Origin of the sequence: Acinetobacter sp. YWS30-1 (assembly GCF_033558715.1) — a bacterium.
Taxonomy (GTDB): domain Bacteria; phylum Pseudomonadota; class Gammaproteobacteria; order Pseudomonadales; family Moraxellaceae; genus Acinetobacter.
Window position 1 is genome coordinate 2,479,877 of record NZ_CP114606.1, and the last position, 230,686, is coordinate 2,710,562.

Annotated in this window: 228 protein-coding genes, 7 tRNA genes, 3 rRNA genes and 3 pseudogenes (1 of these 241 only partly in view); 98 read left to right on the plus strand and 143 right to left on the minus strand. The window is 42.9% G+C overall.

Annotated elements, in window-relative coordinates; translation table 11 throughout:
• Positions 1-88: 88 nt before the first annotated feature.
• The gene (gene pheS, locus O4M77_RS11695; protein ID WP_323713496.1) at positions 89-1,069 is read right to left on the minus strand and encodes a phenylalanine--tRNA ligase subunit alpha; all 981 of its coding nucleotides are present in this window, start codon (positions 1,067-1,069) and stop codon (positions 89-91) included.
• A 159-nt stretch (positions 1,070-1,228) separates the two neighbouring features.
• Here pheS and O4M77_RS11700 point away from each other — a divergent pair, with 159 nt between their 5' ends.
• Entirely contained in the window at positions 1,229-2,257 is a 1,029-nt protein-coding gene (locus O4M77_RS11700) for a hypothetical protein (protein ID WP_179992972.1), read from the plus strand.
• Positions 2,258-2,341: 84 nt separating this feature from the next.
• Here O4M77_RS11700 and rplT read toward each other — a convergent pair whose 3' ends face one another.
• A complete protein-coding gene (gene rplT, locus O4M77_RS11705) occupies positions 2,342-2,701 on the minus strand; it encodes a 50S ribosomal protein L20 (RefSeq protein ID WP_004647525.1) in 360 nt (119 codons plus the stop codon).
• An 11-nt stretch (positions 2,702-2,712) separates the two neighbouring features.
• A complete protein-coding gene (rpmI, locus tag O4M77_RS11710; RefSeq protein WP_004278281.1) occupies positions 2,713-2,907 on the minus strand; it encodes a 50S ribosomal protein L35 in 195 nt (64 codons plus the stop codon).
• A 230-nt stretch (positions 2,908-3,137) separates the two neighbouring features.
• On the opposite strand from rpmI, the gene O4M77_RS11715 reads away from it, so the two are divergent.
• Positions 3,138-4,391, plus strand: coding sequence for an MFS transporter (locus O4M77_RS11715; RefSeq protein ID WP_323713497.1), 1,254 nt, complete (start codon positions 3,138-3,140; stop codon positions 4,389-4,391).
• Between the two features lie 91 nt (positions 4,392-4,482).
• Here O4M77_RS11715 and O4M77_RS11720 read toward each other — a convergent pair whose 3' ends face one another.
• From O4M77_RS11720 to O4M77_RS11730, 3 genes are all read right to left on the minus strand, one after another.
• On the minus strand, positions 4,483-4,905 hold the full coding sequence (locus O4M77_RS11720) for a YqaA family protein (protein ID WP_312208990.1): 423 nt from the start codon (positions 4,903-4,905) through the stop codon (positions 4,483-4,485).
• 7 nt (positions 4,906-4,912) lie between these two features.
• Positions 4,913-5,203, minus strand: a complete 291-nt coding sequence (locus O4M77_RS11725) for a hypothetical protein (RefSeq protein WP_034703056.1) — start codon at positions 5,201-5,203, stop codon at positions 4,913-4,915.
• 72 nt (positions 5,204-5,275) lie between these two features.
• Complete coding sequence (locus O4M77_RS11730) at positions 5,276-5,896, minus strand: glutathione S-transferase N-terminal domain-containing protein (RefSeq protein WP_004783581.1); 621 nt, start codon at positions 5,894-5,896, stop codon at positions 5,276-5,278.
• 310 nt (positions 5,897-6,206) lie between these two features.
• Between O4M77_RS11730 and O4M77_RS11735 the strand changes: the two genes are divergently transcribed.
• The 3 genes from O4M77_RS11735 (at position 6,207) to O4M77_RS11745 (ending at position 7,943) form a co-directional block, all read left to right on the plus strand.
• Entirely contained in the window at positions 6,207-6,671 is a 465-nt protein-coding gene (locus O4M77_RS11735; RefSeq protein ID WP_004783582.1) for an Hsp20 family protein, read from the plus strand.
• A gap of 99 nt (positions 6,672-6,770) precedes the next feature.
• Positions 6,771-7,322 carry a hypothetical protein gene (locus O4M77_RS11740; RefSeq protein ID WP_323713498.1) on the plus strand — a complete coding sequence of 184 codons (552 nt, stop codon included), beginning with the start codon at positions 6,771-6,773 and terminating at the stop codon, positions 7,320-7,322.
• A 225-nt stretch (positions 7,323-7,547) separates the two neighbouring features.
• Positions 7,548-7,943: a hypothetical protein gene (locus O4M77_RS11745; protein ID WP_323713499.1), complete on the plus strand. Its 396-nt coding sequence runs from the start codon at positions 7,548-7,550 to the stop codon at positions 7,941-7,943.
• A 61-nt stretch (positions 7,944-8,004) separates the two neighbouring features.
• Here O4M77_RS11745 and infC read toward each other — a convergent pair whose 3' ends face one another.
• From infC to O4M77_RS11765, 4 genes are all read right to left on the minus strand, one after another.
• Positions 8,005-8,502, minus strand: coding sequence for a translation initiation factor IF-3 (gene infC, locus O4M77_RS11750; RefSeq protein ID WP_004783590.1), 498 nt, complete (start codon positions 8,500-8,502; stop codon positions 8,005-8,007).
• A 59-nt stretch (positions 8,503-8,561) separates the two neighbouring features.
• The gene (gene thrS, locus O4M77_RS11755) at positions 8,562-10,484 is read right to left on the minus strand and encodes a threonine--tRNA ligase (protein WP_004783592.1); all 1,923 of its coding nucleotides are present in this window, start codon (positions 10,482-10,484) and stop codon (positions 8,562-8,564) included.
• A gap of 227 nt (positions 10,485-10,711) precedes the next feature.
• Complete coding sequence (locus O4M77_RS11760; protein ID WP_323713500.1) at positions 10,712-11,881, minus strand: alanine racemase; 1,170 nt, start codon at positions 11,879-11,881, stop codon at positions 10,712-10,714.
• A 12-nt stretch (positions 11,882-11,893) separates the two neighbouring features.
• Complete coding sequence (locus tag O4M77_RS11765) at positions 11,894-13,171, minus strand: D-arabinono-1,4-lactone oxidase (RefSeq protein ID WP_323714105.1); 1,278 nt, start codon at positions 13,169-13,171, stop codon at positions 11,894-11,896.
• Between the two features lie 246 nt (positions 13,172-13,417).
• Between O4M77_RS11765 and O4M77_RS11770 the strand changes: the two genes are divergently transcribed.
• A complete protein-coding gene (locus tag O4M77_RS11770) occupies positions 13,418-15,061 on the plus strand; it encodes an acyl-CoA synthetase (RefSeq protein ID WP_179992978.1) in 1,644 nt (547 codons plus the stop codon).
• Positions 15,062-15,325: 264 nt separating this feature from the next.
• On the opposite strand, the gene O4M77_RS11775 is transcribed toward O4M77_RS11770, so the two are convergent.
• Positions 15,326-15,412: transfer RNA gene (locus O4M77_RS11775), tRNA-Leu, on the minus strand.
• Between the two features lie 167 nt (positions 15,413-15,579).
• Here O4M77_RS11775 and queA point away from each other — a divergent pair.
• The 8 genes from queA (at position 15,580) to secF (ending at position 23,838) form a co-directional block, all read left to right on the plus strand.
• Entirely contained in the window at positions 15,580-16,614 is a 1,035-nt protein-coding gene (gene queA / locus O4M77_RS11780) for a tRNA preQ1(34) S-adenosylmethionine ribosyltransferase-isomerase QueA (protein ID WP_323713501.1), read from the plus strand.
• Positions 16,615-16,632: 18 nt separating this feature from the next.
• Positions 16,633-17,661 carry a hypothetical protein gene (locus tag O4M77_RS11785; protein WP_180011728.1) on the plus strand — a complete coding sequence of 343 codons (1,029 nt, stop codon included), beginning with the start codon at positions 16,633-16,635 and terminating at the stop codon, positions 17,659-17,661.
• A gap of 25 nt (positions 17,662-17,686) precedes the next feature.
• Positions 17,687-18,256, plus strand: coding sequence for a LemA family protein (locus O4M77_RS11790; RefSeq protein ID WP_286716323.1), 570 nt, complete (start codon positions 17,687-17,689; stop codon positions 18,254-18,256).
• 111 nt (positions 18,257-18,367) lie between these two features.
• On the plus strand, positions 18,368-19,222 hold the full coding sequence (locus O4M77_RS11795; RefSeq protein WP_323713502.1) for a DUF4303 domain-containing protein: 855 nt from the start codon (positions 18,368-18,370) through the stop codon (positions 19,220-19,222).
• A 122-nt stretch (positions 19,223-19,344) separates the two neighbouring features.
• On the plus strand, positions 19,345-20,475 hold the full coding sequence (tgt, locus tag O4M77_RS11800; RefSeq protein WP_262738105.1) for a tRNA guanosine(34) transglycosylase Tgt: 1,131 nt from the start codon (positions 19,345-19,347) through the stop codon (positions 20,473-20,475).
• A gap of 100 nt (positions 20,476-20,575) precedes the next feature.
• Entirely contained in the window at positions 20,576-20,905 is a 330-nt protein-coding gene (gene yajC, locus O4M77_RS11805; protein WP_004783613.1) for a preprotein translocase subunit YajC, read from the plus strand.
• 52 nt (positions 20,906-20,957) lie between these two features.
• On the plus strand, positions 20,958-22,856 hold the full coding sequence (secD, locus tag O4M77_RS11810) for a protein translocase subunit SecD (RefSeq protein ID WP_159123076.1): 1,899 nt from the start codon (positions 20,958-20,960) through the stop codon (positions 22,854-22,856).
• A 7-nt stretch (positions 22,857-22,863) separates the two neighbouring features.
• On the plus strand, positions 22,864-23,838 hold the full coding sequence (gene secF / locus O4M77_RS11815) for a protein translocase subunit SecF (protein ID WP_171248464.1): 975 nt from the start codon (positions 22,864-22,866) through the stop codon (positions 23,836-23,838).
• Between the two features lie 60 nt (positions 23,839-23,898).
• Here secF and O4M77_RS11820 read toward each other — a convergent pair whose 3' ends face one another.
• The 5 genes from O4M77_RS11820 to cysM form a co-directional block, all read right to left on the minus strand.
• Positions 23,899-24,543 carry a hypothetical protein gene (locus O4M77_RS11820; protein ID WP_313398012.1) on the minus strand — a complete coding sequence of 215 codons (645 nt, stop codon included), beginning with the start codon at positions 24,541-24,543 and terminating at the stop codon, positions 23,899-23,901.
• 93 nt (positions 24,544-24,636) lie between these two features.
• A complete protein-coding gene (locus O4M77_RS11825; protein WP_159123078.1) occupies positions 24,637-26,946 on the minus strand; it encodes a RelA/SpoT family protein in 2,310 nt (769 codons plus the stop codon).
• 44 nt (positions 26,947-26,990) lie between these two features.
• Positions 26,991-28,367 carry a 23S rRNA (uracil(1939)-C(5))-methyltransferase RlmD gene (gene rlmD, locus O4M77_RS11830; protein WP_323713503.1) on the minus strand — a complete coding sequence of 459 codons (1,377 nt, stop codon included), beginning with the start codon at positions 28,365-28,367 and terminating at the stop codon, positions 26,991-26,993.
• Positions 28,368-28,373: 6 nt separating this feature from the next.
• Positions 28,374-29,192: a 3'-5' exonuclease gene (locus O4M77_RS11835; protein ID WP_159123080.1), complete on the minus strand. Its 819-nt coding sequence runs from the start codon at positions 29,190-29,192 to the stop codon at positions 28,374-28,376.
• Between the two features lie 17 nt (positions 29,193-29,209).
• Entirely contained in the window at positions 29,210-30,139 is a 930-nt protein-coding gene (gene cysM, locus O4M77_RS11840) for a cysteine synthase CysM (protein WP_034702431.1), read from the minus strand.
• Between the two features lie 331 nt (positions 30,140-30,470).
• Between cysM and O4M77_RS11845 the strand changes: the two genes are divergently transcribed.
• The 5 genes from O4M77_RS11845 (at position 30,471) to rsfS (ending at position 36,386) form a co-directional block, all read left to right on the plus strand.
• Entirely contained in the window at positions 30,471-33,278 is a 2,808-nt protein-coding gene (locus O4M77_RS11845; protein ID WP_323713504.1) for an ATP-binding protein, read from the plus strand.
• 103 nt (positions 33,279-33,381) lie between these two features.
• Entirely contained in the window at positions 33,382-34,170 is a 789-nt protein-coding gene (locus O4M77_RS11850) for a crotonase/enoyl-CoA hydratase family protein (protein WP_323713505.1), read from the plus strand.
• 36 nt (positions 34,171-34,206) lie between these two features.
• Positions 34,207-35,073 carry an NAD(P)-dependent oxidoreductase gene (locus O4M77_RS11855; protein WP_323713506.1) on the plus strand — a complete coding sequence of 289 codons (867 nt, stop codon included), beginning with the start codon at positions 34,207-34,209 and terminating at the stop codon, positions 35,071-35,073.
• A gap of 41 nt (positions 35,074-35,114) precedes the next feature.
• Entirely contained in the window at positions 35,115-35,903 is a 789-nt protein-coding gene (locus O4M77_RS11860) for a hydroxypyruvate isomerase family protein (protein ID WP_323713507.1), read from the plus strand.
• Between the two features lie 81 nt (positions 35,904-35,984).
• Entirely contained in the window at positions 35,985-36,386 is a 402-nt protein-coding gene (rsfS, locus tag O4M77_RS11865; protein ID WP_004783634.1) for a ribosome silencing factor, read from the plus strand.
• Positions 36,387-36,490: 104 nt separating this feature from the next.
• On the opposite strand, the gene O4M77_RS11870 is transcribed toward rsfS, so the two are convergent.
• From O4M77_RS11870 to O4M77_RS11885, 4 genes are all read right to left on the minus strand, one after another.
• A complete protein-coding gene (locus tag O4M77_RS11870; RefSeq protein ID WP_166135657.1) occupies positions 36,491-37,189 on the minus strand; it encodes an XAC2610-related protein in 699 nt (232 codons plus the stop codon).
• 143 nt (positions 37,190-37,332) lie between these two features.
• Complete coding sequence (locus O4M77_RS11875) at positions 37,333-38,778, minus strand: NAD(P)(+) transhydrogenase (Re/Si-specific) subunit beta (protein ID WP_159123084.1); 1,446 nt, start codon at positions 38,776-38,778, stop codon at positions 37,333-37,335.
• Between the two features lie 3 nt (positions 38,779-38,781).
• Complete coding sequence (locus O4M77_RS11880; RefSeq protein ID WP_004783638.1) at positions 38,782-39,105, minus strand: proton-translocating transhydrogenase family protein; 324 nt, start codon at positions 39,103-39,105, stop codon at positions 38,782-38,784.
• A gap of 11 nt (positions 39,106-39,116) precedes the next feature.
• On the minus strand, positions 39,117-40,244 hold the full coding sequence (locus tag O4M77_RS11885) for a Re/Si-specific NAD(P)(+) transhydrogenase subunit alpha (protein ID WP_034170850.1): 1,128 nt from the start codon (positions 40,242-40,244) through the stop codon (positions 39,117-39,119).
• 968 nt (positions 40,245-41,212) lie between these two features.
• On the opposite strand from O4M77_RS11885, the gene O4M77_RS11890 reads away from it, so the two are divergent.
• Positions 41,213-42,400, plus strand: coding sequence for an MFS transporter (locus O4M77_RS11890; protein ID WP_323713508.1), 1,188 nt, complete (start codon positions 41,213-41,215; stop codon positions 42,398-42,400).
• Positions 42,401-42,406: 6 nt separating this feature from the next.
• On the opposite strand, the gene O4M77_RS11895 is transcribed toward O4M77_RS11890, so the two are convergent.
• Positions 42,407-43,051: a HEPN domain-containing protein gene (locus O4M77_RS11895; RefSeq protein ID WP_159123086.1), complete on the minus strand. Its 645-nt coding sequence runs from the start codon at positions 43,049-43,051 to the stop codon at positions 42,407-42,409.
• Positions 43,052-43,345: 294 nt separating this feature from the next.
• On the opposite strand from O4M77_RS11895, the gene dusA reads away from it, so the two are divergent.
• Positions 43,346-44,368 (plus strand): tRNA dihydrouridine(20/20a) synthase DusA, encoded by a 1,023-nt coding sequence (gene dusA / locus O4M77_RS11900; RefSeq protein WP_323713509.1) that lies wholly within the window; start codon positions 43,346-43,348, stop codon positions 44,366-44,368.
• A 49-nt stretch (positions 44,369-44,417) separates the two neighbouring features.
• Here the strand turns inward: dusA and O4M77_RS11905 are convergent, their stop codons facing one another.
• Both O4M77_RS11905 and coaBC read right to left on the minus strand, forming a co-directional pair.
• The gene (locus O4M77_RS11905) at positions 44,418-44,930 is read right to left on the minus strand and encodes a hypothetical protein (protein WP_004783647.1); all 513 of its coding nucleotides are present in this window, start codon (positions 44,928-44,930) and stop codon (positions 44,418-44,420) included.
• 221 nt (positions 44,931-45,151) lie between these two features.
• A complete protein-coding gene (gene coaBC, locus O4M77_RS11910) occupies positions 45,152-46,426 on the minus strand; it encodes a bifunctional phosphopantothenoylcysteine decarboxylase/phosphopantothenate--cysteine ligase CoaBC (protein ID WP_159123089.1) in 1,275 nt (424 codons plus the stop codon).
• A gap of 113 nt (positions 46,427-46,539) precedes the next feature.
• Between coaBC and radC the strand changes: the two genes are divergently transcribed.
• Both radC and O4M77_RS11920 read left to right on the plus strand, forming a co-directional pair.
• Complete coding sequence (gene radC, locus O4M77_RS11915; protein ID WP_004783651.1) at positions 46,540-47,235, plus strand: RadC family protein; 696 nt, start codon at positions 46,540-46,542, stop codon at positions 47,233-47,235.
• A gap of 71 nt (positions 47,236-47,306) precedes the next feature.
• Complete coding sequence (locus tag O4M77_RS11920; protein ID WP_004783652.1) at positions 47,307-48,218, plus strand: bestrophin family protein; 912 nt, start codon at positions 47,307-47,309, stop codon at positions 48,216-48,218.
• Positions 48,219-48,296: 78 nt separating this feature from the next.
• On the opposite strand, the gene O4M77_RS11925 is transcribed toward O4M77_RS11920, so the two are convergent.
• Complete coding sequence (locus O4M77_RS11925; RefSeq protein ID WP_313659507.1) at positions 48,297-49,148, minus strand: PHP domain-containing protein; 852 nt, start codon at positions 49,146-49,148, stop codon at positions 48,297-48,299.
• Positions 49,149-49,192: 44 nt separating this feature from the next.
• Here O4M77_RS11925 and O4M77_RS11930 point away from each other — a divergent pair, with 44 nt between their 5' ends.
• From O4M77_RS11930 to mnmC, 4 genes are read left to right on the plus strand one after another with little or no spacing between them, the layout of a single operon-like run.
• Entirely contained in the window at positions 49,193-49,804 is a 612-nt protein-coding gene (locus O4M77_RS11930; RefSeq protein ID WP_005233839.1) for a septation protein IspZ, read from the plus strand.
• Positions 49,805-49,832: 28 nt separating this feature from the next.
• A complete protein-coding gene (locus O4M77_RS11935) occupies positions 49,833-50,135 on the plus strand; it encodes a YciI family protein (RefSeq protein ID WP_004783657.1) in 303 nt (100 codons plus the stop codon).
• 5 nt (positions 50,136-50,140) lie between these two features.
• Positions 50,141-50,659 carry a hypothetical protein gene (locus tag O4M77_RS11940; protein ID WP_159123094.1) on the plus strand — a complete coding sequence of 173 codons (519 nt, stop codon included), beginning with the start codon at positions 50,141-50,143 and terminating at the stop codon, positions 50,657-50,659.
• 39 nt (positions 50,660-50,698) lie between these two features.
• The gene (gene mnmC / locus O4M77_RS11945) at positions 50,699-52,606 is read left to right on the plus strand and encodes an FAD-dependent 5-carboxymethylaminomethyl-2-thiouridine(34) oxidoreductase MnmC (RefSeq protein ID WP_323713510.1); all 1,908 of its coding nucleotides are present in this window, start codon (positions 50,699-50,701) and stop codon (positions 52,604-52,606) included.
• A 151-nt stretch (positions 52,607-52,757) separates the two neighbouring features.
• Here mnmC and O4M77_RS11950 read toward each other — a convergent pair whose 3' ends face one another.
• The gene (locus tag O4M77_RS11950; RefSeq protein WP_180130725.1) at positions 52,758-53,072 is read right to left on the minus strand and encodes a rhodanese-like domain-containing protein; all 315 of its coding nucleotides are present in this window, start codon (positions 53,070-53,072) and stop codon (positions 52,758-52,760) included.
• Between the two features lie 91 nt (positions 53,073-53,163).
• On the opposite strand from O4M77_RS11950, the gene O4M77_RS11955 reads away from it, so the two are divergent.
• Together O4M77_RS11955 and O4M77_RS11960 are read left to right on the plus strand one after the other, a co-directional pair.
• Positions 53,164-53,652, plus strand: a complete 489-nt coding sequence (locus O4M77_RS11955) for a YajQ family cyclic di-GMP-binding protein (RefSeq protein ID WP_004783667.1) — start codon at positions 53,164-53,166, stop codon at positions 53,650-53,652.
• A gap of 25 nt (positions 53,653-53,677) precedes the next feature.
• A complete protein-coding gene (locus O4M77_RS11960) occupies positions 53,678-54,181 on the plus strand; it encodes a DUF4442 domain-containing protein (RefSeq protein WP_159123096.1) in 504 nt (167 codons plus the stop codon).
• A gap of 58 nt (positions 54,182-54,239) precedes the next feature.
• Here the strand turns inward: O4M77_RS11960 and O4M77_RS11965 are convergent, their stop codons facing one another.
• From O4M77_RS11965 to O4M77_RS11975, 3 genes are all read right to left on the minus strand, one after another.
• Positions 54,240-54,611, minus strand: coding sequence for an acyl-CoA thioesterase (locus O4M77_RS11965; RefSeq protein WP_171523022.1), 372 nt, complete (start codon positions 54,609-54,611; stop codon positions 54,240-54,242).
• Between the two features lie 75 nt (positions 54,612-54,686).
• The gene (trxC, locus tag O4M77_RS11970; RefSeq protein WP_004783672.1) at positions 54,687-55,121 is read right to left on the minus strand and encodes a thioredoxin TrxC; all 435 of its coding nucleotides are present in this window, start codon (positions 55,119-55,121) and stop codon (positions 54,687-54,689) included.
• Entirely contained in the window at positions 55,122-56,018 is an 897-nt protein-coding gene (locus tag O4M77_RS11975) for an alpha/beta hydrolase (protein ID WP_159123097.1), read from the minus strand.
• A gap of 125 nt (positions 56,019-56,143) precedes the next feature.
• Here O4M77_RS11975 and O4M77_RS11980 point away from each other — a divergent pair, with 125 nt between their 5' ends.
• The gene (locus O4M77_RS11980; protein WP_004783676.1) at positions 56,144-56,479 is read left to right on the plus strand and encodes a TIGR01244 family sulfur transferase; all 336 of its coding nucleotides are present in this window, start codon (positions 56,144-56,146) and stop codon (positions 56,477-56,479) included.
• Between the two features lie 205 nt (positions 56,480-56,684).
• Here O4M77_RS11980 and tnpC read toward each other — a convergent pair whose 3' ends face one another.
• The 4 genes from tnpC to O4M77_RS12000 form a co-directional block, all read right to left on the minus strand.
• Positions 56,685-58,310 (minus strand): IS66 family transposase, encoded by a 1,626-nt coding sequence (gene tnpC / locus O4M77_RS11985; RefSeq protein ID WP_154320205.1) that lies wholly within the window; start codon positions 58,308-58,310, stop codon positions 56,685-56,687.
• A 74-nt stretch (positions 58,311-58,384) separates the two neighbouring features.
• A complete protein-coding gene (tnpB, locus tag O4M77_RS11990; protein ID WP_000618087.1) occupies positions 58,385-58,720 on the minus strand; it encodes an IS66 family insertion sequence element accessory protein TnpB in 336 nt (111 codons plus the stop codon).
• Positions 58,717-59,100: an IS66-like element accessory protein TnpA gene (tnpA, locus tag O4M77_RS11995; RefSeq protein ID WP_004828545.1), complete on the minus strand. Its 384-nt coding sequence runs from the start codon at positions 59,098-59,100 to the stop codon at positions 58,717-58,719. The genes tnpB and tnpA overlap by 4 nt, the downstream gene beginning before the upstream one ends.
• A 144-nt stretch (positions 59,101-59,244) precedes the next feature.
• Positions 59,245-67,404 (minus strand): hypothetical protein, encoded by an 8,160-nt coding sequence (locus tag O4M77_RS12000; RefSeq protein WP_159123098.1) that lies wholly within the window; start codon positions 67,402-67,404, stop codon positions 59,245-59,247.
• A 172-nt stretch (positions 67,405-67,576) separates the two neighbouring features.
• Between O4M77_RS12000 and O4M77_RS12005 the strand changes: the two genes are divergently transcribed.
• A complete protein-coding gene (locus O4M77_RS12005; protein ID WP_159123099.1) occupies positions 67,577-68,974 on the plus strand; it encodes a dihydrolipoyl dehydrogenase in 1,398 nt (465 codons plus the stop codon).
• 196 nt (positions 68,975-69,170) lie between these two features.
• On the opposite strand, the gene rrf is transcribed toward O4M77_RS12005, so the two are convergent.
• The 8 genes from rrf to O4M77_RS12045 form a co-directional block, all read right to left on the minus strand.
• Positions 69,171-69,285, minus strand: a 5S ribosomal RNA gene (gene rrf, locus O4M77_RS12010).
• A 202-nt stretch (positions 69,286-69,487) separates the two neighbouring features.
• Positions 69,488-72,379, minus strand: a 23S ribosomal RNA gene (locus O4M77_RS12015).
• A gap of 399 nt (positions 72,380-72,778) precedes the next feature.
• A tRNA-Ala gene (locus O4M77_RS12020) sits at positions 72,779-72,854 on the minus strand.
• Between the two features lie 112 nt (positions 72,855-72,966).
• A tRNA-Ile gene (locus O4M77_RS12025) sits at positions 72,967-73,043 on the minus strand.
• Between the two features lie 61 nt (positions 73,044-73,104).
• Positions 73,105-74,642, minus strand: a 16S ribosomal RNA gene (locus O4M77_RS12030).
• Together the 16S, 23S and 5S rRNA genes with 2 tRNA genes alongside form the textbook arrangement of a ribosomal RNA operon.
• A 436-nt stretch (positions 74,643-75,078) precedes the next feature.
• A complete protein-coding gene (locus O4M77_RS12035) occupies positions 75,079-76,158 on the minus strand; it encodes a DUF6670 family protein (RefSeq protein ID WP_323713511.1) in 1,080 nt (359 codons plus the stop codon).
• 24 nt (positions 76,159-76,182) lie between these two features.
• Positions 76,183-77,004, minus strand: a complete 822-nt coding sequence (pssA, locus tag O4M77_RS12040) for a CDP-diacylglycerol--serine O-phosphatidyltransferase (protein WP_005233819.1) — start codon at positions 77,002-77,004, stop codon at positions 76,183-76,185.
• Between the two features lie 37 nt (positions 77,005-77,041).
• The gene (locus tag O4M77_RS12045) at positions 77,042-77,899 is read right to left on the minus strand and encodes a 23S rRNA (adenine(2030)-N(6))-methyltransferase RlmJ (protein ID WP_004786802.1); all 858 of its coding nucleotides are present in this window, start codon (positions 77,897-77,899) and stop codon (positions 77,042-77,044) included.
• 113 nt (positions 77,900-78,012) lie between these two features.
• Between O4M77_RS12045 and O4M77_RS12050 the strand changes: the two genes are divergently transcribed.
• Together O4M77_RS12050 and O4M77_RS12055 are read left to right on the plus strand one after the other, a co-directional pair.
• Positions 78,013-78,615 (plus strand): 2OG-Fe(II) oxygenase, encoded by a 603-nt coding sequence (locus O4M77_RS12050; protein ID WP_159122608.1) that lies wholly within the window; start codon positions 78,013-78,015, stop codon positions 78,613-78,615.
• Between the two features lie 71 nt (positions 78,616-78,686).
• Positions 78,687-79,214, plus strand: coding sequence for a hypothetical protein (locus O4M77_RS12055; RefSeq protein WP_159122609.1), 528 nt, complete (start codon positions 78,687-78,689; stop codon positions 79,212-79,214).
• Between the two features lie 71 nt (positions 79,215-79,285).
• Here the strand turns inward: O4M77_RS12055 and O4M77_RS12060 are convergent, their stop codons facing one another.
• The 6 genes from O4M77_RS12060 to O4M77_RS12085 all read right to left on the minus strand — a co-directional run bounded on the left by O4M77_RS12060 (position 79,286) and on the right by O4M77_RS12085 (position 84,192).
• Entirely contained in the window at positions 79,286-79,543 is a 258-nt protein-coding gene (locus O4M77_RS12060) for a DUF2789 family protein (protein ID WP_104425715.1), read from the minus strand.
• Positions 79,544-79,659: 116 nt separating this feature from the next.
• Positions 79,660-79,923, minus strand: a complete 264-nt coding sequence (locus tag O4M77_RS12065; RefSeq protein WP_005233812.1) for a DUF2789 family protein — start codon at positions 79,921-79,923, stop codon at positions 79,660-79,662.
• Positions 79,924-79,969: 46 nt separating this feature from the next.
• The gene (locus O4M77_RS12070) at positions 79,970-80,248 is read right to left on the minus strand and encodes a DUF2789 family protein (protein ID WP_004786814.1); all 279 of its coding nucleotides are present in this window, start codon (positions 80,246-80,248) and stop codon (positions 79,970-79,972) included.
• Between the two features lie 177 nt (positions 80,249-80,425).
• The gene (locus O4M77_RS12075) at positions 80,426-81,412 is read right to left on the minus strand and encodes a malate dehydrogenase (RefSeq protein WP_004786815.1); all 987 of its coding nucleotides are present in this window, start codon (positions 81,410-81,412) and stop codon (positions 80,426-80,428) included.
• Positions 81,413-81,584: 172 nt separating this feature from the next.
• The gene (locus tag O4M77_RS12080) at positions 81,585-82,223 is read right to left on the minus strand and encodes a ribonuclease I (RefSeq protein WP_284880299.1); all 639 of its coding nucleotides are present in this window, start codon (positions 82,221-82,223) and stop codon (positions 81,585-81,587) included.
• A gap of 34 nt (positions 82,224-82,257) precedes the next feature.
• On the minus strand, positions 82,258-84,192 hold the full coding sequence (locus O4M77_RS12085; protein WP_373685632.1) for a lytic transglycosylase domain-containing protein: 1,935 nt from the start codon (positions 84,190-84,192) through the stop codon (positions 82,258-82,260).
• Between the two features lie 334 nt (positions 84,193-84,526).
• Between O4M77_RS12085 and miaB the strand changes: the two genes are divergently transcribed.
• From miaB to O4M77_RS12110, 5 genes are all read left to right on the plus strand, one after another.
• The gene (gene miaB, locus O4M77_RS12090) at positions 84,527-85,984 is read left to right on the plus strand and encodes a tRNA (N6-isopentenyl adenosine(37)-C2)-methylthiotransferase MiaB (protein WP_004786821.1); all 1,458 of its coding nucleotides are present in this window, start codon (positions 84,527-84,529) and stop codon (positions 85,982-85,984) included.
• A 38-nt stretch (positions 85,985-86,022) separates the two neighbouring features.
• Positions 86,023-87,099 carry a PhoH family protein gene (locus O4M77_RS12095; RefSeq protein ID WP_034171614.1) on the plus strand — a complete coding sequence of 359 codons (1,077 nt, stop codon included), beginning with the start codon at positions 86,023-86,025 and terminating at the stop codon, positions 87,097-87,099.
• Between the two features lie 34 nt (positions 87,100-87,133).
• Positions 87,134-87,616 (plus strand): rRNA maturation RNase YbeY, encoded by a 483-nt coding sequence (gene ybeY, locus O4M77_RS12100; RefSeq protein ID WP_159122610.1) that lies wholly within the window; start codon positions 87,134-87,136, stop codon positions 87,614-87,616.
• 92 nt (positions 87,617-87,708) lie between these two features.
• The gene (locus tag O4M77_RS12105) at positions 87,709-88,008 is read left to right on the plus strand and encodes an antibiotic biosynthesis monooxygenase family protein (RefSeq protein WP_125279719.1); all 300 of its coding nucleotides are present in this window, start codon (positions 87,709-87,711) and stop codon (positions 88,006-88,008) included.
• A gap of 201 nt (positions 88,009-88,209) precedes the next feature.
• Entirely contained in the window at positions 88,210-88,566 is a 357-nt protein-coding gene (locus O4M77_RS12110) for a hypothetical protein (RefSeq protein WP_252720815.1), read from the plus strand.
• On the opposite strand, the gene O4M77_RS12115 is transcribed toward O4M77_RS12110, so the two are convergent.
• A complete protein-coding gene (locus O4M77_RS12115; RefSeq protein ID WP_171505547.1) occupies positions 88,563-89,420 on the minus strand; it encodes an energy transducer TonB in 858 nt (285 codons plus the stop codon). The genes O4M77_RS12110 and O4M77_RS12115 overlap by 4 nt on opposite strands.
• Before the next feature lie 261 nt (positions 89,421-89,681).
• On the opposite strand from O4M77_RS12115, the gene O4M77_RS12120 reads away from it, so the two are divergent.
• The 4 genes from O4M77_RS12120 (at position 89,682) to O4M77_RS12135 (ending at position 92,706) form a co-directional block, all read left to right on the plus strand.
• Positions 89,682-90,368, plus strand: a complete 687-nt coding sequence (locus tag O4M77_RS12120) for a hypothetical protein (protein ID WP_159122612.1) — start codon at positions 89,682-89,684, stop codon at positions 90,366-90,368.
• Positions 90,369-90,575: 207 nt separating this feature from the next.
• Positions 90,576-91,235, plus strand: a complete 660-nt coding sequence (locus tag O4M77_RS12125; protein ID WP_373683638.1) for a DUF3108 domain-containing protein — start codon at positions 90,576-90,578, stop codon at positions 91,233-91,235.
• A gap of 90 nt (positions 91,236-91,325) precedes the next feature.
• Positions 91,326-91,901, plus strand: coding sequence for a xanthine phosphoribosyltransferase (locus O4M77_RS12130; RefSeq protein ID WP_004786836.1), 576 nt, complete (start codon positions 91,326-91,328; stop codon positions 91,899-91,901).
• 397 nt (positions 91,902-92,298) lie between these two features.
• A complete protein-coding gene (locus O4M77_RS12135; RefSeq protein ID WP_171069954.1) occupies positions 92,299-92,706 on the plus strand; it encodes a hypothetical protein in 408 nt (135 codons plus the stop codon).
• A 50-nt stretch (positions 92,707-92,756) separates the two neighbouring features.
• Here O4M77_RS12135 and wrbA read toward each other — a convergent pair whose 3' ends face one another.
• Entirely contained in the window at positions 92,757-93,353 is a 597-nt protein-coding gene (gene wrbA / locus O4M77_RS12140) for an NAD(P)H:quinone oxidoreductase (protein WP_159122613.1), read from the minus strand.
• A 113-nt stretch (positions 93,354-93,466) separates the two neighbouring features.
• On the opposite strand from wrbA, the gene O4M77_RS12145 reads away from it, so the two are divergent.
• Positions 93,467-94,714 (plus strand): YihY family inner membrane protein, encoded by a 1,248-nt coding sequence (locus tag O4M77_RS12145; protein WP_159122614.1) that lies wholly within the window; start codon positions 93,467-93,469, stop codon positions 94,712-94,714.
• Between the two features lie 127 nt (positions 94,715-94,841).
• Here O4M77_RS12145 and O4M77_RS12150 read toward each other — a convergent pair whose 3' ends face one another.
• From O4M77_RS12150 to O4M77_RS12160, 3 genes are all read right to left on the minus strand, one after another.
• Positions 94,842-95,780 carry a DMT family transporter gene (locus tag O4M77_RS12150; protein ID WP_159122615.1) on the minus strand — a complete coding sequence of 313 codons (939 nt, stop codon included), beginning with the start codon at positions 95,778-95,780 and terminating at the stop codon, positions 94,842-94,844.
• A 262-nt stretch (positions 95,781-96,042) separates the two neighbouring features.
• Entirely contained in the window at positions 96,043-96,684 is a 642-nt protein-coding gene (locus O4M77_RS12155) for a fumarylacetoacetate hydrolase family protein (protein WP_159122616.1), read from the minus strand.
• Between the two features lie 26 nt (positions 96,685-96,710).
• Positions 96,711-97,208, minus strand: a complete 498-nt coding sequence (locus O4M77_RS12160) for a YcxB family protein (protein ID WP_104425699.1) — start codon at positions 97,206-97,208, stop codon at positions 96,711-96,713.
• Between the two features lie 160 nt (positions 97,209-97,368).
• On the opposite strand from O4M77_RS12160, the gene O4M77_RS12165 reads away from it, so the two are divergent.
• Positions 97,369-98,670 carry an SRPBCC family protein gene (locus tag O4M77_RS12165; protein ID WP_159122617.1) on the plus strand — a complete coding sequence of 434 codons (1,302 nt, stop codon included), beginning with the start codon at positions 97,369-97,371 and terminating at the stop codon, positions 98,668-98,670.
• Between the two features lie 100 nt (positions 98,671-98,770).
• Here the strand turns inward: O4M77_RS12165 and O4M77_RS12170 are convergent.
• From O4M77_RS12170 to O4M77_RS12190, 5 genes and pseudogenes are all read right to left on the minus strand, one after another.
• Positions 98,771-98,847, minus strand: a tRNA-Arg gene (locus O4M77_RS12170).
• A 232-nt stretch (positions 98,848-99,079) separates the two neighbouring features.
• Positions 99,080-99,684 (minus strand): annotated as a pseudogene (locus O4M77_RS12175) (dihydrofolate reductase family protein).
• Positions 99,685-99,801: 117 nt separating this feature from the next.
• Positions 99,802-99,878: transfer RNA gene (locus O4M77_RS12180), tRNA-Arg, on the minus strand.
• Between the two features lie 49 nt (positions 99,879-99,927).
• Positions 99,928-100,004, minus strand: a tRNA-Arg gene (locus O4M77_RS12185).
• A 13-nt stretch (positions 100,005-100,017) separates the two neighbouring features.
• Positions 100,018-100,107, minus strand: a tRNA-Ser gene (locus O4M77_RS12190).
• Positions 100,108-100,368: 261 nt separating this feature from the next.
• Here O4M77_RS12190 and rnr point away from each other — a divergent pair.
• The 6 genes from rnr (at position 100,369) to O4M77_RS12220 (ending at position 107,222) form a co-directional block, all read left to right on the plus strand.
• A complete protein-coding gene (rnr, locus tag O4M77_RS12195) occupies positions 100,369-102,816 on the plus strand; it encodes a ribonuclease R (protein WP_159122618.1) in 2,448 nt (815 codons plus the stop codon).
• 78 nt (positions 102,817-102,894) lie between these two features.
• Complete coding sequence (locus O4M77_RS12200) at positions 102,895-103,476, plus strand: hypothetical protein (RefSeq protein ID WP_159122619.1); 582 nt, start codon at positions 102,895-102,897, stop codon at positions 103,474-103,476.
• 83 nt (positions 103,477-103,559) lie between these two features.
• Positions 103,560-105,599 carry a M3 family metallopeptidase gene (locus tag O4M77_RS12205; protein WP_159122620.1) on the plus strand — a complete coding sequence of 680 codons (2,040 nt, stop codon included), beginning with the start codon at positions 103,560-103,562 and terminating at the stop codon, positions 105,597-105,599.
• Positions 105,600-105,639: 40 nt separating this feature from the next.
• On the plus strand, positions 105,640-105,852 hold the full coding sequence (locus O4M77_RS12210) for a YheV family putative zinc ribbon protein (RefSeq protein WP_171064841.1): 213 nt from the start codon (positions 105,640-105,642) through the stop codon (positions 105,850-105,852).
• A gap of 14 nt (positions 105,853-105,866) precedes the next feature.
• On the plus strand, positions 105,867-106,286 hold the full coding sequence (locus tag O4M77_RS12215; RefSeq protein ID WP_159122621.1) for a hypothetical protein: 420 nt from the start codon (positions 105,867-105,869) through the stop codon (positions 106,284-106,286).
• Positions 106,287-106,346: 60 nt separating this feature from the next.
• On the plus strand, positions 106,347-107,222 hold the full coding sequence (locus O4M77_RS12220; RefSeq protein ID WP_104425693.1) for a DMT family transporter: 876 nt from the start codon (positions 106,347-106,349) through the stop codon (positions 107,220-107,222).
• 48 nt (positions 107,223-107,270) lie between these two features.
• Here the strand turns inward: O4M77_RS12220 and O4M77_RS12225 are convergent, their stop codons facing one another.
• The 5 genes from O4M77_RS12225 to O4M77_RS12245 form a co-directional block, all read right to left on the minus strand.
• On the minus strand, positions 107,271-109,553 hold the full coding sequence (locus O4M77_RS12225; protein WP_159122622.1) for a TRAP transporter large permease subunit: 2,283 nt from the start codon (positions 109,551-109,553) through the stop codon (positions 107,271-107,273).
• Between the two features lie 177 nt (positions 109,554-109,730).
• Complete coding sequence (gene rrtA, locus O4M77_RS12230) at positions 109,731-110,303, minus strand: rhombosortase (protein ID WP_104425691.1); 573 nt, start codon at positions 110,301-110,303, stop codon at positions 109,731-109,733.
• A 72-nt stretch (positions 110,304-110,375) separates the two neighbouring features.
• Complete coding sequence (locus O4M77_RS12235) at positions 110,376-111,416, minus strand: hypothetical protein (protein ID WP_004786877.1); 1,041 nt, start codon at positions 111,414-111,416, stop codon at positions 110,376-110,378.
• Between the two features lie 545 nt (positions 111,417-111,961).
• The gene (locus O4M77_RS12240; RefSeq protein WP_159122623.1) at positions 111,962-112,348 is read right to left on the minus strand and encodes a hypothetical protein; all 387 of its coding nucleotides are present in this window, start codon (positions 112,346-112,348) and stop codon (positions 111,962-111,964) included.
• A complete protein-coding gene (locus O4M77_RS12245; RefSeq protein WP_034590267.1) occupies positions 112,341-112,598 on the minus strand; it encodes a succinate dehydrogenase assembly factor 2 in 258 nt (85 codons plus the stop codon). Before O4M77_RS12245 ends, O4M77_RS12240 begins: the two co-directional genes overlap by 8 nt.
• A 182-nt stretch (positions 112,599-112,780) precedes the next feature.
• On the opposite strand from O4M77_RS12245, the gene O4M77_RS12250 reads away from it, so the two are divergent.
• On the plus strand, positions 112,781-113,953 hold the full coding sequence (locus O4M77_RS12250) for an acyl-CoA dehydrogenase family protein (protein ID WP_159122624.1): 1,173 nt from the start codon (positions 112,781-112,783) through the stop codon (positions 113,951-113,953).
• Positions 113,954-114,006: 53 nt separating this feature from the next.
• On the opposite strand, the gene O4M77_RS12255 is transcribed toward O4M77_RS12250, so the two are convergent.
• The 30 genes and pseudogenes from O4M77_RS12255 to O4M77_RS12400 form a co-directional block, all read right to left on the minus strand.
• The gene (locus O4M77_RS12255; RefSeq protein WP_159122625.1) at positions 114,007-115,497 is read right to left on the minus strand and encodes a flavin-containing monooxygenase; all 1,491 of its coding nucleotides are present in this window, start codon (positions 115,495-115,497) and stop codon (positions 114,007-114,009) included.
• Between the two features lie 207 nt (positions 115,498-115,704).
• On the minus strand, positions 115,705-116,070 hold the full coding sequence (rplQ, locus tag O4M77_RS12260; protein ID WP_004786886.1) for a 50S ribosomal protein L17: 366 nt from the start codon (positions 116,068-116,070) through the stop codon (positions 115,705-115,707).
• An 18-nt stretch (positions 116,071-116,088) separates the two neighbouring features.
• Entirely contained in the window at positions 116,089-117,096 is a 1,008-nt protein-coding gene (locus tag O4M77_RS12265) for a DNA-directed RNA polymerase subunit alpha (protein ID WP_004786889.1), read from the minus strand.
• A gap of 16 nt (positions 117,097-117,112) precedes the next feature.
• Positions 117,113-117,739 carry a 30S ribosomal protein S4 gene (gene rpsD, locus O4M77_RS12270; protein ID WP_004786890.1) on the minus strand — a complete coding sequence of 209 codons (627 nt, stop codon included), beginning with the start codon at positions 117,737-117,739 and terminating at the stop codon, positions 117,113-117,115.
• 12 nt (positions 117,740-117,751) lie between these two features.
• Positions 117,752-118,138: a 30S ribosomal protein S11 gene (rpsK, locus tag O4M77_RS12275; protein ID WP_001040166.1), complete on the minus strand. Its 387-nt coding sequence runs from the start codon at positions 118,136-118,138 to the stop codon at positions 117,752-117,754.
• A gap of 19 nt (positions 118,139-118,157) precedes the next feature.
• On the minus strand, positions 118,158-118,514 hold the full coding sequence (rpsM, locus tag O4M77_RS12280) for a 30S ribosomal protein S13 (protein ID WP_004786893.1): 357 nt from the start codon (positions 118,512-118,514) through the stop codon (positions 118,158-118,160).
• A gap of 107 nt (positions 118,515-118,621) precedes the next feature.
• Positions 118,622-118,738 carry a 50S ribosomal protein L36 gene (rpmJ, locus tag O4M77_RS12285; protein ID WP_000867907.1) on the minus strand — a complete coding sequence of 39 codons (117 nt, stop codon included), beginning with the start codon at positions 118,736-118,738 and terminating at the stop codon, positions 118,622-118,624.
• A gap of 20 nt (positions 118,739-118,758) precedes the next feature.
• Positions 118,759-120,078 (minus strand): preprotein translocase subunit SecY, encoded by a 1,320-nt coding sequence (secY, locus tag O4M77_RS12290; protein WP_171505548.1) that lies wholly within the window; start codon positions 120,076-120,078, stop codon positions 118,759-118,761.
• 45 nt (positions 120,079-120,123) lie between these two features.
• Complete coding sequence (gene rplO / locus O4M77_RS12295; protein ID WP_004786897.1) at positions 120,124-120,564, minus strand: 50S ribosomal protein L15; 441 nt, start codon at positions 120,562-120,564, stop codon at positions 120,124-120,126.
• 3 nt (positions 120,565-120,567) lie between these two features.
• Positions 120,568-120,744, minus strand: coding sequence for a 50S ribosomal protein L30 (rpmD, locus tag O4M77_RS12300; RefSeq protein WP_004786899.1), 177 nt, complete (start codon positions 120,742-120,744; stop codon positions 120,568-120,570).
• Positions 120,745-120,750: 6 nt separating this feature from the next.
• Positions 120,751-121,248 (minus strand): 30S ribosomal protein S5, encoded by a 498-nt coding sequence (rpsE, locus tag O4M77_RS12305; RefSeq protein WP_004786901.1) that lies wholly within the window; start codon positions 121,246-121,248, stop codon positions 120,751-120,753.
• Positions 121,249-121,250: 2 nt separating this feature from the next.
• Positions 121,251-121,601 carry a 50S ribosomal protein L18 gene (gene rplR / locus O4M77_RS12310; protein WP_004281497.1) on the minus strand — a complete coding sequence of 117 codons (351 nt, stop codon included), beginning with the start codon at positions 121,599-121,601 and terminating at the stop codon, positions 121,251-121,253.
• Positions 121,602-121,615: 14 nt separating this feature from the next.
• A complete protein-coding gene (rplF, locus tag O4M77_RS12315) occupies positions 121,616-122,149 on the minus strand; it encodes a 50S ribosomal protein L6 (RefSeq protein ID WP_004786903.1) in 534 nt (177 codons plus the stop codon).
• 13 nt (positions 122,150-122,162) lie between these two features.
• On the minus strand, positions 122,163-122,558 hold the full coding sequence (gene rpsH, locus O4M77_RS12320) for a 30S ribosomal protein S8 (protein ID WP_004786905.1): 396 nt from the start codon (positions 122,556-122,558) through the stop codon (positions 122,163-122,165).
• Between the two features lie 12 nt (positions 122,559-122,570).
• A complete protein-coding gene (rpsN, locus tag O4M77_RS12325; protein ID WP_004786907.1) occupies positions 122,571-122,876 on the minus strand; it encodes a 30S ribosomal protein S14 in 306 nt (101 codons plus the stop codon).
• Between the two features lie 9 nt (positions 122,877-122,885).
• The gene (gene rplE, locus O4M77_RS12330; protein ID WP_004786908.1) at positions 122,886-123,422 is read right to left on the minus strand and encodes a 50S ribosomal protein L5; all 537 of its coding nucleotides are present in this window, start codon (positions 123,420-123,422) and stop codon (positions 122,886-122,888) included.
• Between the two features lie 16 nt (positions 123,423-123,438).
• Entirely contained in the window at positions 123,439-123,756 is a 318-nt protein-coding gene (gene rplX / locus O4M77_RS12335; RefSeq protein ID WP_004786911.1) for a 50S ribosomal protein L24, read from the minus strand.
• A 9-nt stretch (positions 123,757-123,765) separates the two neighbouring features.
• Positions 123,766-124,134 (minus strand): 50S ribosomal protein L14, encoded by a 369-nt coding sequence (rplN, locus tag O4M77_RS12340; RefSeq protein WP_001982634.1) that lies wholly within the window; start codon positions 124,132-124,134, stop codon positions 123,766-123,768.
• Between the two features lie 91 nt (positions 124,135-124,225).
• Entirely contained in the window at positions 124,226-124,483 is a 258-nt protein-coding gene (gene rpsQ / locus O4M77_RS12345; RefSeq protein WP_004786913.1) for a 30S ribosomal protein S17, read from the minus strand.
• The gene (rpmC, locus tag O4M77_RS12350; protein WP_004786915.1) at positions 124,480-124,677 is read right to left on the minus strand and encodes a 50S ribosomal protein L29; all 198 of its coding nucleotides are present in this window, start codon (positions 124,675-124,677) and stop codon (positions 124,480-124,482) included. The genes rpsQ and rpmC overlap by 4 nt, the downstream gene beginning before the upstream one ends.
• On the minus strand, positions 124,677-125,090 hold the full coding sequence (gene rplP / locus O4M77_RS12355; RefSeq protein ID WP_004786917.1) for a 50S ribosomal protein L16: 414 nt from the start codon (positions 125,088-125,090) through the stop codon (positions 124,677-124,679). The genes rpmC and rplP overlap by 1 nt, the downstream gene beginning before the upstream one ends.
• Positions 125,030-125,846: pseudogene (gene rpsC / locus O4M77_RS12360) on the minus strand (30S ribosomal protein S3). The gene rplP and the pseudogene rpsC overlap by 61 nt, the downstream one beginning before the upstream one ends.
• A 1-nt stretch (position 125,847) precedes the next feature.
• On the minus strand, positions 125,848-126,177 hold the full coding sequence (gene rplV / locus O4M77_RS12365; protein WP_001982638.1) for a 50S ribosomal protein L22: 330 nt from the start codon (positions 126,175-126,177) through the stop codon (positions 125,848-125,850).
• Positions 126,178-126,188: 11 nt separating this feature from the next.
• Positions 126,189-126,464, minus strand: coding sequence for a 30S ribosomal protein S19 (gene rpsS / locus O4M77_RS12370; RefSeq protein WP_004673001.1), 276 nt, complete (start codon positions 126,462-126,464; stop codon positions 126,189-126,191).
• Between the two features lie 19 nt (positions 126,465-126,483).
• Positions 126,484-127,308, minus strand: coding sequence for a 50S ribosomal protein L2 (gene rplB / locus O4M77_RS12375; protein WP_005233738.1), 825 nt, complete (start codon positions 127,306-127,308; stop codon positions 126,484-126,486).
• A gap of 11 nt (positions 127,309-127,319) precedes the next feature.
• Complete coding sequence (gene rplW / locus O4M77_RS12380; RefSeq protein ID WP_004786923.1) at positions 127,320-127,640, minus strand: 50S ribosomal protein L23; 321 nt, start codon at positions 127,638-127,640, stop codon at positions 127,320-127,322.
• The gene (gene rplD, locus O4M77_RS12385) at positions 127,637-128,239 is read right to left on the minus strand and encodes a 50S ribosomal protein L4 (RefSeq protein ID WP_004786925.1); all 603 of its coding nucleotides are present in this window, start codon (positions 128,237-128,239) and stop codon (positions 127,637-127,639) included. The genes rplW and rplD overlap by 4 nt, the downstream gene beginning before the upstream one ends.
• Before the next feature lie 11 nt (positions 128,240-128,250).
• Positions 128,251-128,889 carry a 50S ribosomal protein L3 gene (gene rplC, locus O4M77_RS12390; protein WP_005233737.1) on the minus strand — a complete coding sequence of 213 codons (639 nt, stop codon included), beginning with the start codon at positions 128,887-128,889 and terminating at the stop codon, positions 128,251-128,253.
• Positions 128,890-128,949: 60 nt separating this feature from the next.
• Positions 128,950-129,261, minus strand: a complete 312-nt coding sequence (gene rpsJ, locus O4M77_RS12395; protein WP_000070912.1) for a 30S ribosomal protein S10 — start codon at positions 129,259-129,261, stop codon at positions 128,950-128,952.
• A gap of 274 nt (positions 129,262-129,535) precedes the next feature.
• Positions 129,536-130,270 (minus strand): type 1 glutamine amidotransferase, encoded by a 735-nt coding sequence (locus tag O4M77_RS12400; protein ID WP_159122626.1) that lies wholly within the window; start codon positions 130,268-130,270, stop codon positions 129,536-129,538.
• A gap of 162 nt (positions 130,271-130,432) precedes the next feature.
• Here O4M77_RS12400 and O4M77_RS12405 point away from each other — a divergent pair, with 162 nt between their 5' ends.
• The 7 genes and pseudogenes from O4M77_RS12405 (at position 130,433) to O4M77_RS12435 (ending at position 137,669) form a co-directional block, all read left to right on the plus strand.
• A complete protein-coding gene (locus O4M77_RS12405; protein ID WP_159122627.1) occupies positions 130,433-131,635 on the plus strand; it encodes a PLP-dependent transferase in 1,203 nt (400 codons plus the stop codon).
• A gap of 18 nt (positions 131,636-131,653) precedes the next feature.
• Positions 131,654-133,204 (plus strand): annotated as a pseudogene (locus O4M77_RS12410) (helicase HerA-like domain-containing protein).
• 152 nt (positions 133,205-133,356) lie between these two features.
• Positions 133,357-134,565 (plus strand): NO-inducible flavohemoprotein, encoded by a 1,209-nt coding sequence (hmpA, locus tag O4M77_RS12415; protein WP_004786935.1) that lies wholly within the window; start codon positions 133,357-133,359, stop codon positions 134,563-134,565.
• A gap of 88 nt (positions 134,566-134,653) precedes the next feature.
• Entirely contained in the window at positions 134,654-135,094 is a 441-nt protein-coding gene (locus tag O4M77_RS12420) for an RrF2 family transcriptional regulator (protein WP_034169667.1), read from the plus strand.
• A 93-nt stretch (positions 135,095-135,187) separates the two neighbouring features.
• Positions 135,188-136,105: a ribosome biogenesis GTP-binding protein YihA/YsxC gene (yihA, locus tag O4M77_RS12425; protein ID WP_159122628.1), complete on the plus strand. Its 918-nt coding sequence runs from the start codon at positions 135,188-135,190 to the stop codon at positions 136,103-136,105.
• 102 nt (positions 136,106-136,207) lie between these two features.
• Positions 136,208-137,152, plus strand: a complete 945-nt coding sequence (locus O4M77_RS12430; protein WP_159122629.1) for a metal-dependent hydrolase — start codon at positions 136,208-136,210, stop codon at positions 137,150-137,152.
• 97 nt (positions 137,153-137,249) lie between these two features.
• A complete protein-coding gene (locus tag O4M77_RS12435; protein WP_159122630.1) occupies positions 137,250-137,669 on the plus strand; it encodes a VOC family protein in 420 nt (139 codons plus the stop codon).
• On the opposite strand, the gene O4M77_RS12440 is transcribed toward O4M77_RS12435, so the two are convergent.
• Together O4M77_RS12440 and O4M77_RS12445 are read right to left on the minus strand one after the other, a co-directional pair.
• Positions 137,666-138,904: a dicarboxylate/amino acid:cation symporter gene (locus O4M77_RS12440; protein ID WP_004786945.1), complete on the minus strand. Its 1,239-nt coding sequence runs from the start codon at positions 138,902-138,904 to the stop codon at positions 137,666-137,668. The two genes, O4M77_RS12435 and O4M77_RS12440, sit on opposite strands and share 4 nt — an antisense overlap.
• A 143-nt stretch (positions 138,905-139,047) precedes the next feature.
• Positions 139,048-139,920 carry an acyl-CoA thioesterase gene (locus O4M77_RS12445; RefSeq protein WP_166135531.1) on the minus strand — a complete coding sequence of 291 codons (873 nt, stop codon included), beginning with the start codon at positions 139,918-139,920 and terminating at the stop codon, positions 139,048-139,050.
• Positions 139,921-140,202: 282 nt separating this feature from the next.
• Between O4M77_RS12445 and plsB the strand changes: the two genes are divergently transcribed.
• Positions 140,203-142,770, plus strand: coding sequence for a glycerol-3-phosphate 1-O-acyltransferase PlsB (gene plsB, locus O4M77_RS12450; protein WP_166135528.1), 2,568 nt, complete (start codon positions 140,203-140,205; stop codon positions 142,768-142,770).
• A gap of 127 nt (positions 142,771-142,897) precedes the next feature.
• Here the strand turns inward: plsB and O4M77_RS12455 are convergent, their stop codons facing one another.
• Entirely contained in the window at positions 142,898-143,884 is a 987-nt protein-coding gene (locus O4M77_RS12455) for an IS110 family transposase (RefSeq protein WP_096911503.1), read from the minus strand.
• A gap of 304 nt (positions 143,885-144,188) precedes the next feature.
• Positions 144,189-145,001 (minus strand): NAD-dependent epimerase/dehydratase family protein, encoded by an 813-nt coding sequence (locus O4M77_RS12460; RefSeq protein WP_166135926.1) that lies wholly within the window; start codon positions 144,999-145,001, stop codon positions 144,189-144,191.
• A gap of 33 nt (positions 145,002-145,034) precedes the next feature.
• Here O4M77_RS12460 and recG point away from each other — a divergent pair, with 33 nt between their 5' ends.
• Together recG and O4M77_RS12470 are read left to right on the plus strand one after the other, a co-directional pair.
• Complete coding sequence (gene recG / locus O4M77_RS12465; RefSeq protein ID WP_166135923.1) at positions 145,035-147,080, plus strand: ATP-dependent DNA helicase RecG; 2,046 nt, start codon at positions 145,035-145,037, stop codon at positions 147,078-147,080.
• Entirely contained in the window at positions 147,067-147,702 is a 636-nt protein-coding gene (locus O4M77_RS12470; RefSeq protein WP_166135920.1) for a ComF family protein, read from the plus strand. Before recG ends, O4M77_RS12470 begins: the two co-directional genes overlap by 14 nt.
• A gap of 1 nt (position 147,703) precedes the next feature.
• Here O4M77_RS12470 and O4M77_RS12475 read toward each other — a convergent pair whose 3' ends face one another.
• Positions 147,704-148,105, minus strand: coding sequence for an NUDIX hydrolase (locus O4M77_RS12475; RefSeq protein WP_166135917.1), 402 nt, complete (start codon positions 148,103-148,105; stop codon positions 147,704-147,706).
• 28 nt (positions 148,106-148,133) lie between these two features.
• The gene (locus O4M77_RS12480) at positions 148,134-148,724 is read right to left on the minus strand and encodes a TIGR00730 family Rossman fold protein (RefSeq protein ID WP_034701503.1); all 591 of its coding nucleotides are present in this window, start codon (positions 148,722-148,724) and stop codon (positions 148,134-148,136) included.
• Positions 148,725-148,877: 153 nt separating this feature from the next.
• Between O4M77_RS12480 and O4M77_RS12485 the strand changes: the two genes are divergently transcribed.
• Positions 148,878-149,891, plus strand: coding sequence for a CorA family divalent cation transporter (locus tag O4M77_RS12485; protein ID WP_159122636.1), 1,014 nt, complete (start codon positions 148,878-148,880; stop codon positions 149,889-149,891).
• Between the two features lie 345 nt (positions 149,892-150,236).
• Here O4M77_RS12485 and O4M77_RS12490 read toward each other — a convergent pair whose 3' ends face one another.
• The 8 genes from O4M77_RS12490 to dxs form a co-directional block, all read right to left on the minus strand.
• On the minus strand, positions 150,237-150,527 hold the full coding sequence (locus O4M77_RS12490; RefSeq protein WP_166135914.1) for an STAS domain-containing protein: 291 nt from the start codon (positions 150,525-150,527) through the stop codon (positions 150,237-150,239).
• A gap of 12 nt (positions 150,528-150,539) precedes the next feature.
• On the minus strand, positions 150,540-151,175 hold the full coding sequence (locus O4M77_RS12495) for an MlaC/ttg2D family ABC transporter substrate-binding protein (RefSeq protein WP_004786965.1): 636 nt from the start codon (positions 151,173-151,175) through the stop codon (positions 150,540-150,542).
• Between the two features lie 18 nt (positions 151,176-151,193).
• Complete coding sequence (locus O4M77_RS12500; protein WP_166135911.1) at positions 151,194-151,871, minus strand: outer membrane lipid asymmetry maintenance protein MlaD; 678 nt, start codon at positions 151,869-151,871, stop codon at positions 151,194-151,196.
• Entirely contained in the window at positions 151,871-152,650 is a 780-nt protein-coding gene (gene mlaE / locus O4M77_RS12505) for a lipid asymmetry maintenance ABC transporter permease subunit MlaE (RefSeq protein ID WP_004786970.1), read from the minus strand. The genes O4M77_RS12500 and mlaE overlap by 1 nt, the downstream gene beginning before the upstream one ends.
• On the minus strand, positions 152,647-153,465 hold the full coding sequence (locus tag O4M77_RS12510; RefSeq protein ID WP_323713512.1) for an ABC transporter ATP-binding protein: 819 nt from the start codon (positions 153,463-153,465) through the stop codon (positions 152,647-152,649). Before O4M77_RS12510 ends, mlaE begins: the two co-directional genes overlap by 4 nt.
• 410 nt (positions 153,466-153,875) lie before the next feature.
• Complete coding sequence (locus O4M77_RS12515) at positions 153,876-155,624, minus strand: DEAD/DEAH box helicase (RefSeq protein ID WP_323713513.1); 1,749 nt, start codon at positions 155,622-155,624, stop codon at positions 153,876-153,878.
• Between the two features lie 529 nt (positions 155,625-156,153).
• Positions 156,154-156,984 carry an inositol monophosphatase family protein gene (locus O4M77_RS12520; RefSeq protein WP_005233698.1) on the minus strand — a complete coding sequence of 277 codons (831 nt, stop codon included), beginning with the start codon at positions 156,982-156,984 and terminating at the stop codon, positions 156,154-156,156.
• 114 nt (positions 156,985-157,098) lie between these two features.
• Positions 157,099-159,009, minus strand: coding sequence for a 1-deoxy-D-xylulose-5-phosphate synthase (gene dxs, locus O4M77_RS12525; RefSeq protein ID WP_166135901.1), 1,911 nt, complete (start codon positions 159,007-159,009; stop codon positions 157,099-157,101).
• A 311-nt stretch (positions 159,010-159,320) separates the two neighbouring features.
• On the opposite strand from dxs, the gene ribA reads away from it, so the two are divergent.
• Positions 159,321-159,923, plus strand: coding sequence for a GTP cyclohydrolase II (gene ribA, locus O4M77_RS12530; protein WP_180016552.1), 603 nt, complete (start codon positions 159,321-159,323; stop codon positions 159,921-159,923).
• Between the two features lie 121 nt (positions 159,924-160,044).
• Here ribA and hemN read toward each other — a convergent pair whose 3' ends face one another.
• Positions 160,045-161,418, minus strand: coding sequence for an oxygen-independent coproporphyrinogen III oxidase (gene hemN, locus O4M77_RS12535; RefSeq protein ID WP_323713514.1), 1,374 nt, complete (start codon positions 161,416-161,418; stop codon positions 160,045-160,047).
• A gap of 242 nt (positions 161,419-161,660) precedes the next feature.
• Here hemN and hemF point away from each other — a divergent pair, with 242 nt between their 5' ends.
• From hemF to O4M77_RS12570, 7 genes are all read left to right on the plus strand, one after another.
• The gene (gene hemF / locus O4M77_RS12540; protein WP_159122643.1) at positions 161,661-162,608 is read left to right on the plus strand and encodes an oxygen-dependent coproporphyrinogen oxidase; all 948 of its coding nucleotides are present in this window, start codon (positions 161,661-161,663) and stop codon (positions 162,606-162,608) included.
• Between the two features lie 150 nt (positions 162,609-162,758).
• On the plus strand, positions 162,759-162,965 hold the full coding sequence (locus tag O4M77_RS12545; protein ID WP_005233693.1) for a hypothetical protein: 207 nt from the start codon (positions 162,759-162,761) through the stop codon (positions 162,963-162,965).
• Positions 162,966-163,063: 98 nt separating this feature from the next.
• Positions 163,064-163,852, plus strand: a complete 789-nt coding sequence (gene aroE / locus O4M77_RS12550) for a shikimate dehydrogenase (protein WP_180054059.1) — start codon at positions 163,064-163,066, stop codon at positions 163,850-163,852.
• 386 nt (positions 163,853-164,238) lie between these two features.
• Complete coding sequence (locus O4M77_RS12555) at positions 164,239-166,062, plus strand: acyl-CoA dehydrogenase C-terminal domain-containing protein (RefSeq protein WP_166135889.1); 1,824 nt, start codon at positions 164,239-164,241, stop codon at positions 166,060-166,062.
• A gap of 359 nt (positions 166,063-166,421) precedes the next feature.
• The gene (locus O4M77_RS12560) at positions 166,422-166,631 is read left to right on the plus strand and encodes a cold-shock protein (protein ID WP_004786992.1); all 210 of its coding nucleotides are present in this window, start codon (positions 166,422-166,424) and stop codon (positions 166,629-166,631) included.
• Between the two features lie 377 nt (positions 166,632-167,008).
• Positions 167,009-167,149 (plus strand): hypothetical protein, encoded by a 141-nt coding sequence (locus O4M77_RS12565; protein ID WP_323713515.1) that lies wholly within the window; start codon positions 167,009-167,011, stop codon positions 167,147-167,149.
• Between the two features lie 322 nt (positions 167,150-167,471).
• Positions 167,472-168,341, plus strand: a complete 870-nt coding sequence (locus O4M77_RS12570) for an IS982 family transposase (RefSeq protein ID WP_323714106.1) — start codon at positions 167,472-167,474, stop codon at positions 168,339-168,341.
• 37 nt (positions 168,342-168,378) lie between these two features.
• On the opposite strand, the gene hemW is transcribed toward O4M77_RS12570, so the two are convergent.
• Positions 168,379-169,533: a radical SAM family heme chaperone HemW gene (gene hemW / locus O4M77_RS12575; RefSeq protein WP_323713516.1), complete on the minus strand. Its 1,155-nt coding sequence runs from the start codon at positions 169,531-169,533 to the stop codon at positions 168,379-168,381.
• Positions 169,534-169,659: 126 nt separating this feature from the next.
• On the opposite strand from hemW, the gene O4M77_RS12580 reads away from it, so the two are divergent.
• Positions 169,660-170,118, plus strand: a complete 459-nt coding sequence (locus O4M77_RS12580) for a DMT family transporter (RefSeq protein WP_323713517.1) — start codon at positions 169,660-169,662, stop codon at positions 170,116-170,118.
• Positions 170,119-170,158: 40 nt separating this feature from the next.
• Positions 170,159-171,517 carry an MATE family efflux transporter gene (locus tag O4M77_RS12585; RefSeq protein ID WP_323713518.1) on the plus strand — a complete coding sequence of 453 codons (1,359 nt, stop codon included), beginning with the start codon at positions 170,159-170,161 and terminating at the stop codon, positions 171,515-171,517.
• A 30-nt stretch (positions 171,518-171,547) separates the two neighbouring features.
• On the opposite strand, the gene O4M77_RS12590 is transcribed toward O4M77_RS12585, so the two are convergent.
• On the minus strand, positions 171,548-171,754 hold the full coding sequence (locus O4M77_RS12590; protein WP_323713519.1) for a DUF1737 domain-containing protein: 207 nt from the start codon (positions 171,752-171,754) through the stop codon (positions 171,548-171,550).
• Positions 171,755-172,042: 288 nt separating this feature from the next.
• Here O4M77_RS12590 and O4M77_RS12595 point away from each other — a divergent pair, with 288 nt between their 5' ends.
• Positions 172,043-173,341 (plus strand): ABC1 kinase family protein, encoded by a 1,299-nt coding sequence (locus tag O4M77_RS12595; RefSeq protein WP_166135870.1) that lies wholly within the window; start codon positions 172,043-172,045, stop codon positions 173,339-173,341.
• A 97-nt stretch (positions 173,342-173,438) separates the two neighbouring features.
• Positions 173,439-173,690, plus strand: coding sequence for a type B 50S ribosomal protein L31 (locus O4M77_RS12600; RefSeq protein WP_323713520.1), 252 nt, complete (start codon positions 173,439-173,441; stop codon positions 173,688-173,690).
• 76 nt (positions 173,691-173,766) lie between these two features.
• On the opposite strand, the gene crcB is transcribed toward O4M77_RS12600, so the two are convergent.
• On the minus strand, positions 173,767-174,147 hold the full coding sequence (gene crcB / locus O4M77_RS12605) for a fluoride efflux transporter CrcB (RefSeq protein WP_180032184.1): 381 nt from the start codon (positions 174,145-174,147) through the stop codon (positions 173,767-173,769).
• 165 nt (positions 174,148-174,312) lie between these two features.
• Here crcB and O4M77_RS12610 point away from each other — a divergent pair, with 165 nt between their 5' ends.
• Positions 174,313-174,645 (plus strand): HopJ type III effector protein, encoded by a 333-nt coding sequence (locus O4M77_RS12610; protein ID WP_179992142.1) that lies wholly within the window; start codon positions 174,313-174,315, stop codon positions 174,643-174,645.
• Between the two features lie 223 nt (positions 174,646-174,868).
• Here O4M77_RS12610 and O4M77_RS12615 read toward each other — a convergent pair whose 3' ends face one another.
• Complete coding sequence (locus tag O4M77_RS12615) at positions 174,869-175,432, minus strand: hypothetical protein (RefSeq protein WP_004787012.1); 564 nt, start codon at positions 175,430-175,432, stop codon at positions 174,869-174,871.
• A 180-nt stretch (positions 175,433-175,612) separates the two neighbouring features.
• On the opposite strand from O4M77_RS12615, the gene O4M77_RS12620 reads away from it, so the two are divergent.
• Positions 175,613-176,239: a class I SAM-dependent methyltransferase gene (locus O4M77_RS12620; RefSeq protein ID WP_180047843.1), complete on the plus strand. Its 627-nt coding sequence runs from the start codon at positions 175,613-175,615 to the stop codon at positions 176,237-176,239.
• Here O4M77_RS12620 and O4M77_RS12625 read toward each other — a convergent pair.
• Together O4M77_RS12625 and O4M77_RS12630 are read right to left on the minus strand one after the other, a co-directional pair.
• Positions 176,236-176,820: a hypothetical protein gene (locus O4M77_RS12625; protein WP_323713521.1), complete on the minus strand. Its 585-nt coding sequence runs from the start codon at positions 176,818-176,820 to the stop codon at positions 176,236-176,238. The two genes, O4M77_RS12620 and O4M77_RS12625, sit on opposite strands and share 4 nt — an antisense overlap.
• Positions 176,821-176,846: 26 nt before the next feature.
• The gene (locus tag O4M77_RS12630) at positions 176,847-177,314 is read right to left on the minus strand and encodes a Holliday junction resolvase-like protein (RefSeq protein ID WP_004787020.1); all 468 of its coding nucleotides are present in this window, start codon (positions 177,312-177,314) and stop codon (positions 176,847-176,849) included.
• Positions 177,315-177,437: 123 nt separating this feature from the next.
• Here O4M77_RS12630 and O4M77_RS12635 point away from each other — a divergent pair, with 123 nt between their 5' ends.
• The 5 genes from O4M77_RS12635 (at position 177,438) to O4M77_RS12655 (ending at position 182,748) form a co-directional block, all read left to right on the plus strand.
• Positions 177,438-178,082, plus strand: coding sequence for a ParA family protein (locus tag O4M77_RS12635; protein WP_179992145.1), 645 nt, complete (start codon positions 177,438-177,440; stop codon positions 178,080-178,082).
• Between the two features lie 132 nt (positions 178,083-178,214).
• A complete protein-coding gene (locus O4M77_RS12640; protein ID WP_180069793.1) occupies positions 178,215-179,363 on the plus strand; it encodes an AI-2E family transporter in 1,149 nt (382 codons plus the stop codon).
• Between the two features lie 110 nt (positions 179,364-179,473).
• On the plus strand, positions 179,474-180,016 hold the full coding sequence (sodC, locus tag O4M77_RS12645) for a superoxide dismutase family protein (protein ID WP_180003255.1): 543 nt from the start codon (positions 179,474-179,476) through the stop codon (positions 180,014-180,016).
• A 205-nt stretch (positions 180,017-180,221) separates the two neighbouring features.
• Positions 180,222-182,324, plus strand: coding sequence for a YccS family putative transporter (yccS, locus tag O4M77_RS12650; protein ID WP_323714107.1), 2,103 nt, complete (start codon positions 180,222-180,224; stop codon positions 182,322-182,324).
• A 127-nt stretch (positions 182,325-182,451) separates the two neighbouring features.
• Positions 182,452-182,748: a DUF3817 domain-containing protein gene (locus O4M77_RS12655; protein ID WP_004787034.1), complete on the plus strand. Its 297-nt coding sequence runs from the start codon at positions 182,452-182,454 to the stop codon at positions 182,746-182,748.
• A gap of 94 nt (positions 182,749-182,842) precedes the next feature.
• On the opposite strand, the gene O4M77_RS12660 is transcribed toward O4M77_RS12655, so the two are convergent.
• The 3 genes from O4M77_RS12660 to O4M77_RS12670 form a co-directional block, all read right to left on the minus strand.
• The gene (locus O4M77_RS12660) at positions 182,843-183,829 is read right to left on the minus strand and encodes an IS110 family transposase (protein ID WP_323713522.1); all 987 of its coding nucleotides are present in this window, start codon (positions 183,827-183,829) and stop codon (positions 182,843-182,845) included.
• Between the two features lie 364 nt (positions 183,830-184,193).
• Positions 184,194-185,423 carry an MFS transporter gene (locus tag O4M77_RS12665; protein WP_323713523.1) on the minus strand — a complete coding sequence of 410 codons (1,230 nt, stop codon included), beginning with the start codon at positions 185,421-185,423 and terminating at the stop codon, positions 184,194-184,196.
• Positions 185,424-185,525: 102 nt separating this feature from the next.
• A complete protein-coding gene (locus O4M77_RS12670; protein ID WP_323713524.1) occupies positions 185,526-185,879 on the minus strand; it encodes a hypothetical protein in 354 nt (117 codons plus the stop codon).
• 77 nt (positions 185,880-185,956) lie between these two features.
• On the opposite strand from O4M77_RS12670, the gene O4M77_RS12675 reads away from it, so the two are divergent.
• Complete coding sequence (locus O4M77_RS12675; protein WP_253105210.1) at positions 185,957-186,925, plus strand: IS30 family transposase; 969 nt, start codon at positions 185,957-185,959, stop codon at positions 186,923-186,925.
• Here O4M77_RS12675 and O4M77_RS12680 read toward each other — a convergent pair.
• The 3 genes from O4M77_RS12680 to O4M77_RS12690 form a co-directional block, all read right to left on the minus strand.
• Positions 186,916-187,632: a hypothetical protein gene (locus O4M77_RS12680; RefSeq protein WP_323713525.1), complete on the minus strand. Its 717-nt coding sequence runs from the start codon at positions 187,630-187,632 to the stop codon at positions 186,916-186,918. The two genes, O4M77_RS12675 and O4M77_RS12680, sit on opposite strands and share 10 nt — an antisense overlap.
• Positions 187,633-187,710: 78 nt before the next feature.
• Positions 187,711-188,088 carry a hypothetical protein gene (locus O4M77_RS12685; RefSeq protein ID WP_004787040.1) on the minus strand — a complete coding sequence of 126 codons (378 nt, stop codon included), beginning with the start codon at positions 188,086-188,088 and terminating at the stop codon, positions 187,711-187,713.
• Positions 188,089-188,238: 150 nt separating this feature from the next.
• On the minus strand, positions 188,239-189,648 hold the full coding sequence (locus O4M77_RS12690; RefSeq protein WP_323714108.1) for an FAD-binding oxidoreductase: 1,410 nt from the start codon (positions 189,646-189,648) through the stop codon (positions 188,239-188,241).
• Between the two features lie 354 nt (positions 189,649-190,002).
• On the opposite strand from O4M77_RS12690, the gene serA reads away from it, so the two are divergent.
• Together serA and O4M77_RS12700 are read left to right on the plus strand one after the other, a co-directional pair.
• Positions 190,003-191,235, plus strand: a complete 1,233-nt coding sequence (gene serA / locus O4M77_RS12695; RefSeq protein WP_005233651.1) for a phosphoglycerate dehydrogenase — start codon at positions 190,003-190,005, stop codon at positions 191,233-191,235.
• 125 nt (positions 191,236-191,360) lie between these two features.
• Positions 191,361-192,227 carry an EamA family transporter gene (locus O4M77_RS12700; protein WP_180069801.1) on the plus strand — a complete coding sequence of 289 codons (867 nt, stop codon included), beginning with the start codon at positions 191,361-191,363 and terminating at the stop codon, positions 192,225-192,227.
• Between the two features lie 45 nt (positions 192,228-192,272).
• Here O4M77_RS12700 and O4M77_RS12705 read toward each other — a convergent pair whose 3' ends face one another.
• The gene (locus tag O4M77_RS12705; RefSeq protein ID WP_104425665.1) at positions 192,273-193,403 is read right to left on the minus strand and encodes a hypothetical protein; all 1,131 of its coding nucleotides are present in this window, start codon (positions 193,401-193,403) and stop codon (positions 192,273-192,275) included.
• 332 nt (positions 193,404-193,735) lie between these two features.
• On the opposite strand from O4M77_RS12705, the gene O4M77_RS12710 reads away from it, so the two are divergent.
• The gene (locus O4M77_RS12710) at positions 193,736-194,620 is read left to right on the plus strand and encodes an EamA family transporter (RefSeq protein ID WP_180016567.1); all 885 of its coding nucleotides are present in this window, start codon (positions 193,736-193,738) and stop codon (positions 194,618-194,620) included.
• Positions 194,621-194,692: 72 nt separating this feature from the next.
• Here O4M77_RS12710 and O4M77_RS12715 read toward each other — a convergent pair whose 3' ends face one another.
• The 3 genes from O4M77_RS12715 to truB form a co-directional block, all read right to left on the minus strand.
• Complete coding sequence (locus tag O4M77_RS12715; protein WP_179992156.1) at positions 194,693-195,160, minus strand: hemerythrin domain-containing protein; 468 nt, start codon at positions 195,158-195,160, stop codon at positions 194,693-194,695.
• A gap of 127 nt (positions 195,161-195,287) precedes the next feature.
• On the minus strand, positions 195,288-196,055 hold the full coding sequence (locus O4M77_RS12720; protein WP_004787054.1) for a sulfite exporter TauE/SafE family protein: 768 nt from the start codon (positions 196,053-196,055) through the stop codon (positions 195,288-195,290).
• A 15-nt stretch (positions 196,056-196,070) separates the two neighbouring features.
• The gene (gene truB, locus O4M77_RS12725; protein ID WP_175966195.1) at positions 196,071-196,976 is read right to left on the minus strand and encodes a tRNA pseudouridine(55) synthase TruB; all 906 of its coding nucleotides are present in this window, start codon (positions 196,974-196,976) and stop codon (positions 196,071-196,073) included.
• Between the two features lie 153 nt (positions 196,977-197,129).
• Here truB and O4M77_RS12730 point away from each other — a divergent pair, with 153 nt between their 5' ends.
• The 3 genes from O4M77_RS12730 (at position 197,130) to O4M77_RS12740 (ending at position 200,812) form a co-directional block, all read left to right on the plus strand.
• Positions 197,130-198,158, plus strand: a complete 1,029-nt coding sequence (locus O4M77_RS12730; RefSeq protein WP_180011163.1) for a lipase secretion chaperone — start codon at positions 197,130-197,132, stop codon at positions 198,156-198,158.
• Between the two features lie 505 nt (positions 198,159-198,663).
• The gene (locus O4M77_RS12735) at positions 198,664-199,674 is read left to right on the plus strand and encodes an esterase/lipase family protein (RefSeq protein WP_180130830.1); all 1,011 of its coding nucleotides are present in this window, start codon (positions 198,664-198,666) and stop codon (positions 199,672-199,674) included.
• A gap of 169 nt (positions 199,675-199,843) precedes the next feature.
• Positions 199,844-200,812 (plus strand): lipase family alpha/beta hydrolase, encoded by a 969-nt coding sequence (locus O4M77_RS12740; RefSeq protein WP_034704494.1) that lies wholly within the window; start codon positions 199,844-199,846, stop codon positions 200,810-200,812.
• Positions 200,813-200,872: 60 nt separating this feature from the next.
• Here O4M77_RS12740 and rplS read toward each other — a convergent pair whose 3' ends face one another.
• The 12 genes from rplS to ispH form a co-directional block, all read right to left on the minus strand.
• Positions 200,873-201,244 (minus strand): 50S ribosomal protein L19, encoded by a 372-nt coding sequence (rplS, locus tag O4M77_RS12745; RefSeq protein WP_004787066.1) that lies wholly within the window; start codon positions 201,242-201,244, stop codon positions 200,873-200,875.
• Positions 201,245-201,415: 171 nt separating this feature from the next.
• On the minus strand, positions 201,416-202,165 hold the full coding sequence (gene trmD, locus O4M77_RS12750) for a tRNA (guanosine(37)-N1)-methyltransferase TrmD (RefSeq protein ID WP_323713526.1): 750 nt from the start codon (positions 202,163-202,165) through the stop codon (positions 201,416-201,418).
• A 42-nt stretch (positions 202,166-202,207) separates the two neighbouring features.
• Entirely contained in the window at positions 202,208-202,756 is a 549-nt protein-coding gene (gene rimM, locus O4M77_RS12755) for a ribosome maturation factor RimM (RefSeq protein ID WP_004787070.1), read from the minus strand.
• Between the two features lie 21 nt (positions 202,757-202,777).
• Positions 202,778-203,035 (minus strand): 30S ribosomal protein S16, encoded by a 258-nt coding sequence (rpsP, locus tag O4M77_RS12760; RefSeq protein ID WP_092820170.1) that lies wholly within the window; start codon positions 203,033-203,035, stop codon positions 202,778-202,780.
• Positions 203,036-203,173: 138 nt separating this feature from the next.
• Positions 203,174-203,617, minus strand: a complete 444-nt coding sequence (locus O4M77_RS12765) for a type IV pilin protein (protein WP_104425655.1) — start codon at positions 203,615-203,617, stop codon at positions 203,174-203,176.
• On the minus strand, positions 203,604-204,143 hold the full coding sequence (locus tag O4M77_RS12770) for a type IV pilin protein (protein WP_104425654.1): 540 nt from the start codon (positions 204,141-204,143) through the stop codon (positions 203,604-203,606). The genes O4M77_RS12765 and O4M77_RS12770 overlap by 14 nt, the downstream gene beginning before the upstream one ends.
• Positions 204,144-204,152: 9 nt before the next feature.
• Entirely contained in the window at positions 204,153-208,541 is a 4,389-nt protein-coding gene (locus O4M77_RS12775) for a hypothetical protein (protein WP_323713527.1), read from the minus strand.
• A gap of 69 nt (positions 208,542-208,610) precedes the next feature.
• Positions 208,611-209,297: a pilus assembly protein PilX gene (locus O4M77_RS12780; protein ID WP_323713528.1), complete on the minus strand. Its 687-nt coding sequence runs from the start codon at positions 209,295-209,297 to the stop codon at positions 208,611-208,613.
• Positions 209,297-210,322, minus strand: coding sequence for a PilW family protein (locus O4M77_RS12785; RefSeq protein WP_323713529.1), 1,026 nt, complete (start codon positions 210,320-210,322; stop codon positions 209,297-209,299). The genes O4M77_RS12780 and O4M77_RS12785 overlap by 1 nt, the downstream gene beginning before the upstream one ends.
• The gene (gene pilV / locus O4M77_RS12790; RefSeq protein ID WP_323713530.1) at positions 210,315-210,797 is read right to left on the minus strand and encodes a type IV pilus modification protein PilV; all 483 of its coding nucleotides are present in this window, start codon (positions 210,795-210,797) and stop codon (positions 210,315-210,317) included. Before pilV ends, O4M77_RS12785 begins: the two co-directional genes overlap by 8 nt.
• An 18-nt stretch (positions 210,798-210,815) precedes the next feature.
• Positions 210,816-211,256 carry a pilus assembly FimT family protein gene (locus O4M77_RS12795; RefSeq protein WP_323713531.1) on the minus strand — a complete coding sequence of 147 codons (441 nt, stop codon included), beginning with the start codon at positions 211,254-211,256 and terminating at the stop codon, positions 210,816-210,818.
• A 161-nt stretch (positions 211,257-211,417) separates the two neighbouring features.
• Positions 211,418-212,368, minus strand: a complete 951-nt coding sequence (gene ispH / locus O4M77_RS12800) for a 4-hydroxy-3-methylbut-2-enyl diphosphate reductase (protein ID WP_180104150.1) — start codon at positions 212,366-212,368, stop codon at positions 211,418-211,420.
• 135 nt (positions 212,369-212,503) lie between these two features.
• On the opposite strand from ispH, the gene gmk reads away from it, so the two are divergent.
• The 3 genes from gmk (at position 212,504) to O4M77_RS12815 (ending at position 215,809) form a co-directional block, all read left to right on the plus strand.
• A complete protein-coding gene (gene gmk, locus O4M77_RS12805; protein ID WP_004787090.1) occupies positions 212,504-213,127 on the plus strand; it encodes a guanylate kinase in 624 nt (207 codons plus the stop codon).
• Between the two features lie 77 nt (positions 213,128-213,204).
• Positions 213,205-213,486, plus strand: coding sequence for a DNA-directed RNA polymerase subunit omega (rpoZ, locus tag O4M77_RS12810; protein ID WP_004650579.1), 282 nt, complete (start codon positions 213,205-213,207; stop codon positions 213,484-213,486).
• Between the two features lie 217 nt (positions 213,487-213,703).
• Entirely contained in the window at positions 213,704-215,809 is a 2,106-nt protein-coding gene (locus O4M77_RS12815; protein WP_004787093.1) for a RelA/SpoT family protein, read from the plus strand.
• A 73-nt stretch (positions 215,810-215,882) separates the two neighbouring features.
• Here the strand turns inward: O4M77_RS12815 and O4M77_RS12820 are convergent, their stop codons facing one another.
• Positions 215,883-216,941, minus strand: coding sequence for an RNA-guided endonuclease InsQ/TnpB family protein (locus tag O4M77_RS12820; protein ID WP_004787095.1), 1,059 nt, complete (start codon positions 216,939-216,941; stop codon positions 215,883-215,885).
• A gap of 131 nt (positions 216,942-217,072) precedes the next feature.
• Here O4M77_RS12820 and O4M77_RS12825 point away from each other — a divergent pair, with 131 nt between their 5' ends.
• From O4M77_RS12825 to bfr, 3 genes are all read left to right on the plus strand, one after another.
• Positions 217,073-217,456 carry a RidA family protein gene (locus O4M77_RS12825; RefSeq protein ID WP_104425645.1) on the plus strand — a complete coding sequence of 128 codons (384 nt, stop codon included), beginning with the start codon at positions 217,073-217,075 and terminating at the stop codon, positions 217,454-217,456.
• Positions 217,457-217,677: 221 nt separating this feature from the next.
• The gene (locus O4M77_RS12830; RefSeq protein WP_323713532.1) at positions 217,678-217,872 is read left to right on the plus strand and encodes a bacterioferritin-associated ferredoxin; all 195 of its coding nucleotides are present in this window, start codon (positions 217,678-217,680) and stop codon (positions 217,870-217,872) included.
• A 233-nt stretch (positions 217,873-218,105) separates the two neighbouring features.
• Positions 218,106-218,570, plus strand: a complete 465-nt coding sequence (bfr, locus tag O4M77_RS12835; RefSeq protein WP_180053729.1) for a heteropolymeric bacterioferritin subunit Bfr — start codon at positions 218,106-218,108, stop codon at positions 218,568-218,570.
• Between the two features lie 54 nt (positions 218,571-218,624).
• On the opposite strand, the gene O4M77_RS12840 is transcribed toward bfr, so the two are convergent.
• The 5 genes from O4M77_RS12840 to O4M77_RS12860 all read right to left on the minus strand — a co-directional run bounded on the left by O4M77_RS12840 (position 218,625) and on the right by O4M77_RS12860 (position 223,997).
• Positions 218,625-220,259 (minus strand): PglL family O-oligosaccharyltransferase, encoded by a 1,635-nt coding sequence (locus O4M77_RS12840; protein ID WP_323713533.1) that lies wholly within the window; start codon positions 220,257-220,259, stop codon positions 218,625-218,627.
• Between the two features lie 84 nt (positions 220,260-220,343).
• The gene (gene tfpZ, locus O4M77_RS12845) at positions 220,344-221,078 is read right to left on the minus strand and encodes a TfpX/TfpZ family type IV pilin accessory protein (RefSeq protein WP_323713534.1); all 735 of its coding nucleotides are present in this window, start codon (positions 221,076-221,078) and stop codon (positions 220,344-220,346) included.
• 216 nt (positions 221,079-221,294) lie between these two features.
• A complete protein-coding gene (locus O4M77_RS12850) occupies positions 221,295-222,227 on the minus strand; it encodes an IS5 family transposase (protein WP_180025590.1) in 933 nt (310 codons plus the stop codon).
• A 79-nt stretch (positions 222,228-222,306) separates the two neighbouring features.
• The gene (locus tag O4M77_RS12855; protein WP_323713535.1) at positions 222,307-223,503 is read right to left on the minus strand and encodes a serine hydrolase domain-containing protein; all 1,197 of its coding nucleotides are present in this window, start codon (positions 223,501-223,503) and stop codon (positions 222,307-222,309) included.
• An 83-nt stretch (positions 223,504-223,586) separates the two neighbouring features.
• Entirely contained in the window at positions 223,587-223,997 is a 411-nt protein-coding gene (locus tag O4M77_RS12860; protein ID WP_323713536.1) for a pilin, read from the minus strand.
• 410 nt (positions 223,998-224,407) lie between these two features.
• Between O4M77_RS12860 and O4M77_RS12865 the strand changes: the two genes are divergently transcribed.
• The 4 genes from O4M77_RS12865 (at position 224,408) to O4M77_RS12880 (ending at position 226,639) form a co-directional block, all read left to right on the plus strand.
• On the plus strand, positions 224,408-224,563 hold the full coding sequence (locus tag O4M77_RS12865) for a DUF1778 domain-containing protein (RefSeq protein WP_323714109.1): 156 nt from the start codon (positions 224,408-224,410) through the stop codon (positions 224,561-224,563).
• 69 nt (positions 224,564-224,632) lie between these two features.
• The gene (locus tag O4M77_RS12870; RefSeq protein WP_323714110.1) at positions 224,633-224,827 is read left to right on the plus strand and encodes a type II toxin-antitoxin system Phd/YefM family antitoxin; all 195 of its coding nucleotides are present in this window, start codon (positions 224,633-224,635) and stop codon (positions 224,825-224,827) included.
• Between the two features lie 352 nt (positions 224,828-225,179).
• Complete coding sequence (locus O4M77_RS12875; protein ID WP_286421227.1) at positions 225,180-225,647, plus strand: pilin; 468 nt, start codon at positions 225,180-225,182, stop codon at positions 225,645-225,647.
• Between the two features lie 86 nt (positions 225,648-225,733).
• Entirely contained in the window at positions 225,734-226,639 is a 906-nt protein-coding gene (locus tag O4M77_RS12880; protein ID WP_323713537.1) for a hypothetical protein, read from the plus strand.
• Positions 226,640-226,853: 214 nt separating this feature from the next.
• Here the strand turns inward: O4M77_RS12880 and O4M77_RS12885 are convergent, their stop codons facing one another.
• The 3 genes in view from O4M77_RS12885 to O4M77_RS12895 are tightly spaced (at most 3 nt apart) and all read right to left on the minus strand, a layout consistent with a single transcriptional unit that may run on beyond the window.
• Positions 226,854-227,210 carry a hypothetical protein gene (locus O4M77_RS12885; protein ID WP_323713538.1) on the minus strand — a complete coding sequence of 119 codons (357 nt, stop codon included), beginning with the start codon at positions 227,208-227,210 and terminating at the stop codon, positions 226,854-226,856.
• Positions 227,211-227,213: 3 nt separating this feature from the next.
• Positions 227,214-229,271 (minus strand): hypothetical protein, encoded by a 2,058-nt coding sequence (locus O4M77_RS12890; RefSeq protein ID WP_323713539.1) that lies wholly within the window; start codon positions 229,269-229,271, stop codon positions 227,214-227,216.
• Positions 229,268-230,686, minus strand: the 3' portion of a protein-coding gene (locus O4M77_RS12895) for a hypothetical protein (RefSeq protein WP_323713541.1). Its footprint extends 519 nt past the window's final position; the window shows 1,419 of its 1,938 coding nt (coding positions 520-1,938); the start codon falls outside the window, past its right edge — the gene reads right to left on this strand; it ends in the stop codon at positions 229,268-229,270. The genes O4M77_RS12890 and O4M77_RS12895 overlap by 4 nt, the downstream gene beginning before the upstream one ends.

Below are 230,686 nucleotides of genomic sequence, written 5' to 3' on the forward strand. Positions count from 1 at the left end.
CCTTCTTCAAAGGGAGAGAACTCCTATCTTTTCGCGGAGTCCCTCTCCTTTTTTAAAGGAGAGGTTAGGAGAGGACTAAATAAAAGTTTTAAGCAAACTGGCGTAAGAAACGCACATCGTTTTGATAGAACATACGCAGGTCATTAATGCCATAACGCAACATTGCAAAACGTTCTACACCTAAACCAAATGCAAAGCCTTTGTATTTGTCTGGATCAATACCCACAGCGCGAAGTACATTTGGATGCACCATACCGCAACCCAAAACTTCTAACCATTTGCCACGCTCATCCATAATGTCCACTTCAGCACTTGGCTCAGTGAACGGGAAATAAGACGGACGGAAACGCACTTTCAAATCTTTTTCGAAGAATTCGTTTAGCAGGTTTACCAATAAACCTTTTAATTCAGCAAAGCTGGTATTTTCAGCAACGTATAAGCCTTCGATCTGATGGAACATTGGTGAATGTGTCTGGTCAGAGTCACAACGGTATACACGGCCTGGGCACACGATACGAATTGGTGGCTGCTGGGTTTCCATGGTACGAATCTGTACACCCGAAGTATGGGTACGTAGCAGATGGTTTACATCAAAGTAAAAAGTGTCATGCATGGCACGTGCAGGGTGATGACCCGGAATATTCAATGCTTCGAAGTTGTGATAGTCATCTTCAACTTCTGGACCAGTCGCTACTGTAAAACCTGCTTTGGTAAAGAATTGACAGATACGTTCTTGTACTTGGGTCACTGGGTGGATGCTGCCCACCTGTTGGCCACGACCGGGCAAGGTAATATCAATTGTTTCACTAGCAAGCTTTTGTTCTAGTGCAGCTTTTTGCAGTTCAGCCTGACGTTGTGTCAAAGCACTTGTGATGGCTTCACGAACTGCATGAATTTGTGCCCCAAACGCTTTACGTTGTTCAGGATCCATTTTCCCCAGCGACTTAGATTGTTCCGCGAGCTGGCTTTTTTTCCCCGTAAATTGCACTCGTACTTGATCAAGTGCAGCAAGGTCTTGAGCTGCTGCAATCGCAGCGAGCGCTTCAGTGGTCAGGGCTTCCAGTGACATAGTAACTCTCAAAGCAACAGGTTAGAAATATTTTTAAAAACCCCATATTCTAACAGTTTTTAGGCACATTGATGAAGTGCGCTTTTAATGAAAATTAGATTGGCATAGCGAAAAATAAAAAGTATAAAATAAGCAGGATATCAATTAGATCAAATCACTATGGCACTCGATCAAATTTGGAAACAGCAACTGACCCTCGTCACTTATGGCAATGAGTTTTTAACTCAGGATCTCAGTTTCAGCCGCTGGCTGAATCACTCCATTTTTAATCAGCACCATTTAACTTTCCGTGATCTGATTTCCCAGCATTTACTGGCACAGCACTTTCAAATCTGGCTAGAAGGACTGAAAAAACAAGGGGTTCGTCGTATTAGTCTGCATTCTTCACATTTACTGGAAGATGAAAATAACCCTAATGCCAATGTCGAACTGGTTCCTTTGGCTCATGTGATTATCAGTCATCATGCTCAAGGTAAAACCGCCTGGATGATCGGTAAGGAACTGGCTGAATGGTATACCGCTGATAATGATTATGAAGCACCGGAAGCCCAACAGTCGCCTTTACGTCATGAAGTATTCTGGCGTTATGAACTGAATAATAAACTGGCCAAAAGAATTGATGCTGATCTGGTACAACCAAACTGGGATGATATTCATACCTATACCGAACAGGAATTATTTGAACATCATTTAGCTCAAGGATTCACTGAGCCTGCTTATACTGGTTTGCCTTATTACGGTACTACCCCAACGATTCAGTCTCATGCAGAAAATCCGAGTCATCTTGCTTTAATACCAACGGATTATTCATCTGATTATGCTCATCAGACCTTGTACCGTCTGGATGCATTAAGTGATTTTATTCAGACGAAGATTCAACACCCTTATAACGATGATGGTCAGGTACTGAATCCAGAGCAGCAATTAAATCTGCGCCACTTTGCACAAAAAATCGATGAAATCAGTGCCAAGTTCATTGTGAAAGTGGCCAATCATTATAAAACCGCACAACTCACTCCTAAAGTGACGCCTGATCCTTTTGCAGGGATGAATACTGAGGATCGCGCGGTCAAAGTTTCTAAAGCACATAAGCCCCATGACGCAGCTAAATCCAATTCAGGCAATGTGATTACCCTGATTATTATTACGGTGATTATCTGTTTGATTGGATATTATTTTGGGCTTTAAAGACTGATTTGAACGTCAAAAAATAAAAAAGACAGAGATAAAAAAAGACCGCTAAAAGCGGTCTTTTTTCTAAGTCATAAAGACTTATGCAGCCAACGCATCTTTAGCTTTAGAAGCTAGAGCTGCAAACGCAACTGCGTCATGCATAGCGATGTCAGCAAGTACGCGACGGTCGATGATAACCTGAGCTTTTTTCAAGCCAGCGATCATACGGCTGTACGATAAACCGTTTTGACGTGCACCAGCGTTGATACGCGCAATCCATAGAGCACGGAATTGACGTTTCTTCTGACGACGGTCACGGTAAGCGTATTGACCAGCTTTGATTACCGCTTGGAACGCTACGCGGTAAACGCGTGAACGAGCACCATAGTAACCTTTAGCGCGAGCAAGAATTTTTTTGTGACGGCGATGAGCCTGTACACCACGTTTTACACGAGCCATTTATAATCTCCTTAGATGTACGGGCACATACGACGAACTGAAGCAACGTCACTTACGTGAACCATTACACAGCCGCGCAATTGACGAATACGCTTAGCAGATTTTTTGGTCAAAATGTGGCGTTTGAACGCTTGTTTACGCTTAAAACCGTTAGCAGTCGCTTTGAAGCGTTTAGCTGCACCACGGCGAGTTTTCATCTTAGGCATAACAACCTCTTTTGAACACCTGTTCGGCACGTCTGCACCATTGCAAGAACGCCCTGCAGGTAAGGGAGCCGATATTCTAATGCATCTTTGCTTAAAACAAAAGCACTAGTCTTTTTTTCTTGATGAATCTGCAAACTTAGCATTTTTTACGATAAGAATTGAATGATGAATTTATATACTGCTTGCGATATCACTTTATAATTTGTCAATTTTTTCAGTTACAGCTCTTTATGCACATTCAGCCCGATGCATTTGCCGCACTCCGTTATCGAGACTTTTCTATTGTTACCTTAAATCAGTTTTGCCTGACTTTAGCCATTCTGATTCAGGAAATTATTGTTGCCTATTCACTATATCAGATTACCAAAGACCCGCTGACCTTAGGACTGATTGGTCTGGCAGAGGCGATTCCATTTATTTCCCTTTCTTTATGGGGTGGATATGTTGCGGATCGTTTTAATAAGCAGACTATTATGAAAATCTGTTTATTTTTTGCCATTCCGATGCCTGTCATTCTCTGGTCACTGTTTCATTATCACGGTTTGGGAAACCTCAGCACCAGTCAATTATCTTGGGGAATTTATGCCGTCATTTTCTGTCTGGGTACCATTCGTGGCTTTTATAATCCTTCAGCAACTTCACTAAAACCCTTTCTGATTCCACGTGCACTCTATGCCAATGGTGCAACTTGGACCACAATTGGCTTGCAAAGTGGTGTAATTATCGGGCCGATGCTCGGTGGTTTTATGCTGGCGTTTTTAGGTCGGGAAACCAGTCTTCTAACTGTCGCAGTACTGGTCAGCATCTGTTTTGTTCTGATTAACTTATTGCAAAAGCGCGATTTTCCTAAAATTGAAACTGAAAATGTCCTGCATAGTCTGGGCGATGGTTTCCGCTTCATCTGGAACAGTAAAATTGTACTGTGGTCAATTTCCCTAGATCTAGTTTCGGTGCTGTTTGGTGGGGTGATTGCCCTCTTACCGATTTTTGCCGAAGATATTCTAAAAGTTGGTCCAGAGGGTTTGGGTTATTTACGGGCTGCTCCTTCCATTGGTGCGCTGATAACCATGATTGTCCTGACCCGCTTTCCGCCTACGCAACATGCCTGGCGTAATATGCTGCTTGCAGTCGCAGGTTTCGGTGTCTTTACTTTACTATTTGCTTTCTCCAACTCGATGTGGCTATCTCTGTTTGCTCTTGCCATGACCGGGGCTTGTGACAGTATTTCAGTGGTGATTCGTCAGACGATTTTACAGATTTATCCACCCGATAATATGCGTGGCCGGGTTGCTGCAGTAAACGGCATGTTTGTCTCGTCTAGTAATGAACTGGGTGCTTTTGAGTCTGGTCTGGCTGCGAGATATATGGGTACGATTATGGCTACAGTGTTTGGTGGCAGCATGACCCTACTGGTGGTTGCCATCAGCTGGGCGAGAACCAAGGATCTGTTTGGAATTGATATTACCAAAGGGACTGAAAAGTAATTTTTAGTTCTGATGCACGTAGGATCTTTAATCAGGAAAATCCTGCGCACTAATAATGAATACAAATAAAAAGAGGCTTTATGCCTCTTTTTTAAAACATCGCATAAGCCCAATAGACAAACAGATAACGTCCAATTTTGGCAATACTGACTATCAAGATAAAACGGGTAAAATTTTCCTTAAGCAAACCGGCAATTAATGTAATTGGATCGCCAATAATCGGCACCCAGCTCAGCAATAATGACCAATAGCCGTATTTCTGATAGGTACTTTGGGCTTTCAGCATCTGCTGCTCAGAGACTGGAAACCATTTTTTATGCTTATATTGCTCAATCTTGAACCCCAGATACCAGTTCACACAGGAACCCAGAATATTTCCAGCACTTGCGATCATGATGAGTAAGGCCGCCGAATAGCTCCCTTGCCATATTAAACCCAGCAAAACCGCTTCTGACTGCAGCGGTAATAAAGTGGCTGCACCAAAAGCGGCAAGGAAAAGTAGAAACAGGGACATCCCGAGACTAACGGCTTAAACCCAGTTTTTTCTTGGCTTTAAGATATTCCCAATTCGCCCAGAATATAGCCATAACCATGACCAAAATACGTGACCATTGATATTTCTGGGTGATCGTCTCAAGCGCTGCATTTAAAATCTGACGATCCTTGGTATTCAAGGCGCTGATCACCTGATCCACATGCACAATTTCAGCAATAAACAGCAGCAGACAAGCTGCGATACCGAAAATAATACTCCAGTAAATTCGAGGATTCGTTTCCACGATTTTAGTAAAGTTCAGGAAAAAATCTTTCATATACTCACCCAATAAAAAACCACCCAAAGGTGGTTTAATCTACTTTTATCTAGTTTAGCACAAAGGCCAGACTTATCTGACCTGTATTGCTAACGCTCTTTGCACCGCTGGACGCGCAGTCAGGCGTGTCACATATTCCTGTACTTCCGGATAATCAGCCAGATCAATCTGCTGCCATTCATGACGTAGCACCCATGGCAAAATAGCCATATCCGCAATCGAATACTCACCAGCTACATATTTCTGACCAATCAGCTGTTTGTTCAGAACCCCGTATAGACGCTTGGTTTCATTGACATAGCGATCAGTGGCATACGGGATACGCTCAGGAGCAAAACGGCTAAAGTGATGATTTTGCCCCAGCATTGGACCCAAGCCACCCATTTGCCACATTAGCCATTGCTCAACTTCAACACGTTGCTGCTCATCATCCGGATAAAACAGGCCGGTTTTACGACCCAAATATTGCAGAATCGCGCCAGATTCAAAGACTGAAATCGGTTCACCACGCGGGCCATCCTGATCCACAATCGCAGGAATTTTGTTATTTGGAGAGATACGTAAAAAATCAGGTTGAAACTGGTCATTTTCCAGAATATTGATCGGGAAAATTTTATACTCCAAGCCCATTTCTTCTAATGCGATGGTAATTTTATGGCCATTGGGCGTTCCCCAATAATAGAGATCAATCATGTTATTACCTGTTACCTTTTCGTTTTTACATGACATTATTGAAATTTGATCTAGTTATAGCATGATTTAAAGCCTTACTTCCGCATATTTTGTTATAGATTCAGCAGTAAAATCGCTAAATTCAAAGCATTATTTTTAGCTCAAGATGGGTTCAAATATTTTTAAATCTTGAGGCTTGAAAAACTTCGCCTCAATCCTATATTAGAAATAGAGCAATGATCTATTCAGGAGATTGTTTCTAATCACTGAGATCATATTGAAGAATTGCATGTTGTTTAAAAAACTTTTCTGAGATCAGGAGGTAAGATCAATGAGCAATTTCAGTCTTAGCCCACTATTCCGTCGTAGTATCGGTTTTGACCGCTTTAATGACCTTTTTGATTATGCAATGCAAAGTGAGGCACCGAACTATCCACATTACAACATTGAAAAAACCGGCGACAACAATTACCGCATTGTGGTTTCTGCTGCCGGATTCAATGAAGACCAGCTAGAGATCAATCTGGAAAATCAGGTTCTGACCATTAGCGGTAAAGCGGTGGAAGAAAATTCAGATACTACTGTAGAATTCCTACATAAAGGTATCGCGCACCGTTCATTCAAACTGTCTTTACGTCTGGATGAACATGTAGAGGTACAACAAGCTGAATTTGAAAATGGTTTATTGAAAATCGAATTGCAGCGCAATGTGCCAGAAGAAAAATTGCCTCGTCAGATTCCGATTGGCAAAAAACTGTTAGCTGAAAAAAATGAATCTAACGAGCAGCAAAGCTAATCACCTGCCAAAAGAAAGACCCGAATGGGTCTTTCTTTTTTAGGACAGAATCCTTAAGCTTGAAAGTGTTCAATTTTCACTCATTATAAAAATAATAATATGAGCACATCAGATATTATTCTGTTTCATCAAAGTGCCCAGACGATGAAACATATGGGACTTCTCCTTCTTTGCTATCCCATTGGGATTTTGATGACCTTATACCTTCATACTCCAGATCCTCCTTCCAGTTTTATTCGAGGATTGGTATTTTTATGGCAGGAGTCTCCAAGCTTTTATGGCTATATGCTGGGTTTCCTGATGCTATCGCTCTTGGTATATAGCATTAAACTAAAAATCACCTCGCGGACAATTTATTACACTTTGGCAGGTTACCGGATCAGCCTGTGTTTATATCGTGAAGCCGTCCATTATAGCTTTATCAATCCTCGATATGATTCAATTAAAGCCCGTACCAAACGTTGGCTAACCAGACTTCCCGCTCATCAAATTAATCAGCGGGATGGCACTCTCGATTTTATTCTTTGTCAGCCCAGTTGGCGCGACCGACTCTGTTTAAGATTATTCCGGATTCATTTATCGATGTTTTCCCGTCAGCAAGCTAAAGAAATTATTCAGGCCATGCACAGTGCTTGGAATTTAAGATCATAAAAGCTGATTCAAAAACACTTTTAACTATATGGTTTAAGCTGAAAGAAATTTATCTCATCAGATTCCAAAGGATAAAAAGCAGTTATTAAAAAATGGTGTTCTGGTTGGGACTTTCCCCTATCACCACATATAGTTGATTTACATAAAATTTCGGCTATGCTTTTCTGAAACAGAATAAAACATTCAATAAATACCATAGATAAAAAAATCTGCCGTAGGTGCACTATGAATTATGTCCGTCGCAACGCCCTAAGTCCATTCATGCTATTGGGCTTGCTCTTCTTTTTATTGATTGTCATTTTACTGCTATTGTTTGGCTGGCCACATTATAAAGTTTGGAAACAAGGGATGGATGGTCAGGCAGCATTGGCTGAAGCAGAACAATCTAAATTGATTCAAGTGCAAGTTGCAAAAGCGGAACTGGAAAGTGCCAAACTGCGTGCAGAAGCTATTAAACTCGTTGGGCAGGCAGCTAAAGATTATCCTGAATATCGCAAGCAGGAATTTATTGGTGCATTTGGTGAAGCCCTACGTGAAGGTCGTATTCAACAAATAATTTATGTACCCACTGAGGCCAATATTCCGATTGTAGAAGCAGGAAAATCCTACCCTACTCAATAAAAAATTAAGTTACCTCATAAAAAAGCCCTGCAAATGCAGGGCTTTTTTCATCAAGAGATGCTTACTTTTTCTTTTTAGGACCAAGCAGCATACCCATTTGACGACCTTCCATTTTTGGTGCTTGTTCAACAACACCATATTCAACGACGTCTGCTTCAACTTTTTGCAGTTGAGCCAGACCCAGTTGCTGGTGAGCCATTTCACGACCACGGAAACGCAGGGTAATTTTAACCTTGTTTCCTTCTTCAAGGAATTTGATGATTGCACGTAATTTTACGTTGTAATCACCTACATCTGTCGCAGGACGTAGCTTGATTTCTTTCACCTGGACTTGATGTTGTTTTTTCTTCGCTTCTTTCTGCTTTTGTTTCAGATCAAACAAATGCTTATTGAAGTCCATGATTTTGCAAACAGGTGGCTCAGCATTGGCTACGATCTCAACAAGATCAAGCTCAACATTTTCTGCTGCGCGCAATGCTTCCGCAAGGCTTACAATACCTTTTTGCTCACCATTTTCGTCTACAAGACGAACTTCTTTAGCACGAATTTCATCATTCAAGGCAGGACGGTTTGATTTATTACCGCCCTGTTGATTACGGTCAGGCTGTTTAATCGCTGTTACTCCACAATGTACCGGCCGCGTTCGGCAACGGCTGCTTTTACTAAGTCAACGAAAGCATCGATTGACATAGTACCCAAATTTTTTCCTGAGCGGGTACGGACATTCACAGTACCTTCCTCTACCTCACGGTCCCCAAGTACCAATAAGTAAGGAATACGCTCTAAAGTACGTTCACGAATCTTAAAGCCGATTTTCTCATTTCTCAAGTCAGAAATTGCACGAATTCCGTTTTCTTTAAGTTTCGCGACGACTGACTCACAAGCCTCGGCTTGAGCATCAGTAATATTCATGACACACGCTTGCACTGGTGATAACCAAGGTGGCATAAAGCCCGCGTAGTGTTCAATCAGTATACCAATAAAACGTTCGAAACTGCCAAGAATTGCACGGTGCAACATCACAGGCTGATCACGATCGTTGTCTTCAGTAACATAAGAAGCATCCAGACGTTCTGGAAGGTTGAAGTCACATTGAATGGTACCACACTGCCAGATTCGGCCTAAGCAGTCTTTCAATGAGAATTCGATCTTCGGACCGTAGAATGCACCTTCACCTGGTTGTAAATCCCAATCTAGGCCAGCAGCATCTAAAGCATCTGCCAAAGATTTTTCTGCCATATCCCAAAGTGCATCATCACCCACACGTTTTTCAGGACGTGTAGATAACTTCATTTGTACTTCTTCAAAGCCAAAATCTTTGTATACGTCTAGTGTCAATTTGATAAAGTCTGCAACTTCAGTACCGATTTGTTCTTTAGTACAGAAAATATGCGCATCATCTTGGGTAAAACCACGTACACGCATGATGCCGTGTAAAGAACCCGATGGCTCGTTACGGTGACATGAACCAAACTCCGCTAAACGGATTGGAAGATCACGATATGATTTTAAGCCCTGGTTGAACACTTGCACGTGACAAGGACAGTTCATCGGTTTTACAGCGTAGTTACGGTTCTCTGAATGAGTCGTAAACATGTTTTCAGCATAGTTCGCTGCGTGACCTGATTTTTCCCAAAGCGTGAAATCCACCACTTGTGGTGTACGGATTTCAAGGTAACCATTTTCTTGCTGAACTTTACGCATGTATTGTTCAAGCACTTGGTAAATGGTCCAGCCGTTTGGATGCCAGAACACCATACCTGGTGCTTCTTCCTGCATATGGAACAAGTCTAAGGCTTTACCAATTTTACGGTGATCGCGTTTTTCAGCTTCTTCAATACGCTTGATATAAGCTGCGAGCTGTTTCTTATCCGCCCAAGCTGTACCATAGATCCGTTGTAGCTGTTCGTTTTTCGCATCACCGCGCCAGTAAGCACCAGAGATTTTAGTCAGCTTGAATGATTTTAGGAATTTGGTATTTGGTACGTGCGGACCACGGCACATATCCAGATAGTCCTGATGGTAGTACAGGCCCATTTGAGTTTCTTCAGGCATGTCTGCGATCAGGCGCAATTTGTATTCTTCACCACGGGCTGTGAATTCTGCAATCACTTCATCACGCGGAGTCATTTTTTTCACGACATCATAGTCTTGATCGATGAGCTTTTTCATACGCTCTTCAATCGCAGCCATGTCATCTAAAGTAAATGGACGTGGCATCCAGATGTCATAGTAGAAACCTTCTTCAATGACTGGACCAATGACCATCTTTGCTTCTGGGAACAATTGCTTAACGGCATGACCCACCAAGTGTGCGCAAGAGTGACGAATAATTTCGACACCTTCTTCATCTTTAGGCGTGATGATTTGTAAGGTTGCGTCTTCAGTAATCAGATCGCACGCGTCCACTAGACGATCGTTTACACGACCTGCAACGGTATTTTTTGCAAGACCAGGACCGATGCTTTGAGCAACTTCCATCACAGATACGGCGTGATCAAACTGTTTTTGATCGCCATTTGGCAAAGTGATAATTGGCATATGAAATCCTTAAGGAGTGATGCCCCGTACCATGGAGCATGTCACCGCGAGATTATGATCGAGGGAGAACCTCAAAAGATAAAAACGGTGGATAAATAAAAAATCGCCTAGAATTTTACACGGCTTGAGCCAATGATTAAACCTTTTCCCTAATAAAAATAGGATTTATCACCAAAAAGTTCTTTTGAGCTGCAATGAGTTAAGATCATTATTCACTCAAGAATTATTTATTCTCTAAAGGTTTGCCACGCTTCAAATTGCCTTTCAGCATAGACATACAAGTGAGAAAACTGGGGAATGATGGCTTCGCTTTGAGTTGGTCTTAAAAACACATAATCATCGACTTTCAGTTCGCAAGATTTCGGTACCAGAACCATTTCCTGATTGCTACTGCATCCATATAAAACATGCAGCTGGCTTTTTTCTGGAAAATAATAGTCCGCCTGCCAGTAGCCACCATACACAAAAAGCGCTTTATGTTGATGCGGTAGATGATTCAGCATTTCCAGTCCGGGAATCTGGCTATAAGGCAGCACTTTTAAAATTGGTGTGGCGATCCACAAGGCACATTTTAAAGCTGAGAGATTGTCTAGATCAAAATCGCTGGGTTTAAGTAGCATGGAACCAAAAGCCAGATCATTACAAATACTCTGCTGGCAATGCTGCATAAAGGTCGGACTGCCGCCACCGTTAAAACAAAGATTTTCATGCCATAAATCAGGAAATTGCTGTTGCAGCGTCATCTTGAATTTTTGATAAATCTGCTGTGATTGTTGATAACTTTTTTCAGGACTTTTAAGAATTTTTGGCAGTTTAGCTACATGCGCATCGTAGCCCATTAATCCGGAGAATTTTAGAGACAAAGGATGCTGCTGAATCAGCTTGAGTAGGGCTACGAACTGTTCCTGACTGCTTACTCCTCCGCGATGTAGACCCACGTCAATTTCAATATTCACATTCAGGCAGAGATTCAGACTTTGCGCGAGTTGCAGATATTGCTCCAGGCGTGCCTGACTATCGATCAGCCATTGAATTTTTGCTTGAGGATTTAAGCCCTTTTGACCAAACAAGCTCTGATAAAAGCGCTGCGCTGCATGAACCGGCATTGGCTTACCGAGTAGAATGTCCGCTTGCTCAAATGCTCCGATAATTTCCCGAAGATGTGGCAGATGAAATACCATAAAACGCTGGGTATTCAGCTTTTCACTAGCGAATTGAAGCAACTCAGTACTGGACAGAGATTTCACCACCAGACGAGGCTTTAACTGCGGAGGTAGTTTTGCCTGCACAACATCCAGATTATGCTGATACTGAACCAAATCCAGAATCAGTTGTGGTGTACCTGTACCCTGCTGTTTTAGGTCTTGAGTCAATTGCTGAAAATAAGTTGATCGCATCTTTTACTCCTGCTACTTAGCCAGAAACAGTTGTTTCAAGTAGAGATTCAGCCATTTTTTCTGCGGATCCAGTTGCTGACGTAGCGCCACAAATTCAGGCCATTTTGGATATAAATCACGCAGTGATGCAGCATGCATGTTATGCAATTTCCCCCAATGCGGTCGCCCCTGATATTTCTGAAAAATCGGTTCCACTAGATTAAAAATGACGTGATAATCCTGCTTATAAAACTGATGGATAGAAATTGAAACTGAATCCCGCTGATAAAACGGACTGAGCCAGATGTCATCCGCTTTGACATAACGAAACTCGATCGGAAAGAACATCGGCACACGATGCTGCCTTAAACAATGCAGCACTTCTTCCAGACACTGCAAGCCTAGTTCGACCGGAATCTGATATTCCATTTCATTAAATCGGGTATTACGCGGTGTGGGGAAAATCTGACTGGACCAATCCACAAAACAGGTCGGTTTGACAAAAACACCGAGCAGCTTTTGCAGATAAGGATTGGTAGATGGCAATAACCGTGTCAATTCAGAACATAACATCAGTAAACTGTCTTCTGATGGCCAGCTTTCTTTTCTTGGCTGAATGCATTCATCCGTTTCATCCAGCGTTTTCAGCATGACCTGATCAGCATGTAAAAATGCCCAAAACTCAATATGCCGATGCTGATGTTTCCATTGATCGATATTGGAAAATATGTCTTTTAACGGACACAACCGGATCTGTTCTTTTAATTTATAACGCGGCCGATTTTGCAGGGTGATTTTGGTGAGTATTCCAAAACCGCCTAGTGCCACCCGCCCCGCCTGAAAAATTTCCGTATTTTGCTGCTCATCACATTGTAATAATTCGCCATCTGCAGTCAGTAATTCAAAGCCTTGAACGAAAGCAGATAAACACGGTAAATCAATTCCCGTGCCATGCGTACCGGTCGAGATTGCACCCGCCAGACTTTGCTGATCAATATCGCCTTGGTTGATCAAAGCCTGATTAAGAGGAACTAGATATTTACCCAACTCATATAAACGCGTACCTGCCTGTACAGTACATTGAGCTGTCGCTTCATCTGCATCTATCACGCCTTTGAAATGATCCAGACGAATCAAGACCTCATCGGTTTTAGCTAGTGCACTGAATGAATGTCCTGCACCCACCACACGAATCTGCGCATGTGACTTCACCAGATTTTGCAATTCATTAATTTCTTTAGGCTCAAAAATTTGAGGAGAACTGTACTGGCTTCCTGACCAGTTGCGCCATGTTGCATCCGCCTGTTGTATTTCATTATTATTCCTTGGCTGAGGCTATATTTAACACCCATTTAGAGTAAAATACCTAAAAAGGCAAATATGGGAACCCATAGGTTCAAAAAAATCGGTGCTTAAAAATAATTTTATTAATATTCAATTATTTAAATTTTTAAAATTATACATTCGCACTCGACTAAAGCATAACTGCAAGACTTCCAAGAATTGCATATCTTTTTTAACAGGATATGAAAAATAAATATAGAACGGAGTTTTACAATGGTTAAGGCATACGATGAATTACCGCGCACCCCTGCCAATTTTGTAGCGCTGTCACCTTTACGCTATCTCGATCGCGCGGCTTATATCTACCCGAATCAAAATGCGATCATTCATGGTAAGCGTCGTATTACCTGGCGTGAAAAATACAATCGTTGCCGTCAGTTTGCCCACCAGCTCCAGAATTTAGGCATCGGTAAAAATGACACCGTTTCAGTTTTACTGCCAAACGTACCTGCGATGATCGAAGCACACTTTGCTGTGCCAATGGCGGGTGCGGTCCTGAATACCTTAAATACCCGTCTGGATGCCAAAACATTGGCGTTCATGCTGGAACATGCTGAGACCAAAGTACTGCTGGTCGATCCAGAATTTTCTGCAGTTGCAACAGAAGCTTTGGCTCTGGTTCCACAGCAAGACATTTATGTGATTGACGTGGCTGATGAGGAATTTGAGGGTGAAGATACCCGTATCGGCCAGATTGAATATGAAGACTGGCTGGCTCAAGGCGATGCCAATTTTGAATGGCATTTACCGGATGATGAATGGAATGCGATTAGCCTGAACTACACTTCTGGAACCACAGGTAACCCGAAAGGCGTGGTTTACCATCACCGTGGCGCCTATATTAATGCAGCCAGTAATATCATTGCTTGTGGCATGATGCCACGTGCCACTTACTTATGGACCTTACCGCTGTTCCACTGTAATGGCTGGTGCTTTGCCTGGACCATGGCAGCCAATGGTGGTACGAACGTCTGCTTACGTAAAGTTGATCCGGAACTGATCTTTAAACTCATTGCTGAACATAAAGTGGATTATTTCTGCGGTGCACCCATTGTGCTGTCGATGCTGATCAATACCCCTGAAGAGAAAAAGACCAAGTTTGATCACCGCGTAGAAGTGATGGTGGCGGGTGCTGCGCCTCCCGCTGCAATCATTGAAGGCATGCGCAATATCGGTATCAATGTAACTCACGTCTATGGCTTGACCGAGACCTATGGCCCTTCTGCGCTCTGTGCGTCTCAGGCAGGCTGGTCAGATCTGTCAATTCAGGAGCAGGCACAACTGCATTCTCGTCAAGGTGTACCATATCCACTGCAAGATGGCATGAAAGTGCTTGATCCTGACACTATGCAGGAAGTGCCACATGATGGTCAGACCATGGGTGAAATCATGTTCCGTGGCAACATCGTCATGAAAGGTTATTTAAAGAATCCGGAAGCAACTGCAGAAGCCTTTGCCGGTGGCTGGTTCCATACTGGCGATCTGGCAGTATGCCAACCTGATGGTTATGCAAAAATAACTGACCGCTCTAAAGATGTGATTATTTCGGGTGGTGAAAACATTTCATCGCTGGAAGTGGAAGAAGTGCTCTATCAGCATCCTGCTATTCTCACGGCAGCCGTGGTGGCAAAACCAGATCCTCGCTGGCAGGAAGTGCCATGTGCCTTTGTCGAACTGAAAGTAGGACAAACTGCCACAGCAGAAGAGATTATCGAATTCTGCAAGCAACATCTGGCACGTTTTAAAGTACCTAAAGATGTGGTGATTACCGAGATTCCAAAAACTTCAACCGGGAAATTGCAGAAATTTATCCTGCGTGACTGGGCCAAAGAACGCTCAACGGGTGAATTTTCTTAATTTATTAAGACTGTAATATCTAGCTCCACTCCTGAATTTTATTTTTAATAGTGAAAAAAGAAAAATTTGGTGAGTGGGGTTTTTTTATATTCAGAATAAAGGCAATTAGTTTATTTAAGTGCTGATTAAGGTTCTTATCCTGAAAGATGCCTTACCAAATTAAAGATACAGAATGCGATCAATCAATGAGGTCCACATCTACGTGCTTATTTTTAGGCAATAAAAAACCCCAAGACTTAATATGCTTGGGGTTCTTCAGAATCTTGGTCCCGAGGGTCGGACTCGAACCGACACGTCATCTCTGACAGCGGATTTTGAGTCCGCCGCGTCTACCAATTTCACCACCTCGGGAGTGGATGACGGCTATATTACTCTGTTTCAAAAACTTGTCAACGCAGAAAAAACACATTTGCCTAATTTTAAAACAATTCTTATTTTTTTGTTTTATAATCGAGCAATTCCCGCCATAAAAAAGAAAAAAGTTTATACTAGCTGCAGTTTTTTTATCGTAAATTGTCATGCAACTTTCTGATTTTAGTTTCGATCTCCCTGATGAGCTGATTGCTCGCTATCCTCTTGAACAACGTAGTGCTTCCCGCCTGTTACACCTTGATGCACATGGCCAATATCACGATCACCAGTTCACCGATATTCTGGATTTATTGAATGAAGGCGATTTGCTGGTTCTGAACGATACCAAAGTGATGAAAGCGCGCCTGAAAGGTAAACGTGCCTCTGGTGGTGCAGTTGAAGTACTGGTTGAGCGTATGATGGATCAGTTCATTGCGCATTGTCATATCAAGGCCAGCAATACACCTAAAGCCGGTGCAGAATTATTTATTGGTCCAGATGAAGTCAAAGTCACCGTTCAAGGCCGTCATGAAAATCTGTTTATTGTCGAGTTTTCTCAGCCGATTCTGGATGTTTTAGACAAATACGGCGCGCTACCAATTCCACCCTATTTCAACCGTGAAGCGGAAGAGATTGATACGGTTCGTTATCAAACCGTTTTCAATGATCCGACAAAACTGGCCAGCGTTGCTGCTCCTACCGCTTCCCTGCACTTCGATGAAGAATTGCTGAAGAAACTGGAAGAAAAAGGCATTCAGAAAACCTTTGTGACCTTGCATGTCGGTGCAGGTACTTTCCTGCCAGTTCGTACCAATAATATCGAAAACCATATCATGCACAGCGAATGGTGTCAGGTATCGGATGAATCCATGGAATTGATCAAAGCCACCAAAGCACGTGGTAATAAAGTGATTGCTGTGGGTACGACCGCAACCCGTGCGACCGAAAGTGCGGCTCAGGCCAATGGTGGTGAACTAAAAGGCTGGACCGGTGATACTCAAATCTTCATCTACCCAGGTTATCAGTTCAAAGTGGTGGATCGTCTAATCACCAACTTCCATTTACCGGAATCTACCCTGCTCATGCTGGTTTCGGCTCTATCTAACCGCGAAAACATCCTGAATGCTTACAAGCACGCGGTTGAAAGCAAATACCGCTTCTTCAGTTATGGCGATGCCATGCTGATTGATCAAGCGCAATAACCAACAGGAACCGTCCCGATGCCGATCGAGTCTGTGCAGCATTCCATTCATATTCGACGTAAGAAAAATGAAGTGGTGTTTCGCAATATCGCCCGGCTCTGGGATCTGGGTCGTCAGGCCAAAAGCTATCAGGAATTATTGGATGGCTTGCACCCCTGGAATGGCCCAATTAGCTTAAAATTTGAAAATAATTTACCGCTTGCTCTGGCCGGAATCGGACTCTTTCTGATTGGCTGCATCTTTGTAGCGCCTGCCAATATCTGGATGCAAAGCGGTGTTTTCTTTGGATGCCTATTGGTATTCTGGGCTTATATCAGCTATGAACATCGAAAGCCACTGGATGAAGTCATTCGTTATCTGGAAGATGAGGCGCTCGCCAAAAAATACCAGCTGGCTTTTCAGAGGCAGCCACAACATATTTCTATTCCACTGAATCCCCTACATTTTATTAGCCATTTAAAACGTCTTTTTCCGGTATTTAATCAAGGCTCTCTGAGTAATGAAATTTCACGCTATGCCAGCACTGTCTGGGAAGATGAAGATGGTCAACAACATCAGGTTCTGGTCTTTCAATATCATTATGTGCATGAAGTTCAGGTACGCAATAAGGAAGGTCAACCGGTCAAACTGACCCAGGTACATAAAGACCTTTGGGGGGTATTTGTTTTTGATGTTCAGATTCAGGGGCTAGCCGTGACTACCTCCAGAAAGAAATTTCATTATCCTTATGCTTATCCCTGGCACAGCAGCGACATTCGCACCAACCAGAAGTTAAATTTCTTTGGCAGTGATCCGATGCAAATGGCCAAAATGCTCACGCCTGGTTTTGTACTTCGACTAGCGGACTTTTTTGAACAGCGTCAGGGCGATTTATTGTTTCACCCGGAAAGCCATATACTCTGCTATCTGGGACCACATGATTTATTTGAGGTATCCAGTAAACACGATAAAATTAGCGATATTTCCACATTGCGTGGCCATCTCAGAACGTTTAAATTAATAGAATTGGAAAAGTTACATACTGATCTGACGCAATTTTTAAAATAATTATTTTTTTCTGGGGACTACTTTTATGGGATTTTTTGTTTTTGTCATTATCCCGCTTCTGGTCATTATTGCCATTATCATGATTCGTAACAGCATTGTGCGTCATCATAACTCCACTATTCGTGCATGGTCCGATGTCGCCAGCTATGAGCGGCAAAAACTAAAAATCCTGGATGGTCTGCAACCTCTGGTTGAGCAATATTCCAGTTTTGAAAAAGGGACTTTAGAGAAAGTTACTGAACTGCGCCAGAACATTATGAACCTGAATATTCAGGATGCCGATATTGCCCAGTTACAACGGGTTGAAAACTTGAATAAAGAACTAATGCGCAGCCTGAATGTGGTGATTGAAAACTACCCTGAACTGAAAGCAAATGACATTTACCTGAAAATGATGAATGAAATTGAAGAACAGAATGAAAATGTCGGTGCTGCAATTACCATCTACAACCGCAATGTTGAACTCTTCAATAATCAGATCCAGATTTTCCCGCATAATATTATCAATAACATGTTCCTCAAAAAGAAAGCAGTACGCCCTTTCCGTGACCAGACCGTGAGTCAGAACTTTGACTATCGTCCGAACTTTCACTGAGAAAAATCATTACATTTTATAGTTTTTGATTTGCAATACATTGGCTTATGATGCAATAGCGAGAGATAAAGCAATACACTTATAAAAACCCAATAAAAAGAATAAAAAATCATGCTGGATTATTTAGAACACTTGCAACAGACGCTGGTCAAGGAATTTTATCAGCTGTATGACCGCTATCAGGAGGATCACATCTATGCCTGTAGTCTGGTTTTTGATGAATTTTTGCTGCTGGATGATCTGGCGATTTCCACAGAACGTAGCTTTTTTCAGGACCCTGAAGATCCACAGCAATATCTGGCCGAACGGGATCGCTGGAATGTACGAAAATGGCGCTATAAAAGCCAAAGCTCTTCACAATCTGAACTCATGCCTTTTAAAACTTTGCTGGCAGAGTATTTTAAAACCCAGCATAGTTTTGGCCATCCTGTCTTAGCTCAACAAAAACAGCTTCCTGCTACTCACTTGGATTTATTGCTAGAAACTTTTAAACAAGCCAAACGCAAATTATCTGAAGCTTATGGTCTGGATCTAGATTCGATTATTTTTTTCCTCAGCGTTCCGATCCAACCCGAATGTGAATGCCAATCTGCACTTGAACTCAATTCCGACAGTCGCTTATTGCAGGACTTTTTAGCTTTCAGACAGACCCTGTCTCAACCGAGAGTCAATAAACGTTTAAAACTCTCACAAAGTGATAAGGATATTCTGATTGATCTGAAACAAATGCTGGCTATGGAGCCTTATGACTATTTGCAAGTAGCGCAGGATGCATATTTATTAACATTAGAATCCTATTTTATCGACAGCAGTATGTATATCCAGAAACTGATCCAGCATATTGCTGCCATGGCGGCTGAACCTGACGGCAGCTATGCCTTGAGCCGGGAAGAAATCATGCAGCGCTTACAGCAGTTTTCTGCAAACTCACCTCTTTCACCTGATATTTCCTCTATTCATCGATAAATAAAATTACAGAGTGAATTCTCTACAATGCTGGCGTTTAAGGTCAGAATCAAGGAAAATAGCGCCCTTTAATTCGCATTAGTAATCAGCGAACTGTTTTTTCGCCTTGATTTGGAACTCTTATGAAGTTTGAAAAATTAGGTCAGTCGGGTCGTGCCCGTCGTGGTCGTTTAACGCTTGAACATGGCGTAGTAGAGACACCGGTCTTTATGCCAGTTGGTACTTATGGCACGGTTAAAGGCATGTTGCCACGTGATGTTGAAGGCATTAAAGCGCAGATTATCCTCGGTAATACCTTCCACTTGTACCTACGCCCCGGTCTTGAAGTCATCAAGCAGCATGGTGGCCTGCACGGTTTCATGAAATGGAATAAACCGATTCTGACTGACTCAGGCGGCTTCCAGGTCTTCAGTCTGGGTGCAATGCGCAAGATTGAAGAAAAAGGCGTGACCTTCCGCTCACCGATTGATGGTTCAAAAGTTTTCCTTTCACCTGAAATTTCGATGGAAATTCAGCATACGCTGAACTCCGATATCGTGATGATTTTTGATGAATGTACGCCTTATCCAGCGACCCATGAAGAAGCGCAGAAATCTTTGCAGCTGTCTTTACGCTGGGCTGAGCGCTGCAAGAAGCATCATCATGATGAACTCAACAATAAAAATGCCCTGTTCGGGATTATTCAGGGCGGGATGTATGAAGACCTGCGTGATGAATCTTTAAAAGGCCTGCTTGAGATTGACTTCGACGGTTATGCGATTGGCGGTCTGTCTGTCGGTGAACCGAAAGAAGAAATGATCAAGGTGCTGGATTATCTTCCGAACAAAATGCCGGAAAATAAACCGCGTTACCTGATGGGTGTCGGCAAACCGGAAGATATCGTTGAAGGCATCCGTCGTGGTGTAGACATGTTCGACTGCGTCATGCCGACCCGAAATGCACGTAACGGACATTATTTCGTGACCGATGGTCTGGTGCGTATCCGTAACAGCCAATACCGTCATGATCAAAGCCCGCTTGATCCACATTGCGACTGCTATACCTGTCAGAACTTTACCCGCGCTTATCTGTTCCATTTAGAGAAATGTGGAGAAATGCTGGGTTCTATGCTCGGTACCATCCATAACTTGCGTTATTACCAGCGTTTTACCGAAGATATCCGCAACGCGCTGGATAACGGAACTTTTGATGAATTTGTTCAGGACTTTTACGCTCGTCGTGGCCTAGAAGTTCCACCTTGTCCACAAGATTAATCTTTCAGCATTTGCGCTGAGGAAAAAGACAGGGTAAATTGCAAGAATATATCAATTTATTATCAAGTCGATCACCAGTTTTTTATTTTAGGAAAATGAAATGAGCCTATTTATTTCAACTGCTCACGCTGCAGGTGAAGCTGCACAACAACCAAGCTTGATGGCTAACCTTTTGATGATTGCGGTTTTTGTTGCAATCTTCTATTTCTTGATCTGGCGCCCTCAATCAAAACGTGCCAAAGAGCACCGTGCTCTGGTTGACAGCCTTGGCGTAGGCAGCGAAGTCGTTTTTGCAGGCGGCTTAATGGGCAAAATCACTAAAATTGAAGGTGATTTCGCAGTCGTTGAGTTGAGCCGCGGTGTAGAAGTTAAAGTTCAACGCGCGAGTGTGATCTCAGTTCTGCCTGAAGGCACTTTAAATAACATTTAATCAAAATTAGTCGTGCTCCCCGCACGACTTTTTCATTTTAAGAAGAAAACGAATGCGTTACCCAGCATGGAAATATGTGCTGATCCTGGTTGTCCTGGTGGTCAGTACTTTATATGCCCTGCCAAGTTTGTATCCAGATGAACCTGCTGTACAGATTTCGGGTGCCAAAGCCGGTACTCAGATTGACGCAGGCATCGTACAAAAAGCAGAGCAGATTTTAACAACTGAAAATATTGCAACTCACGACAATAGCTTTAGTAATAACGCTGCTTTATTACGTGTAAATTCAAGTGAAGCACAGTTGAAAGCCAAAGAAGCTTTACGCCGTGGTTTAGGTGATGAATACGTCGTAGCACTTAACCTTGCTCCAACCACTCCAGAATGGCTACAGAAAATTGGTGCCAAACCAATGAAACTGGGTCTGGACTTACGTGGTGGTGTTCACTTCCTGCTCGAAGTGGATATGGATAAGGCGATTGCACAGCGCATGGACACCTCTGCAACTGACCTGCGTCGTCAGCTGCGTGATAACAACCTGAAATTCAATAGTCTGAATTTAAGCAATAACACCATTGTTGTGCAGTTTGCCAATAATGATGATCGTGCTGCTGTCATGGATTTCTTGCGCCGTAATGGCAATGAATTCAATCAGCAGGCAGTGGCGACTGAAACCGGTTCGACTTTACGCCTCAACTATACCGATACGCGTAAGCAGGAAATCGAATCTTATGCGGTGAACCAGAACTTAACTACTTTACGTAACCGTATTAACGAGTTAGGTGTGGCTGAAGCGCTGGTACAAACCCAAGGTAGCAACCGTATTGTGGTTGAACTTCCGGGTGTACAGGATACCGCAGAAGCAAAACGTGTCTTGGGTCGTACGGCGAACCTGGAATTCCGTCTGGTGTCTGATCTGAATGATCAATACATCGATCCTTATACTGGCCAATTAAGTGGTACAGCTCCAGCAGGAACTCAGGCATTTGCTTATGAATCTCTGGACAGTGGTCGTCAGTTATTGCTAAACCGTAACCGTATTTTGACCGGTGAACGTGTACAAAATGCATCTTCTGGCTTTAGTCAGGATACTGGTGGTGCTGAAGTTAATATTACTTTGGACAGCGCTGGCGGTAAATTGATGGCAGATGCCACACGTAATGCCGTAGGCAAACGTATGGCGGTACTGTTCATTGAGAACAAGCAAAAGATCAGCTACGTAGAAGACCCGGCAACAGGAGCACAAACTGAAGTGCGTACACCATATACCGAATCTGTGGTGATTAACGCTGCTACCATTCAGGCAGTATTGGGTTCTCAATTCCGTATTACCGGTCTGGACTCACCTCAGGAAGCTTCTGAGCTTGCCTTGATGCTGCGTGCAGGTGCGTTGGCTGCGCCAATGTACTTTGTAGAAGAACGTGTGATTGGTCCAAGTCTGGGTCAGGAAAATATTGATAAAGGCGTACTCTCTACCCAAATCGGCTTCATTCTGGTAGCGATCTGGATGGTCGTATTCTTCCGTCTGTTTGGTGTAATTGCCAACTTTGCGCTGGTTGTTAACCTGGCGATGATTCTGACAGTGATGTCGTGGATTGGCGCTTCCCTCACCCTGCCGGGTATCGCGGGTATCGTGATTACCATCGGTATGGCGGTCGATGCCAACGTACTGATCTGTGAGCGGATACGGGAAGAAATGAAATGGGGCGCCTCGCCGAAACAGGCAATTGTGGCCGGTTATGATCGGGCCTATAACACCATTTTCGACTCGAACTTAACTACCTTCCTGGTAGCGTTCATTCTGTTCGCAATTGGTACTGGTCCGATCAAAGGCTTTGCTGTCACCCTGATGATTGGTATTGTCTGCTCGATGTTTACGGCGATTACCGTAACCCGTGCGATCGTACAGATCATCTATGGCAAAAAACGTAACTTGAAAAAGTTGAGCATTTAGGAGATCGATGATGACTGAAAATACTCAACTGAATCAGAAACAGTACGGTCGCCCTGAAGACGAACGTATCATTCCGTTTATGAAGATTGCATTGCCTGCGGCAGTGTTCTCTATCATCCTGACGGTTGCCAGCATCTTCTTTATTGCGACCAAAGGCTTGAACCTCGGTCTGGACTTTACTGGTGGTGTCTCAGCAGAGCTGAACTATACCAATCCAGTAAAACCAGATGATGTGACTCAGGCACTCAGCAAAGCTGGCTTTGATGATGCGGTCGTGCAAACGCTGGGCTCGGAACGTGACCTGATGGTACGTATGCCGGTTCAGGAAGATATTGAAGCAGAAGACCTTACCAAAGCTGTTACTGCAGCAGTTCAGCTGCCAGGCAATGCGGCTCAGGTACCTAAGGTCGATGTAGTCGGTGGACAGGTCGGTAACGAGCTGTATGTGCGTTCTGCGGGTGCAGTTGCCCTTGCCCTCTTGTTGATGCTGGTCTATGTCACCATCCGCTTTGAGTTCAAACTGGCGATGGGTGCGGTACTGTCATTGTTCCACGATATCGTAGTGACGATTGGTATCTTTGCCATGATGCAGTGGCCGTTTGACCTTACTGTTTTGGCAGCCGTACTGGCGATCATCGGTTTCTCACTCAACGATAACATCGTGGTCTCTGACCGTATTCGTGAGAACTTCCGTAAGATCCGGGGTGCCGAACCTGTTGAAATTATCAATATTGCCTTGACTGAAACCTTACGCCGTACCATTCATACTTCTATGACTTTATTACTGGTTGTAGTGGCCATGATGATCATGGGCGGTGCTGGCCTGAAATGGTTCTCGATCGCGATGTTTGTAGGTGTCTTTGTCGGTACCTATTCTTCGATCTATATCGGTACAGCCTTCGCCCTGTGGCGCGGTCTGAATCGTCAGGACTTTATTGTTCAGGTGAAACCAGAGTTTGAAGACGAAAATCAGCTTCCATAAGCTGCCCGTTTTCAATTTCACTATTCAGCCCATCTTATGATGGGCTGAATTATTTCTGGTCTAAGAAAATTGCTGCGGAGGCACGATGGCAATCACAGGATGGATTTTAGCTACATCAGCTTTCTGGAAACTGACCTTGCGGCTTTCATCCAGACTTTGGATCTGATAGCTGTCTTGGCTTTCCGAAATCAGTTCGACAATGAGTTGCAGACCATTACTTAAATATACGCACGCCAAGCTAGATGACTGTAATACTGCTTGCTCATCACAGACCAACCACCAGCCTGCTTTTAGGCTGGGAAAATAATACTGTCCTGTGACCTGAATGGCATAATGCTGAGGTTCCAATTTTAGCCAAGGTACAAGATTTTCTACCGCATCTATGGCTTTCATTTTAAAGGCTTGCTGCTCAACAACCTGCATCTGGAACAAAGTCATTTTTACAGGATTCGGTGCTACTTCAATGACAGGTGCTTCAGCACGATCCAATATTAAACTTTCTAAACTCAGTTGCTGTTCCAGCTCGCGTGCAGCCTTTTCTCCAATCTGGCGCTTACTGTTCAATAGCTGGGTAATATAGGCTGCAGACAGACCAAAATGCTCGCAAATCTCTTTGCCATTTTTAAACTGCTGGCTATCAATCAACTGATCAATCACTTTGGCCAGATTATTTCGTCTCAGTTCAAATATTTCCGTGGCACTCATGTTTATTATTTGCTCTTTTTTCTCTTCAGCACACCTTATAACAAAAAAGCCCGCAATTGAATTGCAGGCTTTTCTAATCATGCCTAAAAAGAATCAGTTGCCTTGTACCAGACGGCGGGCACTGATAATTCCCGGCTGCTGTTCAAGACGGGCCAATAGTTTGGAAAGTTGAGCCAAGCCTTTGACTTCAATCAACAGTTTCATATTGGCAATACCATCTGCTTCAGAAATAGTATTTACCTGACGGATATTGATCTGATCCGAGAAAATCACCTGAGTCAGATCTTTGAGCAGGCCACGACGGTCATAGGCTTCCACCACGATCTGTACACTTTGGCCACGAGTCGGCTGCATTTCCCAGTCGGCTTCTACTGCACGTTCCGGTTCTTGGCTGATCATACGTACATAATCCGGACAAGCTACCTTATGGATGCTTACACCGCGATTCAAGGTAATATATCCCGCAATCGATTCACCATGGACTGGCTGACAGCACTGGGCTACATGCAGTTCGACGTTATCCAGACCATCAATTAGAATACCATGTGCAGACAAGGTATGGCTGGCACGCGGATTCAAGGCTGGTTTCAGCACCAGTTCAGGCTCATCCTGATCCAGATGCATATGACGGTTCACCTGATTGATCAGGGCATGCAGGCTAATATCACCATTCACCAGACCAATCAGAATATCTTCACCACTCTTCACATTGAAATGGTTGCAATAATCACCCAAGTCGATTGATTTTGGATGAATTGCCAGACGTGCCAATTCTTTATTCAGAATTTCACGGCCCACTTCCAGGTTCTTACTGCGATCCTGCTGACGGAACCAGTGACGTAACTTGTCACGGGCACGTGCAGTCTTGATATAACCCAGTGAATTGACCAACCAGTCCCGATTTGGTTCACGGTCTTTCTTGGTCAGAATCTCAACCTGTTCCCCGGTTTTCAAGGCATAGGTTAAAGGCACATAGCGCTGGTTGACCCGGGCCGCATAGCATTTGTTACCGACTTCCGTATGTACATGATAGGCAAAGTCGAGTACGGTTGACCCTCGTGGTAACTCTTTAATATCACCATCACGGCTGAACACATAGATTTTTTCGAAGCCTTCAAAATCTTGAATATGCTCAAAATTTTCAACTTCCTCTTCTTCATCCTTATGTGCACTGGCTTCATTGCGTTCCTGATAATGCTCAATCACTGCACGCAGGGAGTGCAGACGATGATTAAAGGAAGTATCGGTATTTTTCGAACCTTCCTTATAGTTGAAGTGTGAGCATACGCCAAGTTCAGCCTCTTCATGCATCGTATAAGTACGAATCTGCACTTCAAGTGACTTGTTTTCCGCAATCACAGCTGTGTGTAAAGAGCGATAACCATTGGCCTTCGGATTGGTAATATAGTCATCAAACTGATGCGGAATATGTCGCCACAATTGATGTACGATCCCGAGCGTGTGATAACACTCAGGCACACTTTTCACCAATACACGCAGCGCACGGATGTCATACAGCTGGTCGAAGCTCAGGCTTTTGCTTTTCATTTTCCGATAGATCGAATAAATGTGCTTCACCCGGCCGTTAATTTCAGCTTCAATGCCGTGTTCTGCCAGCTCTTCACGCAATTTATCAATCACGAACTGAATATATTGTTCACGTTCCAGACGCTTTTCATTCAGCAAAGAGGCAATTTCTTTATAGCGTTCTGGCGCCAGATAGCGGAAGGCCAGATCTTCGAGTTCCCATTTCAACTGGGCAATCCCGAGACGATGCGCTAGAGGAGAATAAATGGTGAGAATTTCTCGTGCGACCCGTTCTTGCCGTTCACGTGAAGAATTGGCCAGTTCGCGCAGTGCATAGGTACGTTCTGCCAGCTTGATTAACACGACGCGGACATCTTCTGTCACTGAAATCAGCATCTTGTAAATGCCAGACAGATGTTCACGCTGGTTATTATTAAAGTGATCTTCCAAGCGTTTATTTTTTTCAATCAGCTCAGACAGCTTACCCATGGACAGCGTGCCTTTGACCAGACTGTAGACCTGTTCACCGAATTTTTCCTGCACTTCTGCCAGTGGCATGACGCCTTCACGTACTGCGCGGTAAAGCATGGCAGCGGACAAGGTATCTTCATCGACATAGAGATGCGCGAGAATATCCGCCATTTCAATACCGGTATAGAAGGTATTAGAGCGATGCTGAACCGTACTTTGTAGCTCTTTTTCTAAGGTTAAACGGGCAACTTCTTCGAGCTGCTTCAGGGGAGCCCCGTCTAATATGCCACGAACCCGATCTAACCATTCAGTCAGATCCTGCTGTGCTTGTTCGGCATGTTCTACAGTCGCCTCCTGTGACAACTCATTGAGCCGCCCAGGCAGTTGCTCACGTACTGTGACCATACCCTTCTCCTACTTTTAGATACATCATCTCTTTGATCGTTTATTTAATTTTCTTTTTCGAACAAGGCAATCGACTCGACATGTCCGGTATGCGTAAACATATCCATCACACCGGCTTTCGTTAGCTGATAACCCTGTTCTACCAGTAGCCCTGCATCTCTTGCAAGCGTAGCGGGATTACATGACACATAAACGATTCTTTTGGCACCAAACTGAGGGATATAATGCATAACTTCTTCTGCTCCAGCACGTGGCGGGTCGATTAATAATGCATCAAATCCTTGATTTGCCCAAGACTGGTGCGAAAAATCTTTGGTTAAATCTTGTGAATAGAACGAAACTTGTGCAATACCATTATGGTTAGCATTTTCTGCACCGCGTTGCACCATTTCCTCACTCCCCTCAACCGCAACCACCCGACCAGATGCACCAACACAACGCGCCAGTGGCAAAGAAAAGTTTCCTAATCCACAAAACAGATCCAGAACGCGTTCGCCTTGCTGTAATTGAAGCAAATCACATGCCAAGCGAACCATCTGCGGATTGATCGTTGAATTGACCTGAGTGAAGTCCAATGGATTAAAACCGAATTCCACATCAAAGTCATCAAGACCATAGTGTAAGCGTGCTGCCTGTTCAGGCTCATCAATCCGCTTCAAATAATCTTGGCCTACAGGCTGCAAATAAAGCTGCCAACCTTTCTCTAACGTAAATTGGCGCAATCGGTTGACATCTGTTACCGATAATTCTGCGGTTTCACGAATGAGCAACGCAATGTCATGATCACCCATAGCCAATTCTATATGACCAATATCTGCCTGACCATCGAGACTTTGGAGCAATTGTTTAAGACGTGTAACCGATCCAAACTCGCGATCCAGAATCATGCAGCGGTCAATCGAGGTCAGCTTATTGGACTGGTTTTCACGAAAACCAACCACCAACTTTTCTTTTTGAGGCAGATAACGCACCCCAATCCGGGCTTTACGACGGTAATCTTCACGTTGTGAACGTAACGGTGGCAGCCATTCTACAGGCTGAATCCCGGCAAAATGCTGCAAATGTGATTTCAGAACATTCTGCTTAAGTTCAATTTGGGCATCTGGATGGATATGCTGCATATTGCAGCCGCCGCATACGCCAAAATGTGGACACACAGGTTTGACCCTGATCTCGGAAGCCTCACTGAGCAACTCAAGGCTATCCGCCTCTTCCAGTTTTTTGACTTCACGGGTAATGCGGGCACGTACGGTTTCACCCGGCAAGGCATAGCGGATAAAGACTTTCTTACCATGCTTTTCAAGTGGATGATCCGGATGTGAACCATAGTGAGCGATGCCACGTCCTTCATGTGAGAGTGATTCAACCTGAAAAATATACTCGGATTGCGGCGCTGGACGTGGTTGTACTCGACGTTTCATGAAAACCTAGGATGTGGAGATGGGAAAATCAAAACGGGTAAATTCAGTTCTTTGTGAGGTTTCACGCCAGACTGATAAAAAATCTGCATGTTGCGGCTGGGTATGCAGGTATTGAATCGTACTCTGCACCAGATGCTGATAATCAGGCAACATCAACTGGCCTTTTAGCAACAGCCAGCGAATATAGACCAACCAGGTATTGAGCACATCACCTTCGCAATAGCTGGTGAGTGCGTTCCATTGCTGGTTACGTACATATTCAGGTACATGATAGCCACCATCACCACGCTTGCCTGGATAACCCAGTAAATGAGCAACATCATCCAGTTTCTGAAAATGACGGGCATGAAACATGGCCATAACATCCATCAAATCAACATGACGCTGATGGTAACGATTCTGGTAGTTATTATAACGCTTTTGCGTATCGATTTCGCCCTGATCGAACAGACTTGGGGCAGATAAACCATGATACATGGCCCGATAAAGAATAACCGGCAGGTCAAATTGTGAGCCATTCCAACTGACTAGAGTTGGATGACGCTTTTCAAAAATGGATAAGAATTTTTTTAAAATCTCTGCTTCACTGTATTGTTCACGGCTGAAAGAAAACAGGCGCATACCCTGTTCATCCATCCATAAACCGGAAATACAGACAATCTCATGCAAAGGCAGACGCTGAAAGTCCGAGCCTGATTCCTGACGGCGTAACTTGGTCAGGGCCTGATCCAGATCAGCCTCGGGTAGATCCAGACCAAACAGATGCGCGCCTGATTTAAGATCGGTTTGGGTTTCAATATCGAAAGTTAAAACAGGCAGGCGCATAAAAGATTTCTCAAAAATTATTCAGGGTCTTGTACAGAGAATAAGCCTGTAGACAGGTAACGGTCACCACGGTCACAGATAATACATACAATTACTGCATCCGGATTTTCTTCTGCGAGCTTGATGGATGCCCAAACTGCACCGCCAGAAGATGTACCGGCACTGATACCTTCTTTTTGCGCCAGTTTACGCATGGTGCGTTCCGCTTCAATCTGTGGAATATCGATAATACGGTCGATACGGCTACGATCAAAAATCGTTGGCAAATATTCTTCTGGCCAGCGGCGGATACCGGCAATACTAGAACCATCAGATGGCTGTAGGCCCACAATCTGAATATCCGGATTCATTTCTTTCAGATATTTAGATACGCCCATGATCGTACCAGTCGTACCCATTGAGCTGACAAAGTGTGTAATTTTGCCACCTGTTTGCTGCCAGATTTCAGGACCTGTGGTCAGGTAATGCGCTTCGACATTGTCCGGGTTACCAAACTGGTTTAACACCAGACCTTTACCTTCAGCCTGCATTTGCAAGGCCAGATCACGTGCACCTTCCATGCCCTGCTCTTTGGTCACTTCAATCAGTTCAGCACCATAAGCACGCATTGCGTCCTTACGTTCCTGACTCATGTTATTCGGCATAATCAGCTGCATCTTGTAACCACGCATGGCCGCAACCATCGCCAATGCAATCCCTGTATTTCCGCTGGTCGCCTCAATCAAGGTATCACCCGGTTTGATCTGTCCGCGCTTTTCAGCTTGCATGATCATGTTATACGCTGGACGGTCCTTGACCGAGCCTGCCGGATTATTTCCTTCGAGTTTTGCGAGTACTGTGGCTTGAGTGTGACTAGCCAGACGCTGCAAACGCACCAGTGGCGTTTTGCCTACATAATGGTCCAGTAAAAATTCGTCTGCTTGAAAATCAGGGGTGGTATTACTCATTATTTGCACCTATATCGAGGTGCGGCTATTGTATGAAAAAATGCATTTCCCTGCACCCATTTATAGCAGTGCTTTTGCATAAAACTGTATAAATCACGATCGGCATGGCCAATTCGTCCCGTTTTAGCTTGATAAAACTCCTCAATTGTGACAGTGACTTAGCTCACCTCTACCCCTAAAAAGGTTTGCTCAAACCCCCATAACGACTATTAAGCGCAATAGTTCTTATTTTCTGCCTTAATCTGAAGCTTTAGAAAAATAATACTGAAATTTTAACAGTAGATTTAAAGCATGCTAATATGCAAAGCATAAGGAAAATACTGCTTGAATCATGTCAAATATCAACAAAAAGCTGTTTAAACGCCTACACTTAAATCATGCTTATGGACAGCTGATTGCACTGATTTTTGTACCCATTACTATTCTGGCCTGTGTTGGTGCTGCTCTGGTCATCTCGGAAACTTCCAATGCCGCACGTGCCCAGCAAAAGCAGATGGCCATTGCGATTCTGACCCGTTTTCAGGCCACTTCTGAATATGCGCTGGACATTTTGAGCCTTTATCCATGGCAATATGAACAAGCTCATGACGCCATGCAAAATATGCTGAATGAAAAGCATCTGGTTCGTGCGGCTATTCTGGATGAAAATGGTAAAAGTAAACTCGGTATTGGGTTTCAGGAACAGGCGCCTTGGCCGGACTTTAAAAAAGACGGCAATTTTGTTGGCCCGATCTTAGATAAAAACAATCATATTTATGCAGTCAAAGTAAATGAAAATGGCATGAATGCAGGCTGGCTGGCGATCGAACTGGACAATCAGCCCTTAGAAATTGCCCGCTACCGGGTCTTGATTGTTTTGATTGCGACCGGCTTATTGACCTTATTACTCTTGTTGTTATGTCTGAATTTCTATTCTCGTCGCTGGATTGCACCGATGTATGAAATTCGCATGCAGCTGCAACGCCTGAATGCCGACACCCTAGATCAGCATATGGTGATTAACAGTACCGGTGAATTGCGTCTTTTGCAGCGTGATATTGCCAATGTGGTGAAACGTCTGCATTTCAGTTTTCTGGAATTGCGCGAGCATACCGAACAGACTGAAGATGATTTGCGCCGTACTCTAGATACTTTAGAAGTTCAAAATATTACTTATCGTCAGGCACGTGATCAGGCGATTTCGGCCAACCAAGCCAAGTCGGTGTTTCTGGCCAATATTTCCCATGAATTACGCACACCCTTAAATAGTATTGATGGTTTTATTCACCTGCTGCTGCGTCAAGGCAATCTTAGCAATGAGCAAAGCCTGTATTTACAGACCATCCGCAAATCTTCTGCACATTTGCTGGCCCTGATCAATGATGTACTGGATTTCTCCAAGATTGATGCTGGCAAACTGGAACTGGAAACCGCACCTTTTGATCTGGAAGAAGCTATTTTCGATGTGATGGATATGCTCTCGCCACTGGCTGCACAGAAGCATATCGATATGGCATTCTATTTTGCAGACAATGTGCCAAAACATGTGATTGGTGATGTACTACGCTTTAAGCAGATTCTGACCAACCTGATTTCCAATGCGATCAAGTTTACTCCTGATGGCGAAATCATTGTTCGGGCACGCATGGAGCATGATGATATTGGACAATGTCTGCTGCATTTTAGCGTTCAGGACAGCGGCATTGGCCTGAGCGGAACTGACCGCAAGAAACTGTTTGAATCGTTCTCGCAAGGCGATACCTCGGTCACCCGCCAATTCGGTGGTACAGGTCTAGGACTGGCCATTTCCAAGCAGCTGGTCCACCTGATGCATGGTCAAATCGGCTTTGAAGATAACCAGGAACGCGCTCCAACAGAAAAAGGCTCAACCTTCTGGTTTACCGCCCAATTCCCGGTGGATGAAGATATTATTCATGAACATCCGGATTTCAGTGATTTGACGGTTGTGTCTTATCTTGCCCATCCGGCAACGGCGAATGTCTTAAGACATTATCTGGAAAATTATCGCGTCAAACATATTGAGTCGACGTCCATTCTGGATCTGTTCAGTCGTCTGAACCATTTACAAAATATCGAGAATACCTGGCTGATTGTCGACCATAGTGGCGATAGCCAGGCTCTACTGACAGAGATTCGTTCTCGCTATCAGGGACATCTGGCTGTGTATGGTTATCAGATGCAGCTGGATCCGAACATGCTGAATGACCATCGTGCCCGTGCCCTGCATCAGCCCCTGAGTCGTAGTGCCCTGATTCAGCTACTCGGCAATCAACCCGTATTTGATCAGGAACAGCATGAAGACTTTAATGGTCAGGGATTGCATATTCTGGCCGTTGATGACCATCTGCCGAACCTGATTGTTCTGGAGGCCTTGCTGGCCGAACTGAATGTCACCACAACCAAAGCCATTAGCGGACAGGAAGCGATTGATATCATCCAGAGCCGTTATGAACAGGGTCTGCCATCTTTTGATCTGGTGTTTATGGACATTCAGATGCCAGTGATGTCCGGTATCGATACCACCCGTGCAATCCGCTCACTGGAATCAACTTTCGAAAATCATCAGCGTCTACCGATTATTGCCCTGACAGCACATGCCCTTTCCGATGAGAAGCAAAAACTGTTGCAAAATGGCATGGATGATTATGTCACCAAGCCTATTCAGATTGATCAGATCGTGCAGATTCTGACGCATTGGACGACTGAGAGTTTTAAAAAGATTCCGGTGCTGGAACGTGCCAATGTGATTGATGCGCTGGATCCGAATATTCTGGACTGGCAACAAAGCCTGCAACTGGCGGCCAATAAAGAAGATCTGGCAGTCGATCTGCTCAGCATGCTGGTCGACAGTTTTGAAAAAGAGCTGGATGAGATTGAGCAACTGATTGAACTGGAAGATTTTCCGCAGCTGGAACATGTCTTGCACCGTCTCTATGGGGCTACCCGATATGTCGGTACACCGACTCTGCAAAAAGTTACCGGAAGTTTTGAACAGTTTGTCTCGACCTTGCGTAAGGAACGCCGTAAGGCCGATGACAGTTTTGTTCAGGAAGTACTGAAATATCTGGATGAACTGAAAGCCGTGATTGAGCAGGTAGAACAGGCAGCCCAGCAGATCTTAAACAAGCATAGTGGTTAAAAAAATTACTGTTTTACTTACCCATATCTGTATGACTGCGCTGTCATGCAAGCACAGATTGCTCATGCTATGCTCGCTTACAGAAAAATTAAGGATGAATACCATGTCACTTGTGCGCTTTGAAAAAAATAATGGAATTGCCACGGTTACTCTCAGCCGTCCAGACAAACGTAATGCCATGAGCTTTGCCCTACTGCGTGAACTGGTGCAGATTGCGAACCGGATTAAAAAAGATAAGTCGGTGCGTTGTGTCATTTTAATGGGTGAAGCGCAGGTCTTTAGTGCCGGCATTGACTTGGCCGATTTAAATAATCCTAAAAATCGGGCCTATGCGGCTTGGGAACTGATTCGTCCTGGACAGAGCTTATTTCAGAAAGCTTTTCTGGTCTGGCAGGAACTGCCTGTTCCAGTAATTGCAGCCATTGAAGGTTTCTGCTTTGGTGCAGGTATGCAACTTGCGTTGGCTGCGGATATCCGGATCGCGCATCCTGCGACCAAAATGTCAATTATGGAAACTCGTTGGGGCCTAGTACCAGACATGGGACTAACGCGTTCACTCAAAGGTCTGATCGGGATTGATCTAGCCAAAGAGCTGACCTTAACCGCACGTATTTTTGAAGGTGCCTATGCCAAAGAAATTGGCCTGATCACCCATGTTGATGAACAGCCATTAGCAAAAGCACAGGTTTTGGCTGAAGAAATGTTACAACGCTCTCCAGATGCCTTGATGGCCTCTAAATTTGTACTGGATGCGATGGAGCACAAACCCAACAAGTCATTGCGTATGGAAAAAATCTGGCAGCTTAAACTGTTACTCGGTAAAAACAGTCAACTGGCACGCAAGAAGGATAAAAATCCGGACGTGCAGTTTGTGCCACGTCAATATCGATAATTATGGCTGAAGCAAAATCAAAAGATGAGAGATAAAATGCAATTCGATCATGATAGCAAAATTGCCTTTTTAGGTATGGGACTCATGGGCAGTCGTATGGCAACCCGCTTGCTAAAAGCAGGTTTTCAAGTTGCAGTCTGGAACCGTACGGCCAGTGCCTGCGATCCTTTGTTTGCTCTTGGAGCCACTCCGCTATCTCTAGATCAAATTGCAAATTATCCGGTTATTCTGACCTGTCTGGCAGATGATGCCGCGGTGCAATCGGTCTTTGAGCAGATTCAGCCCTATCTGGTGGCTGGACAGGTTATTGTCGATTTTTCCAGTCTTTCCGTACATCAAACCAAAACTCTAGCTGAACAGGCCCAAGCCAAACAAGCGATCTGGATTGACTCTCCTGTGTCTGGCGGTACAGCCGGTGCAGAACAAGGCACGCTAGTCATCTTCGCTGGTGGCGATACAGAAACTCTTACCGCACTTGATCCAATCTATAAGGTGCTTTCACAACGTGTTACTCGTATGGGGGATACGGGAACCGGTCAGGCGACTAAAATCTGTAACCAGCTGATTGTAGCGGCGAACAGTACCCTGATCGCTGAAGCAGTGGCCCTGGCCGATCGTGCCGGTGTAGATACTGCCCTGCTTGCACCAGCATTAGCCGGTGGTTTTGCTGACTCCAAGCCTTTTCAGATTCTGGCCCCACGTATGGCCAGCCAGACGTTTGAACCCGTGCAATGGAAAGTGCAGACACTGTCAAAAGACCTGAACAATGCGGTGCAACTGGCTGCTACTTTATCTTTGGATATCCCTGTGGCAAGCCAGGCCCTGTCTCAGCTCAAAGCCCATCAGCAAGACGGATTTGCTGAGGCCGATCTGGCTACTGTAATCAAGCACGTAGACCATTAAATATTTCATTTCAATATTCTGCCTTGAGCAAGGAAAAGTCCATGACCAAACTCGCCGTTAACCTCTCCATGATTTTTACGGAAGTACCTTTGTTAGAACGTTTTGCCTTGGCTCATGCGCACGGTTTTAAACATGTGGAAATCCAGTTTCCCTATGAACTGAGCATTGAGCAGATTCAGCAGCAGATTCAGTTGCATGATCTGGATATCTGCCTGATTAATGTGCCTGCTGGTGATCTGATGCAAGGTGGACACGGTCTGGCCGGTATTCCTGGACAGGAAATCGAGTTTCGTCATGCTGTAGAGCAGGCCATTCAATATGCGACTGCTCTGAATGTGCCAAGTGTCAATATTCTGGCCGGCAAACAGCCACTGGATTGTGACCTGCTTCCTTGCCTGAACACCTTGGCGAGTAATCTGAAAATTGCCTGCTCCATGCTCTCTAATTATCAGATTCAGCCGGTCTTTGAAATGATCAACGGTCAGGACATGCCACGTTTCCTGATTCAGAATGTGGCCCAAGCTCAGGAGATGCTGGAAGCTGTCAATCATCCTGCCTTGAAAATGCAATATGACTGTTATCATATGGCCATGATGGGTGAAGATGTACTTGAAGCCTTAAAAGAAAATATTGCAGAGATTGGTCATATCCAGTTTGCAGACTGCCCGGGGCGTCATCAACCCAATACCGCTTCCATTCCATATTATGAGATTTTTCAATGGTTAGAGAATAGCCAATACAATGGTTATGTCGCAGCCGAATATAAACCTCTGGGGACTTCGGAAGAATCCTTTGGCTGGAAAGAACAGTTCTTCCCGGAGTATGACTAAAGCGGCGGAAGGTGCATTTGAAATTTTGGGCTAAAACCGCTATATTAGATCATGCATAATTGTTAGGAAATTATACTCCCTATGAATTTAGAACCATCGCCCAGCGCTTCTAATTCTCACGATCACACTATGAATTCTCATGCACAAGCAGTAAACGCATGCTTGAAAGTTGTACATGCAGCCCTAGAAGATGTAAAGGCTAAAGAAGTTGTTCAGCTTGATGTTGCTAGCATCAGCAACGTGGCAGATGCCATGGTGATTGCAAGCGGTACATCAACCCGTCATATCAAATCACTTGCAGATAATGTTGCTGAAGAAGCACGTAAAGCAGGTTTCCGTCCGCTTGGTATCGAAGGCGAACGTGATGCAGAATGGATCCTGATTGATCTAGGTTTTGTTGTAGTGCACTGCATGCTGCCTACAGCGCGTAAATTCTATGACCTAGAAAGCCTATGGCGCAATCCTGCAGATTCTGTAGCATAAATATCGAATATTCAAAAAAAGCGACCTATGTAGGTCGCTTTTTTATTGCCTGCAATATAAGAACAAATTTAAGATTAATATAGCCTTTTTCGCAGCAAACAATATTAATCCTGATAGTAATCTTCCAATGGATATCGTTTTACATTTTCCACCCATTTGCCTTTGATCAGATGACGTTCAGTCACAGTTACACGTTTTTCTCCATCTGGATATTCTAAAGTTGCATCCTCAATAAATTCTTTAACTTTGACCAAGCCTTTCTTTGGAATGACCTGATACTCTTCGGCAATGTGATAACAGCAGCCACTTTTACTTAGTGTATGAATTCTTTTATTGTCATGATCAACATGAAACATGCCTAAATTTTCATGTGTTAATGCAGATAAGTCAGAACTAAATACAAAGTGTTTACGTGTCTTGTTATATACATAAACATCATAAGTAGGCCCACCATATGGACCTTCATTACCATTACGAATGGCAATGTCTTCAGTCCCATCGAAATTAAAATCATCAAAAATTAAAGGACTTTGTTCACCATATAATTCGATAATATTGGCACTTGGCTTTAAATCATCGGATAGATCGAAATCCAGGTCATCAGAGACAAATTTTTGCAATAAGGATTGATCAGATTTCTTATATAAAGAAACCGTGCCTTTGCCTGAACAAGACTGCTGATCACAATTCACCTGCATTTTTACGTTATATAGCTTGGATGCATCCCTAATCTGAAACACTTGAGCGGATGCCACTGAATGACAGCTCAAACCAATCAACAATCCTAATAACCATGTTTTCATTTTCTTGCCTTCTTATAAGTTTTAATTATTGAATTTTTATGAAATTTAAACATAAAAAAACCACCCGAAGGTGGTTTTTCTAGATTCTTTTAATCCTCCCCGGCCCTCCTTTGACAAAGGAGGGAGACTTACAGGGATTCTAATCAGTGACCCGTACCATTAATAGCTTTGGTCATATCTTCCACAACTTTCTTGGCATCACCAAAGATCATCATAGTCTTGTCGTTATAGAACAGGTCATTGTCCAGACCTGCATAACCGGTCGCCATAGAGCGCTTGATGACCATGATGGTACGCGCCTTGTGAGCTTCCAGAATTGGCATGCCGTAGATTGGTGAGTTCGGATCGTCTTTTGCAGCCGGGTTTACAACGTCGTTTGCACCAATAACCAGTACTACGTCAGTTGCCGGGAAGTCCGAGTTGATCTCGTCCATTTCCAGAATGTCTTCATAAGGAACATCAGCTTCTGCAAGCAATACGTTCATATGACCTGGCATACGACCAGCAACCGGGTGAATCGCAAAACGTACAGTCACGCCCTGCTCTTTCAGCAAATTTGCCAGCTCTTTTACTGCGTTTTGTGCACGGCCTTGTGCCATACCATAACCCGGTACAATGACAACGCTGTCTGCATTTGACATTAAGAAGCCAGCATCATCTGCAGAACCTGAACGGTAGTTACGTTGCACTTGTGCACCCGCAGCAGCTGTCGGCGCAGCTGCACCACCCATCGCACCACCAAACAATACATTGATGATTGAACGGTTCATCGCTTTACACATGATGTAAGACAGAATCGCACCTGAAGAACCAACCAGCGAACCCGCAACGATCAGCATGTTGTTTTCCAGTGTGAAACCAATCCCCGCTGCTGCCCAGCCTGAGAATGAGTTCAACAGCGAAACCACAACCGGCATATCACCGCCGCCAACTGGCGCAATCCATACCCAGCCAAATGCCAGCGCAAGACCAGTCATTGCCCAGAAAGATGTCATGCTACCTGTCAGGAAGAAGTGAATCCCTGCTGCCAGCATTGCAATAAAGATCAGAGCCTGAACCGGTTTTACCCAGCCACCTGAAATGGTTTTTGCCCATTTCTTTGCAGCCAGCTTACCGTATGCAAATACAGAAGCAGTAAAGGTAATCGCACCCACAAAACAGCCCACAAACAGTTCAAACAGGTGAACCTTGCTCATTTCATGGAAAGTCACACCATTTGCAGCTAACAGGTCCGGGCCCAATTCAACCAGCTTGTTGTTATGGATAATTGCCGCAACTGCAATCAGTACCGCAGCCAGACCCACCAGTGAGTGCATGAGTGCTACTGTTTCTGGCATCTGGGTCATTGGTACAGTACGTGCACGCGCAATACCCACTACTGCACCCGCCGCCATTGCTGCAAGAATCATCCAGACTACTGGATTTTCAGCAACAAAGAATGTGGTCACTACAGCAATCGCCATGGCGATCATACCGTAGCGGTTACCTGCAATTGCAGTTTTAGGACCAGATAAACCACGTAGCGTTAAGATAAAAAGAACGGCGCCAATCAGGTAGAACCAATCCGCATACTCTCGAATAAATTCCATGGTTTAACCCTCTTTTTTCTTTTGCTTAGGTTTGAACATTTCCAGCATACGTGCAGTCACGGCAAAGCCACCGAAAATATTAATGCTCGCCAGAAATACTGCGATTGCCCCCAGTACACTCACCACGTTAATGGTCTGGAAATCCACGCTGCCTTCAACGCCCACCATTGGCAGGCCAACAGTTTGAATCATTGCGCCCACGATAATGATCGAAGACAAGGCATTGGTCACCGCCATCAATGGCGTATGTAGTGCTGGTGTTACCCCCCAAACCACGTAGTAACCCACGAAGATGGCCAGGACGAAAATCGTAATTGTTTCAACCATGAGTCTGCTCCTTAACCACGTTTTAACAGCACTTGGCCGCCGTGAGTGACAAGTAGGGCTTTTTGAATTTCATCTTCCTGATTCAGGACAAAGTTCTTGTCTGCATCAAAAAGTGTTTCAACAAAGTTATACACGTTACGTGCATATAGCGCTGACGCTTCAGTCGACACCGTTGATGGAATATTTGGAACACCCAGAATCTTCACACCATTTTCAGTCACAACAGTTTCGCCACACTTAGAACCTTCCACGTTACCGCCTGATTCCACTGCCATATCCAGAATCACTGAGCCTGGTTTCATCTTGGCTACAGTTTCAGCACGGATTAAGCGTGGTGCATCACGACCTGGTAACAATGCAGTGGTAATCACGATATCGGCATTCGATACCGCTTTATCGACAATCGCTGCCTGATCCTTGATGTACTGTTCACCTGGCATCCAGCCATAACCGTTTTTAGCTGCTTCATCAGCACGTGCCTGCTCTTCAGGAGACATTGGCACGTCTAGCCATTTACCACCCAAAGACTCAACCTGATCTTTGGCAGTCGGACGAAGGTCAGTTGCTTCTACGACTGCACCCAGACGTTTCGCTGTTGCAATTGCTTGAAGGCCTGCTACCCCGACACCCATGATCACGACACGAGCCGGTTTCACCGTACCTGCCGCTGTCATCAGCATCGGGAACATGCGCTGATATTCAGCAGCAGCTAAAAGCACTGATTTATAACCTGCAAGGTTCGCTTGCGAAGACAATACGTCCATGTTTTGCGCACGTGACAAAGTACGTGGCAAAAGCTCAAGAGCAAATGCAGACACATTCTGTGCCGCGAACTGGTCAAGCTCGGTATTGCGGTATGGGTCAAACATCGCTACAACCGTGGTATTGGCTGACAGCTTTTGAATTTCTTCACCCTTCGGTGCACGAACTTTCAAAACTATCTGGCTACCGGTGTAGGCATCATCCGTAATTTTGGCACCAACTTGCTCATAGGCACTGTCGATGTAAGCAGCTTTAACACCTGCTCCACGTTCGATCACCACACTATGACCAGCGCTGATCAATTTCTTTACTGTCTCAGGCGTCGCAGCGACGCGATTTTCACCGACGACAGTTTCGGCTGGAATTCCAATCTGCATGAGCGTCCCTCAAGCTAATTTTTTCTTAAGTAAACACCGTGATTTACGGTGCTTCCCCTCAGGATGTGTTTTTGTTGAATTTTTGGATTCTAATTAAACTTCTAGAAATTACTACCTATTATTTATTTAATAAATACCCATATTTTGAACTGACGATTCATAAAAATGATGCTGTCATATAGCATTTATTAGTTGAGCCTGATTATTTTGATTTGCTGAATTTATAAACGATATTCATTCTCTTGAACGATGACTGTTTTCTTGGTTATTTTTTATTAGATTACTTTTTGTTTTATTTTGTTACATTGATCATTCTGACAGATATTTCATTTTTTCTGCTCAGCAAATCTTTATTTCAAATGAACTGATAAAGCCTAAATTAGGGCACTTTTCTAGGGCAGTTTTCTGTTTTTGACCTTTTTGACAAATTTAATCTACTTTGGAATATTCATTTTTAAGATCAAAAAATACTGTTTTCCTATAACTTTTTCATTTTTCACTCATAAAAAATATGAATTGATGATGAAAAAATTGATTTGGGATTCACTTATTTGACTTATTCAGCTCAAGTCTTAAGACTTGCCTGAAATAGGTGAAAAAAATATTCTGCAACATTTATTATATTAATACTCAGTCCACTGTTAGATTTACGAACTCTTCATTTTGCACCAATTTTGGGCAATCACTGATTCAGATTGATCTCTGTCACTTGGTCTTAAATGAGATGACTTAATACAAAGCGCTTCCACGTACATTTTCTTAAGTGAAAAAGTTAAATTTCTAGCGAATTTTCATCTCTTCTCCATCCAGAAAAGTACTTTTTTGTGGCATTTCTCTTGTATGAGTTTGAGTACTTTGCACTATTTTTCTACTTTTATCCTGACGGGTTTTCGCCTATAGTGCCTGCAACTTCTGCATCATCTTTGATGTTCTTTATAAAAATTCTCCCTGAGCTTAAGGTACTTGCCATGTCTCCTCCTCTCGATATCAGTCAAAATAAATCTCTGTTATGGCTGATGGCGATCGCATGTGGTTTATGTGCAGGTGCAAACTATTATTGCCAACCGCTTATCTCCTCAATTCAGCAATATTATCAGGTACCAGAATCCCAAGTGGCGCTGACCGTGACCTTTGCGCAGGTGTCTTATGCCTTGGGCCTGCTGTTTATTGTGCCTTTGGGAGACATGCTGAATAAGTCCAGACTCATTCCTTTCTTGATGTTTGGTGCCGCATTAGGCTTGCTGATCTGTGCCACAGCAGTCAACCTGCCGATGCTCTGGGTGGGGACTATTATTGCCGGGCTATTTTCTGTTGCTGCCCAGATTCTGATTCCTTTAGCTACGATGGCTGTCCGACCTGAAAAAACCGGAGAAGTGGTCGGTTTTCTCATGAGTGGCTTATTAGTCGGTATCTTATTGTCGACCAGTATTGCCGGATTGCTTTCTGACCTGTTTCACTGGAAAACCATTTATGCGCTCAGTAGTATGGCACTGCTGGTTTTGGGCTTTTATTTAAAAGGACAATTACCCAGCATGCCGCGTATGCGTATCAGCTATGCAGCAATTTTTAAATCGATGGGTATGCTACTGCGTGAGGAACCGCGACTGGGCTTACGCTCCCTAATTGGTGCATGTGCCTTTGCCGCCATGAGTATGCTGTTTTCAACCATTGCCCTGCTGCTGACCCAGAAACCTTTTCATCTTTCTGATGTGATGGTGGGCCTAGTAACCCTAGTTGGTGTTTTCGGTGCGCTATCGACTCAGGTTATAGGTAAATGGGCAGATCGTGGTTATATCAAGATCCTGACCTGGATTGGCTGTTCAATTCTGGCAGGAAGCTGGCTATTTTTATATTTTGGTGGCGTGTCCCTGCTCAGTTATATTCTGGGTTATGCCCTGATTAACTTAGGTCTGGCGATTATTCATAGCTGTAATCAGAACGTGATTTTCCGCTTGCGCCCAGATGCCAAATCACGACTGAACTCTATTTACATGACGCTGTATTTTATTGGTGGTGCCTGTGGTTCAGCTCTGGGGGTATATGCCTGGCATCATGGTGGCTGGAGCATGACCTGTCTGTTTGGACTTGGCTTGGCACTATGCGCCGCCCTGTTTGCGTTGATTGATCAATGGCAACAACATCGAGCAAAAGCTTAAGCAGATTTAGCTGACTTGTACCACGGGATAGTAAGGTTTACCCGAATCCCAAGTTGCTGCATTTTCCAAAAGGATGCAGATAAAAGTGGGCAGCAACCCGGCCAGAACCCGACAGCTGTCTTGGAGCTGCTTTATATTAAATGAGCTCTGATAAGTCGCACCGCCCTGCATAAGCTGATGATATAAAGTAGAAAGACGGTTAAAAATCACCAATAAGATTTCAGTTAAATTCCGCTCTTGAACAGCTTTTTGTATTTTCTGTTTTTGCTGATCTAATGCTTCACGACAGCTTTCCAGACTGACTTTATGATGGCGATAATCCCAGAAACCTTGATCGGTATAAGGGCTATCCAGCAGTGTAGAAATTGGCTGGCTGTATTTTTCCCAGACAATATGCTGAAGTTTTTGCTCCACATCTTTTTGACAGAGGGTTTCCAGAAATTGATGCAGGCTTTGTTGATCCTGACGAACCTCTGTTTCTTGTGCATAGATCGAATTAAAACTGATCCACAGGCTAATAAACTTAAACTCTAATTCCTGATCCAACTCTAATGCTTTTTTAAACCAGCTAAGTCCCCGTTGAATCCGTAAATTAAAATAGTCTGAATGCTGAGGTTTTTTGCTTTTATAAATCTCCTCCAACATGAGCATCGTTATTCTCCTTATTTATCTCGTTTTCTTTATCTTAATCTTAAATATCTCAAAATATAGCATTGCAGAATGACTGGGAGTTTATTTTTTCAATTCCCACAATTTCTCTTGTTAAATATTTTTATTGGAATGACAGTTATCGTTCCTCATGCAGTTCAGCCTTTGGTCATGCAAATTTTATGCTAGTATTACGCCCTCTTTTTGCAGTACTGCTTTTTTGAGCAGATTTCCAGCAATTCCTGCTCATTCTTGTACTGCTATTACTCTTCCATTTCATTTAAGGCGTGATTTTGAATGACTGATCTCAGCACCATTGAAAACAAACTTCAACCTCGCATCAGTGTTGCGCCGATGATGGACTGGACCACCAAAGATTATCGTTTCTTTGCGCGCCTGTTTAATCCAAATGTCATTTTATATACCGAGATGGTGACTACGGGCGCCATCATTCATGGCGATGCCAAACGCCATCTGGACTTCAATCAAAAAGAACATCCGATTGTGTTACAGCTCGGCGGTTCCAACCCTCAAGATCTGGCAACTTGTACTAAAATGGCTCAGGACTGGGGTTACAATGAAGTTAACCTGAATGTCGGCTGTCCGAGTGATCGGGTACAGAATAATAAAATTGGTGCCTGCCTGATGGCTGAACCTGATCTGGTCGCAGAATGTATTGATGCAATGCGTAATGCCGTGGATATTCCGGTCAGTGTGAAACACCGCATTGGTATTGATGACATGCATTCTTATGAAGAAATGCTGCATTTTGTGGATACGGTCGCCAAAACCGGTTGCGATAACTTTATTGTGCATGCCCGAATTGCTTTACTCCAAGGTCTTTCACCTAAAGAAAACCGTGAAATCCCGCCACTACGCTATGAAGATGTTTACCGTCTGAAGCAGGACCGTCCGAAACTGACCATTGAAATTAATGGCGGAATTAAAACTTATGCAGAAACGCTTGAACATCTCAAGCATGTCGATGGCGTGATGATTGGCCGCGAAGCCTATCACAACCCGTACCTGTTAGCTGAGCTGGGTCAACTATGGAATCTCGAAGCACCGGACCGTTTTGAGATCATGCAACAAATGCTGCCTTATATTGCCCAACGTATGGCTGAAGGTGCACCATTGTCAATTATTACCCGTCATATTTTAGGTTTATTTCAGAACTTACCAGGTGCACGTAAATGGCGTCAGGCTTTAAGTGGTGGCAATGCCAAAACGCTAAAAGATGTAGAAACAGCATTATTAAATATTCAGGAAGCCATGCAGCGCACTGAAGATTATCTGCGTGAACATCAAGTTCAGCCTTAAAATCAAAAAGCACCGAGATCCGGTGCTTTTTGATGACCTAAAATAAAAATTAGTGGGTATAGGCCGTAATATTCCCGACCGGAATCGGTTCTTCATCATAGGAAGCCGCTTGCAGGACAGGTTCTGTAACTGGACGGACATCTGGCCCTAACTCAATACTGGTAGGTTCATTCACAGGTTCCAGATCATCGAGTGATGAGGCCAGCTGTTCCAGCTCACGATCCAGTTGCTGACGATATTTCTCAATCTCGATTTCATCGATAAAGGCAAAAGCATCATCTTCAATGGCCCAGCTATAACCACCATTCACCTTTGAAATTTTGACGTTAATGGGATATTCATTACCCTGATAATTCAGATGTGAAACCGCTTCAAACTCATTGCCTTTGCGATGGCGGATTTTTACATTTACCACAGTCAGACGATAATGCTGATAATTCGGATTGGCATTAAACTCTTGCTGCATTTGTCCTTGAATATTTCTGGCCAGTTCATCAATCGATACAAAATAACTGCATCCAGCCAGACAGGCGATCATCAATATCATTATGATTTTTTTCATCCCGCCCCCTTGTGTTCTCTCACTGCTTTACAGATGTGTAAAACTTTTCATCTTTGGATTATTCTGTGATCCATTTTATACTTTTTTTAAATAAATGAATAAATAAATCCTTAGTCTATAAAGTCGTTTTTATTTTTATATCGTTCTGACTTTTTAACTTTATGGTAAAAACCCTATAAAAAAGCCCTGAATCAGTCAGGGCTTTAACCGTCATTGAAAACTTAAAAATCATCTTCTGCAGCAGGATCATGGTGCAAGGCATCATGGATCGCTTCAACCAGTTGCTGGGCAATTTCCTGTTTAGAGGCCTTGTCCAGATCACGCTTATCCAGATGATAGTGTTCGGCAAAGAATACCGTCATGGCATTTTCATCGGATGCAAAGCCAATATCCGCACGCGAAACATCATTGCAGGCAATCATATCCAGTTTTTTCGCCACCAGTTTACCCGCTGCATATTCTTCAATATTTCGGGTTTCTGCAGCAAAGCCGACCATAAATGGACGTTTTTCCTGCTGTGCGATGGTCGCCACAATATCCGGATTCTTTATTAAAGCGACATTCAGCTCATCGCCTGCTTTCTTGATTTTATGCTCGGCTACCTGTGCGACACGATAATCAGCTACTGCAGCGGTCGCAATGAAGATGTCACAACCCTGCTCCAGCATTTGCATGCTTTCATTCAGCATTTGCACTGCCGAAGAAACATTTTTACGTTTGACGCCATTTGGGGTATCTAGGCTCACCGGACCAGCAATCAGGGTGACATTCGCTCCAGCTGCATAACAGGCTGCTGCCAATGCAAAACCCATTTTCCCGGTACTATGGTTGGAAATATAACGTACCGGGTCAATCGCTTCACGGGTCGGACCAGCTGTAATCGTGACTTGCTTGCCCGCCAGCATGCCAAATTTTTCTGCAATCGCGCGCTGAGCTTTATGGAAATATTCTGTGACCTGACGTGCCAGCTCTTCCGGCTCCGGCATACGGCCCAAGCCTACATCACCACAAGCTTGTGAACCGGCATCCGGCATAATCACATGTACGCCATCTTCAATCAAAGTCGCAAGATTACGCTGGGTTGCTTTGGCAGCCCACATCTGCTGGTTCATGGCTGGTGCGACCCAGACCGGTGCATTGGTTGCCAGATACAAAGTGCTCAGCAAATCATCTGCAAGGCCTGCTGCAAATTTTGCCAGCGTGTCGCAGCTGGCTGGCGCAACCAATAACAGATCAGCCCAACGTGCCAGCTCAATATGCCCCATGCCCGCTTCAGCTTCAGGATCCAGCAACTCGGTATGTACCGGATTGCCTGACAAGGCTTGAAAGGTCAAAGGGGTAATGAAAGCCTGTGCGCCTTGAGTCATGACAACCCGCACATTAAACCCGGCATCTTTCAGACGGCGAACCAGAATGGCACTTTTATAGGCAGCAATACCGCCAGTGACTGCTAAAATGATATTTTTATGAGGAATTACACTTAGATCAAAGCTCACGAACAGCTTACCTTTCTGTTGCAGTGGGGCTCACAATAGCATTAAATAATTGCATTCCCAAGAGATGAGCTTCAGGGAAAACTCATAATTCATAATAAATAAGTCTAATAACTATGCAATTTTCAATCAAAAACTGGCCTGAACTGGAACGGCCGCGGGAACGTTTAATTCAATATGGGGCAGAAAGTTTATCTGATGCAGAACTGCTGGCCATTTTTCTCCGATCAGGTTCACAACAGCATTCAGCCGTAGAATTAGCCCGGCTACTGATTCAACATTTTGGTCATCTAACTGCTTTACTTGATGCACCTTTAAAAGAAGTTAGCCAGTTTCATGGCATGGGCATTAGCAAATACACTCAGCTAATGGCTGTTAAAGAATTAGGACGGCGTTATATTGCCGAGCATCTTAAACAGGATGCCTTAGAACTGAGTAATTCAAAAAGACTGCGGGATTATTTACGTTTCGAATTACTGGGGGAAAATCAGGAAGTATTCGCGGTCCTGTGTCTGGACGCCAGTTTAAGGAAAATTGCATTTAAAAAGCTGTTTTATGGCTCTGTGAATGCATGTGATATTTCGATTAATCAGTTGCTCAGATATGCCATTACCCAACAGGCAACTTCAATTGTGATTGCGCATAATCATCCCTTGGGCCAAGCCACTCCTTCTAAGGCTGACCTGTATCTGACCCGCCAGATTCAACAGGCATGTCGACTGGTCGATATCCGTTTAATTGACCATTGCATCATTGCTCTGGAGGGCAGTTTTTCCTTTGCTGAGCAGCAACTCATCAAACCTGAAGTCTAAGGGGGAATAGCACTTGACAAAGCAGCTACAACTCAAGAAGATCATGAAAAAAATTGTGATGATTCCAATAAATGATCGTACGTGACCAGCAGAACGTTTTTAAATTATTATTTTCCTGGCGAGGAACGATTTTACCTAAGGTTTTACCTCCTTTAGGCGTGGTCATGCTGATTTCAGCCATTATTGGTGGTTTTTCACGTGTAGGTTATTTTCATTTTCCAGAACTCCCTCTCGTCGGCTTTACCCTCATCGGCGTAGTACTGTCTATCTTTCTCGGATTTAAAAATACTGCTTGTTATGACCGCTGGTGGGAAGCACGTAAACTCTGGGGTATTCTGATTGCCAATGCACGTCATTTTGACCGGGACTGCCGGATGTTGTCTCAAGGCCGTCGTGAACGTGTGATTCAGCACGTCATCGTTTTCGCAAATGTCCTGCGGGACCGTTTACGTCATCAGACAGCCAATCCGACTGAACTGGTGGAAACCAGTGGGATGAGCCAGCAGGCAATTACCCAGCTCTATCAACAGGCCAATGCACCGCAATATACCTTGAGCCTGATTCAATGGGAGCTGATGCAGGCTCTCAAAGAAGGTGAAATCTCTGACATCATTTATATGCAGATGAATAATCATGTCGCAGAACTCAGTATTGTGCAGACAGGTTGTGACCGGATTGCGACGACTCCTTTACCTTTTGCTTATTCAGTTCTGCTGAATCGTACTGTTTATTTCTTCTGTTTTATTCTGCCATTTAGCCTTGGTGCAACCTTAGGTTTATTCACCCCTTTTCTGGTCGGCATTCTCGCTTATACCTTCCTAGGACTGGATGCTTTAAGTTCAGAAATTGAAGAGCCTTTCGGCACCCAAAGCAATGACTTACCCCTTGATTCTATGGTTCGTACTATTGAAATTGAACTCTTGGGAACTTTAGGTAAACCGACACCACCACCAATTCAGGCTCAAGATAATAATTTGCTTTAATAGGTTACCTCTCTTATCCAAAGAGAGAATTCCTTCACGTTGGGATGGGTAGCAGTGTTGCGACTACTGCTTAACTCATTAAATAAAACTCTCCCAGATCCCGATCTGCCCTGGTTTTAGGCTTGGGACTTGGCCCAGTTTAATCCAAGGCATATTATCGCCATGAAAATCACTTCCTATTGATACTTTAAGGCCTTGCTCTGCAATCATCCGGTCGACCATCTGACGGGTTGAACTTGGATCAATAGCGGGCGGCAACTCCACCGCATCTCCACCAAACTTGGCGAAGATCTCGATCAGATAACGAATATTAGTCGCGGATAAATCATAACGGGTTGGATGCGCCAACACGGCAAAGCCACCGCTGTCATGTATGACCTGAATGGTTTCTTCCAGACCCAGACCATCAAATTTGACATAGGCCTTTTTACCTTCCTTGATGTATTTATCAAAAGCCTGTTGTGGACGGGTCACAATGCCTTTTTCTACCAGCGTTTTGGCAATATGGGTTCGGGTAACCCGATCAGGAATATTGTCAACTTTGGCAATCACGTCAGCATAAATATCCTGACCAATTAAAGGAACCAGAAGGTCACAGATCTGTTTAGAGCGTTCGGCACGAATGATCTTCTGCTGATTGAGGGCTTTTTGTAACGGCTCAGGATTCTGAACATTGAGTGCCACAATATGTACGCCATAATTTTTCTTGGTCGCAGGACGTGACCACTGGCTGGAAATCTCGACTCCAGAAATTATCTTAATCTCATGATTTTTGGCAGCTTCTTCAGCCAGCACCAAACCGTCCATAGTGTCATGATCAGTCAGGGCCAAAGTATGGATAAGTTTGTCCGCAGCCGCTTCGACCAGTTGCTGAGGACTCAAAGTTCCATCAGAAATATTACTATGTGTATGTAAATCTACGCCGTGCATCTCTATACTATGACATTTATTTGATCAGATTTAGATACTCTAACATGAAAGCACTTTTAGACTTTGTGCCACTCATTATTTTCTTTTATTTATATAAAACTGTAGATCCAAAAGACACTGACCATCAACTTCTACAATTGATCGGTTCTGCGGGGGGTGTCGACAATAACAATATTCTCGTTGCAACTACGGGTCTGATCATTTCCATGCTGGTGGTCTATGGTGCGTTATTTGTCATGCAAAAATTTCGCCTGGACAAACAGCAATGGATTGTTCTGTTTATGACGGTGATCTTCGGTGGGATCACCCTGATGCTCAGCGACGATTTCTATATTCGTCTTAAAGCTGTATTACTGAATCTGGTCTTTGCAGGTGTCTTCCTGTTATCGCCATGGTTTAGCAAAGATAAGAAGCCACTCATCCAGCGTCTGTTTGGCCCAGTATTTAATTTGAGCGCCAAAGGCTGGCTTAAATTGAACTATGCCTGGGTGGGTATGTTTACCCTTATGTCATTTCTGCATACATTCTTTGCCTATTTATGGATGGATGGAAAATATTGGGGCGAATTTACTGCATTCGGTGACATGATCGTGATGTTTTCCTTTATCATTATTCAGTTTATTGTATTGCGTAAATACTTTAGAACAGCTGAATAAGTCCAACTACAAACGATAGAGAGTCATCATGCCATTATTCGTCGTTAGCTGTACCGACCGGGAAGGTACAGTTGAAAAACGCCTTGCGATTCGTCCACAACATCTTGCACGTCTAGAACAGTTAGATGCTGAAGGCCGTCTGATTGTTGCAGGTGCCATGCCTAAAGATCCAGCCAATCCTCAAGCCGGTTTCTATGGCAGCACCATCATCGTTGATTTTGACAGTCGTGAAGCACTGGATGCATGGTTACAGGATGAGCCATTCCTGAAAGAAGGCGTATACGCGCATATTGATGTGAAACCATTTAATAAAGCATTTCCTAAAGGATAAGGTTCATGCGCGCTGTTACCGCCAGTTTCATTGGCTTTTGTTTCATGATTCCTTCTGCCTGGGCTGTTGAAGTTTCTGCTCCAGTTGCCCCGGCTACACAGCCAGCAGCTACTCCTGTCCAAGCTGTTACCACACAAGCACCTGCTCAGGGCGCTTCTGCACAGCAGGCTGGAATTATTCCAGCAGTTGCAACAACTGCTCAGACTGTTCAGCCGACTGAGAAAAAGCCGCTCACCGCAGAAGAAATTGCCAAGCAGAAAGCCCAGCAAGATGCCAAAGTCAAAGCTTTAGTCAAAGATCAGGCAACGCGTCTACAGCAACTGGAAAAAGCCAATCTGGAAGCCCTGTCACAAAATCAGGAATTGCAGCTCAAGAACGACAATCTCGGGGTTCAGGTACAGGTCCTGCAAAGTGAACGTAGTGCCCAGATGTTTCTCTACGGCGCGGCAACTTTGGCAGTCGGTGTATTACTTGGCTTTCTGATTGCGAGCTATGTTTATACCAAACGTCGCCGTCAGTGGTAATCTATAAGCCGTCCAAATATCTTTAAGGTTGTACCCGTTTTGTCGCATGCAATTCAAACTGCCGATCTGGATTGGCAATTGGTGGATGGCATTGATGTGCCTGTGTCCAAGCAATTTGGTGATGTGTATTTTTCCAAAGACAATGGATTGCTGGAAACCCGGCATGTCTTTTTAAATGGCAATGAACTTAGTACCCGTCTGGCCGATTTAAAACCTTTTGCATATTTCTGTGTCGGTGAAACGGGTTTTGGTACGGGTTTAAATATTCTGGCGTTATGGCAACTCTGGCAACAGGTTCGTCCGGATAACCAAAGCCATCTGCATGCGATTTCAGTAGAAAAATTTCCGCTTTCTAGAGCAGATTTAGTCCGTGCCTTAAATGCCTGGCCAGAATTGAAACCGCTAGCAGATCAACTCATCTCCCAATATCCAATGCCGATTGCCGGTTGTCATCGTCTCAGCTTTCCTGAAGAGCGTTTCAGTCTGGATCTGTGGCTGGGAGATGCACATGATGTCTTTCCTGTCATTGAAAAAACTGCACCTGTTAATGCCTGGTTTCTGGATGGATTCGCACCATCATGTAATCCAGACATGTGGGAAGAAAATGTTTTAAATAACATTGTGCGTTTATCCGAGATCGGAACGACTTTTGCTTCTTTTAGCGTTGCAGGTGTCTTAAAACGTGGTTTAAAACAGCACGGCATCTCTATTTCCCGTCCACGTGGATTTGGCCATAAACGTGAAATGCTGAAAGCGATCTGGAATCCTGTTGAAGAAAATAAAGGCAGTGAAACGGCTTTAGAACAGGAAATTGCTCAAAAAAAAATTGAACCCGATCTAGAGAGTCTTACCAGACCTCGTCAAATCGCTGTGATTGGCGCTGGAATCGCAGGTTTAAGTGCGGCATGGGCATTCACTCAACGTGGTCATCAAGTCACGATTTACGACCAGTCAGCGCCTCTTTCAGGCGGTTCCGGCAATCCCCTTGCCCTGCTTAACCCTAAACTGTGTCCAGTTGAGCAAAGTGCCGAACATCTGATGACTGTGGCCTGGCAGCATGCCTTAAATCATTATCAGAAATTTAAGGCTTTCCGCTCAATTCAGGTCAATCAACTCGCCTTAAAAAATCCTCAACAGCTTCTAGGATTGGCAGACGAATATCCCGAAGGAATTCTGGCTGCACAAACAGTAAAAGATCAGGAGATGCAAACTGCATTTCCAAGTTTAAAACTGTTAGCAGCTGGCGCAGTTTCACCCCATCAACTGCGTGATGAAATTTTGCAGCATCCTCTTATTCAGTATAAACAAGCCAAAATTAGTCATATTGAGGCTGCTGAACAACCTGAGTTATTTGCAGATCAGCAATCCTTAGGCAAGTTTGATCACATCGTTGTATGTACCGCACGTGATACCCAGCAATTCTTTGAACATTATCCAGTCCTGAAACCGATTCGCGGACAGGTCAGCTGGGTCAATAATCAAGATCAGCCCTTAAATCAGGATACTGCCTATAGTTATGGCGGCTACTGTATGCAACTCAATGCCGAACAACTCATTCTCGGGGCTTCATTCTATCCAGGCCGGGATGATGCAGAAGTCTTAATAGAAGATCATGTGCATAATTATGAACTTATCCACAGTGTCTTTCCTGAATATGCACAGTTATTACCATCTACCGAAACCTGGCAAGGTCGAGCGGCAGTACGCGCACAGAGTCAGGATTATTTTCCTTTACTCGGAAAAATGAAGGCAGATGAAGAGATTTACAGTTTTGCTGGTCTCGGCTCTAAAGGCTTTCTGTTTGCGCCATTGTGTAGTGAAATTCTGGCTGCCCAAATTTTGGGAGAAGCTTGCCCAGTACCTTCGAACTTGGTAAAGAAACTCGACGTGACACGTTTTCAAAAGAAGGTAAAAGCCAAGAAGCCTTATTTTAAGCCTCAAGATTAAAGAACTCCTCCCTTTAATAAAGGGTGAGGAATACTGTTCCGCAAGGGAGGGATTTTTAGAAAGAGTGTTAATCCTCCTTTAAAGAAGGACGATTTTGAAGAAATCTAGACAACAAAAAAGCGCCTGACGGCGCTTTTTTTCACAAGGTCAATTATGCACCTTGTTCCAGTGGCATACCTGCATCACGAGCAGCACGAGTACCACCCATCAGAATGACATATTCACGTGTGCTGTCAAAACCCTCTAACTTTTCAGCTGCACGTGGAGCTTTACTCCCACCACCACATAAAATGTAAATCGGTTGATCCGCTGACACCTGAGTCAGGCTATTTGCTGAAAGATCGTTAATGGGCTGATTGACCGCCCCTTTCACGTGTGCTTCAGCATAAGCACTTGCATCTCGTACATCCCAGATTACAGCATTTTCTGGGAACTCAAATGTTGTAATTTCTTGTTTACGGATCATTGCGCACTCCTTTGATGTAAACAACACTTGGCAAATGAAGAAAACATCCCTAGCATCTCAGATATTCTTTCCCTTTGTAAAGGTCTAAACTATGCCTTCTTTCGATATTGTTTCTGAATTAGAAATTTTTGAAGTAAATCATGCAGTTCAAAATACCCAAAAAGAGATTGCAACCCGCTTCGATTTCCGTGGACAGGATGTTTCTATTGAACTAAATGAAAAAAACAAGGAAATCAAAATTAGCACAGAAAGTGATTTCCAATGTGAGCAAGTGTATACCATGCTGGAAAACCATTTCTTCAAGCGTAAAGTGGATATTCAGGCGCTAGATCCACAAAAAATGACCGCTTCAGGCAAAAATGTAGTTCAAGTGATCAAGCTTAAAGATGGCCTTGACTCTGATACTGCGAAAAAAATTAATAAGGCCATTAAAGAAAGTGGTATTAAAGTGCAATCTTCAATTCAGGGTGACAAGATTCGTGTGACTGATAAAAAACGCGATACCTTGCAACAAGTGATGGCATTCCTGAAAGAACAACAATTCGGTCTGCCTTTACAGTTCAACAACTTTAAAGACTAAGGCAGCAACGTCTGTAGATAGAATTATGGCAAAGAGCAACCGACTGACCAGACTGGTCAAAGCGACATCAAGATTACCGCAAGGTATACGTACTGCTTTATTAAGTAAGACCTTTGGCCGAGTGGTTCCAATGGTTGGCTCTGCCAAGATTCGCTATCAGGAAATCAGTGCAGCCAAAGTTGTGGTGAGTATGGCCAATCATAAGGCCATGCAGAACCATATCGGTCAGATTCATGCATGTGCGATGGCACTGCTGGCAGAAACAGCAACCGGCTTTGTGACTGCGATGAATGTACCTGACAGCGCAGTGGTTCTGATTAAAAGCCTAAAAGTGGACTTTAAGCGTCCAACCAAAGGTGCCATGACTGCGGTGGCTACGTTGACTCCTGAACAGCAGCAATTGATGCAAAGTTCAGAAAAAGGTGAAACGCTAGTACAAGTTATTGTAACTGATGAATCTGGTGAAGCACCGATTCAATGTGAAATGCTCTGGGCTTGGATTGCCAAGAACCAGTTGAAGCCAGGCTAATTTCAATACAGACAAAAAAATCCCAGATTATTGATCTGGGATTTTTTTATTTAATGAATTATGAGTTCTGCTGAGATTCTGCAAATTTCTGTTTTGCTTCATCTGGAATTGGACGTTTATTGCCTTTGACATCCACTGCGACAAAGGTAAATACCCCTTCAGTCACGCGTACAGGTGCACGTGAGTTATCATGACTGTCCCATACTTCGATTTGCATCTGGATTGAAGTATTACCGACTTTTAGAATTTTGGTATAGCAGCTAATGACATCGCCGACTTTCACAGGAACCAGGAAGGTCATCTGGTTAATCGAAATCGTTGCACAGCGTCCTTTACTAAAGCGCTCTGCATGAATTGCTCCCGCCAAGTCCATTTGTGAAACAATCCAGCCACCAAATACATCTCCACTCCAGTTGGTATCCGCAGGCATTGCAATCGTCTGCAGGGAAAGTACTCCCTCTGGTTTAATATGAGAATCTGTCACTTGAACTCCAGGCTTTTTAAATTAGGATTGAGCATTATTTAACTGCTGATCAAGCCACTTTTGTAGTTCGCTTGAACGTAATGCACCGCTTATTCTAGCAATTTCATTGGTTTTATTCATCAAAACCAGCGTCGGAATACTACGTACATTAAATGCTGAGCTTAATCGCGGATTGGCTTCGGTATCAATTTTAGCAAATACCACTTGTGGATTTTCTTTTGCTACAGCAGCAAAATGCGGTGCCATCATTTTACATGGACCACACCAGTCTGCCCATAGATCAATCAGGATGGGAAGATCACTATGGGTGACAAACTGACTAAAGTTCTGTTCATTTAGCTCAATCGGCGCCAGTGGAACTAAAGCTTGATGACACTGACCACATGCTGGATCGGCCGTTAATTTTTCTTCAGGCACACGATTTTTAGCCTGGCAATTCGGGCATACAATGATCATCTAGCGCACTCCAATATGTTGATGTAAGAATTCTAATTGGGTCGAGACTGCTTTTTCAAACCATTCACCATGATAAATATCAAAATGCCGCATATTCCACTCATGATATTGTACAAATGGTGCAATATTGGTTGCGGTTTCCCGACTGGCTTCAATGGGAATCAGGCTGTCTTGTTGTGCTGCGATAAACAGAACAGGAATAGTGATTTTGCGGACTTCCTGAATAGGACGATATCGCATCAATTTAAAGAATACCCGGGCTGGGATATGACCACTCCAGTAATAATCTGGATTCACAATGGATAGATATCCTTCATAACTGTCTTGTGTCGGCATAAAACAGAGTTTATGACGATCAACCACCGGCAAGGTCTTGGGCGCCATTCCTACCTTTGCCCCCATATAATCCTGACTGGAAATCTTCAGGGCTTTAGGCAATTGCTGCAAAGGATAAAGTTTGGCACTTTCTGCACCATCAACAAAGGGTACCTGTACCATTACCGCCTGAATATTTTTTAGTTCTGCGGCCAATGTCAGTACATGCCCGCCACTTAATGCCGTTCCCCATAACACAATTCGTTTGGCATCAATCGATTTACGTGCCTGCAAATGCTGGATCATGGTACGCCAGTCTTCAAGCTGAGCACCGATCGACACCAATTCACGCGGACGCCCGGTACTGCCTCCCCAATAGCGATAATCAAACAGAACCACCGCATAACCTGCACTGGCAAAACGTTGGGCATATTGCACCAGTTTAAAATGACGTAAAGCCGCTAGGCCATGAGCCATCAGGATCACAGCTGGTTTGTCAATCTGTTGAGGACGATAGAAATCCGCAGCAATCACTTCCTGACCGCTTTTGACATACAGTGGTTCGACTGTATAGGCGTACATACGCGCTCCATTGCGTTATTTTATAGTTGTAATCGTTTATAAATTTTTCAGAACTAGGCCATCATGTTTTCAGCTTAATGCTATTATAAAGCATATCAAGATAAATGACATAATGGAGTGACATCATGAGCGAAAATGTAGGCTTTGCTGGCCAAATTGGTCCTGAACATATCTCTCAAGTAGTTGAAAAAGGTTTTAAATCAATTATCAATAACCGTCCAGATATGGAAGGTGGCCCTGAACAGCCAACCAGCGTACAAATTGAGGAAGCTGCTCGTAGTGCAGGTCTGGATTATGTTTTCCAGCCAGTAGTTGCTGGCCAGATTACCGAGCTTGATGTGCGCACCTTTGCTAACCATTATAACGAATTACCAAAGCCGATCTTGATGTTCTGCCGTACAGGAAATCGCTCCAATAATTTATATCAGTTGGCGAAACAGATGGATCTGCTGGATGACTAAGGTATTTAGGGGAAATGTACTTTTAGTCAACATCTCCTTCCTTTTAATGTCAGAGCTTGATCTATGAATAAATTCTTACTGGTTATATGTTGCAGTCTTGCATTGATAGGTTGTAGTTCAATGAATTTTAAGCCTACTGTGGGTGTCAGTATGGGAACTTCTATTTAATTTTCTGTAAGCGTCCGCTGAACCCCATGCCTATTTTTTAATTCGATTTAGGTTTCCAGCGGTGTGGTAGCAATTCTTCAATCTGAGTCACTTTATGTGTCGGCAACCTTTTCAGCACATCACTTAAATAGGCATAGGGATCCAGCCCATTCAGCTTTGCTGACTGGATTAATGTCATAATATTGGCTGCTCGCTGACCGCTGCGCAGCGAACCTGCAAATAACCAGTTCTTACGTCCCAACGCCCAGGGGCGCATCTGGTTTTCCACCCAGTTATTGCAAATCGGTAGATTGCCATCATCCAGATAGCGGCTTAAAGCTGGCCAACGCTTCAGAGTGTAATTGATCGCCTTGGCGGTTGGAGAACTCGATGGCACAGTCAGTTGATGTTGGTTGAGCCATTCATACAGTTGTTGCATCACCGGTTGACTATGCTGTTGTCGGTATTCGCGGCGCTGTTCTGCTGTACCATCGGTCTTTTTCCTGAGTTCTGCTTCTATGGCATACAGTTTCTGAATCAGCACTAATGCCTGTTCAGCGACCTGACTTTTTTTGGTCACATGCAGTTCATGGAATTTACGACGCGCATGCGCCATGCAGCCCACCTCAATGACCTGACCTGATTTAAAGCGTGCTTTATAACCGCTGTAATCATCACAGACCAGATGGCCCTGCCAGTCTTTCAGGAACGCTTCAGCATGCTGACCTGAACGACTATCCTGAAAGTCATAGATCACCGCCTGAACTGGATTGTACTGTGTGGTGGCATAGGCCCAGACATAACCTTTCTTCGGTTTTTTCTCATTCTCACCCATCCGCATAATGGTGACTGGTGTTTCATCTGCATGCAGCACCTGCTGTTGCAGCACCACCTCTTTTAAGGCATTAGCCAGAGGCTCCAGTTCCACACCGCAGCGACCAATCCAGTCAGATAAAGTGGATCTGGACAGATCAATGCCAGCCCGCTGATAGATCAGGCGCTGACGGTACAGCGGCAAATGATCGGCATACTTCGATACCAGCACATGGCTGAGCAGTTCAGGTGAAGCAATGCCTTTATCAATCACATAGGCAGGCATCGCTTGCTGAGTCAGGGTGTCACACTGATCACAGACCCATTTGCCACGAACATGCTGTTCCTTGTAGAACTGTGCCGGTCTGAAATGCAGTTTTTCACTGATATCTTCGCCGATACGACGTAACTGGCAGCCACAACTGCATTGGGTTGATGCAGGTTCATGCTCAATACGGATGGTGTGTAGATGATCTGGCAGCAGTCGACGTTTAGGTTTATTGGTTTTGGCTTTCTGTGTCGCTGCATCGGTTTTATCTGCATTTAATCGTTCTAATTCCAGATCAACGGCTGCGATATCTTCTTCGACCGCTTCGTCCCACAGATGGATTTGTTTTGCGGTGAGATGTTCGTTTTTACTGCCGAATTTATGCTGTTTAAACAGCGCCAGTTCATGCTCGTATTTTTGATTGAGAATAGAAAGATGTTGAACTTTAGAATCTAATTGCTGATTGGTGACTTCAAGATGTTGAACTCTGGCATCTAATTGCTGGTTTGATTGTGCCAGAGACTGATGCTGCATCGCCAACTGCCTGGTGAATTCCAGCAGTTGTTCATGGGTCAGTTGGCTTAAGTCAGGCAGCGTATTCATGACCGCAGTATGCCTGAGGTCATGAGAAGAATGAAATAGAACGTTTGGAGAATAGCAGAATGGAACAGCCTGGTTTAAAGCATCGTCACCACCTGCTGTCGTCCAATTCTCTGCCAGGGCAAACCTTGGATTAATGCCTGTAACTGTTCCGGGCTGAGGGCCACGGTTTCACCTTGGTGAACTTGAGCCCAGTGGAATTTTCCCTGTTCCAGCCGCCGGGCACACAGCCAGATGCCCAGTCCATCATGTACCAGCACTTTCATGCGATGGCCACGTTTATTACAGAACAGGTAAGCACAATGCGGTTTAATGTAGCCAAAGGCTCTCACCACCTGAGCCATGACAGTATCCATCCCTGCTCGCATATCCAGAGGTTGGGTAGAAAGCCAGATTTCATCGATACGGATCATGTTGCCAGCACCTTGAGTAATTCTGCCAAGGCAGGTATTTCTGATACTTGCCATTTCAAGCCAATTTCTGCTTTTGAGTGGGGTAAAGTAATTTGAACTTTTAACATGTCAGTAGGAGTAGGATCTAATGGTGCAGAGCAAGATAAGGCAATAAATGCAGGTTTATTCGGTAGTGGTGAGCGATCACTCCCTGGCTTAGCATCAATTAAGCGAATCCATTTGGATACAAGATTTGTATTCAATCCATGTTGCAAAGCGACTGAAGCAATTGAAACGTCCGGTGCTTTACAAGCCTGAACGATCTGCTGTTTAAATTCAGCACTGTATGTTCTTCGTTTTTTCGCAAGAGATGCGATGGATGTCTGATGATTTGTAGTCATAAATTTAAGTCCCCACTTGTTTCTAAGTGGGGACTAAATTAAGGCTTATAGGATGAATTCATAAGGTGTGTTCAGCGGACGCTTACAATTTTCTTAATTTTAATTCTCAAAAAAACAGCGCCGAGGCGCTGTTTTTTAGTTAGATCAATTAACACAAGTTGTATATGGACTTATACGGTTAGGAGCATAACTTCCATCGGCAGCATAGTCACTCGCTAAACTTGGAAGGGTTAGTGTTGTATAACCTCTAATTGGTGTTCCATCTTGTATTCGTGCAAGTGTCGCCTTCGCACCAACTTCTACAGATACCCATTGTGCATTAGCTTTCGGATATTCAATAATGAAATCAAATCTACCCGTGCTATCTGTACGATAAGTCGCAGTATATGGATGTGTCGTACTATTATTTGTTGTACCACCTAAGAAACGAACTACACGTAATGCTTGTCCATTAGCCATCCAAGTTGAATTACTCGCATTAATTGGACAAGTAATAGCCTCGTTCTTTGCTAATGTCTGTGAAGGAGTTGTATTAACTAATGGATAGTAATAATCATTTGGTTTAATCCAACCTTTCAAGTTTGTGAATGGATAAACTGCATCCAATTCTTTTACATCTTCTGTCTTAGGTGTCCCATCAGGATTAGTTAGAGGATTACCACTTGCATCTAAAACAGGTTTAGTCACGACTTTCCATGGATCTTTTTGAATACCAAACACCCATTCACCGATGACATAAGAAGTTGGACGAATATCCAGAACAACATCCTGATTTGCAACAGGTTTACCATCAACATCAACTAATTGAACAGAACCTTCTTTTTGATAATAAACCCCATTAGCTGTTGATGTAATCTCTGTTGGGTTAAAGTTAACAGCAATAGAACCAACAGTAACTGGCACTTCTGAATTTACAACATCAATACGATGAGGTACACGTCGTTCTGTATTTTGTTCATCCTTAACAATAGCCTCTACACGTAGGTCAGCAGTAGCAAAGTCATAGTTTCGATCACGCAAGCTTTCATCAATAACAATTGTAAATTTTGCCCAACCATTTTCATCACTTTCAATAGTTGATGCTCCATGAATATAAGCACCATTTCGTCTATAAGCTGGAATTGTTAAAGTTACAGCTTTACCAGCTTGACTTGATCCTTCTAAGTCTACTACTAATACAGACACTTCAACACTATCGCCTCTTAGATTCAATTTATCTTTAGATGACTTGATTTTTAAATCTAATGTTGGTGCTAGAACTGTTGGTGAATGGACTTGAATACTACTAGGTTGAGTTACTATAGCACCTGTTGCAGTGGTATGTGTTGCTGTTAATTCAATTGGTAGAACAGGAGTTGATAATATTCCCTGTAATGATTTCATTGATACTTCAAATACAGCTTCACCAAACTCATTTGTTGTAATTTGTGAAGAACCATTAATACTCGTAGCATTACGTGGGTCATCAATCGCTAAAGTTACAGTTTCATTGGCAACTCCACCTTGATTCGCATCAAGAAGTTTAACTGTTACAAATGCACTATCACCAGATGATGACAAAGATACTCGACTGCTATCTATCGTCAAGTGATAAGGATTACTAATATCTTGAACAGTAAAAGTTAGATCCGTCTGAAGTTTATTACCACGTGGATCACGAATAGTACCCGTAACCATAATAGAGCTTAATACTGTTTTTGTAATACCTTTTGGCACAATCAAGTCAATAGGAACTGAACCGTTTCCTTGTATTACCACTCCTTCAGCACTCAGCTTAATACCTGCAGCTATCGCTTCTGGATTCAGAGTTAATTGCATTGGTGTACCATTAGCAGTATTAATCCCCATTTCATCTTTAACAGCTGCATACACTTTAACTGTTTGCCCAGCTGTCACTGTTTTTACATCTGATGTTAAACGCGGATTTAAAGCATTTGCTGGAGCGGTGATACTAATTACACTTGTTTGCTGTAAACGATCGCCATTATTTAAGTTCGTACCAACTACTGCAAAGACAATACCATTTTTGATCAAACTAGCATCATATGCGCCCTCAGAAACGGTAACCGTAAATTCAGCTTCACCCTTACTGTTAGTTTGAGTTGGTACATTGCTTAATGTCACACGACTAGAAGTTAAACTAGATAGAGCAACTGCGATAGGCGTATTTGGAATTGGATTACCAGCTTTATCAATTGCTTTAATTTTGACGCGTGTTTCACCACCAAGAACAGAAATTGTATCTAATGGTTTATCATCTACTGTCGTAAAGACAAGATCTGCTAAGTCTGGTAAAACCACAGTGGCTTTCTCTAATTCAACTTTACGAACTAACGTGTATGCAGAACCATCAGCACGTCGTGCAGTCGCAGTAAATTCCAAATCATTTGCAGCTAGATTCTCAATTTCAGCTTGATTTTGAGGATTAATCGTTACTTCAAATGTTGCAAGACCATTGCTGTCTGTCATGATTTGAGATGGCGAAGCAAAGCTGACACCATTACTTAAAGCAGCTTCATTTAGACCAAGTGAAACAACTTGGTTTGCAAATGCCTTACCTTCAGTATCTTTTGCATTAATCGTCACTTGAATTGTCTTAGGTGTATTCACATCCAATGCAACTACATAATCAGATGCATTCAAGGTAAAGTAATCTAAAATCTGACCCGCATTTGGCGATTTAAAGTTCAAGGTCTGAATAGCCGTTTTGCCATTCGTTGTGGTCGCTGTGACACGAACCCCTGGGCTGACCAAATCAATCTGCGCTTGTGTACCTGCAACCTTATATTCAAATTCAAAATAAGCGTAACCATTGGCATCAGTAAACTTCGTTGCTTCACCAGTTAAGGTTAACTGAGCAGTTTTTAACTGTTCTAAGGTTAAATTTGGTGTGTCAATCGTTACTTTCGCACCTTGTAAAGCACCCTTATCAGCAGATAACGCTTTTACTGGTACAATAATTTTTTGATCTTTTGAATAATCAAATGCTTGCAGAATTGGATCAATTAAAACCTCTGCAGGTGTAGATTCAACATCAGGAGCTCTTAAATCAATACGGCGAGAAGCTTCATAATTCGAACCATCAGCACGTTTAGCTGTTAATGTAACCTGTAAATCACCAGTCACATCATCAATCAGCTTTTGCACTTCCGCTTTATTACGTGGCAATGCCTTAAAGGTAAAGGTCACATAACCATCAGCATCGGTTTTTTGCGTAAAGGTTTGTGCCCCAATATTCGCACCTGTTGGATCAAGTAAATAAACACCATTATTATGTGCTTGTTCATTATAGCTGATCGTGACATCTTGATTAGCAAGTGCTTTACCACCCACATTGATTGCACGTACCTTAACGGTAATATCAGTTTGTACGTTTTCTTCAATCGCGGCATAACCATTTGTATCAATAGAAATATAATCTAAAGCTTCTGAAGTTAAAGACTCTCTAAAGTTCAATTTTGTTGTCTGGGTTTTTCCATTTGCAGTTGCGGTAACAGTTACACCATTTAAGATCTCACGCTGTACTGTAGATTCTGCATATTTATATTCAAATACAAATGTCGCATAGCCGTCATCACCAGTAAACTGTTCAGCTGCTCCATTTAAACTAAAGTTGAGTTGTGCTAATTTCGCTTGAATATCAGTTGTGATTGCAACTTTTTCATTTTTCAGCGTACTGCCAGCAGCATCTAATGCTTTAACGCGTACTTGAATCGTATGATTTTGAGTATAGTCAAATGAATTTAACATTGGATCAATAACTAAAGTCTCAACTTTAGATTCAACTTGCTCTTCGGCTTGTACTAATTCAACTTTACGTTGAGCTTGACGAACAGATCCATCAGCAACTTTAGATAAGACTTTTACTGTTACGCCATTTGTCAATAATGCTTCTAATTCCTGTTGGTTCTTTGGATGCACACTGAATTCAAATTTTGCATAACCTTCTGCATCAGTTGCTACTGATGAAGCTGTAAGAAGATTGATACCATTTTCATTGGTTAATTCAATCTGAACATTTTGATTCTCCAAAACTGAACCATCAGTACCTTTTGCAAGCACAGATAACGCAACTTTAGTTTCTACATCCGTATCAATGACAGCTTTACCAATCATATCAATGACAAGATAATCAAGCGTATTAGTTTGAGTTTCCGCAAAGTTAATAACTGTGCGCTGCTCTTTACCATTTGCAGTCGCCAATAATGCTACACCTTTCAATGCAAGAGGTTTTTGCTCTGTAGATTGTGCATCATAGTTATAGCTAAATTCGAAGACAGCATAGCCTTGATCATCGGTATATTGCTCAGCAGCACCATTTAAACTTAAATTAAGTTTCGCTAATTCTGCACTTGAGATGTTTTCAGGACGCAATGTAATTTTTTCATTACGTAATGCGCTACCATCTTCACCAATCGCCTTCACTCGTACCGCAATAATGTGATTTTTACTGTAGTCATAAACACTAATTGGATCAATGATCAGATAATCAACTTCACTTGGTGCTTCTGCTTCTGACTTATAAAGTTCAACTTTTCTTGATACTTTGTATGCAGAACCATCTACACGCTGTGCAGATAAACGAACATTCAAACCAGATGCAAGCAATGCCTCTAATTCAGATGCATTTTCTGGTGCAATGTTGACTTTAAATGTGGCTTGTCCTTGTGCATTGGTCACAACTTCTGTCGCAGAATTAAATGAAATACCACTATTGGTTTCTGTTTCATTCAATTCAATTTTCACAGTCTGGTCTTTTAATATCTGACCATTTGTTGCCAATGCAGTTGCTGTAATTATCACTTCTGTTGGTTGATCGGTTGAGATAACTGCACGACCACCTGTAGATACCACTAAATAATCAAGATTGATTTCTTGTTCATTTGCAGGTGCTTTAAAGTTAATAATCGTATTATTCGTCTTTCCATTGGCAGTTGCTGTAATTTCAAAACCATTTAACAGTTTCTTTTGTGCAGGAGACTGTGCATTGTATTTATAGTCAAATGTGAATGTCACGTAACCATAATCATCAGTCAGTTTCGTCGCATCGCCAACAAGACTTAAATTCAGATCAGCTAACTCTTGTGCACTAAGGGCTGTCGTTAAGCTCACTTTTTCATTACGTAAAGACTGACCAGCTTGACCAATCGCTTTCACGCGCACTTGAATTGTTTGGTCTTTTGTATAGTCATATGCTGCTTGTAACGGATCGATTAGTAGTGAAGATACTTGCGATACTTGCTCTTGCTCAATAAGCTTAATCGTTCTTAGAGTTGTATATTCAGAACCATCTTTTGCAGTTGCTTTAACAGCGACTGTTACACCACTCGCAAGCAATGCATTCAGTTCATCTTTATTTTTTGGTTTCGCATTTAAAACGAACTCAGCATTACCTAATGCATCTGTAACTAGGTTGTTAGAGGTTGCATACGTTACGCCATTTGAAACTGCAGTATTATCAATACCAATACTAATACGTTGGTTAGCTAAAACCTTACCATCTGTACCCATTGCCTTGACACGGATCTTGATCGGTGTATCTGTAGTGGTCGAAATTAAGGCTTGTCCATCTGTATCAACAGTAAAGAAACTTAAGTCAATACTATCGCTCGGAGCCTTAAAGTTAATGCGAATATTGCTGACCTTACCATTCGCCAAAGCAATGAAAGTAAGACCTTTTTTCGCTAGCTCTTCTTGTTCAGGCGTTTCGTTATACTGGTAACTAAGTTTAAACGTTGCATAACCTAATGCATCAGTGATTTGTTCTGCTTGGGTCGTAAAACTTAAGCCTAACTGCTGCATCTGCTGATTAGTTAGGGCAGATTTTAATTGAATTTTTTCTTTTGCTAATGGGCTTCCATTGACATCTAATGCTTTTACACGAACGGTAATTTCTTGATTTTGCGTATAGTCAAAACGGGTTAAGATTGGATCTACCATGAGGTAATCCACTTGACTCGTTCCAGTGTCAATAATCGAGTTTGAAACTAAGTCAATTTTACGAGTAACCGAATGCTTAGAACCATCATTACGATAAGACACTACTGCAACAGTTAGGCCTTTTTCAATTAAGGTATTTAATTCAGTTAAATTACGTGCTGCAACTTTTAATTTAAATTCAACTTTACCTTGTGCATCCGATACAAGCTTAGTTGCTGTGGCATATGAAACACCATTTGAAATCGCAGTTTCATCAATACCAATAGCTAATTCTTGATTTGCAAGAACTGCACCATCAACACCAAAGGCTTGCGTACGCACTACAATTTCAGTTTGTTGATTAAGTGCAATTTGAGCTAAACCATCAGTATCTAAAGTAAAGTAATCAAGGCTGACTTTGTCACTGACACTCTTTGTATTGAAGTTAACTTTAATTGTTTGAGTCTTTTGATTAGATAATGCCGTGGATGTAAAAGTAATCCCTTGCTTAGCCAACGCTTGCTGTTCTGCAGATTTATTATATTGATACTTATAAACAAACGTTGCATAACCATCTACATCTGTTAAAACTTCAGCAGCTGTACTTAAACTTAGACTCAACTTATTCAGCTGATCATCTGAAAGTAAAGATTTAATTGATACTTTTTCATTTTTAAGAGGGCCACCTTTTTCACCAATTGCTTTTACTTTAATTGTAATGTCTTGGTTCTTGGTAGGATCAAAGTTTTCATTGATTGGGTCAATTAAGAGATACTTAACTGCTTCAGTTGCAACAGCCTTATCTTCAACAACAATTTTAATATTATTGCTAATACCGTTATCTGTTGTAAACGTCGCTGTGATCCCTGAAGCCTTTAATGCTTCTACAGCTGCTGCTGTTTGCGATGCTGGTGTTTTAATTCTGAAAGTGACATAACCCTCTGCACCGACAGACTGACTTTCATTTAAATCAAAGTTAACACCATCACTACTGCCTTCTAACTTAACAGCATTCGCTACAGCTTCGCTATTCAAGGTAAGTTTGATTTTACCTTTTTTCGCAGCATGTCCATTGTTCGCAATCGCTTTTACCTTAATTTCAACACTGTCAGACATTGCATTGATTTTATAAGATGAAGCGATTTCTAGACGTTGAATAGCTTCTTGATCGGTTGCACTATCATCTGCAGTAATGACATCAACAGTAATGGTCGCGAATTTCTCAGGGTTCTCTAGGAAAGTTGCTTTAAGTTCAATCCCTTCATCCTTCAAAGCAAGTGGTGTATCAGAATTACTTTTTAGGATAAATTCCGCATAACCTTGTGCATTTGTAATGGCTTCAGTTTTATCCAAGGTCACACCACGACCAGATTGATTGGTCTCCAGGCGAACTTTTTTACCTGCTAAATCTTGTTTATTGGAATTTTTGGCATATACACGAATACGTGCTTCGCCATTTTTTGCAGCAATCGGTGCATCAGGCTTAATAATTTCAAGTTTATCGACAATTGTTGCAATATCTTTAAATGTTAGAGACGTAGTTGCTTGCTTTTCTGCACGATGCTCATCAATGAGTTTAAAGTTTAGTATTTTAGATGTATCTACAAGCTGTTGAATTTGTGCCGCAGTTAAATTTTTATTTGCTACAAGTTTAAAATTTGCTTTACCTTCACTATCTGTCTGTACAGATGATCCGTTGCTAATTACAAGCAATCCTTGTAACTCAGCAGGTAAAGACAATTCAACGGTTTGTCCTGACTTAGAACCACCTTTTGGATCAGTCACTTGGACAAAAAATTCAACTGCCCCATTTGGTAAATCAATCGTAAGGCCTTGTGGCACATCTAGAGTATAATCACTAACAATTACACTAGATTTTTTAATATTAAGGGTATATACCTGTTTAACTTGTGTGCCATCTACAGTTGCAGTTAATTGTACTTTACCAGATTCAATATTAATTGAAGGAATTTTAAGCTCAAAAATAGCAATGCCATCTTCAGCTGTAGCAACTAAGGAACTTTTGCTTGTTACACCTAATTTATCTGAATCATTAATCGCTAATCGTACATTTTTGCTAGAAATTCCACCTTTATCTGCATTTAAGACCTGAACAGCAATTTGTACAGTTGAATTATCTACAACCTGAACAATATTTTGGCCACTCGAATCTTGCAAACTAATATTCAAGCTTTCTGGAACTTGAGCTGTATTATCTGTAGATTCATTGCCGCCTCCATTATTTCCTCCTGTATTTGGTTGACTATTATTGTCATTATTATAGTAACCGTCACTCCCCCCCCCGCCACATGCAACTAAAGAAATCGATGTTGCTAAAACAGTCGTGTTAACCCCTAATTTTTTTAAATTTATAAACAAACTCATGTTTTTTCCCACTGCATATAATAGTTAAGCTGCCATAAAAGTTAATCTTCTGGCTTTTACACAAAATTTACTCAAAATAGCAAAAATATGCAATCTAGTTACATAATTTACATCAGAAACATTGTAAATCATGCATATAAATATTCATGTTCTGAGAATTGGTAAGCATTTTATGTATGACATTATTATTATCGGCGCAGGAACAGCAGGAATCAGTGCCTATAAAGAAGCTATTAAACATACCCAAAATATTTTAATTATTAATGCCGGTTCATGGGAGACTACATGTGCTCGTGTAGGCTGTATGCCGAGCAAGCTTCTAATATCTTCTGCTAACCGTATGCATGAGATAAAAAATGCAGAAACCTTGGGATTACAACATGATGCTGTAGTAAATACCTCCACCGTTATGGATCGCCTACATAAGCTTCGTGATCATTATATTCGGGCTACTTTAAAAGAAGTAGAACAATGGGATTCAACTCATAAAATATCGGGGCACGCAAAATTTACTAATGCTCAAACAGTCCAAGTAGAAGGAAAATTTTATCAAGCTAAAAGTTTTATTATTGCAGTAGGCTCTCGACCAAATTTTGATGCTACCTTAAAAGATGAATTAGGTGATAAACTCCTGACATCTGATGAAATCTTTGAGCTTTCACATTTACCTAAATCCTTAGCAGTGATTGGTAGTGGCGTCATTGCAATTGAATTGGCTCAAGCCATGCAACGTTTAGGGGTACGTACTACTATGTTTGCTCGTAGTCAGAAAATAGGTGCACTCACTAGTCCAACTCTACAAGCTTTGGTTAGAGAGCAGTTAAATAACGAACTGACTATCAAATTTAAAACTTTACCTAATCAAGTCAAACTCCTTAATGATCAGGTAAAAATTGACTATATAGAGAATGATCAAAAGCAAAGTATTGAAGTAGATTATGTACTCTCAGCCACTGGTCGTAGCTCTAATTTGGATCGATTAGATTTAGAGAAAATTAATCCTGAATTCCATGATGTTAAAAAGCTACCTATCAATAAAAAAACCAAACAATTAGAAAACTTACCCATTTTTATTGTTGGAGATGCAGCCCCTGATGTCCCAATTCAACATGAAGCTGCCCATAATGGTAAAGAAGTAGTCCAAAACTGCTTAAATTTTCCAGATGTTCAGCCTATTTCTGCCCTAACTCCTTTGGCAATCGTATTTAGCCAACCAGAAATGGCTATTATTGGACAAAGTTTCAAACAGTTAGAGGAAAAAAATTCAGAATATATTAGAGGTTTTGTATCTTATGAAAGACAGGGACGCGCGTTAATTCTTTCAGAAAATAAAGGTGGGGCTGAAGTATATATAGATAAAATGTCAGGAAAATTATTAGGTGCTGAATTATTCTGCCCTCAAGCCGAACATCTAGCACACATACTAGCCTGGATGATTGATGCAGAGCAGGATATTCATCAGATTCTGGCAAAGCCTTACTATCATCCGACTTTAGAAGAAGGGCTAAGAACAGCATTTAAACATGCTCATCGTCAGCTTGATCAACAGGAAGTAATTGACAATTCTTAAATATCTTAAAGAAGGATAGATAAAATTTAATTACTTCAAACAATATGGTGCAGCTAATAGCTCTGAAGTTTTGGCTGCACCTTGTTACTCTTTAACTCTTTTTTTAGATCATAAAGTATCAATAGAAAAATCTATAACCATGAAATCCCACGCATAAAAAAACCCCCTGCGTGAGCAGAGGGCTTTTGGAATAATGAGCTGGCGATGACTTACTCTCACATGGGAGACCCCACACTACCATCAGCGCTAAGAGGTTTCACTTCTGAGTTCGGGAAGGGATCAGGTGGTTCACTCTTGCTATGGTCGCCAGCACAACTGGTATGCTTACTCGCTATGGTCTTATCTACGTTGCTTGCGCTTCGTTTGCCTAGCTTTCTTCAAATAGAATGCATTAACAGATGTATCTGAGTCGTAGTAGTTTGTTCGATTAGCTTAACTAAATCAAGGCTTCGTCTGATCGTTAGATCAATATGAAATCAATTGATGCTTTATATACAACTGCTTGGGTGTTGTATAGTCAAGCCTCACGAGCAATTAGTATTGGTCAGCTTCATGCATCACTGCACTTCCACATCCAACCTATCAACGTCGTAGTCTTCAACGGCTCTTTAGGAGACATAAAGTCTCGGGGAAATCTTATCTTGAGGTAGGCTTCCCGCTTAGATGCTTTCAGCGGTTATCCCTTCCGAACATAGCTACCCGGCGATGCGACTGGCGTCACAACCGGTACACCAGAGGTTCGTCCACTCTGGTCCTCTCGTACTAGGAGCAGATCCTCTCAAATTTCCAGCGCCCACGGTAGATAGGGACCGAACTGTCTCACGACGTTCTAAACCCAGCTCGCGTACCTCTTTAAATGGCGAACAGCCATACCCTTGGGACCTGCTTCAGCCCCAGGATGAGATGAGCCGACATCGAGGTGCCAAACACCGCCGTCGATATGAACTCTTGGGCGGTATCAGCCTGTTATCCCCAGAGTACCTTTTATCCGTTGAGCGATGGCCCTTCCATACAGAACCACCGGATCACTAAGACCTACTTTCGTACCTGCTCGACTTGTGGGTCTCGCAGTTAAGCGCGCTTTTGCCTTTATACTCTACGCGTGATTTCCGACCACGCTGAGCGCACCTTCGTACTCCTCCGTTACTCTTTAGGAGGAGACCGCCCCAGTCAAACTACCCACCAGACATGGTCCTCGCTCCCGATCAGGGAGCAGAGTTAGAACCTCAATATTACCAGGGTGGTATTTCAAGGACGGCTCCATGGCAACTAGCGTCACCACTTCAAAGCCTCCCACCTATCCTACACAAGTAAGATCAAAGTTCAATGTCAAGCTGCAGTAAAGGTTCACGGGGTCTTTCCGTCTAGCCGCGGGTACACCGCATCTTCACGGCGAATTCGATTTCACTGAGCCTCTGCTGGAGACAGCGCCGCCATCATTATGCCATTCGTGCAGGTCGGAACTTACCCGACAAGGAATTTCGCTACCTTAGGACCGTTATAGTTACGGCCGCCGTTTACTGGGGCTTCGATCAAGAGCTTCGCTTACGCTAACCCCATCAATTAACCTTCCAGCACCGGGCAGGCATCACACCCTATACGTCCACTTTCGTGTTTGCAGAGTGCTATGTTTTTAATAAACAGTTGCAGCGGCCTGGTTTCTGAGGCTGCCAACAGCTCAAGGAGCAAGTCCTATCACCGCCGGCAGCGTACCTTCTCCCGAAGTTACGGTACCATTTTGCCTAGTTCCTTCAGCAGAGTTCTCTCAAGCGCTTTGGTCTACTCGACCTGACCACCTGTGTCGGTTTCGGGTACGATTCCAGTGTAACTGAAGCTTAGAGACTTTTCCTGGAAGTATGGTATCAGCCACTTCACCAGTAAACTGGCTTGCTATCAACTCTCAGCATAGAGTACCCCGGATTTGCCTAAGATACATGCCTACAGTCTTCCACCTGGACAACCAACGCCAGGCTGACTTAACCTTCTCCGTCCTCTCATCGCATTACACTGAAGTATTGGAATATTAACCAATTTCCCATCGACTACGCCTCTCGGCCTCGCCTTAGGGGTCGACTCACCCAGCCCCGATTAACGTTGGACTGGAACCCTTGGTCTTTCAGCGAACGGGTTTTTCACCCGTTTTGTCGTTACTCACGTCAGCATTCGCACTTCTGATACCTCCAGCATGCTTCTCAACACACCTTCATCGGCTTACAGAACGCTCCCCTACCACTTGCAATAAATTGCAAATCCGCAGCTTCGGTACATAGTTTTAGCCCCGTTACATCTTCCGCGCAGGCCGACTCGACTAGTGAGCTATTACGCTTTCTTTAAAGGGTGGCTGCTTCTAAGCCAACCTCCTAGCTGTCTATGCCTTCCCACATCGTTTCCCACTTAACTATGATTTAGGGACCTTAGCTGGCGGTCTGGATTGTTTTCCTCTTGACTACGGACGTTAGCACCCGCAGTCTGTCTCCCGGATAGTACTCATTGGTATTCGGAGTTTGCATCGGTTTGGTAAGTCGGGATGACCCCCTAGCCGAAACAGTGCTCTACCCCCAATGGTATTCGTCCGAGGCGCTACCTAAATAGCTTTCGGGGAGAACCAGCTATCACCGAGTTTGATTAGCCTTTCACCCCTATCCACAAGTCATCCCCTGGCTTTTCAACGACAGTGGGTTCGGTCCTCCAGTTAGTGTTACCCAACCTTCAACCTGCTCATGGATAGATCACCCGGTTTCGGGTCTATACCCAGCAACTAAACGCCCTATTAAGACTCGATTTCTCTACGGCTCCCCTATTCGGTTAACCTCGCTACTGAATATAAGTCGCTGACCCATTATACAAAAGGTACGCAGTCACCACACAAAGTGGCTCCCACTGCTTGTATGCATGCGGTTTCAGGATCTATTTCACTCCCCTCACAGGGGTTCTTTTCGCCTTTCCCTCACGGTACTGGTTCACTATCGGTCAGTCAGGAGTATTTAGCCTTAGAGGATGGTCCCCCTATATTCAGACAAGGTTTCACGTGCCTCGCCCTACTCGACATCATCATATCAGCCCTTTCGTGTACAGGACTATCACCCACTATGGTTGCACTTCCCAGAGCATTCCACTAAAACTGATATGACTTAATGGGCTGTTCCCCTTTCGCTCGCCGCTACTGAGGGAATCTCAATTGATTTCTTTTCCTACGGATACTGAGATGTTTCACTTCTCCGCGTTCGCCTCATAAACCTATGTATTCAGTTTATGATACCGACCTTATAGCCGGTGGGTTTCCCCATTCAGACATCTCCGGATCACAGGATATTTGCCGCCTCCCCGGAGCTTTTCGCAGGCTATCACGTCTTTCTTCGCCTCTGACTGCCAAGGCATCCACCACATGCACTTAATTACTTGACTATACAACCCCAAACAGTCGTTCATCCCTACAAGTAGGATGAGCAACAGATTATGATGATTACTCATCACTCTCATACAGTTGGCGTTTCGTAGATTTAACTACTGTACAGCTTCAATTAGATTCATATACCAAAACGCTTGATTCAGTTAATTTCGCTAGTTCTCATTCAATCACTTCAACAATCAATCTTGCGATCTCTCGTTTCCGCTCTTTCATGAGTATGAACAAATTATTTCAACTCAAATATATTCTGTTAATGATTTAATGCATCCTCGTCGGATTGCATTACTGTGATAAATCACAGAGCTTAATAACAATGCCGCGCATTATACGCCGCTTTCTTACTAAGCTCTATAAGCTATCAAACCGTTTGCTTATTACGTATTCGAACGAATACGTGGTGGAGACTAGGAGAGTCGAACTCCTGACCTCCTGCGTGCAAAGCAGGCGCTCTACCAACTAAGCTAAGTCCCCAGCTTATCATCTGTGATTCGATGTATCGTAAACTGTGTTAAGGCGAATGCTTAACTCGAGCATAGCTCTCGTCTTGCGCTCGGGCGAAACATGTTTCGCTGACCCTCGCTCATGGTGGGTCTGACAAGACTTGAACTTGTGACCCCACGCTTATCAAGCGTGTGCTCTAACCAACTGAGCTACAGACCCTCAGATACATCGTCATGAAGAACAACTTGTTGTGGATTCTTACCAATCGTCAATCTTTCGTTAAGGAGGTGATCCAGCCGCAGGTTCCCCTACGGCTACCTTGTTACGACTTCACCCCAGTCATCGGCCACACCGTGGTAAGCGTCCTCCCTAAGGTTAGACTACCTACTTCTGGTGCAACAAACTCCCATGGTGTGACGGGCGGTGTGTACAAGGCCCGGGAACGTATTCACCGCGGCATTCTGATCCGCGATTACTAGCGATTCCGACTTCACGCAGTCGAGTTGCAGACTGCGATCCGGACTACGATCGGCTTTTTGAGATTAGCATCTGCTCGCGCAGTAGCAACCCTTTGTACCGACCATTGTAGCACGTGTGTAGCCCTGGCCGTAAGGGCCATGATGACTTGACGTCGTCCCCGCCTTCCTCCAGTTTGTCACTGGCAGTATCCTTAAAGTTCCCACCCGAAGTGCTGGCAAATAAGGAAAAGGGTTGCGCTCGTTGCGGGACTTAACCCAACATCTCACGACACGAGCTGACGACAGCCATGCAGCACCTGTATCAGAGTTCCCGAAGGCACCAATCCATCTCTGGAAAGTTCTCTGTATGTCAAGGCCAGGTAAGGTTCTTCGCGTTGCATCGAATTAAACCACATGCTCCACCGCTTGTGCGGGCCCCCGTCAATTCATTTGAGTTTTAGTCTTGCGACCGTACTCCCCAGGCGGTCTACTTATCGCGTTAGCTGCGCCACTAAAGCCTCAAGGGCCCCAACGGCTAGTAGACATCGTTTACGGCATGGACTACCAGGGTATCTAATCCTGTTTGCTCCCCATGCTTTCGCACCTCAGTGTCAGTATTAGGCCAGATGGCTGCCTTCGCCATCGGTATTCCTCCAGATCTCTACGCATTTCACCGCTACACCTGGAATTCTACCATCCTCTCCCATACTCTAGCTAACCAGTATCGAATGCAATTCCCAAGTTAAGCTCGGGGATTTCACATTTGACTTAATTAGCCACCTACGCGCGCTTTACGCCCAGTAAATCCGATTAACGCTTGCACCCTCTGTATTACCGCGGCTGCTGGCACAGAGTTAGCCGGTGCTTATTCTGCGAGTAACGTCCACTTATCCCGGGTATTAACCAGGTAAGCCTCCTCCTCGCTTAAAGTGCTTTACAACCAAAAGGCCTTCTTCACACACGCGGCATGGCTGGATCAGAGTTGCCTCCATTGTCCAATATTCCCCACTGCTGCCTCCCGTAGGAGTCTGGGCCGTGTCTCAGTCCCAGTGTGGCGGATCATCCTCTCAGACCCGCTACAGATCGTCGCCTTGGTAGGCCTTTACCCCACCAACTAGCTAATCCGACTTAGGCTCATCTATTAGCGCAAGGTCCGAAGATCCCCTGCTTTCTCCCGTAGGACGTATGCGGTATTAGCGTCCCTTTCGGAACGTTGTCCCCCACTAATAGGCAGATTCCTAAGCATTACTCACCCGTCCGCCGCTAGGAATCAGGTGCAAGCACCCTATCCCCGCTCGACTTGCATGTGTTAAGCCTGCCGCCAGCGTTCAATCTGAGCCATGATCAAACTCTTCAGTTAAAATCATTTCGAACTTTATAAGTAAAGTTCTTAAACTTGGCTCATCAATTTTCTGACAAATATTTCTCAAATAAACTTCGAGTAATTTCTACCATTCAATCAATGAAAATAATTTCGATCAATCAACCAGTAAAAATCCACACAAGTTGTTCTTCATAATCTCTTAATGATCTTCTTGCTACTTCGTCAGTAGCAAGCTAGGTCGGCTATATTACTCTCTATCTCTAGAAAGTCAACCAGTAATGAAAATTATTTTCAAACTTTCTTTCTAAAACCTAACTCAACCATTTCATGCTAAGTTACTGTTTTATCAGAAGTTTTAATCTTCATCACCGCCGATGGATGTGCATTATAGACCAATCCCAAACAAGCGCAACCCCTATTTTTAAGAAAATACTTCAGTTGATTATTATTTCTACAAAAAAGCCGATTTTCCCTATTTTTTGAGCATTAAAGGTATAGGATTGGCCAATGTACTTAATAATTTCTCTTTTTTATTGTATTCCTGAAAGCGCAAGGAGCGGCAATCTATATATTCACAATAGCCCCCGTCCCCATGCTCAGTCTCGCCATTAATTCTAACTTCGTAATTAAAGCTTCCAACATAACCCGCAGCCAGACCAAATTTGAAATCTCCTCGGCTTTGTCCCTGCAACCAGATCTGTGTTCCTTTGCCATCTTCATAGCACCATTCAAACTCACGCGGCAGATACATCTTTTGCCCATTTGGAGTAGTCACACTCGGATAAACCCGATGCACCTTGAAATAGACTTTTTGATCGAACATTTGACTGGTCATATTTTTCAAGTCACGCAGATAAATTCGTGACTGCACAATGCTGTTCAGACTATCTCGAATTTGTGCCAACAATAATTGCCGTCCTTCACTCAGGTTAATAATCTGATAAGTCAGAAAGGCTAAAGGCAAATAGGGAAAATTAAAGCTTCGTGCAAATTCAAAACTACCTAAACTCTCGATAAGGTATTTCTGATCTTTATAATATAAGGTGCCCTGACAATAACAAAGCAAAGACCAATGATCAGCCAGTGCAAAGCGCATTTGGGTAAAGTGTGAAATCAGATTGGTCGTATGGATGCTGAGATCAAAGCCCAGTTCAGAATCAAAACGTTGTAAACGAAAATGTGGAAAGTCGCCGGTCAGTTTTTCACGATCTAGAAACTGAAACAGGCCATACTGAAACTTGCAATCCTTTTTGATTGAATAGCAATTTAATTGTCCCGCCATATGCGGACTGGTACTACAGATTACTGTGGCTGTATCCAGTGCATTGGTTTGAATAGCACTCGGGTTAGCCAACATCGGTGCATTAGGCTGACCAATAATACTCAGAAAATTAAGATAATGAAGGGGTGCAGGCAGATCAGGAAGCGTCAGGCCCTGATGAATAATTTTATATTTCTGGTTTGGCCCATGATAGGCAAGATTATGCTGGGAAACAGCAGGAGTCTGATTCAGCTGTTTCGAACGATCTAGAAAATCTTGAAGAAACTGCATCTCAAACTCCTTATTTTTATATTGTTATAAGGTACTCTGTCTTTTTGCCATAAAGGTTGTAAGGAAACCAGACAAGGCATAGATGACAGAGATCACGAGAATCCCTACCGGAATATTATAAGTCATCGCTGCAAAGATAAACACCGCGATCGGCAACACGAAAAACGGTACCCGTCTACGCTCTACGGTTTTAAATGAATAGTATTTGATATTAGAAATCATCAATAAGCCAACGATTACAATAATTGCAGCATTAATGATTTGTACAGTAAAATCACGAATATCAAACACAGCCGGGAAGTCCAATCCTACCCAGACCAGTGAAATAATAATGACGGCTGCTAATGGACTCGCAACGCCAATAAAGTAGCGTTTGTCCACTACGCCAATCTGAACGTTAAAGCGGGCTAGACGGAAAGCTGCACAAGCCGTATAGACAAAACAAGCCGCCAGACCGATACGGCCTAAATCACTTAATCCCCAGCTATACATCAAAATAGCCGGTGCCACCCCAAATGCCAGCATATCGGATAGTGAGTCAAACTGCTCACCAAACGGACTTTGTGCACCAATAGCGCGCGCCACACGGCCATCCAGACCATCGAATAAGGCCGCCAGGAAAATCGCATAAATGGCTTGCTGGAATTCGCCATTCATACTGGCAATAATCGAGTAAAAGCCTGATAACAACGCAGCGGTTGTAATCAGGTTAGGCCACAGATAGATACCTCGACGCTTAACTCTTTGCCCTTCCTGGGTATGCTCTACCTCTTCCACCTCGAAGGTGATGCCATCAAATGGCAAATCTTTCGAGGATTCGTGTTCCGGCTTATTTGTACTTGTCATTCTTGTCGATCCTAACTATGACCCGATCTTTAAAATATTATTCGCCTACTAACCAACGAACTGCTGCATGACCGCCATTTTCCTGCATACGCAAATGCGGGAATAACCATTGCAGCGCTTCGTCTGCATCTTCAGAGAACTTCCAAGGTGGGTTAATCACCAGTAAACCACAACCATTTAAACCCACTGGTGTATCATCTGGCCATACACAGATTTCACATACCAACTGACGGCGAATCCCGGTCTTGAACATTTTCTTCTCGAAACGTTCAATCATGGCACGGTCTTTAATTGGGTACCAAACTGCAAATACGCCTGTCGGCCATTTTTTATAAGCAGCAACCAGTAATTCAACCAGCTGTGGGAAGTCTTTACGCTCCAGCTCATACGGCGGATCGATCATCACCAGACCACGTTTTTCTTTCGGTGGAATGACTGCGAGCAAGCCTTCATACGCATCACGCTCATGCAAACCGGCGCGTTTGTCAAAAATGTTATGACGTAACTGCTGGAACACATCACGCTGCATTTCAAAAATGGTGGCCTTGTCAATTTCACGCATGCCTTCCAGTGCAAACCAAGGTGAACCCGGATATGCACCTTTACCAAAGTTTTCACGCATTTTCTCAACAATTTTTAAATATTGTTGTACGCCTTCTGGCGCATTACGCTTGACCGAATCATCCAGCTTGATCAGACGATGAATACCGTTCAGGAATTCCCCTGACTTTTGCGCTTCAGAGGTGGATAAATCATATTTACCTGCACCACCATGTGTATCTACATAGCGATATGGTTTATCTTTTGCATTGAGTCGAGTCAATAATTGAAGCAACAATACATGCTTCATGACATCGGCAAAGTTGCCAGCATGGTAATGGTGACGGTAATTCATGTTTCATTAATTCCTAATATCAACCGCTATTTTAACATGAAAAATAGTTTCGTTCAGACCCGATTCTTACATAGAATAGCGCGACCCCAATTTACCCTTCTAGGTGAGTTTCTATGGAAGCAGTTCAACTCCCGGCAACCTGGCCAGTTGATCAGATTATTGATGATCTAGATCAGCATGGTTTTAGCATGATTGACAATGCTTATGCCCCCTCCTATGTTGAACAGCTGATTGCTGAATGTACCAGCAATCTGGAACGCTTTCGTGATGCAGCCATTCAGAATGGCGTAGTTAGCAATATCCGCAGTGATCACATTCTCTGGCTCAATGAAGATCTGGAAATTTCTAACCAGCATGTGCAAACCTTACAGGCTTTAGGTCATGAGCTGAACCGCGCTTTCTTCCTCGGCATTAAAGATGTGGAAGCCCATTTTGCCTGCTATAACGCGGGCGAGTTCTATGCCCTGCATCGCGATAATCCCCAAGGTAAAAATGGCCGGATGATTTCTGCGGTTTATTATCTGCATGATGATTGGCAAGATAACTGGGGCGGCGAACTACATCTGCAGGATAAAAATGATCAATGGCATATTATCCAGCCTAAACCAAACCGTATTGCCTTCTTCCAAAGTGATTTAATGCATGAAGTTTTAAAAGCCAAACATCAACGTTTATCAATCACCGCCTGGTTAAGAAGTGATACCTGTTTGCTCTAATCCTTTTTCCACGCTTTAAATTTCAATTTTCAGCCTCATATAGCAATCATTGAGATATAAGGACTGCGTTCATGCGACCAACCCCCAAAGAGATCATTGCACGCATTGGTGAAACAGATCAGCTGTTTTTAAATGGCAATACGCCTGAGCTGGCGCTTGAACGGGCGGATCTTCGTCTGCAATTGGTGACTATTAGCCAGTTACGTCAAGAGCAGGTGCATTTCCTACAAGAAGCGATTGTTCTGCTGGAGCAGAGCCGGATTGAATTTGAAGAAATGCCACTGGATTTGTATATCAATCTGTCTTTACACCTGGCCAAAGCCTATATGATCTACTTTGAGCTGACCAAAGAAGATCATTATGCGCTTATTACCCAGCAGATTCTAAAACCAATGACCAATTATGAGCATGCGGATATTTATTTCTTCCTGGCTTATGCATCTGCCAGTAAGAAAGAGCCTGCCATGACTCGTCACTGGCTAAATAAATACAGTAAAACGGCCCATTTTGACCATGAACTGGTAGGCCAGCATCCGGCATTTGATGAATATCGTCAACTGGAATGGTTTATCCAGATTCTGCGTAGCCGTATGCATTAAAACAACGAAATCTGTTCCTATAAAAATGCCTCACATTGATGAGGCATTTTTTATGAATTAATTTGATTTACTCAAGCCAAACGGCGTCGATCTGCATCCAGATGCAATTGCTGATTCAGTTCATCAATCCAGATTGCCCAGTCATCATCCTGTACCAGATGACTAATCAACAGCGAACGCTGCGCTTTATTCCAGAACGGTGCTTCATGCAATGACATATGGGCAGGTAGCTGATGAGTACGTATATAAAGCTCAATTGCCGCCGGGCTGTTAGCGAGGCCGAGTTGAGAAAATAACAGTTCTAAGGATGGTTGGTTCTTCCCGAGCATATGCCCTCCTTATATCAGATATATTGTAGTTGTTTATAGGACTAACTTATAAGATAAGACAAAAAAAACCTAGTCAAAGGACTAGGTTTTGTTGTGTCTTTTTGTATAAAGAAACTTTAATTGCTTTCAGGGCCTTCTTTATCACTTTCGACATGTAAAAGCTGGTTCAGTTTATCAATGATTACGATCCATTCATCATCCTGATGCCAGTGTTCGCGAAGAAAAGCGCTTTGCCCCTCATTCCAGAAATCTGCATCCGGCAAAATCACGTCTGATGGTAGCTGATGATTTTTGGTAAATTCATCAATTGATGCTTCATCAGCAGGCAAGCCTAATTGCTCAAATAATAATTCTAAAGTCACTTGCTGTTCTAATACCATTCGCTCACTCCATCATAAAAATAATCAGTTCATTGATTTGAAAATATTATTGACGCTTAGAAGAAGGCAGATCACAAGAACCACTGCCCTCTGCCTCAATATGCAATTGCTCATTGAGTACATCTACGAAAATTGCCCAATCATCATCTTCTTTCCAGTGGCCAATCAGAAAATCATGCTGGTTTTTGGTCCAGAAAGGAGCTTTATGTAAGGGGACGTCCATCCCAATCTGATGGGTTTTGATAAATTCATCGATTGCTTCCGGGCTTGAATCCAAGCCGAGTTGCTCAAAAAAAAGTTCCATGGTAGGTCGCTGCTCTAACATCTCAGTACCTCCTCTTTTGTTGATGATTCTTCTTATTAAACTAGATGAGCCACTCGCAAAGTTCAGTTGTCCCTCCTTCACAAGATGTTATTTTTTGTTCTTTAAATTTTTTAGAAATAGCAATAAAAAAGCACCCCAAATGGAGTGCTTTTTTTAATTTAATCTTAAAAGATTAAATTATTTGATCATGTCAGCAACTGCAGCGCGCTCTTCTTCAAGCTCGTTCAGTGTAACGTTGATACGTTCACGGCTGAATTCGTCGATTTCAAGACCTTGAACGATTTTGTATTCACCGTTTTCAGTAGTTACAGGGAAACCGAACATTACACCTTCAGGAATACCATAAGAACCGTCAGAAGGAATACCCATAGTTACCCATTTGCCGTTTGTGCCAAGAGCCCAATCGCGCATATGGTCGATTGCAGCGTTCGCAGCAGAAGCAGCAGAAGACAGACCACGTGCTTCGATGATCGCAGCACCACGTTTACCAACAGTTGGAAGGAATACGTCTTTGTTCCAAGCTGCATCGTTGATTTTGTCTTTCAAGCTTTCGCCGTTTACGTTCGCAAAACGGTAGTCAGCATACATTGTTGGAGAGTGGTTACCCCAAACAGTCATGTTTTCGATGTCAGAAACTGCAACACCCGCTTTTTGAGCAAGTTGAGTTAACGCACGGTTGTGGTCAAGACGCAACATTGCTGTGAAGTTTTTCGCTGGAAGATCTGGAGCAGATTTCATTGCGATGTAAGCGTTAGTGTTAGCAGGGTTACCTACAACAAGAACTTTAACATCACGGCTAGCAACTTCGTTCAGTGCTTGGCCTTGACCAATGAAGATTTCGCCATTTACTTTAAGCAGGTCAGCACGTTCCATACCAGGACCACGTGGACGTGAACCAACTAATAGAGCATAGTCTGCATCTTTGAAAGCTACTTTAGGATCATCAGTACCGATCATGCCCGCCAATAATGGGAAAGCACAGTCGTCTAGTTCCATCATTACGCCTTTAAGCGCTTGCTGAGCTTTCTCAACAGGAATTTCTAATAATTGAAGAATAACTGGTTGGTCTTTACCAAGCATTTCACCGCTTGCGATACGGAATAATAGGCTGTAACCAATTTGACCAGCAGCGCCAGTAACGGCAACGCGAACAGGTTGCTTCATGTAATTATCTCCAATTGAGAGGATCGTCATAATGATTAAATAGCTGTTCTATCTAATCTTAATAATCATAAACGGCAAAGATTGTACTCCAATCCTCTTCGAGATGCATGTAAAAGAGAATGGATTTCAACAAAAGTATGATAGGAAATATAAATTAATTTGGCTAAAAAGCTTAGTATGTCCCTTTTATTGTGACAGTTTTTGGGCATGTATTAATAATGTTTGCGGGACAGCCTTTATAGCCGCCATTGGCGTTGTAGCAGACCTGAATCGAGGTCAGCAGGCTGGACGCACGGGTCTGATGGCAGTTAAAGCGCAATGCTGTTGAAGGCAGTTGCGGATTGATTTTCAGAAATTTGGAACGCAGCATATCAATGGAAACGGTATGACTTTCCTGCTCGGTGAGTTCTTCAGGAACTTTCAGACGATCAGCATGATTGATCACCGTACGAAAATACTGCGTGGCATTCATCGGAATACAACCGCCAATATTATGCCAGAGCAATGCGCGGGTATTTTCATCCGGCATGATACGGGCCACCACTTTAGCCTGCAAAGGCGGTAACTTCGCAGAACTGGTAGTAGTGCAACGTGTTGATGTGGTTTGAGGATAGAGACCAGAAATATTTAGGGAATAACCTTCAAGACATTTTCTTTTTTTACTGTAGGCCGGATCCAGACTGCAAAGTGCCGGTACCATCTGGATGTCCATGACATAACCCGTTGGCAGTGCAAAGGCAGCTGGACTTGCTGCTAAAAATAAAAGCGCAGCCCATCCAGCAGAAATTTGAGCACCCCTTATTCCCTTGATCAACAAACTATCCTTCCCTTAGATTTTTTGAATGCTATGGTGTATTACGTAACGGAATGGCTTGCATACGCTTACCGACCGATTGTGCGCCCTGTCCCAATAAAATACCGTAATATGTCGCGTTCGTCATGACATGTTTCACATAATCTCGCGTTTCCAGTAAAGGAATGGTTTCGGTATATTGATCCGCAGCAATACTTTGGAATTCGGGTTGCCAACGGCGGGCACGGTTCGGGCCGGCATTATAACCTGCTGTTGCCAGTACTGGACTATTGCTCAATTGACGCTGAATTGTTGATAAATAGTAAGTTCCGTAACGGATATTGGTGTTCATATCGGTTAAGGCTGCCGGGTTATAGGTCTCACCCATTTGACGAGCGACCAGTTTGGCGGTGTCCGGCATGATTTGCATCAAACCACCAGCGCCTACATGAGAGCGTGCGCCGGTATTAAACCGGCTTTCCTGACGCATCAAACCATAAGCCCAGGCAGCATCAATGCCGGCATTACGGCTATGACTCACGACATAATTCTGATGTGGCATCGGATAACGATAATTGTAATTATGCTTGTCCGCCGTACGATCCGCTGCATAAATGGCACGGTCATACCAGCCCATATCCATCGCGCGTTTAGCTGCTGCCAACAGTAAATCGTCATCTTTTCTTAAATAAGCCTGTCGAACTGCCCAGTTCCATTCACGGTTAATATAATTCTCTGGCGCATTAATACTACGCAAGACAAAGGCACGGCGGAAATGAATATCCTGATTCAGACGTTGCATGGCCTGACTGGATGGCTGTGCCGAGTTCGGTGTAGAAGCCGTTAACTGACCTAATCTATCCCGTGCTAGCAGGTTATGATAATCCTCGCCGACTGCCAGTTTTTTATAGATACTTTCTGCTGCCTGTTTTGAAGCGCGATCTGTGCGCTGTTCACTGGCACGTGCCAGCCAGTATTGCCAGCGGTCTTCCTGTTTCTGGTTCACGCTCATGGCATCAATGGCACGAATCAGACTTTCCCAGGCACTAAAACGAATCGCCTGACGGGCATAAATTTCGGCTTCTTCCGGACTAAATGGCAAACCATAACTGGCATCCAGATAGTTCAGCACTTCACGGTTGAAGTTATTTTTCATTACCGTAGTGCCGCCGATATAACCCACAGTTCTGAATAGTGTTTTTTGTACTTGTACCGGTGTGCCTTCAGCAGTACGTTTTACAATGGACATTGCTGAATCAAGATCGCTATCTGCCAGACGCCCCAACGCATAAATCAGATAGGCATGATCAGCGGCAGTACTTTTAGGGGCTGACCATAAATAATTGGTTGGATTGGCCTGAATCGTATTGAGCTGAGCCAGAGACAGGTTAAGCCCTAAACCTTGTGCAGTGGCAATAGCCTGTCCAGACTGACCAGCACGTAATTGCACCCACAAACGCTGCTGGCGGTCTTCATTGGTCATAAGCGGACTGGATAACATCATGCGTCCCAAGCCTGTACAAGACTCAGGTTGAGAATTGGTGGTTAGCCAAACATCCTTAAACTCAGCATAAACCAGCTGATCGCCACTTTTGGCACGGACTTGTGCAACTGCACAGGCTTCAGCCGGATCGGCATTGGTAACATATTGCAGTACAGGTTGTGCAGTGGCAAAGTCAGCCATTTTGACTTTTTCTTCGACATAATCGGCTGCGAGTTTTTCTGCCATAGCCGACTGAGGATAACGTTGGGCGAAACTGATAATTTGACTGGCAGGTTGTGAGCCAAGATTCTGGTTCAGAATCCAGTATTCAGGATAATAGCCCAAGGCATCATTTTGCATGGCAGACTGATATTGTTGTAATTGTCCGACATTTCCAGCATTTGCCGCGCGTAAGGCATCATTAAATTGTTCTTCTGCTGCTTGCGCACTCATTGAACAGAGACACGCCACACTCAAGCTTAGTAATTTATAATATTTCTTCATATTTTTAGTGTGTTTAAACATCAATTTGCCTTCTATCATCGAGTTTTCGCCCAGCCCCTGTTGCCTATCATAAGAGTTAGCCGGAAAATTATAACCCACTGTATTGTTCACTTATGTAACCTTATGATTAGACAATATTAATTTTCAGACACTTTTTGTCCATAAATCAATATTTTCCCAGCCGCATTTTAGGCTATAAGTTTAAGCGACTTTCCTGCTAAAATATGCGCCTTTTAAAGATTTCAGAACGTGAATTGAATTTTTATTTACCCGTTTGCCTATGCAAACAGGTTATTCGTTCACTCTTTCGACGTATTACCTTGTAGGAGCCTACATGACGGTTCAAACCTTCATTCCGAATGGTGCCCCAGCTGCCTCAGAAAACACTGTCACCCAGCCAGCGCACACCCCAGCCATCGATGGTTCAGTTAAAAAACTGTATATCGAAACGCAAGGGTGTCAGATGAATGAGTATGACAGTCACCGTATGGCAGATCTGCTGGGCGATTCCCATGGCTATGTGCTAACCACCGATCCTAAAGAAGCGGATATTCTGCTGATGAATACCTGCTCGATCCGTGAAAAGGCACAAGAAAAAGTATTCTCAGAATTGGGCCGCTGGCGCAAGCTGAAAGAAAAAAATCCTGACCTGATTATTGGTGTCGGCGGATGTGTGGCCTCTCAGGAAGGTGACAATATCCAGAAACGTGCCAATTATGTGGACATGATTTTTGGTCCGCAAACCTTGCACCGTTTACCGCAAATGCTGGACCAGCATTTTGAGCAGGTCGAAAAACCGAAAAAAGAAAAAATTAAACTGGTCGATATTTCGTTCCCGGACATCGAAAAATTTGACTTCCTGCCTGAACCGCGTGTTGAAGGTTATAAGGCCTTTGTTTCGATCATGGAAGGCTGCTCAAAATACTGTTCATTCTGTGTAGTTCCATATACACGTGGCGAAGAAGTATCTCGCCCGCTGGATGACGTTCTGGCTGAAATTGCTGGCTTAGCAGAAAAAGGTGTGCGTGAAATTTCCCTGCTCGGTCAGAACGTGAATGGTTATCGCGGTGAGACCTTTGACGGAAAAATCTGTACTTTTGCCGATCTGTTACGTTTGGTTGCAGAAATTCCAGGTATTGGCCGTATTCGTTATACCACTTCGCATCCACTGGAATTCAATGATGATTTGATCCAGTGCTACCGTGACCTGCCACAGATGGTGTCACATCTGCATTTACCGGTACAAAGCGGTTCCAATGATGTATTGCAGGCGATGAAACGTAACCACACCATTGATGTGTATATCGAGAAAATCGAAAAGTTACGTAAAGTTCGTCCAGACATGCATTTATCTTCAGACTTTATTATCGGCTTCCCGGGCGAAACCGATGAGAACTTCGAAGAAACCTATCAGTTTATTCAGGATCTGGATTTCGACCATTCTTATAGTTTTGTTTATTCCAAACGTCCGGGCACCCCTGCCGCAGAGCTGGAAGATACGACACCTGAACAGGTGAAAAAAGAACGCTTGGCCAAAGTTCAGGACTGGATTAAACAGTCCAGTATTCGTAAAACAGATGCCATGCTCGGTACAGTCCAACGCGTACTGGTTGAGAAAGTTTCTGATAAAGATCCAAACGTTCTGGTCGGTACAGCAGACAACACCCGTTATGTCACCTTTATTGGCGATGCATCGTGGGTAGGACGTTTTGCAGAGATCGAAATTACCGAAATTAAAACTTTAAATTTAGTTTACGGTGAGCTCTTGAATCTTGAGCCTGACGTGGCGTAATGTAGAGCATATAACGTACACTTCTAAAAGGAACACTCTTGACTGCAACGATTCGACGTACAGTAGCTTTTCCTGGAATTTCGATGGACCATTTACAAGCCGTCTTAGGTGCCTATAACGGTCATTTGAAACAAATTGAACAACGTTTAGACGTCAAAATTTCCCACCGAGGTGAAAGTTTCTTTATCGATGGTGGAATCGATGCCGTTGAGAGAGCCGAAATGCTCTTGCAACGTCTTCATGAAGAATCTGAACATAGCCAGCAGATCAGTGCAGATACTTTGCATATGATGATTCAAGGTAGCCAGACCGATCGTGAACTCCAGGAGAACCTGGAAGGACAGGAACATACCGGTCTGGACAATGTCTGGCTGCAAACGCGCAAAGGCCGGATCAATCCTCGCGGTGCCAACCAGAAACGTTATGTACAGCGTATTCTGCAAAGTGATATTTCCTTTGGTATTGGTCCTGCGGGTACTGGTAAAACCTATCTCGCCGTTGCAGCCGCTGTAGATATGCTGGAGCGTAATGAAATCCAGCGTATCCTACTGGTTCGTCCTGCAGTTGAAGCAGGTGAAAAACTCGGCTTCCTGCCGGGGGATTTAACCCAGAAGATCGACCCGTATTTGCGTCCCCTTTATGATGCCCTGTATGAAATGCTCGGCTTTGAAAAAGTGGCCAAGCTGATCGAACGTCAGATTATTGAAGTTGCACCGCTCGCCTATATGCGTGGTCGCACCCTGAATCATTCTTTTGTGATTCTGGATGAAGCCCAGAACACCACACCTGAACAGATGAAGATGTTCCTGACCCGTTTAGGGTTTGGTTCACGTGCAGTGATTACTGGTGATGTGACTCAGGTGGATTTACCACGTGGTCAGCAGTCGGGTCTGGCACATGCCTTACGTGTGATTGATAAAATTCCTGAGATTCATATTACCCGTTTCCATTCTCGTGACGTCGTGCGTCACCAGCTGGTTCAGAAAATTGTTGAAGCCTACGAAGGCTGGGACAGTGAACAGCAGCGTTTAAGCGCTGAGGCTCGTGCTGAGCGTAAAGCCCGTCAGGAAGCCTTGATAGCCGAGAATGATGCTGCGGCTGATGCACAGCATTAACGCTGCATTGTTATTTAATTTTTAAGGATTCACGTTGAAACTTAGTCTCTCCCTGCAACAGGACTTTCAGTCACCAGAACTGGTGCTGAAACGTGCCTATATTAAAAAAGTTGTAGAAACCACTTTGCGCCATATCGGCACCCAAAGTGATTGTGAAATTGGCATTGCCTGTGTCGATAATGACGAAAGTCATAAACTCAATCTGGAATATCGCGGCAAGGATAAACCGACCAATGTCCTGTCTTTTCCAAGCGAACTTCCAGATGAAATGGCACAGGTTCTGGATGCTTTCCCGATCGGTGATCTGGTGATTTGTATTCCAGTAGTGCTGCGTGAAGCTGCTGAACAGGACAAAGCTCCACTGATCCATTTCACCCATATGCTGGTACATGGCACTTTACATCTGATGGGTTATGACCATGAAACTTCAGAGGAAGATGCTGAAGAAATGGAAAGCATTGAGATCGAGATTCTGGACAAACTGGGTATTGCTAATCCCTATCTGGAAAGAGATTAAAATTCAACAATTAAAAAGCGGGCCAAGGCTCGCTTTTTTCATTTTATTCACTTCATAATAAGCTCAATTTAAGAAATAAAATAAAAACCTTCATGAAATATGTCGTGATTTTCAAAGCGCAAATTAAAGAATTAGATCAGTGTTATTTTGAAACAGCCCAGCGAATGAGAGAAAGAGCCCTTTCACAATTTCAGTGCCAACATTTTGAAGCCTTGACCGAAGGTACTCAAGAAATTGCACTTTCTTACTGGAACAGTTTGCATGATATTCGCGCTTGGCATGCAGATGCTGAACATCAGGCCGCTCAAGAGCTAGGGAAAAATAGCTGGTATACATATTTCAGCGTGGAAGTCTGTGAAGTTTTACGGCGCTATGATGCACATTTAAATTAAATACTCATCGATCCTTATTTATTTTTTCTTGATCTGTTCTTAGATACAGAGTTTTAAAAAATATCTGCTTACGCATTCATGATTTCTTCCAGAAATCCATAAGCACATAATGCACTTTAACGAAGAACTGTGCTTCAAAAATTTTAGGAGAACGTAATGAAAAGATTTTTCTCGACTGCATTACTTATTTTCTCTCCCTGACTGTGTTCACCACTTTATGCCCACTCAATTCCTATGTGCCCAAAAATTAAATTTCAACAGAACCAAAGCTCATGGTCAGGCCATTATTATTTAAACGGAGTTATGGAATTAGGTTCGGAGTTGCTGTTACAAGCAGATGGTACCTTTAAATGGTATCTGACCTATAGTGCTCTGGATCAATTTGCTGAAGGAACATGGTGGCAAAATAAAGAGTGTATTGGCTTAAAAGCAGATCCAAAGTACCAGGACTTGATGATATTTCCCAAATATCTAGCCATAGATGAAAACCATTTAAATGTGGTCTGGGACGATGGAACTCAGCAAGGTAGTTATATACAGGCGAAGCACCCGGATTAACGCACCTCAAACTCCGCTTCAGCCGGATCAAAACGCCAGGTTCGAATGATTCGTAACTCGGAAATATCCGACATCTTGGCATCAAATGCTCCGAACGGTGCCGCCTTGCGTACTGAAGATTTTGCAGCTTCATCTAGCAAGCTATGCCCTGAACTGTCAATTAAGCGAATTGCACGGATTCCGCCGTTCTGGTTCAAGATCACCATCAAGCGTACCTCTCCTGCCAGATTCTGCTGTTTGGCCGCGTCTGGATAATAGCGGTTACCATAGAACTCCACTTTCTGACGGAATTTTTCCAGATAAGCCGCAGAGACATCCTGTTTAGACTGGATACCATCTACGGTTTTAATTTTTTGCTGACGACTGAAGTTTTGTTGTCGTTGCAGATATTGGGCTTCAAGACTGGCTACCATAGCGGCTTTGGCCTGAAACTGACTTTGTAACTGTTCCTGCATTTTTTTGCGCTGATTTTCTTCCGCCTGTTTTTGCCAGCTTAAAGTCGTCATCAGTACTTTTTCTTCAAAGCTTAATTCGCGCTGCTGTTGCAACATGTCCGGACTTTCTTGCTGCTCTTCTCCGGTCTTTTGCTCCATCAACGGTGCAGGCATATCGCTCGACATACGATGTGCTTCACGAAATTTACCTGAACCTTGCTGATCAGTTTGAGCCAGAAAATCTGCTTGCTCAATTTTTTCATCAGTTTGACGAATACTGACCGCAATCTCTTTAGTCATGCTCTCCTGATCTTGTGGCATACCAAATTCCAGCGTGAGAAAAATCACGTGCAAAATAACAGCTGCAAATACGGCGCTATTAAAAATTGGATCTTTCCACCAGGCTTTGACCAGAGGCATTAATATCATGGTTGATCTCATCGCTACGAACCCAGACTTGAGTCCATCCCCCAAACAGCATTTTTAAAATTAAAAAATAAACGGCTTTGCATTTTTCTTTTAAAAATGCCAAACCCATCAAATCTTCAACGTTAGATAACTAAAACCCTAAAAATGGTGCTATTTATTTTGCTAAACTGCAAGCTGAAACTCTTGTATTTTTTATACAATTCGACAAGATACACTTCGAATTAAAACATATAGTTGCCAGGACGCTTAAAGATGCAAACGCTAATTTCCAATATTTCTAATAAAATTCGCCAGGCGTATCAAAAGGCGGAAGGATTTATTGAGGATGAACGCGAATTCCCTTTGTCTCAAGTTTTCCTGAATGCGACATTTCAACGTTTTGTCACTGACAATGTTTCCATGCTGAAAGATCTGCATGCCGATCTGCATGATGACTGGTTACGACTCTATGCCACGCTGGACTATAAAGGTCTGAACGTGACCTTATCGGTTGATTTAAAACTGGTGCAAATGGAGCTGAATAAGAATACGCAGCTCATCGTATTTGAACAGATCAGTGATACCCGGTTGATCGAAGCCAAATACCCAAATGTTTTTTATAAACTAGGGGTACGATTTGCCCTGTTTTTCTATCAGCGCGTGCTGAATAAGGACCCTCTTGGCATGATTCTGGAAAAACTGGGCGTCATTAAAGTAAAAGATGATTTATTGCATCTGGATTTAAACCGCTGGTTAGGTAAAAACCGCTCGGTGATTGAGACGCTTGGTAAGGTTCATGTGAACCATGCAGTACTTCGTGAAGCTGAGCTCGTCGTAATTGGTAATGTGAATCTTGCAGCCCTGTTCAGAAAGCTTTCTCAGGAAAAAGAAGAGAAATGGGACGAAGACGACATGGATGACAATAAAGTCACACCGATCAAACAGAAAGAACCGACTTAAACTGTGTGTAATTCAATAACTAAACAAACTCACCAGTAACTACATGAAATATACATTTTTATTGAAAATCTCCCTTCATTTTCCACATTTTGACCAAATAATAAAAAGTGGAAAGTGATCAATTTTATCTGAAATTACACAGGACAATTCTTTATGGCGAAAACTGTATTCAAAACTTTAGGGGTGACTGCAGGCTTGACTACCGCAATGGTACTTACTGGTTTATCCACCCAGACCTTCGCCATGGCGCCTTTCCAAGCCAATTATCAGTTTAGCTACAATGGAAAAAATATGGGTTCTGCTACCCGTACCTTGAGCAAATCTGGTAATAACTGGACCTATGTTTTTGCAGCCAAAGCAGGTGGCGTTGCTTCAGCGACTGAAACCAGCCGTTTTACTTTCAATAATGGCAAGATTGGTTCAAGCAGTTTCAGCCGTACCAGCAAGATTCTGGTGCATAGCAACACCATGAGTATTAACTTTAATCCTTCTAGCAAAACGATCAGTACCAAGAAAGATGATGAAAAACGTTCTTTTGCCTGGAGAGCAGATGTACTGGATGAGCTAAATGCTGAATTGCAGATTCGTGAAGACCTGAAAAATGGTGGTTTAAAATCGAATTACTACATTGCTGATGCCAAAGAAGTGGAAGGCCGTAAATTCGTCAAACAAGGTACAGAAACGGTGAGCACCAAATATGGTTCATTTAGTACCATTAAAGTAGTGATTAAACACAACAAACCAGGCCGTGAAACTACTTTCTGGTTAGCACCGAAACTGGACTACTTACCAGTCAAAGTATCGCATGTCGACAAGAAAACCTCTTACGGTTTATTGCTGACCAGCTATAACGGTAAAACGAACTAAGGTTTTTTGGTGAATTTCGCTTGATTTTTTTTGGGTGCTTTTTACAATACGCTTTTGCTTTAAAAAGCACCTGCTCTTGAGGATTCTCCCGTGCACGCACTAGAACAGAAAATCTTAGCCGAAGGTATCGTTCTATCTGAAGAAGTTTTGAAAGTTGATTCTTTCTTAAATCACCAAATTGATCCAATCATGATGCAGCAAATTGGTCAGGAATTTGCGCGTCTATTTAAAGATGCTGGTATTACCAAAATTATTACCATTGAAGCGTCCGGTATTGCACCTGCAGTCATGGCAGGCTTAGAGCTTGGTGTTCCAGTAATCTTTGCACGTAAATACCAGTCTCTCACTTTAAAAGATGATTTATACCGTTCTAAAGTATTTTCATTTACCAAACAGACTGAAAGCACGATTGCCATTTCAAATAAACATATTAGTTCATCTGACAAGGTTTTAGTGATTGATGACTTCCTGGCAAATGGTCAGGCAGCACTGGGTCTTGCTGACTTGATTCATCAGGCGAATGCTGAAGTGGTAGGGATCGGGATTGTGATTGAAAAATCATTCCAGCCAGGCCGTGACCTGTTACTTGAAAAAGGTTACCGCGTTGAATCATTAGCGCGTGTGAAATCCTTGGCAAATGGTACTGTCGAATTTGTTCGCGATTAAGTTTACAAATGAATATTTGAAAGGGTGCTTCGGCACTCTTTTTTATTGGATTTTTTAATTTCGGTTAGCTAAGAATAAATATAATCTACCTTAGATGCATCACCCTTTAGACACAGAAATGCCCGCCTAAAACCCATAAAAAAGTGCATTGATACCTTAGCCCTACATATTACTCGCCTCATCCAGCAAAAAATTATAAAAAGTAGAAAATGCATGTATTTACAACTCAGCTAAACTTCTCTGAATAAAATTCCACTAGAATCAAATTGGTATGAAATGTTCCTGACTTCAATATTCAGAACCTACATACTGTTGAGCCGGATGTGCTGAATAATTACTTGTCTAAGTAAGGTTCCATATCACACATTTGCTTAAAATGAATAAATACTAATCGCTGATGGAAAATCCTATGCAATGTCCTAAATGTGGTTCAACGGAAATTGAGCTACGCGATCACGAAAAGAATCTGAAAAAAATTGGTGGTATTTTAATGACCTCAGCTGGTGCCACTGCCGGTACAGTAGGTGGTGCAGCCTCTGGTGCTTCAATTGGTGCTGCCATTGGAACAGTCGCAGGTCCTTTAGGGGTAATTGTAGGCGGCACAGTTGGAACCTTCGTAGGCGCAATCAGCGTAGGCATTACTGGTGGCGTGGTCGGAAACTTCTTAGGTAAAAAAGCAGGTGTTTCTGTAGATCGCAATCTGTTTCTGGATTATCAGTGTCTGAATTGCAAACATAGATTCAGTCAAAAAGATCAAAAAGATCAAAAAGATCAAAAAGATCAAAAAGATCAAAAAGAAGATTAGTAAAATCAAGGAAATGAAGCTGATTCTTCATTTCCTTTTTAATTAACTTATTAAGCTTGATTGAGTTTTAAAGCAACCTCGGCCAGACGTTTACCCTGTACTTCACACAAAATTTTCTCATCCTGGCTTAAACCTTGATCATGTCGTGGGCCACTCACATGACTTGCGCCATAAGGCGTACCACCACTTTTAGTATTGGACAGCGCTGGTGTCGCATTGCTTAATCCCATGATCATCATGCCATGATGAAACAATGGCGGTAGCATCGTCAGTAAAGTACTTTCCTGTCCGCCATGCATTGAGCCTGACGCGGTAAAAACACAGGCTGGCTTACCATGCAAAGCACCATTCAGCCATAAACTGGTGGTCTGATCCCAGAAGTATTTCATTTCTGAAGCCATATTCCCAAAGCGGGTGGGTGAACCTAATGCCAAAGCAGCACACTGGGCAAGATCATCTAAAGTACAGTAGATATCACCTTCTGCCGGAATACTCGGCTCTGCTTCTTTCACTACGGTCGCAATATTTGGAACAGTACGAATTTTTACAGCCATTCCTGCTGCTTCAACACCATTCGCAATCAGATGCGCCATTTCTTTGGTTGAGCCATATTTGCTGTAATATAAAACAAGGACATAAGGTTGCATAAAGTTCTTATTCATTACTTAAAAAAATAAAACTATACGGTATTTCGCAACTTTTTTGGGTAAGCTGAAGAATGAAAATTCATGATGAATAAAAAAATTGAGATTGAAAGCGCATGATCGTTGAATATTTAAAGAAGTTACCTTTTTATGAAAAACACTGGTTTCAATTTATTTTATTTGTACTACGGCGTTTTGAGGCTGACCGTTGTCGTGAGCAGGCAGGTTCACTGACCTATACTACCCTGTTTGCTGTAGTCCCGATGCTGACCGTTTTTTTGGTTATTATCTCTTCAATCAGAGCATTGGAACCGGCACGACAACAGCTCCAACAGCTGATCTATAGTAACTTTTTACCTAAAACGACGATCGCTTTCGATAAAGCGCTCAATGCCTTCACGGAGAAGTCCAGCAATTTAACTATTATCGGTATTCTTTTCTTATTCATCACCACAGTACTGATGCTCAGTAGCATCGAAACGGTCTTTAACCGGATCTGGCGTGTGACTGAAACCCGCGGCGGCATTATCGGTTTTATGCGTTACTGGACCATTATTTCACTCGGTCCAATTCTGCTGGGCAGCGCCTTTGTGATTTCTTCTACTTTGGCATCCATGAATATTCTCAGTAATAACTTTGCCGGTTATGAACTAGATGGTGCCTTTATTCTCTGGGTAATTTCTTTTTCTCTGACCGTACTTGGCTTTTTTATTCTGAACTGGACTATTCCCAATCGTAGTGTACCGCTCAAATCTGCTTTTATTGCCGGTCTGTTTAGTGCCATCGTATTTGAGCTATTAAAAAACCTGTTTGGCTTTTTGATGTCAAACTTTACCAGTTATGAAATTGTTTACGGAGCTTTCGCAGCTGTTCCTATTTTCCTGCTCTGGATTTATCTGTCCTGGATTATTGTATTGTTGGGCGTGGAAATCAGCTATGCCCTGACTGCATTCGAATCTGGACAGGACAATAAGCGCCATCCAATCGTCATGTTGCTGGATCTATTAGAACTGTTTTATAAAAAGCAGAAAACTGGTGAAAGTGTCAGTGAAGCCCAGGCACTAGAAGTTTTGGGACGGGATGAAATTGGACGCTGGCCTAGCTATGTCAGCATGTTTGAAAAACAGAATCTGATTAAACGTACAGATGACAATGAATATGTGCTGGTACGCGATCTGGATCAGGTCAGCTTCTGGAATTTTTATCTACAGCTTCCTTATCCATTGCCGCGCAAACAGCATCTGACTGATGTGCATACTGATGATCTCTGGATGCAAAAGTTCTCACCTAAACTGAATGAAACTGATCAGTTTCTGGAAGAAAAGCTCAGTTTTCCATTATCAGAACTGTTCCGCAGTAAATAAATTCAATCCTCTCTTTTGAGAGGATTTTTTTAAATGAATTGGATCAATTGTCAGCAGATAATCATCCTTGCTGTCATTAAAGCTATAATCCAAAAACTAAGTGTCGTTATTTTCATTGACCGGATTTTTATATAGAGGTTTGAGTCTTGATCTGAGGCTCAGGCTTCTTTAACCATCCCTGTAAACTCACCAGAATTACACCCAGCATCACCATAAAGGTCCCGACAATAAAATTGATCTCGACATGCTCATTTAGAATTAACACGCCAAACAGCATGCCAAATACTGGGGTTAAAAAGGAAAATACTCCTAAGCGTGAAGCCAGATAATGTTTCAACATCCAGAACCAGATCAGATAACTGGCAAAGGAAATCACCACAGTATGAAAAATCAGGCTGGAAATCGACAAAGTTGTCCATTGAATACTGGCTTGTCCAGTCAAAAAGGACAAAGGCAATAACACTATGCCAGCGATCAGCAATTGATAGAATAAGGTCTGGGTTGCAGGCGCTTCAGCCAGCGAGCTCAAACGTACACTCACGGTCGTGGCTGCCCAGAACACGCCCGCCAGTAGCGCCAGAAAATCTCCCCATAAGGCATGAGATTGTAAAGCAGATCCTGTCTGCGGGCGCAGCAGGAAACTCACCACAATACCACTAAAGGCAAGAAAAATTCCTCCCCATTGCACATGAGACAAATGTTCCGCCGGCAGTTTCCAGTGCAAGCCCAAAGCCACAAAAATTGGTGCAGTATAGAGCAAGACAATGGTATGCGAAGCTGAGGTATAACGCAGCGCCTCACCCACCAGATAAAATTCAGCGGCAAACAGCACACCCACCAGTAAACCTGCAGATAAGTATCGTGCACTCCAAAGCTGGCGGCGTACACTCTGCTGAATTAAAGGATAAACCATAAGTGCAGATAAGGCTGAACGTAATGCAATTTGCATCAGGGCAGAAATATCACTGGCCGCCCATTTCAATACGACCTGCTGTAAACCCCACAACATACATAGTACAAACATAATGGCAGATGCTTTGACATCCAGTGCCTGACGATGATTCAAAAAATATAGTCCTGTTCTTGATTGGAGTCGCTACACAATAAAATTTTCAGAAGTAGAAGATATAACATCAAAATAGACACACGATGAGGTGATTCAGGCAAAAAGAGTGATGCATAAAAAACGATTTAGACGCTATCCAATTTATATCTAGAAACTGAATGGCAACCGTGCCTGATCAGTCTGATAAATCATCCCTTGCTCATTACACTTTTCTAAACAAAATAAAGGAGCCCTTCGGCTCCTTGATCTCAAAAATCCGGTCTTACTTTACAAATGTCGTCCAGACATAATCCTGATTTTGGCCTTTTAGGGTCATTTTCAATTGATCACCCGATTGTAAGGCTGCCACTCCTGCTGGTGTACCGGTCATCACTACATCACCTTCTTCCAGTGTAAATACTTGACTAATGTCTGCCAATAAAGTTGCAATATCAAAAATCAATAAAGCTGTATCGCCTTTTTGACGCAGCTCATCATTGATCTCCAGCGTATAGTGCACATCTTTCCAGTCAGCAATCACATCACCTACTGGCACCCAGTCTGCGAGTATACAAGAACCATCAAAAGCTTTGGCCCGTTCCCAAGGTTGACCTTTTTTTTTCAGATCATCCTGCAGATCACGTAAGGTCAGATCCAGACCTAAAGTCACAGCACCAATTGCCTGCAAAACTTTGGCAGGATCATTTTCCTTGCTTAAGGTACGGTCAATACGCAAACTTAGTTCACACTCATAATGACAGTTGCCCCAGTCCGGATTCCATTCAATACCAGCATCCAGTGATGTCAAAGCACTCGGTGGCTTGATAAACAACACAGGACGATCAGGTACCGCATTTCCAAGCTCTTTGGCATGGTCAGCATAACTGCGACCGACACAAACAATTTTTGATGGGCGTGTACTCATGATCTCTTTCCTGTTCTTGATCTGTCTTATTTTTTGAAAGTATTTTCGAAAATGCTTTGCTCAGTACCATCTTTAAAAGCACGTTTTGGCACAATTACTACAGTACGGTTTTTCAGTTCCAGCATATAGGTCAGTTTGCCGATGGCAAAACTCTGTACTTCATTATAATGCACGACCTTGCTACGCCCGTTATTGTAAATTTCTGCATAGTCCTGAAACAGGTCAATGCCCTGTTCACTTTTCCCAAACTGGTATTTTACAAACTGGCGCTTAAACATCATCGGCAGGAACCAGTAACGCATGATGCCCTGTAGAATCAGAAAGAAGGCACCCAAAGCCACATAATAACGACCAACCCCATTCAGGCCCATCGAAAAGCCCCAGATAATAATTCCGATGCTAACCAAAGGCGTCAGAAAGCGTGAAATCTGTTTTTTGCCAAAAGTGGCCAGGGCAAATCCATCCTGAGATTCTTCTAGAGTGAGATAATAACGGGTGGATAAAGTCGGTGCTGACTCAGTCATAGCATCACATCAAAAATATAAAATCCTGCCCCATACTATATCAAAATATGCTTAAAACTCATGGCTTATGCTATCAATTACATAACTTTGCTTTGGAAATAACTGGATTTAGTTTTAAATAAATCATCATTAAAACAAAAAACACACAATAGGATATTGGATGAAAGGATTGATCCCCTATTTGCTGATGAGTAGTACCTTATGTGCAATCTCACCGGCTTTCGCAAAAATAACGCCATGGACACCTAATCTGCCAAGCAGTCTTGATGTATTTCAAGGTAATTCTCAGCAACTGGCTGAACTCACTGGCGAGCGTATCCTGATTTATGCGCATCCCGCCGGCAAAACCCATCTACCGACTTTTAAAACGGCTTCTAGCAGCAAATCCCAGTTTTATAGTGCGGCTGTAGTCTTGCCTGCATCCGAAGCACAAGTCGAAAAATTACTGCAACATTATCCGAATTATGTTGGCCTGTTTCCGACCCTAAAATCCGCCAAAGTGATTGAGCAGCAAGGGAGCATTCAACAAGTCAAATATCAGGTGCATATTCCTACCCCAATCCCAGTCTTAAACTTTAAAGAAACTGTGGTGATGCAGCATCATCTGGAAAATAACAGTATCAGCACACTAATTCTGGATGCGCCAATTCCCTATGGGGCCGGAAAGCTGGAATGGTTTGCACTGAGCCCCAATAAAACCTTAGTAACGGTGACGCAATGGGGTGATCTAAACCAGCCGCAAGGTTTTCTATTTAGCAAGATTCTAAATGCCCTGCCGGAAGCCAAACTCGGCATTCCTGCTGGCACCAATGCCTTTCTGCTTGAAGCTTTACAACAGCGTTTTAAATATCCTGCTGCTACAATTTTAAATACGGCAATACCCCAAGTTCAGCTCAGCAATCAGCAAACTCAGAAAATTGCCCAGCTTAGTCAAAAATCAGGACAACCTGTCAGCTTTATTTTGCCCAATTATCAGATCAAGGCCGGTAAAGGTTCAGAAAATCTAAGATTCAGTACTACCTATCAATATTTCTCACATCCAACTGAGAAGCTGCAGCCTTGGTTATCGGCTCAGGCCAGCCAAAAACTCTTTCCGCGACAAATCAAAAAAGTGGAACTGAACCCAGTCAACCCGCAAAGTATTGATGCCAACTACAAGGTATCAGTCGGCTTAGGCGTCATTCAGATTCCCTTTAATTTTAAAATGCGTTTTGAACAGCCAAATACCTTACAAAACCAATTCTATGCTAATGGCGGAGATTTAAAATTTGTACGGGGTGGAATGAAGCTTTTGCCGCAATCTCAGGGAACGCTATTCCAAATCACCAGTTCCATGAAAATTCATGATCAGGCGCCTTTTTTACTGAAAGCCATGCGCAGCCTTCCCTATCATGACATGTTGCCGGCAGTTGGTGGTAATACCGTCTATGCCTTAAAAGTACAGCAGAAATTAAAATCTTAAGTTCATGTCTAATTATTGGTTTTTTATATGAAAAATTAAAAACTAAAGACGTAAAAAAACCGCATCAATGTGCGGTTTTTTCAGAATTCTTTATCAAGATTGGTGCGCTCAGAGAGATTCGAACTCCCGACCCCTTAGTTCGTAGCCAAGTGCTCTATCCAGCTGAGCTATGAGCGCGACGTCTTGATGGGGTGCATTATATAGAGTTTTCAGCACTTGTTAAGTGTTTTTTAATAAAATTATAACCGAACGTACAGTAATTAAACGATACTACAATATTTCAGTTTTTTTGATGAAAATTCCTGCGAATTTAGAGTTAAAATCAATAACCCAGACTTGGCAAAATTTCAGGATTAGCTAAATTAATCTTTCAGTTACCTCATATTCATTTGCTCACAGCCTAATAGAGCTATTCCCCAACCAGGCCAGTTTTAGCCTCGCCTACCCGCTGATAACAGCTCAATACCACGCCATTTGAAGTCACTTGATGATCTGTCACTGCAAATGCTGCTGGCATAGAGTCTTCAGCAAATAGACGTTTTCCTTTGCTCAATATTATAGGAAAGGTCATTAAATAGAGTTCATCCACAAGATCATGTTTAAAAAGCGCCTGTACCACTGCAGCACTGCCATACACCCGAATATTTCCCTCCCCTGAAGCCTTCAGGTTAATGATCTCATCAATACTTTTAGAAAGATCGTATTTTGCCAGTCCGAGTGATCCAAACTGGTGGATAGCACATATTTATTTACTTCATTAATTCCTGGCCAGTCTTCAGCATGCTTCGGCCAGTAAGGCTCAAAAATCTGAAAGGTATTCTTACCAATCAGAATATCGGTAGACTGCATCCATTTTTGCATGATGCGATCAAATGCTGCATCGGGTTCAGCACTAAAATACGGCGCCACCCAGCCACCATATTGAAAGCCACCAGATGTATCTTCTTCCGGACCGCCGGGTGCCTGCATTACACCGTCTAGAGTCAGAAATTCCTGGACAATAATTTTTCTCATCACAATGCCCTTATTTTTATTGAGTCATCTAGGATTTATTTTTAGCATGTGATTCAGGCGGATTCTGTAAATTTTAGGCACAAAAAAACCGCAACATGTGCGGTTCATTGTTCAAGTTGGTGCGCTCAGAGAGATTCGAACTCCCGACCCCTTAGTTCGTAGCCAAGTGCTCTATCCAGCTGAGCTATGAGCGCGTAACTTGTGTCGTCTTTATTAGACTGCGTTATTTTCCGGTTTACTTATTGGTGCGCTCAGAGAGATTCGAACTCCCGACCCCTTAGTTCGTAGCCAAGTGCTCTATCCAGCTGAGCTATGAGCGCGACATAAGTAAAGTGGCGGTGAGAGAGGGATTCGAACCCTCGATACAGTTACCCGTATGCGTCCTTAGCAGGGACGTGGTTTCAGCCACTCACCCATCTCACCGTAACGTGCCGCCATAATACAAATTTCGGCATAGCACTGCAAGCACAGCTTGAAAAAAAACTGCATATTTTTGCTTGTTTAAATACTTTTTAAACAATTTCCCTATTTTTAGTCATTTAAGTCCTGAAAAAACCCGATAAATTTCCAGTTATCTAAAATTAGCCAAAAATCGAAAACTTAAACAGATTATTGCAATCATTTACGTGCAGTCTGCACTGACATGACTTATGCTAAACCTATCTCCAAGGACACTTTAAAGATATGATGAAAAATTGGGTCGATCCTGAAGCAAAAGCTGAAGCCGAACGTTATGACAACCCTATTCCAAGCCGTACCCTGATTCTCGAAACTATAGAAGAAAAAACTGCCCTGTCCCATGCCGACCTGGTGGAATATTTTGAAATTGCCGATCAAAAAAGTATTGATGCCCTGAGCCATCGTCTGATTGCGATGGTACGTGACGGGCAATTAATGAAAGACGGTTACAAGTTCCAGATCGCGGCGGAACAGCCTGAGCATGAAGCAACGGTATATATCAACTCCAAGGGAAGCGGTACAGCCAATATTTCAGGTGAAGATGACCTGCTCTTACCTGAGCGTGAATTGCGTCAGGTCTTTAACGGTGACCGTGTTAAAGTCCGTCAGACCTCAGTAGATCGCAAAGGTAAGGCCTGGGGCTTTATTACCGAGGTTTTGCAGCATCGTGTCAAACAGATCATCGGGAAAGTGTCTGAATATGAAGGCGAATACTTTGTTCAGCCAGCTAATCCAAATGCACATCAGCCAATTACTCTAGAAAAAGAGCTGATCGAGCATGCCAAGGTCAAAGTCGGCGATTCAATCCGTGTGGCAATTGATACCTACCCAACCAAAGAAGAATTTGCGACTGGCCATATTGTGCAGTCGATGGCAGATAAAGCCGATACCGAAATCATCATTCCACAGACGATTCTGGAATATGGCCTGCCATATGAATTCCCTGAAGAAGTCTTAAAAGAAGCGGAAAGTTTTAAAGAGCCCTCTACCAAAGACCGTGAAGGCCGTGTCGATCTACGTGATTTAGCGCTTGTCACCATTGACGGCGAAGATGCACGTGACTTTGATGATGCGGTTTATGCAGAAAAACGTCCGGGCGGTGGTTATCGCGTGGTCGTAGCGATTGCTGACGTGAGTCATTATGTACGTCCGGGCAAACCACTAGATGATGAAGCGCAAGAACGTGGGACATCCGTATATTTCCCGCACTTCGTTTTACCAATGTTGCCTGAAGCACTCTCTAATGGCCTGTGTTCATTAAATCCGAATGTCGATCGCCTGTGCATGGTCTGTGACCTGAAACTGTCACGTGCTGGCCGAGTGACCGGGTATGAATTCTATCCTTCAGTCATGCATTCCAAGGCACGTCTGACCTATGATCAGGTCGCGAAGTATTTTGAAGGTGACAGTACAGCAATCACTGAAGATCGTAGTGTACGTAAATCACTAAATACCCTGTTCCAGTTGTATCAGATTCTAAAAGGCTTACGTGCTGAACGTAATGCAATGGAATTCGAAACCATTGAAACCTATATGACTTTCGATGAGCTGGGTGGTATTAATGAGATTCTGCCACGAACCCGTAATGATGCGCATAAGCTGATTGAAGAATGTATGTTGCTAGCCAACGTTGCAGCAGCTGAATATGCATTGAAAAATGAAATACCGATGCTGTACCGGGTGCATCAACCCCCTGAGTTCTCACGTATCCAGAAAGTTCGTGATTTCGTGAAACTGCTGGGTCTGCCATTCCCGGAACAGCCAACCCAAGCTGACTATCAAGCGGTGATTGAAGCGACCAAAGACCGGATTGATGCGCCAAGTATTCATGCCGTGTTATTACGTTCCATGATGCAAGCCTATTACGGTGCCGACAATGCTGGCCACTTTGGTCTGGCCTATGAAGCGTATACACACTTCACCTCTCCAATTCGCCGTTATCCGGATCTGTTATTACATCGTGCTATCAAAGCTCATTTGAGTAAAAAGCCATATCCAATTTCAGGTGCATCTTTAGATGATGCCGGTGAGCATTTCTCAGCGACAGAACGCCGTGCTGATGAAGCCTCCCGCTCTGTAACGACCTGGCTGAAATGTCACTATATGCAGCAACATCTTGGTGAAGAGTTTGTTGGCATTATCAGTGCAACGGCTGAATTTGGTTTGTTTGTCACGCTGAAAGACCTCTATGTCGATGGTATGGTACATGTGAGCCAGTTGGGCGATGACTTCTTTGTCTTTGATCAAAGCAGCCAGAGTCTGGTCGGCCAGAACCGTGGTCAAATCTTCAGTCTGGGCGATGAAGTCAAGATCAAGGTCGCTGGAGTCAATCTGGAAGAACGCAAAATTGATTTTGAACTGATCCAGCAACTGACTCATGCGGGTCGTCCAATTCGCGCCCGTGCTCCACGTGTCGCAGAAAAAAAACCTGCACCACGTCCGGAAGCAAAAGAGGAAGTCTTCAATAATCATGAGCGTGCGCAAAAAGCCCAGCCCAGTGATGATGGAGAACAGCCCATACGACGCAAAAAAGACAAATCCAAGCCCAGTTCCTACAGCAAAAAGCCTGCTAAAAAATCTGCAGGAAAGTCTGAAGCAAAGGCTAAAGATAAAGTAAAGAAAAAAGCCAAGATCAAAAAGAAAAAGTCGAATGCAAAAGCCAAGACTGAATAATTTCTGATGATCATAAAAAGAGCGCTACGGCGCTCTTTTTATTTTATAATTCGGTTAAATAAAGATTAAAAAAATATCATGCTTATTGCATCAAATAATAAACAACATTTGCATATCTATGCGATTCTAATTTTTACAATTTTGATCTTCAGTGACTTTATTGCACTCAAGTATTTTAATTTTTTAGCAACGCCACTTACGAATTATTTTGCATTGATTATAAGCTGTGTCATATGTATTGGAATATTGCTGTATTTTATAAGACTCAAACAGCATGGTTTATGGTTTCCACCTTATCATTGGCGTAATTTCAGAAAGTGCCCCAAATTTTATAGTCTTTTTATCTTTCCTTCGGTCATGATCTCAGCACTTTGGATTAATCTGACCACCTATCCACCCTATCTTTATACGAAGCTGACAGGCGAAACTAACAGTATTTCGATTACTACTCAGGCTGGGAAATTCAAAGGTGTTCGAAATCATATCTCTCATGCCTTTGACACAGAATATAGACATTTACCGGTTATGGAGTTATCTGCTTCTGAGCTTCTGCTTTATCAAAATAAACCCGTTGAACTACAGCTTAAGCTTACAACAAGTAATTTAGGCAGCATTGTGCATGAGATTGAAGAGATCAGGATCCAGTCTGAAGTCGAATAAATAATACCGTCGTATGCTTGATTTCCCTGCCAATAAGCCCTACATCTAGATTTAACACAGGAAATGACTTCGGCAGAAACGACATGACATTAGAAAAAGCAACTTTACCCGTTCCACAATTCGATCAGATTACGCTGGCAGATCTTAAACAAAAAATTGAAAACTGCATTCAGCAAGGTTTGCAATTTCTAAATGAACTGAACCAGACACCTGATACTGTCCAGGAACAACTTGCTGTTCTGAAACAGGTCGACACGCTAGAAAATAATATGAGCGAGTCCTGGGGTGTTTTGTCGCATCTCAACGCAGTCATGAATAATAGTGAAACCCGTGATGTTTATCAGGCATTATTACCGGGTCTAAGTGATTACTATACGCAGCTAGGCCAGCACACAGCGCTATATCAAACCTATCAACATATACAGGATGCACCGGTCTTCAATGAACTACCGGAAGCCCAGCAAAGTGCAATTAAACTGGCGCTACGTGACTTTAAATTGTCAGGCGTAGCTCTAGAGGGTGAAGCAAAAAAACGCTATGCGGAAATTTCTGCACGTTTGTCACAACTTTCCTCAGATTTCTCCAATCATGTACTGGATGCAACTCAAGCTTATTTCAGACCGCTTAAGGAAGAAGAATTAGCGGGGCTGTCTGAAAGTAATATTGAACTGTTAAAACAATATGGCCAGCAACGTGAACTGGATCAGCCGGTTGCTACTTTAGATTTCCCGTCTTATCTGGCAATTATGACTCATGCCGAAGATCGTGGCCTGCGTGAAGAACTCTATAAAGCCTATACCACACGCGCGTCAGATCAGTCCGAACAGACTGAATTTGACAATACAGCCATCATGGAAGAAATCCTGAAATTACGTCAGGAAATGGCAGCACTATTAGGCTTTAATAACTATGCCGAATATTCACTGGCCAGCAAAATGGCGCCAAATGTCGAAGCTGTTGATGAATTCCTGCGTGATCTGGCGGAACATGCCCGTGCGCCTGCTAAACAGGAAGTGGCTGAACTGAAAGCCATTGCTGCTGAAGATGGCATCACAGAATTAAAGCCTTGGGACAGCAGTTACTATTCTGAAAAGCTGAAAATGCAGCAGTTTAATCTGTCTCAGGAATCGCTAAAACCCTATTTCCCGGCTCCAAAAATTCTGCAAGGCCTGTTCAGTATCCTGAAACGTTTATATGACATTCAGGTGGTTGAACGTGAAGCGCCAGTTTGGCATCCAGATGCGCGTTATTTTGAACTGGAAGACCAAGGCGAAGTGATTGGCGGTTTCTATTTCGACCTCTATGCACGTCAGGGCAAACGTGGCGGTGCCTGGATGAGTGGATTCCGTTCACGCATGCAAATCGCTGAAGGACTGCAAAAACCGATCTGCTATATGGTGGCAAACTTTACTCCACCAGTCGGTAACCGTCCTGCACTACTGACTCATGATGAAGTGATTACTCTGTTCCATGAGTTTGGTCATGGTCTGCATCATATGCTGACAGAAGTGGACAATATTGCCGTGGCTGGTACACATGGCGTGGATTGGGATGCTGTCGAACTACCAAGCCAGTTTATGGAATTCTGGGCTTGGGATCAGGACAGTTTAAACCTGCTCAGCGAACATATCGAAACCAAAGAAGTCTTACCTGCTGACTTGTTAAAAGCCTTACTGGATGCCCGTTTCTTCCAGTCCGGTATGCAAACTTTGCGTCAGCTGGAATTTGCTTTATTTGACTTAACCATTCACCGTGCCAATCCGGCATTGAATGCTGAACAGATTCAGGCAACCTTGAACGAGATTCGTGAAAAATACGCTGTTTTACCTACTACAGCATATAACCGGTTCCAGCACAGCTTCAGTCATATCTTCGCGGGTGGATATGCAGCGGGCTATTATTCTTATAAATGGGCAGAAGTTTTGGCCAGTGATGCCTTCGATCGCTTCGAAGAAGAAGGAATTTTTAATACTGAAACTGGAAAGCAGTTTAGACAAAAAATTCTAGCAGTTGGCGGAAAAGATACAGCACTTGACGCATTTATCAATTTCCGCGGACGCGAGCCAAAAATAGATGCTTTGTTACGTCATCAAGGTTGGACGAACCGCTCTAAAAACGCTTAAACTACGTTTTTAAGTAAATCACAGGGTGAGTATGATGGCTATCAAACGTCGTTTCATTGCAGGCGCAAAATGTCCTAAATGTCAGGCGTTGGATCGGATCGTTATGCTGACCTCTGGTGAAGCTGAATGGATTGAATGTATCGAATGTGGGTATGAAGAAAACCGTCCTACCCATATCGAGGAACCTGAGTCACCAGCCGTTCCGGATGAAATTGGTGTGATTCAGTTTAAACCCCGTCAGCCAAAAGAATAATTTCGGGAACCTAAATGACTCTAGATCATCGACAAAATCCTAAACTTTTATGGGGAATAGTGAGTGGATTAATTGTTGTGATTATTGCTGTTTTAATAATTACACAGTTTTTTCTCAAGCAAAATGAAACATTACCAGCACATCAGGGTGACTTGATGCACGCACCGGTGACACAAGCCGCACCTAAAGCAGAACCTGAACCGGAAGAAATTGTGCCTACTTCTGAAAATGTCTTGGTCGATGCCTCTATTATAAGAGAAGAAGTCACTGAAAATGCCACTTTGGCGAAAGAAGAAATTGCCAAACTGGAAGATATTCAGCAACAGCTCAATGAGCAGGAAAAAAGCCTGAAGCAACAGCATAGTGATGCGGATGAGCTGATTAAACTCAAAGAGGAACAAATCAAGTTACTCGAAGCACAACTGGCACAATAGTCAGAATGAGTTAGGGATTTTCAGCTAGAATATCCACAGATTTTCTAGCTAAGTTCCCTCATGAGTGTAGCCTCTCCCTCGCATCTGGTTAAGGCAATTGTCTTTCTGACCTGTTCCGCTTTTTTGTTTTCAGTCATGGGCGTCTGTATCCGCTTCGCCTCACACACCGTTGATAATGCCACTGTGGTATTTTTCCGGAATTTTGTCGGCCTGTTTATTTTTCTTCCTTTAATCTTCAATAAAGGCATTAACTTTTTTAAAACTGAAAAACTCTGGATGCACACCTGGCGTTCTGTCGCAGGTCTGACTGCGATGTATGGATTTTTCTATGCCATTGCACATTTAAAGCTCTCCAATGCCATGGTCTTTACCTATTCCTCACCAATTTTTATTCCGCTGATTGCCTGGCTGTTTCTAAAAGAAAAAGTCACTCAAAGCATGTTACTGGCTGCTGCGATCGGTTTTATTGGCGTGTTGTGCGTGGCTAAGCCTGATTCCGGTTTATTTAACCTGATGTCCGTGATTGGCTTGAGTGCCAGCTTCCTGGCTGCTATGGCTTTTGTCACGGTTCGTGCACTGACTCAGACCGAACCACCAGAACGGATTGTGTTTTATTTCTGTCTGATCGGCACCCTGATTTCCATGATTCCAATGTTCTGGCATTGGCGTCCTTATACCCTGACTGAACTCGGTTATTTAATTGCAGCCGGTTTATTGGCAAATACCAGCCAGTTATTTCTATCCAATGCTTATAAACTGGCACCTGCTGGTCAGATTGGACCAGTGAACTATATTGCGATTTTCTTCGCTGGCTTATGGGGCTATTTATTCTGGCAGGAAGTTCCGGATCTCTATAGCCTGCTCGGATTAGGGCTGATTTTTTGTGGGATTTTACTTTGCAGTCCTGTTTTACAAAATAAGCTTAGGCTGCGTTAAGGCCACAATAAAAAAAGCACCCGAAGGTGCTTTTTTTATTTGCTTAAATTACTGATACCAGCCGAAGAGTTTAAATACATAAGGTACATAGGCAATGGTCAGCATCGCTGGCAGTAACACGATCATCGGTAAAATCCAGCGCTCATAACGGTAATAAAAGGACTTATGTCGAACTTCTGCATCCGCCTCGGCCACCTCAGCATCACCAATGGATTGCCTTGCTAACAGATGGTTCAGGGCAACTGGCGGTGTCACATAACCCAGCTCAAAACCAATCAAGGTAATCATCCAGAAATGCACAGGATGAATTCCATACTGATAGGCGACTGGTGCAACGGTTGCTGAAATCAGGATCACCGCACCGAATGGGTCCATGATCATGCCAACGAACACCATCAGGCCAACAATCATGGAAATCACCAGAATGGTACTGCTAATATCTGTCGGGAACGCTTCCATAATTTCCATACGTTCCAGCAGGCCGCCCACACTGACAGACAGTGCCATCAGGATCACCAGCGCACCAATGTGTCCAACCGTTTCACTGGTCGAAATGTGTAATGATTTCCAGAAGCCAACTTGACGCAGGCTTTCACCAACAGCCGAACGTTTTACACCATGGTCTACAGCCAGCTCACTGCCCTGCTGCTCAATATGGTCTGCTTCACGATATTCAGCATTAATGGCTGTACCCGCGGTCGCCATTGCAGGCGTATTTGCTGAACCTAAGGTGGTGGTTAAGGTTTCATCCCAATGTCCCACTGGCGGTAATGGTGCAGGCTCGTGACGCAACTTATCAAATAGCACGATCATCAATAGAATGACTGGCATCATGACAGGCGCAGTAAATTCATTCAGATCTGTAGACAAGGCATATTTGTAGAACAGCCAGATCAGGATGAAAATCACGATATAAGGAATCACATTTACAAAGGCACGTGCAGACTGTGGTGCAGCCAGACCAGGTGCAGCAATACGGAACTTGCTTTCAGCAAAGAATAGCGAAATGATCAGGAACAATGTTGAACTGAGCAAGAAGACGTAGACACCGTAGTGATACAGCATATCTGTCGTCACTTCCTTGTTCAGTGAAGCCACCACAACAATTAATAGACATGGACGTAATACCACACCGAGTGAACCCGACATGGCGGTTGCTGCCAAGGCAAACTGACGGCGACCACCGGCATTCCACACTTCCTTATAAATGATCGCACCTGCAGCAATCACGAAAATCCCAGATGCACCGGTATAAGCGGTTGGTAGTGCAGCTGCCAGCAGGATTAACCAGGTCAAGGTTTCTGGTGCCAGATTCCATGGACGCAGGATATTCAGGAACATGTCTACGACACGGGTTTGTTTCAGCAACATACCGGCCCAGATAAATAAGGCCAGATTCAGGAAGATGCTCGAAAACTCAACCAGTTGCCCCAGATAGATGCCCTGACCCATCGGGTAATCCATCAAGAAGACAAAGTTAAACCCGGTACTGATAGCCATATAGGCATAAAGTGGCACGCTTAAGAAAGCCAGTCCGAAACTACCCCCTTCTCGGGTCGCCTGAGGTGGCTTAATGACTTGGTACAGACTGATCAGGGTCAATGTCCCAAAGAGAATCATCCATAGCCAGTAGACATACTTCATGTCTCCCATCGGCACCCCGGAATTCAGCACCGACATATATTGGCTGTAGGAAGAATAGACCAGGAAACTGTTCGCGATCAGCATCGCCACAGAATAGACTTTGAAATCGATACGGGTGGCTGGACTACGTAGACCAATATGATGGGTTTTCAATGTCGCGCTGATTGCAGCAAATACCACCATGATAATCAACAGTAAGGCACGGTTTTCAGTCCCGAACTTGAAAATGCCAAAGAATGAAGTTTCAAAACTGCGATAGGCGCGAATACTTGGATGCGCTTCAATATGCGTTATCGCCTTGTCATAGAACTGGTAAGACTCTTCACAAACCTGTTGTGCCTGCATCACTGCAGCACGCACATCCGCTTCAGAACGTACACCGAAGAAATCGGCATATTCATCGGCGGCATCTGCTTTCATCTGCTCCTGAACTTTTTGATCGACATTAATATTACGATCACATTGTGGTGCTTTCGGTTCAGCACGCAAAAACGAATATTGCATGCCTGTCGCCGGATCACCATACAGACGCTCGCCCATACGCAGTAACTGACCATGAATCATTTCCCCGGTTCCAATCACTAAGGTCAGTAAGAGCAAGATGAGCACGACAAAGGTCGAGATCCACTCTGTCCAGATATAACGTAACAGACCTAATCCTGATCTGTTTTGATTATCGTTGTGCATGTATTTTCCTATTCTTGTTTTCGCGCCTTACATTCTTTTAAGCGCTGGTCTTCCTGTCTGCCCCGAAAATTCCTTTACAAGGGTCAGTATCATTATTTTCTGTTTTGACTCTGCATGAAAATCAGCAGAATAAAAATGACAATTTATCTTTTCTTTTTGTCTTTTCTGCCAACAGTTTCAGCTATCCTGGACATAATTGCCCAAGATATAGAGCAATGCGACTACCACTCCCCAGATCACCCCTAATAAATGCGCTTCGACCAGTACCGGACTGCCGATAAGTTGTGCAGTTTCCTGATTTCCAATGGTATTTTCCCAAATCAGTTTGGCAAAGATTAAAAATAATACCAGCACGGCAAATCCACGTTCGCGTTGATAAAGCAGATGCACACAGGCGACTGCGACATAAGCCCCATGTAATACCCCGGATAGTCCTGCATATGCTTCAATATTTGGCAGGAAAAAATAAAAACTCAGGCTGATCAACGGCGGCAGAATCAAAAGAATCGAGACGAAATGCCACACAGATGCACGGGGGAAAATGAAAGGTAGACAGATAAAAGCAAGAATATTCAGAAAATAATGGGCCCAGCCGACATGCACCCAGTGCGCGGTCCAGAGCCGCCAAAACTCCCCGAGCAGGCTTTCCTGCCAGTAGATGAAAGCATCGTTAAAGATTTGCAAACTCGCTGAAAGAGAGACAAAAGCCGCCAGAAAAATAATTTTTCGTCGAAGATGTTGATCTTGCATCGGCTCCTTGAACTCCTTTCAGCATATTGAAAATGACCTCTATGAGCATCATTCACTTAATTTTTCATTAAATTATAGGTCAGCGCTAAACAGATCATCCAGTTCTGAAGAATTATCTGTTTCATCCCAGAAAGTCTGCATGCCATCATCTGCACTACGAATACCGGTATTTTCAGTCCAGTAACGGTCAGAAATACCATTCACCATAATGGCAGCCATACTGTCGATCAGCTTGAACTGAGGATTGACTGGCTTTTCATCACTACGTGCCTGATCAAAGGTTCTTAACGCATCACGAATTTTGGCATCATCCCCACTGGCCTGTGCCGCTACAGCATATAAGGCATGTGATAAACGTACACCTTTTTGCTCACCGATTTGTACTGACTGTTTCAGAGTTTGGTAAGGATCAGGTTTTCCATCACCTGCCCCTGGCAATAAAGTCCAGATCACAGCACGGGTTGCATTTGGCGCGCCCCAGAATTTGGTATTATCCAGACAGGTCATGCCACGCTCAACCACAGCCGCAATATCTTTAGGTACTTGTACAGCCCCACCCGAGTTAATGTCATTGGTCATGGCTTGCAAGCCACTCAGCATGCCCAGCAGATAAACTGTCTGTTCAATATCACTGTTCATGCGTGGACAGCCTTCACCCAGCGCTTTTTTATATTTTTTCTCATAACGGGTCTGGAATAGCTGATAACCCGTGTACTGACGTTGTGCAGCCAGTGCAGCCCACCGTTTCTGCTCAATCCGCGCATCCTGAGCTTCAGTCACCTGATTGACTTTAGAAGCACGCAGATACCGTAGCTCTGCATCCAGCGCTTTCTGCTCGGCACAAATCCCCGCTGCGGAGTACATCAGTACCGCAACACGAGTCGGATCAGCCCCCATTTCCTTGGTCGACATGATGGCTGGTGTTAAAGAATTCCCGGAATTACACACCATCTCGGCATCATCCATCGCCAGGATTGGTGGAACAATATGCTTTTCAGTGAAGCCCAGCGCCACATTGGCACCGGTTTTAATGACCTGAGAACATCCTGTTAGAACTGTTGTTGTTATTGCAATGGTCGCCATACCTTGGCATATTTTTCGGACGCTCGACATTTTCCTGTCCTCTATAATTGTGATTATGTCCATTATTCTGCTAAACATATCAGAAGCATATAACGAATAAAAGAGTATTTACTCTAATTTAGACCAGACACTTTGCCATTAAATTGCCCAGCTGCAATTGACTGTAGTAGATCAAATCCCAAATTTTGGGCAAAAAAAAGTAGCATTGCGACGGTTCAGCACATGCTACTTATCAACTTGGCAAGCCGAGAAGAAAATAGGTTCTCGAGCTTAATTCTGTTATTTAGGTGAAAATCTGTCCTTCAGCACCGTTCCCAGCAGTCCTATGACTAGGGCCATCACAATCGCAACGATCAAAAACATCCACATTGGAAATTCCATCATGATCTCCTGTGTTCGCTGTTGGTGACTTAAATGTACCTGCTTATAAAAAAAGCAGCTGAAAAATTGTCAGACAATTCATTGTTTTTACAGGGAAATATGATTTTTTGTCTGACAATTCAAGCAGGGTTAGCGGATAAATCTTTATTTTTAATCAATTTATTTAAAATTTCGGAATGTCATTTGTCGGACAATTAAAGTATTTTTGTCAAAACTTTCAAAGACTTCCATTGTTTAAAAGGCAACTGGTCACACCAGATGAGCAACGGACGTGCTTTTGCATGCTGGAAATACACCACGATATAAGCTTGGTGATCAATCACGTGACTGATCAACACTCGCCGTGTGCCTTGCGCAGCTGCTGTCAGTGACCATTCACGTCCATCCAGATATTCAAACTGCTCAATGTGCGGTGTCTTACGATAAAACAACTGGTAGATGACTACTCCGATGACGCCACAAACCAGCCAAATTATCACAGGCAATAACTGATACAGCAGGAACATTAATACAGCGAAAATAAAAAGCTGAAACACCAGCGCACACTTGCTGCGTTTCAGCTTGAAACAACGATTATCCATGAACGTAAAATTTAAGCTTCTTGATAAAATCTTTTAATTCAGGGCGTGGGGGTTCAGACACTTCCATAAACCAGTCCAGCAGGTCTGGATCTTCCTGTGCAACCAGCTCAGCAAACATCTGTTTTTCGAAGGGATCAGCAGTGAGATAATAGTTTTTCACGTAGGGATCAAAATATACATCGATCTCTTTCAAGCCACGACGCGCGCGATAAATCACTTTGCGCTCTTCTAAGGTGATGTCATCAGTCATCGAATTTTCCCAACTCGTTACAAACCTGAGTAGTTTACCTTAAGCCATTGCTGAATTTCGAGGTATTTCATACAAATGACCAAAAGCATCAGTAGATTCCCCAGATTTGAACATTCAGCTCATTGTTCCCTCATCTGCTCTATCTTAAGTTAAATAAAACATCACAATAAGGGAATTATAAGATGCATTCGAGCGCGATCCGTCCATTGGCCAGCATGCTGCCACGTCAGCTTTTCAATGATGAACATGAAGCCTTTCGGGAGATGGTCCGTAAATTCTATGAAAAGGAAGTGATTCCTCATACAGAAAAATATGAACAGCAACAGCATATCGATCGTGAGCTCTGGAATAAAGCCGGTGAACTTGGCCTTCTCTGTGCCACGATGCCTGAAGCTTATGGCGGTTCAGGGGTGGATCGTTTATACAGTATGATCCTGATCGAGGAACAGGCCTATGCAGGCGACTCTGCGACAGGATTTTCACTGCACTCAGATATCGTGGCCAATTATATTCTGAACTTTGGCAATGAAACACAAAAGCAGCAATGGCTCCCGAAAATGGCTACAGGTGAAGTGGTCACGGCAATTGCGATGACCGAACCTGGAACTGGCTCCGACCTGCAGGCAGTACGCACTAGTGCTGTATTAGAGGGTGATGAGTATGTGATTAATGGTTCCAAGATATTCATTACCAATGGCTATCTTTGTGATATGGCAATTGTGGTATGTAAGACGGGTCATAGTGAGAAAGGCTCTGCCAATCTTTCTTTGATTATGGTCGAAGCAGATCGTGCAGGATTTAGTAAAGGTAAACCCTTAAATAAAATCGGCATGAAAGGTCAGGATACCTGTGAACTGTTCTTTGACAATGTCCGTGTGCCTAAAGAAAACCTGCTAGGTCAGGAAGGCATGGGTTTTATGATGCTGATGAAAGAACTGGCTTGGGAGCGGTTAATTGTGGCCATCATATGTCAGGCAGGGGCAGAAGCGGCATTCGCACATACGGTAAAATACACCAAAGAACGTCAAGCCTTTGGCAAACCGATCAGCGCTTTTCAAAATACCCATTTTAAACTGGCAGAACTGCGTACCGAAATTGAAATCTGCCGAGCTTATCTGGACCGTTGTATGCAACTACAGCTTATTCAAAAATTGGGAGTTGATGCCGCCGCAGCTGCTAAATACAAAATTTCTGAACTGTATAGCAAAGTGGTGGATGAATGCCTACAACTGCATGGCGGTTATGGCTATATGCTGGAATATCCGATTGCACGAGCGTACCTGGATAATCGCGCGAACCGCATTTATGCAGGAACCAATGAAATCATGAAGGAACTGATTTCCAGATCACTCTAATTTGAAATATGAAAAAGGAGTACATCAGGTACTCCTTTTATCTATGTCTATACTTAAGACACCAATCTTGGCTTGGCTGGCACAGCACTGGATTTCGATTTGAATTTCAATACTCCATCTTCAAAAGATGCCGTTTTAAGCTCTTTACGGTCTGCCAGATAATTATTGGATACTTTCCAAGGTGCATGCTTACCCTGTTTCGGCATCACATCTGCGGCACGGGCAATATAGCCTGAAGTTAAACTACCCATCACCGTATCTTCAAGTAATTCCGTAGCATCCCCTTCTGGAATCACTTCATCATAACCATGCTGATCCATATAATTGAGCAGACGGCAGATATATTCTGCGGCAATATCCACTTTCAAGGTCCAGGAAGCATTGATATAACCAATAATCAGCGCCATATTTGGCACATCACTGAGCATGACCCCTTGATACAGCATATGCTTCGACGTATCCAAAGGCTTGCCATCCATCGTGGCCTGAATACCACCCAGAATCTGAATATTTAAACCAGTAGCAGACACAATAATATCCGCATCCAGATATTTACCTGATTTCAGCTGAATCCCAGTTTCAGTAAATTTCTCGATATGATCTGTTTCTACAGATGCATGACCTTCACGCAGGATTTTGAATAAATCCCCATCTGGCACTACACATAGGCGCTGATCCCAAGGTTCATAATTCGGGGTAAAGTGTTTCATATCCACTTTCCCTTTCAACTGAAACTGTACAGATTTCAATAATAAGGTTTTCAGTAGTTTTGGCTGTTTTTGTGCGAGTGCATAGATACCACGCTGCATGCCAATATTACGCGCACGGGTCAGCTTATAAGCCACATCTTCTGGCAATAATTTACGCATTTTTGAGTAAATCATGTCGATCGAAGGAACTGAGGCGATATAGGTGGGAGAGCGTTGTAACATGGTCACATGCCCTGCACCGCCTTTCACCATGGCTGGAACTAATGTTATTGCTGTCGCACCACTGCCAATAATCACTACTTTTTTTCCGCTATAGTCCAGATTTTCAGGCCAATGCTGCGGGTGAATAAATGTACCTTTGAATGCTTCCTGATGCGGGAATTCCGGCTGGAAGCCTTGATCATAATTGTAGTAACCCGTACAGCCAAGAACAAAGTTAGCGATCCAGGTCTGCTTTTTGCCCTGAGCGTTTTCAGCTACGACTGACCATTTACGTGTCGCTGAATCATAATTGGCACTAACGACGCGATGTTGAAAATGAATTTTTGAGCTCAAGTTAAATTCCTGAACCACTTCTGCAAGATAATTTTTAATTGCCGAGCCAGAAGCCAATACACTTTCTTTTTTCCAAGGCTTAAAGTTGAAGCCAAAAGTCGACATGTCCGAATCTGAACGGATACCAGGATATTTAAACAGGTCCCACGTACCGCCAAAGCTTTCGCGACGTTCAATAATTTCGAATGAGCGTTGAGGACTATGTTTAGAAAGATGGGCCGCCAGACCAATTCCCGAGATCCCCGCGCCTACAATTAAAATATCAACTTGCTTTTCCATATTCTTCTTTTACCTGAGCATTGTCATATATTTTATTAAATCACAAAATTGACAATACACAATGTCAAGTTTGAATAAAAGTGATTATTTTCTTATCTTTTCAGGACAAATTTCTAAACTGCCTGATAATGGGTAAATGCAAGACAATAAAAAAGGCCGGTTTATTCAACCGACCTTTTCGAACAACGTTTGCTGCTCTACACGAAATTAGTTGACTTCGCGATCTACTAGCTCAACGTAAGCCATCGGTGCAGCATCACCTGCACGGAAGCCCGCTTTAAGAACACGTAGATAACCGCCGTTACGCTCTTTGTAACGAGGGCCAAGAACGGTAAATAATTTACCAACAGTTGCAGCTGAACGAGTACGAGCAAACGCCAAACGACGGTTTGCTACTGTATCGACTTTAGCTAAAGTGATTAAAGGCTCAGCAACACGACGTAATTCTTTTGCTTTAGGCACAGTTGTTTTGATCAACTCGTGCTCGAACAAAGAGTTAGCCATGTTTTGGAACATCGCTTTACGATGACTGCTTGTACGGCCTAATTTCACACCACTATTACGATGACGCATGGTGATAGTCCTACTTAATTAACGGCTACGATAGGCGAAACGATCGTCCATACGGAGACTAGCTGGTGGCCAGTTCTCTAAACGCATGCCGAGTTGTAAGCCTTTGGAAGCCAGAACATCTTTGATCTCAGTAAGCGATTTTTTACCAAGGTTAGGAGTTTTAAGTAACTCAACCTCAGTACGCTGTACAAGATCACCAATGTAGTAAATGTTTTCTGCTTTCAAACAGTTAGCAGAACGAACAGTTAGCTCTAGATCATCTACTGGACGAAGCAAAATTGGATCAACTTCTTCACGAGGTTCTTGAGCCACAGGAGCTTGATCTTTCTGAAGATCAACAAAGATTGCAATTTGTTGTTGCAAGATTGTTGCCGCTTTGCGGATTGCTTCTTCAGGATCAACTGTACCGTTGGTTTCAAGATCAATGACCAGTTTATCAAGGTCAGTACGTTGTTCTACACGAGCGTTTTCCACTGTGTAAGACACACGTTTGATCGGGCTGTAAGATGCATCTAACTGTAAACGACCCACTGGGCGAGTCTCGCCTTCTGGGAAACGTGAGTCAGAAGTCTCATAGCCACGGCCTTGAGCCACTTTCAGGCGCATCTTAAGATTGCCTGATGCACTTAACGTGCCGATCAAGTGTTCAGGGTTAACCACTTCAACATTATGAGGTAAACGAAGGTCAGCCGCAGTTACGTCGCCTGGACCTTGTTTCTCTAATGTTAAATAAGCTTCATTTTGATCGAACAGCTTAATAGACAATCCTTTTAGGTTCAGCAAGAGCTCGACGATGTCCTGCTGCAAGCCTTCCAAAGTACTGTACTCGTGCTCAACACCTTCAATCTCAACTTCTACCACAGCAGCGCCAGGTAAAGAAGAAAGAAGGATGCGACGTAAAGCATTGCCCAGAGTATGACCAAAGCCACGCTCTAAGGGTTCTAGAATAACTTTTGCCGAGGTCCCGCTTGCCGCTTCGACCTTGATCGCTTGCGGAGTTAGAAACTCATTTGCAGTACGCGTCATATTGCTACCTCAAGGATTATTTAGAATACAATTCTACAATCAAGCTTTCGTTGATTTCAGCAGGTAAATCAGAACGATCCGGTGCAGCTTTGAACGTACCTTCTAGTTTAGAATGATCTACTTCCATCCAAGAAGGAATGCCACGTTGAGCAGCTAATTCAATTGCGTTTTTGATACGTAATTGTTGTTTAGCGCCTTCGTGAACTGCAATCACGTCACCAGCTTTAACTTGGATAGACGCGATGTTAACGCGGCGGCCATTTAAAGTGATTGAACGGTGAGATACTAACTGACGAGCTTCTGCACGTGTAGAACCAAAACCCATGCGATAAACAACGTTATCAAGACGGCTTTCGAGCAATTTCAACAGGTTTTCACCAGTTGCGCCTTTAACACGAGCAGCTTCTTTGTAGTAGTTACTAAATTGACGCTCTAAAACACCGTACATACGACGTACTTTTTGTTTTTCACGTAATTGTAGTGAGTACTCAGATTGTTTACCGCCACGAGCTCCACCATGTTGACCAGGAGCTTTAGCGTGTTTTTTAGTTTTGACGTCAAATGGTTTAACGCCAGATTTTAATTGCAGGTCTGTCCCTTCGCGGCGAGAGAGTTTGCATTTTGGACCAATATAACGAGCCATGAATGTTTCTCCTTACACGCGACGTTTTTTAGGTGGACGGCAACCGTTGTGAGGGATTGGAGTCACATCGGTAATGCTGTTAATTTTATAACCCACTGCACCTAATGCACGAACCGCAGACTCACGACCTGGACCAGGACCTTTCACAAGGACGTCCAAGTTTTTCAAACCGTAATCTAAAGCAGCTTTACCAGCAACTTCAGCAGCTACCTGAGCAGCAAACGGAGTTGATTTACGTGATCCACGGAAGCCTTGTCCACCTGAAGTGGCCCAAGCCAGTGCATTACCTTGACGATCGGTAATAGTCACAATGGTGTTATTAAAAGAAGCGTGAATGTGTGCAACACCTTCAGAGACGGTACGAGTGACCTTCTTGCGTGTGCGAGTATCTTTAGCCATCTTTTAGCTTCCAGAAATCTTATTTCTTAATTGGTTTGCGCGGACCTTTACGGGTACGTGCGTTAGTTTTGGTGCGTTGACCACGGACAGGCAAGCTGCGACGATGACGAAGACCGCGGTAGCAGCCTAAATCCATTAAACGTTTAATGTTCATGGAAATTTCGCGACGTAAATCACCTTCGGTCGGAACCTTGGCAATTTCTGCACGAATCGCATCAAGCTGAGCGTCATCTAATTCACGGATCTTAGTAGTAGTTGGGATACCCGCAGCAGCTAAGATTGACTTAGCAGTGTGGCGACCAATACCAAAGATGTACGTTAGAGAGATAACAGCATGCTTGTTATCCGGAATGTTTACACCGGCAATACGAGCCATTCAATTTTCTCCAAAAAGGCAGTAGAGATAATCAACCGCCCCACAAAAATCTTGAGGGGCGGATAATAACCCAATTCGCCTACTGAAATCAACAGGTCTTGATCAGATTAACCTTGACGCTGCTTATGACGAGGTTCTGCGCTACAAATTACGCGGATAACCCCATTACGACGGATAACTTTACAGCTACCACAAATTTTCTTTACAGAAGCTTGTACTTTCATGATGAAACCTCTAAGTGCGCTTATCCCTTAGGATGAGCAGTCGTTTTTCTCATTAACGTTTGATTGTCATACTGGTGCGAGGTGAGATGTGCTTGAAGCTGAGCCATAAAGTCCATCACCACCACTACCACGATCAGCAACGATGTTCCGCCCAAGCTAAATGGAATACCAAAAGAGCTTTGCAGAATCATCGGCATTAAACAGATGACAGTGATGTATATCGCGCCAATAAAGGTCAAACGATTGAGAATATGATCTAAGTAACGAGCAGTTTGCTCACCTGGACGAATACCAGGCACGTAAGCTCCGCTGCGTTTCAAGTTCTCTGACACTTCTTTAGGACTAAATACCAGTGCTGTATAGAAGTAACAGAAAAAGATAATTAACGCACCAAAGAGCACCAAATACAACGGCTGACCAGGCGATAACACCAATGCCAAGTCTTGTAGACTACGCTTGATAATTCCTGCACTTGGATCCGAACTACCAACCCACTGACCTAAGCTCGCTGGGAACAAAAGTAAAGAGCTGGCAAAAATTGCCGGAATTACACCCGCCATATTAATTTTTAATGGCAAATGTGTTTGCTGTGCAGTAAATACACGACGTCCCTGCTGCTTTTGAGCATAGTTCACCGGAATACGACGTTGCGCCTTCTCGATAAACACAATCGCTGCTAGTACAGCAATCGATAATAGACCAAAAATTGCTAGTCCAATTAGACTAGACTGGCCATTATCAACTGAAGTTAGAGACTGCATAACTAAAGTCGGCAATCCTGCAACGATACCTGCGAAGATGATCATGGAAATACCATTACCTACCCCACGCTCGGTAATTTGTTCACCCAGCCACATCAAGAACATGGTCCCCGCAACCAAAGAGGTTACTGCAGGAACATAAAAAGCCAGACCAGAGGTCAGGGTAATTCCCTGGCTGATCAGGCCAGCACACATACCAATTGCTTGCACAAGTGCAAGGAACAGCGTGCCTTGTCGTGTGTATTGGTTAATCTTACGTTTGCCCTGCTCGCCTTCTTTTTTCAAAGCTTCGAGCGATGGAACCACTGTAGACATTAACTGCACAATAATCGATGCAGAGATGTATGGCATGATCCCTAAAGCAAGAATCGACATTCGCTCTAATGCACCACCCGAAAACATGTTAAACAAACCAAGGATGGTACCTTGGTTTGCATTAAACAGATTTTCTAACGCGGCATTATTAATCCCTGGTACTGGAATATGCGCTCCTAGTCGAAACACCAACAACGCACCAATGAGAAACATCATTCGACGAATAATTTCACGGTATTTCACATGAAATGGTTGGCCTTTCATCATGTTGACATGACCTGAAGAACTAGGAGTCATAGACACTGGGGATTACTCCTCGACTTTACCGCCAGCAGCTTCAACAGCAGCTTTAGCGCCTTTAGTCAATGCAACACCTTGTACAGTGAATGCACGAGTAATTTCACCAGAAAGTACGATACGAGCACGAGTCATGTCTTTACGTACAACGTTCGCAGCTTTTAAAGTTTCAAGAGACACGATGTCGCCTTCAACTTTAGCAAGCTCAGATAAACGTACTTCAGCAGTTTTCAAAGCCAATTGGCTAGTGAAACCGAATTTAGGCAAACGACGATAAAGTGCAGTTTGACCACCTTCGAAACCTGGACGAGTACCACCGCTCTTACGTGAGTTTTGACCTTTGATACCACGACCACCAGTCTTACCAACGCCAGAACCGATACCACGACCTAGACGAAGGTTGTCACGCTTAGCACCTTCTGCAGGTGCAATTGTATTTAAACGCAGAGTCATGGCTTATTCCTCTACACTAACCATATAGTAGACTTGGTTGATCATACCACGGTTAGAAGGCGTATCTTGCACTTCTACAGTATGACCAATACGACGCAGACCTAAACCTTTCAGGCTCAGCTTGTGATTTTTCAAGCGGTGCGATGCAGATTTAGTCTGGGTAACTTTAATCGTTTTCATGATTGATTACCCTTGAATTTGTTCTACTGTTAAACCACGTTTCGCAGCAACTTTCTCAGGAGAAGTCATATCACGCAAACCGTTAAAAGTTGCGTTTACTACGTTAGCAGCGTTTGTAGAGCCATAACATTTAGTTAATACATTACGTACGCCAACAGCTTCTAAAACTGCACGCATCGCGCCACCAGCAATTACACCAGTACCTTCAGAAGCAGGTTGCATGTAAACGCGGCTTGCACCGTGACGAGCATTGATAGGGTGCTGAACAGTACCATCAACAAGGTCAACAGTAATCATGTTACGACGAGCAGCTTCAAGTGCTTTAGAAATAGCAGCTGGAACTTCACGCGCTTTACCACGACCAAAACCTACGCGACCATTACCATCACCCACAACAGTTAATGCTGTGAAAGAGAAGATACGACCACCCTTAACAACTTTGGCTACACGATCAACGGCAACCAGCTTTTCAACAAGACCTTCGTTTTGTTCAACTTTAGCCATGATTAGAACTCCAAGCCGTTTTCACGGGCAGCATCAGCCAAGGCTTTGATACGACCATGATATTTGAAACCAGAACGGTCAAATGCAACTTTAGTAACACCAGCTGCTTTAGCGCGTTCTGCGATTAAAGCACCTACTTTTTGAGCTGCTTCAACGTTACCAGTAGTACCCGCACGTAAAGTAGCGTCTAGAGTAGAAGCTTGCGCTAATACTTTGCCACCATCTGCTGAGATAACTTGAGCATAGATGTGACGCGGAGTGCGGTTTACACACAAACGAGTCGCACCCAATGCACGGATGTGCAAGCGTGTGCTTTTCGCACGACGCAAACGGGATTGTTTCTTTTCGTTCATAAGAACCTCGCGCCTTATTTCTTCTTAGCTTCTTTACGAAGTACAACTTCGTCAGAATAACGAACACCTTTACCTTTATAAGGCTCTGGTGGACGGTAACCACGGATATCTGCAGCGACTTGACCTAGAACTGCTTTATCAGCAGATTTAAGTACGATTTCAGTTGCAGTTGGAGTTTCAGCAGTTACACCTTCAGGAAGCGTATAGTCGATCGGGTGAGAGAAACCAAGGTTAAGGTTAACAACGTTACCTTTAACCGCAGCTTTATAACCAACACCGATAAGTTGTAACTTACGTTCGAAACCTTCGCTTACACCTTTTACAAGGTTGTTAAGCACAGCGCGAGCAGTACCAGCTTGCATCCAAGCGTCTTTAGATTCAGCTTTAGGAGCAATAACTAGAGTACCGTCTTCCTGTTTTAGCTCGACCAGCGCATGCAGGTTGAAAGACAATGTACCTTTGCTGCCTTTCACTTCGACCTGCCGGCCGTTCTGAGTAACTGTTACACCGTTAGGTACAGTTACTGGGGCTTTAGCCACACGAGACATGAGGAATCACCTATTAAGAAACAAAAGCAATAACTTCACCACCAACGCCTGCAGCACGTGCAGCGCGATCAGTCATGATGCCTTTGCTTGTAGAAACAATTGCAATACCTAAACCTTGCTTAACGCTTGGAAGTGCATCTTTACCGCGATACTGACGTAGACCTGGACGGCTTACGCGTTTCACAGTTTCGATAACTGGCTTGCCTTCAAAATATTTTAAAGTCAAAGTAAGAGTTGCTTTGCCTTCAACTTCAGCAACTTCTACGTTTGAAATATAACCTTCTTGTTGAAGTACGTTAGCAATCGCAACTTTCAACTTAGAATTAGGCATAGAAACAGTTTGTTTCTTTGCCATTTGTGCGTTACGAACACGTGTTAGCATGTCGGCAACGGTATCTTGCATACTCATTTATAGTGCTCCTTACCAGCTTGCCTTAACAACGCCAGGTACATCACCTTGCATTACTTTATCGCGTACCATGTTACGGCTTAAGCCGAACTTACGGAAGTAACCATGAGGACGACCAGTTAAACCACAACGGTTACGTAGACGTACTGGAGATGCATTACGTGGTAATGCCTGTAATTTCATCATCGCATCGAAACGTTCTTCATCTGAAGCATTTACGTTTGCAATAATTGCTTTTAATTCAGCACGTTTTGCAGCGTATTTAGCAACAGTAGCTTCGCGTTTCAATTCGCGATTAATCATACTTTTCTTAGCCATTTCGACCTCTTATTTGAACGGGAAGCCGAATGCACGCATTAGCGCACGGCCTTCGTCATCGGTGCGAGCAGTCGTAGTGATGGTAATGTCCATACCACGAATACGGTCAATCTTGTCAAAATCGATCTCAGGGAACATGATCTGTTCTTTAAGACCCATTGAGTAGTTACCACGACCATCAAATGATTTCGCAGAGAAACCACGGAAGTCACGGATACGAGGAATCGCAATCGAGATCAGACGGTCTAAGAATTCGTACATACGTTCGCCGCGTAAAGTAACTTTACAACCAATCGGCCAACCATCACGGATTTTGAAACCAGCGATAGATTTACGAGCTAACGTAAGAACTGGTTTTTGACCAGCGATAGCTTGCATATCAGAAAGAGCACCATCAAGGAGTTTCTTGTCAGCAGAAGCTGCACCAACACCCATGTTGATAGTGATTTTAGTGATGCGAGGGATCTCCATCACATTCTTAATTCCCAATTGTTCTTTTAATTGAGCTTTAAGTTCGTCGTTGTAACGTGCTTTAAGTCTGGCCATTGCCTTTTTCAACCTATTACTTCGCTACCGCCACTGATTCACCATTAGATTTGAATACGCGAGTTTTCACGCCGTCAATCGTTTGGTAACCAACACGGTCAGCCTTTTGGGTTGTAGCATTAAAAATTGCCACGTTTGAAATGTGAAGCGAAGCTTCTTGAGTTACGATGCCGCCTTCAGCGCCAGTAACACGGTTCGGCTTTTGATGCTTCTTCACCAAGTTAAGGCCTTCAACCTTAACGCGGTCATTAGAAACAGACAGAACAGTACCCTGTTTGCCTTTTTCTTTACCTGCGATCACAATTACTTGATCGCCTTTTTTAATCTTAGCCATGATCGCCTCTTATAGAACTTCAGGAGCCAATGAAATAATTTTCATGAACTGTTCAGTACGAAGTTCACGAGTCACTGGTCCGAAAATACGAGTTGCAATCGGCGCTTTGTTGTTGTTCAAAATAACAGCAGCGTTATCGTCGAAACGAATCACTGAACCGTCTGGACGACGGATACCGAATTTTGTACGTACAACTACTGCATTCATCACGTCACCTTTTTTAACACGTGCGCGTGGAATTGCTTCTTTTACAGTAACTTTAATAATGTCGCCAACAGAAGCATAACGACGATGTGAACCACCAAGTACTTTAATACATTGTACGCGGCGAGCACCACTGTTGTCTGCTACGTCGAGCATAGTTTCGGTCTGAATCATTGCCCTACTCCAAAACCGAGCATCACCGGTCACAATTTCGAAAGGCTCAAAGAGTACTCGAAATTGACCGATGATGCAACAAGAACGTTAATTACTCAGCAGCTGCTTCAACAACTTCAACTAAAGTCCATGACTTAGTTTTAGACATTGGGCGGCTTTCTTTAATGGTTACAACGTCGCCAACTTTAGCTGTGTTGTTCTCATCATGAGCATGTAATTTTGTTGAACGGCGGATTGATTTGCCATACAACGGGTGTTGAACACGGCGTTCGATAAGAACAACGATAGATTTTTCCATCTTGTCGCTTACTACTTTGCCTGTTAACGTGCGGACTGTATTTTCACTCATTGTCCGTTCCCCTGTTTTTCGGTAAGGAGGGTCTTGATACGAGCAATAGTCTTGCGAGTCAATTGCACTTCGTGCGATTTACCCAATTGACCAGTTGCTTTCGCCATACGAAGACGGAATTGGTTTAGCTGTTGCTCATCAAGCAAAGCTGTCAACTCTTCTACCGACTTTTCACGTAGATCTTTAGTTTTCATTACATTACCGTCCGAGTCACGATAGTGGTTTTAAACGGAAGTTTAGCAGCAGCAAGCGTGAACGCTTCGCGAGCTAGGTCTTCGTTAACACCATCAATTTCGTACAAGACTTTACCTGGTTTGATTTGGCAAACCCAGTATTCCACAGAACCTTTACCTTTACCCATACGCACTTCAAGTGGTTTAGAAGTAATTGGCTTGTCCGGGAATACACGGATAAAGATTTTACCACCACGTTTAATACGACGGCTAATTGTACGACGCGCTGCTTCAATTTGACGTGCAGTCATTTGACCACGTTCGATTGATTTAAGTGCGATAGTACCAAAAGATACTGAGCTACCGCGGTGAGCTAGACCAGTGTTACGGCCTTTTTGCACCTTACGGAATTTAGTACGTTTAGGTTGCAACATGGATTATTCTCCTTTTTCAGCAGAACGATCATTGCGACGACCACGACGCTCTTGACCTTCACCACGACCGCGACCGCGTTTAGCTGGACGTTCTTCAGCTGGAGCTGGGTTCATGACTTGTTTCATGCCACCCAAGATCTCGCCACGGAAGATCCAAACTTTAACACCAATCGTACCGTAAGTAGTCTCAGCACGCATAGTCGCGTAGTCGATATCTGCACGAAGAGTATGTAGAGGTACACGACCTTCACGATACCATTCAGTACGAGCAATCTCAGCACCACCTAAACGGCCTGAAACTTCTACTTTGATACCTTTCGCACCAGCACGCATAGTGTTTTGAACCGCACGCTTCATAGCACGACGGAACATTACACGTTTTTCCAATTGAGAAGCGATAGCTTCAGCAACTAGACGCGCGTCTAAGTCTGGACGATCAATTTCGTTGATACTTACTTGCGCAGGAACACCCATAATAGATGTTAATTCGCGTTGTAATTTCTCAATGTCTTCGCCTTTTTTACCGATTACGATACCAGGACGAGCAGTGCTAATAGTTACTTTAGCAGCGCCTGTTGGACGTTCGATAAGAATATTGCTGATCATTGCATTCTTAAGTTTTTTAGTTAAAAACTCACGAACTTGCAAATCTTTAAGCAAGTATTCAGCGTATTGTTTCGGACTCGCATACCAGTTAGCGTTATGACGTTTCACAACACCTAGGCGGATACCGATTGGATGAACCTTCTGACCCATATCAAACCCCTACCTTAACGGTGATGTGACAAGTACGCTTAGTAATACGATCTGCACGGCCTTTAGCACGTGGCATAATACGTTTCAGGCTCATGCCTTCATCAACGTAGATCGTAGAAACTTTAAGGTCGTCTACATCTAAACTGTTATTATGTTCAGCGTTTGCAATTGCAGATTCCAACGCTTTCTTAACCAATACTGCAGCTTTTTTGTTGCTGAAGTTTAAGATGTTAAGAGCGTGCGCAACAGATTTGCCGCGGATAAGATCTGCAACCAAACGAGCTTTTTGTGCCGAGATAGCGGCACCGCGTAATTTAGCAGTTACTTCCATCATAGCACCTATTAACGTTTAGATTTCTTGTCAACACCGTGACCACGGTAGGTACGAGTCGGTGCAAATTCACCAAGCTTGTGTCCAACCATATGTTCAGAGATGATCACTGGAACATGGTTACGGCCATTGTGTACAGAAATTGTTAAACCAACAAAATCCGGGAGGATCATCGAACGACGCGACCAAGTTTTGATCGGCTTACGGTTATTAGCCGCGATAGCCGCTTCAACCTTAGCGAACAAGTGCGCATCGACGAATGGGCCTTTTTTCAGAGAACGAGGCATTGTCAGATTCCTTTACTTGTTACTTAACGCGACGGTCGCGAATAATCATCTTAGTCGTACGCTTGTTGGTACGTGTTTTGTACCCTTTAGCTTTTTGACCCCATGGGCTTACAGGTTGAATACCTTTGTTACGCCCTTCACCACCACCGTGTGGGTGATCAACTGGGTTCATCGCCATACCACGAACGGTAGGACGAACACCACGCCAGCGTGATGCACCAGCTTTACCTAGTGAGCGAAGGTTGCTTTCTGAGTTAGATACTTCACCTAACACAGCGCGGCATTCAACATGAATTTTACGCATTTCGCCTGAACGAAGACGAACGATAGCGTAGGAACCGTCACGACCCAACAACTGAACAGAAGTACCAGCTGAACGAGCTAACTGCGCGCCTTTACCGATTTTAAGTTCGATGTTGTGAAGAGTAGAACCGATAGGCATGTTGCGAAGTGGCAAGCAGTTACCTGGACGGATTGGAGCATCGTTACCAGATTGAACTGAATCACCAGCGCGTAAACCTTTAGGCGCGATGATGTAGCGACGTTCACCGTCAGCATACTTCAACAACGCAATGTGCGCAGTACGGTTTGGATCGTATTCAATACGCTCAACTACAGCTGGGATGCCATCTTTGTTACGTTTGAAGTCGATTAAACGGTAGTGTTGTTTGTGACCGCCACCAACGTGACGAGTCGTAATGTGACCGTTGTTATTACGGCCGCCAGTACGTTTTTTAGCTTCAACTAGTGGAGCATAAGGCGCGCCTTTGTGAAGGTGATCATGAACCACTTTCTCTACAAAGCGACGTCCTGGAGACGTTGGCTTACATTTTTGAATAGGCATAGTTTTCGTCCTTATTCCGCTGCGCTTTCAGCGGCATCGCCCAAGTCAGCCATTTCAACATCTTGGCCAGCTTTCAGGGTGACGTATGCTTTTTTAACATCAGAACGACGTCCTAATGTTTTACCAAAGCGTTTAGTTTTACCTTTAGTGATCGTAGTGTTAACTTTAACAACTTCTACACCAAACAATTGTTCCACTGCTTTTTTGATTTCAAGCTTGTTTGCATCAAGTGCAACTTTGAATACTTGAACACCAGCAGTTTCACCTAAAACTTGTGCTTTTTCTGAGAAAACAGGTCCTTGCAGGACTTGATATAAACGTTCGTTGTTCATCCGAGTTCTACCTCAATTTTCTTAGCAGCAGCTACAGACATAACAACTTTATCGAACGCGATCAAGCTAACAGGATCGATTGCAGTCGCATCAACCACATCAACGTGTGGAAGGTTACGAGCAGCTAGATACAAGTTCTCATCAACAGCATCAGTAACGATCAATGCACGAGTAGCATTCAAGTCGTTAAGTTTTGCAAGCAATTCTTTAGTTTTTGGAGCTGCAACAGCAAACTCTTCAACTAGAACTAAGCGATCTTGACGAACAAGTTCAGCCAGGATGCATTGCATAGCACCGCGGTACATTTTACGGTTTACTTTTTGAGACCAGTCTTGTGGACGAGCAGCAAAAGTTTTACCACCGCCAACCCAGATTGGGCTACGAATAGAACCAGCACGAGCGCGGCCAGTACCTTTTTGACGGAATGGTTTTTTACCACCGCCAGAAACGTCTGCACGTGATTTCTGAGCTTTAGAACCTTGACGACCACCAGCTAAGTAAGCTGTAACAACTTGGTGTACAAGAGCTTCATTAAATTCACGACCGAACGCAACTTCTGATAATTCAACAGCAGAGCCGGAAACAGTATTTAAATTCACGTTATTTCCCCTCAGGCCTTGATCGTAGGACGAACAGTTACGTCGCCACCAGTAGCGCCAGGAATCGCACCTTTAACTACTAGAACTGAACGTTCTGCGTCGATAGATACAATTTCAAGACCCTGTACAGTTACGCGTTCAGCACCTAAATGGCCAGCCATTTTTTTGCCTTTGAACACGCGACCAGGAGTCTGGTTTTGACCTGTAGAACCTAGAACACGGTGAGAAACAGAGTTACCGTGAGTAGCGTCTTGAGTACGGAAGTTCCAACGCTTAACACCACCCTGGAAACCTTTACCTTTAGACTGACCAGTTACGTCAACAATTTGACCCACTGTGAACAGATCTACACCGATAGTAGCGCCAACTTCACGACCTTCAAGCTCAGCTTCTGAAACGCGGAATTCTTGAACCAGACGACCAGCAGCAACACCAGCTTTCGCGAAGTGACCTTTCTGAGCGTTAGTTACGCGAGATTCGCGACGTTCACCAGTAGTGATTTGAATCGCTTGATAACCATCAGTTTCAAGCGTTTTGATTTGAGTGATGCGGTTAGGATCAACCTCAATCACTGTAACAGGCACAGAAACACCAGCATCTGTAAAGATACGTGTCATACCGCACTTGCGACCGACTAAACCAATAGCCATGTGCATAAACCTCTAAAAAAGCGGCCTAATTAACTTAGAGCGTTAATTAACCCGAAAGCCTTAACCCAATGCGATCTGAACATCAACACCAGCTGCAAGATCTAACTTCATCAATGCATCTACAGTTTTGTCTGTAGGTTGAACGATGTCGATCAAACGTTTGTAAGTGCGGATCTCGTATTGGTCACGCGCATCTTTGTTAACGTGTGGTGATGTTAAAACGTTAAAACGTTCAATGCGTGTAGGCATTGGAATTGGACCACAAACTTGTGCGCCAGTACGTTTTGCTGTTTCTACGATTTCTTGAGCTGATTGATCAATAAGACGGTGATCAAAAGACTTAAGACGGATACGAATTCTCTGGTTAGACATACCAGTTAACTCCAAGCCAAATATATAAAGAATCACTCTTGACGCATCTCACCCCACTATTTTAAGGCAAGTGTCAAGAGCAGTGAAATATCACTAAGGTCGTGATCGATGCCACGACTGTAACGATAGTTAACTACTTTCTTCGCAGTTAACCCCCTTCCTCTCGAAGGGTCGCTTATTATAGCCATTGTTTATTGCATAAGCAAATCCCTTTTACGGTTTTTCTTGCTGTATTTCAATTTATTCGGGAAATCAATTGTTTATTTTTTACTCACTAGGCTGTTTTTTCCAAAACATACTGAATAGCTTGATTTAGTATTTGATTTCCTTGGATAAAATTATTTTTGGTTGTTCTTTTCAGTTGTTGTATGTCCTGTACATATTTTCCAGAAAATTGTGAAATTTCTTCTTCATTTTCCAAAAACAGCTTTAAAGTTTTCGGGGTGATTTCCGGATGAAACTGGAACCCCAAGACATTCTTGCCGAGTTGATACATCTGATTACGACAGGCTTCATTTTCTGCCAGATGAATTGCCCCTTTAGGTAGTTCAAAGGTTTCACTATGCCACTGCATAATTTCAAACTGTTCAGGTAAAATAAAACAATCCTCGGGTACATGCGCGACTTTGCGTACCGTGGTCCAGCCTAACTCCTGTTCCTGGTTTCGGCTGACGGCCGCACCTAAGGCATTGGCAATCAACTGCCCGCCTAAACATAAGCCAATCGCCGGTTTGCCTTGAGAAAGATAACGGCGTAACCAGCGTTTTTCGATCTTGAGCCATGGATAATTTGCCTCATCATTGACACTCATGGTGCCGCCCATGATGATCAGCAAATCAACTTCTTCAACTGCTGGTAAAGCTTCTATATCGAGTGGACGATCGACGGGTAAAGCAAAGAATTCAGTCGCAGTAATTTGCGCCTGATGCTGCTTTAAAAAAGCAATACAACTACCAAAACCCTCGCCAGCAATATGCTGAAAATAATGTACTTTTAACTGCGACTTCATGCGCCTAAACCTTTTGTTGTAGCTCTCTGATTTTAGGTTTTGCAAAAATGAAGCCAACTTTTTAGCAATGTCAGTTTTTTCAACATTTCACAACATAACTAGCAGCAATAATGAGATTCTCTTAAGCTAAAGCAATATTTGATTACATTTAAGAGCATTCACGTGAAAAAAAATCCTCAAACAGCGCTGATTCATGCACCACGAAAGGCCCCGCAATACATTTCCAGTATTCAACCTCCCCTGTTTCGTGCATCAACCATTATCTTTAACAACACCGATGCCCTATTTAATCGCCATTGGACCGATGACTATGACTATAGCTATGGCACCCACGGTACACCGACGACATTTACCTTAGGCGATAGCATTGCCCAGATCGAAGGTGGTCAATATTGTTTGCTGGCACCGAGTGGTTTATCCGCGATTAATCTCGTGAATTCTTGTTTTTTAAGCCAGGGCGATGAAGTGTGGGTTGCAGATAATATCTATAGTCCAAACATGGAACATCTACGCAATCTGGAAACCCGCTATGGTATTCAGGTCAAAGTCTATAATGCGATAGATGCGGATACTTTTCAGCCCTCGGAAAAAGCCAAACTACTTTGGCTTGAAGCGGCGGGTTCCGTGACTTTAGAATTTCCCGATTTAAGTCGCTTGGTCAAGAAAGCTAAAGCTAACAACATTCTCACTGCGCTTGATAATACCTGGGGTGCAGGTCTTGCCTTTAATGCTTTTGATTTTGGCAATGAACACTTAAGTGTCGATATGACCGTGCATGCCCTTACTAAATATCCAAGTGGTGGCGGTGATATCCTGATGGGTTCAGTGGTTACGCGCAATAAAGAACTGCACCACAAGTTGTTCCGTGCGCATGCCATTCAGGGTATTTCAGTATCAGGTGATGATGTCGCTCAGGTACAACGAAGTCTGGCATCGATGCAACTCCGATATGAACATCAATCACAAAGTTGCTTAACCTTATTAGACTGGCTCAAACAGCAACCAGAATTTGTTCAGGTCTTACATCCGGCTGATACTGACAATGCTGGCCATAAAAACTGGAAAGAAATTTGCAAGCAAGGACACAGTGCCGGAGTGGTCAGCGTGATTTTTGACAATAACTACAAGTTGCAAGATATTCGCAATTTCTGTGACAGCTTAAAACTGTTTAAGCTTGGCTTTAGCTGGGGTGGTCCTGTCAGTCTGGTCATGCTATATAACTTAAAAGAAATGCGTGTGCTTGAACATTCACATTTGAAGGAGGGTTTTCTGGTTCGTTTCTGTATTGGTCTGGAACATCCGGAAGATCTGATTGAAGATATTCAGCATGCACTACAAGAAATGAAAAAACTTAAAAATGAATAAATAACAACAGGAAAATCTATGGGTACACCAATCATTATTGCAAAAAAAACCAGTGATACTACGCAAGATATTGTACTGCACTCACAGCTTGCCAACCGTCACGGACTGATTGCCGGCGCGACCGGAACCGGCAAAACGGTAACCTTGAAAGTTTTAGCAGAAAACTTTTCTCGCATTGGTGTACCCGTGTTCCTTGCCGATGCCAAAGGCGATGTTTCCAGCCTGGCCAAGCCAGGCGAAAGTAATCCTAAGTTTGATGAACGTATTAAAAGTCTGAATATTGATTCGATTCCTTTTGAAGCTTCGCCGGTCGTATTCTGGGATCTGTTTGGTGAACAAGGCCATCCGGTCCGTACTACGATTTCTGAAATTGGGCCACTCTTGCTTGCCCGCATCCTGAACCTGAATGACACGCAAGAAGGCGTTCTCTCGGCAGTCTTCCGAATTGCCGACGATCAGGGCTTGTTACTGATCGATTTTAAAGACCTGAAAGCCATGCTCAGCTATGTCAGCGAACATGCTGCAGACTTTAAAGCGGAATATGGCAATCTCTCCCCCGCCAGCCTCGGTGCGATTCAACGCAATTTATTGGCACTTGCAGATTAAGGCGGGGATAAATTCTTTGGCGAGCCAGCACTCGACCTGATGGATTTCCTGCAAACGGATAGCCAAGGCCGCGGCAATATCAATTTGCTGGCTGCCGACAAGCTGATGAACACACCGAAGTTGTACGCCACTTTCCTATTATGGATGCTGTCAGAGTTATTTGAACAGTTACCGGAAGTGGGTGATCTGGACAAACCGAAACTGATGTTCTTCTTTGATGAAGCGCATTTACTCTTTGATAATGCCAGCCCTGCCCTACAGGAAAAGATTGAACAGGTGGTACGCTTGATCCGCTCCAAAGGTGTCGGGATTTACTTTGTCACCCAGAATCCACTGGATTTACCAGAAAGCGTCCTCAGTCAACTCGGCAACCGGGTTCAGCATGCCTTACGCGCTTTTACTCCTAAAGATCAGAAGGCAGTCAAAACGGCGGCGGATACCTTCCGTGCCAATCCAGAATTTAAAGTACAGGAAGCGATTACTGAACTTGCTGTAGGTGAAGCGCTGATTAGCTGTCTGGATGAAAAAGGGACTCCACAGATTGTTGAACGTGGCTGGATCATGCCACCACATTCTTCTTTTAGCCCGATTACACCAGAAGAACGTAAAGCACTGATGCAGCAAAGCATTGTCGCTGGTATTTATGAGCAGGAAGTTGACCGTGACAGTGCGCATGAGATGCTGCAGCAAAAAGTACTGGAACTTCAGCAGCAGGCTCAAGCTGCGGAACTTGCCAAGCAACAGGCCAAAGAACAGGAAGCTCTGGCTAAACAGCAAGCCAAGGAACAGGAACGTTTGGCACGTGAACAGCAAAAAGAAGCTGAGCGTGCAGCCAAGCAACGTGAAAAACTTACTCAGGATATTGTGGGTACCTTTGCCAAAAGTGCAGCACGTAGTCTTGGTGGTAGTACCGGACAGAAAATTGTGCGTGGTCTATTAGGTTCCCTCTTCGGGCGCAAATAACCTTCCTTTCTCCGATCGAAAACATCATTTTTATGGGATATTTTTATATCCCATAATTTTTTTATGGTTTTATGCTTTTACTATATTGTAAAAGCATTTTATAAGATGTATTCTAAATACATCTTATAAATAACAGCCATGAGAGATCAGCTATGACTCCACAGCAAATTGACCTTGTAAAAGCCACTGTTCCTGTACTTCGTGAAAATGGGGTTGCCCTGACCGGTTATTTCTATAACCGCATGCTAGGCAATAATCCTGATTTGAAAGAAACCTTTAACATGGGACATCAACGCAGTGGAGCTCAAGCACAAGCCTTGGCAGGTGCGGTTCTGGCTTATGCTGAAAATATCGAAGATCCATCTGTGCTGTTACCCGTGGTTGAGCTGATCGCACATAAACACGTGAGCTTAAACATTAAGGCACCGGATTACGGTATTGTTGGGGAAAACCTGTTGCATTCGATCAGTGAAGTGCTGAACATTTCGATGGATGATCCATTGATTGATGCTTGGGCTGCAGCGTACGGTCAACTGGCGGATCTGTTCATTGCAACTGAAAAAGCGATTTACGACCAGCATGAACAGACTAAAGGCAGCTGGTTAGGCTGGCGCAACTTCAAGATTGCCAAGAAAGTCGTGGAAAGTGACGAAATCACTTCTTTCTACCTGGCTCCAGTCGACGGCGGTCCATTACCGAAATATGAAGCTGGCCAATATATCTCTGTACGTGTGTTTGTACCTGAGTTAAATCTGAGACAACCACGCCAATATACCCTGTCGACTTGCCCACAAGCAGACTACCTGCGTATCTCGGTGAAACGTGAAGACCAGAAAGGCGACATGGTTCCAGGTTGGGTATCGAATACTTTACATAGCCTGCCAGAAGGTTCAGAAATTGAAGTCTCTGCACCGACAGGTAACTTCTACCTGATTGATCCGAATAAACGTAATGTGTTCATCAGTGGCGGTGTAGGTCTAACTCCAATGGTAGCCATGCTGAACCAGCTGGTGACTCTGGATATGCCGCAGCCTGTGACTTTCATCCATGCCTGCCGTAGCAAACAGGTTCATGCGATGAAACAGCATATTCATGACTTGAAAGCCAAATATCCACGTTTAAGCACAATGACTGCTTATGAATTCCCTCACCCAAGCGATAAACTGGGCGAGGATTATGATGTTGCCGGTCGACTGGACTTAAGCACTGTAGATAGCGCATTATTACCAGCCAACGCAGACTACTATCTCTGTGGCCCAATGCCATTTATGGCTGAACAGCAAAAAGCGCTCGTCGCTCGCGGAATCCCTGCTGAGAACATTCATAGCGAAGCCTTTGGCACAGGTGGTGTACGCCACTAACTGCTTCTTCAGCTTAAAATAAAAACAGAGGGTTAGTCTGGTATGCTAGACTAACCCAAATTTTTTCATCAAAAACATCAGTATTATCATGCAACTGAATAAATTTACTGACTATGCGCTGCGCATACTGATGTATGTTGCACAACCCCGTGATCTGCCTTATACGATTGCCGAGTTGGCGGAGCGCTTACAGATTTCACAGAACCATGCCATGAAAATCGTCTACTTTATGGCAAAACAGGACTGGCTGATTACTTCTCGTGGTAAAGGGGGTGGAATCCGTCTTAATCCGGCTGCCCTGAAAGTTCAGCTAGGACAGATTGTGCGTATTCTGCAACGTGATAACCAGATTGTAGAATGTAATGATCCACCTTGTATATTACGTACCAATTGCGGATTAAAAGGCATTCTGGATCAGGCTGTGGAGCAGTTTTACACCAGTCTGGATCAATATATTCTGGGTGATGTCGTTGAACCGACCAAGGAACATTTTAGTATCCAGTCACCAATTAGCCTGATCAATCTCTAATACCCTTATTCTATTGGGCAATTCTAAAGTTCGCTTGCCCGCCCGACTTCCTTTATAATAGCTTCTTGTATAATTAGTCATTGAAGTTGAGCCATGCATCACAGCAGAGGAAAGTCGAAAAACAGTAAGGCATCAAATGCCCCAAAGCAAAAGATCAGCTATGAAAAAAAGGTCGATCCAGCCATTACTGAATATTCGGTACAAGCCCTCAACTGGTTACGCAAAGCTGAGTTCCTGATGAGTGCACCCAAGCTCAGCTTGTGTGTAGAAGATACCGGTTATGAGGTGGCTTTTGCTGGCCGTTCCAATGCGGGTAAATCGAGTGCCATCAATGCCCTGACCAATCAGAAACAGTTGGCCCGTGCGTCCAAAAAACCAGGCCGTACCCAGATGATCAACTTCTTTAGCCTTGGCAATCCGGATCAGCGTCTGGTCGATTTACCGGGTTATGGCTATGCAGCGGTCCCAGAAGCCATGAAAATTGTCTGGCAGAAAGAACTGGAAAACTATCTGATTCACCGCAAGAGCCTGCAAGGTCTGGTGTTGCTGATGGATATCCGTCATCCGCTACAACACTTTGATGTGATGATGCTGGAATGGGCGTATTCACGTAAATTATTCGTACATGTGCTGCTGACCAAAGCCGACAAGCTGAACCGTGGCCCTGCTTCGAAAGCGCTACAAGAAGTGAAAGCCAAACTGAAAAAGATGAAGCTGGATTTCTCGATTCAACTGTTTTCTTCTCTAAACAAGCAAGGTCTGGAAGAACTGGCCAGTGTGATGGGCGGGCGTTTGAACTTCACTTTGAATCAAGCACCTGAATTTGATCTGGACAGCATTCCTGAAGCTTCAATGCATGATTTAAACGAAGCTGATGAACCAATTGAATTATTAGAAGATGAAGATGAGACCAACAGCACTCATGAAGTCAGTGCCAGTGAACTGAATGATCTGGACGCGCCTGTGGAAGTCGATCCAACAAAGATTGTCGAACAGGATCCACAAAAATAAGCCGAATGTGTTTCATCGGATAAAAGAATGTCCCGTATTGCCTGCTGCAATTCGGGATATTTTTTTCATACTGTCTTGATCAAGCAGTGATGGATTCACACCATGTCTTTACTTTCGCGCTTCAAAACAACAAGAATTGGCTCTTCCATTTCCTATTTTATCCAGCCTCGCAAAGTCAGCTTTGAATGGCAAGATACTCCGGTCGACTGGATTCCTGATCAGCCCTTTGCCAGTTACTTCGTCAATGAAATTAACAATATTCTTCCTGCAGGTGAACTCTGGTTCTGCCGTTTATATAACAAAGTCCTCCCCCAGATCACTGACGAAAAATTAAAGCATGATGTACAGGCATTTATCCGTCAGGAAGCCATACATGCGCAAGCGCATAATTCGGCCAATAAAGAATATTTATCTGAACGTCAGATTGATATCCAGCGCAATCTGCACATCATGCATTTCCTATTTAACAAGCTGCTCGCCGATCAGCCATTCGGTCTCAAAATCCCTAAAATCCTAGAACACCAATGGGATCTGTTTCGTCTCGGTATCATTGCGACAGTAGAACATATGACCTGTGTCCTGGGTAAATACGCACTCTACAATACTGAATGGGAACGTCTGGGTGCTGATCCGAATATGCTGGATCTGGTGAAATGGCATGGTGCTGAAGAAATTGAACATCGTAGTGTGGCTTTTGATTTATATCGTCACCTAGGTGGCGGCTATATTGCCCGTTATTATCTAAGTGTGGTGATCATTATTGGTGTAATTGGCCTTTGGGTGGATGGTGCTGCACATCTGTTATCGCAGGATTCACGTTTCAAGCAGTATAAGCCAGCCGTATATAAACCCTGGATCTGGAAAGAATGGTTGCGTATTTCCCAGTCAGATAACCGCCTTCTGCCTAACCCGCTGTGGTTAGTATCCCAACAGCTCGGTTATTTAATGCCTTGGTATGATCCGGTGCATGAAGGCAGTACCGATGATGCGCTGCATTATCTCAACCATTCACAGGCAGCCAAACGCGCTACTCTCAAAGTCGCTTAAGCTTGCCTGTTATTACAATTTCTAACAGCAGGGATCGCTTCCCTGCTTTTTATTTGTCCTAAGATAGAAATATAACAATCATAATCAGGAGGGACTTATGCAAGCACGGATTTCTGTGATTACCCTCGGTGTGCTCGATCTGGAAGCTTCACTACGCTTTTACCGTGATGGACTGGGTTTTCCCAGTGAAGGAATTATGGGTGAAGAGTTTGAATATGGCGCGGTGGCTTTTATTCAATTACAACCTGGTCTTAAGCTTGCCTTATGGCCACAGCGTAGTATCCAGCAAGATACCGGTCTAGAGCCAAGCCCAATCTGTCCGACGCAAATGACTCTGGGGCATAATGTCTATAGTCCCTTAGAAGTCGACCAGGCAATGGCACAGGCTGAACGTGCCGGCGCTAAAATTATTAAACCTGCACACACGACTTTTTATGGCGGATATGCAGGTTATTTTCAGGATCCCAATGGTCATCTCTGGGAAATTGTCTGGAACCCGGACTTTGACAAAGATTAAACCGGCACTTCAGGCTCGCGGGTATGTCGATCTACCACCACACTAATCATCATATCGCCCTGCACGTTTACTACTGTACGTACGGTATCCAGCAGACGGTCAATCGGAAGTAGAATCGCAATCGCTTCAGCAGGTAAACCCACTGATTGCAGTACCATGATCATGGTGACCATGCCGGCGCTTGGAATGCCCGGTGCACCTAATGACGCAATCATTGCCGTGGCACAAACCACCAGCTGCTGACCTAAGGTTAAATCCAGCCCCATCAGATTGGCAATAAACAAAGCTGCTGCAGCTTCATAAAGTGCCGTTCCATCCATATTCAGCTGCGTGCCAAGAGGAATCACAAAACCGGCTGTTTGCGGACGTACGCCCAGGTTCTCCTGCGCGCATTTTAAAGAAATCGGCATGGTTGCCGAACTGGAGCTGGTGGCAAAGGCAGTAATTAATGCACTACGGGTGCCTTTAAAAAAGGTCAGCGGATTCATTTTTCCGAAGATCCATAGCAATAACGGCAACACCACTATTCCGTGGAAAATTGTAGTGCCTGTCACCACTGCCGCAAACTCGGCCAGACGGCTCAGTACTGAAATATCTTCAGTGGCAATTAACTTGGCGAGTAATGCAAAAATCCCAATCGGTGCCAGTTTCATGATCCAGCCAATCATCAACATCATGATATCAAAAAACTGGTGACTGAGCTTACGTACAGTACGGAAGCTGTCTCCACCTGCGACCAACGCCACACCGATAAACAAAGCAAAAATTACAACGGCCAAAACATTGCCATCAGCAAAGGCCTTAAAGGGGTTGATCAGGGTATTCTGAATAAAGTTGGTAAAGAAAGAAGATGGCGTTAAAGTATCAGGAGTCTGATGCTGAGCCATGGCATCCTGAAACATCACCACATCTACGCCTCTCCCCACGTTGAATAGATGTGCACAGGTCAGTCCTAGAATCAATGCCAATGAGGTGGTGGTCACGCAGCACAGTAAAGTAATTTTCCAGGTTCGACTCAGCTGCCCGCCCGCCTGCAGATTAGACACCCCAACCACAATTGAGGTAAAGATCAGGGGAATCAAAATCATTTTCAGCAGGCCAATAAAAAGGCTGCTGGCAATTCCAATCCCGTACAGGCCGACATCAAAAAATGTGCTTTGCGGAAATAAAGTCAGTAAAAATCCAAACAGTACCCCCAATACGGCGGCAATTAAAATCTGCGTATTTAAGCTCATTTCACATGCATTTTTAATATTGATCTTAAGGGCACTATGCCATGCAAGTGCTGGAGAATCGAGTAATTTTTTATAAAGAGCCGTGCTTAAAAATGTATAAAGCCGGATCTGGGATCCGGCTTTATTTAAATTAAAAGTATGCTTTACTGGGTTTCAATTTCACGTAAACGGATCAGGCCTTCTTGTGTGGTACTGCAGACCAGCTCACCATTTTGCCACATGCGGCCAAAGTTCAGACCACGTGAACTGGCACTTTGAGTAGCATCCATGTCGTATAACATCCATTCATCTACCCGGAATGGTTTATGGAAATACATGGCATGATCAATACTGGCACATTGCAAGCTTGGAGACAGATAACTTAAACCATGCGGACGCAGCGCTGTGGTCATTAGGGTAAAGTCCGAATAGAAAGCAGCAATCGCCTGATGCAAGGAAATTTCATCCACTTCTGTAGCGATCTTTCCATGAGTACGGATATAGTGCGCATAATTTGGCGCTTCCGGTTGCGGCTGGAATGGATTCACTGGCATTACAGGGCGAATTTCGACATGACGGTCACGCATGAAAGACGCACGCACATTTTCCGGAATAAATTCAATAATCTGCCGGGTGAGCTCTGCTTCATTTTTCAGGCTTTCTGCTGGTGGATACTCAGGTTCTGAAATCTGATAGTTCAGACCTTCTTCCTGATGCGCAAAGGAAACCATACACATGAAAATGGTACGGCCATGCTGAATGGCGCGAACCTGACGGCTGACGAAACTTTTACCATCACGGATACGGTCCACTTCATAAATGATCGGTGCATTGACATCGCCACCAAACAGGAAATAGGCATGCAGTGAATGCGCAGGACGATCTGTGGTATAAGAGGCAGCACGTAGGGCCTGTCCCAGAACCTGCCCACCAAATACGCGCTTGCCTACCAGATTACGGCTAATTCCCCGGAAAATATTTTCTTCTAACTTTTCTAAACTGAGCAGCTCGACCAGTTCCTGTGTTAAGGCATTCATAAGCAACCTGTGTGATATTGGCAAGATCCAGAAGTGTAGAAATAAATCTATACAATTTATTCTGAATATTCTGCCATAAAATCCAAGCAATCTTCTAAAGATTGATTGACTGTTCTGTCAACTGATCTTGCAACTTACTAGGAAAAACATCTGCTTTCGCGCTAAAATTGAACCACTTCGATTGAATTTGTCAGAAAATGACATATTGTTTGTTTTTATAATCAATCAAAATAAATTCCCTCAGAAATTCTGTAGTTTTGGTCAGTAAAATTAGGAGTAACTATGTCCAAGAGTGGCTTTGGTCAAATGTATCGCAAGCTTTCAAGTAAGCTACTTGATCTTGTGGTCACCCCGCATGTTCTTGGGGAAGTACCAAGTGAAGTGACAACTCCTACTGCTGACCAGACTCCGGCAGCACAGCAGAAAATCGTCTGCTATATCTTGCAGAATCATTCACGCAGTAATGCATTGGTAGTCGATGCGGAAACTCGCCGTTTAAACATGCCGCCTGCGCTCGACCCTCTACAGATTGGTGACAGCAAGGAAAAGGCTTCGGTTCTGTTCCTGCAGCATCATGATGAGAATAATCTGCTTAGCTCACCACCACATGCTTTTCCTCCACGCCTGTTACGCCTGATTGAAGTCCTAGAAAAAAATCCCGAACTGGATGTGGAACTGGTACCGGTGACTGTACTTTGGGGTCGTGATCCTGAAAAAGAAGATTCTTGGTTCAAGCTTTTATTTACCGATACCTGGTCTACGCCAAGCCGGGTCAAACAGCTGGTCAATATCGGTCTGCATGGTCGCCAGTCTTATCTGGAGTTTCATGAGCCACAATCTTTGCGCGCCCTCATGGAATTTGCCAAAGAAACTTATCCAAATTCAGCGCCAGCGACCTATATTGTCAGCCGTCTGAATGACTATTTGGATGCACAGCGTGAAGTGATCCTCGGCCCTGACCTGTCAGATCGCCGTAATGTGATGCATGGCCTGATTAAATCTCCGGATGTACAGGCGGCTATTCGTAATGAAAGCATCCGCAGCAAAATCAGTATGCTGGAAGCAGAACGTCGTGCGATTGGCTATCTGAATGAAATTGTATCGGACTACTCTCACTCTACCGTACGTTTCGCCGATAAAGCCCTGACCCGTTTATGGACCCAGCTCTATGACGGCGTGGAAGTACATAATTTCAGTACCGTGCGTGAACTGGCCAAAGATTATGAAATTGTCTATACGCCATGTCACCGCAGTCATATCGACTATTTATTATTGTCTTATGTGATTTATCGTCGTGGTCTGATGGTGCCTTATATTGCGGCAGGCGATAACCTGAACATGCCATTTGTGGGTCAGATCTTACGGGGTGGTGGTGCTTTCTTTATCCGTCGTACCTTCCGCGGTAATGCACTCTATACCACCGTATTTAAAGAATATCTGTATAGCGTGCTGTCGCGTAATACTCCACTGGAATACTTTATCGAAGGTGGTCGTTCACGTACTGGTCGTCTGCTGCCACCAAAAACCGGCATGCTGGCGATGACCGTACATGGTCATTTACGTGGCAAAGCTAAGCCAATTGTCTTTGTTCCGACTTATATCGGCTATGAACGCCTGATGGAAGGTGGTACTTATGTCGGTGAGATGAATGGCAAGCCGAAAGAAGCAGAATCTATTTTTGGCATCCTGAAAACCTTGCGCAAAATTGAACGTATTTTTGGCAAGGTCCATCTGAACTTCGGTGAACCGGTATTTCTGGATGACATCCTGAAACAGCATGGTGCAGAACATATCAAAATTGAAAAGAATGATGATCCGATTCCGCAGCCAGTATCCGACGCAGTCAACAGTTCTGCCCAAGCCATTCTGGAAAATATCAACCGTGCAGTCGTGGTGAATCCGGTTTCACTGCTGTCACTTATTTTATTGGCAACACCGAAACATACGCTGGACGAAGAAATCTGTATCAAGCAGCTGGATACCTACCGTAATCTGCTGGTGGCTTTACCTTATGATGAGCGTATGCAAATTACCTCACTTTCAGGTAAAGAGATTATTGCCTATGCAATGAAGCTCAAGCTGATTAAACGGGTGAAACACGTTCTGGGCGATATCATTGCCATTGAAGATAATCAGGCCGTATTGCTGACTTATTTCCGTAATAACATCGTGCATAGCTTTGTATTGCCGTCCCTGATTGCGGCACTGGTAGAACACAATGGCATGATTCGCCGTGAAGATGCGATCAACGCTAGCAGTACACTCTATCCATTCCTGAAAGCTGAGCTATTCCTGAAATGGAAAGAAGACGAAATTCAGCAACATGTTGATGCTTATATCGATGCTTTACTTGCAACCAATCTGATCAGTGCAGATGGTGAAAATCTGGTAGCGCCAGCACCGAATACTGAAGCGCATCACCAGCTTGAAGTTCTGGCTGCTCCAGTAACCCAAAGTCTGGAACGTTACTATATGACACTGGCTTTGATCACCCAGCGTGGCCCAGGCAATATTTCAACCCGTCAGGTGGAAGAACTGAGTCATCTGGTGGGGCAACGTCTTTCTGTACTGTATGAATTCAACTCACCAGAATTCTTTGACAAAGCCTTATTCCAAAGCTTTATTAAGGTTCTGACGCAAAAAGGCTATATTTGTACCAACGAAGACAATGCCATTGTCTATGATGAGCAGCTGACCAATGTTGCGCAGTATGCAGATCTGGTACTGGATGAAGTGAAGCTGCAAATGCTGCATCACATCACCTCCTTTACCGATGAAGAGTTGAAAGAAGCACTAGATGCGGTTGCGGCTGAACAAGCCAAGAAACGTGCGAAACGCAAGAAAAAGTAAAGTTTACTTAAAGAAAAAGAGAGGTTTTGGCCTCTCTTTTTTTGCTTGAGAATTAATAAAAATGATAAATATTCCCTCTCCTTTTAGGAGATGAGATACCGTCTTGGTAGTCAATCAGGTTTTGAGATTATTCGACCACTAAATAATCTCTTTGATAGGCAGTCTGATGTTTTAAAACGCCATAACACAGATGTATAAGCTTGCGCATTGCAGCACCTAAAGCACACATTTTATTTTTACCCTGGCTTAATAATCGTTGATATAAAGCTTCAATGTGTGGATTATATTTAATCGCTGTTAATGCCGACATATACAATACTGAGCGTATTTTACTGTCACCTGCTTTTGATAAGTGACTTTGCTTGTTGACTGAACTGCCAGACAACTGATGTACTGGAACCAAACCTACATATGCAGCAGCTTGACTTGCTTTTTCAAACTTGTGCGAATGAAATAACCCCAACAGTAATAAGCCTGATCGTTCACCGATTGAAGGAATAGTTTGCAGTAATTTCAAATCCTGTTTCAATGTTGGATCTTGATCTATGTGATTATTTATTAACTTATCAATATGTTCAAGTTGCTGATTTAAATACTCAATATTCTCTTCAAGTAATTTAATCACAACAACGGAGGTATGAGTGGACTGCGCCTTTTCAAGTCGATTCTTTTCCTGCAATAGACTACCTAGATAGACATCTCGTCTGCCTAGTAAAGCTTTTAATAATCTGACATTTTCAGGTTCAGGCTGCCATATGATTAACTTTGCGGTGTAACCATAACGTGAAAGAGCTTCACTATCAGCTTTATCCGTTTTATTTAGCATGGACATGCCTTTGGCAAAGGCTCTTACTCGTGAAGGATTAGCCACACAAACCTTTACACCTGCATCATATAGATAATATCCCAAATTCTCGTGATAAACCGAAGTCGCTTCCATGATTGCTGTCACTTGATCAGGTTCAATTTTAAGAGTGATGAGCCATTTGAGCAGACTGCCAAAGCCACTTTCTGTATTAGTAAATATTTTATTTTTTCTTTTTCCAGTCAAACCTTGAGGGAAAATGCAACAATCTATTTTGGTTTTACTGACATCAATACCTAGCATAATCATGGTGATATTCCTTGAGTTTAAGCTATGATTTTTATCCCATTAACCATCATCTTACCTTGTGAATACAGCATCAAAGTGCTTAGTTACCGTTCAGAGTTGTATGAGGGATAAGGGCAAATTGTAGGTTTTATCTCAGGTTCAAATTTAAGATTTTAGCAGCACTCCAAACTCTACAATTTGCGTATAGTGGTAGCTAATCACTATATCAATCAAGATACAAGAAGCACTGCCGCGTAAGGGAGAGGTCCTTTTATATAAAACCCTCCTCCTAACCTCCTCCCAGAGGGAGGAGGAACTTCCAAATTTATAAATCAGTCTTATTCATCAACTCTAAATAATCCTGAAAACAATCCTGATGCTCTAACTCAAAGCCTATCTTTTCCATTCTTGTGGCATACAGCTTTTTACCCGTCACCCTGTCACTTTCCACTTTCAATATAAATAAACCCATCTGCTGCTGAAACCATTGCAAGACTTCATGCAAAAGTTGTGGCTGATTATTAGTCAAAATATATGAAGAATCAGGATGTTCCACGTGAATCATATGAGCTAGAAAACGTGATAAGTCTTCAATATGAATACGATTCGACCAGTGCAGATTTGGATAACTGATCATTGAGGTTGCCATTTTCTGCATACGTGCCACAGAAGTCCCATAAATCCCACTTGGGCGGATAATGGTACATTGATCAGGATAAGCCGCGAGATACGCCTGTTCCATGTGATGCAGAATTTCACCTTGAGCATCATTCGGATGAATTTCAGTTTCATCATCCACGCTTTCACCTGCATTCTGTCCATAAACCCGGGTTGATGAAACCACCACCATTCTTTTTACCGGATGGGATTTCAAGGCAGTAATGATTGGCTGAACCGAATCCAGATAAATGTGCTGATAGGCTTCGACCCCCCTCAGTTTTGGGCTAAGTAACACATAGACCCAATCAATCGGAGCGGCTGCACTTAAATCCAGAGTGTGTACATCCTGAATCAGATGAGTTGCGAATGAATCTGTTTTGGGACTTTGGCTAATTGTGCTAATTTGATGACCTTGCTCAAATAATTGTTTAGCTACCCGCTCGGATGTTTTACCATAACCAATAAATAAAATATGCATTCGACACCGAATCACAGACCTGGTTGAGGGGACATGGCTGCAGTCCATCAGTTACAAGGCGTTGGCAATGCCGCCGCTGCTTTACTCGAAAAACTAAATATCTTTAATACTGATGATTTGCTTTTTCATCTACCACGTGACTATGAAGACCGTAGCACGATCATTCCCATGAATCAATTAACGGTGGGACGCAGCTATTTGCTGGAAGGTATCGTGAAAGGGGTTGATTTCCCACCCGGTAAACGCAAGTCTATGGCAGTGTTACTGGATGATGATTCTGGCAAAGTCACTTTGCGCTTTTATCATATTTATAAAGGCATTACCGATCGCTGCAAGCTCGGTAACCGTTTAAGAGTCTTTGGTGAAGTGCGAGTCGGTGCCCGTGGTCTGGAAATGTATCATCCAGAGCTGCAAGTCATTACTGAACATACGCCTCTGCCTCATACCCAACTCACCTCGATCTATCCGGCAACCGAAGGACTGACTCAGCCCAAGCTGCGGGAATATATTAAACAGGCACTAGAACTGCATAGCGATGATCTGCCTGAACTGTTGCCACAAAAATTTAGCAATGGTTATGGCCTGAAGCAGGCACTGGAATATATTCATCATCCACCGCTGGACGCCAATATGTTGCAGCTCACTCAAGGCTCACATCCGGCACAGCAGCGTCTGATTTTTGAGGAACTGGTGGCACATCAAATCAGTTTACTGACTCGGCGTGCCTTTATTCAGCAGATTGAAGCCCCTTCATTTTCCCCGAGTAAAACCTATGCCAAACAGCTTTTGGCCGGTTTACCTTTCGAAATGACCGGTGCGCAAAAACGTGTATCCAAAGAAATTGCCATAGACCTGAAACAGGATAAACCGATGCTACGTCTGGTGCAAGGTGATGTGGGTGCAGGTAAAACCTTAGTGGCCGGCGTAGCAGCCTGTCATGCCCTAGAAGAAGGCTGGCAAGTTGCGCTGATGGCGCCAACTGAAATTCTGGCCGAACAGCATTACCTCAACTTCAAGCGCTGGTTCGAACCACTCGGTTTAAATGTTGCCTGGCTTTCTGGGAAGCAGAAAGGTAAAGCGCGTACTACAGCAGAGCAAGTGATCCGTGATGGTAGCGCGCATCTGGTGGTGGGCACACATGCCCTGTTTCAGGAAAATGTCGAGTTTGCCAAACTGGGCTTAGTAATTATTGATGAGCAGCATCGTTTTGGGGTCGATCAACGCTTAGCCTTGAGAAATAAAGGCTTGGATGGCATGTCGCCGCATCAATTGGTGATGACCGCAACCCCGATTCCACGCACGCTTGCTATGTCGGCGTATGGCGATCTGGATACGTCAATTATTGATGAATTGCCACCGGGTCGTACTCCGATCCAGACTGTGACCATTCCGCTGGATCGTCGCGAAGAGGTTCTGCAACGGATTGCCACGAATTGTGCTGAAGGTAAACAGGCTTATTGGGTCTGTACTTTGGTGGAACAGTCGGAAACTCTGGATGCTCAAGCCGCAGAAGCAACCTTTGCCGAGATCAAGGAACGCTTCCCTGAACTGAATATCGGTCTGGTACATGGCAAAATGAAAGCCGATGAAAAACAGGCAGTCATGCAGGAATTCAAAGACAATAAACTGCAGCTACTCATTGCTACAACTGTGATCGAAGTCGGTGTTGATGTCCCGAATGCTTCGATTATGGTGATTGAAAATGCCGAACGGCTTGGCCTGTCACAACTACATCAGCTGCGTGGCCGGGTTGGTCGTGGTGCCAAAGCCAGCTTCTGTGCCTTGCTTTATAAAAATCCATTGTCACAAAATGGTCAGGAACGTCTGCGCATCATGCGCGAAACCAATGATGGTTTTATCATTGCCGAGAAAGACCTGGAATTACGTGGTCCGGGTGAATTGTTAGGAACCAAACAGACTGGTGATATGGGTTTCCGTGTAGCCAAGCTGGAACGTGATGATCACTTGCTGAATCAGGCGCATTATGTCGCCCAGCAGATGTTAAAAGATTATCCGAAACAGGCGGATGCATTATTAAAACGCTGGCTACCTGAGGCTCCACGCTATGCCTATGTTTAAGCTGCTCCAACAGGGAAAACACTGGCTGAACCGTTTACAACCTTGTCAGCTGTGCCAGACAGATTATCAAAACCTGCATTCTGTCTGTCAGGATTGCTGGCAACAGTTACCTTGGGCACATCAGACTATTCAGCGTCAGGAAATGCAGTTTCAGGTGGCTTGTGACTATGCCTACCCGATGGATCGCCTGATTCAATTATTTAAATATGAGCAGAAGCTGCATCTGGAACCATTATTGGCAGGTGCATTACTAACCTTAAAATTTCCTAAAGTCAGTGCAGTGGTTCCTATGCCGATTTCAACCGAACGACTGGTTGAACGTGGCTATAATCAATCTTTGTTGCTGGCCAAGCATGTAGCTAAACACTTGCAAGTTCCCGTCTGGCAACCAATTGAACGACTCAAGCAACATTCACAAAAAGGCTTAAGCCGTCTGGAACGTATCGAAGATATTGAAGCCCAGTTCAGGGTCACTATCTCTTCAAAAGTCCGTTATCGTAAGGTTTTAATTATTGATGATGTGGTTACGACTGGCAGCTCAATTCGAGCTTTGAGCCAGCAACTGGAAAAACTGGGCTGTCAGCAGATTTATGCCGCCTGTCTGGCGGGAGCCAAACTTTAAATCAGGCTTGGGCCAGTAAGTTCTTTTTAACCCAAGGTATGACAATTTCTGTAGTTAAAGGTGCAAGTTTCACATCTTTCTGATCCAGATCCACCCATTTCATCTCGGCAATCTCAGCTTCAATATGTGGTTCGCCATCTAACTGCACCAGATAAACATAACTAACCAGTTGATGATCCGGTTCATTGGCAGTTTGAGTTTCAAAACACCCGATAAATTGCTGAATCTCAGCCTGACAACCAATTTCTTCCTTAATTTCACGTAGCAGGGTGCGTTCAGGTGCTTCATCCGGTTCCAGCTTGCCACCCACTTGCATAAAACAGTCAGTATTTTTCTTACGAACCACCAGCAGCTGCTGATCTGAATTCAAAATAATGGCAGCTGCGACGGTAATAATTTTCATGAATTCGGAACGATCAAGTGGAAAACACTTATTTTACGAGATCTTCCTGATCGACCATACCCCATTTTGCTTCAGGCGGCTGGTAGTCTTGAAATTTCTGTAAAATTTCTTCGAAGTCATCACTCACGATCAGGGATTCAGTAAAACGTGGCTTGGTAAAACCCTTGTCCGTGGTCATCTGAATAAATTTCAGCAAATCATCATAAAAGCCATCGACATTGAGAAAAGCACAAGGTTTTTTATGAATCCCGAGCTGAGCCCAAGTCCATTGCTCAAAAATTTCCTCGAGCGTTCCCGCCCCACCCGGAATGGCAATAAAACCATCGGAGAGTTCTGACATTTTGGTCTTACGCTCATGCATATTATCGACCACATACAGCTTGGTAATATGTGGATGTGCCAGTTCACGATTCACCAAGGGTCTTGGAATAACACCAATAACCTCGCCCCCTGCAGCCAAGGCACTATCCGCTACAATGCCCATTAATCCGGAACGACCACCACCATAAATCAGTGTTTGCTGTCTTTTTGCCAGAGTTTGGCCTACCTTTTCAGCAATTTGTTTATAACCAGGTTCAGAACCTAGCGCTGAGCCACAGAAAATTGCGATAGAATTCATCATTTTCACCATTGCATTGCCGGTATATAGTACGCAGGCAGCGCCTGAGAGTTTTTTTTTCAAAAATAACTGCACAATCAGTGTTTTTATTCAATTCCTTGTCTAAAATACACGCATTTAGATTAACTTACTGCGCAAGGGAGAAAAGACAGCATGCTTGAAGCCTTTTACGCCACAGAGCGCGGTAGCCTAGAAGATGCCACCATCAATGGTGATTTCGACCTGCATCCGGAACTGGTTTGGATAGATTTAATTGCGCCTTCACAGGAAGAACAGCAATGGATTCTGGATGCCTATGAGCAAAACCTGCCCACCTTAAAATCTCTGGAAGATATTTCTTCGAGTGCCCGATTTTACCGTGATGATGACGGTATTTTGCACATCAGCACCTATTTCTTAACGAAAAATAAAAATTATCAAGTCGAAAGTGAACATGAGGATGATGCCAGCATCCTCGCAACGGTTCAGACAGTCGCTTTCATTTTGCATAAAGACCGGCTCTTTACCCTACGCGGTGAAAAGCTGGTAGCTTTCCGGGCCTTTCGTGCCCGTGCGCGTCGCAATGATTATGATATTGACTATAAAGATCCAACCTGGATTTTGCTGGGTTTGCTCGAGGCCAAACTGGATGAGTTGGCCGATATTCTGGAAGACGTACATAAGGATCTGGAAAAATACTCAACCGAAGTGCTGAATAACCGGCATCGTGAACAGATCCTGGATCTGGATGACATGATTACCCGTCTGGCCCAACTGGAAGATATGCTCGGGAAAGCTCAGCTCTGTCTGATCGATTTACGACGGGTACTTACCTTCCTGTCACGTCCACGAGCCTTAGGCAGTCATATTTATGATGCAGATATTCGAGAACTCAGTGAAGACGTCCGCTCACTGGTCGAGCATGATGCCTTCCTGTTCCAAAAAGTCCGATTCTTGCTGGATACCACGTCCGGATTCATTAACACTGAACAGAATGATACGATCCGTCGCTTCTCGATTTTACCGAGTATGCTTGCGCCACCCATGCTGATTGCCAGTATTTACGGGATGAACACTGATGTCTTGCCCTTCGCTCAAGGTTCGATGAGCTTTGTGATGGTGAACATTATTATTATGGGCTTCCTGATTGGGCCATTGATTTACTTTAGATGGAAGAAGTGGATTTAGAATCCCTCCTAATTTCTCCTTAGGGAGGAAGCTCCCTCTCCTTTTAGGTGATGAGTAGCAGTGATACTCAAGGGTGAGGTCAGAATTAATCCTCTCTCTAAGTCTCTTGTGCTTAGATTTAGGGCAGTGCTTTAAATCCCGCTTAGAGAGAAAAGACTTCCTATATTTGCTTAAAGTTCGAGTTTAGACCCATTTCTCCACTTTTTTAAAATACAAGTTCCCTCTCCTTTCAGGAGAGGGTTAGGGAGAGATTAATTAACTAATCCCTCCTACCCCCCTTCGAGAAAGGGAGGAACTTTTTTAAAATATACCGACAATAAAAAAGCACCTTTCGGTGCTTTTTATTTACTGAATGATCTGTAAATCATCCTGCAAATGACAGGCCTGAATAATCTTCATCATTTTCTCAGGAACCGCTTTAAACTGTAGCCCTCGTGCTTGCGGAGTTTGGCGCAACCAGCGCACCAGAACTGCCAAAGCCAAAGTACTACCCTGCTCAAGTCCAGCCAAATTAACTACCACAGGAAACTTGTCCTGTGACTGAATGACACGCAAACCATCTAGGTAATAGTTCTGCGCATTGTCAGCGTCAATCTTGCCTGAAACCTGTAGTTCCTGATTATTGAATTGAATCACAGCTCACCTATCTTATTTTTTCTTGTCAATCGCCGCTTCAGCATCTGGCTTAAAGTTGGCAATGGCTTTATCCAGATTACCACCATTACGTTTTACTGTAGCCGCAAACTGGTTACGGAACTGCAGACCCAGGTCAATACCAGAAACATTGATGTTACGGATTTTCCATTGTGAACCTTTATCAACCAGCTGGAAAGCAACCGGGATTTTCTCACCTTTGTTATTAAAGTCGATAGTCACCACAGGATTTTTGCTGTTAGTCGCCTTGTAAGGACGAACGCTGTAAGTCTGGTTACTGAACTTAGAGAAAGCCGTACCATAATTTTCAATCAGGGTTTCACGGAAGTTCTTTTCAAACTGTGCACGCTGCGCCGCAGTACTATACTGATTGGTCGCATAAGTCCCCATCACAATCCGGGTAAACGATTGTGAATCGATATACGGGTCAAGATTCTGACGAACAATCGTTTTCACAAGCGCAGGATTATTCTGCAATTTAGCATGATCGGTTTTAAGACGATCAATCAAATTGTCTGCAACTCTTTTAATAAAAGCAGGTGGGGCTTCAGACGGTGCAGCAAACACTGTACCAGCAACCATTGTTGAAAGAATGCTTGCAGCAAGCGTTTGTTTTACTAAAGTCTTCACTCAAATCTCCTCAATCTGTTATTCAACAAATGCAGGTTCTGCATCTGTTGTTTCTGAAAATGCAGCTTCTTCTGAGGCACTTTCCTGACTATCTGACGATTTTCCGGCACCACCGGTAATAAATTTCGTCACTAAATCTTCAATTTCCATGGTGCCTTGAGTGTTCGCAATCTGCTCACCACGTTTCAAGTAAGTCAGACCGCCACCTGGAATAATTTTCAGATACTTTTCACCCAATAAACCATTTGTTGCTACCATAATGTAAGCATCTTCATCGATATTGGTGATGGATTTCATGTTATCTAATAGTTGTTTTTCCATTATTTTTTGTTGCGCAGGATCGGCTGCGGTATAATCTGAACTATAACGTAACTCTTCCAATGCTTCCTGCTGAACCTGCTTGAGCTGCTCGGCATTAAAAGAAGTCAGAGAGCCATCCAGTGTCATATGGACAGTGGCTAAACGGGTCACCGGATCCAGTGTAATTTTATCGACCTGACCGACTTTCACCCCACTTAAAGCAACTTTAGCGCGTGGTTTGATGCCATTTACATTTTCAAAAGTCGCTGTCATCTGATAGCTATCAGAAATATTGGTGCCTACCAGACCGCTAACACGCATCGCCAAAAAGAACAGGGCGATACCAAAAAGAATGACAAAAACACCAACGGCCAGCTCACTAGTACGTGATTTCATTAAATACCTCCGAACATGACCGCAGTCAACACGAAATCAAAACCTAATACGCACAGCGAAGAATAGACGACCGTACGTGTTGTAGAAGTTGCGATACCTTCTGATGTTGGTTCACAGGCATAACCCTGATAAACCGCGATCCAGGTACAAATTAATGCAAAAACAAAACTCTTGATAATGGTGCCATTCAGGACATCTTTATAGAATCGCACGGTACTTTCCATGCCACTCCAATATGCACCTTCATCAGCACCCAGAAAATCAACACCTACCATTTTTCCGCCCATAATCCCGACCGCAGCAAAGATCACAGAGAGCATGGGCAAGCTAAAAATACCGGCCCAAAGGCGTGGTGAAATTACCCGTTTTAAGGGATCGACCCCAATCATTTCCATACTGGATAATTGCTCGGTTGCTTTCATCAGACCAATTTCGGCAGTTAAGGCAGAACCGGCACGACCAGCAAATAGTAAGGCAGCAACCACAGGTGCCAATTCACGTAACAGGGTTAAAGCCACTGCAGTACCAAGCATCGCTTCACTACCGAATGTCGACAGGATGGTATACATCTGCAAACCGAGTACCGAACCAATAAACAGGCCAGATACCGCAATAATCAAGAGTGACAGCACCCCAACCCGATACATCTGATAAACAAACAGCTTTACTCCCAGCCAGGTCGGCATGGAAAAGAGAATCTGCAACAGCATCAGTGTTGCAACACCAATCCCCTGAACACGTTCAATAACGCGTCTACCTAAGGCAGCAATGGCATTCATGAACGTACCTCATCACTTAAATAAGCCTGATGACTAAACTGATAATCTACCGGGCCTTCAACCGAACCAGTCAGGAACTGCTGCACAAAGGCTGAAGGATGATTTTTCAATTCTTCTGCTGTGCCCTCACCCTGAATTTTGCCTTCTGCGACTACATAAATGTAATCGGCAATCGATAAAGTCTCTGCCACATCATGTGAAACAATAATGGTCGTTAAATCCAATGCTTCACGTAGAGAGCGAATCAGTCGGGTCAAAACTCCCATCACAATCGGATCCTGCCCGGCAAAAGGCTCATCGTACATAATCAGTTCTGGGTCCAGTGCAATCGCGCGACCCAAAGCCACCCGGCGATTCATCCCGCCAGACAACTCTGAAGGCATCATTTGCTCTGCCCCACGCAGTCCTACTGATTCGAGTTTCAAAGCCACGATTTCAGCAATCAAATGTTCAGGCAATTTGGTATGCGCACGAATCGGAAAGGCAACATTTTCATAGACGCTCATGTCGGTAAACAGAGCACCACTTTGGAACAGCATGCCCATACGTGCACGTGCAGAAAAAAGCTCGGAACGGGACATCTTGGCAATATCTTTACCGTCCAGTAAAACCTGACCCTGTTCAGGCGTCAGTTGCCCACCGATCAATCTTAATAAAGTGGTTTTACCAGTTCCGGAAGGTCCCATAATGGCGGTAATCTGCCCACGACGAATTTTTAAACTGACATCGTCATAAATTACACGCTCACCCCGCTTGAAACTCAAATTCTTGACTTCAATCAAAGACTGAGGATCCTGCGCTGTTTGATTTTTCATAGCTGAGTTTATTCCTGCATTTTTTCAGCATGCATATGACAAAAGAACGAAGTTCAACATGTTAGCATTTGAAAATGAAGGGTCAAGTTCATGGAAAACATAATGCTCCATGCCTGGCCATATATTTCTAGTAATCAAAAATTTTGTTTCGACGCGATTTTAACAGACTATGATCCATTTAAAAAACGATATACATAATAAATCAGATTGCACAAAAGCAAAGTTACCGCAATGTAGGACATATACCCCCTCAATAATATGAAAGACTATACAAGGACGCTTTCAGATTACGGATCATCATAAATCCAGAAAAAGTTGATGAAGTGGGCATTCTATGCTGAAAAAACAAAAAATCAATGCATAAAAAAACCAGCACTCAGGCTGGTTTTTTTATTTCAGACGTTATTCAATTAGTCATTGAATTTACGACGTGGACGATCTTCACCGAATGAACGCTCGCCACGTGGCTTGTCATCAAAGTTGCGACGCGCTGGACGATCACCGAAGTCACGTTTTGGACGGTCACCGAAACCACCTTCACGGCGTGGAGCAGGACGATCACCAAAATCACGTTTTGGACGGTCACCGAAAGAACCTTCACGACGTGGTTTGTAATCTACACGGTTACCGCGGTTGTCATCATTACCTTCGAAACGAGGACGGTCACCGAAGTCACGACGTGGGCGATCATTGTTAAACTCGCGACGTGGACGGTCTTCATTGAAGTCACGACGTGGACGATCACCGAAACCGCCTTCACGACGTGGACGATCGCTGTTGAAGTCACGACGTGGACGATCTTCGCCACCGAACGCAGGACGTTCGCCACGAGGTTTGTCATCGAAGCTACGACGTGGACGGTCATCACCACCTTCACGACGTTTGAAATTGCTCTCGCCTTCGAAACGACGACCACCACCGAAGCCACGACCGCCATCACGACGACCGCCACGACCACGACCAGCGCCATCACGGCTACCGCGTGCAGGAGGTGGAGATGGCTCAAGACCTTCAATTTCAGATACGTTTAGACGAGCTTCAAGGAAGTCTTCTAGTGCACGGATTTTACCGCGTTCACGATAAGTCGCTAAAGTAATTGCTTTACCAGTACGGCCCGCACGACCTGTACGACCGATACGGTGTACATAGTCTTCGTTCTTCATAGGAAGACCAAAGTTGATCACGTGAGAGATTGTCGGTACGTCAAGACCACGTGCTGCAACGTCAGTTGCAACCAGGATTTTTGCACGACCTTCACGGATGCTGCGCAGACGACGGTTACGAACGGTTTGTGGCATCGCACCATGTAGAGCAACAACGGATAAACCTGCTTCAGCAAGTTCTTCAGCCAGCATATCTGTATCTTCTTGAGTAGAAGCAAAGACCACTGCCTGATCAACATCTTCTTCGTTTAACCAGTGAGTAAGAAGTTTTTTCTTGTGCTCAAAGCCATCAGTCCAGTGTAAAGTCTGGGTAATGTCAGTATTGGTAGAGTGACCAGTTTCAATTGCAATACGCTCTGGTTCATTCATCATGCGTTCAGCAAGGGTAATGATACGTGGAGCGAAAGTTGCAGAGAACATCAGTGTTTGTTTACGGTTTGCAGCCAAGTCACCGATTGCTTCCAGGTCTTCAGAGAAACCAAGATCCAGCATACGGTCAGCTTCGTCGACGATCAGCGAGTCAACTTTGTCAAGTTTGATTTGACGACGGTTAACAAGGTCAAGTAAACGGCCTGGAGTTGCTACAACAACCTGTGCACCTTTTAACTGCTGGATTTGTTTACCAAATGGCATACCACCCATAATTGCAGCAATACGAACACCTTTCATGTGACGTACAAATGCGATCGCGTCTTGGCATACTTGTTGTGCCAATTCACGAGTTGGTGAAATCACCAGAATAGTCGGTTGAGTCACCGCTTTCATACGTTCTTTAAATGGTACGAAAGTATCTTGGTTAGCAAGTGCGTTCAAAGTTGGGAGAAGGAACGCAGCGGTTTTACCCGAACCTGTCTGGCTAGATACTAAAAGGTCTTTACCTTCTAGTGCAGCAGGGATAGATTGTTCTTGTACAGGAGTCGGAGTAGTAAAACCTAAGCCTTGAAGGGCTTGTTGTAACGATTCATGCAAAGAAAATTCAGCAAAAGTTTTGCTCATAGAGTATTCCACCCGGAAATTGGGTGCTCCATTAAAAATAAAGTCAAATGGACATCGACAAAAAGCGGTACAGCAATTAAACGCTGAAAAGAGATGATTCAGCGGCGATCCGAGTAACGACGATGTGATATAACGCACGCATGATTACGGCATAACCTGAAGGAATCGCTTTAGCGATTGGGGCGCGAGATATCGTCCTCTCTTTGGACCGCACGCGCATACACAATGATAAGAAGAGAAATGTTCAGGTGACGAACAGAAATTAAGTGCGTGCGCAGATTATAGCAGGATTATTCATAAAGTCATCCGCTTTTCAGATTATTTTGTTTAACTGCTAATTTCTTCATCAATTTCTAAGACTTAAACAAGAAAAGAAATGTAATTAATTCTCCAGCCGGTCAATTTTCTTTTTACCAAAGCTGTAAATCATCTAAATATTAGGATATTTATCTCGTAATTATTTTTAAAAAATAAAAAAGGCATCCCGAGAGATACCTTTTTAATATTCGATTTACGGCGTTAAACCCGATTATTTCGCTGCGTCACCCCAAGCAGGAACAACTGCTTGCATAAGAGGTTTCAGCATTTTCATTGAACAAGCCAAAACTTGACCATTTTCCATAGAATCGCTACCACCACGCGCATCAACCACAGTACCGCCCGCTTCTTTCACGATTAACTCGCCTGCTGCAATATCCCAAGGTTTCAAGCCAAGCTCGAAGTAACCATCAAGACGACCAGCAGCGACATAAGCCAGATCCAAGGCAGCTGAACCACCACGACGGAATTGTGCACCTGCTTCAGTCACATTGAGCAATGCATCAAAATGATTCTTGGCATAAGAGACTACTTCACCATTACGTTTAGTACGGTAAGCATGACCAACTGCCAGGAAAGTATTGTTCAGACTGTCTTTAACATTTACACGGATACGGCGCTGGTTCAGCATCGCACCACGACCACGGCTCGCAGAGAATAGCTCATCTTTCACCGGGTCATAAATAACACCGTGTTGAGTTACACCTTTGTGCTGAACTGCGATAGAGATACAGAAATGCGGAAAACCGTTGATAAAGTTTAGTGTGCCATCAAGCGGATCGATCACCCAACACCAATCAGCGTCGTGACCTTTACCTTCTTGCAGACCAAATTCTTCACCAAGGAAACTGTGATTTTTATAGCTTTTACGTAGAGTATCGATGGTCAACTGTTCCAGATAACGATCTACACGCGTTACCGGACCATCAATGCCTTTTTCTTCGACTTGCAGATCGAGTTTATGACGATTTTGATGCGCTTTTAAAAGCTCTTGACCAACTAATTGAGCCGCACGCGCAGCCATCACCACCATAGGTTCCATTGAACACCCACTACAAATTTGAAGATACTGATAAAGAATAATGCATAAAAGCCCGCATATTTTAGCAAATATCCGGGCTTTTTGGGAAAAAATGTGTCGAAACTTTTTAAGCGTTTATAACAGAACGCTTTGACCTAGCTTTAACCAGGCCTCATTGATTGATTTTTCAATGCCTTGGCTATCAAGTCCTGCCTGCTGCAACATCTGGCTATGTGTTGCTTGTGCCATAAAGCTATCCGCTAGACCTAGGTTCAGGATTGGTTTAACGATTTGAGCTTCAGCCAGATACTCATTCACAGCACTTCCTGCGCCGCCCATGACTGCATGTTCTTCAACAGTGACAAACAGACTGGTTGAATTGGCCAGCTGGTTTAATATTTTGGTATCCAATGGTTTGATAAAACGCATATTCACTACGCGTACGCCCACATCATGTTTGCTGGCAAATACCTGAGCAGCTTCCACTGCGGCTTGAACCCGACTACCGAATGCCAGAATAGAAACATATTCGTCATACTGTTCGTTCAGACTGAGCAACAATTCTGCCTGACCGATCTGCATCTCGGTCATGGTTTTCTGGATTTCCACACCCAGTCCATTCCCACGCGGATAACGCACTGCTGCCGGACCATGATACAGATAAGCCGTATGCAACATCTGACGGCATTCATTCTCATCTTTTGGTGCCATGATCACCAGATTCGGAATGGTACGCATATAGGCATAATCATAGGCGCCGGCATGCGTTGGACCATCTTCACCAACCAGACCGGCACGATCGATCCCAAACGTCACATCCAGATTTTGCAGTGCCACGTCATGCACCAACTGATCATAACCCCGTTGCAGGAAAGTTGAATAGATTGCGACGACCGGTTTTAAACCTTCACAAGCCATACCTGCTGCCAGCGTCACTGCATGTTGTTCTGCAATGGCCACATCAAAGAAACGTTCAGGGTATTCTTTGGCAAACTGCACCATACCTGAACCTTCACACATCGCCGGAGTAATCGCCAATAGGCGTTTATCCTGTGCTGCTTCATCACATAACCATTGTCCAAATACATCCGAATATTTCGGTGCTGGATTAGCTACTGCAACTGCATTGAGTTTACTAATCGCATGGTATTTAATCTGGTCACATTCTGCTGGTGCAAAGCCCTTACCTTTTTTGGTATAGATATGAATTAGGCGCGGACCTTTACGTTTTTTCAAGGCTTTAAAGACGTGTACCAGTTGTTTGACATCATGGCCATCATAAGGACCAAAATAATCAAAACCAATGGCTTTAAACAGGTTATCTGCGGCATCAGTTGCAGCCTGATGTAAACGAGAGTTATATAGCCATTCCGGATGTGGCTGTACATAAGCCTCACCATCTTCAGTCACGTTGACGAATTCGCCACGTTCCCAGATTGCAGCAAGATGCTTGGCAAAACCACCAGTACTGCAAGAGATCGACATATCATTGTCGTTCAGAATCACCATCAGGTCAGCCTGATGTGCCACAGCATCATTCATCGCTTCAAAAGCCATGCCTGCTGTCATGGCCCCATCACCAATGATTGATACGACTTCACACGGATTGTTCTGATAACGGCGGGCCAAAGCCATGCCAAGGCCAGCAGAAATGGCGGTAGATGAATGTCCTACCCCAAAAGTATCAAATTCAGATTCTTCACGCGCTGGAAATGCGGCCAGACCATCTTTGGCACGGATTGTAGTGAGCTGTTCACGACGTCCAGTCAACGCCTTATGCGGATAAGCCTGATGACCCACATCCCAGATCAGGCGATCATGTGGCGTATTAAAGCAGTAATGTAAAGCGACTGTGAGCTCAATCACACCCAGATTGGCCCCAAAGTGTCCACCACTCTGACCCGCAGCATACAAAATGAATTGACGTAACTCATCTGCCACTTGAGTGAGCTGGCTTTGCTCGAGTGCACGCAGTTGCTCAGGATGATCGATCGCATCAAGCAACGGTGTTACAGGGCGTTGAGTTGGTATTTCTGTATACAGCATATATGGCAAAGCCTTCTAAAGCCTGGCAAAATCTTAAGCTAGGTCAATGGGGAATAACCGATCATATAGTTGAATTGTAGCAGCTTCAATTCAGCTACGCTTCTAGCGATGCAATATTAAACAGCGATCTCGTCGGGGTGAAAAATTTGCAGGCTACGATTATCCTGAATAATCTTACTATTTATCAACTATTATCGTTCGCTTTCTACAAAAAAGAAAATGTTCTTCATAAATTCAGCTGAGCAATTCTACTAATGTTTAAGCATTACGCTATACTTTAGCTACTTTATTAGGATTTTACGGGTTCAGCTGTGCCTATCGAATTTGTCGCAACTTCAAGATTACCGACCGCTCATGGTGAATTTAAAATTACTGTTTTTCAAGACCCTAAAACTGGCGAAGAACATGTCGCTCTTTCTAAAGGCTTAGAAGAACCAAGTGATGAACCTATGCTGGTCCGTGTACATTCTGAATGTTTAACCGGTGATGCCTTTGCTTCATTAAAATGCGACTGTGGCCCTCAACTCCAGGCAACACAAAAACTGATTAATGAAGTGGGTCGCGGTGTCATTCTTTATTTACGTCAGGAAGGACGCGGAATTGGCTTGACCAATAAAATCCGTGCATACGCCTTGCAAGACCAGGGACATGATACGGTCGATGCCAACCTAATGCTGAATTTACCGGCAGATGCACGTCAATATGATATGTGCAGCATCATGCTGGATCACCTAGGTGTAAAAGCCGTCCGCCTGATCACCAATAACCCTTTAAAAATTGATGCACTGAAAGAGCAAGGCATTAATGTAGTGGACCGTGTACCACTCACTGTGGGTCTGAATCCATTCAATGAGCAATACCTCAAAACCAAGCATGAGCGTATGGCGCATATGTATCAGAAGGAAGATTTTTAAAAGAATCTCCCCCTGCCCCCTCTTTTTCAAAGAGGGGAAATTTCCTTTTATATAAGTATAGGGAAGCCTCCCTTTTTTAAAGGGAGGTTTGGAGGGATTTATAAGATCCTAAGAGGGATTCTTAAATCGTCATCGAGAAAATCCGGTTCTCTGGCATACGACGCTTTAAACGTAAATCAAAAGCCATGCAAATATTGCGTACAAATGGTTTCCCTTTCTCCAAAATCGTGACTGAAGAGTCTTCAATTTTGATCAACTGATCCTGCTGCATTTCCACCAACTGCTTTAGAACTTCATCAATTTCAGCAAACTTCATGTCAGGTTTTGCCCAAGAAGTAGTAAAGCTACACATCAGATTCAGGATATGTTTACGAATAATCAGATCTTCCTGAGTCAGGATATGGCCTTTCACCACTGGAATCTGATTCTGCTCTAGCAGTTCATAATATTCTTCAATGGTTTTCACATTCTGCGCAAAGCTATACCAGCTATCACTAATCGAAGAAATTCCGAGTCCGATCATCACCTGAGTTTTAGACGCGGTATAACCCATAAAATTGCGGTGCAAAGTCCCAGACTGAAAGGACTGGTACATGCTGTCTTTTTCTAGCGCAAAATGATCCATACCAATTTCATGGTAACCATGCGCCAGGAGCTTTTTCTTACCCTCTTCATAACATTGACGCTTGATCTCATCTTTGGGTACATCAGCATCTTTAAAACCGCGCTGGCCATTCCCTTTAATCCAAGGTACATGTGCATAGCTATATAAGGCCAGACGGTCTGGTAATAGGGAATTGGTCTGATCGATGGTATTTAAGACATCCTCCAGGCTTTGAAACGGCAGACCAAAAACCAGATCATGCGAAATCGATTCATAACCAATTTCACGTGCCCATTCAGCCACCTGTTTAACATTTTCATAAGGCTGAATCCGGTGAATGGCTTTTTGTACGGTTTCATTATAATCCTGCACGCCATAACTGACCCGACGAAAACCCAGGTCATACAAGCCTTGCAAATGCTCACGCGTGGTATTGTTTGGATGACCTTCGAAGCTGAATTCATGCTCTGCTGCAATCTTGGCTTTGGACAAAATACCTTGAATCAGCTGGGTTAAATGTTCAATGGAAAAGAACGTCGGTGTCCCACCACCAAGATGAATTTCTTTGATGATGGGTTTTTCTTCTAATAACTCACAATACAGCTCCCATTCTTTCAGCACAGCTTGTATATAAGGTTGCTCGACTTCATGACGTTTGGTCACCCGTTTATGACAGCCACAAAAGGTACATAAACTTTCACAAAATGGCAGATGGATATACAGGCTAATGCCTTCAGTCGCATTCGACTCCTGAAAAGAACGTTTTAGTGTCTGCTTCCAAAGCTCTAGTGAAAATCCTGACTCTTCCCAATAAGGTACGGTTGGATAACTGGTGTAGCGGGGACCGGGGACATTATATTTTTGAATGAGAGAATTTGCCTGCACAGTCATGAATGCCTACCACCTTATCAGTCAGGTTAATGCGCTGCATAGAGCGCTGTTAAGGTTATTGTGCGGAGCTCAAAAAAAGAATTCAACCTAGTAGCCTGGTCGGATTTAATGCACTACACATCCTTCTAAAACATTAGGTTGAATGTTGTTACAAATGGTGAGCATCTAGAAAAACACCTTAATTTTTAGGCCATTTTATGCTTTGATGTCATCAGTCTTTTTATTTCCCTATGAGGGTTCTGATGCAGCATCCTACCTCTGCAGATATTCAACGCGTTCGCGATTTTCTCCTCGACCTGCAAGCCCGGATTTGTGCCGCGCTGGAACAGCAGGAACGTGCCGGTGGCGGTACAGCTGAATTCCTGATTGATGACTGGGAACGTCCTGAAGGTGGCGGTGGCCGTTCACGTGTGCTGCAAAATGGTACGGTGATTGAAAAAGGCGGTGTGATGTTCTCTCACATCAATATTTCCAAACTGCCCGCTTCTGCCACTGAACGCCATCCGAATATAGCCGGAGCTAAAGCTCAAGCCATGGGTGTATCTTTGGTTATCCATCCTAAAAATCCGAACGTCCCGACCTCACATGCCAATGTACGTTTATTTGTAGCGGAAAAAGAAGGTCAGGATCCGGTCTGGTGGTTTGGTGGCGGTTTTGACCTCACCCCTTTCTATCCAAATGATGAAGATGTGCTTTCATGGCACCAGACCGCATATGACCTGTGTGCACCTTTTGGCGAAGAGGTTTATCCAGAACATAAAAAATGGTGTGATGATTATTTCTATCTAAAACATCGTGATGAGCAGCGCGGTGTCGGCGGCCTATTCTTTGATGACCTGAATCAATGGGATTTTGAAACCTGTTTTCAGTATATGCAGGCTGTAGGCAATGGTTATCTCGAAGCAATTCTGCCAATTTTCCAGCGTAACCAAGACAAGTCTTATACTGAAGCACAACGTGATTTCCAGCTGTACCGTCGTGGCCGTTATGTGGAATACAATCTGGTATATGACCGTGGCACACTGTTTGGCCTGCAGACGGGTGGCCGGATTGAATCGATTCTAGTGAGCCTGCCGCCTCTTACCGGCTGGTTATACCGCCCGGAATGGGCTGAAGGATCACCAGAAAAACGCTTGACCGATTACTACCTTAAACCGCATGACTGGTTAACAGAATTAAAAACTAAATAAAGCAATCAAAATATTTAAATACAAATTGCCCTCAGATCGAGGGCTTTTTTAATGGATAAATCCTCTATACTGCAACTCAGAAAGATATTTCAGGATCTACTCCTAGATCTCGACTCTGATAAAGATAAATTCTGCTAGGTAAAAATAACAATGTTTAAGCTTCACCTTAATCCTGCTACGTTGGCCTTTTGGCTATTTCTGGCGCTTGGTATTAGTGCGATTAGTACCGCTGTCATCAGTCATAACCTGATTCTAGATGTAGTTGCCATTTTTGTGAGTGTCCTCACGATTGCCGGAACCTTATTTAGTATGGCCTTGCTCTTTGTCGAACATATTATTGAGATCTGTAGTTCCTAAACCTTTAATCTTTAGCCTGCTTTTCACTGCTGACAGGCTTTAGCCCTCCTGCATTTTCACGTATATTAATGGCCATTTCCGCACATGGACATGGTGAAATGAGCAAGCAATTTGCCGTCATTGGCAACCCCATCGAACAATCACGCTCTCCTGAACTGCATCAGGCTTTCGCTGCCAAAACCGGGGTCGATCTGACCTATACCAAACGCCTTGCCCCTCTGGATGGTTTCACAGCCAATATCCAGGAATTTTTTGCTCAGGGCGGTATTGGCATGAATGTGACTGTGCCCTTCAAAGAACAGGCCTTTGCCCAGTGCCAGGTCCTTACCGAACGTGCCAAAATCGCCAAAGCCGTTAATACCCTATGGATGAAAGATGGCATTCTGCATGGCGACAATACTGATGGACAAGGCTTAGTCGAGGCTATTCGTGCTCTTGACTGGACTCTGGAAAATACCGATATCCTGATTATTGGTGCTGGTGGCGCGACCCGCGGCGTGATCTATCCATTGGTACAGGCTGGTGTGAAGAAGATTATCATTGCTAACCGTACTTTGTCACGTGCAGAACAACTGGTTGCCGATCTAAAAGACGCTGTGCCTCAAGCAGAGTTACAAGCCATTGCCTTAACTGATTTAGCTGGTGAGTTTGATATCGTGATTAATGCGACTTCTGCCAGTCTTAGCGGTGATGCGCTGGTACTACCTGAAGCTCTACAGTTTAAACATGCCTATGAAATGGCCTATGGCAAACCGTCCACGTTCTTAGATCAAGCCAAAGCCCGTGGCGTCCCTACTTCTGAAGGTTTCGGCATGCTAGTCGGTCAGGCCATTGAATCTTTTTATATCTGGAACGGAGTAAAACCTGAGCTGAAAGATTTTCTTTAATTCTGAATATTTTTGAGATGAACGGGTTAGCCATTAATCCGTTCACTCTTTTCCTTTTATTAAAAATAATAAAATTAAATTGGATTTAATGACATGATTTATCCAATGATTAGACCCTAACATTCGTGTACAATTCATACAAAAATACCCCTAGACAACCTCCCTAAATGTTGATTAAAGTCCAGACAGATAAGCATTTTTAAATAGAAGTGCCTTATTTAAAGATGGAGAGTTCCGTTATTTAATCTTTAAACTTGTCTGATCTTCTCAATTCGCTTTTCTGACATTTTTATTTGTTGTCTTTATCAATGTTTTTTTATCCCCAATGTGAATAATCATAGAATCGATACAGATAATCCAAAACTATTTTAATCAGGATTAAACGCATGCCAGCATATAAAGCTCCTTTACGTGATATTCGCTTCTTAATGAATGAAGTGCTTGATTACCCTGCACATTACCAAAAACTGTCAAATGGCGAATATGCCGATGCAGATACGGTAGACATGATTCTAGAAGGTGCGGCAGATTTCTGTGAAAATGTACTTTCTCCACTGAACCAGACCGGCGATGCAGAAGGCTGTCATTTTGAAAATGGCGAAGTACGCACACCTAAAGGCTTCAAGGAAGCTTATGATCAGTTCGTACAAGGTGGCTGGCAAGGTCTGTCTTATCCTGAAGAATTTGGCGGTCAAAACCTGCCGATGTCTTTAAACCTGATCAAATCAGAAATGATGGGTACGGCAAACTGGTCTTTCCAGATGTATCCAGGTTTGAGCGTGGGCTGTATCAATACCATCATCCAGTATGGTACTGACGAGCAGAAAAACACCTATCTACCGCATCTGGTTGCAGGTACCTGGTCAGGAACCATGTGTCTGACTGAGCCACAATGTGGTACCGACCTGGGTCAGGTAAAAACTAAAGCAGAACCGCAAGCTGATGGTACTTATGCGATTTCTGGTACTAAAATCTTTATTTCTGCGGGTGAGCATGATTTAACTGAAAATATCGTGCACATCGTTTTGGCACGTCTTCCAGATGCGCCACAAGGCACTAAAGGCATTTCCCTGTTCATCGTACCGAAATTTATTGCCACTGAAGATGGCGGTATTGGTGAACGCAATGCGGTGAACTGTGGTTCGATTGAACACAAAATGGGGATCCGTGCCTCTGCAACAGCGGTACTAAACTTTGACAATGCAGTAGGTTATTTAATTGGCGAGCCAAACAAAGGCTTGCATGCCATGTTTACCTTCATGAATACCGCGCGTATTGGTACCGCAATCCAAGGTATCTGTCATGCAGAACTATCGTTCCAGGGTGCATTGCCATATGCCAAAGAACGTATGTCGATGCGTGCCCTGTCTGGTAAAAAAGATCCAGAAAAAGTGGCGGATGCGATTATCCACCATGCTGATGTACGCCGTATGCTGTTGACCCAGAAAGCGATTGCTGAAGGTGGTCGTGCCATGATCTATCATGCTGCACAAATCGCAGATAACATGAATGATGCTCTGCTGCGTGGTGATACTGCTGAATTTGAACAGCAGGATGATCACTTAGGTTTCTATACCCCTATTCTGAAAGGCTTCCTGACTGAAATGGGTTATGAAGCAGCGAACCACGGTATGCAAGTATTTGGTGGTCATGGTTACATCAAAGAATGGGGCATGGAGCAAATCGTTCGTGATTCACGTATCTCTACCCTGTACGAAGGAACGACTGGCGTTCAGGCACTTGACCTGATTGGTCGTAAGGTCCTGCTAACCTCTAAAGGTAAAGTGATTCGTGATTACACCGCTGAAATTCTGAAATTCTGTGGACAGCATGCACGCAATAAATACATGCGCCGTTTTGCCTGGGACCTGACCAAGCTATGTGCACAGTGGAATGCACTCACTGTACGTATCATGCTGGCAGCACGTAAAGACCGTGACATCGTATCCTCTGCTTCTGTGGACTTCCTGATGTTCTCAGGCTATGTAATGATGGCTTACTTCTGGGCACAACAAGCTGCAGTGGCTTCAGCGAAACTGGTTGCTGGTGATGGTGCAGAAGTTCCAGAGTTCTACAAAGCGAAAATTAAAACTGCTGATTTCTACTTTGAGCGTTTATTGCCACGTGCCCAAGGCCATGCTGAAGCAATGGTGAATCCATCCAAAACCATGACTTCACTGGCAGCAGAACACTTCAGTTTTGATTACTAAGTCAAAAGTTTAGGTTTTAGCTTTAAAAAGAGCGCTACGGCGCTCTTTTTCATATGTCAAAATGATGACTGGATACAAAGAAAAATCTGCTGCGTACACAAACTACACAAATTTATATCTATAATTTTCAGACGTCTATTAAATAATCCATATAATTTACTTGAATATCTATAAATACAGGGTATGATGGCGATAACTAGAAAAATTCTTGTTTTGGTTAGTCTTCTTTTAAGTATCGCAGTTTTAGTCATAAACCTTCGTTTTAAAGATCAATAAGCTCCATCCTTTTTATTTTTCAAAGTTACAGCTAGTCATCTGAAATTTTGACTATAAATCCATAAGATTCAATAGGTTATATTATGTCTAACACAGTTACCGGTACAGTAAAGTGGTTCAACGAAACTAAAGGTTTTGGCTTCATTCAACAAGACAATGGTCCAGATGTTTTCGCTCACTTCAGCGAAATCCAAGGTTCAGGTTTCAAAACTTTAGCTGAAGGCCAAAAGGTTTCTTTCAGCGTAGCTCAAGGCCAAAAAGGTCCTACAGCGACTAACATCACTGCAATCTAATATTGCGAAGATGAAAAAAAGCACTCATTAGAGTGCTTTTTTTGTACCTTAAATTGACTAATTTTAGTTTCCAGATCAATTAATTAAATTTTAAAGATAATTAAAAATATTCGCTTTTCATTCATCATCTTGTCCTAAATTTCTTCATCTAAATTTATTCAGGTTAAAACATGAAGAAACTGAGAAGAATTTTGATGATTTTAAAATCAAAAATTGCCCATAAAAATATAGAAGTTTTAATAAAAATTATTATTTATTAATAACTTAAATACAAAATTAAAAAAATCCTGAAATTTACAAAAGTGTTGTCTATGGCTCCATCTTCCCTACATCACTGACTCCTATGATGAACTCATTGAATAAATATGAGTATGATCATGAAAAAACTAGTTTCTTCTTTAATGATTGGTTTGATCGCAACAACAGCTACCATGTCAGCAATGGCGGCTCCTGGACCGGATCATCGTCATCCAACGCCAGCAGTGCATCATTTTGATAAGAAACCAATGCCGCATTAGAGGTGGTTTCCATAAAGCACCTCCTAAAGCGCATTTTAACCAGCATGATCGTCATGATAAGTTTGGCAAGAAAGACCATAAAGGCTTCTTCAACAAAAATCATCACAATGGCCCGCATCACAAGTTGCCACCTAAGTATCGTTAATCCGAATGGCTTAAATGCATAGTGGAGAGAGAAGAAAAAGCCCGATGTAACTCATCGGGCTTTTTCTTTTTAAACTTGATTAATTAACCCGAATCGCGGATAAAAAATTGACTTGAAAAATAAGAGGACTAGAGCCATCAGTTGAGTTACCACACAAAACTTAAAACTCTAGTCCCGATGTTTAATAGTACCGAATTATTTTGCGTAATTGATGATTTCTTTCTTAAATTTGAAGCAACCTACTGGAATTTCCTTAAACAAAGTCGTCGTTCCTCCAGAGTCCGAACCGCTCACTTGAGTATCTCAGAAATCACTTTTATCGCGATCTGGTATAAATGTTCTCATTTCACTAATTTCAAAGCATTTTTCACATGGTTGAAACAGGATAAAAATCATTTATTTAAAAGCTTACCCTGTTACCAACGGATGATTCATCTGATTAATAGACATCAATTAGCTCTACACGCTTTACATGTGGCGCTAATGAAAGGCCAAGGTACACAATATTTATGGATTGATTCAACACCTCTGCCAGTTTGTAAAAATCAACGTATTCAACGCCATAAATCATTAGTCCAAATTGCATCACGTGGTAGAAACTCAATGGGCTGGTTTTATGGCTGTAAATTACATATTGTGATGAATCAATTTGGTGAAATTGCTTGTTCTGCTTTATCCAATGGACATTTGGCTGATATCAAAATGGTTGAGAGACTCGTTCAAGAGATGGAAGCAAAGTTGTATGGAGATCGTGGCTATATTAGTCAAGAACTGAAGAGTAGGTTGAAAGAGCAAGGTATTGATTTAATTACCTATCATCGAAAAAATATGCAGGCTATACAACTTTCTGAGTCAGATAAATATCACTTAAAACAGCGCAATAAGATAGAGACTTTATTCAGTTTATTGAAAGGTCAGTACAATTTAGTGACAAGCAAAGCACGTAGTGTTCATGGATTTCTAGGAGGGATTTACGCGTCCTTGTGTGCATATCAACTGATCCATAAAAATAAGCCAACAATTCAAATTATGAAGTCATCGGCTTAAGCAGGATTCGGGTTAATTATCCAGATAGATTATGCGATTAAAGAAACTCTTCCAGCACAGAGTTTAAAAAGATGTGACCTTGCTCAGTACATGCCAGACGTTCTGTATCTTCTACCATCAGTTGACGTTGACGCAGTGAAGTCAATAATTCACTCAGTGTATCCAGACTATAGCCTGTTCGTTCAAGATAAAGCTTCGCTTCCACACCCTCATTTAAACGTAAGGCATTCATCATAAATTCAAACGGCATATCTGCCGCTTCGATGCGCTTAAACTGCAAATGTTCTGCTGGCACTTTGGCTAAATAGTCTTTGGGCAAACGGGTTTTCTGGAAACGGTAAACACCATCCAGTTGAGTCACTTTGCCATGCGCCCCTGCTCCAATGGCCAGATAATCACCAAATTGCCAGTAATTCAGGTTATGTGCCGATGGTAATTCTTCACGCCAGGCAGAGACTTCATAATTGATAAAGCCATTGGCTTTTAAATAAGCCTCGCCCTGTTCCTGAATCTCTTCCAGTACTTCATCGACCGGTAAAATCGGCTGAGTACGGAAAAACACAGTATTCGGCTCAATAGTTAACTGATACCAGGAAATATGCGTAGCACCATTCTCGACTGCCAGTTTCAGGTCATTGAGTGCCTGCTCTAGTGTCTGTTCAGGTAAGCCATGCATCAAATCCACATTAATCCGTTGAAAACCAGCATCACGCGCCAGGCCAATCGCCGAGATCGCATCTTCATTGCTATGGATTCGGCCCAGCTTTTTCAGATGCTCGGTATTAAAACTTTGCACGCCAATAGAAAGACGATTAATACCAGCTGCTAAATAGCCAGCAAATGGATCATGCTCCACTGTACCCGGATTGGCTTCCAGCGTGATTTCACAATTCTCTTCAAAAGGAATCAGTGCTTTCAGTTCGGTAAATAGCCATTGATAACCTGCAGCAGAGATCAGTGATGGCGTTCCCCCACCGATAAATACACTATGAATCGAACGGCCTTGGGCAAAATCAACCTGAGTTTTAAGGTCCTCTACCAGCGCATGCAGATATTCCCGCTCCAGCTCGAGAGACAATTCCCCATCAGGCACGGCATGCGAGTTAAAGTCACAATACGGACATTTACGTACGCACCACGGCATATGGATATACAGGGATAAGGGAATAAGTGCAGGATTCAATTCAGCCAAAGAACTACTCAAAAACAACTACAAGATCTAGCGTAATTTTAACATGACTCGGCAACAACACTGCTAAAATTAAAATCGCCATCACCTAATGCTTAAAAATTTAAATAGAATTAGATAGTTAAAATTATGAAAATATCCTCCCAGCTCCTTATTTTATTGCCTTTGGTCTTTGCAATCGGGGTCTTGCTGACCTTACAGACGGCTATTAATACCCAATTAAAAGAATATTTATATTCTCCTATTCAAGCTGCATTTTTTTCCTTTTTGATTGGTACAATAGTACTTGCCGGCATCGTGCTGTTTCAGTCACATCCCAAACCAGGCTTACAGGAGCTAATCGCAATTCCCTGGTATCTCTGGTTAGGTGGTTTTTTGGGTGTTTATGCGATCAGCATGAGCATTTATGCTGCACCTAAAATGGGCTTCCTGACACTGACCGGAATGATTATTTTTGGTCAGATGGTGATGTCCATGATCGTCGATCAGTTTGGTCTGCTGGGCAATGAAAAAATGCCGGTGAACTGGCAACGTCTTTTAGGTGGCGTGGTGATTTTTATTGGTGTGCTTCTCACTTTACAACGCTAAACCTTATCTCTAAGCACATGATCACTAATGAGTAATTTTTGTGTCGAATGTTTTGATAGCCACAACCCGTCGTTATGAATTAAAACAGCTGTTCCATCTGATGTTGCCCATTCTGGTCACACAATTCTCCCAGGCAGGTTTGGGCCTGATTGATACCATTATGGCCGGGCGTCTCTCACCAACTGATCTGGCAGCGATTGCGGTTGGTGTCGGCCTCTGGATTCCAGTCATGCTACTCTTCAGTGGCATCATGATCGCCACTACGCCTCTAGTCGCTGAAGCTAAAGGTGCACGTACACCTGAGAAAATTGCCACAATTGCGCGACAATCATTATGGGTCGCATTCATCCTTGGGGTGATTGCGGGTCTGGTTTTACAAGTTTTGCCCCTCTCTTTACCTTTACTAGGTGTCCCAGAAAGCTTGCAACCTAAGGCTGGTCTGTTCCTGCATGCGATTGGTTTTGGTATGCCTGCTGTGACCATGTATGCAGCTTTGCGTGGTTATTCTGAAGCCCTTGGTTATCCACATCCGGTCACTGCCATTAGCCTCATGGCGCTACTGCTTTTGGTTCCATTAAACTTCATTTTTATGTATGGAGTTGGCCCTATTCCGGCACTGGGCAGTGCCGGTTGTGGTTTTGCCACAGCAATTCTGCAATGGTTAATGTTACTCAGCTTGGCGCTGTATATTTTTAAAAATCGGGTTTATCAAAGTAGTCAGCCATTTAGTCACTGGGAAAAGCTGAACGGATATTGGCTGAAACGGATTTTAAAGCTGGGCTTTCCGATCGGACTGGCAATTTTCTTTGAAGTGAGTATTTTTAGTACCGCAGCGATAGTCTTGAGCCCATTGGGTGAAACCATTGTGGCCGCTCACCAGATTGCTATTTCTGTTACCTCACAGCTGTTCATGATTCCGATGTCTCTCGCCATTGCACTAACCATTCGGGTGGGAACTTATTATGGTGAACAGAACTGGGATGCCATGCGTAGAGTACAAGGCTTAGGTCTGATGACCGCGACGATTTTGGCTCTGCTCATCATGTTATTACTCTGGGTGTTCCGTAGTGAAATCGTAGCGCTTTATACCTCTGATCCTATGGTGACCCAGATTGCGCTTTATCTGGTGCTCTTTGCAGTGGCCTATCAGCTGATGGATGCCTGGCAGATCAGTGCTGCAGGTTGCTTACGCGGTATGCAGGATACCAAAGGCCCAATGTGGATCACCATGATTGCCTATTGGGTGATTGCCTTCCCGGTGGGGGTTTATTTGTCCCGGTTTGGAGATATGGGGGCGGCAGGCGTCTGGGTCGGACTGATTGTCGGTCTCAGTGTGGCTTGTGTCCTGCTGCTGGCACGGCTTTATGGTAATAATAAACGTTTAAGCCAGCATGCCTAATCCTCTTATTATTTAAAAGGATGCATTGAATTACTGATTTAACGCATCTTTTAATCCCTGTGGAACCTCGGACTCATCCGCCACTTCCTTAATCACCACTTGCCCGACAATGACATCTGTTCCATTAAAGGTCATGGTCGGTGCACCATAAAGTTCATAGCCTTCATTGAGTGCCTTGGTCACACGGGCACAAAAATTCACATCATCTTTACCAGTAAAATATCGATAGACTTTCATTGAAATTTCTTGATCTTGAGATGCGATTATTTTAAGACTTTCATCATGGAAAGGCACTGAAAAATCATGCTTTGCTCTCTCCAGAATAATTAAATAATTGATTTAAAAACTGCCGTACATACGCCGAGTTGGTTTAAAAATTGCATAAATCAAATGAACAATATCAAGCAAATATGAATACTTTGAGAAGCTTTGCAACATAACATCTACAATTAAATATAGGCAATTTATAGTTTGTCACCTATGATCAAATACACCCATAAAAATGGTGATTTTGAGGAATCTCGCATGGCAAAAACGGCTCGAACGCCTGGTCGCCGCTTTATGAAATTGGCTGGAATGACCGCAAGTATTGCAAGTAAAACCCTATCCAATTCGATTAAAAATTTAACTGCGGATGAAGAGCAGAAAAATGCTGCACGCAGTAAATTATTTCAGGATATTGGAGTACAGATTGCTGATACCTTGGGGGAAATGAAAGGTGCGGTGATGAAAGTCGGCCAGATTGCCTCACAATATAAAGATATTTTCCCGCCTGAAGTTGCTCGAGCCATCTCCAAATTGCAGCGTCAGGCTCCACCGATGCCATTTAAAGAGATTCAGTCTCAGGTCGAAAAAGAATTGGGAAAATCTTTGCAGGACCTATTCCAGCAGTTTGATGAGCAGCCTTTTGCTGCAGCCTCAATCGGACAGGTACATAAAGCGACGCTACCCGATGGCCAGCAGGTTGTGGTCAAGGTGCAATATCCGGGAGTGGAAGAAGCCTGTGAAAGTGACCTGAAACAGGTTCGTCTGGCCTTGCGTTTGATGGGTGTACTAAAAATTGACCGCAAATTGCAGGATCAGCTATTCAAGGAAATCCAGCATAGTCTGGACAATGAACTCAATTATGAAATTGAAGCTCAGAATCTGGAAGTGGCACGTGCCTTTCATGAATCGCTCGATCACCAAATTGTGATTCCGAAAGTATTTAGTGAATATTCTTCCCGCCATATTCTGACCCTAAGCTTGGAACAGGGTGAAAGTATGGAAACAGCCAGCCAATGGCCGCTAGAAACCCGTAATGCCCTAGGCCGCCGTTTATTCCGTGCGATTGGTCAGGAAATTTTCTATCTGAAACGTTTCCATTGTGATCCGCATCCAGGGAACTTTGCCTTCCGTGAAGATGGCTCGGTGATTATTTACGATTACGGCGGTGTTAAAACGCTTTCTACCGAGATCATTACTCATTTCAAAGAGTTGATCCATGCAGCCCGTGACAAGGATATTTCGACCATTGAACAGCAACTGGATGCCTTGCATACCCTGACAGAAACCGGAAAATTCCCGGCCGATCTGTATGAACAATGGCTAGAAGTGCTGATGCGTCCTTTAACCACTAATTATGATTTTGCTAAAAACTCAGCACATCATGATGGAATGGAATTGCTCAAACCTTCTCTAAAATATTGGGATGTATTCAAACCGTCGCCAGATACCCTGATGGTGAACCGTACTATTTCCGGACAATACTGGAATCTGATTCATTTGAAAGTACATGATGATTTGAGTGATGTATTTGAGGAAATTGTGCCAAGTCGCAGTTAGATTGAAGTAATAAGCTTACAAGCTGTAACCTTACTTCACTTGAAATATCAAATGTTACATTATAACATTACTCTTAAATTACAAGAGGAATATTACGATGCGTCCAGACATTCATCCCGAATATCGAGAAGTTTTATTTCATGACACCAATGCTGATGTCTACTTCGTGATTGGCAGCACCATGACTTCTAGCCAGACCAAGGAATATGAAGGTAAGACCTATCCTTATGTCACCCTTGATATTTCGAGTGCTTCACATCCGTTCTATACCGGTGAGCAACGTCAAACCAGTAATGAAGGTCGCGTAGCGAGCTTTAACAAACGTTTTGCCCGTTTTAAACGTGGTTAAACTTAAAACCTCCGATTTTTTTCTCAATTTAAATTGCGGTTTATGTCAGGAAATTACCTCCAATTTCCTGACTTTTTTATGCCTGCGCTAAAGCCAGCTGGGTTAAATAGAAGCCCACACCCAGCATAAATACTCCGACAATCATACTAGAGATCACATAACTGAGGGCGATCGTGACTGCACCCTGCTTAAGCAGCTGAAAGGTTTCTAGTCCAAAACTGGAAAAAGTCGTAAAGCCGCCCAAGATGCCTACCATCAAAAATAGCCGTGCTTCAGTTTGCAGGAAACTATATTTCTGGCTAAAGGCAAAGAAAATTCCGGCACACAGACAGCCTATAATATTGATCCACCAAGTCGGCCACGGAAATAGCATCTGTGGCTTGGCAATCAACATTCCTGTTCCATAACGCAGTGTTGCCCCGATTGCCCCGCCCATTGCCACCAAAAGCCAGTTCATGTCTACTCCGTCTTTATTCGATCTTAAACCTTTTCTCAGCCACCATGTGGGACGAGAATAATGAATAACATCATGCACCTAAAATTGCAGAATGAACATGGACCTTTGCCAAAAAATTGGTATATTCGACGCCATTCAAATTGATTTAAGTTAGAGGGAATCCACATGGCTCAGGAATTACTGGCTCAATTGGCTGCGGGCGAAGCTAAATTTGCAGATGTGATTGCATATATCGATGCGCACTATGCTCATACACCTACTGCTTTTAAAAATGGCCAACAGGCTAATGCTGCCACTGAAAACCAAGGCAGTGCCAAAGTATTTTCATTTGCCAAACTGAATGGTTTGGATCAGGCACAAACCTTGAGCCTGTTTGCAGAACACTATGCGGCTGTACTGGCCACACCAGAAGCAACGGATCACCAGAATATCCGCCAGTTCATGCAAAATGGCTGGGATGGCATTGCCTTTGAAAGTGAAGCACTGGTTGCCAAATAAGCATGTCTTTAAAATAAAAAACCGCCTATTTCTGGCGGTTTTTTATATCAAAATAACAGAACAAAATGACATTCATATTTAAGATTAAAATTATTTTTTGGAAGAAGTAGTTCACTTTAAAAATGAAAAACTATAAGGCTAAAAATAAATTAAATATCAATAAAGCCTGGTCACCCTGAAGCACTCCAAGCGACCCTTTCAGAAAGCCATAAGTTTTCCAGTTTTAACCTTTACCCACTTTCTCAATCCACTTGATTGAGCTGACCCGAAACACTTCACAAGCGCCATCACCGGTATCGGTTGGAGTTAAAGAGGATTTCCAGACGAGGTCTTTATCACGTACTTCCACCAGTTCCCCTTGCAAACGCACCAGGTCACCCCGTTTTACCTGTTTAATTGCTTTGGCAATTTGTGGATTGGCAGGGATGATGTGCATATTGGATACCATCTGTTTAGCCTGTTCAATAGGCACTGGCACGCGATCCATTTTCCAGTTCAGGTAACGGTTATACTGGTTGACTGTAATGTGCCGGGCAATTTCAGGTTGTGCAAACAGCCCCCAACTCACCGCATAATCGATCGGAGAGAACTTGGCCTGCTCATCGTCGGTATAAATTTTTGATCCCAGAATGCGGAAATCACCTTTAAACGGCTGCAAGACTGAAATAGATTGGTCTTTAGCCATCGGTGGCAGTCCTTTGGCAACATTATGGTCTACAGAAGTGTGACCATAAAGCGGTAGTAAAAGACTGGCCGCCAAAGCATAGTATCGAAGATGTTTGAACATAATTCTGTCTTTATTCCATCAAATCTTTTCAAGAATATCTTGTCTGATAGTACGATTTTTTTAATGAATAAATAGTTGAAATTAGTAACAAGTTGATCAATTTTGGTGAGCGGAGGGCTTTAGCTAATCTGATTATTTTCGGTTAATCTAAGCCTGTCTAAAAATAATTTGAATGCGACCATGCTGTATAAATTCTATCAACAACATATTTTTCCACATTTGCTAAATCAGGTCATGCAGACCCCATCCCTGATGGATTTACGCCGCGAATTATTATTGCCTATTACAGGTGAAGTCCTGGAAATTGGCTTCGGTACAGGATTAAATCTGCCTTTTTATCAGGCCGTCGATAAAGTCTATGCGCTGGAACCTAACCCGGACATTTTTAAACTAGCTCAGCAGCGTATCAGTCAAAGCCCTTATGCGGTCGAACAGATTCAGGCCCGTGCAGAAGCCCTGCCTTTTGCAGAAAATAGTCTGGAAAATATCGTATCAACCTGGACCTTATGCAGTATTCCGGATCTGCATCAAAGTCTGCATGAAATTTACCGGGTTTTGATGCCGGGCGGCCATTTTCATCTGGTTGAGCATGTATTAAACCGAGAGCATCTCAACATTCAGCGCTTGCAGCATTTACTCACCCCGATCCAGAAAAAAGTAGCAGATGGCTGTCATCTTAACCGGGATATTGAAACCGCTCTTTTAGAGGCTGGGTTTGAACTGGATGAAGTTCATTATATCGATGCAGAAGGTATTCCAAAGATTGGCCAGCGTATGCTGTTAGCTAGAGCGCATAAACCGCTTTAATCCAGCACTTTTAAATCAGTTATTCTAAACAGGCGGCATTGGGCTGATTTTGGATTGCTTTTTCCAACCTGAAATTCTTGCTGGCTGGTCGCTGATTTGACCTGTACCCAGTCACCTTGCAGCCAGATCCGCTGATCTGCTTTTAAACGGCGAACCTTATTGGCAACAGCTTCGCTGGCGGCAATCACACTCAGGTTCAGCAAATGAGGTTGAATGTTCGCAGGATTGGCTTGTGCGTCTGTAGCGGTCATATTAAAACAACGCCTGTCCTGCTCAAGCTTGAATGGTTTAAATACAGCACTGGATACTTCCGGTACTGCCAGTAACAGATCAATATTACTGACATAGGCCAGATCATTAAAACTTCCCACCACCGGACTGGCTGGATGAATGGTACGGCGCTCAGGCCCATAATACTGTTTAGCCAGTACGCGATATTCAGCCTGATGCGGCTCAATCGATTCTACCTGAAAATTTTTGAGTACCCCGGTCTGCTCCAGATTCGGGATCGCCCGAAAGTATTCCGACCAGATCCATAGTCCAAGCGCAAACAGTGCTGCGGCAATAATCAGTTTATCCATAGTGTAGCGTTGAAGCTTGCTGTCCTTCAGTCTTCAAAATCAATCCGGATGGTCTCAAAACGTACCCGCCCTTCCTGAATGGCTTGAGCAATTGCCATCTGGCCTTTGGTCAGACGTGCACCCCCACTTTTAATATCAATCAAAACCACTTCAATATCTTCTGCCAGTCCTTCACCATCACGAAAATCGGTATAACCATCAAAGACTACATAATCCACCGGATCACCTAAAAATTTGGCATCACTAGGCAGATATTGAAACTCTGGCATGATCGGTGCCAACTGCTCGGCCATTTTGCCTTTGAGTACCGCGCGACTGGTATTTACACTGCGTTTTTGTGCAGCGACTAAAGCTTGCTGATGTTCCAGCTCCAGCTCGGCAATATATTGTTCATATTCTGCTTTAATTCGACCATTTCGCGTCTGGCCCAGAATCAGGGTAGTTAAAACCACTCCAATACAGGCACCAATCAGCATAGCCATTCCAATGGACATTCAATCTTCCTAATCTGCTTTATTTTGCTGCCTACCTTCGACTGAAGTTGAAAGGGTCTGCCATCCAGTAAGCCTGCAAAGAATGATATGCTAGGCGGGAGCAGAATTAAATCATCCCGGGTCATGAAAACTATTTTAATTGCAAATCAGAAAGGTGGCTGTGGTAAAACCATTACTGCGATTAGCCTGACAGCTGCCCTGGCACAAAAGGGTTATAAAGTTGCTCTGGCCGATGCGGACAGCCAGAAATCGACCTTGCAATGGTTGAAACATCGCCCAAAAGATGCCGCACCGATTCAGAGTCTGGACTGGCGAAATGCCAAATCGATTGGGGATGCGCCTAAAAACTTGGAATATCTGATTATCGATGCACCCGGAGCGCTGACTGAAGATCATGCCGAACAGCTAATTAGTGAAGCGGATGCCATCATTATCCCGCTGCAGCCTTCTTTTTTTGATATTGATTCTACGCGCCGTTTTCTCAAACATTTGCAGGATATTAAACGTATCCGTAAAGGCAAGGTTGAAATTCTGCTCCTCGCTAACCGCACCAAACCTAATGCAGCCAGTAATCAGGACATTCAGCAATTCTTTAATAAAATTGATCAGCAACCGGTTACCTGGATTTCTGAACGTGCACCCTATAGCCGACTGGCCATGCAAGGCCTGTCTATTTTTGATAAACAGCAGAAGATGTACCGGGAATTACAGGATCAATGGCAACCTTTATTGAATGCCATTATTGACGATCCAAGCCAATGGTTCTAGTTCTGTTATTTTTAGCCTCTTCTTTTTATTCTAAGGAAAATAATCGTACTACTTCCCGCACTATCGTTTTCGATCGCTTTTTTTTCAGTTAATATGCCTGACACGACCTAAAAAAATGAGCTTCTAAATTCAGTGCAACAGTACGCGCCTACACTACAAAAAGTCTTATTATTTGGACTATTTTTCATTCTGATTTTTTTGAGTTTTCACATACTCAAGTATTTCATCATTCCTGTAGTTTGGGCAGCCATTATTGCGTACATGACCTGGCCGCTGTATCAGTCGATCTTAAGAATGAGTGGCAATCGGCCGACACTGAGTGCGACCATTATGATTCTGGGTGTGATTCTGGTATTTGGTTTGCCTTTTATCTTTGCCATTTTTATGCTGCAACACGAAGGCCGGAACCTGTATTTTGAATTGCAGAAACAGGTATTCTCAGGTCATCTCAGCGTTCCAGATTTTATTCGCGGCCTGCCACTTGTGGGTAAAGAAATTACCCGTACCCTGAATGAGATTAATGCCGATCCAAATAGCATTGCACAAACTATTTCGGTCTGGATTCAGGGTCATCTGAATTACGGTAAAGTTGTGCTGAATGAAATCAGTAAAAATGTCTTCAAGCTGTGTTTTGCCGTGCTGTCGTTATTCTTCTTTTATCGTGATGGCCATACCATTCTGAATCAGGTGCGTAAAGCCTTTGAAATGGTAGTCGGTCCACGTATTCATCATTATCTGGCTACAATTTCGGATACTACACGTGCGGTGGTCTATGGCGTAGGTTTAACGGCGATTGCCCAGTCTTTACTGGCAGGTATCAGCTACTTTGTGGCTGGCGTACCGAACCCAATGGTACTGACCATTATCACCTTTATCTTTGCTTTAATTCCTTTTGGCCCTCCTGTTGCTTATGGTGCAGTTTCGCTATGGCTGTTCTCGCAAGGTCAAACCATTGAAGCCGTAGGAGTCATGATCTGGGGTGTCTGTATTGTGAGTACGGCAGATAATGTGATTCGTCCACTGGTCATTTCAGGTGCAACACAAATTCCATTCCTGCTGATCATGTTTGGTGTCTTAGGTGGCATTGCCAGTTTCGGTCTGGTCGGTGTCTTTATTGGACCGGTGATTCTGGCCGTACTACTGGCCATCTGGCGTGAATGGCTGCATGAAAGTAACTTGAATGAACCTTTGATGATGCCTAAAGCCACTATGGCGCATGAGGTTGAACCGAAGAAAAAATTCCGTCTGCGCCGCAACAAGACACCGAAATCACAAGACTGACTGGCTTAAACAAATTAAAACATTTAAGTACCGATTTTCCATAGTGCTTTTGGTCTTGCTCTGTTTCAATAGATTCCGAAAAGCAGAATAAAGATCAAGGTGTGATAATTATGTCTTCATTGTTTAAACTTACAGCTTTGTGCGCAGTCAGTGCCGCACTTTTTACCGGTTGCGCTTCAACCTCTACTTCGACTGAAAATGTTAAAACCGTGACCCTGAATGCAGTCTCTGCACAGGGCGTCGGTGAATCGATTGGTACCGTATTATTGAGTGACAGCCCGGCGGGCCTGGTGATTCGTACTAATCTGAAACAGCTTCCTGCGGGTGAGCGTGGTTTCCACATTCATGAAAATGGTTCATGTGCACCGGGTGAAAAAGATGGCAAACCAGGTGCTGCACTTGCTGCCGGCAGTCACTACAACCCGAATCAGGCACCTCATCATGGCACACCCATGACGGGTCATCTGGGTGACTTACCAGCCCTTAAAGTAAACACTGATGGTACAGCACGTGTGACTCTGCTTGCGCCACGCCTGAAACTGGCAGATGTTCAGGGTCGTGCCATCATGGTCCATGCAGGCGGTGATAACTATTCAGATGAACCGCAGCCATTAGGCGGTGGCGGTGAACGTATTGCATGTGGCGTAATCTGATTTATTACAGATTATTAGCATTCAAAAACGGGCTTCTTGCCCGTTTTTTAGTAGATATTTCTTTTGAAATTGGCGCTTAAATTGCATTCAAAACCGGCAGTCAAATACCACGGATCATATTCTTGTGAATAGCTCAGATTCCATATTGCATCCTCTTCAGCACATACTTAAAAAAGCCCTGTTGCCTTTTCAGTCCAGTGCCTTGATGACTTACTGTTTGCAGATGTTCATTGTGCTTTCAGGAACGACTTTTGGTCTAAAGCTTCTCGGCTATGAGACTTTGATTGTTCCGGTCACTTTAGGGGCAATTGCTACTGCCCTGACCGATTTTGATGACCGTTTAAGTTTAAGGCTACGCAATCTGGGGCTGGTCATGCTGCTGTTTTTTGCAGTCAGTAGCATGCTGGAATTTCTGCATCCCTATAAAGTCTGGTTTGCACTCTGGCTATCACTTTCTAGTGCCGTATTTATCTTGATGGGGGCTTTAGGACAGCGTTATGCCACCATTTCTTTTGGCACTGTATTGCTGTCCATTTACACCATGTTTGGCTTGGGAGAATATGCGCACTGGTACGAACAGCCGCTGTATTTTGTAGTTGGTGTACTGTGGTATGGCCTGACTTCTATCCTATTTTATCTGATTCGTCCAACTTTACAGGTTCAGGAAAATCTGTCCATCAACCTACAACAGATGGCCGAACTGCTATCGACCAAAGCCAAATTATTTGATCCCGATAATCAGAATAATGTCGAACCGCTGCTTTATGAACTTTCCTTAAAAAATACCCAAGTCATTGAAAGCTTTAACCGCACCAAAGATTCTTTACTGACCCGACTCAAAGCCTCGCGCCCAAATCATAAAACTATTTACTGGCTGAATCTTTATTTTCTGACCCAGGATATCCATGAACAGGCGACTGCCAACTATCTGCATTACGAGCAGATTCACCAGCATTTTAGCCGTACCGATCTGATTTTTCGCATTCAGAAAAATATTCACTTGCAGGCGCTTGCCTGCCAGCAGTTGGCTGCTTGCGTATTGCGTAATGAAACTTATCAACTTCCTGAACAGCATCAACTGGCACTCAAAGCATTAGAAGCCTCCATGAGGGAGTGGATTGCGCAGCACCCCCAGAATATTGAGGTAAAAAACTTACAGCTCATTCTGAGCAATCTGCTGAGTGTGCATGAACAGCTGCAACATTTGCAGGATGGACAAGCCATTTACCGTCCGGATTATCCAAAGCATTTTGATGATTCCAGCCTGTTTGATGATGACCTGCGTGGACCTGCGGATTTCTGGCTGAAATTAAAACCCCATTTGGGACCGCAATCGGCGCTGTTTCGTCATGCGGTGCGGATCGCTTTGGTCTTTCTGGTCAGCTATGCAATTTCTCTATTGCCCTTTGCCAAAAATGGCTACTGGATATTGCTGACCAGTCTGTTTGTATGCCAGATCAGTTATTTCGCTACCAAAAGCCGTTTAAAACTGCGGACTTTGGGTACATTGCTCGGCGTCATTCTAGGAATTCCAATCCTGTATTTTGTGCCAAGTATTGAAGGCCAATTGCTGCTCACAGTTATTTTCGGTGTCGGCTTTTTCTATTTGCGCTCCAAGAAATATGCTATGGCCACATTGATGGCAACCTTGGTGGTACTGCTGATTTTTAATCTGAAAGGCGCAGGCTATGCTGTCATTCTGCCGAGAATTATCGATACCCTAATTGGCTGTCTGATTGCCTGGCTGGCGGTCAGTTGTATCTGGCCTGACTGGAATTTCCGTAATATTTCCAGCAATATCAAAAAATCCTCCCAAGCGACGCTGAACTATTTACTGGCTATTCTGGAGCAATATCAGCATGGCAAAAATAACAGCATTGCTTATCGGACAGCACGTCGTTTGGCCCACAATGCCCAGATTGACCTTTCCAATATGATTTCCAGTCTGAGTACCGAACCGAATCCAGATCCGGTGCTGATTCGCAATGCCTTCCGTTATCTGGTTTATAGCCACAGTCAGCTCAGTTATATTTCCGCATTGGGTAGCCATCGTGAACAGGTATCTGATCCGCAAATTCTGCAACTGCTTTCTGCCTGTCAGCAGACCTTAACCTCTGCCCTATCAAATCCTGAAAATGTACCGCAGCAGGACATTCAAGGCCAATTGGCAGAAATCCGGCAACTGAGTCAGCAGGAACATATTTCCACCCACCTGCTGCTGGTACTTAAACAGATCAGTCTTTTACTGGAAACCTTGCCTGAATTATTGTCTCTAAGACAGCAATTACTGGCAGTTGAAATCAAATAACCAAGCGGAGCACTAGGATATAAGTATTTAAAATAATTCATTTTATTCTATAAATTTCATTTTGCTTAAATCGGCAGATTGGGTACACTCAAGCCTGATTGAATAGAACATAGAAGAGTGAGTGCGCGTGAATATTAAAACTTTACGTCTGGTTGGATTGCTTGAAGGTATTTCATTTCTGCTGCTGTTATTTATTGCCATGCCGGTTAAGTACATGATGGATAACCCGATTCTGGTGAAATATATCGGCATGGGTCACGGTGTTCTTTTCGTGCTTTTTCTTGTAGTGTTATTTGCGGTATGTGAAAAACAGAAATGGTCTCTGAGTATGTTTATTTTGGGCTTGATCGCGTCGATTCTGCCGTTTGGACCATTTATCTTTGATATGAAATTAAAGAAGTTGGAGCAGCCGGCTGAAGCTTAACTTTTGGATTCTAATCATTATTAAATCAATAATGGATGTTTTCTCTCCTTTTAGGAGATGAGATACCGTCTTGGTAGTCAATCAGGTTTTGAGATTATTCGACCACTAAATAATCTCTTTGATAGGCAGTCTGATGTTTTAAAACGCCATAACACAGATGTATAAGCTTGCGCATTGCAGCACCTAAAGCACACATTTTATTTTTACCCTGGCTTAATAATCGTTGATATAAAGCTTCAATGTGTGGATTATATTTAATCGCTGTTAATGCCGACATATACAATACTGAACGTATTTTACTGTCACCTGCTTTTGATAAGTGACTTTGCTTGTTGACTGAACTGCCAGACAACTGATGTACTGGAACCAAACCTACATATGCAGCAGCTTGACTTGCTTTTTCAAACTTGTGCGAATGAAATAACCCCAACAGTAATAAGCCTGATCGTTCACCGATTGAAGGAATAGTTTGCAGTAATTTCAAATCCTGTTTCAATGTTGGATCTTGATCCATGTGATTATTTATTAACTTATCAATATGTTCAAGTTGCTGATTTAAATACTCAATATTCTCTTCAAGTAATTTAATCACAACAACGGAGGTATGAGTGGACTGCGCCTTTTCAAGTCGATTCTTTTCCTGCAATAGACTACCTAGATAGACATCTCGTCTGCCTAGTAAAGCTTTTAATAATCTGACATTTTCAGGTTCAGGCTGCCATATGATTAACTTTGCGGTGTAACCATAACGTGAAAGAGCTTCACTATCAGCTTTATCCGTTTTATTTAGCATGGACATGCCTTTGGCAAAGGCTCTTACTCGTGAAGGATTAGCCACACAAACCTTTACACCTGCATCATATAGATAATATCCCAAATTCTCGTGATAAACCGAAGTCGCTTCCATGATTGCTGTCACTTGATCAGGTTCAATTTTAAGAGTGATGAGCCATTTGAGCAGACTGCCAAAGCCACTTTCTGTATTAGTAAATATTTTATTTTTTCTTTTTCCAGTCAAACCTTGAGGGAAAATGCAACAATCTATTTTGGTTTTACTGACATCAATACCTAGCATAATCATGGTGATATTCCTTGAGTTTAAGCTATGATTTTTATCCCATTAACCATCATCTTACCTTGTGAATACAGCATCAAAGTGCTTAGTTACCGTTCAGAGTTGTATGAGGGATAAGGGCAAATTGTAGGTTTTATCTCAGGTTCAAATTTAAGATTTTAGCAGCACTCCAAACTCTACAATTTGCGTATAGTGGTAGCTAATCACTATATCAATCAAGATACAAGTAGCACTGCTGCGCAAAGGTAAGGTTATTTTATTAATATTTCCCTCTCTCTCCCATAGGGAGAGAGAACATTCAATACTTTTATTTGAGGCAAATAAAGTAAATAGCTTCATTCGATTAGATATTTAAGAGAAAGGAATTCTTTTAAAACTCCCCTCGCCATTTTCTTTCCAACATCACCTGTTTCAGCTGCATACGTGGCAAGCTAAACCACAGCGCAATTAAAATAAACGAGGCACCGCAATAAGCCCAAAGATCAAAAGCTTCATAAGCAATTCTGACCACTTCAATCACGATAAAGAAACTCAGCATCATCAAGATGGATACTGTTGCCGCAACCGTGCCTTTAGACACTTCAGATGACATCAGGGCAAAACGGTATAATACCGAGAAGCTGATCCCTTCACCCAGACTGATGCAAGTCGTACCGATAATCAGGCAATGCAGAAAATAATCCGAAATCAGCATTCCCACTAAAAGCAAAATGGTTCCAAACAACATCAATGGCACACCCAGCATCACTGTTTTACCGAGCGGCATCTTGTCGATAATTTTTAGCAGAATGATATTGCCCAGAATCAGGCCACCCAATACCGGAAACTGAGCCAGGCCATATTGCATGCTGCTCAAGCCTAGTTCTTCAACCAGAATCACGGGAGATAAGGCAATCCATAACATCAATGGCAAGCTCACCAGTGGCAATGCCATGGTCATAATCACAAAACGCTTATTTTTCAGGACCTGTTTAAAGTCATCGATAATATAGCTGAGTGGCTGTTTGGGAATACTGATATTCGGATTCGGCATCTTCGCTTTTAGTCCAAACCAGCTCAGAAATGCCAGACAGGCAATGCCGATAAAACCCCAGTGCCATGAGACATGGTCAATCATAAAGGCACCGACTACTGGCCCTAAAAGTGGTGCCAGCAAGGAGACATTGGCCATAAGTGCCATGACTTTAATGGCATCGCGTTCTTCAAAACTTTCCTGAATCGCGGCATAACCCACAGCAGCAATAAAGGACAAGCCAAAACCTTGTAAAAAGCGCAGGAACAGAAAGCTTTGAATATTCGGTGTGAGTAAAATCGCCAGACAGCAGATTACAAAAAAAGCTACGCCACCGAGCAGGACTTTTTTACGGCCTAATCGGTCTGATAAGGGTCCTAAAATTGCGGCAACAAATGCCCCACCTAACAGGAAAAAGGACATAGAAGATGGTGCCCAGGAACTGCTTACGCCAAAATCACGGGTAATGGCCAACATGGCCGGCTGGATCAGGTCATTACAGATATAGACGGAGAATTCAAACAGCACCAGTGCCAAAGGAAACATCAATGTGGCACGGGTCAGTTTGTGGGTTTGGGCATTTTGCATGGGAGTTGTTATTGCCAGTCTGTTCGTTAACAGCAGACCGAACTTTATCTAAAATAGAAAGAAATAATTTTAGCAGAGATCGGATTTAAAGTATTTTGAACTTTAACTACTCTCAACCGATTTCTTCATTTTTAAAGATTCAGCTAAAACTTTATTTGCCTCTGTCAGTAATTTGACTTGTTCCAACGAATTATCAGAATTTGAATCAGCTTTCGAATCGTTATAAAGTTCCTGTCCAAAGAAACGATCTGCTAAATGTTTCCGAAGTTCTAAACGATCCTCATCTTTAAATTCACGGGCATAAAGTGGGAAAGAAGCGAGTTCAGTTCCCAACATTCTGGCTTTATATGCCACTTTACGATGTTTAGAAGATTCACGAGCTAAGTACCAAGCAGGTGTAGTTAAGCTAAAAAGCATCAATGGGCAGAGTAAAACTTGAAGTGCGACATAAACCACCTAATTAATTTAAAGGGTTTATGGAGTATATAAAATTGTCATACCATCATCTTAACTTTGAAGATCGTACTGCATTAATGCTTGAGTCAAGAAAAGAAGGCTTTTCAGCCAGAAAATTTGCTGAACTCATTAAAAGACATCCTAGTACGATCTATCGTGAGCTTAAAAGAAATAGCATCAATGACGTTTATCAAGCTCAATATGCTTCTGATAACACCTTCGCTAGACGTAGACGCGGTCACAGAAAACTCAAAATCGACTCAATTCTCTGGAGATTTATTGTTGAAGCGATCCGTTGTTTATGGTCTCCTCAGCAAATAGCAAAGCGTTTAAAGACATTTCCTGATTTGGATCAAACAATGAATGTAAGCCATACAACGATTTATTCAACTATACGAGCATTACCAAAGGGTGAGTTGAAAAAAGACTTATTATCCTGTCTGCGTCATGAAAATAAAAAGCGAAAAGCTAACGGTGAACCTAAAAAAGATTCTATATTACAGGATATTAAAACTATTCATGAGCGCCCAGCCGAAGTTCAAGAAAGAAAAATACCGGGTCATTGGGAAGCCGATTTAATTAAAGGTAAAGACAATAAAAGTTCGATAGCAACACTTATTGAACGAAATACACGGCTCTGTATCTTGGCAACATTACCTGATGCAAAGGCAGAATCAGTGCGCAAGGCTTTAACTGAAGCTCTGAAATATTTACCTGCAGAACTACGTAAAACGTTGACCTATGACCGTGGACGTGAGATGTCAGAACATAAAATCCTCGAAGAAGATTTAGGCATAGATGTATATTTCTGTGACCCACATTCGCCATGGCAGAAAGGTACATGCGAAAATATGAATGGTTTAATTAGGCAATATTTACCTAAAGGGATTGATTTAAATCAGGCAGATCAGCATTATTTAAATCAAGTCGCCATGTCACTGAATACTCGTCCTAGAAAAGCGTTAGATTGGCTTACACCATTAGAGAAATTTGCTCAGCTTGTTGATTATCATAAGGCTTTTGAAACTGTCGCACCTCATGTTTGAATTCGCCATGTTTTGATTAGACTTTCCCAACCAAGTGGAATATGAATATAGGTACTATCTCTTAAATGATTCCAATTTTGGATAGAGATGTTAAGAAAACCCAATATCAATATTGTTCCAATAATTGCAAAAATACCTAAAGCCCAATTCCTATATTTGTCAGCAATCTTAATTTCATCACTATAAATATCTATATATAGTTGCCCTATCTGAGAATTACTATGCTCATCTATTAACTGATTATAAGCAAAATTTTTATTTTTTAGCTCTTCAATAATTCTATTGGCTTCATTTTGACTATTTATAACTATTTCATTCAGCTTAGAAATTTCATATTGCTGATTCTTTATATCTAAGCAACCTTTTTCTAATTTTTTATATTGTTCATCTATTTTTGCTCCCCAATCAAAAAGAGCTTTATTTCTTGAAATATACTCGTTAGTAATTTTAATTAAATCTGTTGCTCTACTCTCTAAAAATCCTATTATTTTTCTATCCTCTGTTTTTTCATAATCTTCTAGTAAGTCTAAAAACTGAAGAAATAACTCACCATGAATTACAAACATATTTGTATCAATACTTTTACTTTCTAATAAGTTCTTTAATACTACAAGAGCCTCAGGAACCATTTCTCTATTAAAAAGTTTTTGCAGCTCATCTATTATACTTGTAAAACATTTCGCTGATTCTATTTCGATATCGCTCACTTAATTGTCCCCCAAAAGCAAAAAAGCGCATCAATAAGATACGCTTTTAACGAAGTTTTGTTTAAAGATCAAACATTATTATGGACAGACTGCTTTCTGGAAAGTTTTGGTATTTGAACCGCGTACACACTGATAGAGCTTTTCAGTATTGTGCATTTTCCAGTTCTTCTCTTCTTTTCTAAAATGATAAATGGTCTGAATCGATCTCACCGAGTCATCCATCAAACCTGTTTCAGTTACTTTTACCTGTCCAACCGTCGGTGACTCAACACGATTAAAGAACTGACGTATCTCGACTGTTGCCAGTTCTTCACGCAGATCAGGCCTCATTTTAAGTACCTGATCCAAAGGTGTATCTGAAGAAGACTGCACTTTTGCAATCACTTTCTGGGTGGTTGTACAACCTGATGTCATCACACCCAGACCTAAAATTGTAACCGCCAATAACCGTAACATATTGTTTAACCCAGATTATCTTTATTATGCAGAAATTATCATGCCGGGCTTTTCAGCTTAACGCTATTTAGACTCTGTAAGTCCAGTTACAAAGCAATAAAAAAAGCGCACCTTTCGATGCGCTTTTGTAAATTTCTTAATTCGTTCAGATTAAAGGTCGAATAATTTACCTGGGTTCATGATGCCTTTTGGATCGAACACCTGTTTCAGAGCTTTCATATATTCGATTTCTTCAGCTGAACGGGTGTATTCAAGATAAGGTTTCTTGGTCATACCTACGCCATGTTCTGCAGAAATTGAACCATCATATTTTTTCACAGTATCAAACACGTACTTGTTCACGACTTGGCATTTCGCAAAGAATTCATCTTTGGTCAGGTCAGCCGGTTTCAAAATATTCAAGTGCAGGTTACCGTCACCAATATGACCAAACCAGCAGATTTCGAAGTCCGGGTAGTTCTCACTTACGATCGCATCAATTTCTTTAATAAATGCTGGTACATGAGTGATTAGTACGGAGATATCATTTTTGTACGGAATGAACGGTGCGATTGACTCAGAGATGTCTTCACGCAGACGCCATAAGCTATGAACCTGTTCCAGGCTTTGGCTCATCACGCCATCAAGCACCCAACCCTGCTCCATACAGTGTTCGAAGATTTCCATCGCCTTGTCCATAATCGGCTCAAACGGCGCTTCAAACTCAAGCAATACATAGAATGGACATTCAGTTTCAAATGGACGCTGTACGTGACCATTGGCCAATACTTTTTGCATCGCCAGCTCACCGAAGAACTCAAATGCAGTCAGGTCGATTTTTGCCTGGAAGGCATGTAATACTGGCATGATCGCATCAAAATCAGGTACACCCAGTACCAGCACTTGCAGGTCTTGTGGCTGACGTTCCAGCTTGATTTCTGCTTCAGTGACTAAACCTAAAGTACCTTCACCACCGATGAACAGGTGTTGTAGTGCATAACCGGTTGCGTTCTTAATCATGCCTTTGTTTAGACGCAGTACATCACCTTTACCAGTCACCACAGTCAGGCCAAGCACCCAGTTACGGGTCATGCCGTATTTGATCACTTTAATCCCGCCGGCATTGGTGCCGATGTTCCCGCCGATCTGGCTTGAACCAGAAGAGGCAAAATCAACCGGATAGTACATGCCCTGCTCTTCAGCATAGTTTTGCAGCTGTTCAGTCACCACACCTGCCTGTACGCGCACCATACGGTCTGCCGGGAAGAATTCCAGAATCTGGTTCATCTTGTCCATGCTTACCACAATCTCGCCATTCGCAGCGACAGCACCTGCAGAAAGACCAGTACGACCACCTGATGGAGTCACTGCAACATTGAACTGATTGGCAAGCTTCACAATTGCTTGAACCTGTTCAGTCGAAGATGGGAAAACGATGACCGATGGGTTTGGATCAAAGTGTTTGGTATGATCACGACCCCAATTCTGGAGGCTGTCCGCATCAGTTTTAATACGGTTTTCACCCACAATTGCAGTCAATTGGGTCAATAACTCTGGGGTTAAAGCGACTGGAGCATTCATCGTTTGCAGACCTAGCATGAATTAAACAAGAGAGACCTCGCCAGTTTATTTGTATATTTTTCAGGCATTAAAACCTGTATACAAAGCAGGCGAAACATGATGATTAAAGCACCAAAACTGGCAGCTTAAACAGCATGGCGCAATATTATAAGCTATTTTTAGGGCTTTCCCTTAAAAAATGACAATTTTGACAATATACCTTTGAAAATGATAGTTTAATTCAACCAGTTCTATCATTTTCACTACTATCACTTGCAAAAATAGCTGATATTGTAGTCATCAAGGAAATGTATAACCGCCCCATTCCTGTGCTATTATACGGCGACTAAATTTGGCCTTTGTAGCGGAGCCGTAATGAGCCAACATCTATCTCTACCTAAAGATAAAATCCGTTTTCTATTGTTAGAAGGCGTTCACCAGAACGCAATCGACACATTGAATGCAGCTGGATATACCAATATCGACTATCGCAAAACAGCGCTTGAGGGTGAAGCACTGAAAGAAGCGATTAAAGATGCACACTTCATTGGTATCCGTTCCCGTACTCAGCTTACTGAAGAAGTGTTTGAAGCTGCGAACAAACTGATCGCGGTAGGTTGTTTCTGTATCGGTACTAACCAGGTGAATCTGGATGCAGCAATGCGTCGCGGTATTCCGGTATTCAACGCACCATATTCAAATACACGTTCGGTTGCTGAACTTGTACTTGCTGAAGCGATTCTTCTGCTTCGCCGTGTACCTGAAAAATCTACAGATACACATGCAGGCGGCTGGAACAAATCTGCTGTAGGTTCGTTCGAAACTCGTGGTAAGACTTTAGGTATCGTTGGTTACGGTTCAATTGGTTCACAACTTTCTGTTCTTGCTGAAAGCCTGGGTATGAAAGTGATCTATTTCGACACAGTGACTAAATTACCATTAGGTAATGCACGTCAGGTCGGCACAATGGGCGAACTTCTTGCAAATGCTGATGTTGTTTCTATTCACGTTCCTGATGTTCCGTCTACACGTAACTTCATGACTAAAGAACAATTCGCGCAAATGAAAGAAGGCTCTATCTTCATCAATGCAGCACGTGGTACATGTGTGGTGATCGAAGATCTGGCTGAAGCATTGAAATCTGGCCATCTTGCGGGTGCTGCTGTTGACGTATTCCCTAAAGAGCCTAAAGCGAACGGTGAAGAATTTGTTTCTCCATTACGTAACATTCCAAATGTGATCCTGACTCCACACGTGGGCGGTTCTACTATGGAAGCTCAGGCGAACATCGGTCTGGAAGTTGCTGAGAAATTTGTAGCTTATTCAGATAAAGGTATGACGCTTTCTGCGGTGAACTTCCCAGAAATCGCGCTTCCATTAACTGAAGGCAAACACCGTCTGCTTCACATCCACAAAAACATTCCGGGTGTGCTGTCTAAGATCAACAACCTGTTTGCTGAACACGGCATCAACATCTCTGGTCAGACTTTAATGACCAAAGGCGATGTGGGTTACCTGGTGATGGATGTAGACGCAACTGCATCTCAAGAAGCACTCGATACTTTACACAACCTTGAAGGTACAATCCGCGTTCGCGTATTGTTCTAATTCAGGTTTTTAAAAAGCCACAGTCTTCGGGCTGTGGTTTTTTTATTGCTTAAAGGTTTTTATTTTTAAGCCTACTCAGCTGATGCTGCTCTTCCGCTCTTCGAGAAATCGAAACAAATTTAGTCATGCCAAATCTTAAAATTGCACCTATGGTGCAAGCGCCGCTGATTCTGCTGATCGCGATGATCAGCATGCAGAGCAGCGGCTCCTTTGCCAAATATCTGTTTGGCCAGTTCCCGATCCTGACCGTTTCTGCCATGCGCCTGCTATTGGGTGCATTGATTCTGGCGCTCATTTTTAAAGTCTGGCAGATCAATTTCCGCCAGGTCAGATGGCCAGCCATTATCAGCTATGGCTTGGCATTAGCTGGCATGAACATGCTGTTTTATCTGGCGATTGACCGATTGCCGATTGGGATCGCGGTCTCTTTTGAATTTATTGGTCCCTTAAGTGTTGCCCTGTTTTATGCCCGGCAGAAATTTGATTTTGTCTGGGTGGGATTGGCCATTCTGGGGCTGGTTCTGTTGTTTCCCTTTGATCAGGCTGCACAACCGCTTGATCCGATTGGCATCCTGTTTGCCTTAGGCGCGGGTTCCTGCTGGGCACTGTATATCGTGGCCGGACAAAAACCTTCGGGTGTATCAGGGAATCATACCGTGTGTCTGGGCATGTTCGTCGGCATGCTGGTGCTGATGCCGATTGCACTGTTCGCGGGAATGCCTGCTCATGTGTTTGAGCCAAGCAGCCTCATGTATTTTGTTATTTTGGCTGCACTTGCCAGTGCCTTACCCTTTACTTTGGAAATGATTGCACTGCGTAATTTAACCGCATTGAGTTTTGGCACTCTAATGAGCCTGGAACCTGCGGTTGCAGCACTCTCCGGTTTTGTATTCTTAGGCGAAACTTTATTGTGGACACAATGGCTGGCACTGGCCACCATTATCAGTGCGTCGATTGGCTGTACGGTGATGACACAAAGAAGAAAGCACTAAATAAAAAAGGCGCTCAAGCGCCTTTTTTAAATGACCTATTTAATTTTAGCGTGGCGTTGCATCCTTAATAGCTGTATTTAATGTTGTAGCTGCTGTCACATTATAGCCATCACATGCCGAAGCAAGATGGTCATACAGGTAATCTGTCCATTTGAGCATTAGAGGAGTTGCACCCTCTTCCCTTAAATTGTCCAAGGCAGCTTTTCTTGCTTGAGCAATATAATCGGCATGATCAATATGCTCTCCATGTTCCGAGAAAGTACTGGAATAAATTTCACCCTGATATTCGATCGCCCCAAAGTATTTATAATATTGCTGCGCATCGTCTTTATATTCGGCTTTTTTAAATTTCAGGTTAGCCATCGTGCCATCTAAAATGGTTTTCGCCATCTCTTGAACAGACTCGCCTGTCTGCCATTCAGCCAGTGTACGATAGCCAGTTTTGATATCCGGATCAAATTCAATAAATTCTTCCTCAGGATGTTCCGCCAGAATACGGAAACATTTAGATCCGTTCGGGAAAGTACGCGCCTTCTGTAAACCGACAAAATTGGTAGCAAATTGATTGTAATATTTACGTTCAGCATCCGTGGTATCAGTATTAAAGAAAACCCTGGTCTCGGTATCGTCATACATCTTCACGACAGCAATATTGGTACGTTCAGTTAAGGCTTTACCTGACAGGTCATACCACTCCAGGTGTCGATGATTACTGATGTTATTTTCCGGAATAGTGACGGGACGACTGGTAAATTGTTCAGAAGTATTTTCCAGTACTTTTTCCAGTTTATAACCTAATGCTGTACGGGCACGATCTGCAGGGAATACGCCTTTTTCTGTGACATAAATTGGGAAGGTCATATCTTCATCAAGATCATATTCAGTATCAACAGTCCGGTTATCATCTGCATACAAGATGCCGTCAGTGATTTTATTTTTATGACTGGCCAATAGAAGCTTTTCCGACTCCATATCTGAAGCATCAATATTCGGCAGGTTGAACTGATAGGTATAGAATTCAGAAATCGTATCTGATGTTCCATCACCATTATCCGGGGTTCCAGGATTGGTTGGGGTTGGTTGGCCTGCGACTGGCTCGTTATTATCAGAATCAGAGCCACCACATGCAGTCAGCATAAGGCTCAAGACAGCACAAGAGAGTAATCTTAATTTCATTATTATCTACCTTATTATTTTTTGATCGTTTTATTTTTCATTGTTATTTTAAAGTTGACCCAAATCATGAGGTCTAAGCCATTTTAATAAATATAAAATTAAGATCAAATTAAAAATTGATTAATTTGTAACCACAATCTCATCAACAATTAACGTTGAATTTAATTTTTTCGATGGGGGATAAAATCAAAAATTTAAATCCACTGATCCAAAATCTGCTTCGTATTCACAAAATATTCTTCTGCCCTACTCATCAAAAATTAACCAGTTTGATATACTTCCGCTTTCTTCTGTATCTCGATTATACCCTTCTGGTATAAGTAGTTTCTCCCATGCCAAACGTCCAACTTCTTGCTGTATTGTACATGGTTCTCTCCATGACTTCATACCAGATCAGTGCATCCTTCGCCAAGCAACTTTTCCTGGTGCTTGACCCGATCACTGTCACTATTTTAAGACTCTGCTTTGCCGCCATTATTGTCTGTATCATGTTCCGTTCCTGGAAAGTTATCCGACGTTTACAATTCCTGAAATGGCGGGATCTGCTCTGCTATAGTGCTTCTCTAGGCGTGATGAATATCCTGTTCTACATGTCGCTGGGTAAACTCCCGCAAGGAATTGCGGTCGGACTGGAATTTATTGGCCCGCTAGGCTTGGCCTTAATTTCGATTCAGAACCGTAAGGACTATGTCTGGGTATTACTGGCAATTTTAGGTATTGTGCTGATGGTGCCATGGGGGGAAGCCAATAGCAGTAACTTTGACCTGTTTGGTGCAGCCTGTGCCTTAGGGGCCGGCCTCTGCTGGGCGCTGTATATCTATTTTGGGCAACGCGTGGTGCAGCAAAATATCGGCATGCATGCACTGACGATTGCCATCAGTATTTCAGCCTTGTGTTTGCTACCAATCGGACTATATAACAACGCCTCTGCTTTGATTGATACTCAATATTGGGGCAAGGCCATTACCATCGCAGTGCTGGCAACAGCCATTCCTTATGCGCTGGATTTAAAAGCGCTTCAGCACTTGAATAAAACCAGTTATGGTACGCTTTCCAGTCTGTCTCCAGCTCTGGCGGCACTGGTAGGTTTTATTTTGCTGGGTGAAAAAATTACGCTACTTCAAACCGTCGCACTGGTTTGTATTATGCTGGCTTCAGTTGGCGTGACCATGCGGGAAGCACGACAGCAATATAAAACCCGGAAAATAGAAAGCTGAATAAATAAAAAAAGATGGCACTCTGGCCATCTTTTTTTGTCATGAAAATTTGAATTTAAATAAATTTAAATATTAGCTTTTAACCAGCATGTCTTTTTTCATTTCTTTATAACGCTGATATTCAGTTTTGTACTGATCCGCTAAAGCCTGTTTTTGTTCATCTCCCAGAATTTTTCCGGCCTGCTGGAAGAAAGCATGCTCTTCTTCTTTCAAATGATGATGTACCTTATCTGACAGTTTCTTGGCAATTGCAATCCAGCTTGGGCTACTAAATTCAGTTTCAGTCAGTTCCTCAATCATTTCATCCATCTCATGATGTTCTGCCAAGGCGTGACGGGTAATGTTCAGGCCGGGATCTGTCATCATCAAGGGAATATAAAAGTAACGGTCTTCTGCGGTTTCATGCGCAAACAGTTCATTCTTCAGCTGCTTGAACAACTCACGACGTTCTGGCGAATCCCCCGAAGTTTGCAGTAATTTTTCTGCCAGATCACGCTGGATTTCATGACTTTCCCTTAATGCTTCAAAAATGGTGGTCATGTAATTTTTCTCCTGTTTTTGTCATGCCTTTGCTCCAGCATAGAGTGAAACCGGCAAATGGTCAGGAATATTTATAAGGCGAATTTGTATAAAAAACTTTAATATTGAGAATAGTTTACATCTATTTTTAGGCTAAAAACATCTGATAAGCCATACGGCAAATCAGCAAACTGACCAGGATCAGAAACAGAATCCGGATAAAACCGCTGCCATATTTAAAGGCCAGTTTAACCCCTAATAGTGATCCACAAATATTCGCAGCCGCCATCATGGCACCGACTAGAAACAGCACATGACCTGTAGGAATAAAGAAACTCAGTGCCGCCAAGTTGGTAGTGAAATTGGCAATTTTCGATAAAGCTGAGGCATGCAAGAAATCCACGCTCAGATAACGGATAAAGAAAAAGATAAAGAAACTGCCCGTGCCTGGGCCAAAAATTCCGTCATAGAAACCGATAGCCAGGCTACCTAATGCTGCCAGTATCAGCATCTTTTTATTCAGCTTTTGCTCGACATGTACCCGTCCGAATTGCTTTTTCATGAAGGTATAAATCGCAATCACGATCAGCATGATCAGCACAAAAGGCTTGAGAATATCCACCGGAATCAAGGTGACACTGGCTGCTCCAATAAATGAGCTAATAAAGCTGCACAGCGCAATTACACCAAGTAAAACCCATGGCAGCTTGACCTGTCTAAGATAGGAAAAGGCTGCCGAGCCTGTACCGAAAATAGAGGCTAGCTTGTTAGTGCCAAATACTGTGGCAGGTTGCAGCTGCGGCAGACTGCTCATAATCGCCGGGATCTGGATCAGACCACCCCCACCGACGGCAGCGTCAATCGCTCCGGCCATAAAGGCAAAAAGCACCAGACTGAGGATAATCTCAATATCCATTGTTATTCAACGCGCCTAGAGATTAAGGACACGTTTGGGTACCAGACGTTTTTTATCTGTGATTTCAGCCAGGCCTAAGCATTTCTCGCCATCAAAAACCAGCACCTGTGGCTCTGCCGGATGGTCGATATTACTTTCCATACCCCGGCTAAAATATTCTGCACGGCCTTCCGGTGCCTGAATCTGCGGGAAATGCTGTACCGGTGCATAAGCTGGCAGTAATAGTGCTTCACGTTCTGCCTCAGTCAAGCTTTCCAGATATTCAATGGTATAGCTTGGAATAAGGTCAAAATGACCAGTTTGAATCCGGTGCAGATAAGTCAGATGACCATAAGTACCAAGTGCTTTCGCAATATCTTCGCCGAGTACCCGGATATAAGTGCCTTTGGAACAGGTCACATCCAGCGTAATGCTATTTTCAGTAAAAGATAAAAGCTCAATTGCATAAATGGTAATTGGACGTGCTTCACGTTCGATTTCAATGCCCTTACGCGCCAGCTCGTACAGCGGACGACCTTCTTTTTTCAGAGCCGAATACATCGGTGGCACTTGCTGGATCTCACCAACAAACTTGGCAATTGTCTCCTGAATCAACTCTTCATTCAGTTCAGGGACTGGTTTTTCCAGCAGAATCTCTCCTTCGACATCACCTGTCGTAGTGCTATGTCCCAGAAAAACTGTGGTCTGGTAACGTTTGGTTGAATCCAGCAGATAATGCGAAAACTTGGTCGCCTCACCCAGACAGATCGGTAAAAGACCGGAGGCCAAGGGATCTAGTGCACCAGTATGTCCAGCTTTTTGCGCACGATATAACCAGCGTACTTTTTGCAATGCAGCATTCGAGCTGATGCCTAGAGGCTTATTTAATAGAAATACACCGCTGATATGACGACGCTGAATTTTAGGAGATGAAGCTTTCATGGCAAAAAGTCAGACATTTTATAAATTGGCGCAATGGTAAAACCCCTGCCAATTATTTACAACTTTTCTACAGCATATAAGGTGCAATATCTCCTATCCTGCCGAATGCAAAATTTAAAATAATCCGATAATTAAAATAAAGGTGCATAGGATATGCAGAAATATAAACTATGGATCGTGATTGCGCTCATCGTATTGTGCTTGATTACCCTGATTCTATGGCTTGCGCCCAGGGATGAAGCACAGGCACGTGTCTCGGGCCCGCAATCCACCAATGAAAGCAGCGCTCAACAGGCAGCAGCACTGGCCAATGGCCCCGTAAATAATATATTCCCGAGTCCAAGCCAGCAGGATACGGAAATTAATTGCCAGATGCAGATGGATGCCAGTAATCGCCTGATTGTCAATGAACAGACCCGTAACTGTTTTGAATATTTTATTACCCAATATGGGGAAAAAACCCTCGAACAAATCCAGCGAGATTTTAAAGCCTATATTCAACAAAATTATCAGGATCCTGCACTCTCACAAGTTCTGGATCTTTGGGATCGTTATATCCAGTATCGTCAAGGTTTGGGAGAACTGACTCCACCTGCAGGTCTGGATCAAGAAGATCCAGCTTACTACCGCAGTATCTATGCCAGCACCCAGAACCTGCGTAAACGCTTTTTCTCTGATTATGAAATTGAAGGACTGTTTGGCACTGAAGATACCTATCATGAATATACCTTAGACCGGATGGCAGTCATGGCGGATAAAAAGCTGAGCGAAGCAGAAAAAGCCCAGAAGCTAAAAGAACTGTTTGCGCAGTTACCGCAGGACTGGCAAGAAAATCTGGAGCAACTGAATAAACTGGAAGATCTGCGTAAACTCACCGCTGATATTAAAGCCCGGGGTGGTTCTGCGGAAGAAATCCGTCAGATGCGCCTGAATCTGGTCGGTCCTGAAGCAACCCAACGTCTGGAAAAACTTGATGATGAACGTGCGAATTGGAAATCCAGTGTGACGCGTTACTTGGGCGAGCGCGATAACATCCTAAAAAGTGGCCTGAGTGAAAATGCCAAACAGCAGGCAGTTGATCAGTTGCGTCAGAAACATTTCCAGCGCCCTGAAGAACGGCTTCGTGTAGGTACATTTGAACAGGTACATGATCAGGGTGGGACCCTACCCTTTGCCAATTAATTTTCAGCTAAAATTGCTCATTGACGCCGTAGCTACACAGTACTGCTACGGCGTCGAATATCTTCTCTTATTCCCTTTTTTTTGTCTCATCTCTTATATAAAAACAGTAACGCTGACCCTCTATTTTGAGAGTTTGACAGAGCCATTTCTCTCTGAAAGCCTTGATTTTCTTGGGCTGATTACTTTTTTTAACATTGTTATTTGTTTCTAACTATTTCAACCTAAACATTCATCAATCTTATATTTCAAGGAGTTAACAATAAAATACATACGTATATAAATTGCAAATTTATGGACTCATAAATGCTCATCGGGCATGGCCCGAAATGACATGGAATTGGCTCATCAGCATGAAAAAATGCTTCTGCTTCAAAATAATAATTTTTGCACGTGATTGAAGATTAGGTCTGCATGATCGAGGTATTCAACTTCAATATTTATCGTGCATCAATACTCCCGAGCAATGATTGCTTTTTATAACAATAAAATGAACAAAGGAACGGTTATGCGTACTTTTATCAAAACAACACAGATGCTGGCGCTTTCCTTGGCAGCAGGCCTCGGTTTTGGCTTTTCAACACAAACCCAGGCGGTAGCAAGTGCAGTTCAGGTCACTGAAAAAGCCAAATCAGACTATGCCAAAACCAAATATCCTATTCTGATGGTGCATGGCTGGCTAGGCTGGCAACGCATAGGTACTGATACCATTGGCTTAGATTACTGGTATCAGATTCTGCCGGATATGGCTCGTAATGGCTCTACCGTGTTTGCCGCCCAATTGTCGCCTGCCAATACCACGACCCACCGTGGTGAACAGCTCATTCATCAGGTCGATGAAGTGCTGGCAATTACAGGGAAGGAAAAAATCAATCTCATCGGTCACTCCCATGGTGGCCCGACTGTACTCTATGTGGCAGCGACTCGACCGCAGCAGATTGCATCCATTACGGGGGTTGCAGGCACCTATCATGGCTCTAAAGTGGCCGATGATATTCAGAACAATACTCTTACCCGCACTGCTTTTAATGTTCTCGGTGATTATATTATTGGGCCACTGATCGCACTGGGACAGTTCAAACCTGAACTGGAAATTGATTTCGATGCATCCATGAAATCCCTGACCCAAACTGGCTCCAGCTCTTTTAATGCCAGCGTGGCCAAACAGATGGTGCAGGATGGTGTCTTAGCCTCCACAGAAAACTGTAACAAGAACCTGAAATCAAAAGACCGTAACGGTATCTATTATTATTCTTGGACCGGTGTGGCTCAAGCGACCAATGCACTGGATATCGATACCATCCTGATGCAGCTTGGCCCTTTATCTTACGGCAATAAAGACAACGATGGCATGGTTGCCCGTTGTAGTGCATTCATTGGTAAGGTGATTAATGACCAGTACAAGCTGAACCATACCGATCTGGCCAATATGATGTTTGGTCTTAAAGGCCTGTTTGCTCCAGATCCGGTGGCGATGTACCGTCAACATGCCAATCGTTTAAAACTTCAGAATCTATAATTTTCATCGCCCTTATATCTACGGATATAAGGGCTTTTTCGTTATTTTCACTTAAAAAAATAGGGAGATAAAACACTCAAAACGCTTAATGGGTCAGCTTTTCAGCTGGCTATTCCCCACATTATGGCGAGGATCGCCTTAACACAACAACAAGAATGAGGAAATAATGATGAAATATGGAGTATTAACGACAGGTCTGCTCATGGCAGCGGCCTGCTTTACGGCTCATGCCTCTACCCAGGCCAGTCAGGTGACGGCGAAAGCCAGTTCACAATATGCCAAAACCAAATATCCGATTGTATTTTCACACGGCATGGCGGGTTTCATTCGGGTTGGCACTGACCAGTTTGGACTGGACTATTGGTATCAGATTTTACCTGATCTGGCCCGTAATGGTGCGAATGTTTGGGCAACGCGAGTCTCCCCTTTTAACTCATCTGAAATTCGCGGTGAACAACTTTTGGAGCAGGTCAAGGAAATTGCCGCAATTACCGGAGCAGATAAAGTTAATCTGATCGGACACTCACATGGTGGCCCAACAATTCGTTATGTAGCAGGTTCAGAACCTAAACTGGTGGCTTCATTAACCACAGTAGGTGCACCGCACAAAGGTTCACCGGTTGCAGACCTGATTCTAAAAGCTGAAGGGACTGCTATTGAAGCGCCACTGGTCGGCACAATAAATCTGGTTTCTAAAGCCATTACCTGGGCTCAAGGCCTGGACCCAAACTCTTATCCGCATGATTCACTTGCGGGTGGCAGCAGTTTAACGGCATTGGGCTCTGCGAACTTTAATCAGAGATATCCCATTGGTATGCCGACTACCACCTGTGGTGAAGGTGCATATCAACAAAAAGGTATCTACAACTATTCATTCACAGGTGTAGGCCAAGTTACCAACCCGCTCGATCCTGATTCAGCACTCAAAGTTACAGCCCTGCTCATTGATGGCGGCAAGGAAAATGATGGTCTGGTCTCCCGCTGTAGTGCCAAATTCGGTAAAACCATTCGGGATAACTACAACTGGAACCACCTGGACGAAGTGAACCAGTTACTCGGGTTAAAAAATGTCTTTGCTCCAGACCCAGTCGATGTTTATCGCCAGCATGCCAACCGCTTAAAACTGCAAGGTTTATAAAATATAAACATAAAAAATGCGCCCAAAGGCGCATTTTTTTGCAGATAAGCAAGGCTAAAATTAACCTTGTTTACGAGCTGGCAATTTTTCACGAATACGTGCAGCTTTACCAGATAATTCGCGTAGGTAGTAAAGTTTAGCACGACGAACGTCACCACGACGTTTCACTTCGATTTTAGCAACGATTGGAGAGTGAGTTTGGAATACACGCTCAACACCAACACCGCTAGAAATTTTACGTACTGTGAACGCAGAGTTCAGACCACGGTTTTTCTTAGCAATGACAACGCCTTCGAACGCTTGTAGACGTTCACGGTCGCCTTCTTTTACTTTTACTTGGACAACTACTGTGTCACCTGGTGCAAAAGCTGGGATGTCTTGTTTAAGCTGAGCATTTTCAACAGCTTGTACTAAAGGATGCTTACCGCTCATGGGGTATCTCCAATATGTGCGAGTCAGAAGAGGTCTGATTATCGCTGGGTATAGAGGCTGAATCGCATAGACCCGATTGACTTTCCCTTTATGCTTGACCGCTTCAATGCATAAAGAGCCTATTTTAAATATTTAAACAACATTGCTTAAATACAGATTTGGACAACAGGTTTAGTTGTTGCCACTTTTTAAATCTTTTAGCCATTTCTTTTGCTGCTTGGTCAGTTCAACTTTTTCTACCAATTCAGGCCGGCGTTCCAAAGTGCGCTGATATCGCTGCAAAAACCGCCATTTATCAATATTGGCATGATGTCCCGATTTCAAGATGTCCGGTACATCCATACCTTCAAAATGGTCTGGCTTAGTATATTGTGGGCAATCTAACAGACCATCCACAAATGAGTCTTGTACGTGTGATTGTTCATCTGACATTGCACCCGGAAGTCTCCGGATAATACTGTCCAATAAAACCATCGCAGGGAGCTCACCACCCGATAACACGTAATCTCCAATCGACCATTCCTGATCAACATATTTCTGGATCAAACGTTCATCGACACCTTCATAACGTCCGCACAATACAATCAGTCCGTCATATTTAACGAAGTCCTGTACCGCAGGTTCATTTAAGGTTTTTCCTTGCGGTGACATATACACCACAGGAACGTTAACTGCACCCGCTTGCGCTGCAAGCTCTTTGGCACGATGAATTGCTTTCGCTAATGGCTCAGCCATCATCACCATACCGGGACCACCCCCAAATGGACGTTCATCCACCCGTTTGTAATTCCCTTCAGCAAATTCGCGTGGATTAATACAATGAATTTGCATCAAATCACGTTTTGCTGCGCGCCCGCTAATACCGTAGGCTGTAATCGCTTCAAACATTTCAGGAAAAAGCGTAATGACTGCAAAGAACACCGCAGACTCCTCATTTTCCTGCTGCGTTAATCCTGTTAAGGATTAATAATCTACGCCCCAATTTACGTAGATACGACCAGCTTCAAGATCAACACGCTGTACCACATCTTTATGCCATGGAATCATTCGCTCTTCGCCATCGACGCTGTCAGCAGTAGCGCGAACCACCATCACGTCATTGGCACCTGTCTCAAACATTTCATGGATTTGACCGAGATTCACTTCCTGTTCTTCTTCATCCAGACCTAACACAGTTAGACCTTTCAAATCAGACCAATAATACTCGTCCACACCTGGTTGAGGCAGTTGCGATTTAGATATCCAGACATTAGCACCCACCAGACCGTCTGCTGCGGTACGATCACTCACACCTTTTAGCGAAACAACCAAGCCCTTGCCATGTGGTTTCCAACGTTTTACATCGACAATTTGCCAACCTGCTTTGGTCTCAATGTACCAAGGAAGGTAGTCAAATATGTTGCTCATAGGTTCTGTATTGGAATAGACCCAGAGCCACCCATTTAATCCATATGCTGAACGTAACTGTCCAATCTGAATACGATCTTCGGGAACATTCTGTGTTGGTGTCATGGGCTACCTGCTACCTTAAAATTAAGCAGCAGCTGCAGCTTTCTTCGCTTGAGCAGCTAAAGAAGCAACACGTTCAGAAGGTTGAGCACCTTGAGCAACCCAGTGAGCAAAACGGTCAGCATCTAAACGAAGTTTTTCTGCTTTACCTTGAGCTGTAGGGTTGAAGAAACCGATACGTTCGATGAAACGACCGTCACGTGCATTACGGCTATCAGTCACAATGATTTGATAGAACGGACGTTTTTTAGCACCACCGCGTGCAAGACGAATAACAACCATGATAGAACCTTATAGTTTTTACGGATTATTCATGTACCGACCACCGGAACACTTCAAACCCCTTTCATAGAGGGCAATATTTTACGCGAAGTTTGCCCTGAATGAAAGATCAAAACGTATTTATCCGCAGGTTTGAATTTATTTCTCTGACCAAGCAGAGCAAGTATCTGTTGTTAAAGGTGAATCCTTACCTTTAAACCAGCATTGGCGCCCTGACTGATCTAAGCTTAAGGCACCATTCCCTTTTTGTGCAGCTGTTGAAATAGGCAAAGCTGACAGGGTATATGCTTGATTTGATGCATCAATTGCCAAATTAATATTGTATAAAGCTTGATGGCTTGGAAATGTACTATTTCCTCCAATACTCGCCAATGTTGCATTTCGATAACTATGATTAATCGCCTTATAACTTTGCAAACGCTGCGCAAGTTGCATCAGCTCCGTTTGAACCTCTACACGATTGGCACGGACTTTATAACTAGTATAGGATGGCATCGCAATTGCAGCCAAAATAGCAATAACAGCCACCACAATCATGAGTTCAATCAGTGTAAATCCGCGCTCTTGATTACCAGTTTTCATTATTTGTAGTCCCACAAGTATATGTTGATACCATATCTGGAGTCCGAGTTTGACAACGCACACCTTCACTAGTCAACAATAAATCATAATTACGTGGTTGTTTTAAGGTTGTACCTGTTTTAGCACGCTCAACCCGTATCACCCAGTTTAAACCACGTACAGAACTTGAATCTGCGGTTTCATTACCATCTGCGCCTCTTTGTATAGATAAAGGCTTCTTGGTGGCTAAATCCAATAAAGTAAGGTTGAATTTAGTATCTGAACCATCTACAGGAATTGCTAAAGTGCCTGTGGATGGTGCATAACCTGTATATAAGTAGGTTGCATCAAAACCTTTATAGCTGAAGTTTTTAGCTTTGAATTTTTCTAGCTCTGTCGCTATTCGCAATGCTTCTTGCTTTGCTAAAGCAAGATCTTTACGCTGAATATATGCGGCATAACTCGGAATCGCGATGGCTGCAATGATTGCGATCACAACGACCACAATCATCAGCTCAATTAGGGTAAAGCCTTTCTTAAATTGCATACTCACCCCTTAACGCGACTCATACCAGCGCATTTGCTTGAGTTTCACCTGTGTATCAAACAACTGGCATTGAGGTAAGTTTTTATTGGCAGGTAAACTACAATCCAGTGCAGATGGCTCATCACGATTCACCACTAAACTCACTGTATTTTCCTCATCTCCATAACCCAGGCCTAAACCTGTACCCAAAATACCTGCACCAAGTTTTACCCGACCTGGTTTATTTCCAGTACCTGAATAGAAATTACACTTCCCTGTAGGTAAACAATATTGATACAGATAAGAGTCACCCGCTACACCTGCACCACAATTTCCGCCAATACCAGTACCATCACGATCATAAACATTGACATAGAGCATGCCATCTAGAGCATACAAGTCATTCATACCTTTATAACGACCTGCTTTTGCACTATCAAAATAAGCTTTCCAGCCACCATTTAAGGTATTATTTTGACCACGACGTGGCACACCATTATCAAAGTTAAGTTCGGTTAAAGTTTCATCATGAGTATTTAACGAAGTTGAAGATTTATATAAGTCCTGACGTGCTACATCATTGTCATACACTACAAATACGGCATCGTTAGCACTTACTGTGGAGTTTAAACCAGCTAATGGCGAGCTACGGTTACCTGAACTAAATGCAACTGCAGCAAAGTAGCTCCCATCATCTTGATGAATAGAAACACTTGGCATTTCATAGAAACGAGGACTTAAACCCGAACCCTGATGCTCTGTAAACAGACGAACTACGCGTGTTGCAAAGTTTGCTGTGTCTGCTGCGTGGTTATTAAAGTCGACACGGAATGCCTGTCCACCTAAGTCACCAAAATACAGATGATCGGTTAAACCATCACCATCACGGTCAATGGCATTAATTTGTGAAACAACGCTATATTTTAACTCATTATTCTGAGTAAAACGGCTGGCACCTGTTTTTTCACTATCACTCGCCCACCAGAGTAAATCGCCATTGTGTGCATCAAACATATACACACCATTCCCTTTGGTTGAGCTTGGGTCTGCATTATGAGTTTCATAAACAGGGTCGTAACCACCACCGACAAACATTACAAGCTTGCGTGTATCGCCCCAATTTACGTAAGCAAGAGTCGGTTTTGACCAACTTTGCCCCATTTGTTTGAGTGCAGCAGAAGCATTATCTGCATCTGGATTGATATGGAATTTCAATTCAGGCTTTTCAATGTCAGTTAAGTCTAGCGCATAGTAACTTTTGCCACCCATACGCAAACCACCATACACCCACTGCATACCAATCAGGTTCTGTGCATCTTCTTCATCACTTGCCTTACGCCCAGAATCTTTCACTGTTAATGTTCCATCACTTTTTGAAACATATTGGGTGTGTGCAACCCAAGGGCCGTCCACACCATAGAACAAATTGTTTTTACCCGAACCTGTATATTTGCCACTACCTATAAATGCATTTTTTTGATTTTTCATCATTTCATGCGGTACAAAGGCAAATACTTCCTTGCCTTCGTCATCTACCACATGCAACGCACCTTGCGTAGAACCAAACATCAGGTAATCTTTACGACCCGTTGTAGTTAACTTACCATCTACAACCGTAATTTTTCCTTCTTGGGTCAGCATGACTGGCGTGGAGTGCATCACACTTCCAAGCTCTCGGTACTCTTCTTTACTGGTTAAATCAGCTAAACTCGCAATGCTCTCTGTAATACCTACATCATAACCTAGGAAATTTAACCAATAGTTTTTATCGGCATCATACTTAAATTTGGCAATTTCATTATTCTCTGCAAATAAACTCAATAAACTCACTTGTGCCAAACGATCACCTGAAACAGCGGTTTTATCCGCTTTAATCACTCGATTGGTGAATACTTTACGTTTTGAATTTTGCTCGCCATTTGCGGCAACTAAAGTGCCCAGTGGTAATTGACCTTTAACACCATTGGTCCATAAACCTACGGCATCTTTATTGAGCGCACCTGTACTTAAAATTAAACGTTGTAAGTTTTTGTCGACCAATTCGCCATTTCTTAAATTGTATTTATTTAAATTCCCCGCCCAAAGCTGGGTATTCTCCTGAGGTTTTGGCTCAAAAGCTGCATAATATCCGTATGGCTGCAACTGAACTGGATTTAAGCTGTCTACTGGAATAGTTGGACTACCTGTTGCAATAGGTTCAAAGTCTGCCCCAGCTTTTTTTACAAAATCAAGAATACTGTTTTTAATATCTTCTGATTTTTCAGCATAGTAGAATCCACCATCACCATATTCTGCACTACCCCACAAACAGGCATTTTTTGCATCTTGATTTGGTGCACTCTCACAGTCGTAAGTGCCATTCGCATTTTTAGTAATACCTGCAAAAGATGAACCAAAACCAACTACCGCTGTTTTGATACTCATATCTGCAGGGTTCTTCTGAGTGTTGGATAATAACGTACGATTACGCAATTTTTTCGCGTAGGCACCTATATATTCCCAACCACCTGTTTCACCCGCAAATAGATTAGATTTTAGCGGTACAGGCTTTAGTACATCACTACTATTAATATCAGGTCTGCCTGAAAAAGCATAAGTGCCATTGGATAATGAGTGATTCATAATCGTGCGTGCCATAGTGTCTTTAGTCGAGTTTGGCGCACCGTCTGTTAAGAAATAAATCCCATTGCCATCACAGCTATCGGTCGACCCTCCTGCTTTATACTTATTGCCCTCTTTTGCATCAGAAGTGGAATATACAAAACCACCAGCATTATCAATTGGTTGGATCACTGTTTCTGTTGTGGTTATATCTCCCCAAGAGCGAGCTACAGCATATTCTTTTTGTTCGCATCGTTTCTTATTTTGTGTCATATAAGTCCGATTATTATTCATATTATAGGTTTCATAATGCGGTTGACCTTGTGGGTTTCGTGCATTTGGAATAGGGTTTTGACCTATTACAGGATACAAACATTTACCATCCTTTATTTCATCAGAATAGGCTTCTCTACTCCAATTACCACTTTGAACACATAACGACGTCCAGCCTGATAACACATTAAATCCACTTGGGCAGTCTTGAAAACCCTGTGTTGTCACTTGTCGCGTTACAGTTCCACTTTTAATAGAAAATGGACTGGTACGATATGACACGATACCAATTGTTCCACCTGCATAACCTGTCCACACTGTACCAACAATCGGCTCAATATCCATAGGTTCATTATTAACTTTCATCCAACCGCCATAACGCCAGCCTTCTGGTAGTTGGGTAAAAGTATTCCATCCTGTTTGCATATCAGCAGTTTTTAATCTGCCATCTGCCTCTCTAATATTATGAGCGCTATACCAAGCATTTACTTCATTTCTAAAATCATTTTGAGTCGTGATTCTTATCCAACCAGTCCCCGCTGCATTAGGTTTATAAACACCGCCATTCAACGTTCCTGTTGTAATCGTTTTTCTGTCACTATCATGTCCAGGCCAATTATTGATACATTGTTGTACTGTTGCACCTAAAGCTGTAGTGGTTGTAGTCCCGACCTCTACGCAAATAAAATAAGCTTGCTCTGAGCCATTCTGCATGGCCATATAACCATCGTAAATAGTATTGACCTGTCCACTATTTGTACCCGTGCCACCTGTGGTGGTTCCCATCATATACGCACCTGCTTCTGCATAAGCATGTACGGTTGGGGTACCACTTGCAGCTTTGGTGACATTTGGATAATTTTTACTGGATAGTTTTAGATTTGAATTAGCCGTACCATCTTCATTCGTAATCGTATCCAATGATTTAATTGCTGCAATTTGTCGTGCAATTTTGATTCGTTGAGCAGTGTCTAGTGGTGCATTAGGTACTAAAATACGTCCTGAGTGACCATCAGTAAGTCGATTTGACACATTACCAATGGTTAGCTCTGTTTTAGATGAGAATTGCCCCAATCCCATCACAACATCGGAACCCAATTCATCACTCGCTAGTAATGGTAAAATTGCATCTTTTAAACGAGAGAGTCGATCATATTCTTGCACCCATTGACCATTGATTTGCTTGCGACACCCACGAACATAATAATCAATCAGGGTTCCATCAATGTCCACAGTCTTTTTGATCGCTGTTCTGTTAGTAGCAGGGTCTTTTAAATTATAATGCCACTGATAGATATTGGAAGTTGTAGAGCCGTTATTATGATATTCGGGTACAGTATCTCGACCGCATAATGCCTCAGTCACATCACCTGGACTGCCATAGGCATTGTTTTTTGGCAAAACCAACGAACTAATTCCCATACTCCCAGAGGTATCCAACATTAAAAGAATATTGGTTTTACCCTTGGTTGCATCCTTATAAATTTCAATATCACTCGCAACCGAAGTTTGAATACTTCCACACAATGCCCATGTCATCATCATTGACACAGTTGCAGAAAGAACTTTTTTATTAAACTGTTTCATTTGTTAATCCTCACTGATGCTGTTCAACTACGACACTAGTTGCGGCTGACCACCAACTACATAGTCTGCACGTTGCGTGTTATAGGGAATATTTAAATTTTCAAAACAGCGCGATACATCTGCGGCACGCTCTCTAAAACAACCTTCAATTTCAGATTTAGTTGCACCAGAAAAGCTTGGCAGTACAGAAATTACTGTCACACTAATGCTGTTCGATACCACAGGTAAACTACTTGAGCCAATACTGGTGTTTTGAGCTACGTGTGCAAATGGCACTACATTGTCTATATTTTTCTTTAAATAGACTTGCGCCAAAACAGCTGAACGCCCTGTTGCAAATTGATTCGCCTTGCAAAAACCTGTTACACCAATTTTTGTCTTTGACCCTGTACGTGAAATCGCACTGGCTTGGTTCATAGAAAAAAATGTGTTTTGTGATGCACGGTAGCAAAACACCAACTCATCTTCAGCATTAGCAGCGGAGTTAAAATAGCTATACATACCATCTTGGGCTAATTGGCGCGCCACCTGATTTGGGTTTTCCAAATTAAATAATGCCGCATTACTGTTTTCTAAAAGCAAAGCCTGTACTTGGCTGTTTGTTGCCAGTCTTAATCCTAAAATCCCAGAACGAACGGCTAATGTACCTACCAAGGTAATTAAAATCAGAATGACCAAAACCACAATGAGCGTTGCACCTTTTTGTTGTTTCATTACGATGCTCCCAATGTATTACGCAAACCAACCACTTGAGTGACCAGTTGACGTATGTATTTTTTATTCAAATTCGCATCACCATCGAACACCACTGCAGTTGCGGCGCCTGGGAGGGTAATGGTTTTATTATTTAAACCAGCATCAGCCCCAATATTAGTCGCCGATCGCGCTACTACAGACACCTGCAAGGAAATCACTTGTAGATAATCTTTTTCTGCGGTAATGGATGACATTAAAGTTTTATATTGATCTATCGTGACATAGCGCAATTGATTGTTTTGTGGATTTTTCACCCCCAAAAGTACCTTAAAGGCATCAATATTTTGCATGAGTAGTTGTGCATTGCTACCCAAACCATTAATCGCACTATCACCCGCATTATAATGCCCTGCATCACAGTACAGCCCGTAACGATCCAAACCATCACTGCCCTGCTGTGAGGTTGGTAATTTTGCTACATAGTAACGCTGCACCATGGTTGGGCGGATTGCTTGGGTATCCTCATTAGCTTTGGCGGTTGTAAATCCAATTCTATTGCCTTCGCAATCATACATATCTGTATTGCTTAATAATCTTTCATTAATTTTCTTGGTAGCATCATTTGGGTCAACATCTGATGCTTCTTCAATTTGATACTGTGGCACAAACTGAATCACGAGTTGATCGCTATTACCTGTGGTTGCATCTTCTTGTAAGTTCTGCTGACTTAAAGCAACATCATCAATCAATACCGCATGTAAGCTTGAAGGGTAGTTTTCTTTAGCAAAAATCACACCCGAACCTACAATCTTATTATTAATTTTTTGGTTAGATGGTGTATTTAAATTAGCGTGTCGCAAGTCATGAGTTAGCATTGCCAAACCAAAATTTGAGTTTTGCTGCACATCGCCCATACCCAACTGAAATCCTAAAGATCGTTGTGCGCTGAGAAAAATAGCGGTCGCTGCACTGACCACCAACAAACCAATTGCCAAGCCAATCATCAGTTCAAGTAAAGTAAAACCTTTCTGAAGCTTAGTCATGGTTATAAGCCTCCATAATTATGCATTGTGCATTTGGGTTATACGCTGTTCCATTGGTACAGTGATTACCCCCACTCCCATTGGTTGCTGTGGTTGTATCCCAAGCCACATACACACATTTTCTTTTCAGTGTTGAGCCCTGACAGTCGTGCACGGCAATCGACATGCCTAAATCTTCTGCACGCAACTGTACTTGTTGAAAATCGTAAGCTGCCATTTGACTACTGCTACAAAAATTTGCAGCACAATCTATCACGGTTGCATTTGCCTTATATTCATTTAATCCATCACGATTCATACGGATACGTTCAGATAAATCTCGTGCAATATTCATAGCTTGAATGTTTTGACCTGCGTCTGCACTGGCAGAAACTGCCCGAATTTGCAAAGCAGTAAAGCCTAGCACTGCAATTCCAAGCAGCACCAATGCCACTAAAACCTCGACCAAGCCAACACCATGTTGATTTCTTATCATTGTTCTAGCCTCATCATATTAATTTGGGCATGTGCTATTTGAGCGTTCATATCGAATCGAACCGTTTTTAAAAAACTCGATGACCGCTTTTTTTGAACTATCTTTTTGATGCTGCAAAATAAAACACTCACGATCATTCGCTGAAACTAAAAAGCCAAACATATTGTAGGTCAGGCTATTGACTGGTTTGGTTGCCCAGCTGGTATGTTGCTCTGGCAACCACTTGAACTGGCCGTCTGTTACCGAAGCATCTAATGCCAACTTCTGTTGTTTTTTGGTAAATACAGCTTCGGATCGTGCCATTGTAGCCAATTCAATAATAGCTCTTGCATCGCTATGTAATTGGTTCTTACGAATCAAGCTGGTCATTGAAGGAGCCGCCATCATCGCGATAATCGCCAACACCGCAATGGTCACCATCAACTCAATTAAGGTGAACCCGTTTTCTTTTTTTCGCATACCCCCCCCAAGACACAGACTTTCCCCTATTAAAAATAATATCTATAAATTTTACAAAACCTACACAGAGTAGATAAAAGGCATAAAAAAACAGATAACTGTCATATTATAGCTATCTGCTTATTTTTTAATAAAAAATAAATTGTTAAATAGTTAACAATTTAAGCCTGTGTTACAGGAATACGTAACTCTTTTGGCAGACTAAATGTAATATTCTCTTCTCGCCCATCCAGCTCTTTGGGTGCCTGTGCACCCCAATCCTGTAAACGCTGAATCACCTGCTTAATTAAAATTTCCGGGGCGGAAGCACCTGCAGTTACCCCAATTTTAGAAATATTGGTAAACCATTCCTGCTTGAGCTCATCTGCATTATCAACCAGATAAGCCGATTTACCCATACGTTCCGCGAGTTCGCGCAAACGGTTTGAATTGGATGAATTTGGTGATCCTACAACCAACACAACATCGCAACGTGCAGCTAAATCACGTACAGCATCCTGACGGTTTTGTGTCGCATAGCAAATATCATCTTTGCGTGGACCTTGAATATTCGGAAATTTTTTGCGAAGTGCATCAATGACTTTCGCTGTATCGTCAATTGACAAAGTTGTTTGAGTAACAAAAGCGACTTTTTCAGGATTATGTACCACTAAAGCAGTAACATCTTCTTCATCTTCGACCAGATAAATGTCACCGCCATTACGTTTATCATATTGCCCCATGGTGCCTTCAACTTCTGGATGGCCTTCATGACCAATCAGAATCGCTTCTACTCCCTCACGGGCATATTTGGTCACTTCAATATGCACCTTGGTAACCAATGGACAGGTCGCATCAAAAACTTTTAAACCACGGCGCTCGGCTTCCTGTTGTACAGCCTTAGACACACCATGTGCGCTAAAAATTACGATATTGTCATCTGGAACTTCATCTAGCTCATCGACAAAGATCGCACCGCGCTGGCGCAAGTCATCAACTACGAATTTATTGTGGACTACTTCATGACGCACATAAATGGGTGGATTAAAGCATTCTAGGGCACGGTTCACGATCGCAATGGCACGATCCACACCGGCACAGAAACCACGCGGGTTAGCTAAAACAATTTCCATAGAAATCCTCAATACTCACTCAATTTATGGCGCTACAATTGGAATAAATGTAAAACAATCGACGTACAACTATTTAGTTTAAAGCCGGTCTACTCTAAAATAGAGAAGATATTTTATCATATCAGGAAAAATATCATGTCGGGTCTCTTGTTTGTCGTTTCTGCAGCGTCTGGAACGGGCAAAACATCCCTCGTTAAAGCATTACTTGAACGCGTCAACAATCTTCATGTTTCTGTTTCTCATACGACACGCGGTCAACGACCTGGCGAACTCGATGGCGTACATTATCATTTCTCGACTAAAGAAGACTTTTTAAACCTGGTCGAAGAAGGTGGTTTTATTGAATATGCCGAAGTCTTTGGTAATTATTACGGCACAGCGCAAGCGACTGTAAAAGAACAACTTGCCAAAGGTCATGATGTATTACTTGAAATTGACTGGCAAGGTGCACAACAAGTTCGTCGACTTTTTCCTGAATCTAAACAGATTTTCATTCTTCCGCCAAGCCAGTTTGATTTGCGTCAGCGTCTTTCCAACCGCGGTACAGACTCTGTTGAAGTGATTGAACACCGTCTTAGCTGTGCAGTCGAAGATATGCAGCAGTATGTCAACTTTGATTATGTCATTATCAATGATGACTTTAATAAGGCATTACATGATCTTGAATCTGTGATAATTGCCAATCGATTGGTCCTTTCCCAGCAAGCGACCCGCCATGAAAAATTGATCCAGGCTCTAATTACTCCAAGCGAACAGTGATTAAAACTTGAGTCTCCAGACAAAGCATTTTATACTGTGCAGTCTGTTGAAATTTACTATTCAAAACGAGAATTCTTATGGCACGCGTAACCGTTGAAGATTGTTTAGACCATGTAGACAACCGCTTTGAGCTTGTACTAGTGGCAAGCAAACGCGCGCGTCAATTGGCACGTCAAGGCATTGAACCAACTGTAGAATGGGACAATGACAAACCGACTGTAGTCGCTTTACGTGAAATCGCTGCAGGTCATGTATCAAAAGATATTTTGAAACAACGTGATCAAGATTATCAAACTTCAAGTTTAGACCTTGCACTTTCTGCAAATAATCTAAATTTAGATGGTTTTTCTTTCCAATAAGAATAAATCATTCCAAAAAGCCTAGTTTTAAACTAGGCTTTTTTTGTTCTGTGACTTTTATATTTTGCGCAGAACGGTTATAACATAAGGGTTAGCTCTAAAGTCAGTATAAATTTTTCACTTGTTGATATGAAAAAACTGACCCACTTTATGTTATACATTTCATACGAGCTTTTTCTGTTTTATTTGTTAAAAAATCCAGTTTTAAAGGTGTTTTATGCCAGGCCCACAGGTCAGTGAAGCTAAGCAACAGTTAAAAATCATCATCGACGCGTACTTAAGTGAAAGCGATGTCGAACGTGTGCTTGCGGCCTGTGATTATGCCGATATTGCCCATGATGGCATTACCCGTAAAAGTGGTGAACCTTATATTCTGCACCCTATCGCGGTGAGCTGTATTCTGGCCCATATGCGTCTGGATACTGAAACCTTAATGGCAGCGCTGCTGCATGATGTCATTGAAGATACCGACTTCAATAAAGATGACATTACTGAAAAATTTGGCAGCACGGTTGCAGAGTTGGTTGATGGGGTCACCAAACTCAGCCACTCCAGCGATAAAGAATATAATAAAGCGGCCTCTTTCCGTAAAATCCTGCAAGCAACTTTACAGGATCCACGTGTCATTATTGTGAAACTGGCAGATCGCTATCACAACATGACTACGCTGGAAGCATTACGCCCGGATAAACGTGCCCGTATTGCCCGTGAAACCTTTGAAATTTTCGTTCCAATGGCACGCTTGGTCGGCATGAACGAAATGGCAGATAATCTGGAACATCTCTGTTATCAGAATCTGGATCTGGATATGTATAATGATGTCCAGGCTGCCCTTTTAGAAACCAAGCCTAAACGCTGTGAATATCAGGCCAAGTGGGAACAGAAACTTAACGAATTACTACAGCAATATGCCATTGAAGGCCGGGTTAAAAAGAAAAACAATAATATCGAGCTATTACGCCATTTTGTAAAAAATGATATTGATCTGCAGGAACTTACACATAGCCACGCATTTGAAATTATCTTACAGAGTATTGCCGATTGTGACCGTCTCGCAGATATTCTGACTGAAAGTTTTACGGTTCAAAATTATCAGGACAATATTCGCCGTCCCCTTCCAGGCGGCAACCAGTCTTTAACCATGCGCTTAAAAGGTGAAAAGACCACTCTATCGCTGACTATTCAAACTGAACTGATGCGCAAAGCTGCGCGCTTTGGTGTTGTACTGGGCGAAAATGCGCCTCAAGCCTGTCGCTCTGCTATTCAGGCATCCATGCAAAATCTGAACGTACTGGTTGATGGTGAATGTGCCAAAACCACGTTCAGCGAATTACTGGATTATCTGCATCAGGAAAAAATTTGGGTTTATACCCCTCACGGTCATCTGCATGAATTGCCGCAAGGTGCGACTGCTGTTGATTTTGCTTATGCCGCCAGCCTGTTCTTGGGTAACCATGCTATTGGCGCCAAGATTAATGGTGAAACCAAGCCGCTTTCTACGCCATTATTGAGTGGTCAGGTCGTTGAAGTCATCACAGATGTTCTTGCAACCCCAAACCCGGACTGGCTCAGCTTTATTAATACCCAAAAAGCCCGTCGTGCGATTCAGAATATCCTGCGTGATCAGGATATTGATGAACAGCGCCTTGTGGGTCAACAGGCCCTCAACCGTGCCTTAAAACTTTTCCAGTGTTCTATTCGTGATCTGACCGAAGCTGACTGGAAAAATGTACTGGAGTGGCGTCATGTACCAACTAAAGAGCAACTATTTGAACAGATTGCTGTAGGTGACTTATTACCACAACTGGTTGCCAACCATTTATTTGCACATGACCAGCATCAAAATGCGAACAGTTCAGGTCGTCTTATTCAGGGTACAGAAGGCGTAGATGTTAAATACGCACATTGCTGTAACCCGGTACTTGGTGATCCAATTCAAGGTCATCTCACTCGTCGTGGCCTAATTGTACATCGTGCCCGTTGCCATAATTTATTGCAGGAACAACATATGCATCCTGAAAATATTATGCCTCTACAATGGACGACTGAAGATTTGGATGATGTCAGCTTTACTGCCTATCTCTGTATTGATCAGGCCATGGACGATGAACAGATTTCCGATCTGATTTATCAATGTCGTAAAGGCCATACAGGTGTAGAGATGGTGCGTAATTATGATGGCAAAACTTATGTAAATATTGTGGTGCATAACCGTAAACAGATTGCCAAGATTATTCGTGATTTACGCATGCATTTTGGTTTTCCACGTATTACCCGCTTAGAACAACCGCTCAATATTGCTGAAACCTCTAAAGCCAGTTAATCATTTAAAACGATAATGCTTTTGTCAGTTGAATTGATCTAATATGATGTATGTTGATGTTGACATCCTCCAGCTAAAGCAAGCGGATTCCTACTGCTAGACGCTCATGCCCAAGCGCAAGTATGTTCTTAGCGGAATTTAAATCACGATGATTTATACTTCCACACTCACATTCCCATACTCTTATTCGCAAATCTGTTCTACCTTTGGGACTGCTAGAGGTGATTTCACCGCAGCACGAACAGATTTGGGTTGTGAATTTCTCACTGACTTCCTCAAACAATACCCCTGCGTTCTCGCATTTATACTTGAGCATTGTTTTCAGTGCTGAAAATCCTGTGTCCAAAACAGATTTCGCCATCTTGGTTTTTACAAGTTTGCTCGCACTTAAGTCACCTACAACAATCAGTGCATTTTCTTTCACAAGCAGAGTGCTTGCTTTATGCAAATGGTCTTTACGACAATTGGCAATTTTAGCGTGTAATGCACGTACACGTTTTTTATTTCTTGCTCTTTGAGCAATCCCTAATTTCTGCTCGTAATTACGGTAAAACTTAGGATTTGAAATTACAGTACCATCTGAGCAGGTGGCAACGTCTTTTAGACCAAGATCAATACCAATCGCTTTAGTTGCCGTTGGTTTGTCTTGTTTAGGTGAGTCCACAACAAGACACACATACCAGCGCCCACGACTATCCTCAACGAATGAGCCTGTTCTCACGCTGTATTTACTTATGCCGTAGCTATCCCATAGCTTAAATTTCTGCTTGCCGTATTGCACATATCCATCAGCATATTTAATCGCTACTTTTTTAAATGGTATCCAACCAAGCGAACGTCTTGCTGACTTCTTGTTACTCACACGCCATTTCAGCTTTGCTTTCTTGTGTTGTCTTCTTTTATCAACATATTCTTCTGTTATCCCTTGCACTGTTTGACTATGCAAACCACACAATTTTGAAGTTCCTTTTGTGTATTGAGTCATATCAAATGCTGAGAAAAAGTCACCTGTTCTTTTGAGGTGTTTGAAACTCAAATCATTCACATAATTCCAAACAAAGTTCACCTCAGATGCTAATTGGTCTAGCACCTTGCAATGTTTGTCTTTTATGCGTAATTTAAGTGTTTTCATGAGCTTATTTTAGATCATGTTAAATTAAAGGTGTTGATTTTAAAAAATTCAACGACATTTTATGTCGTATCGCTTATATCTCTGCCCTGAAGGACAGAGTTTTACGCTCCATTTGATAAAAGGAGAAATTAATGTTCCGCCAAGTAATCCATACTGAAAATGCCCCTGCTGCCATAGGCACCTATTCACAAGCAATTCTAGTCGGGGATACTCTTTATTTATCCGGCCAGATTGGTCTGGATCCATATAGTATGGAACTGGTTGAAGGCATCGAAGCTCAGATTCGCCGTGTGTTTGATAACTTGAAAGCGGTTTGTGAAGCCGCAGGTGGTTCATTGGCTGATATCGCCAAACTGAATATCTTCTTGACCGACCTTTCTCATTTTCAGCTCGTAAACCAGATTATGGGTGAATACTTTGCTCAACCTTATCCAGCACGTGCTGCCTTAGGGGTTGCAAGTTTGCCTAAAGGTGCTTTAGTTGAGATGGATGGCATCGTTGTTATCAATCAATAAGTTATAAAAATCACCAAATCTCCAGCCTGCAATATTTAATTCTAAATTATAAATCGCTCTTGCGCAGAAATCCGAGTAGCACTCGGATTTCCGCTCAGGTGTTATTTTTTTATCTGAATCATCAATCATTATAAAAAGCATTTTCAAATGATTTTTATTGACAAACGATAACAATTATCAATAATATCTCTTATCTTATTTATTCACTGTGGTTGTATCCTATGTACGTTTGTCTATGCCGTGGCATTACAGATCAAAACATTAAAGATGCTATTGCAAATGGCGCCGAAAGTTACCGCGATGTGCGTGAAATGCTTGATCTAGGCACGTGTTGTGGCCGTTGTGCTCCAGAAGCCCGTATGATCATTAGTGATGAAATTTCCCAGATTGCTGCACGGCTAGCGGTTGCTGCCTAAAGCGGATAACGATAATTATAAAATTAATGGTCTCGTATCATTACTCCTCCCCCGCCTCTGACTCTGGCGGGTTTTTATTGCTTTATATTTCACCTGAAGCTTTTTGATTGCGATTTTCATTTGCAGTTCAATAAATTACTCGCCATTGTTTGCTCGATTGATTTAAGATAAGTTAATCAAAAACCCATAGTAATAAATGGGTCAACAGGCTATATGGAGTATGGAGTGATACGATGAAAGGCAATCGTGATGTAATTAATCAGCTGAACCAGGTGTTGTATCACCACCTTACAGCGATTAACCAGTATTTCCTGCATTCACGCATGTTTAATGACTGGGGCATTGAAAAACTGGGTTCGACAGAATATAAAGAGTCCATCCGCCAGATGAAGCATGCCGATAAAATTATTGAACGTATTTTATTTCTTGAAGGCTTACCAAACCTACAACATCTTGGCAAATTATATATTGGCCAGCATACTCAAGAAGTACTGCAGTGTGATGTCCGCAAAGTTAAAGAAAATATTGAAGTCATTCAGCAGGCTGTGGCTTTGGCAGAAACACAGATGGATTATGTGACTCGTGACTTGGTGCGAGAAATTCTGGAAAAAGAAGAGGAATATCTGGACTGGACTACGACTCAGCTAGATCTTATCGAAAGTGTTGGTATCGAAAACTATATTCAAAGCCAGCTCTAAACCTAAAATGAATCAATAAAAAAGCCAGCTCTTGCTGGCTTTTTTATATGGAATTTATCTTGGCATATCCTGAATCAATTCTTCATAACTGAGTTCGGTTTTTTGAATAACTTTTAAGCGTTGCAGCTGATGCTTGGCTTCATTTTCATAACCATTAAAAGCTAACAGTTTGGCGTATTTAATCAGATTATATTTAGTTGGATAACTTAATACCATCTGCTCACCTGCTTGAATCTGTTCAGGGGATGCTTTGCTATAAGGGTTAAGACGAATCCAATCAATACGATGATTAAACTCTGTTAATAAATAGATTGGCTGCTGATTGGTGATTTTTTCGGGCTGTTGCTCATAACGAATACTTTGACCAAGTTTTGGCACAGCGACATCATAATCCCGATAGATCACAATCAATAACAGTAGTCCAAACCCAAAAATGATTTTCATTGCTATAGCGGGTAAGGTCACGGTTTTGATATTCGGATTTTGGGCTAGAACAGTACCTAAAATAAAACCTACTGGTAAAAGGAAATAGGCATAGTGCTGCGGAAACTCAAACATGGCATGCGTAAGAAAAGTCCCAATCATTAAAATACCAATGACCGACTCAGGGGTCTTAACCCATCGCTGCATTTGATAACCCAAATAGCCGAAATAGGCTAAGAAAGGCAGACCAATAACTAGCCCATTCCACAGCAAGAAATCAATAATTAAGTTATGTGCACTGCGAATCCAGACCGGACCCTGCACTGTATCACTGATCGAGACAAAGGCAACACTGGTCTGATACCAGCCATAACCAAACCATGGCTGTGCCTGAATGGCCGCTAGCATTTGCTGCCAGATTGCCAAACGCGACATATCGCCTGTAGCACGTGCTACTACATCGCGGCTTTGTACCACATCTGCATCTATTACTTGAGCAGCTAATTGGCTAAGTAATGGGAAAACAGCAATACACGCAATAAAGAAAACAAACCATATAATGCTGTAATACCATTTCAGACGGATCACACCTTTATATTGATAGAAAGCTAAATAAAGGATAATCGCACTCGCAGCAACCCAAGCAGTACGCGACTGACTTAAAGCAATTCCAATAACGATAGCTAAGGCGCAAGCCACTAACCATTTAGTCTGGATTTTTTTCTTCTCATACAGATAAAGACAGCTCATCAATGCCATGACCAAAAAAGTCGCCATATTGTTCGGCTGGGCAAAGTTGGCATAAGGTCGCTGATTACCACTGATATTAACCATACCAGGTAAGCTTGCATCCAAGTTAGTCCACTGACACAAAGTAATTAAACCTGTGATTGTTCCTGAAACTAAAAATACATAGCTTAAGTTGGTAAAAGTTTCTTCTCGGTTATAGTTTCCTGTTGACAGATGGTAGCCCAACACACTTGCCAGCCAAAAGCTAAACACGAAAATACAACCCAGCATGGCGGTGCTAAAGAAAAACCCCTGTCCTGTGAGTATATGGATTAGCGGCACACTAGCAAGGAGCAACAACGGCAGACTGAGAGCTGGAATTTTGAGTTTTTCTTTTAGACAGATTGCAGCGAGCGCAAATAATGCAAAGAATGCATACAACTCACCTGTATAAGTGACCCACGGGCGGTAATGCACTGGCATCAGCCAAGCAAGAGATATAAGGATTGCTGCTATGAGAGCAAGCGTGAATTTCATGGAAATATCAGGCGGTAGAAGTTTGGCACATGATAAACAAAAAGCAGATTAAAAGGTAATCTGCTTTTTGTGGAAAAGGAAATATTAGTTCCACGGGCGTAGATCGACGATTTTGACCACTTCAGCTTTTTCTTTATTGATTAAAACGACCATAGCCAAGCCATAAGTTTCAAGTGGTAACCAACTATTTGCCTGTGGATGCTGACCAAAAACCGCTTGGATCTTTTTTTCATCATTCCATTGCTTCAATTGTGATAAATCACGTACTTGACTTTGAATTTGCGTTTTAGCTTGATTAATTGCGATATATCGTTCTGGGTATTGAGCTAATGATATGCCATTCAACATTGCACTCATTTGCTCAATTTGCCGTTCTTGCGGATCATCAGCCGGCTTTACAGCAACATATTGTGGCTGCAACCATGTTGGTTGTTGATATTGTGCTTGTGCATGCATAATATTTTCAGTTTTTAATTCATTATTACGCACCAGTTCAAAACGGTCATGATTGAATGCAATCCATACAGGGCGCGCTTGTGCAATGCTATACAGGCCATAACTTAATGCCGCGATTTGAATTAAAATAATAACCATCAAATCCATTTTTAAGGTTTTTTTACCTTCTTTATAGACCAGCAAACCAAGCAAAGGCCCTAAAATTACATCTATAACCAACAACATTAAAAAAATACAGGTCACACCTGCTGCTGTTGCAAGCGGAGATGGATACCAAACAAAAAATACTAAAGCCAATGCAGCCAGAGCAATTAATACAGAAATAAGTAAGTGACCTAGAAAAAAATTCTGGCGTTTAGACATGATGTAAGCTCATCTTTTAGCAATATTCAATTTACTGAAATCTTATATATTGACATGAATTAAGGCTCGATATTAGATGAAATTAATTAAGATCTACTAAATAAAAAGTTAGACAATATTTTGTATTCTAAAATCATAGATTACTTAAGTTAGTAGTATTACCCGGCTTTGTTGCATAAAGGTTTGAAAGGCTGAGTTCCCTTAAGCTACTCAAACTTAAGAGACAACTTGGGTATGAGGGCGACCTAATTCTGTGAATTTATTCAAGACTGCCATGCGTGCATGGATCTCATTCACCTGACTTGGAAAACTCCGCGCTGTTAATTTATCGCCTAATAATTTGATGCAATGCATCTTGGTTTCAACCAAACTTCGACGGTGATAACCAGACCACTTTTTCCAAAGCGATCTGCCTAGCCGTTTGACTGTCTTTAATAATTCGTTCCGCTCTATAGACCTCGCTTGCTGATCCTTCCAAGGCTTTGCATTCTTTCTAGGTGGAATGATCGCATGTGCATCTCGATCTAAAATGACTTGTCGGCAGTGCTTTGTGTCATAAGCACCATCTGTATAAACAGAATCAATTGGTTCATCCAAGGGAATTTGAGCAAGTAAATCTTCGAGTACTTGAGAATCACTGACATTATTTGTGGTGAGTTGTACTGCACGTATTTGCAGGGTTTTAGCATCTATAGCAATGTGAAGCTTACGCCATTGGCGACGATATTCAGCCCCATGTTTCTTGCGTTTCCATTCACCTTCACCAAGAAACTTCAAACCAGTAGAGTCTATGAGTAGATGCAGTCCATCACTACTTTTTTGATAGCTAATCGCAATATCAATATGCTTTTGTCTACGACAAAGGGTGGAATAATCCGGAGCTGTCCAATCTAATCCAGAGAGTTTAATCAGACTTTGAACAAAACCTGTGACCATACGTAAAGAGAGTCGGAATAGTAATTTGATCATTAAGCAGCATTGAATCGCTGTATCGGAGTAGGTTTGATTTCGACCTTGCTTGCCTTGTGATTGTGCATACCACTGAGTCTTTGGATCAAACCAAATGGAAATATTACCTCGGTTAATTAAGGCTCGGTTATAGGATGACCAATTGGTTGTACGGTAGATTTTAGAGGCAGGCTTATTCATTTTGAAATTATATTGCTGAATAAGCTTTTGATGCTAGGTTTGTGCAACAAAGCCGTATTACCCTCACAAACAAGACCTCTCAGTCATTCAAAACCTTATAAAAATATTTTTCTAATAAGTTTTCATCATAATCTTCATTATACAAAGTAGCACCGTTCCCCATCCATACAATAACTTCATTTTTTGATGTAACCATTGCTAAAGAGGTTACTGCTGGTAAGCCTCCATTTCTAAAGTACATTATTGGTCTATTTGGACCAGCACGATATTGCCACATCGCATAGCCATTACATGATTTAAATCGCTGAATATTACAATTATTCAAAGTATTTGGATTGATAAATAAAATATTATAGGGTTTAGAATCTAGCATCGTACGGATTAAGATTGCTAATTGTTTTGCACTACCAGACAAGCCTGCTGATGAAGACAGAGCTTTAAAATCAAATTTATTATCATGAGACTCCATCCAGAAATTATTATTTCTAAAATCGTATTTCACTTCATCTGGATAATAGTATCCATCTGTAAATTTTATTTTTTTTTCATTAAGTGAATAATGTTGTTGTATATATTCTCTATAGCTTTGCGTTCCTATATTTTCTATTACAGCACCCAATAAACAATAATTACGATTGTCATACGCATAACGTTGATTTGGTTCAAAATCTAATTTTAATTTACTAAGTTCTGATAAATCATACGGACACCATGATTTTTTATTAATTGCAAATACAACATCTTCGCTACGCATACGGTCGAAACCTGAACGGTGTTCCAATAAATTTGAAAGAGTGATCTGTTGTATACGTGGGTCTTCAATTTTTTGTTTTTTTAACTCAGGAAATAAGTTAATCAAAGGTGTATCTAAATGAATTTTTCCTTGATTCACTTGTTGTAATACCGCATCACTGGTAACAAGTTTAGTTAAACTTGCATAACGAAAGCGTGTATTTTCATTTAAAGCACTAGAAAAAAAGGTTATACCTTTCCAACCACTCTGACAAGTATATACTTGATTTTTAGTATCCATATAGGCAATTTGATTAGATAAATTTTTTTGATTTTTTATAATATATTTTAAACTATCTTTCATCCAAACTGGCGCATTGTTACTACAATGAATATTCCATATTGCAAGTTTCCCCTGTAAAGGATAAGCCAAACGCCAAAACCCAATACGATTAATCAGAGTAAAATGTGAAATAAACCCCATACAAGTTATTATAAATAATACTATAAATACTTCATATAATTCTATTTTTCTTATTTTCATTTATCACTAATTACCTAAAAAATTATTTAATTTTACTTTCTTAATAAAAAAAGAGCCCTTAAGGGCTCTTTTTTTATTAACTATTACTTTGAAGAAGAGGTTGGACAAGCTGCGGGCGCAAATTTTTTCAACACATCAGTTGCACAAGTCCAAGTACCTGCCTCATTACGAGACCAAGTCACTTTGTTACCACTTAAAATACTTGCTGCACTTTGACCGAATTCTCCCTCAATAGTTGCTTCACTCTTCGCCAAATCGATTTTAACTGTAGGCATACCTTTAGTAGCTGGCGCATCTTCACCTAAAAGATTTGAAGCAGTAGCACCAGTTTCACAATCAGCAGTTGCTTTACCTTCTAATAAGCAGTTCTCTACAGCAGTTTTAATACCACCAAGCTCACTCACAACTCTGCTAACTTGTGATTTGGCAATGTAGTTTTGATATTGCGGAATCGCAATTGCAGCCAAAATACCGATAATTGCAACAACGATCATTAATTCATCACATTCCATAAGTCACTTTGTATGGACACGCTCCAAACTGTTGAATTCTATTCATTTACTCCATTTTATATTTTGTCCATATGGACATGCTTTTATAACGACAATTTTTTCAAGTTTGTCCATATCCTCAAAAAATACGTAAGGTGTTAAAAACATGTTTTAGTCCGCCTAATTAAAAATGAGCAGTCACCAAAATATATTTTTGTATTCATACCGACCTTAAAATTTTATGTTTGTTATGCGTCATGCGAAATATAAAAAATTTTATGCTCAAAAACAGATGAATGATGACCAACAACGAGTTTATAGAAATACATCTAGATGCTGAAACAAAGCAATTGGCATAACGAACTGCCACTACTCTAGGTTACGCTACACTCAGCGATTTTTTTATTTATTTAATTCAAAATCACGCACCGCAAGTTTTACAAGAACACTCTCATATTCAGTTAAGTCATGTTCAGTTCGAGCAATTTATTGAAGTATGTCAAACTCCAAATAAGGTCCCTACCCGATTAAAACTGACTACCCAGCTTTTAGATAAAGAAAATTTTTAAGGAGCTGAAATCAAAGTCATTACATGTGCTGAGCTGCAAGACAATTTAGCGGATATACTCGATAACGTTATAGACGATCATGCACCTGTACTTGTTAATAGAGAAGATAAACAAGTCGTGGTGATAATAAATCTAGATGATTGTATTGCCTTTAAAGAAACAGCGCACCTACTCAAAAGTCCTGCCAATGCAAAACGGTTACGCGACTCAATCGCGCAAATTGAAGCAACTGAAACAACGTGTCATAAACTCAGTAAAGAGTAAGATTGAGATTCACTGACGATGGTAGAAATAGCGCCCTACTATACCCAGAAAATTTCAAGCGATAGACTTCAACATAAAGAACGACATCACAACACCTAAAAAAGAACAATAGAATATATGTGATACGCATCACACAATGACAATATTTGTCCAAAGTATAAAATTCAACCTGACAAAATTTGTCACTTTTTAACAAAAATATACAGCAGAATTAAAAGTCTTAAATTTTTTATGTGTAAGGTGCTGTTTTTCTGTGTAAATTGTCTATAATAAAAGTTGGCACGTTTAGTGCTAATATTAAAATAGCTTACAAAGCTTATAACTAAATTAACAACATTTGTGGAGAATGTTTATGAACGCTCAAAAAGGCTTTACGCTCATCGAGTTGATGATTGTTGTCGCTATTATCGGTATTCTTGCTGCAATTGCGATTCCTGCTTATCAAGACTACACGGTGCGTGCTAAAGTAACAGAAGGTTTAAATTTAGCTAGTCCAGCAAAAGCAATCGTTGCTGAAAATGCATCTAATGCACAACCTTTTGCACGTGGTTATGATGGTGCTAAAACTGCTAATGTAGACAGCATTACAATTGCAGAAGGTACAGGTGCTATTACTATTACTTATACTGCAGCAGCAGGTGCTACAACAGGCGCTGATACTATTGTTTTAACCCCAACATATAAAGCAACTTCAACTGCAACTGCTCAAACAGCTTTGTCTGGTACAGCAACAGCAAGTACAGTACCTACAGGCGCAATTGAGTGGGCATGTACTGGAACTATGCCTAATAAATATTTACCAGCGAACTGTCGTGCTTAATAATCGATAGATTGTGAAAAAAAACGCATCAAATTCGATGCGTTTTTTTGTTTACATGAAAATAATATGTTGTAAAGGAAGGTAAAATGAAAGGCGTTAAAAGTAAAATTTGTGATAGAAGTATTACGGGGTTTATTGATATTTTAGGTTTTGGTAGCAAAGTTTTAGCGATTAAGGATGCTGATGAGAAAAAAATCGAGGAATTAGTTAATGCAGTTAAAGCTGTTCGTAAAAATTTTGACCATATAGATGGTGAAACTACTGATGATGAAGACAAACTGATGGTGGAATATCAAAATATTGCCAGTATCACAACATTAGCCTTTTCAGACAGTGTCATTTTTAATATGCCATTAAAACCTGAAATTCCTAGAGATGAAGAATTTGGGGAAATCATGAACCAAGTCACATCTCTAGCATATGCCCAAGCTGAATGTATATTTGACGGTTTTTTTATTCGTGGTGGGGTTGATCTTGGTTGGTGGTATAAGGAAAATGATCTCTTAGTCAGTCAGAGTTTAGCAAGAGCATATCTTGCAGAATCAAAAGCGAATTATCCAATAATCGTGATTACAGATAGTTTTAATGAGTACTTTGAAAATCATCTCGATTTAAGACTTTATGGTGATACGAATATATATTCATCAAACTTTGAATACGTAGAGATACTACAAAAAGATGGAACTACAGAAAAATATTTGATGTTGGATTATATCCGAATTGTTTTGGAAAGCCTAACGGGTGTCACGCTTGAAGTTCAAGAAAATAAAAGAAAAGCAACTTCAGGAGAAGAAAAAGATAAGATTATGGAAAATGCACGTAAAATAGCAATAAAGCAATGGTTAATTGCACATGCAAAAAAAATACAAGAGGCATTTAACAATGCTACGCAACAAGATGTCAAAGATAAATATGTGTGGTTAAGTAATTATCATAATCGGAAAGTCGAACAATTTATGGCAGGAGATGAGTGTCTTTGTAATTTGTGTTAATTATTATGGGGGGTATTCTACTCTTGTAGGGTCGAATATTAAACCATTTAATAATTTGATTTTATATCTAGGGACATTTTTAGCGATTGGTTTTACATCAGGTGATTGACCTTGCTGTATATACCTCACCCTACCAAAAAAATTGATATAGGGTTGTTGTAGGGTGAGATGCACTGCATTGTAAGGTAGTCCCAGTTTATGCAAAATACTCCCTTTAGCCTGACATTTTCCGCCTCAACTCAAAATTTTCCACCAACAGCGAATTACACTTTTCCAGTAATATTTCATAATCTTTCTGTAACTGCTCATAATCACTTTTCACCGCTTTGGTTTTACTTTTAGCTTGTTCAACCTGCTGTGCAGGCGAAAGAACATTTTGCCCCGCTTGCTGTGCAGCTAGCTCAATTGCCTCAATTAATGCAGCATGACGGCTCTTTTTAATCGAACCACGCTTACGTCCAGCTTCCATTGCAACCGTATCATTATTAATCGCAGAGCCTTTCGGTAGAACCTCTGGTTTGTTGGCTTTTAATCGCTCTAAAGCAGCGTAATAATCATTAAGTGCACTCATATTTTACACCTCAATATTAATCGTTTGAATTCTTTGAATCATTTTGTTTAAAGCCAAAATCTCACTGTCCATTTGCCCGTATAGCAGACTGTTCTGTACTTGCATATCTCGCTGCCGTTGTAGCCGCTGAACCGCTTTTTGCATTTTTTCAGCACTTGTTGCATCAAACACAGCATGGGCACAACTCAAACAACTGGTAATCGCAGTAAACGAAATTTTTTCGCAAGAATCAGGGTTGGTACATGCGCCAAACAAGCTAGGCTTATAGGCAATTTCACCCTTTTTCATACGCTTAATGGTTTCATCACGGTTTGGAAATACTGTGAGTAATTGCTCGCGGTCTTTTTGTAGTTGTAAATACGTTCCCGCACCACCGAGCAAGCGACTAGAACTATTAATTACACCATCTTCAAACTGAGCATAAGAATGCACCAAGCGCTGATATTCCAGTTCTTGAATAAACTCTTTTTGACTGTCACTCACTAAAATATTTGGTGCAAATACCGCATTATTACGGTAATACAACGTCATAGACTCTGTTAGATGCTTAAATTGGACTGACAAAGCGCCAAGCCCGATCATGCCTGAACGAGCGCCATACACAGCCAGTGAACGCCTGAATTGATGGGTACAGATATTCCAGTACTCACCAACTTGGCAGTCTTTTTCTTCTCGCCAATTGCGGAAACCATCAAAAGCTTCAAGCTCGGCGATATCACTTTTAGTGATTCGTAGTTCATCTCCCAATTTTGCTAGAAGATGCTGACGATAATCATTAAAATTAGTCTCTGTGCGAGTCGGAGCACCTTCAAAATTAGAGATAAAATCCGTTTCATGCTCAATATTGCGGTTATTTTTATTTCGATGCTTTTGCGAGTATAGCGTTGGAAATAATGGGTATTCAGCAGGATTAGACATATCATAGTGAGGATTGAGTAAGGCGTAGACTTCACCAATACTTTGTGCTGCATTTACGCCTACTTGAATATCTGCAAACGTGATCCAATACGTCGATTTATTTCCACCCCCGTGTAATTTTGATGTATAGCCCATAATGACATGCACAAGATGCTCGTTACTTTGAATAGTTTGATAGCAATCAGAAGACAGCTGATTCACTTCATTATCTCGCATCCCAGTAAACAAATGAATCCAAAGCTTAGCCATACCTTGAATCAACGTCATATAACGGGTGAGGTTGGCATGTTTTTGAATCTGATGATTCTCAAAAATCTGAGTTAACCCCAGCAAATCACGTGCATCGTTGAAACTTATCGCTCGTTTAGCACGTCTAAACTCAACAGGCATCAGGGCAAAATTTACATCTTGCTGAATCCGTTGAAACCATTTCAGCAAAGCAGGCGCATTTTGATTAAATTCGTTTAATAAATCTGCTAAAGCATTAATTAAGGCAATATAAATACGTGACGGAATAAGTTTTGTTTGCGGACCGACTTTACCTGATCGCAAGCGTATTTGTGCAGCAAGTCTTGCTAAATGCTCAATCGGTTTATATGTACTAAACGCAGGAATGAGCAATGGGTACTGCTGCTGTAATGCAAAACAATCCGTTAAAAATGCTTTAATGTGAATGGCTTTTTGATAGCTCACACCAACATAAGCATCATTTACTTTTGACATATAAGCAACATCGCTAAATAACTGCTGCAATGTACAGCCATTCTTATATGCAATTGCTGCAAACTGGCGTAAAACCGTATGCCGCTGTTCAATACTTTTAATAATCGACTTACCAGATTTTATATAAAGCAAAGCAAAACTGATTTTTTTCATTTCTGCCCGAATTTGGCAAAAGAGAAAATCATCTTCACGAGCATTTTCAAGCCAACTATCAAAATTCAGGCGACAATCACACTTCGGTAAATATGGAGAAAGATCCCAGATATTGTCTGAATAAACTGACAATATCTCACCACTCTTCATTCGCGATAATACAAAAGTACTTGGAACAGTCAGCTGATTATTCTGTAGATTGTACTCATCAGGTAAAAACTGCTCAGCAATACCCAATGAATATAGATATGAATTAAATGAACTCATGATATCCACCCCAAATCAATTAGCAATTCAAAATGATTGAGCCAATAGGCATCTAAATCACCACTTTCTACTTCTTCTTGAATTGAAAAAATACGATCACGTAAGTTTTCATAAGTATCTGATAATTCGTTGAGTACTTCGTCAATTCGGTGTAGTACAACCCCAAACTGCTGTTCCCACTTGATTGTGTCCGTGGCTTTTTGCTTAACGTAGCCGAGTAGGCTTTTCAGTGATAAAAGCTTACGCACATCTTTATCATCAGCGTGGACTGCATAGTATTGACAGAATAAGCAATGCTCAAATTGCTGACAATTGGGTGTAGGGGCCCGTTCAGTAAAACCAATAGCTTTTTCAGGCTGTGGATAGATAGAGGCACATGCACCGACAGGTGAGGGTTGAGCATCAATAGTTTCATCTAACATTTGCACCGAAATTCGTTCAAGCGTTCGAGTTTTTGAGACGGCAACTTCTCGCAGCTCATTAAAAAACTGTGAAATTTGCTGGGCTGCATCTTTGAATGAAGTACGTGCATAATTATTTCTTGCCGTATCGAGAGAGTGACCCATGACTTCAGCTTCAAGCAGTAGGTCACCAGCGCTAAACTCAACAGTTTGACTGCTTTTATGCTTACGCCACTGTTGCGGCGTAATCCAAATCATTCTTGGGAAAATGCGCTGAAAAAGCTTTTTCATTAATTGTAATCTGCCGTAGCTGACAGGTCCCAACTGTTGAATTTCATTGCGTAATGGGAAGACGAAATCACATGCTTCATCTTGAATATACCATTTACGCAGTTCCAGAATTTTCCTAAAAATAGGTTCAAATTGAACCCCAAATTCTGGGTAGACTGTCTTGTCACCTGCACGGCTTTTTGTGCCAGAAAATCTGCGCCCTTGAGTACTTGGTAGAATTTCCATCGTATCCAGTTGCAACTGTTGAGCCGTGTCTAAATTTGCCCCCGTTTGTGCGATAAAGAGCAACATGCCGATGGCAAGACCGTAGGAGGCAAGTCTTTCACGCTCTACATGTCGCTTGTCTTTGTTGCTTTCTTCAAGTTTACGGATCGCTTGATTACGATTTTCACGTAAACGCTTTCGATATTCACTATCCTCAGCAAGCCCGAAATCCACCAACATTTTTGAGAAATCGGGAATAGTTGAATATTTAGACAAATAGCTGTGCATATCAAACTGAATATATTGTTTTTCAGTTTGATGATGAAAGCCTGAATAAAAATAGAACTCTTCCTGATCCACGGATTGAAAGTGTGCGGGAAAGTTACCCGCCTGTACAACGATACGATGGATTTCCGAAAATACATTCAACAAAGTCGCATACGTCTTTTGATGATCCTCCTGTGCAATCGGTAAAACAGGAACATCATAACGCTGCGACTGTACTTGCATTGCTTGACT

Bases quoted from the DNA above. Each gene is read 5' to 3' on its own strand.
- pheS (WP_323713496.1), bottom strand. From the start codon at position 1,069: ATGTCACTGGAAGCCCTGACCACTGAAGCGCTCGCTGCGATTGCAGCA.
- O4M77_RS11700 (WP_179992972.1), top strand. From the start codon at position 1,229: ATGGCACTCGATCAAATTTGGAAACAGCAACTGACCCTCGTCACTTAT.
- rplT (WP_004647525.1), bottom strand. From the start codon at position 2,701: ATGGCTCGTGTAAAACGTGGTGTACAGGCTCATCGCCGTCACAAAAAA.
- rpmI (WP_004278281.1), bottom strand. From the start codon at position 2,907: ATGCCTAAGATGAAAACTCGCCGTGGTGCAGCTAAACGCTTCAAAGCG.
- O4M77_RS11715 (WP_323713497.1), top strand. From the start codon at position 3,138: ATGCACATTCAGCCCGATGCATTTGCCGCACTCCGTTATCGAGACTTT.
- O4M77_RS11720 (WP_312208990.1), bottom strand. From the start codon at position 4,905: ATGTCCCTGTTTCTACTTTTCCTTGCCGCTTTTGGTGCAGCCACTTTA.
- O4M77_RS11725 (WP_034703056.1), bottom strand. From the start codon at position 5,203: ATGAAAGATTTTTTCCTGAACTTTACTAAAATCGTGGAAACGAATCCT.
- O4M77_RS11730 (WP_004783581.1), bottom strand. From the start codon at position 5,896: ATGATTGATCTCTATTATTGGGGAACGCCCAATGGCCATAAAATTACC.
- O4M77_RS11735 (WP_004783582.1), top strand. From the start codon at position 6,207: ATGAGCAATTTCAGTCTTAGCCCACTATTCCGTCGTAGTATCGGTTTT.
- O4M77_RS11740 (WP_323713498.1), top strand. From the start codon at position 6,771: ATGAGCACATCAGATATTATTCTGTTTCATCAAAGTGCCCAGACGATG.
- O4M77_RS11745 (WP_323713499.1), top strand. From the start codon at position 7,548: ATGAATTATGTCCGTCGCAACGCCCTAAGTCCATTCATGCTATTGGGC.
- thrS (WP_004783592.1), bottom strand. From the start codon at position 10,484: ATGCCAATTATCACTTTGCCAAATGGCGATCAAAAACAGTTTGATCAC.
- O4M77_RS11760 (WP_323713500.1), bottom strand. From the start codon at position 11,881: ATGCGATCAACTTATTTTCAGCAATTGACTCAAGACCTAAAACAGCAG.
- O4M77_RS11770 (WP_179992978.1), top strand. From the start codon at position 13,418: ATGGTTAAGGCATACGATGAATTACCGCGCACCCCTGCCAATTTTGTA.
- queA (WP_323713501.1), top strand. From the start codon at position 15,580: ATGCAACTTTCTGATTTTAGTTTCGATCTCCCTGATGAGCTGATTGCT.
- O4M77_RS11785 (WP_180011728.1), top strand. From the start codon at position 16,633: ATGCCGATCGAGTCTGTGCAGCATTCCATTCATATTCGACGTAAGAAA.
- O4M77_RS11790 (WP_286716323.1), top strand. From the start codon at position 17,687: ATGGGATTTTTTGTTTTTGTCATTATCCCGCTTCTGGTCATTATTGCC.
- O4M77_RS11795 (WP_323713502.1), top strand. From the start codon at position 18,368: ATGCTGGATTATTTAGAACACTTGCAACAGACGCTGGTCAAGGAATTT.
- tgt (WP_262738105.1), top strand. From the start codon at position 19,345: ATGAAGTTTGAAAAATTAGGTCAGTCGGGTCGTGCCCGTCGTGGTCGT.
- yajC (WP_004783613.1), top strand. From the start codon at position 20,576: ATGAGCCTATTTATTTCAACTGCTCACGCTGCAGGTGAAGCTGCACAA.
- secD (WP_159123076.1), top strand. From the start codon at position 20,958: ATGCGTTACCCAGCATGGAAATATGTGCTGATCCTGGTTGTCCTGGTG.
- secF (WP_171248464.1), top strand. From the start codon at position 22,864: ATGATGACTGAAAATACTCAACTGAATCAGAAACAGTACGGTCGCCCT.
- O4M77_RS11820 (WP_313398012.1), bottom strand. From the start codon at position 24,543: ATGAGTGCCACGGAAATATTTGAACTGAGACGAAATAATCTGGCCAAA.
- O4M77_RS11825 (WP_159123078.1), bottom strand. From the start codon at position 26,946: ATGGTCACAGTACGTGAGCAACTGCCTGGGCGGCTCAATGAGTTGTCA.
- rlmD (WP_323713503.1), bottom strand. From the start codon at position 28,367: ATGAAACGTCGAGTACAACCACGTCCAGCGCCGCAATCCGAGTATATT.
- O4M77_RS11835 (WP_159123080.1), bottom strand. From the start codon at position 29,192: ATGCGCCTGCCTGTTTTAACTTTCGATATTGAAACCCAAACCGATCTT.
- cysM (WP_034702431.1), bottom strand. From the start codon at position 30,139: ATGAGTAATACCACCCCTGATTTTCAAGCAGACGAATTTTTACTGGAC.
- O4M77_RS11845 (WP_323713504.1), top strand. From the start codon at position 30,471: ATGTCAAATATCAACAAAAAGCTGTTTAAACGCCTACACTTAAATCAT.
- O4M77_RS11850 (WP_323713505.1), top strand. From the start codon at position 33,382: ATGTCACTTGTGCGCTTTGAAAAAAATAATGGAATTGCCACGGTTACT.
- O4M77_RS11855 (WP_323713506.1), top strand. From the start codon at position 34,207: ATGCAATTCGATCATGATAGCAAAATTGCCTTTTTAGGTATGGGACTC.
- O4M77_RS11860 (WP_323713507.1), top strand. From the start codon at position 35,115: ATGACCAAACTCGCCGTTAACCTCTCCATGATTTTTACGGAAGTACCT.
- rsfS (WP_004783634.1), top strand. From the start codon at position 35,985: ATGAATTTAGAACCATCGCCCAGCGCTTCTAATTCTCACGATCACACT.
- O4M77_RS11870 (WP_166135657.1), bottom strand. From the start codon at position 37,189: ATGAAAACATGGTTATTAGGATTGTTGATTGGTTTGAGCTGTCATTCA.
- O4M77_RS11875 (WP_159123084.1), bottom strand. From the start codon at position 38,778: ATGGAATTTATTCGAGAGTATGCGGATTGGTTCTACCTGATTGGCGCC.
- O4M77_RS11880 (WP_004783638.1), bottom strand. From the start codon at position 39,105: ATGGTTGAAACAATTACGATTTTCGTCCTGGCCATCTTCGTGGGTTAC.
- O4M77_RS11885 (WP_034170850.1), bottom strand. From the start codon at position 40,244: ATGCAGATTGGAATTCCAGCCGAAACTGTCGTCGGTGAAAATCGCGTC.
- O4M77_RS11890 (WP_323713508.1), top strand. From the start codon at position 41,213: ATGTCTCCTCCTCTCGATATCAGTCAAAATAAATCTCTGTTATGGCTG.
- O4M77_RS11895 (WP_159123086.1), bottom strand. From the start codon at position 43,051: ATGCTCATGTTGGAGGAGATTTATAAAAGCAAAAAACCTCAGCATTCA.
- dusA (WP_323713509.1), top strand. From the start codon at position 43,346: ATGACTGATCTCAGCACCATTGAAAACAAACTTCAACCTCGCATCAGT.
- O4M77_RS11905 (WP_004783647.1), bottom strand. From the start codon at position 44,930: ATGAAAAAAATCATAATGATATTGATGATCGCCTGTCTGGCTGGATGC.
- radC (WP_004783651.1), top strand. From the start codon at position 46,540: ATGCAATTTTCAATCAAAAACTGGCCTGAACTGGAACGGCCGCGGGAA.
- O4M77_RS11920 (WP_004783652.1), top strand. From the start codon at position 47,307: ATGATCGTACGTGACCAGCAGAACGTTTTTAAATTATTATTTTCCTGG.
- O4M77_RS11925 (WP_313659507.1), bottom strand. From the start codon at position 49,148: ATGCACGGCGTAGATTTACATACACATAGTAATATTTCTGATGGAACT.
- O4M77_RS11930 (WP_005233839.1), top strand. From the start codon at position 49,193: ATGAAAGCACTTTTAGACTTTGTGCCACTCATTATTTTCTTTTATTTA.
- O4M77_RS11935 (WP_004783657.1), top strand. From the start codon at position 49,833: ATGCCATTATTCGTCGTTAGCTGTACCGACCGGGAAGGTACAGTTGAA.
- O4M77_RS11940 (WP_159123094.1), top strand. From the start codon at position 50,141: ATGCGCGCTGTTACCGCCAGTTTCATTGGCTTTTGTTTCATGATTCCT.
- O4M77_RS11950 (WP_180130725.1), bottom strand. From the start codon at position 53,072: ATGATCCGTAAACAAGAAATTACAACATTTGAGTTCCCAGAAAATGCT.
- O4M77_RS11955 (WP_004783667.1), top strand. From the start codon at position 53,164: ATGCCTTCTTTCGATATTGTTTCTGAATTAGAAATTTTTGAAGTAAAT.
- O4M77_RS11960 (WP_159123096.1), top strand. From the start codon at position 53,678: ATGGCAAAGAGCAACCGACTGACCAGACTGGTCAAAGCGACATCAAGA.
- O4M77_RS11965 (WP_171523022.1), bottom strand. From the start codon at position 54,611: ATGCCTGCGGATACCAACTGGAGTGGAGATGTATTTGGTGGCTGGATT.
- trxC (WP_004783672.1), bottom strand. From the start codon at position 55,121: ATGATCATTGTATGCCCGAATTGCCAGGCTAAAAATCGTGTGCCTGAA.
- O4M77_RS11975 (WP_159123097.1), bottom strand. From the start codon at position 56,018: ATGTACGCCTATACAGTCGAACCACTGTATGTCAAAAGCGGTCAGGAA.
- O4M77_RS11980 (WP_004783676.1), top strand. From the start codon at position 56,144: ATGAGCGAAAATGTAGGCTTTGCTGGCCAAATTGGTCCTGAACATATC.
- tnpC (WP_154320205.1), bottom strand. From the start codon at position 58,310: ATGAATACGCTGCCTGACTTAAGCCAACTGACCCATGAACAACTGCTG.
- tnpB (WP_000618087.1), bottom strand. From the start codon at position 58,720: ATGATCCGTATCGATGAAATCTGGCTTTCTACCCAACCTCTGGATATG.
- tnpA (WP_004828545.1), bottom strand. From the start codon at position 59,100: ATGACTACAAATCATCAGACATCCATCGCATCTCTTGCGAAAAAACGA.
- O4M77_RS12000 (WP_159123098.1), bottom strand. From the start codon at position 67,404: ATGAGTTTGTTTATAAATTTAAAAAAATTAGGGGTTAACACGACTGTT.
- O4M77_RS12005 (WP_159123099.1), top strand. From the start codon at position 67,577: ATGTATGACATTATTATTATCGGCGCAGGAACAGCAGGAATCAGTGCC.
- O4M77_RS12035 (WP_323713511.1), bottom strand. From the start codon at position 76,158: ATGCAGTTTCTTCAAGATTTTCTAGATCGTTCGAAACAGCTGAATCAG.
- pssA (WP_005233819.1), bottom strand. From the start codon at position 77,004: ATGACAAGTACAAATAAGCCGGAACACGAATCCTCGAAAGATTTGCCA.
- O4M77_RS12045 (WP_004786802.1), bottom strand. From the start codon at position 77,899: ATGAATTACCGTCACCATTACCATGCTGGCAACTTTGCCGATGTCATG.
- O4M77_RS12050 (WP_159122608.1), top strand. From the start codon at position 78,013: ATGGAAGCAGTTCAACTCCCGGCAACCTGGCCAGTTGATCAGATTATT.
- O4M77_RS12055 (WP_159122609.1), top strand. From the start codon at position 78,687: ATGCGACCAACCCCCAAAGAGATCATTGCACGCATTGGTGAAACAGAT.
- O4M77_RS12060 (WP_104425715.1), bottom strand. From the start codon at position 79,543: ATGCTCGGGAAGAACCAACCATCCTTAGAACTGTTATTTTCTCAACTC.
- O4M77_RS12065 (WP_005233812.1), bottom strand. From the start codon at position 79,923: ATGGTATTAGAACAGCAAGTGACTTTAGAATTATTATTTGAGCAATTA.
- O4M77_RS12070 (WP_004786814.1), bottom strand. From the start codon at position 80,248: ATGTTAGAGCAGCGACCTACCATGGAACTTTTTTTTGAGCAACTCGGC.
- O4M77_RS12075 (WP_004786815.1), bottom strand. From the start codon at position 81,412: ATGAAGCAACCTGTTCGCGTTGCCGTTACTGGCGCTGCTGGTCAAATT.
- O4M77_RS12085 (WP_373685632.1), bottom strand. From the start codon at position 84,192: ATGAAGAAATATTATAAATTACTAAGCTTGAGTGTGGCGTGTCTCTGT.
- miaB (WP_004786821.1), top strand. From the start codon at position 84,527: ATGACGGTTCAAACCTTCATTCCGAATGGTGCCCCAGCTGCCTCAGAA.
- O4M77_RS12105 (WP_125279719.1), top strand. From the start codon at position 87,709: ATGAAATATGTCGTGATTTTCAAAGCGCAAATTAAAGAATTAGATCAG.
- O4M77_RS12115 (WP_171505547.1), bottom strand. From the start codon at position 89,420: ATGCCTCTGGTCAAAGCCTGGTGGAAAGATCCAATTTTTAATAGCGCC.
- O4M77_RS12120 (WP_159122612.1), top strand. From the start codon at position 89,682: ATGCAAACGCTAATTTCCAATATTTCTAATAAAATTCGCCAGGCGTAT.
- O4M77_RS12125 (WP_373683638.1), top strand. From the start codon at position 90,576: ATGGTACTTACTGGTTTATCCACCCAGACCTTCGCCATGGCGCCTTTC.
- O4M77_RS12135 (WP_171069954.1), top strand. From the start codon at position 92,299: ATGGAAAATCCTATGCAATGTCCTAAATGTGGTTCAACGGAAATTGAG.
- wrbA (WP_159122613.1), bottom strand. From the start codon at position 93,353: ATGCAACCTTATGTCCTTGTTTTATATTACAGCAAATATGGCTCAACC.
- O4M77_RS12145 (WP_159122614.1), top strand. From the start codon at position 93,467: ATGATCGTTGAATATTTAAAGAAGTTACCTTTTTATGAAAAACACTGG.
- O4M77_RS12155 (WP_159122616.1), bottom strand. From the start codon at position 96,684: ATGAGTACACGCCCATCAAAAATTGTTTGTGTCGGTCGCAGTTATGCT.
- O4M77_RS12160 (WP_104425699.1), bottom strand. From the start codon at position 97,208: ATGACTGAGTCAGCACCGACTTTATCCACCCGTTATTATCTCACTCTA.
- O4M77_RS12165 (WP_159122617.1), top strand. From the start codon at position 97,369: ATGAAAGGATTGATCCCCTATTTGCTGATGAGTAGTACCTTATGTGCA.
- rnr (WP_159122618.1), top strand. From the start codon at position 100,369: ATGATGAAAAATTGGGTCGATCCTGAAGCAAAAGCTGAAGCCGAACGT.
- O4M77_RS12200 (WP_159122619.1), top strand. From the start codon at position 102,895: ATGCTTATTGCATCAAATAATAAACAACATTTGCATATCTATGCGATT.
- O4M77_RS12205 (WP_159122620.1), top strand. From the start codon at position 103,560: ATGACATTAGAAAAAGCAACTTTACCCGTTCCACAATTCGATCAGATT.
- O4M77_RS12215 (WP_159122621.1), top strand. From the start codon at position 105,867: ATGACTCTAGATCATCGACAAAATCCTAAACTTTTATGGGGAATAGTG.
- O4M77_RS12220 (WP_104425693.1), top strand. From the start codon at position 106,347: ATGAGTGTAGCCTCTCCCTCGCATCTGGTTAAGGCAATTGTCTTTCTG.
- O4M77_RS12225 (WP_159122622.1), bottom strand. From the start codon at position 109,553: ATGCACAACGATAATCAAAACAGATCAGGATTAGGTCTGTTACGTTAT.
- rrtA (WP_104425691.1), bottom strand. From the start codon at position 110,303: ATGCAAGATCAACATCTTCGACGAAAAATTATTTTTCTGGCGGCTTTT.
- O4M77_RS12235 (WP_004786877.1), bottom strand. From the start codon at position 111,416: ATGTCGAGCGTCCGAAAAATATGCCAAGGTATGGCGACCATTGCAATA.
- O4M77_RS12240 (WP_159122623.1), bottom strand. From the start codon at position 112,348: ATGGATAATCGTTGTTTCAAGCTGAAACGCAGCAAGTGTGCGCTGGTG.
- O4M77_RS12245 (WP_034590267.1), bottom strand. From the start codon at position 112,598: ATGACTGATGACATCACCTTAGAAGAGCGCAAAGTGATTTATCGCGCG.
- O4M77_RS12250 (WP_159122624.1), top strand. From the start codon at position 112,781: ATGCATTCGAGCGCGATCCGTCCATTGGCCAGCATGCTGCCACGTCAG.
- O4M77_RS12255 (WP_159122625.1), bottom strand. From the start codon at position 115,497: ATGGAAAAGCAAGTTGATATTTTAATTGTAGGCGCGGGGATCTCGGGA.
- rplQ (WP_004786886.1), bottom strand. From the start codon at position 116,070: ATGCGTCATCGTAATAGTGGTGTGAAATTAGGCCGTACAAGCAGTCAT.
- O4M77_RS12265 (WP_004786889.1), bottom strand. From the start codon at position 117,096: ATGACGCGTACTGCAAATGAGTTTCTAACTCCGCAAGCGATCAAGGTC.
- rpsD (WP_004786890.1), bottom strand. From the start codon at position 117,739: ATGGCTCGTTATATTGGTCCAAAATGCAAACTCTCTCGCCGCGAAGGG.
- rpsK (WP_001040166.1), bottom strand. From the start codon at position 118,138: ATGGCTAAAGATACTCGCACACGCAAGAAGGTCACTCGTACCGTCTCT.
- rpsM (WP_004786893.1), bottom strand. From the start codon at position 118,514: ATGGCTCGTATTGCCGGTGTAAACATTCCGGATAACAAGCATGCTGTT.
- rpmJ (WP_000867907.1), bottom strand. From the start codon at position 118,738: ATGAAAGTACAAGCTTCTGTAAAGAAAATTTGTGGTAGCTGTAAAGTT.
- secY (WP_171505548.1), bottom strand. From the start codon at position 120,078: ATGAAAGGCCAACCATTTCATGTGAAATACCGTGAAATTATTCGTCGA.
- rplO (WP_004786897.1), bottom strand. From the start codon at position 120,564: ATGACTCTGCGTTTAAATACAATTGCACCTGCAGAAGGTGCTAAGCGT.
- rpmD (WP_004786899.1), bottom strand. From the start codon at position 120,744: ATGAAAACGATTAAAGTTACCCAGACTAAATCTGCATCGCACCGCTTG.
- rpsE (WP_004786901.1), bottom strand. From the start codon at position 121,248: ATGGCTAAAGTTGAACAAAACGAAGGTCTTGTTGAAAAGCTGGTTGCC.
- rplR (WP_004281497.1), bottom strand. From the start codon at position 121,601: ATGAACGAAAAGAAACAATCCCGTTTGCGTCGTGCGAAAAGCACACGC.
- rplF (WP_004786903.1), bottom strand. From the start codon at position 122,149: ATGTCTCGTGTGGCTAAAGCCCCAGTAACTGTACCTAACGGTGTAACA.
- rpsH (WP_004786905.1), bottom strand. From the start codon at position 122,558: ATGAGTATGCAAGATACCGTTGCCGACATGCTAACACGTGTTCGTAAC.
- rpsN (WP_004786907.1), bottom strand. From the start codon at position 122,876: ATGGCTAAGAAAAGTATGATTAATCGCGAATTGAAACGCGAAGCTACT.
- rplE (WP_004786908.1), bottom strand. From the start codon at position 123,422: ATGGCCAGACTTAAAGCACGTTACAACGACGAACTTAAAGCTCAATTA.
- rplX (WP_004786911.1), bottom strand. From the start codon at position 123,756: ATGGCTAAGATTAAAAAAGGCGATCAAGTAATTGTGATCGCAGGTAAA.
- rplN (WP_001982634.1), bottom strand. From the start codon at position 124,134: ATGATTCAGACCGAAACTATGCTCGACGTAGCAGACAACAGTGGTGCT.
- rpsQ (WP_004786913.1), bottom strand. From the start codon at position 124,483: ATGAGTGAAAATACAGTCCGCACGTTAACAGGCAAAGTAGTAAGCGAC.
- rpmC (WP_004786915.1), bottom strand. From the start codon at position 124,677: ATGAAAACTAAAGATCTACGTGAAAAGTCGGTAGAAGAGTTGACAGCT.
- rplP (WP_004786917.1), bottom strand. From the start codon at position 125,090: ATGTTGCAACCTAAACGTACTAAATTCCGTAAGGTGCAAAAAGGCCGT.
- rplV (WP_001982638.1), bottom strand. From the start codon at position 126,177: ATGGAAGTAACTGCTAAATTACGCGGTGCCGCTATCTCGGCACAAAAA.
- rpsS (WP_004673001.1), bottom strand. From the start codon at position 126,464: ATGCCTCGTTCTCTGAAAAAAGGCCCATTCGTCGATGCGCACTTGTTC.
- rplB (WP_005233738.1), bottom strand. From the start codon at position 127,308: ATGCCTATTCAAAAATGTAAGCCAACGTCTCCAGGACGTCGCTTTGTA.
- rplW (WP_004786923.1), bottom strand. From the start codon at position 127,640: ATGAACAACGAACGTTTATATCAAGTCCTGCAAGGACCTGTTTTCTCA.
- rplC (WP_005233737.1), bottom strand. From the start codon at position 128,889: ATGGCTATTGGTTTAGTCGGTCGCAAGTGCGGTATGACACGTATCTTT.
- rpsJ (WP_000070912.1), bottom strand. From the start codon at position 129,261: ATGTCTAACCAGAGAATTCGTATCCGTCTTAAGTCTTTTGATCACCGT.
- O4M77_RS12400 (WP_159122626.1), bottom strand. From the start codon at position 130,270: ATGAAGTCGCAGTTAAAAGTACATTATTTTCAGCATATTGCTGGCGAG.
- hmpA (WP_004786935.1), top strand. From the start codon at position 133,357: ATGACTCCACAGCAAATTGACCTTGTAAAAGCCACTGTTCCTGTACTT.
- O4M77_RS12420 (WP_034169667.1), top strand. From the start codon at position 134,654: ATGCAACTGAATAAATTTACTGACTATGCGCTGCGCATACTGATGTAT.
- yihA (WP_159122628.1), top strand. From the start codon at position 135,188: ATGCATCACAGCAGAGGAAAGTCGAAAAACAGTAAGGCATCAAATGCC.
- O4M77_RS12430 (WP_159122629.1), top strand. From the start codon at position 136,208: ATGTCTTTACTTTCGCGCTTCAAAACAACAAGAATTGGCTCTTCCATT.
- O4M77_RS12435 (WP_159122630.1), top strand. From the start codon at position 137,250: ATGCAAGCACGGATTTCTGTGATTACCCTCGGTGTGCTCGATCTGGAA.
- O4M77_RS12440 (WP_004786945.1), bottom strand. From the start codon at position 138,904: ATGAGCTTAAATACGCAGATTTTAATTGCCGCCGTATTGGGGGTACTG.
- O4M77_RS12445 (WP_166135531.1), bottom strand. From the start codon at position 139,920: ATGAATGCCTTAACACAGGAACTGGTCGAGCTGCTCAGTTTAGAAAAG.
- plsB (WP_166135528.1), top strand. From the start codon at position 140,203: ATGTCCAAGAGTGGCTTTGGTCAAATGTATCGCAAGCTTTCAAGTAAG.
- O4M77_RS12455 (WP_096911503.1), bottom strand. From the start codon at position 143,884: ATGATTATGCTAGGTATTGATGTCAGTAAAACCAAAATAGATTGTTGC.
- O4M77_RS12460 (WP_166135926.1), bottom strand. From the start codon at position 145,001: ATGCATATTTTATTTATTGGTTATGGTAAAACATCCGAGCGGGTAGCT.
- recG (WP_166135923.1), top strand. From the start codon at position 145,035: ATGGCTGCAGTCCATCAGTTACAAGGCGTTGGCAATGCCGCCGCTGCT.
- O4M77_RS12470 (WP_166135920.1), top strand. From the start codon at position 147,067: ATGCCTATGTTTAAGCTGCTCCAACAGGGAAAACACTGGCTGAACCGT.
- O4M77_RS12475 (WP_166135917.1), bottom strand. From the start codon at position 148,105: ATGAAAATTATTACCGTCGCAGCTGCCATTATTTTGAATTCAGATCAG.
- O4M77_RS12480 (WP_034701503.1), bottom strand. From the start codon at position 148,724: ATGAATTCTATCGCAATTTTCTGTGGCTCAGCGCTAGGTTCTGAACCT.
- O4M77_RS12485 (WP_159122636.1), top strand. From the start codon at position 148,878: ATGCTTGAAGCCTTTTACGCCACAGAGCGCGGTAGCCTAGAAGATGCC.
- O4M77_RS12500 (WP_166135911.1), bottom strand. From the start codon at position 151,871: ATGAAATCACGTACTAGTGAGCTGGCCGTTGGTGTTTTTGTCATTCTT.
- mlaE (WP_004786970.1), bottom strand. From the start codon at position 152,650: ATGAATGCCATTGCTGCCTTAGGTAGACGCGTTATTGAACGTGTTCAG.
- O4M77_RS12510 (WP_323713512.1), bottom strand. From the start codon at position 153,465: ATGAAAAATCAAACAGCGCAGGATCCTCAGTCTTTGATTGAAGTCAAG.
- O4M77_RS12515 (WP_323713513.1), bottom strand. From the start codon at position 155,624: ATGAGCAAAACTTTTGCTGAATTTTCTTTGCATGAATCGTTACAACAA.
- O4M77_RS12520 (WP_005233698.1), bottom strand. From the start codon at position 156,984: ATGGAACCTATGGTGGTGATGGCTGCGCGTGCGGCTCAATTAGTTGGT.
- dxs (WP_166135901.1), bottom strand. From the start codon at position 159,009: ATGCTGTATACAGAAATACCAACTCAACGCCCTGTAACACCGTTGCTT.
- hemN (WP_323713514.1), bottom strand. From the start codon at position 161,418: ATGACTGTGCAGGCAAATTCTCTCATTCAAAAATATAATGTCCCCGGT.
- hemF (WP_159122643.1), top strand. From the start codon at position 161,661: ATGCAGCATCCTACCTCTGCAGATATTCAACGCGTTCGCGATTTTCTC.
- O4M77_RS12545 (WP_005233693.1), top strand. From the start codon at position 162,759: ATGTTTAAGCTTCACCTTAATCCTGCTACGTTGGCCTTTTGGCTATTT.
- aroE (WP_180054059.1), top strand. From the start codon at position 163,064: ATGAGCAAGCAATTTGCCGTCATTGGCAACCCCATCGAACAATCACGC.
- O4M77_RS12555 (WP_166135889.1), top strand. From the start codon at position 164,239: ATGCCAGCATATAAAGCTCCTTTACGTGATATTCGCTTCTTAATGAAT.
- O4M77_RS12560 (WP_004786992.1), top strand. From the start codon at position 166,422: ATGTCTAACACAGTTACCGGTACAGTAAAGTGGTTCAACGAAACTAAA.
- O4M77_RS12565 (WP_323713515.1), top strand. From the start codon at position 167,009: ATGAAAAAACTAGTTTCTTCTTTAATGATTGGTTTGATCGCAACAACA.
- O4M77_RS12570 (WP_323714106.1), top strand. From the start codon at position 167,472: ATGTTTAATAGTACCGAATTATTTTGCGTAATTGATGATTTCTTTCTT.
- O4M77_RS12580 (WP_323713517.1), top strand. From the start codon at position 169,660: ATGAAAATATCCTCCCAGCTCCTTATTTTATTGCCTTTGGTCTTTGCA.
- O4M77_RS12590 (WP_323713519.1), bottom strand. From the start codon at position 171,754: ATGAAAGTCTATCGATATTTTACTGGTAAAGATGATGTGAATTTTTGT.
- O4M77_RS12595 (WP_166135870.1), top strand. From the start codon at position 172,043: ATGGCAAAAACGGCTCGAACGCCTGGTCGCCGCTTTATGAAATTGGCT.
- O4M77_RS12600 (WP_323713520.1), top strand. From the start codon at position 173,439: ATGCGTCCAGACATTCATCCCGAATATCGAGAAGTTTTATTTCATGAC.
- crcB (WP_180032184.1), bottom strand. From the start codon at position 174,147: ATGAACTGGCTTTTGGTGGCAATGGGCGGGGCAATCGGGGCAACACTG.
- O4M77_RS12610 (WP_179992142.1), top strand. From the start codon at position 174,313: ATGGCTCAGGAATTACTGGCTCAATTGGCTGCGGGCGAAGCTAAATTT.
- O4M77_RS12615 (WP_004787012.1), bottom strand. From the start codon at position 175,432: ATGTTCAAACATCTTCGATACTATGCTTTGGCGGCCAGTCTTTTACTA.
- O4M77_RS12620 (WP_180047843.1), top strand. From the start codon at position 175,613: ATGCTGTATAAATTCTATCAACAACATATTTTTCCACATTTGCTAAAT.
- O4M77_RS12625 (WP_323713521.1), bottom strand. From the start codon at position 176,820: ATGGATAAACTGATTATTGCCGCAGCACTGTTTGCGCTTGGACTATGG.
- O4M77_RS12630 (WP_004787020.1), bottom strand. From the start codon at position 177,314: ATGTCCATTGGAATGGCTATGCTGATTGGTGCCTGTATTGGAGTGGTT.
- O4M77_RS12635 (WP_179992145.1), top strand. From the start codon at position 177,438: ATGAAAACTATTTTAATTGCAAATCAGAAAGGTGGCTGTGGTAAAACC.
- sodC (WP_180003255.1), top strand. From the start codon at position 179,474: ATGTCTTCATTGTTTAAACTTACAGCTTTGTGCGCAGTCAGTGCCGCA.
- yccS (WP_323714107.1), top strand. From the start codon at position 180,222: ATGACTTACTGTTTGCAGATGTTCATTGTGCTTTCAGGAACGACTTTT.
- O4M77_RS12660 (WP_323713522.1), bottom strand. From the start codon at position 183,829: ATGATTATGCTAGGTATTGATGTCAGTAAAACCAAAATAGATTGTTGC.
- O4M77_RS12665 (WP_323713523.1), bottom strand. From the start codon at position 185,423: ATGCAAAATGCCCAAACCCACAAACTGACCCGTGCCACATTGATGTTT.
- O4M77_RS12675 (WP_253105210.1), top strand. From the start codon at position 185,957: ATGCTTGAGTCAAGAAAAGAAGGCTTTTCAGCCAGAAAATTTGCTGAA.
- O4M77_RS12685 (WP_004787040.1), bottom strand. From the start codon at position 188,088: ATGTTACGGTTATTGGCGGTTACAATTTTAGGTCTGGGTGTGATGACA.
- O4M77_RS12690 (WP_323714108.1), bottom strand. From the start codon at position 189,648: ATGAATGCTCCAGTCGCTTTAACCCCAGAGTTATTGACCCAATTGACT.
- serA (WP_005233651.1), top strand. From the start codon at position 190,003: ATGAGCCAACATCTATCTCTACCTAAAGATAAAATCCGTTTTCTATTG.
- O4M77_RS12700 (WP_180069801.1), top strand. From the start codon at position 191,361: ATGCCAAATCTTAAAATTGCACCTATGGTGCAAGCGCCGCTGATTCTG.
- O4M77_RS12705 (WP_104425665.1), bottom strand. From the start codon at position 193,403: ATGAAATTAAGATTACTCTCTTGTGCTGTCTTGAGCCTTATGCTGACT.
- O4M77_RS12710 (WP_180016567.1), top strand. From the start codon at position 193,736: ATGCCAAACGTCCAACTTCTTGCTGTATTGTACATGGTTCTCTCCATG.
- O4M77_RS12715 (WP_179992156.1), bottom strand. From the start codon at position 195,160: ATGACCACCATTTTTGAAGCATTAAGGGAAAGTCATGAAATCCAGCGT.
- O4M77_RS12720 (WP_004787054.1), bottom strand. From the start codon at position 196,055: ATGGATATTGAGATTATCCTCAGTCTGGTGCTTTTTGCCTTTATGGCC.
- truB (WP_175966195.1), bottom strand. From the start codon at position 196,976: ATGAAAGCTTCATCTCCTAAAATTCAGCGTCGTCATATCAGCGGTGTA.
- O4M77_RS12730 (WP_180011163.1), top strand. From the start codon at position 197,130: ATGCAGAAATATAAACTATGGATCGTGATTGCGCTCATCGTATTGTGC.
- O4M77_RS12735 (WP_180130830.1), top strand. From the start codon at position 198,664: ATGCGTACTTTTATCAAAACAACACAGATGCTGGCGCTTTCCTTGGCA.
- O4M77_RS12740 (WP_034704494.1), top strand. From the start codon at position 199,844: ATGAAATATGGAGTATTAACGACAGGTCTGCTCATGGCAGCGGCCTGC.
- rplS (WP_004787066.1), bottom strand. From the start codon at position 201,244: ATGAGCGGTAAGCATCCTTTAGTACAAGCTGTTGAAAATGCTCAGCTT.
- rimM (WP_004787070.1), bottom strand. From the start codon at position 202,756: ATGACACCAACACAGAATGTTCCCGAAGATCGTATTCAGATTGGACAG.
- rpsP (WP_092820170.1), bottom strand. From the start codon at position 203,035: ATGGTTGTTATTCGTCTTGCACGCGGTGGTGCTAAAAAACGTCCGTTC.
- O4M77_RS12765 (WP_104425655.1), bottom strand. From the start codon at position 203,617: ATGAAAACTGGTAATCAAGAGCGCGGATTTACACTGATTGAACTCATG.
- O4M77_RS12770 (WP_104425654.1), bottom strand. From the start codon at position 204,143: ATGCAATTTAAGAAAGGCTTTACCCTAATTGAGCTGATGATTGTGGTC.
- O4M77_RS12775 (WP_323713527.1), bottom strand. From the start codon at position 208,541: ATGATGATGACATGGGCATTGTGTGGAAGTATTCAAACTTCGGTTGCG.
- O4M77_RS12780 (WP_323713528.1), bottom strand. From the start codon at position 209,297: ATGAAACAACAAAAAGGTGCAACGCTCATTGTGGTTTTGGTCATTCTG.
- O4M77_RS12785 (WP_323713529.1), bottom strand. From the start codon at position 210,322: ATGACTAAGCTTCAGAAAGGTTTTACTTTACTTGAACTGATGATTGGC.
- pilV (WP_323713530.1), bottom strand. From the start codon at position 210,797: ATGATAAGAAATCAACATGGTGTTGGCTTGGTCGAGGTTTTAGTGGCA.
- O4M77_RS12795 (WP_323713531.1), bottom strand. From the start codon at position 211,256: ATGCGAAAAAAAGAAAACGGGTTCACCTTAATTGAGTTGATGGTGACC.
- ispH (WP_180104150.1), bottom strand. From the start codon at position 212,368: ATGGAAATTGTTTTAGCTAACCCGCGTGGTTTCTGTGCCGGTGTGGAT.
- gmk (WP_004787090.1), top strand. From the start codon at position 212,504: ATGTCGGGTCTCTTGTTTGTCGTTTCTGCAGCGTCTGGAACGGGCAAA.
- rpoZ (WP_004650579.1), top strand. From the start codon at position 213,205: ATGGCACGCGTAACCGTTGAAGATTGTTTAGACCATGTAGACAACCGC.
- O4M77_RS12815 (WP_004787093.1), top strand. From the start codon at position 213,704: ATGCCAGGCCCACAGGTCAGTGAAGCTAAGCAACAGTTAAAAATCATC.
- O4M77_RS12820 (WP_004787095.1), bottom strand. From the start codon at position 216,941: ATGAAAACACTTAAATTACGCATAAAAGACAAACATTGCAAGGTGCTA.
- O4M77_RS12825 (WP_104425645.1), top strand. From the start codon at position 217,073: ATGTTCCGCCAAGTAATCCATACTGAAAATGCCCCTGCTGCCATAGGC.
- O4M77_RS12830 (WP_323713532.1), top strand. From the start codon at position 217,678: ATGTACGTTTGTCTATGCCGTGGCATTACAGATCAAAACATTAAAGAT.
- bfr (WP_180053729.1), top strand. From the start codon at position 218,106: ATGAAAGGCAATCGTGATGTAATTAATCAGCTGAACCAGGTGTTGTAT.
- O4M77_RS12840 (WP_323713533.1), bottom strand. From the start codon at position 220,259: ATGAAATTCACGCTTGCTCTCATAGCAGCAATCCTTATATCTCTTGCT.
- tfpZ (WP_323713534.1), bottom strand. From the start codon at position 221,078: ATGTCTAAACGCCAGAATTTTTTTCTAGGTCACTTACTTATTTCTGTA.
- O4M77_RS12850 (WP_180025590.1), bottom strand. From the start codon at position 222,227: ATGAATAAGCCTGCCTCTAAAATCTACCGTACAACCAATTGGTCATCC.
- O4M77_RS12855 (WP_323713535.1), bottom strand. From the start codon at position 223,503: ATGAAAATAAGAAAAATAGAATTATATGAAGTATTTATAGTATTATTT.
- O4M77_RS12860 (WP_323713536.1), bottom strand. From the start codon at position 223,997: ATGATCGTTGTTGCAATTATCGGTATTTTGGCTGCAATTGCGATTCCG.
- O4M77_RS12875 (WP_286421227.1), top strand. From the start codon at position 225,180: ATGAACGCTCAAAAAGGCTTTACGCTCATCGAGTTGATGATTGTTGTC.
- O4M77_RS12880 (WP_323713537.1), top strand. From the start codon at position 225,734: ATGAAAGGCGTTAAAAGTAAAATTTGTGATAGAAGTATTACGGGGTTT.
- O4M77_RS12885 (WP_323713538.1), bottom strand. From the start codon at position 227,210: ATGAGTGCACTTAATGATTATTACGCTGCTTTAGAGCGATTAAAAGCC.
- O4M77_RS12890 (WP_323713539.1), bottom strand. From the start codon at position 229,271: ATGAGTTCATTTAATTCATATCTATATTCATTGGGTATTGCTGAGCAG.